The organism is Rhodococcus sp. LW-XY12 (genome assembly GCF_019317345.1).
Classification (GTDB): Bacteria; Actinomycetota; Actinomycetes; order Mycobacteriales; family Mycobacteriaceae; genus Rhodococcus; species Rhodococcus pyridinivorans.
Map to the genome: position 1 here is coordinate 1,431,414 of NZ_CP079225.1, position 230,686 is coordinate 1,662,099.

Here is a 230,686-nt window from a genome sequence, read left to right on the forward strand (position 1 = left end):
GTCGCGGCACCGTCCTGCCGGCCATGCTCGTCGCGCTCGTCGCCCTGCTGGGTGGGGGACTGGCCGTCGCGGTGAGCAGCGGCGTGCAGGCGGAACGCTCCGCGCCCGGACTGCAGACGGCCGTGGCGCCGCCGCCGTCGCCGGTGCCGTCGCCCGATCGCGCACCCGTCGCCGACCCGTGCTCCGAGGCGCGACCGGCATCGTGGCCGGCCCACGCGTCCGATCCGGTCGACCCGGTGCCGACGCCCGAGACGCCCACCGAGATTCCCTGCGGCAGCGCACCTCCCACCGATCCGTGATCGGCCGGTGATCGGGCGCATTTCTCAGGTGCGCAGTGCCGAAAGGCGCATCTCTCAGGTGCGCAGTGCCGAAAGGTACATCTCTCAGGTGCGCAGTGCCGAAAGGTACATCTCTCAGGTGCGCAGTGTCCGACCGGCGCGCGTCAGCGATTCCGCATCGGATGCGACGACGACATCGGCGAACCGCTCGCGGTAGTCGCCGAGGTCGTCGCCGACCGAACCGACCACCGCGACCACCGGAACGTCGCTGCAGCGCGCGAGGATCGCCGAGACGATCTTGCCCGCCCGCGACTGGCCGTCGAGCCGTCCCTCGCCGACCACCACGAGATCGGCGGTGCGCACGGCGTCGTCGAATTCCACTGCGTCGAGCACGAAGTCGGCTCCCGACCGCAGTTCTGCACCGAACCGCGACCACATCCCACCGGAGAAACCCCCGGCCGCTCCGGAGCCGTCGACCTCCCGCGGGTCGCGGGGGAGGGTCAGCGCCCTCTCTTCGAGGCGGCGCGTGAGCAGCGCGACGGCTGCCGTATCGGCGCCCTTCTGCGGCCCGAAGATCCGTGCCGCATCGGTGTAGCGGGTCGTCACGTCGGACAGCACGGTGACGCGGGCGTCGTCGAGCCCACCCCGCTCGTCGATCGCGGCGATCGCACCTGCGCCCCCGTCGGTCGTCGCCGACCCACCGGCCGCGACGACGATGTGCCGTGCTCCGCGCCGGACGGCTTCGGCCATGACCATCCCGGTGCCGTAGGTGTCGGCGGTGACGGCGTCGCGCGGACCGTCGTGCGGAGTGGTGATGCCGCTCGCCGTCGCGAGTTCGACGACGGCCGTGCCGTCCGGCGACATCCCCAGCAGTCCGCGGCACGGTGCGCGCCACGGGTTCACGGCCTCGACCTCGATCCGGGCGAGACCGAGCGGCCCGGCGAGCGCGTCGAGAGTGCCCTCGCCGCCGTCCGCGACGGGCATCCGGATCGCGGTGTGCCCGGCGCTCTCCACACCGGAGGCGATCGCGTCGGCGACCTCGACGGCGGTGTAGGTGCCCTTGAAGCTGTCGGGGGCGATCAGGATGCGGGTCACCGGAGGGCCCAGTCGAAGGCCTCGGCCTCGGAGCGGGCGCCCTGCCGGGCACGCGACCGGTTCGGTTCGTCCAGTTCGGCGACGATGTCCTCGCCGAGCCGGACCAGGGCGCCGAAGACCTCCGGGTCCAGCCACGACGGGCGGGTCGCGAACAGCAGGTCCTCGCTCGCGGTGTTGCCGCTCGCACCCGGTGCGAACGGGCACCCGCCCAGGCCGGCGAGTGCGCCGTCGACGACGGTCGCCCCGGCGTCGATCGCGGCGAGGCTGTTGGCGACACCGAGACCCCACGTGTCGTGACCGTGGTAGACGATCCGTCGGTCGGGGGATTCGGCGGCCAGGCGCGCGACCAGCGACGACACCTGGCCGGGCACGGCCTGGCCCAGGGTGTCGGCGACGACGATGTCGGCGGCCCCGTCGGTGCGCGGATCGCATGCGATCTCCACGACCCGGTCGGGATCGACCGGCCCGTCGAACGGGCACGTGAACGCCGTGGCCAGGCACAACTGGATACCGCCGCCGACGGCGTGGGCGCGTTCGATCGCCGCCGGCATCGCGGCGATGCTGTCCGCGGTGTCGCGGCCGATGTTGGCGCGGTTATGGGCGTCGGAGACCGAGAAGCAGTACTGGAACCGTCGGGCACCGGCCGCGATCGCCTTCTCGACGTGGCGCGGCGTGGCGACCCAGATCCAGCAGCGGTCGAGTTCCTCCTCGGTCAGCGCTGCGACGAGGTCGAGGGTGTTCGCCATCGGCGGCACGAGGTCGGCGCGGGCCAGGGACCCGATCTCGAGTTCGGGCACGCCCGCGGCGAGCAGCGCCCGGACGATCTCCACCTTGCGTTCGGTGGGGAGCAGTTTGCCGGTCAGCTGCAGTCCGTCGCGCAGCGTCACGTCGCGCAGGATCACGTCCGTGCATGCTCGGTCACTCGTCGGTTCCGCCACTGTTTCCGCCTCCCCGTCGTGTTCCTGCCGACCCCACCGTCTCGAACCGCACCAGTATGCCCCGGTCACCGTGCGGGCACGATCCGTCGACACACCGATGGACTTTCGCGAGGACTGTGACAGATGACACTATCCTCACCGTTCTGATCGTGAATTGCCGGAAGGTGCGGGGAAATGGCTTCGGTCCTGGGAAAAGTACTGCTCTGGATCGCTCTGCTGGGGGGACTGGCCGGGGCGGTGATCGCCGTGTGGGCGCTGCACGTGAACGGGCTGGTGGCCTCGCTCATCGTCGCGTCGGTGACGGGACTCGTCCTGCTGCGGCTGCGCCCGGAGGCGCGTGACGACTCCGACATCGCGCTCACCTGAGCGGTCGACCTCGCGATCACCTGAGCGGTCGACCTCGCGATCACCTGAGCGGTCGACACCGCCCTCACCTGACGGGAAACGGGGCGTTCGGACTGTAGGGTGAGAACCGGCGTCCGGGTCGAGGGCGCCTCGCGTGGACGCGCTGCACGAGCGCGCCGTCGACGCCGGAGAGGGGGCCCGCGGCCTCCGCCGGGCGTGGAAGAGGAGCATCGGTCAGTGTCGCTGTGGTCTCGTGCCTTGTCGTCGGACGAACTCAACAGTCGTCGCTGGGTGGATCTGATGCCGTGGATCGACCGCTACGGATCGGCCCGCACCGCCGCCCTCGGGGCACTCGTGTCGTCGTCCCGCTGGTGGGAGAACGAGTCGCCCGCCGAGACCTGCGAGCACACCGAGATTCCCGAACTGTGCGCCGAACTCGCCCACATCTACGTCACCGACCACCCGGAGCTGCGCTTCGCGGACGGTCTGCTGCGTGAGGACGAAGTGCCCGTGGCCGCACTCGATCTCGGTCCGGCCGCCGCGACCCTCGTCGCGCGCCTCCCGCACGCACCCACCACCGCCGAATTGTTCAGTCGCAGTCCGGCCGATCTGCTCGGGATCCGCGGCGCCGACCGCGACGCGGTGGAGGAGATCGTCTGCGCCGCGCTCGTCGCGACGGTGCTCCGCGAACCGGCCACCCTCGAAGCCGATCCGCGTGCCGCGCGGGTGCCCGCCGCGGCGCTGCTCCTCGACGACCTGGCGGCGCTGGCGCGGTGGAGTCGCGTGTGCGGCCGCGACGATGCTCCTCTCCTGCTGGCCGTGATCGACGACGGGGCGCCGGAGGAGATCCAGGACGCCGCGGCCCGGTTGCGGGCACTCACCGCCCGCGACCTGCCGGTGGCGGCGCCGGCCGATCCGATCGCCGAACTCACCGACTACCTCGAGGGCTTGCCCGACGCGGAACGCACGGCCTTGCGGCGCCGCGTCCACGACGGCGTCGACGACCCGGCCGGGCCGTCCACCTTCCCATTCGGCACGGCGGTCGGCGACCTGCTCGCGGCGTTGCGCGTCGACGTGCGGCCGGTGGCGGCCTTCGACCGGATGGTGCGCACCCACCCGGTGCTGGGCCGGACCGTCCAGGGTTTCGACGTGCCCCTGTGGCGGGTGTTGCACCGTCTCGACGACCGTTTCGAGGTCGCGGACGGGTGGATCGCGGTACCGGATCTGCCCGACGCCGAGAAGCAGACCCGCGGACTGCTCTCGGAGTTCGAATCACCGAACGGTGTGGTCGAGCCCGCCGCCGTGAAGGCCGTGTGGTCGCTTCCCGACGACGAGTTCGAGGCGTGGACCCGGTACTGCGGCACGACGACCTTCGAAGGCCGTTTACTGTCCCCGCCGGACGGGCTCGCCGGACGTGCCGCTCAGGTCCTCGAGGTTCTCGGCGACCCCCTGACCGCCGACACGCTTGTCGCGCGCATGGGGGTCAATGCCGACGTCCACACCCTCGTCTCCGAACTCGCCGACGACGAGCGCTTCACATCCGACGGTGAACGTTGGGCGCTGGCCGAGTGGGACGTCGACGTGGTCACCGCCATCCGCAACCGCATCGCACGGCTGGTCGATGCCCGCGGCGGAAGCGCCGATCGCGACATGGTGGTCGCCGCGCTCGTCGACCGATTCGGCATCTCGGAGGATTCCGCCCGGACGTTCACGGCCGGAGGGGATTTCGAGGTCGTCGACGGCCGTGTCCGGCGTCGTCACCGCTCGCACGTTCCGATCGCCCTGCCCGAGCGCACACGCCGCCTCTACCGGCTGGGGGAGGCCTGGCGCCTGCGCATCCCCGCGACCCGCGACCACCTGCGGGGAGCCGAGTTCACGGTTCCGTCCGCCGTCGCCGCGATCGCCGGGTGCGCACCGGGTGGGCATGTGGTGCTCCCGTCCCGCCTGGGCGGCCAGACCCTGCGCTGGACGGGACCGGTGCCGCGTCTGTCCTCGATCCGCCGGTTTCTCGAGGACGTCGGGGTGGAGGAGGACAACGAGCTGCTGCTCGAGGTCCGCACCGACGGCCGGTTCGACGTCCTGCCGCTGCGCACCGTCGCCGACAACGCCGAACCGCTGCGCAAGGCGCTCTCGCTCATCGGCCACACCGAACCGGAAACCGTACCCGAGGAGCGGATCGCGTCGGCGTTGGCGTCCGCTCTCGGCCTCGACGGGGAGTCGCGCCCGCGCCGGATCCTGTCGGCCTACCGGGCCCGCAGGGAGACCGAAGTGGTGGCCCTGCTCGAACAGGCGTGGGTCCGTGTCCCGAACTGAGCGGGAAGTGGGTGCGCGTCCCGAACTGAGCCGGAAGACGTGATGCATCCGGCCCTTCGACGTAGCACGATTGGGGTATGGCCGACACGTCGAAACCCACCGCCGCAGTCCCCACCGCCCCCGACGCGGTCCTCGAGGCGTTGCGGGGAGCAGTCGCGTCGGTGGAGGCCGCCGTCGTGCGTCTCGAAGGCGACGATGCGGCGCCCGGAACCGTCGACTGCGTGCTCGACCTGGCCGGGGCGGAGCCGGCCGGCGACATCGTCGCGACCCATAATGTTCTGACCAGGGCGGCATCGATCGCCGACCACACCGGCGGTCTTCCCGACCGGGACTGGCAGTCGATCGCCGACCTCGGTGAGGTCCTCGCCCGGACGGTGACGCGTCTGCGCGGGCACGTCTCTTCGTCGCTCGACGATCTCGGACTCGACGCGGCGGTGGGTGAGCACGTCGAACTGCTGCAGAAGGTCGCGGTGGAGGAGGCTCTGGGGGAGACGCTGCAGTTGCTCGTGATCGTCGAGGACTGCCTGTTCCTGTGGCATCGCGTGCGCCTGGCACGCACGCCCGACGACGAACTGCGCGACGCGCTGACCTCCGCCCGTCAGGTCCTGGCCGACCACTTCACGCAGGACGCCGAACTGCTGCGCCGCGCCCGTGCCGCGCTCGCCCGGTTCGCGGAGGGCACCCCGATCGAGGTCGTACGCCGCTTGTCGTCGGGACGGACGACGAAGGTGCTCGCGGGTCTGCGTCAGGACTTCGACGACTTCCGGTGGGCGTGCCGTGCCGACGAGGCGGGTTGGCTCGACGACGAGGACCCGGTGATCGCCGAGGCCCTGGACTCGATGAGCAGTCCGCTCAAGGCGGTCGGGGGAGTCCTCGGAGACGTGTTCGAACGCGGCCGTGCGCGGGTGACGGAGACGTGGAGTCGCTCCGAGGCTTCGGAATCTGCCGCTTCGGGATCTGCCGCTTCGGGATCTGCGGATTCCGGATCGACCGCCTCCGGCTCCGACGAATCCACAACCGCCGGATCCGACGACCGGCAGTAGACGCCACCGCACCACCTTGCGGAGAGCGCTCGGTCCTCATACCTAGATCTGCTAGGGTCACCGTTATCCATAGAACCTCTAGGTATGAGGACGACATGTTCATCGAGAAGGATTTGGTGGCCGCGTCCGCCACCCCGCTCGTGCTCGGCATCCTCGCCGAGGGCGAGTCGTACGGGTATGCGATCATCAAACGCGTCAACGAGCTGTCGCAGGGCCGGATGCAGTGGACCGACGGGATGCTCTATCCCCTCCTGCACCGTCTCGAGCGGGCGGGGCACGTGTCCGCCACCTGGCGTGTCGCCGACAACGGGCGGCGCCGCAAGCACTACGCCATCACCGACGCGGGCCGGGAAGTCCTCACCGAACGGGCGGCGCAGTGGACGGTCGTCGCCGAGGCCCTGCACCAGGTGTGGCAGTCGGCCCAGTTGCCTCCCGCCGTCGCGCCGGGGTGGTCGTGATGACACTCGACGCACATCTCGAGGACCGGATCGCCGGCTGGCGCAACTACGTCGCCGACCATCGGGTCATCTCGTCCTCGGACATCGACGAGATGGAAGATCATCTGCGGGAACAGATCTCGGACCTCGTGTCGGTCGGGCTGACGGCCGACGAGGCATTCCTCGTCGCGGTCGGCCGGATGGGTGGTCTCGACGAGGTCTCCCGCGAGTTCGCCCAGGAACACTCCGACCGGCTGTGGAAGCAGCTCGTCCTCACCGGTGGCGGTCGCGGTGAGGAGTCCGGAACCCCGCGTCGCCGTAGGGAACTCGCGGTCGTCCTCGCCTGCGCGCTCGGTGCCGGTCTGGCCGTCCGGGCCGGATTCGAGTGGCTCTCCGATAACGCACTGGTGCGCAACGCCGCCGTGCTCATGCTGCCCTTCCTCACGCTGTATTTCGCGTGGAAGCGTCAGATGAGTCCGAAGAGCAGTGCGCTCCTTGCCGTTCCGTTCGTCCTCGTGGCGATCGTGCTCAACGTCTTCCCGTTCGAACCGGGCGGCGCCACCGAGATCATCGCGGCGATCCACGCCCCGGTGGTCCTGTGGTTCGTCGTCGGTGCGGCCTATGTCGCAGGGCAGTGGCGATCCCATCGCCGTCGCATGGACTTCGTGCGCTTCACCGGGGAGTTCGCCGTGTACCTGGCGCTGCTCGCGCTCGGCGGCGGCGTGCTCATGGGGCTGACCGCGGGTGCCTTCAGCGCCCTGGAGATCGATATCGAACCGTTCTTCGAACAGTGGATCGTCCCGTTCGGGCCGGCCGGAGCGATCGTCGTCGCGGCCTGGCTCGTCGAGGCGAAGCAGCAGGTCGTGGAGAACATCGCTCCCGTTCTCACCCGGGTCTTCACGCCCGTCACGATCCTCATGCTGGTCGCGCTGTTCGTCGCGGTGATCGCGTCCCACAGCGTCGTCGACGTCGACCGGGGCCTGCTGATCCTCATGGACCTGATCCTCGTGCTCGTCCTCGGACTTCTGCTCTACTCGATCTCTGCCCGCGACCCGCACGCCGCACCGGACGTCTTCGATCTGCTGCAGGTGATGCTGATCGCCGCGGCGCTCGCCGTCGACCTGCTGATGCTCACCGCGATGGCCACCCGCATCGCCGAGTTCGGCTTCACCGCCAACAAGGTCACCGCCCTCGGTCTGAACCTCGTCCTCCTGGTGAACCTCGTGTGGGCGGCGTGGCTCGGCATCTCGTTCCTGCGGGGCCGCACCGGTTTCGCGGCGGTCGAGCGGTGGCAGATGCGCTACCTGCCCGTCTACTGCGGGTGGGCGGCACTGGCGGTCGTCGCGATCCCGCCGCTCTTCCGGTTCGTGTGAGCGCTCTCGACTCGGGACTACCATGCCCAGGACGGACGCGGTGCCCACGTACACGATGAGGCAACTCGCTCTCGTCTGCGATCACCGACCAGAAGGCCCTCGCGGTCAAGTTCCTCGTCCGGCAGCGCGCCCAGGGCGTCAAGCTCACACCGACCGGTCACGCGGTGCTCGAGCGGGCGAAGATGCTGCTGCACCACGCGAGCGAACTCGAGAGCGACGCGCGGTCGGAGGCGGGCGACATCGTCGGTCCGGTGGCGGTGGGGTGTTATCTCTCCCTCGCGCCGACATCGACTTCCGCGAGGACACCCAGAACCGTTTGCGGATGCTGCTCGACTCGCCCGATCTCGTCGAGGCACTCGGCGCGACGGCCGGTGAGGCCTTCGTAGTCCGCCCCGACGGTCTGCTGCTGTGCCGTGTGCCGGTCGCCGACCTGGACAGTGTCGCCGCATCCCTGCGCTCCGGTGCCGCTCCGGCGGGCGCGGAACTCCCGGCCCGGCCTGCCGAGCAGGTCACCGAGGACGACCAGCGTCGCGAGAACGTCTGGCTCGGCCTGTCGACTGCCCTGGATCAGGCCGCCGAGGACGACCGCGAGGGCTTCCTGACACGACTCGCGCTGGTGCTCGGCTCGCAGATCGACCGCCGGCAGTTCGAGGAGGCCATCGCGGCCGCCGCGGACACCTCACCGCTGCGCGTGGAGGAACTCGCCCCGCAGGCCTGACCGCCGATACCGCTCGACCATCCGTCCCCGGTAGCCCCCTGCTACCGGGGGCGGACCCCTGTCAGGGATCGGTCGGCGGGACCAATCCCGTGCGGAAGGCGATCGCGACGAGATTCGCCCGGTCCCGCGCCTGGAGCTTCGCGAGAATACGGGTGACATGGGTACGCACTGTCGTGGGACTGATGAACAGCTCGCGTCCGATCTCGTCGTTCGACAGCCCCCGACCGACCTCGGCGAGGATCTCGCGTTCGCGCTCGGTGAGCACACTCAGCATCTCCGTCCCTCGCACCCGGGGACTGCGCGCTGCCGCCTGCATGACACGGCGCGTCACCGTCGGCGAGAGCATCGCCTCGCCGGCCGCGACGGTGCGGACGGCGGTACGCAGTTCCTCGGGGGCCGAGTCCTTCACGAGAAAGCCGGTCGCACCTGCACCGATCGCGTCGAGAATGTTGTCGTCGCTGTCGAAGGTCGTCAGCACCACCACCCGTATCCGGGTCGACGGCGAGGCGCCGAGGATCCGGCGGGTCGCTGTGATCCCGTCCGTCCCCGGCATCCGGATGTCCATGAGCACCACATCGGGTTCCGTACGCTCGACCACTCTCACGGCGTCGTTGCCGTCGGCGGCTTCGCCCACCACCTCGATGTCGTCGGCGCGACCGAGCAGTGCCCGCAGCCCCTCCCGGACGAGGGCCTGGTCGTCGACGATCACCACCCTGATCACGATCGACCTCCTGTCACGATCGACTTCCCGTGGGGATCCGGGCCGACACGAGGAAACCCCCACCGTCCGATCGTCCCGTCTCGATCGTTCCGCCGAGCAGACCGACGCGTTCGCGCATGCCGGCGAGCCCCCAGCCGGCCGAGGCGCCCTGGCTCGGACCCCGACCGTCGTCCTCTACGGCCACGACGAGGACATCGTCCCGAAGTGTCATTCTCACAACCGCTTTCGAGGCATCGGCATGTCGTAGGACGTTGCTCAGCGCCTCCTGCACCACCCGATAGGCAGTCGCGGCCACAACCGATGGAAGGTCGTCGGTCGTTCCGTCGCGGTCGATGCGCATGTCGAGTCCCGCGGCGCGCACCGTGTCGACGAGACGGGGCAGCTGCGCGAGCGACGGTGTCGGGGCGCGGCGGGAATCGTCAGGGGAGCGGAGGGCCTCGACCGTGGCGTGGAGTTCCTCCACCGCACGCGAACAACCGGTGCGTACCGCGGCGAGCGACCGGCGAGCGAGCGGCGGATCGTCCTCGATCGCTTCCGTCGCGACGCCGGCGTGCAACGAGATGACCGAGACGGTGTGCGCGAGCAGGTCGTGGAGGTCGCGGGCGATCTGCACCCGTTCCCGCTCGACCCGCCGGGCGGTTTCGTGCTCGCGTTCGAGCTGTGCTGCCCGTTCCCGCCGGACCATCTCCGCTCGCAGAGCGCGTCGCGACCGGACACTGTCGCCCAGGGCGATGACCGCGGCCATCAGTCCGATCTGCCCTCCCACCTCGAAGCCGAAGAGGTACGCGAGATCGTCGCCCTGCGCCCAGCGCACCCCGGTCGACAACACCGCCAACGTGACGGCCACGGTCACAGCCCAGCGCAGATGTGCCCGCTCGGCAGCCGAGTACAACGCCACCGCCAGCGGAACGGCGAGACCGATCGGCGGCAGCGACAGGCTGTAGTACACGACGAGCGCGACGGCCGTGAAGAGCAATACGCCCACCGGGTGAGTCCGGCGTACGAGGACCGCGCCGGCGACGAGTGCAGCAAAGACGTAGGCGAGTGCCGTCGGTCCCGAGCTGTCGCTCCCGAGATCCGCGACGATCGCCCCGACGAGAACGGCAAGGACCACAGCCGCGAGGAGCACATCGATCGTGCGGGCCCGGCTTCCGGTGCCGCCGGGGCCGCGAGCGGACCACCACACGTCGGCGACGTTACCGCGCGGACGGCGCGGGCGGCATTCGAACATCGTGTGCGGCCTGCTCCCGTGCGGCACGAGCGAGTGCAGACGAGATCAGCACGCGACGCAGGGCGCCGAACGCGAGTGTCGCGGTGAGTGCACTCATCGCGAGCCGCACACGGTGGCCGGTCACGAACTCCGTGGCCACGCGACGCAGTGTCTCCGCCGAGTGCACCGCGATGCCCTCGTCGAACATGATGGTGTTGCGCGGCCAGAAGTACAGCGCGGAGAACGCGAACTCGCCCAGGAGCAGGACGGTCAGGCTCGCGAGAACCCACCTGCGCGCCGCCCGGTCCCGGCGTACGACGATGAGGGCGGCGAGACCGAGAGCGACCGTGAGTGCTCCCATCGGCGGGAAGAAATCGGCGGGACCGGTCTGCGAGAAGAACCGGACGGCCAGATCGAGAGAGTCCGGCGGAGCGTGGAAGATGTTGGGATACAGAATGATCGTTTCGGCGAGGATGCCCCCGAACGCGATGAGCGCGACCCAGGAATAGGCCGCGCTCACCACGGTTCGGAGGGTGTCGCTTCGGGAGTTCGTGACTCGGAGTGCGGTCATGGGATCGACGTTAGGAGCGGTGGGCTCCGCAAGCGTCCACCCGTGATCGTGATCCGCGTACGACTTCCGACGTACGGGGATTACCGCAGCGCGTCGAGTGCCTCGTCGATCGGGACGTCACCGTTGTTGAACTCGATGGTGCGTCCCACCGTCTCCGGTCGCTCGAGCACCGCTGCGGCGACGGCCGCGACGTCGGCGCGCGAGACCTGCCCCTTGTCGCTCGCCCCGTGCCCCTCGATCTCGATGCGGCCGGTGGGCGGGTCGAGGGTCAACGCGCTCGGACCGAGGATCGTCCAGTCGAGGTCGGTACCCCGCAGATGGGTGTCCGCGGCCGACTTGGCCTCGGCATAGGCATAGAAGCTGTTGTCCTCGGGGACGCCGTGGTCGGGGCGGGCCCCGAAGTACGACACCATCACGTACCGGCGGACCCCGGCCTCCTGCGCGGCGGTCATCGAGGCGATCGCCGCGTCGCGGTCCACCGCGTAGGTGCGTTCGGGATTCCCTCCGCCCGCGCCTGCAGACCAGACCACCGCGTCGTGGCCGCGCAGCAGCTCGGTGATCTCGGCGATGTCCATCTTCTCGACGTCGGCGACGACGGGCGTGCCACCGGCAGCGCGGACATCGTCGGCGTGATCGGGATTGCGGATGAATGCGCTGGTCTCGTGACCGGCATCGGCCAGCAGCCGCTCGAGATGCAACGCGACCTTGCCGTGTCCTCCGAAGAGTGCGATTCGTGCCATGGAGACCTCCTGACGATGAAGTGTTTCCCATGCAGCATGCCCGGAACCGGTCACCGCGAACCATGACGTCCGCCGCCGGGTGACCCAATCAGGCGATGCGTTCGAGTGCGTGGTCGATGAGATACTCCGCGATCGCCATCGACGAGGTGGCCCCGGGCGACGGGGCGTTGCGCAGGTGCAGGACCCGTCCGTGCCCGGTGACGACGAAGTCGTCCTCGAGACCTCCGTCGGAGTTCATCGCCTGGGCGCGGATGCCGCGCGGACCCGGCCGCACGTCGTCGACGGTCAGCCCGGGCATGTACGCGGCCGCATCGGCGACGAACCGCCGAGTGCTGCTCGCGGTGCGCAGTTCCCGGCCCGCTGCGGGCAGGTTGTGGGCGGCGAACCGCCAGAAACCGGGCCAGGCGACGGCATCGCGCAGATCCCGCCACGATCCGCGCCCGCCGCGATAGGCCTCGCGGCCGGGGGAGAGGAAGGCGTTGGGTCCCACCATCACCTCACCGTCTATCCGCCGGGTGAGATGCACACCGAGGAACGGATAGCGGGGATCGGGCACCGGATAGATCAACCCGCGCACCTTCGCCGCCGCGTCGGGTTCGAGTAGCAGATAGTCGCCGAGGAACGGAACGATCCGCGGGTCGCGGGTGTCACCCGAGGTGTGGGCGAGGCGGTCGGACTGCAGTCCCGCGCACGTGATCACCAGGTCGAAGGCCAGTTGATCGCCCGGGATGTCGACGACGACCTGCTCGCCCGCCGCACGGATCGCCGTCACGGCGGTACCGGTCTGCACCGTGCCGCCCGCGGCGACGACGTCGTCCGCGAGCGCGCGGGTGACGGCGACGAAATCGATGATCGCCGTGTGCGGGGAGTGCAGGGCCGCGATCCCGACGGCGTGCGGTTCGATCGCGGTGATCTCGTCGCCGCCGATGCGTCTGATGCCGGGGACCCCGTTCGCCGTGGCCCGCGAGAAGATCGCGTCGAGCCGGCCGAGGTCCGATTCGTCGAGGGCGACGACGACCTTGCCGCACTCGTCGTAAGGCAGGCCCTTGTCCGTGGTGAACGTCTGCAACAACTCCACCCCACGCCTGCACAACCGGGCCTTGAGGCTGCCGGGTGTGTAGTAGAGGCCGGCGTGGACGACACCGCTGTTGTGCCCCGTCTGATGCGCGGCGAGCCGGTCCTCCTTCTCGAACAGCGTGACGTCGGCGTCCGTGAGGGCGAGTCGCCGGGCGGTCGCGGCACCGATGATGCCCCCACCGACCACCGCGACGCGAAGGTTGCGAATACTCAAGGGCCGCTCCCTGTTCTCCGCGGATCGTGACGTCTGTCTGCAGTCCGGCGAGTATATGCCGCGACGCTGTGACGACGGGTTCTTCTGTCGGATCGCTCGGCGAAATCCCCCGAATGAGGGATGGCCGGGGTGACGAACACCGATCGAGACTGGACCCACGGAATGGAGAGGTTCACCGAGAACCCTCGGCGATCGGATATCACCATGAAGAAACATCGATCATCTCGTTCCATCGCAGTGCTCCTCGCCGCGTGCGTCGCCGTGGCGGTCGGCGGCGTGGCGTCGGCGGTGCCCACACATGCCCACCTGCACTTCGGTCAGGCCGTGAGCGTCGGTGACGGAACCGCGCGTGCGTACGCCACCGTCGATGCGAACGGGGCCCCGACCGCCGTCGGTATCCGCTTCTCGCCGGCGGCCCTCGACGGACTGCCCGATGCCGACGAGATGTACATGCTGCACCTGCCCGTTCAGGCATCCGACACGGTGTTCGACCACGTCATGCTGAACTGGAACCCGCGCGGACACGATCCGACCGTGCTGTTCGGGAAGCCCCATTTCGACATGCACTTCTATATGACCGACATGGCGGCGATCGAAGCAATCGACCCGACCGCACCGGATTACGCCGCTCGCGCGGAACGACTCCCGGACCCGAAGTACATGCCCGGCGACTACGTGACCCCGCCGGGGATGCTCGCATCGCAACTCGCGGTGCCGTTCATGGGTGTGCACTGGCTCGACATCACGGAAAAAATGGTTCCGGGCGTCTACGACTTCACCGAGACGTTCGTCAACGGTTCGTGGGACGGCGATTACACCTTCATGGAGCCCATGATCACGCGGGAGTGGCTGCTGACCCGTCCCACCATCCGCGAACAGATCAAGTTGCCGGCCGCCTATCAGCACTCGGCCTGGTATCCCACCGTCTACAGCGTCGGATTCGATGAGCAGGCGCAGGAATACGACATCGCCCTCGGAGGAATGGTCCCGCGCCAGGCATCCTGACGCGCACCTCCATGAGAACCATTGCGGTACAGCAGGAACAGTCCCCGTATCTCTGGTGAGGGCGGCAAGGAGGGATCCGTCTCGCGCGCCATCGTCAAGTTTGCCGGACGGCGAATCGAACTCACCGAGGAACTGGCCCGCGTCGAGCCCGGCAGAGCCCAGCACCGCCGCAGCGTGAAGAGCCCGATCCGGTACGAGACCGTCTATCGCTTCGAGCCGGTGGAGACGGGAACCCGCGTCACCTTCCACCAGGACACCGAGGACGTCGGGAACCTCTTCGGCAAGTTCACCCAGCCGGTCGTGGAGAAACTGTACGCGCGATGTGCGGAACAACCTCGAACACGCGAAACAGCTTCTGGAGGAGGGAGATGCGGTCGAAGGGTGATGCGAAGGACCGGCACCACCGGACAGGTGCCGGTCCTTCGCGTGTTCGTCAGTGGTCGACGAGCGTCAACACCCGGTCGGCCGCAGCCGACGCACCGTCGACGGTTCGGAGACGGGCGCCGAGTTCTGCTGCCGCCGTGCGATAACCGTCGTCGGTCAGCAGACTCTCCACGGCCGCGCGTATCTGCTCGGGCGAAGCGGTCTTCCGCAGACGGATGCCCGCACCCGCCTTCGCGACCTCGCGACCGATGATCGCCTGATCCGTGACCGCCGACATGGGCATGATCAGTATCGGAAGTCCGTGTGCGAGAGCCCGGAAGGTCGTCGCGTGCCCGCCGTGCCCGACGACCGCCGAACAGGTCCGCATCAGCTCGTGGTGCGGGATGTACCGACGGACGGTCGCATTGGGCGGTACGCGCAACCCGGTAGGGTCGATCGCCGGCCCGGTCGTGACGACGAACTCCGCGTCCATCTCCGCGGCGGCGTCGAAGATGTTCTGGTAAGTGCGGCGCTGACCCGGGAAGCCGGCGGTGCTCAGACTGACCAGCACGCGCGGCGGTGTTCGACCGACCGCCGCGGCCTTCGCGTCGTGGATCGCACCGGTCCAGGTCAGCGAGCCGTCCGTGCGCCGTCGCGCGGCCGGGTCGAGCACTCGGTCCGAGCACACGAGTCGCATGTCGGCCTGTTCCCACAGTCGCTTCGGACCCAGGCCGCGTAGTCGCGAACCGATCCCGAACGGTCCGTGCCGGAAGGCGCCGTCGAATGCGGCGAAGAAGGAATGGAACAGCACCACGTGCGGCACCCCGGTGCGCGCCGCAGCGTCCTGGGCGTTGAACAGCATGCAATCGACGATCACCAGGTCGGTCGGCTCCCTGGTGATCTCGTCCTCCACATCCCGCGCGACGGCGGGGTCGGTCATCATGGCGTAGGCCATGGTCAGCACTTTCGGGGTGCTCAGTTCTACGTGCGGGGTCCAGGTCGGCGAGTGCCGGTAGCCGCAGAAGACGAGGCCGGCATCCTCCGCGACCTTCCGTTGCGATTCGTGACCGAGAACCCGAACGTGATGTCCGCGGCGGTGCAACTCGCATCCGAACGCTGCTTCGGGCGGGTAGTTCCCGCCGCCTTCCAGGGTGACGACCAGGATGCGTGCCACGGCTCACCTCTTCCGATGTGCACCGACCGGGACGCTCGTCGGCGCCGGTTTCTCGACGAACCACCCGTCCGGCCCGATCTCCGTACCGACCCGGGGGAGGCAGTGCGTGAAGAACAGTCGTGCGACGAGTTCCTGCCGACTGTTCACGCCCGTCTTCGCATAGATGCTCTTCAGGTGGTCCTGCACGGTGTACGGGCTGACGAACAGTCCACGCGCGATCTCGGTGCGTGTCTCTCCCGCAAGAACGCGGGCGAGGACATCGGTCTCCCGTTCGGTGAGACCGTGAAGGGCGGCGGTCAGAGCCACGAGCTGACCGGGCTGCGCGGGTTCGATCGCGACGACGATCCGGGCCGATTCTCCTCGGCCGTCCAGCGACCCGGCCCGCAGGACGAGCCACTGACCGTCCTCCGTACGGACACGGACGACGCACGCGGCGGCCCCTTCGTAGCGGAAACGGACGGCGACCACTACGGCCGGGAGCATGAAGGCGCCTTCGGCACCGAGTCGCTCGAGATACTCCACCGCCTGCGGAGTAGCCGATTCGATCTCGTTGTCCGCGCCCACCACCACGACCGAGGGACCGGAACCGCCGGGTGATGCGTCCGCCGCGAGTCGAGGGGATTCGCGGAGCAACGACAACCGCAGTCCGTCGCCGATCTCGCCCACGCATCCTGCGAGTGCTGCCACATCGTCGGCGTCGAAGCGTCGGCCGGGGGCGCGCATGAGAGTGCCGCCGCCCCAGACGCGCCCGTCACGGCCCCGGAAGACGAGGCGCACCTCGTCGTCCATTCCCTGCGGTTCGAGGATCTCGCTGTAGGGCAAGGAATCGCGGATGTCGCAGTCGATCGCCTCGCGGATCGTCTGGACACCGGTGCGCGTCCGGGCGAGCTTGCGGTAGGTGTTCGCGAAGCGCGACGTGCCGTACTCGATGTGTGCCACCGTCTTCGCGGCACGACCGGGCGGGGCGTCGGCGCCGAGCATGGTCACGGACGTGAACAACATGCTTGCCGGATCGACGAGAGCGATGCATCCGATGTCGTAGTGGATACGCCGCCGGATCGTGTCGAGGACGGCGTGCCGGAACTCGACCGGGTCGGCGGTTCCGAGTGCGATGTCCCGAACCTCGCTGCGGAGCGCCGACGCCTGCCGTGACGCGGTCATATTTTCAGTATGTGCTGGTCACGGTCGCTCCGGTACCTTTCGGTGCGGGACGAACGACGTATATACGGCGAATGCCGCCCCCGATCGGTGATCGGGGACGGCATTGTCCGGAACGGGACGAATTGCTCTGCGGCGCTGTGTGAGTGCTCAGCGGTTGCGGTCGGAGCTGTAGCCCCGGAGCCAGTCGGTGTACTTGTAGCTCGAGGTGTCGCGCGTGCGGAACAGCTCGTTGCGGGCCTCGCGACCGGCACCGTCGAGGTGCCACAGGTCGCCCCACATGCGTCCGGTGGTGAGGATGCGGTCGGTCGCGGAGCCGTCGGCGTCACCGGCGGAGAACTCACGCCGCCGCGCTGGCTCTGAGGTTTCCGCACGTACGAACGACGAAGGCTCTTCCATCCCGGAGAGGATGGAAGAGCCTCCGCTCTTTTACGGGACGGACCGATCAGCGCGGATCGCGCTCGCAGCCGATCCCGTCGTTGTCGCGGTCGAGGCGCGGTGCGTATCCGGGGTCGTTGCGGTGGACCGGAGCAGCGCCCGCGTTCCAGGCCTCGGTGCAGTTCTTGAACCCGCCGCTCGGTGCGGACGGAGCCGGACGGGGAGCCGGGGGAGCCGGTGCCACCTGCGGAGCCGGGCCGGTCTGAGGTGCCGGCGGGGACGGGGGAGCCGGAGGTGCCGGAGGTGCCGGCGGCGGAGCGAACGGATTGAACGATCCGCTCGGAACGAGATCGGCGATGCCCTTCGGGAGCAGGTCCACGAGAGGGAAGGCGGTGGCGGTCGAGGGTGCGGCGACCGTCAGGGCCACACACCCCAGCGTCGCAGCGACGATGCGGCGGAACTTCATGCGCGAGGCCTTTCTGTACTTCGTCCGGATCCGATCTGCCGGATCCGATCGAAATGTCGGCCTGGACGGCGCGGGTGTTACGTCGGCCGGTCGCAGACGACGATCGGCCCGCTCGCGACCGGATGTCGCGAACGGGCCGATGTACTCCGGGCCTGCCGGGGGACGGCCCGGAAGTCCGTCGTACGCCGGGCTCAGCCGGCGTCGGTCCATCTGCCGGCTCAGCCGGCGTCGGTCCATCTGCCGGCTCAGCCGGCGTCGGTCCATCTGCCGGCTCAGCCGGCGTCGGCCTCCTCGAACGCCACGACCACCTTCGGGTCGATCCGCATGACGGTGTACCCCGCCACCGCTCCGGCGCCGAAGCCGGGAGCGAAGATGCGCACCGGTTCGGTGATGACCCCCTCGCGGACGGCGTCGTGGATCGCGAGTGGGATGCTCGCCGACGACGTGTTGCCGACCTTCTCGATGTTGAAGTACAACCGGTCGGCCGAGAGTCCGGCGTTCGCGGCGAGCTCGATGACCATCGTCTTGTTCGCCTGATGGGGAACGATGAGATCGATGTCGTCGAGCAGTGAACGCTCGGCATCGTCGGGAGACGGGAGGGCCTTGATCTCGTCGAGCATCTGCGCCAGATAACGACCGGCGAGCGTCTTCACCTCGGGTCCGTAGACCGTGATGAAGTTGTCGAAGTCCGGGTTCGGCCAGATGATCGAGTTGACCTCGCTCGTCGGGCCGCTCGCGTAGCTGTTGAAGAACTCGAGATCGGGTGCCTCGCCCTCGGCGGCCGGAGAGATGACCATCGCCGCGGCGCCGTCACCGAAGATCATCCGGGACGGCCGGACGGTGCCGATCTTGTCCGAGAACTTCTCGACGCACACCACGAGGACGGGGCGCTTGACCTGCTGCAGGATGCGGGTCGCCTCGGCCAGGCCGTAGGGCATTCCCGCGCACGCCGCGATCAGGTCGAACGAGGCATGGGTCTGCCCGATGCCCAGTTCGCCCGAGATCCACGTGGCCAGCGACGGGATCAGCCGACCGCTCGTGCACGTGCAGGTGATGACCGCGCCGATGTCCTGCGGGCCCACTCCGGCGTGGGTGATCGCCTGCTTCGCCGCCGTCAGGGCCAGGTCCTCGAAGGTTCCCGAGGTGTACCGGCGCTGCTCGATCCCGGTCTTGGCCGTGATCTCGTCGGCCGACATGGGCGACCAGTTGTAGGCGGTGTTACGGATCAGGTCCTCGTTGGTGCACACCTGGTCGCCGTGCGCGACCGCGATCGCATCGATGCGGGGTGCGATCGCGAACTCCGAGCGCACGTCGACGGCCGGGTAGGGCGCAGACGGTGCCACCGGTTCGTGCCGCGTGTACGAGGTGGCCTTACGGGTCCTGCCCGACATGACCCGGTTGATGAACCGCTGGACCTCGCGATTGCGCGGATGGGAGGCCACGACGTAGTCGTCGTCCTTGAGGTCCGCGACCCGGACGAGTTCGGTTTCGCTTCCGTCCCAGGGCTGCTGGTTGTGCAGAACCATCGACCAGCGGCTCAGTGCCTCGAGTTCGGCGACGTCCTCGTGACAGTCGAGGATCTCGTCGTATCCGAAGACGGGGTGGTTCGGATCGTAGTGGCGAACACGCAGGGTGATGTTCTCCGGATCGGAGATAAGCTGTGGCACGGTCGGTTTGACCGTGGGCAGGTCGCCGGCGAAGTGACGACGCGAACCGAAGACCGCGAAGAGTCGATCGAAGATGCGGTCCTCGGCGGCACTGTCCCATGCGCGGGGGAGAGCGCGGTAGGCCTCCTCGACCGCCCCCAGCCGCTCTTCGGCCTCGGGCCAGGGAGTCAGACGAGGCATGTAGACGTCGTCGCGGTTGCGGGGAACGTCGCCCCAGCGAATGACGCGCCGCTCGAACATCATCAGCGGGAATCGGTCGGCCCAGAAGACGTTCAGGGCCATGTCCCGCATGATCTCGAACTTCGAGGCGTACTTGCCCAGTTCGTGCCGGGAGAGGATCTCCGAGACCGTGGGTGCCTTGGTGTCGAAGTCGCGTCGGATGACGGCGTCGAGGTGGTCGACGCTGCTCAGCGTGGAGAAGTCGAGTTCGGGAACGAAATTGGAGGGGAAGACAATTCGGCCGTGCCGATTGAGCTCGAATGGCTGCATGTGCGAGGGGACCGTTCGATTCGAAGTAGTGGGCGGGGAGACCGGATCACATGTCCAGGCCGCCGTTGACGCCCCATACCTGACCGGTGATGTACGAGGAGGCGTCCGCGGCGAGGAAGTGCACGACCCGGGCGATCTCCTGCGGGTCGGCCAGTCGTTTCACGGGGATGGTGTCGGTGATGCGTGCGAGAACCTTCTCGGGGATGGCCTCGACCATCTCGGTGGCGACGAAGCCCGGGGTGACGGTGTTGACGGTGACGCCGATGCCGTTCGGGTCCAGCTTGTCGTTCTTGGCCAGGTAGAAGGCCGCTTCCTTGGCGAGGGTCTTGGTGAGACCGAACAGGCCGGCCTTCGATGCTGCGTAGTTGGCCTGGCCGATGTTGCCGGTCTCGCCGATGACGGAGGAGACGTTGACGATGCGTCCGGTGCCACGCTCGAGCATGTGGCGCAGTGCGGCCTGCGCCAGGTAGAACGCACCCGAGAGGTTCACGCCGATGACGGTGTCCCAGTCCTCGTCCTGCATCTTCAGCACCGTGCGGTCGATGGTGATGCCGGCGTTGTTGATCAGGATGTCGAGACGGCCGTGCGTTTCGATGACCTCGTCGATGGTGCGTCGGCAGTCGTCGGCGTTCGCGACGTCACCGCGGTGCACGGAGTAACGGACGTCCTTGCGGCCCGTCTCGTTCAGGTCTGCGAGGAACTGATCCGCCTGGGCGGTGTTGCGTCCGTAGCCTGCGGCGACGGTGGCGCCCTGGCTCGCCAGGCTGCGGCTGATCGCCGCACCGATGCCGCGTGTGCCGCCGGTGACGAAGGCGACGCGTCCGCGGAGCTTGTTTCCGCCGGCAGCGATCTGCGAGCTGGGTTCGATGGTGCTGGTCATGCTGATCTCCTCGCTGTGCGAGGGGGCGACGGGCGCGGCTGTTCGCCGACGTCGCACAAACGCCCCCTGCGCGTTGATTTCTCTGTGGAGGAGCACGTTTCGAATCCCCCTGACTCGAACGCGTGTCCCCTGAAACGAGCCTTCATCGGCTCATAACTCCCTGCGGCACCAATCATGCACCACCTCGATGATGTTGTCACCAGAAACAATTCGAGTCTCGAATTTCGTCAATTTGTCCGAATAGTTCGAGAAGTATTGGAGCACAATCATATTCGACGAAGATTCGGGGTTACCCCACGGTACGAACATGCTGAATGTTCGTATCCATCCGGACGTACAGCCTGCACGAATCGGACTGCTCCAGAATGGCACAACGTGCTACCGGGGAGTCAGGTACAACCGTGTGCACATGGCGTGGACGCGAACGTGTTTCGCGCATGGCCCCGAAAGTAATTGCATATGAAGGGATTCGGGGTCGATCTCCTACCGTGGGCGGTCGCTTGACGCCTGTCGGGGAGAGGCGCACTCCGTGCCGCCGAAGCTCGACCAAGACGAGCTCGTTGGTATTCCCCGTTCGAAAACGCGCCACACCTGGCGTCGGTGTGATTCTCGACACTACAGAGGGTCGTTGTGGCGAAACACAGGTCTTTCCGGCGATGAGAGGATGGCCCCGTGAGCAACACTCGTCTTGTCGAAACACCGGTGGCCGAACTCGAGGTACGTCTCGACGGGGAAGGGCCGGCAGTCGTCCTGCTGCCCTCCCTCGGGCGCGACTCCTACGAATTCGATCCGATCGCGAGCGACCTCGCCGCAGCGGGATTCACCGCTCTGCGACCGCAACCCCGGGGTATCGGCAGCAGCCGCGGACCCATGACCGGTCTCGACCTGCACGATCTCGCGGGCGACGTCGCCGCCGTCATCGAGCATTTCGACGCCGCACCCGCTGTTGTGGCCGGTCATGCGTTCGGGCACTACGTGGCCCGGGTACTCGCCGCCGACCGGCCCGAACTCGTCCGGGGGGTCGCCGTGCTCGCCGCCGGGGCGCGCCGGTTTCCGGCTTCGCTGACCGAGCGTGTCGCCAAGTGCTCCGACCTCTCGCTTCCCGACCACGAACGACTCGTGCACCTGCGCGACGTCTTCTTCGCCGCAGGACACGATCCGGCGGTGTGGCTCGACGGGTGGTGGCCCGACGCGATCGTGTCGCAGCGGGCAGCGATGGCCGCGACCGACAAGGAATCGTGGTGGACGGTGGCGCCGTCACCTCTGCTCGACGTACAAGCAGGAGAGGACGTTTTCCGGCCCGCGGAGACCCGAGGTGAGCTCGTCGACGAGTTCGGGAGCGAACTCGTCTCCACGGCCGTCGTGCCGGCTTGCGGGCACGCCCTCGTCCCGGAGGCTCCTCACGAGGTAGCCAGGATCCTGGTCGAGTGGATCCGTACGCGTCTCGGATGAAGGTTTCGTCATCTTCGGCTCATCGACCCCTCATCGTCGTGCGCCAAAGTTACCGGTGACCAGGACGAACACCGAGTCGAGGAGAACGATCATGGCGATGAGCCGCACCGCATGGGCCGTGACCGCTGTAGCGGTCGCGATGACGGCCGGCACCGTCGGTTTCGTGTCGGCGAACCGAGGTGAGTCCGCTCCCTCCGAACCGTCGTCGTTCACCGTCGCCCGCGTGGTGGACGAGACGACGACCGGCGGCCCGGATGGAACTGTTCGGGCGGGCGTCGACCCGGCCCGGGATGCGGGGCCGGGTGACCTGCCCACCGACATCCCCTACATCGACGTCACGAGCTGCGACGCGTGGTTCGAGGACTGGGACGACACGGTGCCGGACCACGTCGAGGACTTCTACGACGCGTGGGACGACCGCTGTGACGATGTGCACGACGACGACCGGGACGACGACCGGGACGACGATCACGACGACTGACCCGCACGACGGCCCCACGACGACGAGACCCCACCGGAAGTGTTCCGGTGGGGTCTCGCTCTAGTTGCGTGGGTTACGCGAGCGTGCGTGCCATGCCGCGCTCGACGGCCGCGATGATCTGCGGCCGCAGCTCGACCGCCGGCACGATCGCGTCGACCGAGCCGACCTGCTGTGCGCGCTGGATGTTGTGGATCGCCTCGAACTCGGCTGCCACCTCACCGAGCTTCTCCGACCGCACCGCGGTGCGCAGAGCGGTGAGCTCGACGCCCAGTCGTGCCTTGTCGCCGTCCTCGGCGGCCCGCAGCTGCGCCTCGAGTTCCACGACCCGCGGATCGCTCGCGGTGCGCTTGTTGACGTCGCGGGTGAAGACCACCGCAGCCGCCGGAGCGCCACCGAGCACCGAGGCGAACGAACCCTCCACGGCAAGGACTTCCATGTTCTCGTTCAGTGCGCCCGAGAACACCACGAAGGCACCACCGTGGTAGCGGGAGACCACGACGAACACGATCGGACCGTCGAAGTTGACGATGGCCCGGCCGATCTCGGCGCCGTACTCGAGCTGCAGGTTGCGCAGCGACTCGGGGGAGCCGTCGAAGCCCGACAGGTTGGCGAGCACCACGAGCGGACGGTTGCCGCTCGCCGCGTTGATCGCCCGTGCCGTCTTCTTCGACGACTTGGGGAACAGCGTGCCCGAGGTCCACTGGTCCGGTCCGTCGGCGGGGAACCAGCCCTTGCGCGGGATCGCGCGGGACTCGATGCCGATGACCGTCACCGGGTTTCCGCCCAGGTGCGCGTCGAACACGACCGAGGTGTCGGCGTCGGCCATGTCGGCCCACCGTTCGAGCACAGCGTGGTCCTGGTCGACCACCGAGCGCATCACCGTACGGATGTCGAACGGCTTCTTGCGATCCGGGTTGGTCTCGGACGAGAAGATGTCGCCCACGGTGGTGAAGTCGCTGGACGGATGCACGTGCGGGTACACGCACACGTTGCGGTCGACCGGGTCGGTGGACGCGGCCTTGCGCGGGAAGCGCTCGCCCGGCGCGACGTAGGCGTGGGCGTAGTGCGCGAACAGCGTCTCGATGGCGGCCCTGAGGTTGGGGGCCCAGTACTGCGCCTGACCGTTGGGGCCCATGACGCGGTCGTAGCCACCGATACCGAAGTTGTCCTCGGCGGAGACGCCACCCGAGTAATCGAGCGACTGCTTGCCGGTGAGCACCATGGCGCTGTCCGGGGTCATCACGAGGATGCCCTTGGTGTGCATGAGCATCGTCGCCTCGGCGTTCCAGTACGGCTGCGCGCCGACATTGATGCCGGTGACCACGACGTTGATCTCGCCGCCGTTCTGCGTGAATGTGATGATGCGACGCAGACCGCGCGACACCCAGTCCATGTTCTCGGTGCCCGAGTCCATGGAGATCGTCGCGCCGGACGACAGCGCGAACCACTCGACGGGAGCGTTCAGGCTCTCCGCCAGGTCGATCGCGGCGACCACACGGGAGCACTCGGCCTCCGCGACGGTGCCCAGCGCCTTGGTGGGATCACCGAACAGCGTGACGCGCTTCATGCCCTCGGGGTACCGCGGGGTCGGGGTGTCGACGACGCCGACGATCAGACCCGCGGTGTTGCGGCCGTAGGGGCGGTCGACGGGCACGAGGGTGCCCTGCTCGTCGAAGTCGTACTCGACGAAGGTGCCCTCGCCGCCGGTGAGCAGCGGGATCAGCTCGTACGGGTAGACGGTGCCGCGGGCACGGGACCGCTGGACCTTCTGGGTGTACTCGTCGAGCGGCTTCAGCGGCTCCTTCGGCGGCTCGGTGACCCGCACGATGACGCCCGCACCGGAGCGGTACGAGAAGCGCAGGGCGACCTCGCGTGCCGGCTCGTCCTGGCGATCACGCCACGACCCGATGACGGTGATCTCCTCGAGTCCGGCACCCACGGTCAGCGGCGCGGCGTTGCGGCCGATGCGGCGTAGGTCCTCCATGTCGAGATCGACGGCGGGCCACACGTAGAGCACCACGCGGTTCGCGTCGAGACGTCGCCCGCCGCGGTTGGCCTGGGCGCGTCGCATGCCGTCGAGCGAGCTCGCGAGAGCGCGTTCGAAGGCCGGCAGTCCGACGATGCGACCGGACTCGTCGCGCTGCGGCGTCAGGTCGCGCACCTCGGCGAGGGCGATGAACCGCTCATCGGACGGATTGTCCTGCGACACCAGGTGATACAGGTAGGTGTCCGGGTTGGCGGGCAGGCGCGTGCCGTCGAAGTTCTTCAGGCGCCACAGATCCAGACGCTGACCCGTGAGCGGGTGGATGTCGCGGATGTTGGTCTCCTCCGCGTATCCGGTCTCGTAGGGGCGGAAGGTGAACACGTGCTCTTCGGCCGTGTCGGTGTGGCAGACCGTCACGGTCACGCGACGGGCCACGCCGGTCACCGGGCGTGCGGCGAGTTCGGCGCGCAGCGCGTCGGCCTGGGCGTCGGCATCGGCCGGAGCGTCGTCCCACGCGAGGTACAGGTCGATCACGAGGTTCTTCGTGTCGGGAACCGAGGCCGCCGACTCCTCGACGGCGTCGAGCAGCGACGCGAACTCGGCCTGCGGGGCCTCGGCGGAGATCAGGTACAGGCGCGTGCCGCGCAGATCGAAGTTGCCGGTGACGAACTGGTGTCCGCCGACGGTGCACGAACGCACGTCCTCGAGGGTGCGGATCTTGTACGCCCGGCGAGCGATGACCTCGAGCAGCGGGCCCGGAACGGTCTCCGGACGCGTGATCTGCTGTGCGAGAAGGTCGATCAGCGGCTCGGGTGTGGCGACCAGCGAATCGATGCGCTGCGCGTAGTCCGTCGCCTGCGGATGCTCGGCGAGGTACGCGAGCGAACCGCGGACCCCGTCGTAGACCTGCTCGCGGGCCTTGCGGATCACCGGCTCCTCGAAGTAGCGGTACCGCAGGTTGCGGGCGGTGTCGCCGATGACCGGGAAGCGGACCTGGGTCGCGACGATCAGCCGGTCGAGGACTTCGTTGAGCTCGTGGGAGATCCCCACCTCGGTGTCGTCGCGCTCGACCCAGCGGTCGAGTAGCGAGGTGACCACGGGGACGTGGGCCTCGATGCGCTCGAGCGCGAGGAACAACCGGTAGACGGCCTCCTCGAGCTCCGGGGTGCGATCGAGTTCCAGGACGTCGTAGTGCCGCAGGGCACGGGCGAGACGCGCGCGGAAGCTGTCGGGCAGACCCCCGACCTCCACGTCGAGCGACTGCAGGTAGCCGTGGAAGAACTCGCGGGGGCTGTGGACCCGGTCGTCGCTGTTCTTCTCCTCCTCGGTCGGACGGTTGCGCGACAGTTCGCACACGTCCGCGAAGGTCGTCAGCAGCGAGAGCTCGGCGCGGACGAGCGCGCACGAGTCGACCGAGCCGGAGAGACGCTCGTACTCGGCGAGCAGTGCCGCGGTGCGCTCGGCGGACACGTCGTATCCGGTGACCAGAGCGGCGAGCGAGTCGAGGCGAGCGAGTGCGTCGGCGGCGACATCGTCGCTGAGCGAGGGCGCCGGTGCAGCGAACTCCACGCGCTCGACGGTCTCGGTGACGACCTCCTCGACGATCTGGTCGACCCGCAGAAGCGGGGCGCCCGCGTCGACCTGCGCGTTGACGACGGCGAGGATCTCGCGGACCTTGCCGGCGAAGGGAGCGCGGACCGCGGTCTCCATCTTCATCGACTCGAGCACGACGAGGGTCTGACCGGCCTCGACCTCGTCACCGACGGCGACGGGAACCGCGACGACCACGGCCGGGGCAGGGGTGCGCACCACGCCGGCCTCGTCCTGGCTGATCTGGTGGCTGATGCCGTCGACCTCGACGAGGAAGTGGGCCGGACCGGCGATCGACACCACGTTGTGGCGGCGTCCGCCGAGGGTCAGGCGCGACTCGTAGTCGCCCAGCCGCTCGACGTCGACGTCGAACTCGGCGGAACCGGTGTCGACCCGGTAGCGGTGCGGGCCGACCTGGCCGACGACGAGCTCGTAGGCCTGGCCCTGGTAGCTCAGCTCGATCTTGCGTCCGACGGCGTGTCCGGCACGCGGGCGACCGCCGCGGGCCGAAGCGAGGAAGGCGGAGCGCTCGTGGGCCTCGTCGGTGTCGTAGACATCGACGGCCGTCGCGATCAGAGCGACGTCGGCGACCTTGGACGGACCGGTCTCGGTGCCGGCGCCGGTGCGGTCGAGCCAGCCGGTGTCGGCGGAGGCGTCGATGACCTCGGGACGGTCGAGCAGGTCGAGCAGGAACGACTTGGTCGTCGTGCCGCCGTCGAGGACGACGGTGGTCTCGCGCAGAGCGGTGCGCAGGCGGGCGAGTGCCTCGTCGCGGTCGCGGCCCCACGCGATGATCTTGGCGACCATGGAGTCGTAGTCGGGCGGAATGACGTCGCCCTGGGCGATTCCGGTGTCGACACGCAGACCGGAGCCGAGCGGGAACTTGAGCAGCTGCACGGTGCCGGGGGCGGGTGCGAAGCCGTTGGCGGCGTCCTCGGCGTTCAGGCGGGCCTCGACGGCGTGCCCGAACTCGCCGGGGCACTCGCCGGGAAGCTTCTCGCCGGAGGCGACGAGGATCTGCAGCTTGACGAGGTCGATGCCGGTCGTGGCCTCGGTGATGGGGTGCTCGACCTGGAGACGCGTGTTGACCTCGAGGAAGGTGAAGATCTTCAGGTCGGGCTGGTAGAGGTACTCGACGGTGCCGGCACCGGCGTAGCCGGCGGCGCGGACGAGATCGGCCGAGACCGTGCGCAGGTGGTCGGACTGCTCCTTGGTGAGCAGCGGCGAGGCGGACTCCTCGATGACCTTCTGGTTCTTGCGCTGGATCGAGCAGTCGCGCACGCCCGGGGCCCAGACGTTGCCGTGCTTGTCGGCGATGACCTGGACCTCGACGTGGCGTGCGTCGGTGACGAGACGCTCGATGAACACGACGGGGTCGCCGAAGGAACGCTCGGCCTCACCCTGGGTGCGCTCGAGGGCGAGCTCGAGCTCGTCTTCGGCGTAGACCTTGCGGATGCCACGGCCACCGCCGCCGGAGCGGGCCTTGATGATCAGCGGGTAGCCGATGGCCTGCGCGTGGCGGCGCGCGTCGGCGCGGGAATCGACGGGTCCACCGGACCACGGTGCGACGGGAACGCCGACCTTCTCGGCGAGGAGTTTCGCCTCGACCTTGTCGCCGAGCAGACGCATGGCGTCGGCGGAGGGACCGATGAAGGTGATCCCGAGGCGGGCGCACAGCTCGGCGAAGGCGGGGTCCTCGGCGACGAAGCCCCAGCCGACCCAGACGGCGTCGGCCTTCGCCTCGAGGAGCGCGCGCTCGAGTTCTGCATGATCGAGGTAGGGGGTCGCCGCCGTCGTCGACGGCCGGAGGGTCACTCCTTCGTCGGCCTGACGGACGAACATCGCCCGTCGCTCGGCATCGGTGTGCAGAGCGATCGTCTTGATGTCGTAGCCGTGCTCGGAGTTGAGCTCCCGGACTGCCCGGATGAGGCGTACGGCCGCCTCACCGCGATTGACCACCGCGATCCGCTTGAACATACTCGTTGCCACCGTTCTCCATGGTTTGTGCACGCATCGGGCGCGCGTCTCGAAGCTCCACCCCAATGAGGAAGTCAAACTAACCGGTCCTACCTTCCACGTCTCGTGTTGGCGACGCGAGCGGGAACATGTAGCGGTCGGCTCCTCGTGGTTGGCATGGGCATGCGTGTTCGTCGTCGATCCACCGGGCAACATCCGCGGTGTCCGAAGGACCGTTTCGAACAGGTCTCCGCAGCTACGGCCGTCGGTTGCGACGGTCACGTCCCCCTGGGCGAAGGCTCCGTTCGGATTACAGCATGGAGGAAACATGAGGGTTTGTCACGTTTTGCTTCCATGCGGGGCGATCGGCGGCGCCCTCGTGGCCGACTTCTCTCACAGGCATTCGCGCGCAGAGGATTTCGCTCGGGAACGGGTGTCGGGGAGGGGGTCTCCGGTCCCGGAGGCTGCCGGTACTGTGCAGTAACACTGATCGGTAACTTCCTGAGGGGTCAGGGACCCGTCGCCGGCGTCCTCTCGCTTCTGCTGGTATGCAACGGTTTTCGCGCGCCCCCGTCTCGGGCGCGATCCGGGATCGGGCAAATCGTTCGGAGCTACCTCGATAATGCTGTGACATCCGTCACGAAGGGCGAAAAGGTGAAGGTCTCAACCGAACCGGAGCGCGGCCGTGGACGTGTGGGATCGTGCCCGTCGAGCGCCCGGGATCGGGGCTGTTACCGGGCATTTCTCCGAGCCCGCGCGGAATCTGGAACAGTGGACGGTGCATGCCTGCGGACGAGCCGCGAGGAGGATCCCCGTGTCCGAAGCCGATCGACCCCACCTCCCGGGGCGCGACGACGCGCCCGGCCGGGACATCCCGTCGGTGGACCGGCGGACACGTATCGCCGGGCAGGTCCGCCGGTGGTGCGAGACCGGCAGTATCGAGGGCGGGCACGCTCCTCTGTCGGACGCCGCGGCGGTCGCACTGGCCGCCGGCTACCTCGACGAATCGGCACGTGCTGTGCTGGCGAACCGCCGGCGCGTCGGGCGCCGGTTGCCCACCCTCGACGGATTCGGTGAGCTGCGCCGCCTGTCCGACGAGCACGCCCGCCTCCGCACACGGATCGACGGCCTGCGTCCCGGCGCTGCGCGACTCGCACTCGAATACCGAGCCAACGAGCTCGGCAAACGCATCCGGGCGGCGCGACAGACCGTCGTGCACTCGCCGCTGCACTACGCCCAGGGCGTCCGCGCCGTGCGCCGCGACCGACGCGACGGGCTGCATCTCGAGATCGAACAACGCGAGGCGCTGTTCGCTGCACTGCGACGCACCCCGGCGCCCCTGCCCGTCACGCCCGTCGAGCAGGCCCGGGGAGTGGTGCTCGGTGTCGCCGTCGACCGCGTGGGTCGCTGGTCCGAACGCACCCCGCTGGCCGAGACGGGGCGTCGCGTCGCCGAACGGCTCGGACGCGAGGTGCCCTCCGGCGACGACCGCTTCGTCGACCGCTACGACACCCTGCTCTTCCTCGCCGGTTCCCTGTACGACCGCGTCGAGGCATCGGCGGCGTGGCGTTCGGAGTACTTCGAGGTTCAACGAGCCCAGCTCGATCTCGCCGAGGAGCTCACCCAGATCGCGGTGGACACCGTCGCCCTGCGCGACCTGCTCGACGAGTTGCAGTCCGCGATCCGATCGGCGCCCGAGGCGCGGTCCGGTCTCGAATCCCGGGTGGCAGCGCTCGAACCGGTATGGGACCAGATCCTTGCGCGCGTCACCGCGCTCGCGCGCATCGGCGACCTGCTCACGCGCGCGGAGGGCCATCTGCATCTCACACACATCGCGCAGCGGACCGCGAGTCTCGACCAGCGGATCGACGACCTGATCGGCAGATCGGGTGCGCGCGAGTTGTCCGCCGAGAACACCGATTTCGTCGGCGACCAGCTCGGCGCCGCAGCCGAACCGATGGTCGCGCTCCGCAGTGCTCTGTGGACGGACATCGCCGAGCTCACCGCAAAGGAGTAACTCGGAGTTACTGTCATTTGTCACATCGATTCGGCTGCGTTTCGGGTCGTATCCCCGAACTCGTGGAAAGTGACCGTCTTCGCTGGTGTATTCGTCCGAACCGGTGGTAGCTTCCTCGCGTCCTATCGGGGGTCGATACACAGGGGGGTGCGGTGGCGTCGCGGTTCGTGCGTACGGGTTTTGCGCTGGCTGTCGCTGCGGTGCTGGGGGTCTCGGGTTGTTCGGGGGCGACGACGAGCGTGTCCGTCGTCGACGACCCGCAGCTCGAGGCCGAGTTCGAATCGGTGCTCGTCTCCGGACAGTCCCGCACGCTCGGGGAGGTCGCGGCCGCAGCGGGTGTCGAGTCGTGGGACCGGATGTACTACTTCCGCGTCCCGGTGCTGATGAGCGAACTCAACCGCGTGATGCACACCCCCGGAGTCACCTGGCGGAACATGCCGGGATCCGATGCCGAAGGGCTCATCGTGTTCGTCTCGGAGGGGCAGATCGTGCGCGCGGTCGCCGACCGCGAGCCGCCGCTGTACCTGAGCGGTTTCGCGACCTCCGATTCGTACGTCACGCCCGACGAACTCGCCGGCATGCCCCGTCTCGCGGTCGAGTCGAGGGGCCGCTGATCCGGTAGCTGTCACCCGGCTGCCTCGTATGTCCGCCTTCGGGTAGTTTTGCTCGCGATATCGAGTAATGAATTTCTTTCCCGAAGAGGTGTGGGGTGGCACGGGTAATCGCGACGATCAACCTGAAAGGTGGCGTCGGCAAGACCACGACGACGGCCGCTCTGGGCGAGTTCATGGCGGCGGAGTTCGGGCAGCGGGTGCTGATGATCGATCTCGACCCGCAGACCAACCTCACCACGATGATGGTGGGGGAGGAACGCTGGCAGGAACTGAACGAACTCGGTCTGACCCTCGCGACGCTCTTCCGTAAGGCGATCACGCCCCACGCCGACGCGTTCGACATCGAGAAGGCCGTCCAGAAGAACGTCTCGCCCGTGCGAGCGGTCCGTGATCTCGACCTGCTCGCGTCGTCGCTGGATCTCATGGACATCCAGGAGGGGCTCACCCACCAGCAGTACGCCGATCCCGGCTCGCACCGTCCCGTCGAGGTGCTGCTCTCCGCTGTCCGGCCCATCGCCGACCGGTACGACTACATCCTGATCGACTGCCCGCCGAATCTCGGGATCCTCACCCTCAACGGATTGCGTCTCGCCGACGGCTATCTCATCCCGACGATTCCCGACATCCTGTCCACCTACGGAATTCCGCCGCTGCAGACGAAGATCCAGGAATTCGCGACACGGACCGGGCACACCGTGCGGGAGATCGGTCTCGTCATCACGAAGTACCGCAGTGCCTCGAATCTGCACCGCACGATCATCGAACAGCTCCAGCGCGACCCCCGGATTGCGAGCGTCGTTCCCGCCTGGATGCCCGAGGCCAATCAGATCGCGGCGTCCGCCGAGTTCGTGCCCTACGGCACGCTCAAGCGAAAGTACGGCAACACCGGCCAGTACGACGCACTGCGAATCCTCACCGAGACGATCATGATGAATGCGCAGGTGTACCTGTGACGAATCCCGACCCCGATACCGACATGGCACAGGCGCGTCTGCGGGTGCGCATCGGCGAGGCGAGTTCGGCGTTGCTCCGTCTCGACGAGGCGGCACCCGGCACGGCCGGTGCGCTCGTCGCTCTCGTCCAGGTGATCGCCGATGAGGCGGCACGCACGCCGCGGTTCGCGAGGGCACTCGCGGGAGCGCTCTCGGTTACCGCGGACGCAAGCGCCCCGACCCCTGCTCCCGCTCCTGCTACGCGCCCGGCCGCGGCCCGAACGTCTGCGCGTCGCAGTCGTCGCGCACCCGGGGCCTTCGACCCGTTCGTGGTGTTCCGCGAGAGCGGCGAGGCGACTCTGCGGGAGAGGCTGTCGACCCTCGGGGTCGAACAACTCAAGGACATCATCGCCGAGCACGCCATGGACTACGACAAACTCGCGATGCGCTGGCGCACCCCGTCCAAACTTCAGGACCGCATCGTCGAACGGGTCAAGGCGCTCACCACGAAGGGTGATGCTTTCCGGTGATCGGTCACATGCAGTTCTTCTTCTGCTCGTAGCCACGTATGGTCGCACCAGACCTCCGGTCTCGATGAGACCGCGCAGGACGTGGGCACATCGCGCGTCGATCCCGATTCACTGCTCGATGTGCGCACCGAGAAGAGGAGTCGATATGGGGGACATCGTTCGACAGGGAGTCGCGGCCTTCGTGGCCGAGGTTCTGGCGCGAGGCGGCCGGGCCGAGCCGATCCCTGGACAGCGGGACGTCCGCGTACAGGGCGCGGACGGATCCGAACGTGTGGTGCGGGTGTGCTCGACGGCGAGCGATCCGTGGCTCGCGCGACGCCGCGACGGAGTTCCCGCCGCCGACGGTGCGGGCGTGTCGTACTGGGTGTTCGTCGATCTCGCACCCGAGCTACCGGAGTTCTATGTGGTGGACGCGGACGACATCGAAGGGGGAATCGAGGAGGAGGTCGCGCTCTGGCTCGCCGACCGCCCCGGCCGGACACCGACCGGCAGCCACCCGATTCAGCGCAGCAATGTCGTTCACGGTCAAGATCATTGGGATCTGCTCGGTCTCGACGCGGTCAAGGATCCCGACCACGACGCGGCGCCGGTGCCGGCAGCGGCCGTCCGCGTAGCACGTCCGGCCACACCGGTGGTCGCCGAACCCGACACCGACGACGGACGGCTCGCGGTGATCGCCGACATCGGGGGATACCGCGTGCAGGGGCGCGTCGATCCGGTGTCCGGGACGCTCGAGATCAACCGGGGACCGATGGACGGGCGTCGCTTCCCCGACGCCACGGCAGCCGCACAGGCGCTCGTCACCTTCTTCGACGACCACGAGACCGTCCCCGACGGCGACACCTTCTGGAGGAGCGAGATCTTCGAGTGAGAACGCACCCCGATAGCGGCTTCGGCTCGTTTCGATCTCCCGTAAGCGAGCTCGGCTCGTTTCGATCTCGCTGACCACAACCGTCGACTCTGCCGACGGATGGCGGTGAACTGAATCGGCGCAAGCGACAACGCCAGGTTCAGATCATCGAAGGAGAGATCGCATGACCATCACCGAACTCTATCGCGATACGACCACCGCCGAATCCGTCTACACCGCCGGGGGCATCGTCGTCACCAAGCTGGGGGAGCATATCGGTGCGCGGATCGACGGGGTGCGGTTGTCCGGCTCGTTGGCGTCCGAGACCGTCGAGGCCATCCGCTACGCACTCGCCGTGCACAAGGCGATCGTCTTCCGCGACCAGCATCACCTCGACGACGAGGAGCAGTGGGCCTTCGCCGGCCTGCTCGGCACGCAGACCCAGTCGCACCCCACGGTCCACTCGAAGGGTAAGCGGCTGTTGCCCATCGAGGGTGCTGCGAACAGCTGGCACACCGACGTCAGTTTCGTCGACCGCATTCCGAAGGCGTCGATCCTGCGGGCGGTGACCCTGCCGCCGTACGGCGGTGCGACGACGTGGGCCTCCACGACCGCGGCCTACGAGCAGTTGCCGGATGCGCTGAAGGCGCTCGTCGACAACCTGTGGGCCCTGCACACCAATCTCTACGACTACGCCGAGAAGCTCGACGCGGGCAGCTCCGATCCGGCGCTGACCGAGGAGCGACGCCGCTACCAGGACGAGTTCCGCCGCAACACCTACGAAACGATCCACCCGGTGGTGCGGGTCCATCCCGAGACGGGTGAGCGCACCCTGTTGCTCGGTCACTTCGTCAAGGAGTTCGTCGGTCTCGAGCCGTCGGAGACCGCCGCGCTGCTCCAGCTGCTGCAGAGTCGGATCACGAAGCTGGAGAACACGTTCCGCTGGTCGTGGGAGAGTGGCGACGTCGCGATCTGGGACAACCGCGCCACGCAGCACCACGGCATCGCCGACTTCGGCGACCACACCCGCCGCCTGCATCGCATCACCCTCGCCGGCGACATCCCCGTCGGCGTCGACGGCTCGCGCAGCAGGGTCGTGCAGGGCGACGCGAGCGAGTACTCGGTGGTCGAGGAGCCGGCGCGACTGCCCGGCTTCGACGGGCACTGACACAGCAGAGCGCGAAACGGTCATAGGAGCGCGAAACATCCCGCGCCGAAGACCGTTTCGCGCTCCTCAACGTCAGGCCACGACGTACTTCTCGTTCTCGCGGACCCACAGCACGCCGTCGCCCGCTGTGGGTCCTTCCTTCTCGAATTCCTCGGGTACGAGCGACGTCTCGTCGCGCAGCACGATCGCGGTCATGATAGGGGCGGCGGCGAGGTTCTCGCCGTCCACGCGCATCCAGTCGGCCGTGCGACCGGCGAGGTAGATCCAGCCGTCCGCGTCCTTGTAGGCCACCCGGTGAGGATCGCGTTGGAGTGGAACAACGGCATCGACAGGTAGATTACGTCGTCGCTCGTGATCGAGAACTGCGGGACGAGCGTGCTGCCCGAGAACAACACCATCATGTGGGCGAGCATCACCGGCTTCGGATCGTCGCTCGTCCCCGAGGTGAAGATCAACATGAACGGATGGTGGGCCCGACCTTCCGGTACGGCTCGAGCGGACAGGCCCCGTCGACGAGCGCCCGCCACTCGGGGCTCGCGACGTCGAAGACGGCGACGTCGCCGAGATCCAGGCCGTCCAGCAGAGGGGCGTGCTCGGCATCGGTCAGCAGGATCTGGCAGTCCGCACGCAGGATGTCGCGTGCCAGACCCTCACCGCGTCGGGTGTTGTTGAGGCCGACGAGCGGGAAGCCCGCGAGCCCGGCCCCGGCGATCGCGTGGACGACGGCCGCGGTGTTGTTCTCGAACAGGTCACGGAGTGCCTGCTGGACGGTCTCTGCCATGGCTACCTCGGATATATGGAGAACACGTTCTCTTCGCCGTACACGAGTCGTTCGGGTCGCTCGTCGTCGCGTCACAATTCGGTCCGCGAACCCGGTGCGCGTGTGAGGTGGAACGCCTACTCTGAGTTCACCTGCAGCATCGCGGGTGGTGATCGCCGTGCGCCGTCGATCCCGTCCGCGCCGCACCGTTGCCGCCTCACGGCGGCTCGAGGAGGCCCGATGAACGCGGTTGTCGCTCCCGTCAAGCCCACGCGGCCCTATCCACCGCGAGCGAAGTCCAAGGGGGCGGTCCTCCATGACCTGATCACCACCACGGACCCGAAGACGCTCGGGCTGATGTACATCTTCACCTCGTTCGCGTTCTTCCTGTTCGGTGGTCTGCTCGCCCTGCTGATGCGCGCGGAGCTCGCGGTGCCCGGGCTGCAGTTCCTGTCGAACGAGCAGTACAACCAGCTGTTCACCAACCACGGCGGCATCATGCTGCTGATGTACGCCACGCCGGTCGTCTTCGGTTTCGCGAACTACATCCTGCCGCTGCAGATCGGTGCCCCCGACGTCGCCTTCCCGCGCCTGAACGCCTTCAGCTACTGGCTCTTCCTCTTCGGCGCACTCACGGTCGCCTTCGGATTCATCACGCCCGGCGGCGCTGCCGATTTCGGCTGGACGTCCTACATGCCGCTCGCCGACGAGATCCATTCGCCGGGGATCGGCGGCAATCTGTGGTTCCTCGGCCTGATCGTCATGGGTCTCGGTACCATCCTCGGCGGCGTCAACATGATCACCACCGTGGTGTGCATGCGCGCGCCCGGCATGACCATGTTCCGAATGCCGATCTTCACCTGGAACATCTTCATCACGATGATCCTCGTGCTCCTCGTCTTCCCGCTGCTCGCCGCGGCCTTCATGGGTGCCTTCGTCGATCGGGTGATCGGCGGCAACATCTACGACCCCGCGACCGGCGGTGTGCTGCTCTTCCAGCACCTGTTCTGGTTCTTCGGTCACCCCGAGGTGTACGTCATCGCGCTGCCGTTCTTCGGCATCGTCTCGGAGATCTTCCCGGTCTTCTCCCGCAAGCCGATCTTCGGATACAGCGGCCTCGTGTACGCGACCATTGCCATCGCCGCGCTCTCCATCGCGGTGTGGGCGCACCACATGTACGCCACCGGCGCCGTGCTGCTGCCGTACTTCTCGTTCATGACCTTCCTGATCGCCGTCCCGACGGGCGTGAAGTTCTTCAACTGGATCGGCACGATGTGGAAGGGCCAGATCACCTTCGAGACGCCGATGCTGTTCGCGGTCGGCTTCATCGTGACCTTCCTCTTCGGTGGCCTGACCGGTGTCATCCTCGCGAGCCCGCCGCTGGACTTCCACCTGCACGACTCGTACTTCGTGGTCGCGCACTTCCACTACGTGCTCTTCGGCACCATCGTGTTCGCGACCTACGCCGGCATCTACTTCTGGTTCCCGAAGATGACCGGCAGGATGATGGACGAGCAGCTCGGCCGCTGGCACTTCTGGCTGACCTTCATCGGTTTCCACACCACGTTCCTGGTGCAGCACTGGCTCGGTAACGAGGGCATGCCGCGTCGCTACGCCGACTACCTGCCCTCCGACGGGTTCACCACCCTGAACACCATCTCCACCATCGGGGCCTTCGTCGTGGGCGCGTCGACGCTGCCGTTCCTGTGGAACGTCTTCAAGAGCTACCGCTACGGCCAGGTCGTCACCGTCGACGACCCGTGGGGTTACGGCAACTCGCTCGAATGGGCGACGACCTGCCCGCCGCCGCGGCACAACTTCTACGAGCTGCCGCGGATCCGCTCGGAGCGTCCCGCCTTCGAGCTGCACTATCCCGACATGGTCGAGCGGATGCGTGCCGAGGCGCACGTGGGTCCGGGTAGCGACAAGCACGAGGTGAACGTGCTCGAAGGTGCCGACCGCACGCCGGGCGACATCCCCCGGGAGTGATCGACCGCGATAGCTCCGCGCATCGAACGAACCCCGCCGAAGGACGGAGTCGAGCGAACATGACCGCAGTCGAACCCGGCGGGAGCGTGCCCGCCGAGGTGGATGTCCTGATCGTCGGTGCCGGTATCTCCGGCATCGGCACGGCCTACCACCTGAAGACGAAGAGACCGGGGACGAGCTTCGCGATCGTCGAGGCGCGTGACGCGCTCGGTGGCACGTGGGACCTGTTCCGATATCCCGGCGTGCGCTCCGACTCCGACCTCCACACCCTCGGGTACGAGTTCAAGCCGTGGCGGAAGAAGCATGCGTACGCCGGAGGCGGCGAGATCCTCGGCTATCTCCACGAGACGGTGGACGAACACGGACTCCCTCCCTACCTGCACCTCGGGCACCGCGTCGTCGGCGCGTCCTTCTCGTCCGATACCGGCAGGTGGACGGTCACGCTCCTGCGCACGAGCGACGACACCATGCTTACGGTGACCTGCTCGTTCTTCTTCTCCGCGACCGGCTACTACGACTACGACGAGGGGTACAGCCCGGAGTTCGAGGGCAGCGACGACTTCCGCGGCACGATCGTCCATCCCCAGCACTGGCCCGAGGCTCTCGACTGTGCGGGCAAACGCGTCGTCGTCATCGGCAGTGGCGCCACCGCGGTGACGCTCATTCCCGCCCTGGCCGGCGTCGCCGAGCACGTGACGATGCTGCAGCGCTCCCCGTCCTACGTCTTGGGGTGGCCGAAGGAGAACAAGGTCGTCAACGCGCTGCGACGTGCACTCCCGACAGCGGCGGCCGACCGCGCCGTCCGTTCCCTGAGCATCCGGATGCTGCACGAGATGTACCGGACGAGTCGCCGGGCGCCGAACCTTTTCCGCCGTCTCCTGCGCCTTCGGATGACGAGCGTGCTGCCCGACGACTATCCCGTCGACGTGCACTTCAACCCGTCCTACGACCCGTGGGATCAGCGCCTGTGCGTCGCGACCGACGGTGACCTCTTCCACGCCATCGCCACCGGCGAGGCGTCGGTGGTCACCGATCGGATCGCCCGGTTCATGCCCACGGGGATCGCCCTCGAATCGGGGCGCGAGATCGAGGCCGACGTCATCGTCACCGCGACCGGCCTGAAACTGGTGCCGTTCGGGAGGATCGAAGTCGACGTCGACGGCGTCCCGGTCGACTGGCACGAATGCGTCACCTACAAGGCGACGATGCTCACCGGCGTGCCGAACTTCGCCTTCGCGTTCGGCTACACCAACTCGTCGTGGACCCTCAAGGTCGACCTCACCGGCCATCATCTGTGCCGGTTGCTCGACCACATGGACGACCAGGGCTACGACGTCGTCACCCCGATCTGCGACGATCCGGCCGTCGGCGGAGGGCCGTTCTGGGACCTCACGTCGAACTATCTCCGGCGCTCGGCCGACGTGTTCCCCACATCCGGGGAAGGCGGCCCGTGGTCGATGGAGCAGAACTACTATCTCGACCGCAGACGGCTGCGCCGCGAACCGGTCGACGATCCCGCCCTGCGTTTCACGCGGGTGGCCGAGCCGGCGGGTTCATCGAGCCCAGCAGGTAGCCGGGAACCCCCACCACGAGTGCCCGGGCCGCGCTCGTCACTGCCGCAAGGTCGCTGACACCGAGCACCGTCAGCGATGCCGTCGCCAGCGCTTCGGGGAGCCCGGCGTCGACGTCGCCGTCGTCGGCTCGCATGCCGATGACCGATTCGACGACCCGGAACGGCAGATGGGTGCGAGGATCGCCGTCGCCCACGATCTGCGCCGCCAGGGTCCGGTAGCGCTCCATCAGGTGCCGACGTTCCTCCCGGAACCGATCGAACGGTTCGGTGCGAACCTCCGGAAGATGGTAGAGCGCACCGAGATTCCATCTGCCCGCGGACAACTGAGCCGTGTCGAACCAGGCGAGTGTGCACAGGCGCACCTCGGGCGGCAGCGCAGGGTCGAGATTGTCGTCGAAGTCGAGGGTCGGTTCGACGGTGTCCTCGAGCAACGCGACGAGGATGTCGTTCTTCGTCGCGAAGTGGTTGTACAGCGATGCCTGCCGGATCCCCACGGCCTCGGCGATCGTGCGTGTCGATGTGGGGGAGAACCCGCGGGTGGTGAACAGCTCCGCGGCGGCGTCGAGGATCTCGGCACGCGCGGTCGGCCCGGGCCGTCGCGGGGCGTGGAGGCGGGGGCGTCCTGGTCCTGCATGGGTCACGCCTCCACTGTGACACGACGAAAGGTGCTGCAGCGCCACCGTCTTCGTGCGTGAAGTTTTCGTCACACGTACGAAACACGCGTCACGGACTCGTTACGCCATGGACATTCCCCGAAGATGCGCGATGGGAAAACTGTCGATCGACAGTTTCCCCGGACCGCCGATCGGAGCACCATGACCGAGACCCTCGCGACCGCCACCACGCACGCTGCTCGTGCCCATGCCCGAGCGCAGGCAGGAACCGTCACCGACGCCATGCCGATCGTCCCGGCATCGTCGTGGCCGGCTCCGCCCAGCGGTCGCGCAGCGTCGATGACCTGGGCCGAGACCGTCCCCGGTGGCCGCTACACCAGCAAGGTCCTCGCCCGCGGCACCCGCCTGCGCCTGCGGGACGTCCACGGCACCGCCTGCGCCAACATCCTCCTGTTCCGCGCCGACGCCCCGCACGAGCGGCTCAACGTCGCCGACACGGTGAAGGTGCCGTGGCAGGCCTATCTCGGTGTCGGGCACCCACTGCTCTCCGATCAGGGCCGCGTCCTCGCCACGATCGTCGCCGACACCTCCGGACGCCACGACGCGCTGTGCGGCACCACCCACGTCGCGGGGAACACTGCGAAATACGGTGAGGGATCGCTCCATTCGAGCTCTCCTGCGGGTCGCGAACTGTTCACCGTCGCCGCCGCCAAGCACGACCTGCAACCGCGCGACCTGCCGCCCTCACTGTCCTTCTTCCACGGTGTCCGCGTCGAGGAGGACGGCAGCCTCGTCAGCACCGGCAACGCCGGTCCCGGTGCCGCCGTCGACCTGCTGATCCACCTGCCGGTGATCGCCCTGATCGCCAACACCGCACACCCGCTCGATCCGAATCCCGAGTTCACCACCGGCAGCCTCGAAGTCCTCGCCTGGCGAGCACCCGGCGAACTGAACTCGCTGCCGAACACCGACCCCGAGTGCCAGCGCGCCGTGCTCAACACCGACGACGCTTGGGCCGCCGCCACGTCCGAAACGGAGATCCACCGATGACCATCACCGCCGACACCGCAGACCTCGCCCTCGTTCCCGGCCGCGTCGTCCTCGACGAGATCGTCGGACTCCGCGGCCCGTGGTCGGCCGTCGTCGCCGCCGGCGACGTACTCACCATCGTCGACCTGCACGGCAACCAGGCGGTCGACACCCTCGTCTACGACGCCGCCGACCACACCCGCCGCTACAGTGCCGCTGCCACCGTGGCCGCCCAGCAGAACCTCTTCCTCTCCACCGGTTCGGTGTTACGCGACGCCGACGGTGAGCCGCTGATGACGCTCGTCGCCGACGAGGTGGGCAACCACGACACCGTCGGCGGTGCCTGCTCGCAGGAGTCCAACACCCTCCGCTACGGGCACCACACCAAGCACCAGCACGCCTGCGTCGAGAACTTCCTCATCGAAGGCGCCAAGTGGGGACTGGGCAAGCGCGACCTCGTCTCCAACATCAACTTCTTCATGAACGTGCCGGTCGAGGCCGACGGCACCCTCGGCATCGTCGACGGCCTGTCCGCACCCGGCAAGCGACTCGCAATCCGCGCCGAGCGCGACGTGCTCGTCCTCGTCTCCAACTGCCCTCAGATCAACAACCCGTGCAACGGCTTCGACCCCACGCCGGTCCGCATGATCGTCACCCGCGGGGAATGAGGTAGTCATGACCACGAAGATCACCGTCGAACGTCCCGGAATGCTCACGACCGTCCAGGACTATCCCGGACGCACCGGTTACTGGCAGATCGGTGTGCCACCCTCGGGCCCGATGGACGACCTGTCGTTCCGCCTCGGCAACGTCGCGCTCGGCAACGACGAGGGCACCCCCGGTCTCGAGACCGCCATGGCCGGCCCCGCCCTGCGGTTCACGGAGGAAACCGAGGTGTGCGTGACGGGTGCGCCCGTCACCGTGCGCGTCGACGGGGCCGCCGTCCCGCAGTGGCGCCCGGTCACCGTCCCGGCGGGCGGCCTGCTCGACGTCGGAGCTGTCTCCGGGCCGGGGTTGCGCGTCTACGTCCTCATTCGCGGTGGTCTCGACGTTCCCGAATTCCTGGGCAGCGCAGCGACCTTCACGCTCGGAACGTTCGGCGGTCACGAGGGGCGCACGTTGCGCGAGGGTGACGTCCTCGTCGTCGGGGAGAACGCTCCCGGCGCGAGCGCCCCGGTCCCGTCCGAGCACGTGCCCGCACTGAGCACGCGCTGGGAGATCGCGGTCACCGAAGGTCCGCACGGCGCACCGGAATTCTTCACCCGTGCCGACATCGATGCCCTCTACGCCACCGACTACGAGGTGCACTTCAACTCCGACCGCACCGGCGTGCGGCTCATCGGCCCCAAGCCCGAATGGGCGCGCACCGACGGTGGCGAGGCGGGCCTGCACCCGTCGAACATCCACGACAACGCCTACTCCGTCGGCGCACTCGACTTCACCGGCGACACCCCGATCCTGCTCGGCCCCGACGGTCCCAGCCTCGGCGGGTTCGTGTGCCCGGTGACCGTCGTGGCCGCCGACCGTTGGAAGCTCGGCCAACTCGCTCCCGGCAACACGGTCCGGTTCGTGCCCGTGAAGTCGCAGCACACCGCGTCCCGCCGCGAACTCGGCGTCGCGCGTCGCGCCGGACTGTCGCTGGTCACCTCGGCCGGTGGCGACGGTGACGACGGAGTGCTCACCCGCCGTGACGGCCACACCGCCGTCACCTACCGCCGTAGCGGCGACGACAACGTCCTCGTCGAGTACGGCGACATGACCCTCGACCTGGCGCTGCGGGCCCGCGTGCACGCGCTGCACCAGCGCCTCGAGGCCGACCGTCCTGCGGGTCTGCTCGAACTCACCCCGGGAATCCGGTCGCTGCAGGTCAAGGTCGACCCCGACGTCCTGCCCGTGCCGACCCTGCTCGGCCTGCTCGGCGAGGTCGAGGACACCATCGGCGACAGCGACGAACTCGAAGTCCCCAGCCGGCAGGTACGACTCCCGCTGTCCTGGGACGACCCGGCGACCCGCGAGGCCATCCAGCGCTACATGCACGGCGTGCGCTCCGACGCCCCGTGGTGCCCGTGGAACATCGAGTTCATCCGCCGCATGAACGGCCTCGACACCGTCGCCGACGTCTTCGACACGGTCTTCGCCGCCGACTACATGGTCCTCGGCCTCGGCGACGTCTACCTCGGCGCCCCGGTCGCGACGCCGCTCGACCCGCGGCACCGTCTCGTCACCACCAAGTACAACCCCGCGCGCACCTGGACCCCCGAGAACGCCGTGGGCATCGGCGGCGCCTACCTGTGCATCTACGGCATGGAAGGCCCCGGCGGCTACCAGTTCGTCGGCCGCACCACCCAGGTGTGGAACCACCGGCACCCGCAGCCGGCCGGCCCGTTCGAGGACGGCACCCCGTGGCTGCTGCGCTTCTTCGACCGCATCTCGTGGTACCCCGTCGATCCCGACGAACTGCTCGATCTGCGAGCGGATCTCGCTGCGGGTCGCGGTGGGGGAGTGGAGATCACCGACGGCACATTCTCCCTGACCGAGCACCGGAAGTTCCTCGCGGACAACGCTGCTTCGATCAGCGGGTTCCAGGCGACGCAGTCCGTCGCCTTCGGCCAGGAACGCGCGCGGTGGAAGGCGGACGGCGTATGACGGCCGCCGAACGGATCCGTCCGGTGGGAACCCGTTTCGAGCGAACACTGTTGGCTCGGCCGGGAGCAATCCCGGACACCACCACCCGCGTCACGTGGCTGCAGGGTGAGCGGTTGTACTGCGACCTGCGACGACCGGCGACACTGCCGACGGTGACGGCCTCTACTCTCGCCGAGATGGAGATCGACGACCTCGTCGCTCTCGCGAGCCAGGACGGATTCGCCGGCCGACTGCTCGACAGCAGCAACCATGTCGAATGGGAACGGGCCGTGTCGTTCCATCCGCTCGGACCGACACCCGACGCCGGCACCCTGGGGGCCCTCGACACCGACACCCTCGTCGAACACGGTGTGTTCGAGGAGTACACCGAGCACTGGCGCATCACGGATGTCTCGCCCGACATCGAGGAGTACCTACTCGAGGACGTCGAGACCGGAGCGACCGCAGTGCTCGTGCGGGTCGGAGAGTGCTTCGCATTCGGGCGGAGTCGCGATCACGCGCTCGGATCCGAACCCCTCGTCGAACAGATCCTCGGCGCAGCGACGGTGTCGGATGCCCGAGCGTTGCTGGACTGCGAGATCGCGGTGGGTCGCATCGAAGACAGCCGGTGGACCATCTCCGCATCGACCCTCCCGTACCGAAGCGGGCGCAATCTCCACCCCGTCTTCGGTCACGAGATCCGCACCCGAGACACAACATTCGACGGAACGTCCATCACCCGTCGGTGGCGTTCCGTCCACCCGACCCCGAGGAGTGACACATGACGTTCACGAGTATTCCCATCGTCGATGTGCATGCGCTGGTGTCCGGCGACGAAACCGGACGCGACGCCGTCGTCGCCGAACTCGGGCGCGCCGCGCGAGAAGTCGGCTTCGCGCAGATCGTCGGACACGGAGTCGACCCCATCCTCGTCGGCGGATTGAAGGACGCGGCCGAACGCTTCTTCGCTCTTCCCGACGACGCGAAAATGGATGTGTACATCGGCAATTCCACCAACCACCGCGGCTACGTGCCGCCCGGTGAGGAAGTGTTCGCCGGAGCCACACCGGACCACAAGGAAGCATTCGACCTGTCGATCGACCTTCCGTCCGATCATCCCGAATATCTCGCCGGCAACCCGCTGCTCGGCCCGAACCAGTGGCCCGACCTGCCGGACTTCGACGAGCCCGTGAATGCGTACTACGAATCCGTCTTCGCTCTGGGACGTGTGTTGTTGCGTGCCTTTGCCGAAGCACTCGGCGAGGCGGCGGATCGGTTCGACCGCTATGTGACCACGCCGCCTGCTCAGCTTCGAATGATCCACTATCCCTACGATCCCGACGCCTCGGACCGTCCCGGCATCGGTGCCCACACCGACTACGAGGTGTTCACTCTTCTGCTCCCCACGGCACCGGGACTCGAGGTCCTCAACGCCGACGGCGACTGGATCGACGTGCCCTACCGCGAGGATGCCTTCGTCCTGAATATCGGTGACCTGCTGGAGATCTGGACCAACGGAGTATTTACAGCGACGTCACATCGGGTGCGTAAGGTTGCCGAGGAACGTTACTCGTTCCCCTTGTTCTTCAACGTCGATCACGACACCCGGGTCGACCCGCTGGAGAGGTTCGTCGAGGCCGACGGACCGCGCTACGGCGGAGTCACTGCCGGCGAGCACCTGTTCGCCCAGACGGCCCAGAGCTTCACCTATCTCCGCAAGCGGCTCGCCGCGGGCGAGATCACCCTTCCCGACAATGCACGCCCCCTCTACTCGCTCGGACGCGAAGCCCAACGCAGCGCTCCTGCCGTCTGACCCTCTCCATACGGAGCAGCCATGATCATCACCGGTGTCGCCGTGTGCCTCGTCGTTCTCCTCGGGGCCGGCTTCTACTCCACCCGCAAGGTCCGCGGACAGGCCGGGAACTTTCTTCTCGCAGGTCGCTCGCTCGGTGCCCCTGTCCTTGCCGTCCTGCTCATGTCGCAGGTCATCGATTCCAACGCGACCCTCGGTTCCGCCGACCTCGCGGCCGGATTCGGATTCTGGGCGGGTGCGGCGATGCCGCTGGGTGTCGCATCGAGCGTGCTGCTCGTCGGACTGTTCTTCGCGAAGCGCCTACGCGCGACGGGCGTCGTGACCCTGCCCGAGTTCTTCGCCCGCCGCTTCGGCCGCAGCACCGAGATCACCGCGTCCGTGCTCACGGTCGGCAGCTTCGGCATCCTCCTCGCCGGCAACCTCGTCGCCCTGGGCTACCTGCTCCAGTACTTCCTCGGCCTGAACTACACGGCGGCGGTGCTGGTGATCATCCCGTTCGTGCTCGCCTACACGGTGGCCGGCGGCATGTTCGCCAGCGTCTACACCGGCATGGTCCAGTTCGCGATCATGGCCGTCGGTATCGTCTCGCTCCTCGTGTGGACGGCCTTCGGACCCGGCTTCACCCACGGGGACGGCCTCGGCATCGGCGATCTCGGACAGCTCACCGATCCGGCGCAGGGGGCCGCGGTCAACTGGGCCACCATCGTCGCTCTCGGTCTCGGCAACCTCGTCGCGATCGACCTGATGCAGCGCGTGTTCTCCGCCAAGTCCCCGATCGCTGCGCAGCGCGCCTGCTTCTCTGCGGCGACCGGCATTCTCGTCCTGTGTGTGCCGCTGTCCTTCGTGGCCCTTGCTGCCGTGTCGATCGTCGGTGACAGCGCAGCCGACGCCCCGATCCTCTACGTTCTGCTGGGCGAGTACACGCCGCAGTGGTTGTCGATCCTTGTGCTCTCCGGTCTGGTGACGGCTTCGCTGACCACGATCAGTGGTGTGCTGCTGTCCACCGCGACGGTTCTGGTGCGCAACGTCTTCCGCGTAGGCGGCGAGAACGCCGCGATGTCGTCGGACGTCATGAAGGCCACCCGCCTGCTCATGCTGCCGATGGCTGCCTTCGGTGCCCTCGTCGCGCTGCGGGTCCCGCAGACCGGCATCCTGCTCACCCTCACCTTCGACCTGCTGCTCGCCTCGCTGGTAGTGCCGTTCATCCTCGGACTGTTCTGGTCGCGCGGTGACGGTCGCGCTGTGGCTGCCGCAGCGATCGCCGGCATCACGGTGCGTGCCGGCTTCTTCGTCCTCACCCCGACGATCTACGGCGTCGACAACACCCTGCTGTACATCCCGAACTCGCTGGTCACCTCGTCCGTCGACGGCTGGACCACCTTCATCGGATTCCTGGTGTCGCTGGTCGCCTACGTGACGGTCGCGCTGGTGCGACGCCCCGTCCGCGCGGTCACCGTGCCGGAGCCGGCCGTCCTGCCTGCGAAGCAACCGGTCGCGGTGTAGCTCGCGCGCCGAACCGGGGTTCGCTACCGCAACACGCGGGGCGAACCCCGGTTCACCGCGTCAGAGATCGACGAGTGTTTCGATGTCCTGAACGAGGGAGAACAGGGGAGCGCACTGTTTCTCGGAAGGAATCGGTTCGTTGTCGTAGGGGAAGTGCAACCACGAGCTGACGAGAACGCCGAATTTCGTGTCCAGGATGATCGCGCAATCGTTGCGGTCATGCTGGAGGAGCGCTCTCCTGCTATTGATCGTGATCTCGGTGGAGATATCGCGGTCGCGCTCGAGATATTCCTCGTAGGAGACATTGCCGGCGAGGAAAGTGATCGCGTAGGAATCCTTGTGGTCGGTCGTCTGGGCGAAGCTCTTCCATGAGCAGCTGATGAATGTGTACGTGCCGAAGGGAAGATCGGTGAGATCCTTGCTACGGTCGTCGAAACCTCTTTCGAGAAGTATCTCCATCGGAACATCCAGGCACGGATCGAAAGTGATGTCAGGTCGTTCCGAATCGTCGACGACGCGAGGCGTACGTACGGTCGTGGCGACCTCCATCATGATTCGTCCTGCGTCGACTTCTCGGTCCACCGAATCCTCGATCCGCTCGACGAAGCTTCTGGTCCGGCTGCATCGTGCGTCGTCCGTCATCGGCTGCATCTCGCGTGTGAGGTTGTGGTGCTTGATGCTGATCAGGCCGAATCGGGTGCTCATCGATATCTCGCAGCTGTTTGTTACGTTCGGGTCGAACTTGACGAGGGCGGGACGACCGCTGACTGTTGTCTCGGTGGTGTTCTCGGGGTCCCGCTTGTAGGCTTCGTCGAGCGTCCTGTTCGACGCCAGCAGGTACAGGTCGAACCAACCCGTATCGTTACTGTCCGGGGGAATGCTGTCGAAGGTGCACAGGATCGACGTGTAACCACCGGAGGTGTGCTCGGACTTCTGCCCGGTGGAGAGGTCGACACGTTCCGCACGGAAGGCCTCCTCCGGAATGTCCGCACATGGATCGAATGTGATTTGTGCATGCACTTCCGGGTCGACCGCTTTCGGTGTGTCGTTGGTGGGAAACACGCCTTCGGCCGCGATCGATGCCGGCCCTGGAGAATGGCTGCATCCCGCAACAAGAATCACTGTTATTGCAACTGCCGTCACCGACTTCGTGACGACTGTCGTCCACCTACGCACGTGACCCCCCGATCCGTTTCTGCCGGCGGGACGTTAGCACGTTCCTTCCTCAGCCCCGCACGGCGCAGTGATTGCTTGCGCGCCGCACCGGGGCTTGCTACCGCAACACGCGGGGCGAGCCCCGGTTCATCGCGTCAGTTTCGCAGCGCGACGCGCGGCCTGCTGGAGTCTCTCCGCCACGACGTCGAACCGCTCCAATTCCGCCCACGTCCAGCGCACCACTTCGTAGCCCGCGTCGCGGATCGCGTCCTGCCGGAGCTTCTCGTCGAACACGTCGCGCGGGTCGGAATACTTGATCCGCCCGTCGAACTCGCCGACGACGCCGTTCTCCCAGAAGAAGTCGACGCGATAGCGCCGCCCGTTCCCGCCCACGATCTCGTACTGGAGGATCGGTCGCGGCAGTCCTGCTTCCGCAATGCGTAGACGCGACAGCGATTCGCCCGCACTCTCGCTGCGACCGTCCAGAAACGGCACCACTGTGCGGGCACGAGCCAGGCCGTGGCGGGTCCGGGCATCGGCCAGCGCCCGCGAAACCTGTTCACGCATACCGGGGTACAGGCGAAGAGCGGAATCGCCTGCGATGACGGCCTGCTCCTTCGGGAGCGTGCGCGCGAGGTCGACGACGGTGCGGGCAATCGACGTGACGGCTACTCCGTCGACGACCACCACGTCGTCGCCGAGTTCGGTCGGATGCACGTGGATCTGCGAGGTGACACGACCGCGCCGCGTGGCGGGCCGGGAGATGTGGACGAGGTCGAGCGGTACGTCCCACAGTTCGAGGCCGTGCAGTGCCGCCGCCGACACGTGGCTGAGCGCCTCGTCGGGACCGAGCGTCGCTCCGACATGCCGGGCACGGACACGGTGGACGCCGACGGGTCCGATCGCGTCGACGTCACAGCGGTGCAGATAGCACCCGCGCCCGACCCGTACGAGTGAGCCGGTGCGAACGCCGGTGCGGATCTCGGTGTCCGAGAGACCCGCGACGGCGAGCGAGGTGTTGGTGAGAATGTTCGGATCTGTCACGACGACGATCCTGCGCGGAGCGACACCCACCGAACCCGCGACGACCTCCCGATCCGGTGTACCTGTGGATCGATCGCGGGGTTGGGGACAAACTCCTGTTCGGAGGCCGTTGACGCGCCGAACCGAGGTTCGCGCGTGCTACAGCGGCGGCGAACCCCGTTTCGGCGCGTTTCTCGCTTCCTCGAAGACGATGTCCCCGAGGAGGGTGCACTGCTCCACCGCGGGAGGCGGCTGCATGTTTGGGGATCATGACGCCCCTCGCCGGGATGGGTAGTGGTGAATCCATGGCACTCCCGGTGGGGACGTCGAGAGGGAACGGCAGTCGTGTGTCGGACGCCGAACGTCCGTCGACCCTGTTCGCGCGCCGAACCGGGGTTCGCTGCCGTAACACGCGGGGCGAGCCCCGGTTCACCGCGTCAACGACCGGTCCGTGAACGACCCTCTGTTGTGAGCCAGATCACCAGGGCTGAAGCGGCTGTCCGTTTCCGCAGGTCACCAGGCAATGACACGCTGTTCGCCGCGGGGTCTGGGTCTCGATGTGATCCAGAAGCCATGGAGTCGTAGAAACACACTCGCTACCGTTGATGGCGATCGAGTGCCCGAAACGGGCGAATGGAAGTGAGAGATCATGGGCAGTTTTCCAGCCCCTGAGCGAATAGCCGAATATCCCAGACCTTCGCACACCCTCCTTCATCTCACCGATACACACCTCGTCGGTGGAGACGAACTCCTCTACGGCACCGTCGACGCCGACACCCGCCTCGGCCTGATCCTCGACGACATCCGGGCCTCCCGGGTCCGACCCGACGCCCTGGTGTTCACCGGCGACCTCGCCGATCGCGGCCAGCCCGACGCCTACCGCAAGCTCCGCGGACTCGTCGAACCACTGGCCGCAGCGCTCGACGCCGAGATCGTGTGGGCGATGGGCAACCACGACGACCGCGCGACCTTCCGTGAAGAGCTGCTCGACGAAGCGCCTCTCGGCGCACCGATCGACGCCGTCCACACCGTGGGCGGACTTCGGATCGTCAGCCTCGACACCTCGGTCCCGGGCCATCACCACGGTGAGGTGACCGACGACCAGCTCGCCTGGCTCGCCGACGAACTCTCGACACCCGTCCCGTTCGGTACCGTTCTCGCACTGCATCATCCGCCCGTGCCGAGCGTGTTCGACATGGCTGTCCTCGTCGAACTGCGCGACCAGGCCGGTCTCGCCGAAGTGCTGCGCGGCACCGATGTCCGCGCCATCCTCGGCGGTCACCTGCACTACTCGACCTCGGCCACGTTCGCGGGCATCCCGGTGTCCGTCGCCTCGTCGACCTGCTACACGCAGGACCTGAACGTCCCGGTCGGTTCGCAGCGCGGGCACGACGGCGCGCAGGGTTTCAACCTCGTGCACGTCTATCCCGACACGATCGTGCACTCCGTGGTGCCCAGCGGAAGTTACGCCACCGCCGGGCAGCCCCACACGGCCGAGGACGCGGCGCGGCGTCTGGCCGAAGCCGGCATCCGCATCCCCGAGAACCCCGACCTCACCGTTCGGATCTAACCGACGTCCGGTCGGCCCGGGTGGCCGGTCTCCCAGGGCGCCGGGATCGGGTAGTACCGCTCCAGGAACTGCGTGACCTTCGCGGTGCGCAGCTCCAGGTCGACCTCGGGCGTGCTGCCGTCGTTGAGGCAGAACAGGTCGAGATTGCGGCGCGCCAGGATCGTGTCCAGATGTCGCAGACCGGACTTCACAGTGGTGTCGACGTACTCCACCTTCGCCGTGGTCTGCTGCACCGCGCGGCCGGTCAGCAGCGTGTAGTAGTGGTAGAAGGAGTTCGTCACCGAGATGTTGTCGGCCGCCCGGAACGGGCTCGCCGCCGTCGCAGCGAACTCGTCCCCGAACTCGCGTTCCATCTCCGCCATGATCGACCTGCGCAACGGGACCGGGGTGTGTTCGAGGTGCCGAGTGATGGTGACCCCGAAGCGATCCTGCAGGAGCTTGCGGTTCATGCGGGCGGAGTTCTCGAATCCGCTGCGCGACGGGTCGTTCCGACCCAGCCCGATCCGCACGTCGCACTCGATGAACTTGCTGACACCCCCGCCGGAGAAGAACAGGCTCGGGCTCACCCGGCGTCCGAAGAACATGTCGTCGTTCGAGTACAGGAAGTGCTCGGACAGCCCCGGGATGTGGTGCAGTTGCGACTCGACCGCCATCGAGTTGTAGGTGGGCAGCGCCGACGGGTCGGCGAAGAACTCCTCGCTCCGCACGAACGTCACACGCGGATCGTCGGCGAGCCACGCCGGTCGCGGCGAGTCGGTGGCGACGAAGATCCGCCGCACCCACGGCGCGTACATGTGGACCGAACGCAGGGCGTACTTGAGTTCGTTGATCTGCCGGTAGCGCGCCGGCGAGTCGTCACCCTCACCGACGACATAGTTCTGCATGAGCTTCGCGCGCTCGGCCTGGAACGACTTCGACGACCCGTCGACCCAGGAGAACACGAGGTCGATCTCGAACGGGATGTCGCCGGGATGGCGGTCGAACATGCCCTCGATCGTGGGCCACAGTTGTCCGTACCGCTCGACCGTCGTCCGGCGCATCTCGTCGCGCAGGGCGATCGTGCGGGTGAGGGCGTTCGGGCGAGGCATGATCACCTCGTCGTCGGTGTAGGTCCACAGTTCGATGTCGACCCCGTTCGACGCGCCGTACCGCATCCCGCTGGTCAGTTCGACGCGCGGGCGGAACAGCCGGAACACGCGGTCCTTCCTGTCGCGTGAGAGCCGTCCGTCCGACACCGGAACCGGGCGTCGCTTGGAGTCGACAGCCTTCGAGTAGAACGGCTCGTCGGCGCATCCCTCGGCGAGCGCGGCACGCAATCTCTTCCGGTCGGCACGGTCGATCGCCAGGATCGGGCGGTCGCTGTCGTCGCGGACGAGCAGGTAGTCGATGTGCGCCCGGTCGAGGACGCGGCGCAGGAGCAGTACGTCCTCGATCTGCGCTTCGTCGGGCGTCGTGGTGGTGATGGGGATCGCGTAGCGATCCTCGAACCACACGACGTCCTCGTGGCGCGCGGGTCCGCGGACCGGGGCACGGTCGAGCGGCGGGGCGTCTCCGACCTGCTGGGAAAGGGAGACGTAGGGAGCGTTGTAGGGGGCCGGCGTGTGCGTCGGAATCTCCTTTCACGGGTCGGGGCAGGAAAGGCTCATTTTAACGCCGATCTGAGCTAAGTTCCCGGGTCGGTGATGTGATGATCCGGTGAATGCCGACGCCGACGGTCTCGACGGGGTCGAGGTCCCGAGGTGTAACCTGTGCGCAGGACTCGACACGGGGTGCCGGACACGGCTGAGAGAACACCCGTCGAACCTGATCTCGATTATGCGAGCGAAGGGATGCCGAGCCGGCGCCGGGCCACAGGTCTGTCGCCCTCACGCACCCTTCCCCACACAGGGAAGGCACAGAAGATGTCATTGCAGAACCAGGTCGTCCTCGTCACCGGTGCCGGGCGCGGCCTCGGCCACAGAATCGCGCAGGCGTTCGCCGACGAAGGAGCCTCCGTCGTCCTCGACTACCGGCGCAGCGGCGAGGGCGCTCACGAGCTGGCCGACAAGATCGGACCCGAGCGGGCGGTCGCGCTGAAGGCCGATGTCACCGACCGCGCCGAGGTCGAGTCGCTGTTCGCGCGGGCCCGCGAGCACTTCGGGCGACCCGTCACCACGGTCGTCAACAACGCCCTGCCCGACTTCTCGTTCAACGGCGACGCCCGCGCCAAGGCGGACGAGATCGGATACGCCGAATTCGGTGCCCAGTTCGACGGGGTCGTCGGTGGTGCCGTCAACGTCATCCAGGCCGCGCTGCCGGGCATGCGGGAAGCCGGCGGCGGCAGCGTCGTCAACATCGGCACCAACCTGTTCCAGCACCCCGTCGTCCCGTACCACGACTACACCGCCGCCAAGGCCGCGCTGCTGTCGCTGACCCGCACCTTCGCCGCCGACCTCGGCCCCGCTGGGATCCGCGTCAACATGGTCTCCGGTGGTCTGCTGCGCACGACCGACGCATCGTCGGCGACCCCCGAAGCGGTGTTCGACCTCATCGCGTCGTCGACGCCGCTCCGGAAGGTCACCACCCCCGAGGATTTCGCGGCCGCGGTGCTGTTCTTCGCCTCCGACTGGTCGCGGGCCGTCACCGGGCAGAACCTGGTGGTCGACGGGGGACTGGTGATGAACTGATGACCGGACCACGCGCCCTCCACCTCAACGCCTTCCTCTACGGCGTCGGGCACCACTCGTCGGCATGGCGGCATCCCGACTCCGCGGCCGAACGCATCGGCGACATCACGTATTTCGAGGAACTCGCACGCACCGCCGAACGCGGATGTCTCGACGCGGTGTTCTTCGCCGACGGTCACAGCGTCAACCCGAAGTACACAGCAGGCACCACCTGGTTCCTCGAACCGCTCACCGCACTGTCGGCGATGGCCCGCGCGACCGAGCGCATCGGTCTGGTCACCACCGTTTCTGCAAGCTTCTTCACGCCGTTCCACGCGGCACGGATGCTGGCCTCACTCGACCACATCAGTGGTGGCCGCGTAGGAGCCAACATCGTCACCTCGATGTTCGACGAGGAAGCGCGCAACCACGGATTCGACGCGCTCCCGCCGCACACGGAGCGATATGCCCGGGCGGAAGAGTTCATCGAAGTGCTCTGCGCACTGTGGGATTCGTGGGACGACGGCGGTGTCCTCGTCGACCGGGCCGGCGGCAGGTTCCTGGACTCCTCCGCGATCCGTCCGATCCATCACCGGGGCAAGCACTTCCGCGTCGACGGTCCCCTGACCGTGCCGCGGTGCCCGCAAGGCCGACCCGTGCTGTTCCAGGCGGGGGCGTCGGAGACCGGGCGCAACCTGGCGGCCCGCCACGCCGAGGCCGTCTACTCCGTCGCGTGGGACATCACTGCGGCGCTCGAGTACGCCACCGACCTGCGCGCGCGGATCGCCGCGGCCGGCAGGGATCCCGGTACGGTCGCCATCCTGCCCGGGCTCGTCACCTACGTCGGTCGCAGCGAGGAGGAGGCGTGGGCGAAGAAGACGGAACTCGATGCGCTCCTCGACGTCGATGCTGCCATCACCCAGCTCGGCGTGTTCACGGGTCAGGACTACACCGGCCACGACCTCGACGCTCCCGTCGACGACCTGCCACCCATCGAGGAGTTCACCGGGCCGCAGGGGCGCTACGCGACGGTGCAGCGCATCATCGAGACCCGCCGTCCCACCCTGCGCGAACTGCTCGGATACCTTGCCGCGGGTGGTGGTCACGCGACGATGATCGGTACTCCCGAGACCGTCGCCGACAGCATCGAGGAATGGTTCAACGCGGGTGCCTGCGACGGCTTCAACCTCATGTGCCCCGCCTATCCGGATTCCCTCGACGACTTCGTCGACCTCGTCGTCCCGGAACTGCAGCGTCGCGGCCTGTTCCGGACCGAATATCCCGGCTCGACCCTGCGCGACTCGCTCGGTCTGAAGACGGTATAGCGGAGCGCGAAGCGGTCATCGGAGCGGGTTGTAGCGCGCGCCGATGACCGTTTCGCGCTCCAGAGCAGCCCGACGTGCCTGCTGCCGACGACGTGCGCGCTCGAACCGATCGACGACGACGTGGAATCGCGACAGCTCCGCCCAGTTCCAGCGGATCACCTCCAGCCCGAGATCCCGTAGCGCATCCTCGCGCTCCTTCTCAGCGAGCAGATCGTGGCGCTCGGTGTACTTTCCGGCACCGTCGAACTCGCCGACGATGCCGAGTTCGCGCCACAAGAAGTCCACGCGGTACCGGCGTCCGTCACGAACGACGATCTCGTGCTGCAGGTCGGGCATCGGTAGACCCGCCTCGATCATGTGCAGCCGCGACAGCGACTCCCCGACACTCTCGCTCCGGCCGTCGACGAGGCGCGCGACCGACTCCGCCGCGACGATCCCGGTCCTACCTCGACATGCAGCAAGGATCCGGGGCAGGTCGAGATGCGCCGTCGGTTCCGCGCGCAACGCGGCGTCGCCGATGACGAGAGCACGTGGACGCGTCAGTGTGCGCGCGACGTCGACGACGGTACGAGCGAGCGACGTGACGCGGAGACCGTCCACGTCGACGACGTCGCCGTCCAGGTCGGAGGTGTGGATGTGCAGGTCGTCGCTCACCCGGCAGCTGCGCGTCGGTGGGCGCGTGACGTGGATCCGTCTCAGCGGCGCGTCCCACACGTCGAGGCCGTGGACGACCGCGGCCGTCACATGACTGAGCGCCTCGTCGACATCGAGACGAGAGCCGACGAGGCGTGCCTGGGCGAGGTGAACTCCCACGGGGCCGAGGGCGTCGACGTCCTCTCGTGTCATGTACGTGCCGCGAGCGATCCTGACGAGCCCGCCGTGCCGGAGCCGTGTGCGCACCGCACGATCCGATATGCCGGCCTCGGCGAGCATCGCCCTCGTCCACACCTGTCGGGTCATGGACCCGATCTTCGGGCACGGCCGGACCCGATCCGGGGCCGTCGCACTCCGATCGCCTCGGTCTGTGGAGAACACGAATGCCTGTGGACAACCACGTGACGCGGCCGTGCTCGCCCACCGGACGCCGGTACGATCAGCCTCCCGGCGTCGGCACGGGAGTGCTTTCCTCCGCTCCGGGAGCGCGTGCCGGATCGCTCGGCGCCTGATAATCGGAGCCGTAGAAGATCGGCAGGATGCCCTTGACGAGGGTCAGCGCCGAACCTTCACCCGAGGGCACCGTCGACAGATTCGTGGCGATGACGATCGTCAGGTCGGTGTCGGGGTCGTGTCCCATGAAGGTCATGAAGCCGGGAAGCTGACCGTCGTGCCCGAGCAGGGGACCGAACTGCGCCATGCCGAGTCCGTATCCGGCGGTTCCCCCGCCCACCGACTGCACGCTGTCGAGCCGGGTATTCTGCATCTGCTCATCGAGCAGACCGCCGCCGACCAGTGCCTTCACATAGGTGGTCATGTCGTCGACGGTGGAGATCGCGGCGCCCGCGGTCCACGCCCAGGAGGGATTGTCGTCGGTCACGTCATTCGGCTTCAGTGTTCCGGCGAGCGCTGCGGCCTGCTGGTCGTCCGGCAATTCGAAGGTATCGATGGTGGAGACGTTGGTGCCGAACATGTAGCCCCGCGGATGCGGATCCGGGATCGAGGAATCCTCGATCGCCGGGAACGAGGTGTTCCCGAGTTCGAGTGGAGCGAAAATGCGCTCGTCGAACGCATCCGCCACCGGCATGCCCGTCAGTTCCTCGATGACGAGCCCGAGCAGCACCGTATTGGTGTTGCTGTATTCGAACTGTTCCCCGGGCGGGAAGTTCACGGGCCGAGAGAACGCGATCTGCAGCAACTCCTCCTGCGTCCACACCTTCTCGGGTTCGCGGTCCAGTGTCGCATTGAACTCCGGGTCGAAGGTGTAGCTGTACAGGCCGCTCCGCATCTCGGCGAGCTGCGCGATGGTGATGGTGTCGCCGTTCGGGACACCGTCGATGTACTTCGAGATCGGGTCCTCGAGCGACACGCGACCTTCCTGCACCAATTGCAGGATGGCGGTGACGGTCATCGTCTTCGTGTTGCTCCCGATCCGGAAATGATCGTCGGCGGAGATCGGATCGTCGGTGTCGAGGGTGGACGTGCCGAACGTGCCGGTCCAGTCACCGCGGTCGGGGGAGCTGATCTGTATCACCGCGCCGGGAATGGCGTTGTCGCGCATCAACCGGTCGACGGTCGATTCCACCTCCGCCACATACTCGGGCCCGGCCTCCTCGGAGGAGGCAGGGGGCGTCGCGGATTCGGGCTCGGTGGTGTCGGAACTGCACGCCGAGACGGCCAGTACGACCACCGCCACGAGTGAGGTTGCGAGTGTCTTCATCGATCGTCTGCTTTCGGGATCGGTGGTCCCCGAAAGAGCAGGGGACTCTGTGGTGGTGTCACGAATCCGGACATGTCCCGCTGTCGAGGTGAATTTTTCACCCCCTCCGAACGATTCCGATCGCAGTGTCCCTCATGTCATCCTTGGAACAGGGCCGAATCCGTGTACGGAGGTCAGATCATGAAGGCACTGGTGTTCCACGGGCCGGGGAAGCGATCCTGGGAGGACGTTCCCGACGCAACCATCCAGGACAGTACCGACGCGGTGGTGCGGGTCGACGCGGTCACCATCTGCGGCACCGACCTGCACATCCTCGGGGGGGATGTGCCCGAGGTGACCGACGGCCGGATCCTCGGCCACGAGGCCGTCGGCACCGTGGTCGAGGTGGGGGACGGAGTGCAGACACTCGCTCCCGGCGACCGAGTGCTCGTCTCGTGTATCACCGCGTGCGGTACGTGCCGCTTCTGTCGCGAGAGCCGGTACGGGCAGTGCCTCGGAGGCGGCGGCTGGATCCTCGGGCACCTGATCGACGGCACCCAGGCCGAATTGGTCCGAGTTCCGTACGCCGACAATTCGACCCACCGCATTCCCGACGGCGTGAGCGACGAGCAGATGCTCATGCTCGCCGACATTCTGCCCACCTCCTACGAGGTCGGCGTACTCAACGGCTGTCTTCGACCGGCCGACGTCGTCGTCGTCATCGGAGCCGGACCCATCGGACTCGCCGCGATCCTCGCCGCACGACTGTTCAGCCCGAGCCGCATCGTCGCCGTCGACCTCGCCGACAGTCGCCTCGACGCGGCGAAGGCGTTCGGGGCTAACGTCGTGGTCAACAGCGGTCGCGAGGACGCGGCGGCCGTCGTCCGAGATCTCACGGGAGGTCTCGGCGCCGATGTCACCGTGGAGGCCGTCGGCTATCCCGAAACGTTCGAGCAGGCGGTCGCGCTCGCTCGGCCGTGCGGACACGTCGCGAACATCGGCGTGCACGGCAAACCTGCGACCCTGCACCTCGAGGACATCTGGATCAAGAACCTGACGATCACCACCGGCCTGGTCGACACCTACTCGACGCCCACACTGATCGGTCTCGTGAGCAGTGGTCAGCTCGACACGTCGCCGATGATCACGCACCGGTTCGCGCTCGACGAGTTCGAACAGGCCTACGACGTGTTCTCTCGCGCCGGCGAAACCGGTGCGTTGAAGGTGCTCCTCACCGCCGGTTCGTGACCGGCTCTGCCTTCACTCCTGCTGGTTGACCACATCGAGAAGCTGCTGGATCTGCTCCGACTCGACCCCTGGAGCGAATCCGGCGAGGCGACCGAGCGGCATCGACGCCGCCATCTTCAGAACACTCTCGTCGACCCCGACCTCGCCGCCGAGCGAACCGAACGCCTGCAGGACGATCTCGGCGGCCGCGGGGTTCTGGAACAGTTCTCCGAGAGACGACTCCATCGTCAGCGGAATTCGCACCGCGTCGCCCGTCACGTCGACGGTGAGCGTCTGCCGGATGTCGCGGCTCGACGCACCGATGTCGATGCTGTACGTGCCACCTTCGACCACCCAGGAATCGACGCGGGTGTCCCAGTAGGCGAGGTCGTCGCGTCGGATACTCACGGCCACACGTTGCGATTCGCCGGAATCCAGACGGACCTTGGTGAAGCCCTTCAACTCTCGCGGCGCCCGAGCAACGGACGAACCGGGTGCACCGGCGTACACCTGCACGACCTCGGCGCCCGCACGCCCACCCGTGTTGGTGACGGTGACCTGCACCGTGAGATCGCCGTCGGATTCCACAGCGGCATCGGAGTATTCGACCGTCGTGTACGACAAGCCGTGACCGAAGGGGAAGGACACGTCGAGGCGACGCGCGTCGTACGAGCGGTATCCGACGAACAATCCTTCTCCGTACCGCACGTGGCCGTGTTCGCCCGGGAAGTTCGTGTGCGCCGGGGTGTCCTCGAGCCGGATCGGGACGGTCTCCGCGAGGCGGCCGCTCGGATTCACGTGCCCGTAGAGCACGTCGGCGACGGCGCCGCCACCGGCCTGCCCGAGCAGCCACCCTTCCACGATCGCCGGAACACGGTCGGCGAAGCCGCTGAGCCGCACGACACCGCCGTTCGACAACACGACGACGACGTTCGGGTTCGCCGTCAGCACAGCATCGAGCAGCGCGGTTTGACGCTGCGGGAGTTCGAGGTCGTCGCGGTCGAAACCTTCGGATTCGAGTTCGGCGGGTACACCGAGGAACACGACCGCGATATCGGCGTCTGCGGCACGCTTCACTGCCTCATCGACGAGTTCGGCCGAGTCCGATCCGTCGAGCGCGTAACCGGCGGCGAAGGGAACGTCCCGGCCGGACAGCGACCGGATCTCGTCGAGCGCGTTGTCGAGGCGCGTCGGTTCGATCCGGGACGATCCAGCGCCCTGGTAGCGCGGCGTGCGGGCCAGTTCGCCGATCACCGCAATGTTCGCGTCGGTGGCGAGGGGGAGCAGGTCGTTCTCGTTGCGGAGCAGCACGATGCTCTGCCCGGCCACCTCGCGTGCGAGGGCGTGATGGGCATCGGCGTCGAAGGTCGCGCCGGGATCGGACGCAGCGACGGCCTTCTGCACCAGTTCGATCACCCGCGCGGCTGCCGTGTCGAGGACCGATTCGTCGACCGTGCCCGCCCGTACCGCTGCGACGATCTCGGCGTCCGTACGACCTCCTGTGGACGGCATCTCGAGATCCAGACCTGCCGCGAGGGACGCGACGCGGTCGTCGACAGCACCCCAATCGCTCACGACCAGACCCTCGAAACCCCACTCGCCGCGCAGGACGTCGGTGAGCAGCCACGGGTTACGGGACGAGTACACCCCGTTGATCCGGTTGTACGAGCACATCACCGTCCACGGCTGCGCGTCGCGCACGACCCGCTCGAAGGCACGCAGGTAGATCTCCCGCAGTGGCCGCGGGTCGACGTCGGCGGAGACCCGCATCCGGTCGGTCTCCTGGTTGTTCGCTGCGAAGTGCTTGAGTGACGCACCGACACCCTGCGACTGCATGCCGTGCACGAGCGCAGCGCCCAGAACACCCGAGAGCAGCGGATCTTCCGACAGGTACTCGAAGTTCCGGCCGCACAATGGGGAGCGCTTGATGTTGATACCGGGCCCGAGCAGGACACCGACCTGCAGTGCGCGGGCCTCCGCGCCCAACGCCGCGCCGACGCGCTCGAGCAACTCCGGGTCGAAGGAACACCCCAGCGCGACGGCAGGCGGGAAGCAGGTCGCGGGCACGGACGAGTGCAGACCGAGATGGTCGCCCTCGGCGGTCTGCTTCCGCACACCGTGCGGCCCGTCGGTGAGCATGATCGAGGGGATGTTCTCGCGCGCAACCGGTTCGGTGTGCCAGAAGTCGAGGCCGCTGGTGAGCGACGCCCTCTCCTCGACGGTCAGTCGCGCCACGATCTCGAGGGGTGAGCGGAGGGCCGGTTCGGTCATGAGACTCCTTCTCGAAGCGCGGTCGGATCCATCCTGGTCGAGTCTCGATCATGTCCGATCGCGCCGGTGAAGGCGCGGGCAAGTTCCTCCATCACGTGCGGCCACGGAATCCGCTCCTGCTCGAGGCGGAGTCGTTCCACGCGCAACCGCGTGAAGACCTCATTTTCCGCGGGCGTCAGTCGCATCGGCACGTGCGAGCTGGGGGACGGTTCCTCTACCGCGAGAGCACTCCACGCTTCCAGGGTGTGGAGGTCCATGAGGAAACTGCGCACGTCAGGCAGGTAAGCGCGGAAACGGTCGAGAATCACGAAGCCGTGCGTGTCGAGATCACCCCAGTAAACGACATCCGAGTCGGCGAGCCAGGATAGTGCGGCCAGTTCGTGCACTGCGTAACCACTGCCGTGTACGGCCACGGTGCCCGGCAGATCAGGCAGCGCATGGAGGCCCTCTTTGTTCTCGAGGACCAGTATGCGCTCCGGGTGGAGCGGCAACTCGGCGAGCTCGTCCAGCGGCGCTGCACAATGTCGCGGTGCCGTGGGTAGCAAGGTGCGGTCACAAACCGCAATTTCGCACAATCGAGGCACCGAACGCACACCGAGGTCACGATTCCCCACAGCGCCTTCGAGAAGTACCTCGACCAGTCCGCGATGCCGCGAAATCCACTTGGTATCCACACCGGGCACCGGAAGCTGCCGAATGAAAACGTCCGAAGCCGGATGGTCGGCCAGCCACCGGACCACGCCGACAAGGCGCACGAAGTCGGCTTCGCCGAGTTCGAGCCACCGTGAAAGCGTCGAGCCGATCGCGTCGGCAAGCGCGGGGGTACCGGGTGCCAGAATCTCCACCAACTGCACCCGCCGGGCGGTGAGCCTGTGCCATTCGGACATCCGGCCTGCCGCGGCGGCAATCTCACCGGGACCTGCAAACACGACCCGCACCGGCACATCCTGCGTGCCGAAGCTCGGCCAGCGCCGCGTCTCCCAGTGCACGCGACCGATTCCGCGGTGCATCTGCCAGGCGCGCACCCATGCGACCACGGCGTCGGGATCCTCCGCGACCTGCCGTTCCGAGGGTGGGTGCAACGCAATCGACAGTGAATCGGATTCGGCTGCAATTGGATCGGCCACCCACTTGCTGCGACGATTCCGGTAGGCCGTCTCTGCCCTGGTACTTACGGCTGACGGCGGCACGCACACTGTACTCACTCGCGGGGCTCCTCCGCGCTGCGGATCGGCAACAAGGCCAGCTGCGAGTACTTCTTGTCCCTGATGCTCACCGCGGCCACCCCATCAATGTAATCGTCGAGGGTTTGCAGCAACTTCAGCGGCGTCGCGAGCACCATATGGAAACCGAATCGGGTGAACACGTCGAGTGCTCGCCGCGTGTACGCAGGATCTGCACGGTCGAATGCCTCGTCGAGGATCACCGTGCCGTAGCGCGGCAACTCTTCCCCCGATGCCGCCAGCTGATAGCGCAGGGCGGCGGCGAGACAGAAGAACACCAGTTTCTGGGCCTGCCCACCCGACAGGCCGGAGCTGGAGTCGTGGAAATTGACGTCCACGCCCTCCCCGTCGACCTCGACTCCGATGAAGCCGACGTGCAGGCGGGTGTCCAGTACCAACTGCCGCCAGCGCCGGTCGGCGGGTTCGCCCGAGTCGAGGCGTTCGAGGATCCGCTCCATCTGTTCGAACCGTTGCTCGGCGGCGACCCGGTCCTCTTCCTTGAACGAGCCGCTGACAATGCGCTGCAGTTCCGCGAGGAAATCGGCCGCGGCAGGCGAACGCCGATCCTTCACATCGATCCGCAGAGTCCGGTCGGTGTCGAACGGAGAACGCCGGAGCGATTCGTTCACCGGCTCGATACGGGAACGGATCTCGCCCGGTGCCCTGCGGATCGCGCGGGCCAGCTCTCCGATGTTGCGGCTCGATTGGTCGTTGAGTAGCCGGAAGAACTCGTCCTCGTATGCGGGTAATCCGTCGTTGCGCAGGCGAGTGAGCACCGCGAGAGCATCGTCTACGTACTCTGCGTCGGAGCGCATCTCGGCGCGTCGTGACTCCCATTCGGCGAGATAGGCGGTGAGGATCGCGGTGATGCGCCGCTCGGCGTCCGTGGTTCTCGTGAGCGCCGCACGGTGCTCGTCGGTGATGGTTCGTCCGACGGTATGCAGCAACCGGTCGATGTTCTCGCTCGTCGGTCGACGTGCGGCAGCATCGAAGCGTGCGCGGATGCGCTTGTCGATCCCGTCGGGGACCGCCGAATCGGCGTGTGCTTCCACTTCTGCAAGCCGCTGCCGAGTGTGCTCCACATCGCCACGGTGGCGTTCGAGACCGGATCCGGCTGCGGTATACGCTGCGCGGGCCTCCTTCTCCTCGGTTTCCGCACGGGCAAGATCGAGCGTGAGCGAGGCGTACTCGGCATTGCCCTGCAACCATCCCTCGAGTCGATGCTCGATCGCGCCAACCGCTGCCTCGGCCGCTTCGACGTCGATGTCGGCCCAGGTCGTGTCGAGGATGATCTCCGCCGCGTGTCGACGCTGCTGTACCGTGCACTCTGCGTGCTCGAGCAACTCCTGCCGACGTTGCAGGCGGGCGATCTCGGATTCGACCTCGCCGATGCGGCGACGCAGATCGGAGAGCTTGGTTTCGTTGTCGAACCCGAGCACCCATCGGCTGCGGTCGTCGACGCGGTACCTGTCGTCCTTCTCGTGCCGCTCGCCGCCGTGCTTGACCTGACCGGCCCGGGTCACGCCGCGCGGCACACCTCGCAGGTCGTCGACGGTCGCCACGCACGCATAGTCGAAACGCTCGGCGAGATGGTGCTGCAGCCACGCTGCGAGCGGTCCCGGCCGCACGTCCAGTTTTCGAACCAGCGATTCGTCACCGCTCGCCGGGGTGGCAGGCCGGCCGGAACGAGTACGCACCCGGCGGTACACCAACCGGGTGCCGAGATGCTGCGCGTCGACCACTGCTGCAACGCGTGAATAATACTCGTCGGGTACGAGCATCGTGCGAGCAAGCCCGCCGAGTACGCGCTCGATGGGGCCGGTCCACTCGGCATGCTCGGAGCGCACTTCGAGGAGTTCGCCCGCGAAGTGCAACATGTCTTCGCTGAGACCAGCTGCGGTGCAGACCAGTTCGCGTATCCGCAGTAGAGCGGGATCGAGATTGGAGCGTCGTCGGGCGAGCAGCTCTCGGTCGGCGATGAGTTGTCGGTGTTCGGAACGCAGTGTGCCGAGTGCTCGCACCACCTCGTACACATCGTTTCTGCGTGTACCGACTGTCGCGTCGAGCTCACGCAACTCCGTTTCGAGCTGGGCTCGCAGATGCGCGAACTCCTCAGCGGTGGTCGGTGCCTCTGCTTCCCACGATCCGACGGCGGTGTCGAACCTGCTCCGTGACTGTACGGTCCGAGTCAGGTCGGCTTCCGCCGCGTCGCGTTGCAGCCTGAGAGTGGACAACCGTCCACCGTCGGTGGTTTCGAGCCGCACCCGCAGATCGAGGGTGCGCTCGGCCGCGCGCTCGGCTTCGACCGAGGTCTTGTCGACGGCAGTCTGCAACAGTCCGATCTGTGCGTAGGCCTCGTCGAGCTTCTCTCGCAGCAGATCCACCGTCATCCGGGCATGCACGGCGTCGAGGTGGTCGTTCTCTTCCTGTAGTTCGCGTTGTTGCTGGAGGCCTCGGCGGCGAACCTCCGCGAGACCGACAAGGGGATCGAGTGCCTCGACTTGCCGACGCGCGTCGACGACGACACGGTGCGCCTCGCGCAGGTCGCGGAACTGGGACGTCGCGCGATCGACCATCGCGAAGGTGTCGGGTTCGTCGAGCATGTAGTCGCGCAGCAACTGATCGAGACTGTTCAGACTCTTGGCCGACAGTGTTCGGTGCAACAACCGTTGGGCCGCCTCCGACGAAATGCCCAGCTTCGCGCGGAAGGCGCGAGCGAACGCCGTGTAACTGGGATTGACAGTAGCACCGGGCCAACGCTTTCGGATGCCCCGGGTGTCGATACCGCGGCCGGCGAACGGCTCGAGATCGATCAGGTCGAAATCAAAATCGAAGATCAGATGCAGGTGAGAGACATCGTTGTTCGCGTTGGCTCCACGCCGCAGGTGCATGAGCTTGACGAGCGTCACGGGCGCGGCACCGTCGCCGGTGCGGTAGGTGAGCGCGACGGCACTCCAAGTGGCGCCCGTACGTAGATAGGAAGCGGTCAGGGAGTCGGTATCGACGTCGGCTTCGCGCCGCCACGCACCGCGGATGTAACTGACGAAGTTGCGCCCGGAACCGGCCGCGGATTCCTGCGCGGCCGCGTTGAATCGGACACTGCCGCCCGGCATGAGCACCGTGGAGATCGCATCGATGAGAGTGGATTTTCCGGATCCCGACGCGCCGGTGATCAGGAAACCCTTGCGCGCAATCGGAATGTCGTGGTGACCGTGTAAGGTTCCCCAATTCACCACCTGCACGCGGGCAAGCCGGAACTGGGACGGGTGGGGAGGGGTGGCCGTCACGGCTGACTCTCCGCGACGATGTGCCGGAACTCCGCTTCCACAGCAGCAACCTGATCGGCATCGAACAACTGCCGCAACACCGGAGAGACTTCCATCCGACCCTCCGTCGACGTCGACGCGAGAAGGCTGTACTTCTTCAACTTCTCCCACGAAGCGTTGACCCTGCGCCGGAAACCGGCCGGGTCGGTACTCGTGGCCGCACGGTACATCTCGAGCTGCCCGGCCATTTCGTCGAAATCGACGATGACCCGATCACCGGGTTGTGCGCGGAGGAGCAGCTGCCGCAGCGACAACAGCATCACGGTGTCCATGAATGTCAATCGCTCGGTGCGCAACACTGCGGGGGCCTTGTGATCGCCGGTTTCGGCGGGACGGGTGAATGCGAGCTGTTCGTCCTCGTCGACGACGAGATCGAGAAACACATCGGCCAACCGAGAACGCAGCACGCGCTCGTCGCGGATCACCGTCCGCCACACCTCGGGATGCTTGCCGGCGGTAATGAGCGGACCCTTGAGGAGCTGGACCAATGCGCGCCGGGTGTCGAGTTCGAGTTCGCCGGTGTCGCCGGGATACAGCCCGGTCGTGGTGTCGGTCATAGGCTGTCCTGTTCCAAGGTGGTGAAGGCAGGATCGGTGGGATCGAACAGATGCCGGCGTACCGTGGCCACCCGTTCGACGCCGGATGGGGAGCTCCAGCAAATCTCCTCATCGCCCTCCACGCGGTGTCCGTGCTCGACGGCGAGAACCAGAAGCCCGATGGCGCTTGCCAACCCTTGGGTTGCGGGATGTTCGCGCAGGACCTCGCCGATCGTCGCGCTACCGCGCACGCGCAGTGTGGCCGCTATGCTACCGAGCAGCTCGTCCATGTCGATTTCCGATTCGCGGACGATGCGCCGCAGATCGTCGAGGTCGACCTCACCTGGCGTCTGCGACACCACCGGTTCGGCCACCAGATCGTCTGCGGGATTGTGCAACTGTAATGCCGCGACCGATTCGATACTCATGCCGATCCGCACCAGGTCGAGGTCGAGCGGTTCATAAGGCTTGCGGTGGGGTGCCACCTGCAGAGCGTGCTGTTGCGCCGAGCGCAACAGACGTTGCAATCGGCGATGTTCCTCGTAATGGCGGGACTGCACGAAATGCCGCAGTGAGCGTGACAGCGACGTCATCGTCGCATGCACTTCGCCACCTGCGTCCTCCATCTCGGTGAGCAAGGATCGGAACCGATGACGTTGCTCGGGAGACAGGCTCCGGGCGAACGGACGAGTCAGTACCGCCTCGATCCAGTCGTCGAGCTGTGCAGACCGTTCAGGATCGATGATCATGTCGTAGAACCCGGTGAAGCTGCGTCCTGCATCGGAACTGCCGATGAGGTCGACACCTCGGAAGACCTCGCCCAGAGTGTCGCCGCGGTCGCCTTCGTCGTCGAGGATCCGTGCGCGCAACTCGCGATTGAGCCCTTCGAGTTCGGCCCGTACTCGTGCGAAATCCCCGGGGATCTCGCCGGCAAGCGCGAGGATCTCCGACACGCGTTCCGCGGCCCGTGGGCCATCGAGGACAGGGAAGTCGCCGGATTCCACCGCTGCGATCTGCCGGTCGAGTGCGTCGCGCTCGGCCCGCAGCGTTGCCAGACGGGTTTCGCTCCGTGGGTCCGAATCGCGAGCCAGCGCCTGCAACTGGCTCGACAGGGTTGTCAGTCGTGATTCCGTGATCGAACTGGTGTCGGTCGTCAGTTGCGCAACGAAATTCAGTGCGACGAATGCGGACTCGGTCGGCTCCAGCGTCTCTTCGCGCGAGCCCGTATCGGCACGTCGGAGCAGAAATCCGGCGCGCACCCAATCTGCGCAGTAGGCCTGGGCGGTGCGTGGAAGGTCGAATCCCTGGTCGCGGAGGTCCTGCAGGTCTGCGTCGAGGCGGGCGAACAGTTCGGGGGCGGGAAGTCGCCGGGTTCCCCGATCGAAGTGTCGTCCCAGCATCCCGAGGATTGCGGGAGCGTGGTCGGCGCGCAGCAGCGTCCACGCGGCGTGCTGATCGCGCAGCCGCGTCAGGCGGTACAGGTCGGCAGTCGACACAGCTTCCCTCTCGCTTCGATCGCGCCCATGGTGGCACACGCCTACGACAACCGTCTCCTACGGGATCGGCTCGATGTCGGGGCGGTGACGACAGTGTCGGTAACAAGGGCCACAATGTCCGACGGTTGCGTCCATCAGGATGGTGTACGAGCCGGATCGGATCCGATGACCGGCGTGTCGTAACCGGACGAAAGACGGTCACCGCGTGATTCTTCGAGAGAGCTACCAACTCGACTCGACGAAAGAGCACGCGATGACCACTGCCCACGATATCGACCTCCGCCAGCTTGTCGAAGACCGACTCACCGGCGCCAGCCCCGACCTGCTGCGCGAGCTGCTGACGATGTTCATCCACGCCCTGATGGGCGCCGAGGCCGACGCCCTGTGCGGCGCCGACTACGGCCAACGCTCCGACGAACGCGTCAACGTTCGCAACGGCTACCGGCACCGCGACTTCGACACCCGCGTCGGCACCCTCGACGTGGCCATCCCCAAGCTGCGGTCCGGCTCGTACTTCCCGGACTGGCTGCTGCAACGGCGCAAGCGGGCCGAACGAGCCCTGACCTCGGTTGTTGCGACCTGCTACCTGCTCGGGGTCTCGATCCGGCGGATGGAGAAACTCGTCGATACCCTCGGGATCACCTCGCTGTCGAAGTCGCAGGTCTCGGTGATGGCGAAAGACCTCGACACCCAGGTCGAGGCCTTCCGGAACCGACCCCTCGATGCGGGCCCGTACACGTTCGTCGCCGCCGACGCCCTGGTCCTCAAGGTCCGCGAGAACGGACGGGTGGTGAACGTGCACGCCCTGGTCGCGGTCGGGGTCAACGCCGACGGCTACCGCGAGATCCTGGGGCTGGACGTCACCTCCGCCGAGGACGGCGCCGGCTGGCTGACCTTCTTCCGCGGGTTGGTCGCCCGCGGCCTGTCCGGGGTGCGGTTGGTGACCTCCGATGCCCACGCCGGCCTCGTCGCGGCGATCGGCGCAACCCTGCCCGGCGCCTCCTGGCAGCGGTGCCGCACCCACTACTCGACGAACCTCATGGCCGTCACACCGAAGTCGTCGTGGCCCTGGGTGAAGACACTGCTGCACTCCGTGTACGACCAGCCCGACGCGGATTCCGTTCACGCACAATACGATCGAATCATCGATGCACTCACCGAGAAGCTGCCGAAGGTGGCCGATCACCTCGACGCCGCCCGGTCGGATCTGTTGGCGTTCACCGCGTTCCCGAAGCAGATCTGGAAACAGATCTGGAGCAACAATCCGCTATCGGTTAACCGGCCCTCCCACGACACGATCACGGTTGCAGCGTGAGGTCCTGAGCCGACGACCGGTTGAGGCGCATGCTGGCGGTGTCGGCTCCGATCGAAAGGCGGCGGACAATGACCGTTCGGGTGCGCATCAGCAGCAACGGGCATGTGATCGACGGCCAATGGGAAGGATGCGCAGCAGCAAACGCGTTCCTGACGCATCTGGCCGGACGCGGATTCAGTTCGGCAACGGTGCGGGCATATGCGTTCGACGTGCTCAATCTGGCCCGATTCCTGCTCGATCGCGACCTCACGGTGGCTGCGGTGACGCCGGTGACGGTGTTCGAGTGGGTCGACTGGCAGAACGTGCACCGCAAACCCCGCCCAGGCATGGCGACACGAGGTGATCGGGGCACTGCGGCATCGACGATCAACCGACGAGTCGCGGCGATACGCGCATTGTTCGAATACCTGGTGATGACCGGGATACGCACCGAAAATCCGGTGCCCTCACCGCGGCGCGGACAGGGACTGCGACCACCAGCGCGAGGACTGCTCGGACACCTCGGGCCGGGCCGACCCCGAGCCGGAGGCAGGCTGGTACGCCAACCGCGGCTACTGCCCGAGTCCCTCGACGCCGACGCGATCGAGCAGTTTGCGGCGTCGCTGCGCACCCATCGGGATCGAGCGATGTTGTGGGCGATGCTGTTCGGCGGGCTGCGCAACGCCGAGGTGCGATCCCTGCGGTTGGCAGACGTCGATTTCGGCCAGCGACGACTCCGGGTGCTCGGCAAAGGCTGCAAGGAACGGGTGGTGCCGGTCGATGCGGTGTTCTTCACCGAACTGTCGGCCTATCTGCGCCTCGAACGGCCACCGGGGTTGGCGACCGAGGAGTGTTTCGTGGTGCTGCGCGGCCCCACCGCGGGGGCGCCGGTGACCGAGGCGGGACTGCGGTCGCTGTTCCGGCGGCACCGGGACCTCTCCGGTGCGACGAGGGTGCGTCCGCACCGATTGCGCCACACCTACGGCACCGAACTCGCTGCCGCCGGAATCGATCTGATGGTGCTGCGAGAATTGATGGGGCATGTGTCTCCGGACACCACTGCCGAATATGTGCATTTGTCGGTCGAGCAGCTCGCCGCCGAATACGGCGCGGCCCGCGCCAGTCTCGCCGGAACACGACAATGAGCACCGCGGTGGTTGCGACGGTCGTCCTGCCGGCCGGACCGGGTGCGGTGCTCACCGACTACCTCGAGCACGTCGCCAGCCTCGGGCTCAGCGACAGGTCGGTGCGCGCTCGCACCCTCATCGCGACCACCTTCCTCACCACGCATCCGGACTTGCGGGACTGGATGACCCGACCCGCTGCCGACCGGCTGGCCGAACTACGCCGCACCGGGGCCTGGCCACTGCTGTGTCACCTCATCGGACGCGGCAACCTGCGGCTCGACCTCGAACTCGCGGCCGTCAAGAACCTCACCGGACTCGGCCGGGCCGTCGAGGACCGCGACCCGGACGGGTTCGCCGCGGTCCGGGCCGCCGGCCTGGTTTTGGGGTGGACACCGCAATGGGTCGAGACCGTCCTCGGCGAGTGCCTGGCGGTGCTGCTCGCCTGGCACGGCGGTTCCGTCAGCGGTGTGAGCGCCGAGACCGTCGGCGAGTTCGACGCCGCATTGGCTGCCACACAGTCAATCCCGGATACATCGAAACGCGCCTACCGCAACCGTATCGCGGGACTGCGACAAATGCTGTTTCAGGCCCGCATCGTCGACACCCCACCACGGCGCCGACCGTGGGCCCGCACCTACGCCCAACGCTTCGCCGACGCCCCGATGGCCGATCCGATCCGCGAGGCCCTGTTGCGTTACGTCACCGTCCGGGCATCGGTGCTCCGCCCGAAATCGGCCGAATCGCTGATCAACGACCTGCTGCCGTTCGCGGACTACCTCACCACCAACCATCCCGAGGTCACCTCCCTCGAGGATCTCGACCGCAGTCACATCGAGGGCTTCCTCGTCTGGAATCGCACCCGCACCTGGCGTGGGCAACGCGCCGCTGCCGGGGCCGGGCGCATCATCTCCAAGGCCGTGATCCAATCGACGGTACTGAGCGTGCGCAACCTGCTCGAGGACATCACCGAATGGGGCTGGGAGCAGGCCCCACCGCGCCGTCTGGTCTTCGCCGCCGACGTCCCGAAACTCGACCAACCGCTTCCGCGGGCATTGCCGCCCGACATCGATGCTGCGGTGATGAATGCGGTTTCCCAGCTGGATGATTCGTTCGCTCGTATCGGGTTGACGGTGCTGCGCGGAGCCGGTCTGCGGGTCGGGGAGCTACTGGATCTCGAGCTCGGCAGCGTCATCGATTACGGCCCGGCCGGGACCTGGCTCAAGGTTCCGTTGGGCAAGCTCGCCACCGAACGCATGGTCCCGCTCTCGGCGACCACTATCGCCGCGTTGGACGAGTGGACCGGCGGGCGTGGTATCTGTCGGCCATTGCCGCATCCCCGCACCGGAGAGTTGACCGATTTCCTGTTCGTCGCACACGGCCGCCGTCTCAGCCAGACCCGGCTGCGCAACGGTCTGCTCGCTGCCGTCGAGGCTTGCGGACTGCGTGGGGCCGGGGGTGCGCCGTTGGTGGTGACCCCGCATCAGCTGCGGCATACTTGGGCCACCGAACTCGCCAACGCCGGGATGAGCCTGCAGGCGTTGATGGCGTTGCTCGGGCATGTCACTCCGCAGATGACTTTGCGTTACGCCACTTTGGCTTCACCGACGTTGCGGGATGCCTATGACCAGGCGATGGGCAAGATGCGGCGGCGGTTCACGCTCACTCCGGTCGGCAAACCGATCGTCCCCGACGCGGTGAGTTGGCTCGGCAGTGAGATGCTCAAAACGCGTGTTGCCCACGGTTACTGTTCCCGTCACGAGAGCGCGGGTGCGTGTCCCTATGCCAACATCTGCGAGACCTGCGACAACTTCGTCACCGGACCTGAGTTCCGCGGCGCGCTCGAGGCGCAACGCACCGACATCCAGGCTCTCGAGGTCGATGCTCGTGACCGTGGATGGCCCGATGAAGCTGCCCGGCATCATCGTGTCGCTGAGGCGTTGACCGACCACTTGCAGCGTCTCGATCGCTGATTCGATGTGAGATCAGGGTTGATCTCATCCCTGAGGGCCGGATAAAGGAGCGCCTCAATAAGGAGATCCGCCGCCGGACCGACGTGGTGGGGATCTTCCCGGACCGCACCGCTCTGATCCGACTCGTCGGGGCGGTGCTGGCCGAGCAGCACGACGAGTGGATCGAAGGCCGCCGCTACCTCGGCCTCGACGTACTCGCCCGCTCCCGCACCGGCAAGCCCGCCGACAGTGTCACCGAGGGCACCGAGGAGGTGACACCGGCCTTGACCGCCTGATCCACCGACGAGGAATCACGCGACGACGTCGTACACCACCTCACGGGACTTGACCTGTCCGACCGTGTCGGTTTTCGTCGGGGGATGAAAGCGATCGGAGGATGACGTGATCGAAGTGCACGCACCCGCGGAGGTCGCCGTGACGTTGCCCCGCGACCATCGATGGGTGGTGGTCGACGTCGAAACCTCGGGTGTGCGGTCCAACGCCCACAGGGTCCTGAGCGTGGCCGCCCTCGTGTTGCGCGAGGAGGGGTCCGTCGAGCGAGAGTTCTCGACTCTCGTCGACCCCGGCTGCGACCCGGGACCGGTGCACATCCACAACCTCACGCGGGAGCGCCTCACCGGGTCGCCGCGCTTCGAGGACATCGCCGGCGAACTCGCCGGGATTCTCGACGGCGCCACACTCGTCGCCCACAACGCGTCGTTCGACTACGGGTTCCTCGACGCCGAGTTCCGTCGGGCCGGCACCTCGCTGCCGGCGGAGCACCGTCTGTGCACGCTGGCGTTGTCGCGCCGGCTCGAACTCGACGTCCCCAACTACCGGTTGGCCACCCTCGCACAGCACTGGCAGGTCCAGCAGTTGCAGGAGCACGACGCCTACGACGACGCGCGCGTCCTGTCGGAGATATTCCTGCGCAGCGCCGCGATGGCCGACAACCTGCAACTGCCGCTGCCCGTCGTCAACTGCCGCAGCCGCAAATCGGTGTATCCCGCATCCGTTCCGCGGGTCGCGTGCCAGTGGAAGAACCCGGGTCGCCTCGGCAACGATGGGCTCGTCCAAGGCATGAAGGTCGTGATCAGCGGCTCCACCGTCACTCCGCGGGTCGCACTCGCGAACCGGCTGACCGACGCCGGACTCGACGTGATGAACAACGCGAGCAGACAGACCAGCGTCGTGGTGTGCAACGACCCGACCGTGCAGACCGCCAAGGTCCGCAAGGCGATGGCCGAAGGCATTCCCGTGATCAGCGAACAGCAGCTCGAGGAGCTGTTGACGCGGGTGAGTCCGGGCGAATCGAAGGTTGCGACCGTCGTCGACATCATCCCGCCACCGGAACCGCAGGTCGCGGTGGTGCCCCCGGTCCGGCCGCCGACCGGACAGAAGCCCAAGCTGTGGACCGGACGCAAGGTACTGCTGCTCGGCGGCACGCATCTGCAGGCCGTCATGATGCGCTCGCGCCTCACTCAGCTCGGTGCCCGGCCGGCCCTCAACTTCACGGCCGCCGTCACCGACGTGCTGGTCCTCGAAGGAGGAGAGGCCGACAAGCGGATGACGCGGGTCGCGGCACGTGAGCTGCCCGTCCTGCGACCCGACGACGTCGATGCCGCAGTGGAGAACGGAGTGATGCCCCCGCACATGCGGGTGGAGTCACGGCTCACGGCGCCGGTGCTGTCCCGCGGTGAAGTGATCGACCTGCCGTCCGACAGTCACCGCTGGGCCGTGAACGTCGCCTGGAAGGCCGAAGCTGTCGGCGACGAATTCGATCTCGACATCGTCGCCTTCCTGCTCGGCGCCGACGAGAAGGTCGACACCGACGACGACTTCGTCTTCTACAACAATCCGCTCTACGACGACGGCGTCATCGAACTGACCATCGACGGTTCGAGCGAGCACTGCATCCGGGTCGACCTCGCGGAGCTTCCCGCCGAATGCGAACGCATCGCCGTCGCCGCGGCCATCGACGGCAACCGCACCTTCGGCGAACTCGGCGCGGTATCGGTCGGAGTCGACAGCGACAGCGGTACCGCCGCGACGTTCGTGCTCGACGCCGGCACCACCGAACGCACCATGGTGCTCACCGAGATCTACCGCCGAGCCGACAAGTGGCGGCTGCGCGCCGTGGGGCAAGGATACGACGACGACCTCGCAGCCCTCGCACGCCGGTACGGGGTGGAAGTCGACGACTGATCTCTGCTTCGTCGCGCGGGTGGGGATCGACAGAGCACTGCAGAGCGCGAAATGGTCATCGGCGCGTGTTATTGCCCGCTCTGATGACTATTTCCCGCTCCGCGGTCGGGGTCGGTGGCGGCGAGTTGGCGGGCCCAGTCGGATTCGGTGTCGAGGAAGGCTTCGCCGCCGGTAGCGAAGGCGTCACGGAGTTTCCTCAATGCTTGAATGAATTGTTTGACGCGTTCGTGAGCTGACTCCGGAGTGCCCATGGCTTTACGCTTGTAGCCGGCTGCGAGCTGTTGGGCGGATTCGAAGTCACCGAATCCGCGAACGTCGGTGAGCTTCGCTGCCGTCGCCTGTGTACCGTCGAACTCTGCGAGCATCACCTCGCAGATCCGCAGGATCTCGTCAATTACATGTGGTTCCAGCCTGGTGAATTCGGGCATTGTAACCTCTCGACTTGGCAGGCGAATCAGCTAAGGATTTGCCGTTCGACTGCGGCTACCAGTTCCTCGAAGTCAGCGCACCATTCCTCTACAAGGGCGTTGCCGGGTCGCTCGGTATGGAGGATTCGCGTGAACATGACGATTCCGAACTCGGTTTCGAGAACGTACTTGCACGTGTCGCTCCGGTTCGTGTCGATTTCGAGCAACGCGCGACGATCGTTGATAGTCAACGTTGTTGCGATGTGCCTGTTGTTGTCGAGTTCTTCCGTGAGGGAGACGTTTCCAGCAAGAATGTTGAGACTATAACCGCGTCGTACACCGGGGACTTGGTTGCGGTCTCGGTACGTGCATCCAAGGAAGGTATACGTCCCCATCGGCATGTCCGCGAGCTCTTTCTTCGCCGCGTCGTACCCCGCTGCGGTCATGACGTCATCGGGGATGTCGTAACAGGGATCGAAAGTGACGGGTGGTCGGCCGGAGTCGTCGGTGATGCGCGGGGTCCGGGTGGCCGACGTGGAAGCCTCGTCGCTCGTGGCCGGCTCCGCCGAACCCGGACTGCACGCCGTCGCCACTACCGCCAGTGCTGCGAGCGCGGCTGTTCCCCACCTGCCCATGCGACCCCCTGATCGATTTGTCGGCAGACGCTAACACAACGGCTCGGCCCAGCACTCCGGAGCGCGAACTAGTCACAAGAGCGCGTTGTAGCGCGCTCCGATGACCGTTTCCCGCTCCGCGCGCCCATAGGTATCTGCAAGGTGGCCTGATTCGCAGGATCGGATTGATTGTGATCGCAATCGCAGATACTGTCTGCACCGTTCCGAATAGCCAACGGGCGAGCGGATGGAAGTCGCATCGGTTGTTCCCCTTGCCCATTCGACCCCGATCGAATGCCAGCCGGACGCCGACACAACCGCTCGAGCGCGCGAAGTGGTCAGAGGCGCGCGTTATTGCGCGCTCTGATGACCGTTTCCCGCTCCGCTGTCGGGGTCGGTGGCGGCGAGTTGGCGGGCCCAGTCGGATTCGGTGTCGAGGAAGGCTTCCCCGCCGGTGGCGAAGGCGTCGCGGAGTTGGGTGAGGGCTTCTACGAACTGCTCGACGCGTTCCTTCGCGGATTCCGGGGTTCCAGCCGCCTTGCGGCGATACCCGGCGGCTAATTGCTGTGCGGAGTCGAAATCGCCGAAACCGGCCGTGAATGCCAGTTTTTCGGTGACTCTTGCAGAGCTTCGGAACTCTTCGAGCATAACGTCGCATATACGCACGATCTCGGTGATGACTTCTGGTTCCAGCCTCACTGCCTCGGACATGCCTACTCCCCGCAGTATTCAGTCTTGGATGAATGGTTCCAATGTCGTTGCCAGATCCAGAACGCCCGCGCACCATTCATCTTGGGGGACTGCACCGGGGTGATCCTTGTGATAGATGCGACTCAGGCCCACGATTCCGAAGGTCGTCTGTAAGACGTATCGGCACGTGTCTCGCGCGTTCGGGTCGACTTCGACGAGTGCGGGCCGCCCATTTATCTGCACTGACTCGGCGACATGCCCATTCCTTTTCAGTTCCTCGTCGAGTGTGACGTTCCCAGCCAGCACAAGCAGGTCGTAACGAGCCAGTACACCTGGGACGCTGATGGTTCCTTCGTAGGCGCAGCCGAGGAAGGTGTACGTCCCCATCGGCATGTCCGCGATTTCCTTCTTGGCCGCGTCGTACCCCGCTGCGTTCATGACGTCGTCGGGGATGTCGTGGCAGGGGTCGAAGGTGACGGGCGGTCGGCCGGAGTCGTCGGTGATGCGCGGGGTTCGGGTGGTTGACGTCGTGGTCTCGTCTCCAGCGGCGTCGTCCGCGGCGCTCGGGCTGCACGCCGTCACCACTGCCGCGACTGTTGCGAACGTGACGATGCCCCACCTGCCCATGCGACCCCCCGATCGATTGTCGGGCAGACGCTAACACAACCGCCAGCAGTACTCCGGAGCGCGAAATGGGCATCGGTGCGCGTTATTGCGCGCTCTGTTGACCGTTTCTCGCTTCGCTGTCGGGGTCGGTGGCGGCGAGTTGGCGGGCCCAGTCGGATTCGGTGTCGAGGAAGGCTTCTCCGCCGGTTGCGAAGGCGTCGCGAAGTTGGGTGAGTACTTCTATGAACTGCTCGACGCGTTCTCTTGCTGACTCAGGTGTGCCTGCGGCTTTGCGACGATAGCCTGCGGCGAGTTGCTGAGCGGAGTCGAAGTCGCCGAAACCATGAGGATTACCCAACAGCGACGTAATTTCCAATGCTTCCCGGAACTCGAGCAGCATCACTTCACAGATCCTGACGATTTCTTCAACAACGTGCGGTTCGAGCCGCGTGAAGTCGGTCATCAATCCCACTCGTTCCTTCTGCTCGGTCATGCACCGACGAATGGCTCAATTCTCTCGACGAATTGATCGAGGCCAGCACACCACTCGTCCACAGGTACAGGCCCGGCGTGGTCCTTGTGGTAAAGCCGATTGAACAGGATGATTCCGAAGTCGGCTTCGAGGACGTAGGTGCATTCGTCGTTGCCGTTCGCTCCGACTTCCCGTAAGGCGCGACGTCCATTGATGGTGGTTGTGGTTGAAACAACGCCGTTTTTCTCGAGTTCTTCTTCGAGGGTCACGTTGCCCGCCAGGATGATCAGCCCGTAGCGAGCAAGTGCTCCAGGAATATGGATGGTTCCGGCGTAGCGGCAACCGAGGAAGGTGTGCGACCCCATGGGCATGTCCGCCATCTTCTTCTCACTCGCGTCGTACCCCGCTGCGTTCATGACGTCGTCGGGTATGTCGTAGCAGGGGTCGAAGGTGACGGGCGGGCGGCCGGAGTCGTCGGTGATGCGCGGAGTGTGGGTGGTCGAAGTAGCGGCCTCGTCGCTCGTGGCCGGCTTCGCCGAACCCGGACTGCACCCCGTCCCCATGACAGCCAGTGCTGCGAGCGCGACGATTCCCCACCTGCCCATGCGACCCCCCGATCGATCGTCGGCCAGACGCTAACACAACCGCCAGCAGTACTCCGGAGCGCGAAATGGGCATCGGTGCGCGTTATTGCGCGCTCTGTTGACCGTTTCCCGCTTCGCTGTCGGGGTCGGTGATGGCGAGTTGGCGGGCCCAGTCGGCTTCGGTGTCGAGGAACGCTTCTCCACCGGTGGCGAAGGCGTCGCGAAGTTGTGCGAGAACGAGGGTGAATTGTTCAATGCGCTCGATTGCAGATTCAGGGGTGCCGGACGCTTTGCGTCTATAGCCAGCGGCAAGTTGTTGGGCGGACGCGAAGTCGCCGAAGCCACGAACGTCAGGGAGCTTCGCTGCGGTCGTTTGGGCGTCCTCGAACTCCCGAAGCATCACCTCGCAGATACGGACAATTTCGTCGACGACATGCGGTTCGAGCCTGGCGAAGTCACTCATCGAGGGTCCTTCGAATAGTTGTGGTTCACGTGGGGAGGAAAGGCTCAATCGAGTTGGCAAGCTCCTCCAATCCTGTGCACCATTCCCCGATCGGAGCAGATCCTGGGTAGTCCGTGTGGTATATCCGGGTGAGCATGAGGAGGCCGAAGCCAGTTTCTACCCTGAGTTGCACCACGTTGGCCGATTTTCGGGACAGATCCGGTGTTTGTGCTGGTGACAGCAGTGTGGGTTTGCGAGTTGGCACACTAACGGGTCGGTAGACTCCGGCCCGTGGCCGCCTACATCCGCAAAGTCCGCACCGCTTCGGGAGCAACCGCGGTGCAGATCGCAGCCAAGCAAGGCCGCCGAGACAAAGTGCTCGAGCACCTCGGTACCGCCCACACCGACAGTGAACTCGCCGCCCTTCTCGCGACAGCCCGCGAGAAACTGCTCGCCGGCCAGCAAGAACTCGACCTCGACCTCGGCGCGGGTACCGGTGGAGCATCGATGATCACCGGTAAGCGATCCCGCTGGTTGATCGAGGTCATCGACACCGCATGGCGGCGCCTCGGGTTCGGCGTGGTCGACAACGAGGCGTTCTTTCAGCTGGTGGCAGCTCGTATCGTCGAGCCGACCTCGGTCGCGGATGCGGGCAGAGTTCTGCGCGAGATCGGCATCGCCTCAGCACACCGCAACACCTTCGTGCGGACCCTGCGGCGGTGCACCGCCCACAGTTACCGCGACGACATCGCGCAGCGCTGCTTCGAACATGCCGCCGCCGCAGGTGATCTGAATCTGTTGCTCTACGACGTGACCGTGCGCCGTGAGGCGCTTGCTGTTCGAGCGGAGGTGAGAGACCTTTGCCTTGAGCCTGGCCGTAGCCAGGAGTCTATGAAGCTGGGGGCAGCCTGACCGGGGAGACGCCCGGGAGGGTGGGAGCAGCCCTGACAAAGCCGTGTCGCGTCAGCACCGCTGGATGACGTGGGCGCGGCGAGCGATGCCGAAGAGGTATACGCGAGGAACCGGTGTCATCACCTGTCTTGACGTATAACCGCCTCTAACCCTGCGGATTTGGGGCGGGCGCGGTGAGCTGTCTGCCGGAGTGACGGGCAGGCAGACCGTCCGGGGGACGAGTTACTTTTCCCGGGCGGGGCCGGCGGCGAAGGACTACGGAGTAGTCGCCGGTGGGTGCCGCAGGCAGATAGCCGGGTGCCTCCTTCGGTGAGCGAACAGCGAGTGAACACGGGAAGGTTCTCGGATCTGCCACGACCGTGGTGCAGCCGGTGCTGCGGGGTGGCTGGGTGCGTCGTCCACCGACCGATCCGGGAGCTGGCGGAGCCGCCGTAGTACTGCGAGTCCGGGAGAGCCGGACACATCGGGAAGGGCGGCAGCGACAATGGATAGGAGGTACTGCGATGGCGCAAGACGCGTCGGTGAACTCCGGCGCCGGGCCTCGGGCGGATATCGCCCGGGATCGGGTAGCGCGGACGCAGATCAAGTATCACCGGTGGGCCAAGACCGACCGCAGTGCGCGGTTCGGGGACTTGTTCAACCTCGTGTCCCACCCGGACTATCTTCGGATGGCCTGGTCGGTGGTGGCACGCAACAAAGGAGCTCGCACTGCTGGGATCGACGGTGCGACAGTGCACCGGATCGAACAGCGCGGCGAGGTCCAGGCGTTCTTGTCCGGGATCGCCGCAAGCATCGAGGACGGCACGTATCGGCCCGCGCCGGTGCGGCGGGTGCTCATCCCCAAACCGGGCGGCAAGTCCCGCCCGTTGGGGATCCCCACCGTGACCGACCGGGTCGTGCAACAGTCGTTGAAGATGGTGCTGGAACCGATCTTCGAGGCCGACTTTCTGCCGGTCTCATACGGTTTCCGGCCGAAGCGGCGAGCCCACGATGCGGTCGCCGAGATCCATTACTACGCCCAACGCGGGTACCGGTGGGTGCTGGACGCGGACATCGAAGGATGTTTCGACCACATCGATCACCGGGCATTACTCGCACGGGTGCGGGCACGGATCACGGACAAGAAGACCGTCGCATTGGTGCGGGCGTTCCTCAAGGCCGGGGTGCTCGATGAGCTCGGCCGCCAGGGCGGCACCGATGCGGGAACGCCTCAGGGCGGGATCATTTCACCGCTGCTGGCCAACATCGCGTTGTCCGCTCTGGACGAGGCGATCATGGCTCCGTGGCAACCCGGTGGCGATCAGGCCACGCAGTGGGCTCGTCGCAAACGGGTGCGTAGCGGGATGGGCAACTGGCGGATCGTGCGCTACGCGGACGATTTCGTCATCATGACCAACGGCAGCAGAGATGACGTACTCGCCTTGAAAGAACAAGTCACCGAGGTGCTCGGCGGGATCGGACTCCGTTTGTCCGAGACCAAAACCCGCATCACGCACCTCGAGCATGGGATCGACTTCCTCGGCTTCCACCTCCAGTGGAGGCAACGACGAGGAGGCGGAAAGTGGTACTGCATGACCTTCATCGCCGACAAGGCGTTTCGATCGATCAAGCAGACCATCCGCCAGTTGACCCCACGCCGGTCTCCTCGGCCCCTGACGGCTGTGATCGTCGAGGTCAACGCGGCACTGCGTGGCTGGACCTACTATTTCCGCCACGCGCTGGCCGGGCGACGGTTTTCCTTCCTCCGGTATTTCACCTGGCGAAGGTTCGTGGCCTGGCAGCGCGAGCAGCGTCGTTGGAACTGGTCCAAGGTCAAACGATGGCTCCGCCGTTCCGACGGCAGTTGGAGACCCATCGCGACCTCGGATGCGGTCCTGTTCGATCCCACTCGAGTGCGGATCGAACGCTACTGGTACCGCGGGACGAAGATCCCCAGTCCCTACGACCCGATCATGGCTGCCTGACCGGCACCATCGTCGTGGAGAGCCCGTTGCGTTGAAAGGCGCACGGCGGGTTCGGCGGGAGGCCCGGGGAAACGGAGCAGCAGCAATGCCGCCACCGCGCCCCGGGTCCACCCAACACGTTGTACTTCGAAGCCGAGAAGGAAGACGACCTGCGCAAGGTCGGGTACTCGAAAGAACGTCGGGTCGATCCGCAGATCGTCGTCGGGTTGCTCGTCGACCGCACCGGATTCCCTTTGGAGATCGGGTGTTTCGAAGGAAACCACGCCGAGACCCGCACCATCGTGCCGATCGTGCGCCAGTTCCAGGCCCGCCACAACCTCGAGGGTGTGGAGATGGTCATCGCCGCCGATGCCGGCATGCTGTCGTCGACGAACCTCAAGGACCTCGACGCTGCTGGGCTGAAGTTCATCGTCGGGTCGCGCGTGATGAAAGCACCGTCGGACCTGGCCAGTCACTTCCACTGGAACGGTGACGTGTTCACCGATGGGCAGGTCATCGACACGGTCACCCCGCGACACGCGAAGAGCGTGGTCAACGACCTCACGCGTCGCGCCGAGCCCGTCTGGGACCCCTCCGAGAAGTCGGCGTGGCGGGCGATCTGGGCGTACTCGAAAAAGCGCGCCGTGCGCGACAACCAGACGTTGAACGCTCAGGAGGCTCGGGCCCAGGCCGTCATCGACGGCACCCACGCTGCCCGCTCTCCGCGGTTCGTCAAGACCACTGCACAAGGCAAGACTCTCGATACGGCAGGCATTGCCAGGGCGCGTTCTCTCGTCGGACTCAAAGGCTACGTCACCAATCTTCCTGTGTCACTAATGACTCCACATGAGGTGATGGAGAAGTACCACGATCTATGGCAGGTCGAGCAGTCGTTTCGGATGTCGAAGACCGACCTGCGAGCCCGACCCATCTTCAGCCACACTCGGGATTCGATCGAGGCGCACCTGACCATCGTGTTCGCTGCGTTGGCGATCTCGCGCTATCTGCAGGATGCGACGGGAATGTCGATCCGGAAAATCGTGCGCACGCTGCGTCCGTTGCAGGAGGTCACCGTCACGATCGCCGGTCACGAGCACGCCGCCCTCGATCCGCTCACCGACGACGCCGTGAGCATCCTCGATTCCCTCGAAATCCCGAATCCCCGGTCAGGGTTGGCACACTAAACTGGTGCAACTCAGACATCCCATGACGTATCTGTGTCAAGCCGCGGCTTGTGGGGGAACTTGGGGCCAGGCGGTGCTCTCGTCGTAAACCGTGCCGGTCTTCAGACATCCATGGAGAATCCCGACGAGCCGGTTACCGAGCTGACGCAGCGCGGCATGATGGCCGACCTCCCGGGCCCACAGCGCGTCGTAATAGGCGCGAGCGCCCGGTGAGGTATTCATCGAGCAGAACGCCCACTGATGACACGCATCGGCCAGGTGCTTGTTGCGGGCGTAGCGCGCCGACACCGTCTTCCTCTTGCCCGATGCTCGGGTGATCGGGGAGGTCCCGGCGTAGTTCTTGCGGGCTTTGGCATTGCGGTATCGGTGCGGATCGTCGCCGAATTCTGCCAGCACCCGGGCGCCCAGCACATCCCCCAGTCCGGGACAGCTACGGACGATCGCAGCGGCCGGGTGCCCACGAAAACTGCGCTTCACCTCCTGCTCGAGCTCGTCGATCTGCTCGGCCAGATGCGCGAGCATGCGCGCTTGCCCGGCCACGACGACCGCGTAGGCATGTTCGATCGCAGCCGGTTGCCGCAGCGCTGGCGCCCGCAGCGCATCGCGGATGCGGGTGGCCGTGGCGGTGCGGTCCCCGCGCCGATGCGCCCGGGCCAGTTCCACGGTGATCTGCCCGGTGGTCAGTCGGGCTGCGCGATCCGGATCGGGGGCTTTGCGCAGCAATGCCAGGGTGTCCGGGGCCGCGAGGTTGTCGAACGCGGTCAATGCGGCCGGGAAGTACTCGCGGAGCGCCGACCGCATCCGCTGCAGGTGCCGGGTCCGGTCCCAGATCAGGCCTTGGTGGGCCCGGGCAAGCAGTTTCAGGGCTTCGACCTGCGGGGAATCCCCGGCGATCTGACGGTGATGGCCGCGGTCCAGCCGGACGATCTCGGCGAGAACGTGAGCGTCGCCGGCGTCGGATTTGGCTCCCGAGGTGCCGTGCCGTTCCCGATATCGTGCCGCCGACATCGGGTTGATCGCATACACCTGATAGCCACAGGCCAGCAGCGCCGACACCCACACCCCACGATCGGTTTCGATCCCGACCACGACCGCACTCTCGGGGAGGTCACTGCTGCCGGTGCTGTCAGGATCGAGATGTTCGGCCACCACCTCGTGCAATCGGGCCAGCCCCTCGACGCCCTCGGGCAGCCGTATCCGCGCCAACCGGCGGCCGACGTCGTCTTCGACCTCGATGTCGTGATGGCCTTCCGCCCAGTCATCGCCGATGAACAACATGGAGTGACCCTCCGAACAGGCTGCTATCCACTATTTTTCGGTCCGGTAGCGGAGGAAAGCCGTCGGCGACCTAATGGCTCGACTCGAGTACTCACCGACCCGCACGGCATCGGGGTACGTCATCCCATCAGCGATCACCGCTTCCCTCACGACCGGCGGGTACACGGTCTGAGTTCAAGCATCAGCCCGACTGCTCGGGGACGGGGCCACGCCTGGTCTTGAGAGTGTTATCCCACCGGTCGCCACCGACACCGAACCTTGCCACAGTCGTGGGGGTCGGTAGCTCCCATTAGGGGCTCTTCGCACTTGGTAGGGGCGGGTGCCGATCGACCCCATTGCCGTGTCGGTGATTGAAAAAGGGCCCGCTGATCCCTCCCGGCGTTTCCGGAGAGCTCATGGTGTGAGCGCTTCCTCCGGATTGAGGGTGCGCATGCGATCGTAGTGGAGTTGCTCTGCCCGGTCGGGGGTGAGGTCGTGGCAGTAGCTGTGTGGTCGTTCTCGGTTGTAGAACGCCACCCATTCGGCGGTGCCCAGCGACAACTCAGTGGCTCCATGGAACAGGGGCTGGTTGTCGACCAGTTCGTTCTTGTAGTCCGAGTTCACCGATTCGGCCAGGGCATTGTCGAAACTGTCCCCGACGGTGCCGATAGAGGCCGCGATCCCTTCCTCGGCCAATCGCTGCCCGAACACGATGGCAGTATACTGCGATCCGGCGTCGCTATGATGGACGAGTTTGCTCAAATCGACTACCCCGCAACGTTTTCTGTTGTCGATCGCATTGTTGATCGCATCGGTCACCAAGTTCACCGTCATCTCCGTGGCCACCTTCCAGCCGACGATCTTGCGGGCGAACACGTCAGTCACGAAGGCTGTGTACGCCCAACCGGATTCGGTGCGGCAGTAGGTGAAATCGGCCACCCACAGGCGGTTGGGTGCCGCGGCATAAAACTGCCGGTCGACCAGATCCGTCGGCCGCTTGGCCGCCGCGTCAGGGATGGTCGTGCGCACCCGTTTCTTCTTGATCGCGCCGTGCCATCCCATCTCCCGCATGACCCGTTCAACCGTGCAACGGGCGACATCTAATCCGTTGCTGCGCAGCATTATCCATGTCTTTCGTGAGCCCAGAACGCGGGTCAGGGGTTTGTTCTTGCGGAGCATGAAGATCGCATCGATGACCTGCGCGTCAGCGAGCATACGGGCGCTCGGCCCGCGGTTGATGTGGTCGTAGTATGTGGACGGGGCGATGCGCCAGCCGTGCTCAGAGAGCACGGCGCACATCGAATCGACACCCCAGATAAGACCATCCGCACCCACCCGATGTCCCTGGTGGGTGCGGATGAAGTCCACAATTACCGGTGTGGCCGGTCGATTTCGGCCGCGAAGAAAACCGACGCCGCTTTCAGGATGCCGTTGGCCCGTTTGAGTTCGGCGACCTCCTGTTTGAGCCTGCGGATCTCCTCGTTGTCGGCCCTCGAGGCGCCTTCCGCATCAGCGGCCGGGGCCTTACGAACCCACTGACGGACAGTCTCCGCCGAGGTCACCCCCAACAGATCTGCGGTCTTGCGCATCGCCGGCCACTCCGCCGACCCGTGGGCCACCAACTGGGCCACCATGTCCACGGCGTCTCGCTTCAACTCAGCCGAGTACCGCTTCGATCCTGCTGCCATAGGTTTCATCCTCCCTTGAGAGGAGCCCTCCGGAAATCCCGGGAGGGATCACGCGCCCTTGTGAGCTGGGTGTTCTCAGGCATCCAGGACAGCAAGGAACGCGGGCATGCACCACGGTAGTTCATTGCTGCTCGATCTCGACGGCGTCATCGTCGAATCGGTGCAGCGCACGGTCGAGGGCAGCCGGATCGTGCAGATCGCGACGGCACCCGAATGGGTCGGGGTCTGCCCGCAGTGCGGGCAGAAGTCCACGCGTTCGAAGGGTTGGGTCACCACCAGACCGCGGGACGTGCAGGTCGGACCCGACCGTCCACTGCTGGTGTGGCGGAAACGGAAATGGTTGTGCACCAATACCTCCTGTGACCGTAAGGTGTTCACCGAGTCGACGCCGGGGGTGCCGCCCCGGGCGCGGGTCACGCCCCGAGCGAAGGCGCTGCTGGTCGAGGCGGTCCTCGACGGGGACCGGTCGGTGTCCGCGGTCGCGGGCGACTACGGGTGCGCCTGGCACACCGTCCACGGCCACCTCGTCGTGGTCGCCGACGCCGCCCTTGGCGACGAACCCGAACCGGTGGTCGTCCTCGGGATCGATGAGACCCGACGCGGGAAGGCGAAATGGGAAACTTGCCCCGAGACCGGGGAACGGAGATGGGTGGACCGGTGGGACACCGGACTGGTCGACCTGACCGGCGATCAAGGGTTGCTGGCGCAGGTCAACGGACGCACCTCCGCGGTGGTGATCGACTGGTTCGACGCCCGCGACGAGACGTGGAAGGCACAGATCACCCATGTCGCGATCGACATGTCGTCGGTGTACGCAAAGGCGGCGCGCGAGGCAGTGCCGCACGCACAACTGGTGGTGGACCGGTTCCACCTGGTCAAGAAGGCCAACGAGATGGTCGATACCGTCCGGCGCAGGGTCACCCAGGCCGAGCGGGGTCGGCGCGGCCGCAAGAGCGATGTCGAATGGATCAATCGACGACGGTTGTTGCGGGCCGCGGAGCGCCTAACCGATGAGCAACGATCGGCCCTGTTCGAGAAGCTGACCGCCGCGGATCCGCACGGGGACATCGCTGCGGCATGGATAGCGAAGGAACTGCTGCGCGATGTGTTGCGCTGCACCGATCGTGGTGGCCTTCGCCATGAGATCCGGGACAGACTGTATCGGTTCTACACGTTCTGCGCGGCATGCCGTGTCCCGGAGATCGGCAAGCTGGCGACGACCATCTCGGCGTGGCAAGAACCGATGATCCTGGCGATCACCACCGGCCTGTCGAATGCGCGCAGTGAAGGCTACAACCGGATCGTCAAGCACGTCGGCCGCATCGCGTTCGGGTTCCGTACCCCGGAGAACCAACGCCGCCGGGTACGGTGGGCCTGCACTCGACGGTCACGTCGGGTCGCATCCAGCCGGCGCCAATGCCACTGCTAACTGCGAAGAGCCCCATTAGGTCAGGGAGCTTCGCTGCGGTCGTTTGGGCGTCCTCGAACTCCCGAAGCATCACCTCGCAGATACGGACAATTTCGTCGACGACATGCGGTTCGAGCCTGGCGAAGTCACTCATCGAGGGTCCTTCGAATAGTTGTGGTTCACGTGGGGAGGAAAGGCTCAATCGAGTTGGCAAGCTCCTCCAATCCTGTGCACCATTCCTCGATCGGAGCAGATCCTGGGTAGTCCGTGTGGTATATCCGGGTGAGCATGAGGAGACCGAAGCCAGTTTCTACGACGTATTTACAGGTGTCATTCCGATTTGGATCGACTTCGAGGAGGGCGCGTCGGCCATTGATGGAAACTGCTGTAGCGATGTGCGCGTTGTTGCTGTGTTCTTCATCGAGTGTCACGTTTCCAGCAAGAATGTTGAGACCATATCCGCGTCTGGTACCAGGAATTTTGTTGTCATCGCGATATGTGCATCCTAGGAACGTATAAGTCCCCATCGGCATGTCCGCGACTTCCTTCTTCGCCGCGTCGTACCCGGCTGCGTTCATGACGTCGTCGGGGATGTCGTAGCAGGGGTCGAAGGTGACGGGCGGACGGCCGGAGTCGTCGGTGATGCGTGGGGTGCGGGTCGTCGACGTCGTCGTCTCGTCTCCAGCGGCCTCGTCCGCGGCGCTCGGACTGCACGCCGTCACCACTGCCGCGACTGCTGCGAGCGCGACTGTTCCCCACCTACCCATGCGGCCCCCCGATCGATTTGTCGGCAGACGCTAACACAACGGTTCCACCGAGCACGCGGGCGCGCGAAATGGTCGTCGGCGCGCGTTATTGCGCGCTCTGATGACCGTTTCCCGCTTCGCTGTCGGGGTCGGTGATGGCGAGTTGGCGCGCCCAGTCGGATTCGATGTCGAGGAACGCTTCTCCGCCGGTTGCGAAGGCGTCGCGGAGTTTGAGGAGGGCGAGAGTGAACTGCTCGATGCGTTCGACTGCGGATTCCGGTGTGCCGGACGCTTTGCGTCTGTAACCAGCCGCGAGCTGTTGCGCTGACGCGAAGTCCCCGAACCCCTCGACGTTGAGCAGCCTACGCGCTGTCTCCTGCGACTCGTCGAATTCATCGAGCATGACTTTGCATATCCTGAGAATCTCGTCCAAGACGTGCGGCTCGAGTCGGGCGAAGCCGGGTGGCATAGCACTCCTTGCAGGTCAGCTGAGAAAGGGTTCGATCGACGCGACGAGTTCCTCAAACCCGTCACACCACACCTCGATGGGCGGACGAGTTACGGAGTCCGAATGGTAGAGCCTGTCGAGAATAACGATTCCGAAGTTTGTTTCCAGGACATACGTGCAGGCGAGTGACGCCGACGGGTCGACTCGTAGGAGTGCAGCCCGGCCATTGATCGATGCCGGTTCGGAAATGTGCCCGTTCTTCTGAGCTTCTTCTTCGAGGGTGACGTTCCCCGCCAAGATGTTGAGCCCGAATCCCCGACTGACGCCAGGGAGGTAGTCGTCGTTCTTGTACAGGCAGCCGAGGAAGGTGTACGTCCCCATCGGCATGTCCGCGACTTCCTTCTTCGCCGCGTCGTACCCGGCCGCGTTCATGACGTCGTCGGGGATGTCGTGGCAGGGGTCGAAGGTGACGGGCGGTCGGCCGGAGTCGTCGGTGATGCGCGGGGTGCGGGTGGTCGACGTCGTCGTCTCGTCTCCAGCGGCCTCGTCCGCGGCGCTCGGACTGCACGCCGTCACCACTGCCGCGACTGCTGCGAGCGCGACTGTTCCCCACCTACCCATGCGGCCCCCCGATCGATTTGTCGGCAGACGCTAACACAACGGTTCCACCGAGCACGCGGGCGCGCGAAATGGTCGTCGGCGCGCGTTATTGCGCGCTCTGATGACCGTTTCCCGCTTCGCTGTCGGGGTCGGTGATGGCGAGTTGGCGCGCCCAGTCGGATTCGATGTCGAGGAACGCTTCTCCGCCGGTTGCGAAGGCGTCGCGGAGTTTGAGGAGGGCATCGATGAACTGCTCAACGCGCTCCTTCGCAGATTCCGGTGTTCCAGCAGCCTTCCGTCGGTAACCAGCGGCGAGCTGCTGTGCTGAATCGAAGTCGCCAAAACCTTCTGTCCTAGTGAGCCATTCGGCGGTTGTTCGCGCATCTTCGAACTCCGTGAGCATTGTGTTGCATATCCTCACGATCTCGTCGATGACGCTGGGTTCGAGCCTGGTCGAGTTCGACATGACCACCCTCTTCAGTTCGCGATATACGGTTCGATCGAGCCGACGAATTCCTCCATACCCGCGCACCATTCACCCTGGGGCGCCGGTCCTGGATGATCGGTGTTGTACAACCTCGTGACGAAAACGACGCCGAAATCTGTCTGTAGCACGTATGTGCATGCATCCCGGTTGTTGGGATCCAGCTCGAGTAGCGCGGGTCGGCCATTGATCGTCGCGGGGGCCGCTACATGTCCGTTCTTCTTCAACTCCTCGTCGAGGCTGACATTCCCCGACAAGATGTTCAGGCTGTACCCTCGCCTGACTCCGGGGACAAGATCTTCCTTCTTGTATGTGCATCCGAGGAATGTGTACGTCCCCATCGGCATGTCCGCGACTTCCTTCTTCGCCGCGTCGTACCCGGCCGCGTTCATAACGTCGTCGGGGATGTCGTGGCAGGGGTCGAAGGTGACGGGCGGTCGGCCGGAGTCGTCCGTGATGCGTGGGGTGCGGGTCGTCGACGTAGTTGTCTCGTCTCCTGTGACGTCGCCCGCGACACTCGGGCTGCATGCCGTCAGCATTGCCATTGCTGTTGCGAGCGCGACGATTCCCCACCTACCCATGCGACCCCCCGATCGATAGTCGCGCAGACGCTAGCACACCGACGCGGGTCGATGCTCGACGCGCCGAATGGTCATCGGTGCGCGCTATTGCGAGCACCGATGACCATGTCGTTTGCTGCTGTCCGGATCTCAGGGGTCAGGACGAAGACACGGGTACCGTCGGCTCCACGACCTGCCTCTTCGGCTGCGTGCGCACGTGCGTCGTGTACAGGGCCAATCCCACGAAGACGATGCCACCCACCATGTTGCCGAGGACCGTCGGAATCTCGTTCCACACCAGATAGTCGCCGATCGAGAAGTCTCCTCCGAGAAGCAAACCGGACGGGAACAGGAACATGTTGACCACCGAGTGTTCGAAACCCATGTAGAAGAACAGCAGTACCGGCATCCACATCACGATCACCTTGCCGGGGACGCTCTTGGACATCATCGCGGCCACCACGCCGGTGGACACCATCCAGTTGCACAGGACGCCACGAAGGAACAGCGTCATCATTCCGGCGGCGCCGTGCTCGGCGTAGCCGAGTGTGCGGGCCTCACCGATCTCACCGAGGCGTTCACCGACAGCGTCCGGTGGAATCGAGTACCCGTAGGTGAGGACGAAGGTGATGAACACGGCGACGGTGAATGCGCCGAGGAAGTTCCCGACGAAGACCAGGCCCCAGTTGCGCAGCATCGCGCCGATCGTCACACCGGGGCGCTTGTCCAGATAGGCGATCGGAACCATCGTGAAGACGCCTGTGAGCAGGTCGAACCCCAGAAGGTAGAGCAGGCAGAACCCGACGGGGAAGAGCAGGGCACCGAGGAGGGCGTTGCCCGTCTGTACGGTGATCGTGATCGCGAACGCGGCCCCCAGGGCGAGGATCGCGCCTGCCATGTACGCGCGGATGAGCGTATCGCGCGTCGACATGAGGACCTTGCTCTGACCGGCATCGACCATCGCGCGGGCCAATTCGGCGGGTGGAACGTAGGACACGGCTACCTCCTGGTGCGAACAGTGCGCGGACCAGTGTCGGGACGGTGCATGTCCCAGGGGTTGCCTCACCGTAAGGCCGCGTTGCGTTCTGCTCGCGTCACGCGCCTGTCGGCTGTGAGGATCCTGTCGGACTCCCGGCTCGAGGGCGTCGCGACCGTCGGACGAGGTCGACCGCGCGCTCGCCCTACGCCCACGACGGTTCCGTCGTGGTGTCGAGACGACGGTCCGGGTGGTGATTGCGACGCGGCGGAACGGGCTACCCATCCGGGTAACCACCGGAAACATCGCAGTCGGGAGGCACGTTCATGAGTGACGACAGTTTCGGCGCACGCGACACCCTGAAGGTCGACGACACCGACTATCGGATCTATCGCATCGACAAGGTCCAGGGTTCGGAGCGACTGCCCTACAGCCTCAAGGTCCTGCTGGAGAACCTGTTGCGCACCGAGGACGGGCGGCTCGTCACCCGGGAGCAGATCGAGGCCGTCGCGGGTTGGGATCCGAAGTCGACGCACAACCCGGAGATCCAGTTCTCCCCGGCACGCGTTCTCATGCAGGACTTCACCGGCGTGCCGTGCGTCGTGGACCTCGTCGCCATGCGCGACGCCATGACCCAGCAGGGTGGCGACCCGAAGCGCATCAACCCGCTGATCCCCACCGAACTGGTCATCGACCACTCGGTGATCGCCGACGTCTTCGGCACCGAGGACGCCTTTCGGATCAACACCGACCTCGAGTTCCAGCGCAACCGAGAGCGCTACGAGCTGCTGCGCTGGGCGCAGGCAGCGTTCGACGACTTCAAGGTGGTCCCGCCCGGCACCGGCATCTGCCATCAGGTGAACCTCGAGTACCTGGCCCGCGTCGTCTTCACGCGGGAGGACGAGGACGGCGGGCTCGTCGCCTATCCCGACTCGCTCGTCGGCACCGACTCGCACACCCCCATGATCAACGGCCTCGGTGTCGTCGGCTGGGGGGTCGGCGGCATCGAAGCCGAGGCGGCGATGCTGGGCCAGCCGGCGTCGATGTTGATCCCGCAGGTCGTCGGCTTCAAGCTCACCGGCGAACTGCAGGAGGGCACCACGGCGACCGACCTCGTGCTCACCGTCGCCGAGATGCTCCGCAAGACAGGCGTGGTCGGCAAGTTCGTCGAGTTCTTCGGTCCCGGTGTCGCCAACGTGCCGCTCGCCAACCGCGCGACCATCGGCAACATGAGCCCCGAGTACGGCTCGACGATCTCGATCTTCCCGATCGACGACGCGACCCTCGACTACCTGCGTCTCACCGGTCGCGACGAGGGGCAGATCCGCCTCGTCGAGGCGTATGCGAAAGAACAGGGTCTGTGGCACGACCCCGATCGCGAACCCGACTACAGCGAGGTCGTCGAACTGGATCTGTCGAAGGTGCGACCGTCCGTCGCCGGCCCGAAGCGACCGCAGGACCGCATCCCCGTCGCCCTCGCGCCGAAGGCCGTGACCTCGCTGCTCAACGGTGAGGAAGTGCCCGACGTCGTCTCCCGCGTCCAGGACTCGGGTGTCGACGAGGGCGTGCTCGAATCATTCCCTGCCAGCGACCCGGTGTCGGTGCGCAGCGAGGACTCCCGCGACGAGCCGCGCGACCCGGTGCCCGACGACGCCGACACCTCGGCGCCGCCGTCGAAGAAGGTCCCGGTGCGGGTCGGGGACGGCGACGAGTTCGAACTCGACAACGGACATGTGGTGATCGCGGCGATCACATCGTGCACGAACACGTCGAACCCGTCGGTGATGATCGGTGCGGCGCTGCTCGCCAAGAAGGCCGTGGAAAAGGGGCTGCGGAGCAAGCCGTGGGTGAAGACCACGCTGGCTCCGGGGTCGCGGATCGTCACCGACTACTACGAACGTTCGGGTCTGACGCCCTATCTCGACAAGCTCGGCTTCAACCTCGTCGGTTACGGCTGCACGACCTGCATCGGCAATTCCGGCCCGCTTCCCGACGAGATCGCGGCCGCGATCGACGAGCACGACGTCAACGTCTCGGCCGTGCTGTCGGGCAACCGCAACTTCGAGGGACGCATCCATCCGCAGACGAAGATGAATTTCCTCGCGTCGCCGCCGCTGGTGATCGCGTATGCGCTGGCCGGCTCGATGCTCGTCGACCTCTTCAAGGACCCGCTCGGCACCGACAGCGAGGGCAACGAGGTCTACCTGCGCGACATCTGGCCCACGACGCAGGAGATCCAGGAGGTCATCGACGACGCGGTGCGCGCGGAGATGTTCGAGACCGGCTACCAGGACGTCTACACCGGTGACGAGACGTGGCGGAACCTCGACGTGCCCGACAGCGAGGTGTTCGAATGGAAGGACGAGTCGACGTACGTGCGACGTCCTCCCTACTTCGAGGACATGTCGTCGGAACCCGAGCCGCTGCGCGACATCGAGGGCGCGCGGGTACTCGCGCTGCTCGGCGACTCCGTGACCACCGACCACATCTCGCCGGCCGGTGCGATCCGACGCGACAGCCCCGCGGGTCGCTACCTGCAGGAGCACGGCGTCGAGCAGGCCGACTTCAACTCCTACGGGTCGCGACGCGGCAACCACGAGGTGATGATCCGCGGCACCTTCGCCAACATCCGACTGCGTAACCAACTGGTGCCGGACGTCGAGGGTGGCGTCACCCGCTATCTGCCGACCGACGAGCAGATGAGTATCTACGACGCCGCGCAGAAGTACGCGGAGGACGGCACACCGCTGGTCGTGCTCGCGGGCGCGGAGTACGGGTCGGGCTCGTCGCGTGACTGGGCGGCCAAGGGCACGTTGCTGTTGGGGGTGCGCGCGGTGATCGCGCAGTCGTACGAGCGCATCCACCGCTCCAACCTCATCGGTATGGGCGTGCTGCCGTTGCAGTTCCCGGAGGGCGAGTCGGCGCAGAGCCTCGGCCTGACGGGGGAGGAGGAATTCACCATCACCGGTCTGGCGGACGGCGACGAGATCCCCGAGACCGTGCACGTGAAGGCGGGGGACACGGAGTTCGACGCGACGGTGCGCATCGACACCCCCGCCGAGGCCGAGTACTTCCAGCACGGCGGAATCCTGAAGTACGTGCTGCGTAAGCAGCTCGCGCAGTAGGCAGCGACAGACGGGGGCTCGTGGCTACTGCGCCGCGAGCCCCCGTTCCGCTGCGGCGGTGCGCACCGCGTCGATCACGAGGCGCAGCGGCGGCCGTTCCGACGCGACCCCGCGATGCGCGATGGAGATCGTGCGCACGAGCGGTTCGGTCAGCGCCACCACCTCGACCCCGGGTGAGCTCAACGTCAGCCCGAGATCGGAGACGAGCGTGACACCCAGCCCCGCGGCGACCATCGCCAGCGCCGTCGCCTGCTCACCGACCTCGTGGTTGATCCTCGGCTCGAACCCCGCACGTTGACACGCGAGGCTCACCGCGCGGCCGAAGTGCGAGTTCGGGCCGGCCAATACCCACGGATGCTCGGCGAGGTCGGCGAGTGCGATGGTGCCCGCCGGCACCGTCCCGGGCGGCACCGCGGCGTGCAGTCGCTCGACCGCGATCACCACCTTGGTCAGCTCCGGATCCCACAACATCGGGTAGCCGGAGTATTCGATGACGAACGAGAAGTCCAGCGATCCGTCACGGACGGCGCCGGCGGTCTCCTCGGGGGCGAGCTCTCGCGTGCGGACCTCGATGCCGGGATGCTCGGTGGCCAGCAATGCCAGCGCGCTGGGGATCAGAGTGGATGCGACGGAGGCCCATACCCCGGCGGTCAGGCGCGCGGTGACCCCGTCGCGGGTCTGTTCGAGCGCGGTCGTCGCGCGCTCCACCGACTGCAGGATCTCCTCGGCGTGTTCGGCGAGCAGCACGCCCGCCTCCGTCAACTGGACCCGACGTCCCCTTCGCTCGAAAAGCGTTGCGCCGACGTCCCGTTCGAGTTGGGTGAGCTGTTGCGAGACAGCCGAGGTGGTGTAATGCAGGGCGAGTGCGGCGGCCGTGACGGTGCCTCGGCGATGCAGTTCTCGAAGCATCCGTAACCGGCGCAGGGACAACTCCATGCCGTCAGCGTAGGGCGCGCCCGGGGACCTGCAACCGCTGTGAGCTCGCGTTGTGTAGAAATCGTGAACTCCGACCTTCGAGTTTCGTAACTGGACGCCCCGCGCCGCCCCCGGGCACGCTGGCGTCACCGGCCGAATCGACGTAGTGACGGCTCTGACGAACGGGGGACCGCATATGACCACCATGGCAACACGCGTCGACGCGGTGGACACCCGCAGGGACGAACCCTTCCTGCGTCTCACCTGGACGGACCCGATGACAGGTGCGCACGGCTATCTCGTCGTCCACACCCTGGTGGGCGATCTGGCGACCGGTGGCACCCGCATGCGGGCCGGGTGCACGATGTCGGAGGTCGAGGACCTGGCGCGCGGCATGGCCGCGAAGACCGCGGTGTTCGACCTGCCGGTGGGCGGCGCGAAGGGCGGGATCGACTTCGACCCGAAGGACCCCCGTGCCGTCGATGTGCTGCAGCGCTTCTGCCAGGCGATGCGTCCCTGGTTGAACGCGCACTGGGTCACCGCCGAGGACCTGGGCGTTCCCCAGCACCTCCTCGACGAGGTCTTCGAGCGGCTGGGACTGCACCAGTCCTTCCACGCCGCGATCAACCGTGCGGCAGACCCGGCGATCACCTTGGAGCGGGTACGCACCTCCCTGAACGCGCCGGTCTACGGCGGCTTCCTGCTGGGTGACGTGATCGGTGGTTACGGCGTCGCGCAGGCCTGCATCGCCACCGCGAACGCATACCGCTGGGCACCGGTCGAGACCACCGTCGCGATCCAGGGAATCGGCACGATGGGTGGCGGCGCCGCCTGGTATCTGCACGAAGCGGGCATGCGCGTGACCGCCGTCGCCGATGCTGCAGGAACACTGTATTGCGCTGACGGACTGGACATCCCGGCACTGCTCGACCTCCGCGACGAGTACGGGGAGATCGACCGTTCCCGCGTCCCGTCGCGCGTCGAGCAACTGCCCCGCGACGCGGTGATCGGCATTCCCGCCGACATCTTCGTCCCCGCCGCCATCTCTTACGCCATCACGGCGGAGAACGTCGGCCGGGTCGCCGGGCGGGTCGTCATCGAGGCCGCGAACTCCGCGACGACGCCCGACGCCGAAGCCGTGCTCACCGGCCGCGGCATCCCGGTGATCCCGGACTTCGTGGCCAACGCCGGCGCGGTCGCGTGGGCATGGTGGGTGCTCCTCGGGTGGGTCGGGACCGATCCGGACGATTCCTTCCAGCGTCTGCGCACCGAGATGCTCACCAAGATCACGCTGCTGGTCGAGCGGTGGGCGCTCGATCGGGTGCCGCCGCGACAGACGGCACGGGAGCTCGGCGCGACCAATCACGGCGTGACGACATCGCGCACGGTCACCATCCCCTGACGCCTCCACACAGCACCGTCGCCGTCGATGCAGCTCAGCGCATCGGCGGCGACGGCGCGTCGAAGTGTCGCGAGCGTCACGTGGGACCGGAAACGGGCATGTCGATCGGTACTTCTAAGGTGGACATGCCCGTATCCGTCGACGGGCGGAAGGACGTCCGCAGGGGTGAGTGGAGTGCGAGTGGAGTCAGGCGAGAGCGAACCCGAATTGAGGGATCGCGTGCAGCGCCTGCTTGCCTTCCTGGCCGAGCTCGTCAAGGCCCGCAGTGCGCCCGTCCGCGTCGTCGACAAACACCGCGCTGTGATGTCCCTCGAGGAGGGAAACATCAGGGCCGGCCTGCGTGCCCACGCCGCGTCGGGCGACATCGTCCTGCGCGCGCGTCGCGCTCAGCTCGAAGAGCCCCCGCGCCCGCCCGCCGAGCTCGCGAAGTACGTGCACGGGGACATCGCGGATTCCGCCGTCGAGCCCGAACTCGACCCCCAGGCCATCGGTATCGACGGTCTCGACGTCTGGCTGACGGACTGGCGGACGTGGGCGGTCGTCGACCGTGAACGGCAGGCCGCCTCCCATCTGTATTCCTTCCTGCAGCGAGCGATGCTCGATCTCGAAGATCAGCCGGAATCGCTGGAGCTCGTCGTCGCGTCGGGTCTGCTGCACCTCTCCGAGGGTGTGGCGGGCGCGCGGGTCCACACGCACCTGATCACCCAAGCCGCGGTCATCGAGCGGCAGGGCGATTCCGGCGACCTGGTGGTGCGGTTGAGTCCCAGCGCCGGGCCGTCGCTCGAGGACGTCCAGCTCCTCACCGGTCTGGAGGTCTTCGACCCGACGAGCGTCCGTGAACTGCACGACGCTCTCGTCACCCAGGTCGCGTCGCCCCTGGATCCCGCGGCCCGCGCGTTCCTGAAGAGCTGGACCGAGCGTGCTCTCACCGTGCCGGTCGACGTCGTCGATCGTGCGGACGAAGCGTCGTCGTCGGATGCGTTCGTGACGCCGTCGCCGGTGCTCGTGCTGCGCAAGCGTGGCGCGCATGCGCTCATCGAGTACTACAGCCGCATGACCGAGGCGGCTGCCGACGAGTCGAATCCGGTGCCGCTCGGGCTGGCGCAGCTCGTCGAAGCGATCGAACCGGCCGACCGGGTCGCGTGGCTCGACCGCATCGGCACGCCGTCGACCGAGTTCACCGGGGAGCAGTTGCTGCCGCTGCCCGCGAACGAGGAACAGCGCGACATCATCGACCGGCTCGCCGGCGACAGCGGTGTCGTGGTCGAGGGTCCGCCGGGTACCGGCAAGACCCACACCATCGCCAACATCGTCGCGGCGCTGCTGGCGCGTGGGCAGCGTGTGCTGGTCACCAGTGAGAAGGCGCAGGCGCTGCGTGTGCTCCGGGAGAAGCTTCCGTCCGAGCTGCAGGAACTGTGCGTGGCCGTCACCGACCCGGTGCACGGCGGCACGGTCGAACTCACTCGCAGTGTCAGCGAAATCGCCATCCGCAAGGCGCAATTCAACGTTCGGCGCGCGCAGGAACGTATCGACGAGCTCACCACGCAACGCAATGACGCACTCGAGCGTCGCGCGACGCTGATGGAACAGATCCGGCAGGCGCGCGCGGAGGAGACCGAGGCCCACGCCGATGTCGCCGCCGGCTACGAGGGGACGGCCGCGTCGATCGTCCGGCGGGTCCGCGCGCACGAATCCAAGTACGCGTGGTTGCCCGCGCCTCTGCTCACCGACACCCCACCGCTGACGGTCGACGAACTCGTCACCCTCCACTCGTTGCACCAGCGGTCGAGCGTCGAGCGCGCGCGCCGTCGCCAGCAGCGCTTCCCCGAACTGTCGCTGCCCACCCAGAGGGAACTGCAGTACGCGTGCGCCGCCGTCTCCCAGGCGTCGAGCGGCACGACCAACGGCGAGACACAGGGGCTGCTGCGGATCCTCGAGGGTGCATCGCTCGAAGCACTCGGCCGCATCCGCGACCTGTGCGAGCAACTGCAGGGTGCCCTCGAGGACGCGGACCGGCTCGACGCCCGAATCCAACGCGTCGCCGACGACGTCCTGTCGGGCCGAGCCCAGCACCTGTGGGGGAAGACCGCCGAGCTCGCCAGGCTCGTGCAGGCCGCGCAGGAGGCCGACCGGATCGTCGGTGCCAGCTCGGTGGACACCTCCGTGACGGGACGTCAGGCCTTCGAGGCGTACGACGCGCTCGCCCGCAAGCTCGAGGCCGGCGACACGTGGCGCAGCGGATTCACCCGGTTCCGGCGCAGCGACGAGCAATCCGCCGTCGAGGCGCTCGGTGAGATCGCGACCGTCGAGGGTGTCGCCGCCACCACCGCCCAGACGGCGCGCATCGTCGCCGAACACCTTCGTGCGCTCGAGGCGATCCGGGTCGCGCGGGTGGTCCTCCGCGACCTCGGTATCGACATCGAACTCGACGAGTCGCGCAGCCGCGCGGTCGGCACCCTCGCGTTCCTCGACCGCGACCGTGCCATCGTCGACAATCTCGTGGCGCGGGTACACGACGTCGAAACGGCACTGCGCGAGGTTCATCCGGGGGCGCCGCGGATCACGAGCATCGAGCAGGCGCGGTCCACCGCCGAGTCGGCACGGACCATCGCCGCCGCGGGCACCGCCGAAGCGAGTAAGAACTGGCTCGAATCCATCGGCATGTACGTGCGGAGTCAGATCTCCGGGGGAGCGTCGCCCGAAGGACGCGCGCTGGCCCGCGCCTTCCACGACGCCGACTTCGACGCCATCAACGCGGCCCTGGATGCGTGGGACCGGGCGGCGGGGGAGCAGCGTGAGGAACTGGAACTCGTCTCCCTCCACGCGCGCCTGACCACCGCAGCACCCGCACTCGCTCAGGCCCTCGCGGAGAATCCGTTGAGCCTGGCCTGGCCGGTTCGTCTCGCCGACATCGACGAGGCGTGGGCGTGGCGACGCGCCGACGAATGGGTGCGACGCTTCCACGAGCGCAGCGACGACGGACAGTTCGAACGCGACCTCGACGCACTCGAGAAGGACATCGCGCGACTCACGACCGAACTCGTCGAGGAGAAGGCATGGAGCGCGTGTCTCGACCGCACCACGGCCGAGCAGGTGCAGGCGCTCCATTCGTACCGCGATCACATCGCGAGCATCGGTAAGGGCACCGGCCGCTACGCGGAGCGCTATCGGGCCGCGGCACGCGAGGCCATGCAGGTCGCGCAGGGGGCGGTGCCGGCCTGGGTGATGCCGCTGCAGCAGGTGCTGGCTTCGATTCCGCCCGAACAGAATTCGTTCGACGTCGTCATCGTCGACGAAGCGAGCCAGACCGACATCAGCAGCCTGTTCTTGCTGTGGCTGGCGCCGCGCGTGATCGTCGTCGGCGACGACAAGCAGTGTGCACCGAGCGCGGTGTCGCTCGGTGCGCTCGACGGGGTGTTCAGCCGCCTCGATTCGTATCTGCCCGACATCCCGAACTACCTGCGCGACAGCTTCACTCCGCGGTCGAGTCTGTTCTCGTTGCTACGGTCGAGGTTCGGCAGCATCGTCCGGTTGCGCGAGCACTTCCGGTCGATGCCGGAGATCATCGCGTGGTCCAGCGACCAGTTCTACGCCGACGACCCGCTGGTCCCCATGCGGCAGTACGGCTCCGATCGTCTGCAGCCGCTACGCACCACGCTCGTCGAGGACGGGGCCGTCACCGGGCAGAACTCGACGCTGACGAACTACGCCGAGGCACATGCCCTGGTCGACACGCTCGTGAAGTGCGTCGAGGACCCGGCCTACGACGGCAAGACCTTCGGTGTCGTGGTGCTGCAGGGGCAGTTGCAGGTCGACATCATCCAGAACGAACTGCTGGACCGCCTCACGCCGGAGCAGTGGGACGAACGCAGGCTCCGCGTCGGCACGCCCCCGGACTTCCAGGGCGACGAGCGGAACGTGGTGTTCTTGTCGATGGTCGTGGCGCCCGAACAGAACATCGCGGCGTTGACCCGGACCGAATACCAGCGACGCTTCAACGTTGCGGCCTCGCGTGCCCAGGACCAGCTGTGGCTGTTCCACTCGAGGACAATCGACACGCTGCGTCGCACCGACCTGCGGTACTCGCTGCTCACCCACATGCGGACGACGTCCCCGCGGCCGGCCGAGCCGATGCCCGACGGCGTGACGCGCGACGAGCGGCACGAAGCGTTCGACAGCCTCTTCCAGCAGGACGTCTTCCTCGACGTCGCCGCTCGCGGCTATCACGTGAACCCGCGGGTCGAGGTGAACGGTCACTTCATCGATCTGGTCGTGACCGGGGCGGCAGGCAAGCTGGCAGTTGCTTGTGACGACGAACAGTGGCACACGAGCCCCGAACGGCAGAGCGCCGATCTGGAGCGGGAGCGCGAACTGCACCGCAGCGGTTGGAAGTTCTGGCGGGTCCGGGAATCGGAGTACTACCTCGACCCGGTCGCGGCCCTGTCAGGACTCTGGGAGGAGCTGGAGCGTCGCGGAATCACGCCGGGCCGGGTGGATGCAACGGTCGTCGACGACACCGTGGATGCGGGTACACGAACGATGACGGGGATCGGCGACTACTGAGACGACTCGGCCGCCCCAGCGTTCGCGGTGGCCATCGGATGGGGAAAGATCCCCGAAGGCAAGGCCTCCGGGGATCTTTCGTGTGCAGATCTATGACGGCATCGCGATGAACGTCAGCGGATCCGACTTCTCGAATCGGCCGCTGACATTGCCCGCGAGGCCACCTTCGAGTGCCGTGTCGCCCAGGAGATCGAGCTTGCCCGCCGGTGCGCCCTCCGAGAGGTCGAGATCGCTCAGGTCGACCCACACGATGTTGGGGCGCGTCGTCGACTCGAACACGTAGCGCTTCTCGGCGAGGTCGGCCACCGTCTGCCAGATCGTCTGCGAGGCATACGGTTTTCCGGATTCGGGCACGCGGAACGGCTGCGCGGCATTGCGGATCACGCTGAGAACGCCCGCGATCGCCTGCACCTGGCTCTGCGGTTCCGGCAGACTGCCGACGTAATGCGCTGCGCGAGCGAACCTGTCGGACGCATTGCCGGTACCGGGAAGTGGTGCGTCACCGCCGAATCCCTTCACCTTCTTCAGCAGTTCCAGCTGTTCACCGTAGGCGGGAGAGTTCGTCATGACGGCGTAGTCGCGGCTGTGCCAGACCGTCGGTGTGCCGTCGAGGTATTCGATGATCGCGGAGTCGCCGGTCGCGTCGTCGAGTGCGAGATGCACGGCGGGTACCTCACCGGTCGCCGGGTCGCCCAGCGGAACGACCTGCACGCCGGTCTTCTCGATCCAGTCGACGGCCTCGGCGACGGTCGCGAAGTTGTCGAGGAAGTACTGCATCCACACCGCGACACTGAGCGCGGGTCGGCTCTTGTCGTGGGTGCCGTAGTCCGATTCGGTGAGCCACAGGATGTGTCCGCCGAGGCCGGCCTCGTTGAGTCCGTCGACGGTCATCATGTCGTAGGCGCCCGCGACCACACTGCCGTACTTCGAGGTCCACGAGAGTTGTCCACCGACACCGTCGTCGCGGGTGATTCCCCGGGGGAGCGCCCACAGATTGGTGGCGGTTTCGCGGTGGTAATCCATGTTGCGTCCCACGAGCACTTGACCGGACGGGCCGTTCCACACAACTCGTGTGCACATATGCGCCACCTTCAGGCGGTAGATCCGTGTCGACGAATTATCTCCTCGTGAATCGACGTACTCCGGTTCGCATTCCTGTGTCGATTCACAAGCGATATCGAGGTTGTATCACGAGGTGGTGCGAGAAATCTGGAGAAAACTCGGTTCGCCGGATTAGGCGGGAGGGTGAATTCTTCTCGTCACCCGTCCGACGACAGTGCGTCGAAGACCGCCTTCACGCGCACCTCGTCCTCGATGCCGAGAATGTCCGCCCAGAAAAATCCCGCCTCGGTCGTGTAGGCGTGGCCGTGCCCGCCGGGGACTTCGGCGGCGAACACCATGTCCAGGGTGACCTGCCAGAACGTCACGAACGGAATCCACGTCATCCCCTTGTCGATGTCGGCGCCCCGTTCCTCGCGCAACCAATCCGGGCGGTGCCGAACAAGCTGGGAGGACCACCACACGATCGGATCGCTGGGATGCTGCCAGTACACGATGCGGGGAGATTCCCAGTCACGGAGGCCGTCGAGATCGGTGAGGTCGTCGCGAGTCGCAGCGAATCGCACGTTCTGGCCACCGTAGATGACCGGAAGAATTTCGCGGCTGCCGGGATCGCGCGAATCGGTGATGCGTCGCCACTGCTCCGTGAAATTCGGTGTGCCCACCCACAGTGCGCCGTCGGTTCGGGTGATCATGTCCTGCACGCCGGCGAAGGCCGATTGACCTCCGTACGAGCCCAGTGATTCGCCGAAAACGAGCAGCTTCGGACGGGTTTCCGGATCGAGAACACTCCACCTCGCGTACACCGCCTCGAACAGCGCGCGACCTGCATTGCGCGGTGACACCCGATCGGCGAGAAAAGCCAAGGGGCTGGCCAGGAACGAATACTGCATGGCCGCGATGGCCGAATCTCCGTCGGAGAGGTATTCCAGTGCGGCGGCGACGTCCTGGTTTACCCAGCCACGACCGGTCGTCGTGGCCACGGCGAGGTACTCGCGGTCGAAGGCACCGGTGCGGTCGAGTTCGGCAACGACATGCGAGGCGAGCACCTCCATCTCGTCGTAGTCCGTGTAACCGTCGAGACTGTCGAGGGAGCGGTACCCGGCGTAGACGCGGATCGGCATCATCGCGGGTTCCCCGGTCACCGCGGTGATCTCCTCCGGAGACGGACCGCCTGCGACGAACGTGCGGCCCTCACGGCCCAGCGAATCCCACGGTTCGAGCGACGCGTCCGACCCGGATCGTTCCGGTGCCTGCGGTTGCTCGACTCCATCGGCGGTGCCTTCGTCGACGGCCATGGCCGAGCCGTTGGCGATACGCGCGATCTGGACCGACAGCAGACCCTCGACCGCCCAGAACACGAGGAGCCCCACCAGCACGACACTCACGATGCGCGCCAGGGGAGCAGGCAACACGCGGACGACGAGCCCGGTGACCCACTGCGCCACGCGCCGCAAACCACGACCGATCACGAGCAGAAGCAGCGCCACGACCACGGCGACGAGCAGCACACCCGGATAGTCCCAGCTGCTGCCGGGTTCCATCTCGACGAGTTCGCGGCTGATGTCCTGCCACCACGAACCGAGGACGAGGAAGGTCGGCACCACGACGACGGCGGCCAGTGCGAGCAGATACCAGCCGACCTTCTTCACGGTCGCCGACCAGTTCGTCTCGAAGCCGCACTTGCGGACGATCCACGCGACGAGCACGCCGATGCCGTAGCCCGTGATGACGCTGATGCCGGTCGCGACACCCTGCAGGTACCAGGGGCGTGGAAGCAGGGACGGCGACAGCGACCAGCAGTAGAACAGCAGCGCGACGGCGAGGCCGACCGGATGGAACCGGCCCAGCCATCGCAGGATCCCGTCCTTCAGCCGAGCCGAGAACGATGGGGATGGCTCAGGAGGTGCGGGCTGTGTATTGAGGGTCGTGGTCATCGGCGGTCGCTTTCGTCGGTACCAGGGCGCAGGAAGGCATGGCGAAGAGACGGAATGCGAAGCCGTAGGGGAGAAGCTAGTGGCTCGTCACGGATTGTTGACCGGGTAATCCGCGGCTGACCGACACGTCCACGGCAGACTGTCTCCGAGTCGAGACAAGGAGGTGGTCGTGGCACGTCAACCCAGCGTGTTCGTCCGATCGTTGACCATGGAGGAAGGGCGACGGCTGCAGAAGATCAGCCGCACCGCCAAGGACCCGATCAAGCTACGACGAGCCATCGTGGTGCTGATGTCCGCCCAAGGCCAGACCGTCAAGGACATCACCTCGTTGATGCAGGTCAGCGACGATTACGTCCGCGATGTCATCCATGCGTTCAACGAGCAGGGATTCGAGGCGTTGCACCCAAAATGGAACGGGGGACGTCCGAAGACGATCGATGAGCAGACTCGCGAGAAGATCTGCTTGATCGCCCGGACGTCCCCCTCCGATTGGAAAATCACCGCGTTCTCCACCTGGAGTCTCACCAAGCTGACCGAGCACCTGATCGCGCAGAAGATCGTGCCGGCCATCAGTCGTGAGACGCTGCGCCGCATCCTGCGCAAGGGCAAGGTCACCTGGCAGTCGACCACGACGTGGAAGGCCTCGACCGACCCGGATTTTTTGTCGAAGATGCACGCGATCCTCAAGCTGTATGACACCCCGCCAGCCGACGGGCGGGTCGTCTGCGTCGACGAATTCGGGCCGCTGAACCTGCAACCCCGTAAAGGGAAATCGTGGCGGCCGGCGACGTCTCCGCTTCGGTTGCGGGCGACGTATCACCGCTACGACGGCGTGATGCACATGCTCGCCGCGCTCGACTTATCCAGCGGCAGAATGTACTACCGAATCAAGCCACGTAAACGCGCCGGCGAGTTCCTCGAGCTGCTCAAGATGTTGCGGGCCAGGTGGCCCGGGGAGAAGTTGTATGTCGTGCTCGACAACTTCTCCCCGCACCGGCACCTGACCGTCCGCCGGTGGGCTGAGGACCATGACGTCGAGTTGGTGTTTTTGCCGACCTACGGGTCGTGGCTCAACTGGATCGAATCCGAATTCGCGGCACTGCGGTACTTCGCCCTCAACGGCACCGATCACCGCAGCCACACCGAGCAGAACACTGCGATCGGGGCGTATATGCGGTGGCGCAATGCCCGTGCCGAACCGAAAACCCGATTCGCTCCCGACTCACCGATCCGGTCGTGGACCGAGTACCCGCATTACCCGGCCAAGGTTGCGTGACGAGCCACTAGCAGAGCCTCGGGCAGCGTGCCGTGTTCGACTACTCGTCTGCGGTGTTCAACTGTTCGACGGCCTCGGCGATCCGCTGCGTGTCGGTGAGCGTCCACCCCTCTGGGGACGTCACGGCGGCCCAGCCGTAGGGGATGAGGTCCTCGTAGTTGTGGCCGTGACCGACGGGTGGCGACGTGCCGACCATGATGTCGGCCGCGACCTGAGCGAAGGTGACGATGGGGTACCACCGCATCGACGGTGAGCGATCCGCGCCCGGAGGTTCGGCGAGCCAGTCGGGTCGCTCGAAGAGCAGTCCCGGTCCCCACCACACCACCGGATCGGACGCATGCTGCAGATACAGGACCCGCGGGTCGTTCCACGGTCCTTGCTGGTCCTCGAGCGTCTGCAGGTCGGAGGCGAACCGCACCGCGACGCCGTCTTCGTAGACGGGCAGGACCTCGGGGCTGCCGGGATCACGGTGGTCGACGATGCTGCGCCACAGCTGGTTCGAGTTCGGAGGTCCGACGAACAGCGCGCCGTCGATCTGGCTGCGCATGTCAGTGAGGTCGTCGAAGGCGGCTTCGGCGGATTGCGAGCCGAGGCTCTCGCCGTAGACGACGAGCTTGGGTCGCTGGTCCTCCGGCAGTTGCGACCAGCGTTCGTGGACACCGTTGATCAGTGTGTTGCCGGCGACCTTGGCGGCGGAGCCGTCGACGAGGAAGGAGATCCAGCTCGGCAGGAAGGAGTACTGGATCGCGGCGATCGCCGAGTTGCCGTTGTAGATCGCTTCGATCGAGTCGGCGGCGAACGGGTTCACCCACCCGGTCCCGGTGGTGCCGGCGACGACGAGGATCTCGCGCTCCCACGCCTTCGTGCGGTCGAGTTCGTCGAGGATCAGCTGCACCTGCTCATCGGTGGTGCCGTCGGCTTCGAGTCCCGCGTACACCCGTACGGGTTCGAGAGCGGGAGCGTCGTTCAGCTCGGTCAACTGCTCGGCGTCCATCCCACCGGCGACGAACGTGCGTCCCTGACGCCCGAGACTCTCCCACGACGACGTCGACGCCGGGCTGCCCGACCGCTCGGGAATCTGCGGTTGCTCCACGCCGGGGTCGGTGCTGTTGTTGTCGTCGGCGAACACGATGCGTGCTGCCATAGAACTGCTCGCGAGCAGAACCTGATCGACGAATACCACCACCGCGAGCACGAGGATCACCGGCGCGAGGACACCGGCCGCGACGACCGGAACACGCAGGCGGGTCGCGAGGAACTCCGCGAAGCATCGTCCGACCCACCGCAATCCGCGTGCGATGTAGAGGAGGGCAGCGAAGACCGCGACGCTCACCAGTCCGGTGCGGAGATACGCGAAACCCGTTGTGGTCTCGATGCCCATAAGGACACGGATTTCGTTCTGCCATCCCGCTGCGGCGAGCAGACTCCCCAGAAGTGTTCCCACCGCGACCAGAGCGACCAGCACCTCGGCGATGCGCCGGACAGTGTGTCGGCGGCGCCACCACGTGAGACGCGGAGCGATCCATCGCCGCGCGGGAAAGGCGACGAGCACGCCGATGCCGTAACCGACGATGCCCGTCACGCCGCTGATCAGACCCTGGAAATACCACTCGCGGGGGATGAGGGAGGGACTCAGGCTCCACGCGAAAAAGAACAGGGCGACGACGAGACCGAGAAAGTCGAGGCCGAAGACGGAGAGGTGGCGCCGACCCGTATTGCCTTCGCGCGGAGTTGTCTCGTCTGTATCGACTTGCGTGCTCACGGGAGCGACCCTAACCCGGTCGGTGACCCACCGCGGGCCGAGCGAAGCCGGCCTCTCGTCGCCTTTGAGCTCAGGTTTGTGCGCTGCTGGGCGCGACGTATCCGGGTCCTGACGCCGCTGCCAGCGCCGTAGTGAAGGCATTCCGGCTCAGTGATGAGGGTCCGTCGCCGGCTGGGACCCATGGAAAGTAGACGACACTTCCATGCAATCGCTGGGTGAGTCCACGAGGAAGGCGTTCTAGTTGCTAATGGTTCAATAGGGATCATTCGACTGATGCGCCGAAATATCGCCGGCGCGTGGTCTCTGATGGGGTAATCAGGAGGATTTGTGAGTGACGGTTCGTGGAGCGGCGACGATTTCGATGCTCGTCTCCGCCGCGAGGCAATGGCATGGTTGACCATCCGCACGAATGACGGTCTCGATCCGATCAGTCGACAGGACCTCCTCGACTTCACGATCGATGGGGAGATGTTCCGGCTCATGGACCCGACGCGCGGGATCCGGAAGCCGAAGGAGCTTTCGTCAGCTCTGTCCATCAGTACGACGTATCGCGCGCCCGGTGCGAAGCGTCCGTACGAGGATCAGGTCGGCTCGGACGGACTCTTGCGCTACAAGTGGTCGACGACCGACCCGAACAACATGGACAATCGTGGTTTACGCGCGGCCATGAACGAGGGCGTGCCACTGATCTGGTTCTACGGCGTCGGTCCGAGCTTGTTCCAGCCCATCTATCCGGTGTTCATCATCGGGGAAGAACCTGACGAACACCAGTTCGTCATCGCCACCGAAGTCGCTCGCGATCTTCATCGTCCCGATTCCCGAGCGGAAGAGCAGCTTCGGCGATATGTCGTAGCAGAGACAAAGCGTCGGCTCCATCAGCCGGTTTTTCGTGCAACTGTGATGCGTGCGTACGAAACGCGATGTGCGGTCTGCGCTCTCGGTCATAGTGAGCTGTTGGATGCTGCGCATATTGTGCCTGACTCACACGAGGCAGGTATTGCGTCGGTGACTAACGGGCTCGCTCTGTGCAAGATCCACCACGCTGCGTACGACGTGAACATCCTTGGCATTACGCCGGACTTGGTCGTGGAGATCCGGAGGGCCCTTTTGGACGAGATCGACGGCCCGATGCTCGAGCATGGCTTGAAGGAGCGGCATGGACAGAAGCTGATGGTGGTTCCGCCGTCTCGTAGTGAGCAGCCTGACCGAGAACTCCTGGAAATTAGTTACGTCCGCTTTCTCAGCGCAGGCTGAGAGCTGACAGCAGCAGTCCCGCGTAGACCAGGACGATTGGACCTGGTGCACGACTCGGTGACAGTTTCGATCACGCAGCCTGTGCGGTTGGTGTAGTCATGATGTCTCGAACTCGACAGGCGTCAATCTGCCCAGTGGGAGCTGACGTTTCCAACGGTGATAAGTCCGCGCGATCCTCTTACCGCAAGCGGGTGGTGCCCCAGTGACGATCGCGACGCGCAACTGCTCGCAAGTGACCCAACGCTGCCGGTCGAGGACGTTGCGCTGGAGCAGCGCAAAGAACGATTCCATCGCGGCGTTGTCGCCGGCCGCCCCGACCCGGGCACATCGTCCTGACCAAGCCGTGACAGCCCCAGAACGCGAACGAATGCCGGCTGCGAAATTGCGATCCGCCATCGGGATGCACCACGTACCCGGCGACCGAACCTCGCCGAGCCACTGCGGATTCGAGGGCGGCCACAGCGAGTCGAGACTTCATCCGGTCACCAATCGAGTAGCCGACGATCTGGTTCGAGCAGACGTCCTTGATCACACAGGCGGAGCTTGCCCTCGTCGGTGCGGTGCTCGGCGGGGGTACTTCCCTTCGCGCAGTTCAGCGCTCTTACCGGCGGTGGTGCCGGGTGTGATGCGGTCTTCGACGTCAGCCTTTCGCATCCAGTTGGTCGAGCAGGATGCGCTGATGCCGAAGTCCGTGGCGAACTGCCGCAAGTGCTGGCCTGGTTCGCGGTGGCGGGCCACGCGCACGACGTCGTCGCGGAACTCTCTCGTGTAGGGCTCGGGCACGGGGTCGATCCTTCCAGCAGTGCCTGACGACACCGCAGTTCAGATGTCATCGATCCGTGCAGCAGTCCCGGTGCTCTGGCAACGCTGCCGAGAAATTCAAACCCGCAGTGCGCCGGCATCCATCGCAGAGAGCAGCTTCGAACTCGTGTGCGTAGCGCGGGCAGTCCGTCACGGATATCAGCGACCGTCAGGTCGACGTGCAAGCGCAGCCATCCAGGCCCGATCCGTTGTCGCGGCGGAACCAAGCCCAGGGTCCACGCCGCGAGGTGCGGCTGGCCTTCGAGCCGGCCCACGTCCACCAGCGCCGGTCGTTCCGATCGTCGCGCATGATGACCAACGCGCCGTCGGTGACTTGGTCGGAGCGGTGCACCCGCTGACCGTCAAACGCCGCTACGGCTCGCCGCGTCAACGTCACTCCGGAGGGTATTGCACCCAGCAGGATATCGCGAATGTCGCGCGCGATCTCGAACGATGCACCGTCGGGCAGGGGATCCCACTTGGCGTGGTCTTGGATATGGGTTGGCTCGACGAACACGTGCCGTCGCTTCCAGGCGATGCGGGTGACCTTCTACGACCGTCCGCCAGGATTCCGTAGTTGTTGAATCCCAGATCTGTGACCAGCGTTTTCATGCTCTCAGGACCAGGTCGACGGCATGATGAGGGTTCGCCGCCAGACGTCGGCATGCCTGGGCGATGTTCGACTGCCCGGCCCGACGATGCAGTCCGATGACCACGTTCCTCAACGTCGCCATCACCTGCGGACCATGTCCGGCGCGAACAGTGGACCTGTCTTCATCGAACGTCACATCCCGCACGTAGTGGACCTTGTTCTCGATTGCCCAATGACCCCGGATCCACGACGCCAGCAACCTCGGCGGCGCCTGCTCACACGGCAGCGAACAGATCGCGTAGACAACTTCGATGCTCCACTCCTCGGTGCCGATCACGCGGCGCAACCGGGTGACCTCAATAGCCTGCTGCGCGTAGGGAAAACGCAGACCACGGGCCACCGTGACAATCTTGTAGCTGCGCTGCTCCTCACGGCCGTGCCCCCGCTCGAGCGGATCGGACCACACCACCGGCACCTGCTCCCAGGGCTGACTCTGAACCCGGGCGAGCAGCCCCGGCTGGTTCGCCTTGACGACCATGACGTACTCGGCCCGACACTGCTCGCGCAGACATCGTGCGGTCGTCTTCTGCGTATGCATAGCGTCGACGGTGACCACCGCCCCCGCGAGATCGAGTCCGCGCACCAGCCTTCTGACCGCGGGAATCTCGTTGGACTTGTCAGCGGTGCGGCACTGCCCGAGCACCACACCCTCGGCGTGGGTGACCGCCGACACCAGATGCGGAGCCACTGTTGTCCCGATGCGGGCGCCGCGGATCGTCTTACCGTCCACGGCCACCGCCACGCATCCAGTGGCGTCGGTGCAGGCGGCCAAATGCGCGCTGAGCACCCGGTCGAGGGTGTCACCGTCGATCCGTCCGAGTACCTGCCGGATCGTGGCCTCACTCGGAATCCGGAATCGGATACCGCACCGGGCCAACACTTCCTGAGGGACACCGGTAACCCAGTCTGCGATGGCGTAGAAGGATCGGGCGCCGGTGGCGACAGCGCACAATGCCACGGCAATCAACGATGGCAGTCGGTAGCGGCGACCGCGCCGATCCCGGGGATCGGGCAGCGCTTCGAGTGCTGTGAGCAGCGCCGGTAGGTGCGCATCGTCGGCGACGGTCGTGGTCCACCGGGCCAGTTGGTCAAGGCAGGGGTCGATCGGGGACACTGTCCCGGCGGGCATGGGTGACTCCTCGTGGACGATCTGGGTGCGTGAGATACATCCATGATCAATCCCTGTCTCCATGCCCGCTCAACCGGCCTTGGTGGCGCATCGAGTAACTCAAAATCCCAGGTCATAGGACCGCTGATCAACAACTACGGCACCCTGGACCGTCCGCCGAGTAGCAGTATATGGGGCCCTCGACGTCGTCGGTGAGCATGCTGGTCTCCACAGAATCGATCTCTTGCCGGCCCGGCCTATACCGTGAACTCTGGGGCAGTGGCAACGCGGTGCGGTGCGCCAACTCGGTCGGTCCCTTGATGAGCTCCACTACAGCAGGCACCGGCGGTGCACTCTTACTGCGACCCGCCGCTGGGCGGAACCGGTAACAGTGCTCGCTTGCATGCCGATTAGTCCAACAAATCCCAGTCGAGAATGGACAAGTGATGAGCACGCAAGCGGGATGGTACGCGGACGGCAATAGCCCGGGCGTCGAGCGCTGGTGGGACGGAAATCAATGGACAGAGCAGACTCGTCCGATGTCGGGGCCAGGATTCGGAGCGCCAGCTCCCGTCAATCCGGAGAAGAACGGGATGGGCCTGGCCTCGCTGATTCTGGGGATCGTGGGTCTCCTGTTCTGTTTGATGCCGATCACCGGGTTCATCGGCTTCATTCTCGGCATCATCGGGCTCGCTCTGGGTCTAGCGGGTATCAGCCGTTGTCGTAAGAACAAGGCGACGAACAAGAAGACCGCGATCTCGGGCACCATTCTCAGTGCCCTTGCCGTGATCTTCGGCATCGTTGGCATCGTCATGTTCTTCACCGCCGTCGACCAGCTCGGAAACGATCTCGACCAGATCGGAACCGACCTGCAGGATTACAGTGATTGCATCAGTGAGGCAGAGAATCTCGACGAAATGAACCTGTGCGAGTAGCCGCAGTTTCGGCTCTTCACGCTGCCTGAGCAGTTCGGCAGGGACACCTCACCGCCCTGCCGTGCGCGTCGTCCGGTAGCCACCCGTACTCGTCGCACGCTCCGCACTTCGCCGGTCGGATCCGTGGAACGGACAGTCCCTGCCACATCGGTAGCCACGCGTGCGCGTATCGCATCGGATCGCTGGGGCGATGCGCAGCCTTCGCGGTCGCTACCAGCGTCGGAACGCCGTGCGTCGCGATCAACGCTTCGATCGCGGCTACGGCATCCGGCCTGAGGTACGCGAATGTTGCTGTCAGTCCGGATTCTTTACATGCCGCCGCCAACCGGGCGACCTCGGGACTGTGCGATGCGTTCGAGACCTGGGACGTGCGGTTGGTTTCCGTCCTTGGTGAATCAGTACTTAAAAGACCGCCTGGCTCTCCGATGTCCGCGTTGCCGCGGGTCGGATTTTCAGGGCCCGGCTGGACGTGCGGCTCCTCGTAGATCGTCTGAATGGTGATCCACTGGCCACGCTCGTTCTGAATCTTCTCGCGGACCAGATATCCGAGTTCGGCAAGCTCTCGGAGAGCGGAGCGGATGGCGTCGCGACCTTCCTTCGGCGACTGGCCGGCGATCGAGTCGGACCGGGTACGCCAGTCGTCCGGTTTGGACAGCAACCAGATGAGCACACCGCGTGCGCGGAAGGAGAGGCGCTCGTCGTTGATGACGGCGTTGCTGAGGATGGTGAAGTTGCTGGCCAGGCGCGGTCCACGACGCACGCCGCCAGCCAGGGTATTCTGGCCCACGTTCGACTCCCTATAAGTCGGACATCCGGCCCGTCGGGAGTTGCCGCTCCTGGCGGGCCTTCTTCACTTGTGACGCCACGCGGATCGGTGACGATCTTGAGATTTTGGCACTCCTTCGGTTGTGCGCGCAAGCAGATCCTTCGAAGTCGCTTCAGCGCAACGGTTTATATGATCACGCGGGCCGCGACATCTCTGCGGCGATCGCCATAATCCTCTTCTGCCAGAGTTATGAAGCCGATCGGACCCAGTCGCACGCGTCTCGATGCCGAGCGAGCGCCGCAGCATCAGGGTGATGAGCGGAGCTTTTCGGTACTCGAATCCGCTTGCCCGCGAAGGCTGCATACTCGCTGCTCTCGAGCTGGGGAGCCACTGCGACTGTGAGGTCGCTGCGCACTGTCCACAGTTGCAGGTCGAACAAGGTGTGGAGGTCGGCGCGGAGGAGCAGACCATTGGTCACATGGTTGCTGTGCTCTCCGAAGTAGCGGTCGATATGGGCTGCTTCCAGGACCGCCTCGACGTCGCATCCGGTGACTGCGCAACGACGTTCATACGCTGCCAGCAGTGCGCGACGGAACTTCGGCTGACCGTATCGCACAGCAATGGCTCGTTGAGCGCGTTTACGGACGTCATCGCCCTTCTCGTACGTCGGGAGGCTCTTGGGTAACTCGACGTCGACGACGGGGAAGTGGGCGAAAGCGAGATCGGCTTCGGTGCCGAACAGTGAGCGTAGGCGACTTTCGGCAGACGGGTCGGACACCTGGTTGGCTCCGGCCTGTGCCGCGAGATTTTTGCCGAGTAGCTTCTGTAGCTGTGCCCAGGTGGGCGATGAAACTACGTCCTCACTGATTGTTTCGAACTCGAATCGGTGTGTGTAGCCGCCGGTTTGAACGTCGCTCCAGTGCGCGGGTTGCGAGCTCGGGGTGATTTCGTATAGACCGGAAGTCGCTCGTGCACGTGCAACAAACCCATTGCCCTGACCCGTGATCCAGAAGTAGATGTCGTCACCGGGCACAATCTTCCTGAAGTACGACGGGCTACGGACGTCCCAGAAGCCGTCGTCTCGTGCGTAATCCCAGTGCTGTGGTGTCTTCTCGTTGATCTTTACGATCCAGCTGGTCATTGCCCATGCGCCTTCTCAGGTTCGCATCGGGTGGGGGCATGTCCTGCTGCGGAAGCCCGTCGGGCCGTGCTCGGTGTTCGGTAGTCGTCGTGAGGGTCAGTCGGAGATCAGTTGACGGAGCGCATCTCGCGTTTCGGCATCGGTCGAGTAGATGACGGTGCCGATCATTCCGCGGGTAAGCAGCACCTTGTAGACATTGCGGACCAACCTGTCGAAGCGCACGTCGGAAATTCGTGTGCGGTTCTTGAAATCGGGATCGCGGTTCGCCTCGCGAATCGTCGTGAATCGTCCGTTACGCCAGACCAGATCGGGTCCGAGGATGACTCCGTTCCAGTCGTATTCGAAACCCTGGGCCGTGTAGACGCAACCGACCTGCCCGAACCCGCCGTCCTCAGTGGCCCAGAGTGCAGATGGGGGAGCGTCACCGATTCTGCGGTCGCTCTTGCTGTTCCACGGGCGTGCCCAACTACCGATCCGAACGTCGGGCACCAGATTCCCGTCCTTGTCTGCGTCGCTCCACGGCCAGCAGTAACCGGCCGTCATCCGCGCCGAATATCCGAGATCCCTCTGCTGGGAGAGAAGGTGCTCCATCTCTTCGGGGCTGTCGGCAACGCGAACGGTGAACTGGGGATCGCCTCTCCACTCGAACGGCCCTCCGTCTTCGAGGTCGAGTAGCCGCTTCACCCACAGCAAGTACTCTTCGCTGCCTCCGCAGCGGAATTGTTCTCCCAGGTGGATGTGCTGTGTCTCGAGACCCAGTGAGGCTGCGTAATGTTCGATCTGGGCATAGGATCCCATCTCCCCGGGGCGTACAACCTGGTGCTCGTCGAGAAGGAAAACAGGGACGCGCGCGGCCGCGATGAGTTCGTCGACCTGCGGCCGGTCTGTGCGGAGTTCGGCTCGTGTGTACCGGTCGACGGAGGTCTCACGGATGCGGTGCGCCTCGTCGAGGATGAGGACGTCCAGTCCGTTGCGATCCGCCGTCATGAACTGGTTGAAGTACTTGAACATCTTCTGCACGCGCGGCGCGCGGTGCCCCGCAACCTTCCGCAGGGTTTGTGTGAACGATCGGGACCCTGTCGCATGCAGCACGGTTCGGCCGCGCCGGGCGAGCTCACCGAGTAGCGATAACGCCACGACGCTCTTGCCGCTACCGGGACCACCGGTGACGATGATGACGCGCTTTCGATCGGCGGCGCGAGACTGCTCCACCTCGTGAAGCACGAGGTCGACGGCGAGTTGTTGATTGCCGAGCAGATGAAACTGTGGCCGGTCGCGTACTTCTGCAGCGGCAACTTTGAGCAGTTGCTGCGACGGTGCGATTGCCGACTTCATCAGAGCGTCGGCGGCGGCGTAGCCGGGCGTGGGTGCGAGGCGACTCCGGAGAAATTCGATCATGTCCCCGCGCTCGCCAGCGGTGAACATGCGCCCGGTGACGCTCATCGGATAGGAACGCAGATCGGCAACGGCTCCCGGATCGGTCGCATTGTGCAGATAGGCGATGCCTGCAAGAGCGTCCGGTTGATCGGACACCGTACGGGCGAAGTCCGCGAGGTAGTCGCAGTAACCCTTCACCTGCGCGGCAGGATGCAGCTTCGGTCCTCCAGGCATCCCGGATACCTCGACAAGTTCGGGGTTGTCCTCATATCGGCGCGCTGCCGACCATTGCTTCAGTTCGACGACCACGTACGAAGCCGCGCCGGTCTGTGGATGCGTCCCTGCGAGGACGACGTCGGCTCGCTGGGACGTCAACGGCAAGTGATATTCGAGCAGCATCTCGACGTCGTGGAGACCGGCGTCGACGAGATCGCGAGCGAGAACAGGCAGGCTCCGTGTCCAGGACCTCTGCTCGGCTTCCCCGGCACGTCGTCCCGTGCGGAACAGCATTTGCTCCAACAACTGCTCCGCGAGTGATTCAGGACGATCGAGGTCGACGATCCGGCGGGCGGTAGTACGAAGCAGCGTCACAGTCAGGTCCCCAAGGCAGCACGAATCCACTCGTGCGGGTGGGGGCATGTCCGTGGCTGCTCATCGCAGCGGAAGTCCGTCGGGCCGCAGGACAGAACTATATCGGTGAGAGCGGCCGCGGGTCGTTCAGGGCGCGTGCGGTTGGTACGTCCCGGACGATCTCCACAGCAACGAGCCGGCAGGCAAGGCCGCATACACGCCGTGAGCAGCCGACGCCGTCCGCTTGTGCAGGACCGGGATGCGGGTAAGGCTGGAAATCTCGGACAAGGATTGTCGTTCCAGGGCTCGTGTCACGTGGTCCTGCACCGGGATGCTCGCCGACTTGTCGAGGTTGCATCGTGCGTCGGTTGCCACCAGGTTGGCAACACCGTCGATGGGGATCATCGACCAAGGCACAACGTGATCGATGTGGACATCGGATTGCAGACGGCCGTCGCAGTAGAAGCAACGACCTGACTGCAGGTCACGGAGTGGGTCGACGAGAGCACGCAGTGCTGTGCGGTCGGTGCCGAAGAGAAACCCGTCGATGTCCTCGGCGTCGAGTTCGGCGCGATTGAGGTCGATGACGTCGTGCGCCCACACGGAGCGCACGAAGGTCCTGAGCAGTACGGATGTCCGTCGTAAGCCTTCGGGAACTCCTGGTCGCAGCACGATGACGGCGATTCGGTCGACGTCGCTCATGGTCATCTTCTTGTGGAAGCCCGCCGCGTTGTACATGAACTCGTCGCGGGTAGCGCTGTGAGGAACGCTCTGCAGGTGCGTAAGTGGCTGTTGCGCGATCGTCAGCCGTACGGAGCGAACGAGTCGTCGATAGACCGGATGGGCGGACTCGCGAGCTACCTCCGCGGTGCGAAGCCCGTCGAGTATCAGGACGTCTCTGGCTTCTGCGATTCGATCAGGGATCGAACGTCCGCGCCTGACCTGAGTAAGCCGTCCGTGGCGGTGGAACGACCGGACCTGATTCCAGTAATAGCCGATGACCCGATGAGTGATCTCGTCGATCGGAACAGTGAGACTCCCGTCGGGAGCAGCGGTGTTCTCGACGCAGATGTCGACGAGCGCCATGACGGTCGCGAGCTTGTACGTCGAATTGCGGCGGCCGGCCTCGAGCAGTTGCACGACACGGCCGGCGACGTCGAGGGGGTCAAGTGCCGCAAAGCTCATCCCGGCACAATATCCGCCGCTCGAGCCTGAGGCTTTCGCGCTACGAATTCTGAACCGAAGGTCGTGCGGTGAGAGCGTTCGGTCGATGCGGTTCTTCTGTCAATCCGAATCGTTCATCGAAGATGTCCTGCGACGTGAGAGCGATCTATTGCTCGGCTCAAGCATGGGCGAGCAGCATCGTGGCGTTGGCCACTGTATGGGGGCGGATCCGAATGGAGACAGGGACGACGAGCGACCGGCAATGATCGAACTCGAACCGATTGAGCCCCGTGAAGTGGTGTAAACCGTTGTGCGCGTTGCGCTGTGAGGCTGTGTTGATTATGCCGTAAGGGGCGTCTGCTCGTCCACCACCTCTCCGGGACGGGCGGGTCGGACTGCGTCGAGGACGGTCGGTGCCGGCGGGGACAGCAATGTCATCGACTCTTCCGACAGGTAGCGACGATCACTGACCTGCCATTCCTCGTGTGCTTCGATGAGCACACAGGTGGCCAGCCGCAACAGTGCGGTGGGGTTCGGGAAGATCCCGACTACGTCGGTTCTGCGCTTGATTTCCCGATTGAGCCGCTCGATCGGATTGGTGCTCCAGATTTTCTTCCAGTGCGCCTCGGGGAAGTCGGCGAACGCAGTGATCTGTTCCTTGCACTCGATCAGCATCGCTGCCACCGTCGGGAATTGCGACTCCAAGGTGCTGGCGACGGTGTCCACGTGGTCGCGCACCAGCATCCCGGTGGGCTGGGAGAAGATGGTGCGTATCGCCGCGGCGACCATCTCGAACTGGCCTTTGGGGATCCGGGCGGCGACGTTGCGCAGGAAATGCACCCGGCACCGCTGCCACGCCGCCCCCACCAACACCTTGTCGATCGCGTTCATCAGACCGCGGTGGTGGTCGGAGATCACCAACTGCACCCCGTGCAGACCACGTTCGCGCAGGCTCCGCAGGAATTCGGCCCAGAACACCTCGGTCTCGCTGTCGCCGACCGCGCAGCCGAGGACCTCCCGCCGGCCGTCGGCGGCGACACCGGTGGCGATGACCACCGCTTGGGACACGACCTTCGCGCCCTTGCCGCGGTTGTCCCCACCGACGCGGGCCTTGCAGTAGGTGGCATCGAGAAACACGTACGGGTAGGCGTGGACATCGAGTTCACGAGTGTTGAACGAGCGGACCTCGTCGTCCAGGTCCCCGCAGATCCGTGATACCTCGGACTTGGAGATTCCGGTGTCGGCACCCAGTGCGACGACCAGGTCGTCGACTTTGCGGGTCGAGACGCCGTGCACGTAGGCCTCCATGATCACCGCATGCAGGGCCTGGTCGATGCGACGGCGTGGGTGCAGCAGCGACGGGAAGAACGAGCCGTGCCGAAGCTTGGGAATCTTCACCGTCACGTCGCCGCTGGTGGTCGAGACAGTCTTGTCGCGGGTACCGTTTCTGCTGGTGGTGCGGGTGTCGGTCCGTTCGTAGCGTCCGGCACCGATATGGGCGGTCGCCTCGGCGTCGACCAACGCTTGCAGAATCGTGGCGAGCAGGGTGCGCATGATGTCGCCGCCGTCGGCGGTGCGTAGCGACTCGGTGAGCTCGAGTAGGGCAGACTGGTCCAGGGCCATCGCGGTGTCTTTCTCGTGTGAGTTTCTTGGTCGTTACCCACACAGCTTCACGCGGTGGCCCTTCTACGTTCAGGACCGACACGGTCCCGATTCGGGAGCCCGGTTTCACACCACCCCAGGGGACTTACCCCTCGAACCCGAATTTGATATGTGGACGATAGGGGATTGCAATGGGCTTCCTCGCGCGCCGAACCCGGGTTTGCTCACGCTACACGCGGGGCAAGCCTCGGGTCAGCGCGCGAGAGTTGTGGGGGCGCACGCGGCCTGGAGACAGGATCCCGGGCCTTCTGGGCTACGACCCCTTCCACTACGTCGTGTACACCCGACCGTCGTTGCCGCAAATGACTGCGTCGAGATTCTTAGCCTGAATCCACTGACGTGATGCCGAAGCCCATTCCGGCCGGGCGAGTGGATGTATGGGCAGTTGCGGACATGCGGTGACCGCTGGTTTGCCGAGCTTTTCCACGGTGCGGTTCCGGTCGTGCCGTCTCGGCGGGTCGGTCGGTGTTCAGGCGATAGCTGGCGGGCTGTGGCCGATGGTGTTGGTCCACAGTCGAAGCCATGCGTCCGACCAGGGCCAGTGCGTGGGTAGCCGCGAGATCGGTTCTCGTTGCGGTCGACACAATCGGGCCGGGATATCGACGATCTTGCGCCGTAGCGTCGCCCCACGGGCGCGAACATGCCCACCACCTGCAAGAAGGCCGGTGGCGCGCAGCAGGTTGTGGGCGATCGCCGCGCAGAGCACCCACGCGGAGTTCGCCCCGAAGCGCCCCGATGGCATGTGCGCCAGGGGTCCGTCGATGAGGTCGGCGAAGACGGTTTCGATGATCGCGTGCCGGCGATGGGTGACATCGGCGTCGGTGGCCGAGGTAGTGGTGTTGGTGAAGAACGGATGATGCCGCCATACCGGGAACAACGCGTCGGGGTAGCGGGCGTCTTTGACGCGGCGCACGATCAACCGGGCGGTGACCGGAGTCGTGGTGGAAGCAAAAGCGGTGTAGGTGGTTTCGGCGACCTCGGCATCTTCAGATCCACGCTCCGGTGTCCGGGTCGCGGACCGCTCCGGGGTACTTCACCGGGGTCCACGCCTCGTCGGCGATGGAGTCGATCGCGCACCGGACCGCGGTGTTCTTGTCCAGGACCAGCGAGAAGCACACTTTCGCGCGCAGGCACGCCGAGATGACCGAACGGGTGCCGTAGGCGGAATCACCGCAGGCCGTGATGGCACCGGCCGCGCCCGCTGCCCGGGCGGTGACGATGGCCTGGGTGACCATCCGACCTGCACCTTTACCGGATCCGGCTTTCCCGGCGCGTAGTCGCATGCCGGTGATGATCGGTGTGGAGTCGGCTGTGCTGATGGTGGTGGCCAGCGGGGACAGGCCTTTGCGCAGGATCTGTTTGCCGGCGATTTTCGTGTGTCCGTAGCTCGCGCCTTGTTTGGCGCGGTCGTAGACCGGGCGCAGCAGCGAGTCGATGTCGAGGAACGCCTGCTCGGCCAAACCGGGCAGGATCTCGACTCGGGCGGTGAGTGCGATCAGGTGTTCGCGGAGCACGGATTCGAGCTGACGGGCATGACCGAAGCTGAACTCGCGTAGCAGTGTTCCCACAGTCGAGGGTGCATAGACACCTGCGAACAGGTGTGTCATGCCGCCCGAGCGCAGCAGGTCGATATCGTCGATGCTGTCGGCGCCTGCGCACATCCCGGCGATCAGGGTGAGCAGTTTCGGTGCAGGGTTCGCCGCTCCGGAGGCGACCTTGGTGGTGGTGATCGAGATCTTCTCGGCGAGCAGGTCCGGCAGGTGGGTGTGTTCGGCCAAGGTCATGATCGGGACCAGGCCGGCGCACGAGACGAGGTTGTCCTCGTCGAACATGGCGGAGTCGTCGATGAACTTGTGGGGCACTTTCACCGGAAGTGTCTTTCGTGAACTGGTGGATTTGTTCTGTGAGAACTCCAATCTTCCCAGTTCAGGGGGCACTTTCTTCAGTTCGACACGCTGCTTCGCAGTCGGTCTTTCGGTGGAATCAGGGTAAGGGCAGGAATGAGATCGGTGTTGCCGAGGCGCGTCACACATGTGCGACAAAGTACCTCCCGCAGGTGGTGTCGGCTGCGTCAGAAGCTCGCGTCTTTGCTGTCATCGGCGTGCATGCAGCTCGGGAGGTTTCACAATTGTTCCACCTGGGTCTCGACGGAGAGCACCGATACGCCGAGTTCGTTCACGACGGCCGTCCCCGAGCGTTCGTCTATCTCGACCATCCGTCGAGTGGCGGCAAGAAAAAGCGATTCGCGACGGCCGTGACACCAGAGCAGCTCGATCGCCTACGCACTGAGTTCGCGGCCACCACGATCTGACGCTGCGCGAGATCCTGGCCGTCGATGCCGACGCGACAACGACTTGGGTGGTTCCAGCCCCGCCATCCGGGGGTGGAACCACCCAAATCAGGAGGAGCTGCACCAGCTCGCAATCCACGTCCGCAGGGACAGCTCTACAACGAATGCACGTGATGGTCGATCATCGCTGCCAGGGAGTTCTGTACGGCCCTGGCTCGTCCTCGACCGGAGTTGCGACAGGTGGCTGATGATCCCAACGCCAGCGGTAATGCTTCGATGCTTTCAGTTCGATCACCTCCGGTGGGAGAGTGCGAAGGATCCGTTCGATGTCGCGCCATTCGGCTGTGCCTGCGTCGACGCGGGCCGCGAAGGCTCGGAGCGCGTCGGATGCGGCGTCGGTTTCGGCGAGCCGGCTCATCAGTGCTTCATCGACGTCGATGCGCGTATCCCAGTCACCGTTGCTCACCTGGTCGGCGCGGATGCGGCGGGTGTCGACGGCGTGTCCGGCGTCCTGGATCCTGCGGACGGCTGCTTCCAGGTGGGGCGGGACGTCCCTCATACGGCATCCGCCCAGGGGTCGTCGCCGACGGCATAGCCGGATTTGGGGGCGTTGTATGTATCGCCTGCATCGGCCACGCTGGCGATATCCATGGCGAGTTCGGCTTTCGTCTTGGTGTCGGTGTAGGCGTCGGTTATCGGTGCAAGCTTCTCTTCGAACTTCTCGTTGAGATAGCCGGACGGAGATGCCATCGCCGCAAGGAATCCTTCGAGCGCCTCGACGATCTCCCGCACGCTATCCACGAGATCATCGATCTGCGAAGCCGCTTGTCTGATGATCTCGACAATGGCGTTCACCTGGATGTACGTGCCGATCCAGGGGATCTTCTTGACGGCGAACTTCAATGCCTGGGTGGTGTTCTCAAGTGAGACTTCCGCTTCCAGCATCGTGACGAGTCGCTGAACCCCGCTGATAGCCGCCTGTCTGACCTTGTCGGAGGTGAAGAAACACATCTCTTTCGCTACTCGGCCTACCGGGCCTTCCCACTCCATAGCTGCTGCCTGGCGTTCGGCGTGTTCGGTGAAGCTTTGAGCCGCGGCGCCGTCCCAATGCGGATCGAGTTGTTCATAGCCGGCGCGGACGTTGGAACCGCACGTCTCCATACCTTCGGCTGCGATGCGGTATGCGTCGCCGATACGCTTCAGTTCGTTCCAGTTTCCCGTCAATGGCTCCACGAACTGCAGGAGCGGACTCCATCCCGTTGCAGCGTGAATCGCGTCGTCTACATCTCCGAGCCAACCTGCTGCGTCCGCGATGACTTGCCGAATATCCTCGGCTCCTACTTCGGACAGCGGAAGGTCTACTTCCTCTGCCTTCCGGTAAGTCACCGGGTCGAGGAACGGAGCTGCGGGGCCGGGCGCTGGGGTGTACGGGTCGTAGTGGGCGTCGATCGGCTCTTCGAACAGTATGTTCGCGTTGAGAGCGTCATATGTTTGGGCCTCTTGGTCTGCGTACATCCACGCAACTCGGTTGAGCTCCACACCGGTCGACCGAGTAACCGCCGCCAAGCCGCCGTACCGGGAAGACATGAAGTCCGCGGTCGCTGCCAGAGGGGCGCTCAATAGTGCAAGTACACCTGCGCCCAATCCTTGCTGAACACTGCATTCCGCACGTATGTAGTCGGTGGAGGCCGAGGCGTCGTCGGCAATGTCATCGAATAACACAGCGGTTCCGGCTACTTCTTCGGGAGCTGCCTTGAATGTTTCGCCCATGACACTTTCTGTCTTCTTGATGCGCTTCGTTTGGTGGGTCGAAGCGTCGAAATGATGTCGTCTGCAACCCCGCCCTCGTACGCGCCATCGATATCCTGGTGGACTTCGACCATCAACACCATGGTTTCTGCGGTGGCGTAACCTGGCGTCGCCACGACGTCGAAGCGGGCCGAGCCTGGTTCGCACGAACTGATTCGCGGGATATCGGTAACGAGGGCTGAGACGCGGACCGCGGGCCGCCCTGCGACTTCGAACCATACGGGGCCGGTGTACTCGACCGTCGGCAATGTTCCGGCATTGTCGTCGAAAATCCACTCGACGGCGCGGACCTCTTGTTGCGCTACCGATTCGAGGTCCAGGTCCCGCGAACCTGCCGCGCCGGAGATCGCAAGCCAGCCCCCGTCTTCCTCCGGGCAATAACCGTAACCGAAGAACCCGACAGCTCCATAACTGGCCTTGTCGTTCTCGTTGGACCATCCGGCGATAGAACGGTAGTCGTTGGTCCAGTCCGCCGGAATATCGTATGTAAGACCGTATCTCGTGCTGATCGGTTGCGGCGCACCTGGAGCGGCGGTCATCTGAGGCGGTGGGCGCAGCATCGAGGGGAACCCCTCCGGCAATGGCGGGGGAGAGGTTCGTGGACCCACCGGTGCCGATGGCGCGGAGGTAGTCGGCACCAAGGTCGGAACCGAGGGGACGTCAGGGCCGACAATCGAGGACACCCGCGGTAGCAGCAGGATTGCTGCTATCCCTCCTGCAATAGGCAGTACGGTGCGCAACAGAAACGACTTCACGTGCCCCCTCCCGACTGGATCTCGACCCCCTCGAGATCAGCGCGGAGACTGTAACAGGTGCCGCGGTTCGTCTCGTCGAGTGCACTCGACGAGAGCTCCATCGACTGGGATCTGCACAGTGCTGCGGTGTCAATGAGTCCAAAAGTCGATCAAGACGGTCGGAGCGTTGCGATGATGTCGTCGGCGGCATCGACGTCGTACGCGCCTTCGTTGACCTGCACCATCAACACCATGGTCTGCGCCGTCGCATAGCCCGGGGTGGCAACGATGTCGAACCGGGCGGCGTCGGGTTCGCAACCGCTGACCTGCGGAATATCAGTGATACGGGCGGAAATTCGAACGGCGGGGCGGTCAGCGATCTCGAACCATACGGGGGCGGCGTACTCGACTGTCGGCCGCGTGCCCGCGTTGTCGTCGAAGATCCACTCGACGTCTCGGATCCTCTCGGTAGCTACGGTTTCGAGGTCGATACCTCGCGAGCCCGCCACGCCGGACATCGCCAGCCAGCCTCCGTCCTTTTCGGGACAGGACCCGTAGCCGAACGAACCGACGCTGCCGTAGACGGCATGACTTTCCTCACCGGACCATCCGGAGCTAGCGCCGTGGTCGTTCTTCCAGTCCCCCGGAATCTCATAGGTGAGGCCGTATCTGGTGTCGATCGGTTGCGGTTGCCCTGGCTCGACGTCGATCTTCGGTGGGGGAAACAACATGGAGGGAAAACCCTCCGGAAGGGGAGGTCGCGTGGTCTGCGGTGTGGAAGGGTCCGATGCCGCGACGGTGGTCGGCACCAAGGTAGATACGGACGGGACTTCGGGACCGAGAAACGAGGACACCCGAGGAAGTAGCAACAGTGCTGTTATACCGCCGATTATCGGCAGTACCTTACGCAGCAGAAACGACTTCACGCGCCCCCCTTCGGCTTGATCTCGACCCCCTCGAGACCAGCGCGGAGACTGTAACAGGTGGCCCCATTGGACTCGTCGAGCGCGGTGCGTGGCCGCACGTTGCCGCTCGTGGATTTCGCAGGTCGGTCGAGGTGGTGCTGGCCTTGGTAAGTTGCTTACGTCGGCCGGAGTGTCCCAATGATCTCGTCTGCGACACCGACATCGTATGCGCCGTCGATGCCTTCGTGTATCTCGACCATCAGCACCATGGTTTCCGCACTGGCGTATCCAGGTGTCGCAACAATGTCGAATAAGGCGGCTTCGGGGTCACACTCGCTGACCTGCGGGATGTCCGTGACGTGGGCGGAGAGTCGGACGGCCGGACGGCCGGCCACCTCGAACCACACAGGTTCGGCGTACTCGACCGTCGGTAGTGTGCCCGCGTCGTCACCGAAGATCCACTCGACAGCTCGAATCTCCTTCGACGCGACCGCGAGAAGATCGAGGTCCCGTGAACCTGCGGCACCCGACATCGCCAGTTGAGCGCCGTCGTTCTCCGAGCAGTACCCTTCGCCGAAATGCCCGATTGCCCCGAAGCTCGCCCGGTCGTCCTTGTTCGACCACCCAGCGATAGAGCGGTAGTCGTTGGTCCAGTCCGCCGGAATATCGTATGTGAGACCGTATCTGGTGCTGATCGGTTGCGGACCGCCCGGCGCGGCGGTCATTTGAGGCGGTGGACGCAACATGGAGGGGAACCCCTCCGGCAATGGCGGGGGAAGGGTTCGTGGGCTCGTTTGTGTGGATGGAGCGGATGTCGTCGGTACCAAGGTCGGTACCGATGGAATCTCGGGACCCAGGAGCGCGGACACCCGAGGAAGTAGCAGCAGCGCCGTTATCCCGCCGATTATCGGCAGCACTTTACGCAGCAGAAGCGACTTCACATGCCCCCCTTCGAGTTGATCTCGACCCCCTCGAGACCAGCGCGGCGACTGTAACAGGCGCAACTTGACGCGCTGAACCGAGGTTCGCTCGCGCTACACGCGAGGCGAGCCTCGGTTCAGCGCGCGAGAGTTAAAGGGACGCAACCGATCCCGCGCCTATGCGAGACGTCACCAGTGGATGGCGGCCACCGAATCCAGTGGCTCGGTGATCGTCTCCGCCGCGACCTGCAGATCCGCATCTCGCAACGCCTGCGGGAACCGCAGCCGGGCGCGTTGTTCGATCTCGGCCAGCGGAACCTGGAAGACCCGGAACTCGTCGAGGTCGAGCACCTCGAGCTGATCGAAGTTCTGTCTCAGTAGGAAGCCTTGCGCCTCGAGCTCGCCGTTCTCCATGAACACGAGCACCTTCCAGAACTCGCGGGGGATCTTCACCCTCCTGAAATCGCGGTCGTCGTCCGCGAACACGGGGCCGCCGAACGCCGACACCTTCAGGTCGTCGATCTCCACATCTGCGAAGACCGCGTCCTCGAGTTTGCCCCAGACGCCGTCGCGGGCGCTCTGGTTGAAGTCGTCCATCTGCGGGGTGATGTTGGTGTAGAAGAACGAATCGGTGTTCGCCTTCGTTGCTTCGCTCGTGCTGCCCCACAACAGGTCGGCGCGTCGTGCGAGGTGCCCGCGATCGAGTCGGTTCGCTCGGTACAGCTCGTTGCCGACCTGGACGTCCGCCGCCAGACGTGGATCGTTGACGAAGTCGATGTTCTTGCGGCTGACCTTCTTCATGGATCCGCCGTCGATGTTCCACGCCACCCATGCGGCGAACCGACGCGACTTGCGCATCGCCAGCGAGAAGTGCGTGTAGTGCAGCACCTCGGAGCCGTCGTTCGCCTTCGCGATGTCGGGCTTCACTTCGGGAAGCGGGACGGGCGTCGACAGGAAGTTCGGGCCGAAGCCGGCGTTCGCGACCGCCTCTTCCGGGCCGGCGGGGTGAGGGTCACACCCAGCTTCTCGAAGACGGATTGCGGCAGGCACGCCAGCGCGTGCTCGTCGGAGCTACCGTTCGCTTCGCCGGCGAAATGCAGGCCGGCAAAGACTGTGGTCGCCGCCGCGTCGGTTCCGGACCGGAACATCCATGCCGCTCCAGAGTCGCCGCCGCTGCTGATCTCACCGTCGGCTGCCGGGTGCTTCGGAGCGGGTCCGATCTCGAACGCACCGATGGACTTCGTGCCGAGCCCGCAGATCTCCGGATCGAACTGCCGATCCTTGACCGTCGCCACGGCACAGTCCCCGGCCGGCCCCAGGTGCGACCGCACGAGTCGTCCTATCCGGTTGTCGTCGCGTCTTCCGGGGCGGCGTCGCTGCTTCCGGGACGCGATGGAATGCGGGTTCGTACGACCGCTCGATCACATCGGTCGGGACCTTCACACCGTTCACGGTGATGCTCTCGGGAAGCGGGGAGGTGCCCAATGCTTCGAGAGCTTCGGGCTCCGATACCTTCTCATTCACCGTGAACTGCACGGCGATCTCGTCGGTGGGTTTGCCGTCCACATGCTTGTATCCGACGCCGACAGACGAGACGTTCGGATCATCGAGGTAGTCGGCGCCCTTGGTGCGGATGAACTTTCGCAGAGCGACGGTGAGTTCTTCCCTCTCGGGGCGGGGTGTGCGATTCGTCGGCCAGAGAGAGTGCGGCGGCCTCGGCTTCGTCCAACAGCCGCCACTGTCCGGGTTGCGTACTCATTCTCGGGACTCCGAAGCGCGAGTAGTGGTGTACTCGAATTCGAGATGACCCATCACCCGATTTGTGTGGAATGAACCCCGCTGAGCGGGGTCGAACCCACCGAGGATCGTCGAAGGAGTGAACCGCATGCGTCCGACCGGCATCACCACGAATATCAACGTCCCGGACATCGGGGAGGCGCGGAGTTTCTACGCGGACTATCTGGGGCTGAGCGTCGAGGAGATGAACCTCGGGTGGGTCGCGCGGTTCGCCACTCCCGATGGTCGTGCCGTCGTCCAGTTGGTCAGCGGTGACGAATCGGCTCCCGTGGACTCGGCGATCTCCGTCCACGTCGGCGACGAGGTGGAGGCGGCCTACGAGGAAGCGCAGCGTTGCGGGTTCGAGATCGTGTATCCGTTGACGACGGAGCCGTGGGGAGTGCGGCGGTTCTTCGTGCGCGCACCGGACGGCACGGTCGTCAATATCGTCAGCCACTCCGACGACCCGCGGTAAGGGGACGAGGACGCCGTTCCGATCCGGTGTTCTCGACGGCGTATATATCGGTCGAGAACACCAGATCGTCCGGCCCGTCGCGCCGTCGCGTGCGGAGGCGAGGAAGTACCCAGTCCTGTAGTACGTCGGCATACATCTGGCGCACCGTCTGATGCGGACACTGATTTGTGTGGGTTCGACCCCGGAAAGTGGGGGGCAGATCCACATTAATCAGCTCAGGCCGAGGTCGATGGCGGCGAGTCCTGCCTGCGTGCGGTTGTGGACGTCGAGCTTGGTGTACACGTGCTCGACGTGACTGCGGGTCGTCTTGTGTGCGATGCCCAGCTCGTCGGCGATCTGCCGGTTCGAATAACCCAGAGCGACGAGTCTGAGGATCTCCACCTCGCGACCCGTCAGTCCCGCAGGCCAGGGGGCGCGTCGCTTCGTCGGGTGCCCCGCCGCGAGCAGCACGGCCTCGACCGCTTCGGTGTCGAGTCGGCCTGCCTGCGCGTCACGGCACATCCGGGCCGCTGTGGCCTCCGCTGTCAGAGCTTTGCGGTGCGGTCTAGCTTCCCGTAGCCGCTGGTAGGTCTCCGCCGCGGCGAGAATGCGCGCCGTCACGCTCAGGTCGGCGGCCCGGAGCCCGCCGGGATATCCGGAACCGTCGAGTCGCTCGCGGTGCGTCACCGCGACGGCGACGACGGGTTCGAGCCCTGCGACGCGGCTGAGGATCCGTCCGGTCAGATACGGATACAAGCGGACCCGTTCCCATTCCGCGGTGGTGAGCGGGCCGACCTTCTCCCAGATCTGATTGGGCACACCCATCCGTCCCAGTCCGTGCACGAGACCCGCGCGGTAGAGGAGTTCGACCTCCGCGACCGGAAGGCCGCGATGCCGGCCCGCGGCCGCCGCCAGATCCGCCACGCGTCTCGAATGTCCCAACAGGTAAGGACATTTGAGGTCGACGAAATCCGCCATCGCGCGCAGCGTCTCGTCGAGTTCGGGTCTGCTCAGGATGTAGTCAAGATCGGACGCCTGGGCGAGCGCCGCCGACCATGCGTCCTGTTCGAGCACACCCGCCGTGATGGCGTCGACGTCGTCGACGAACACCTGCACCACGCGCGGGCCGAACTGGGTTCCGCTTCGCGCACGAGCGACGGCGACCGCCTGCGTAGGCCCACCGAGACGTAAATGCGCTTCGGTCACGTCGGCCAGGTGGACGATCTGCATCTCGACGGGAATCTCGTCACCGCGCGCACCCGAAGGTAGCCCCGCACCGTCCCAGCGCTCGAAGGTGAAGGTCAGCATCGCGCTCACCCGAGGGTCAAGCCCGACGCGATCGGAGAGAACACTCGCGGACCCGCAGTGGGATCGGATGAGTTCGGACACCTGCCGACGCGCGGTGAACAGGAAGGTCGTGGCGTGGAGGAAGCGCTCCGCGAACGGCAGTCCCCGCCCGCTGTGACCCATCAGCATGCGGAAGAAGGGGAGTCCCGCCATGTCCACTGCATAGGTGTCGGCGCGGAACGCGATGTCGTCGCCGAACATCCGTGCCAGTTCGTGGGAGTCCGCGTGACATCCGATCCAGGCCACCAGGTTCGCGTAGAAGACGACGTCCCGTTGGTCGGCGCTCAGCTCCATCCGGTCGGCGATGCGCGTGGCGATCACCGCCGAGCGCAACATGTGCTCCATCGGCTGACCGAGACCCAGATCGATCGCAAGGGACAGCGCGGCGACCAGCTCCGCCCGTCGCGGACCGTCACCCGTGGACGTCATGGACTCAGTGTCCTCGCACGATGCCCGGTCCGAAAGATGAGGCAGCGGCCTCATGACGTGCGGAGGCGGCGGGCACAGGATCGAAGTACCCGCAATCGAGGAGGACGACATGACCATCACCCCGCAGGCAGCCGCCCAGCAGTCCTGCGAACTGCCCCGGGTTTCCGGAGAGCGTTTCGCCGGCTACGCCGTGATCGGCGCGCCGTTCGCGAGCGGCCACTATCTCGCGCTGCGCAGATTCCCGACCAACAGCATCGGCGCCGGCTTCACGTCCGTGTGGCACCGCGACCCGGACGGCGCATGGACGGTGTACAGCGACGTCCCGGCCGAACTGAGCTGCCCGCGCTATCTCGGTCGCGCGCTGAGCCGCACCGAGCAGACCGACGTGCGCGCCGAGTGGACCGACCCCACGGACCTGCACGTGACCGTCGGTACCGAACTGGAGTGGGATCTCCGGATGACCACCTCGCCGGCGACCACCGTCATGAACGCAGCGGGCAGTCTGATGCCCGACGCCCTCTGGCACAGCCCGACGGTGCTGGCCGCGATGGGACGTGTCGCCGGGCCGGTGCTCGGCGCCGGTCGGATGCGGCTCGGTGGGCACCTGCCGAACGGGCAGTGGTTCCGCGCCAACCCGCGGCAACTGTGGGTCGCGCACACCGAGCGTGCCGTCGTCGGTGGAGTGGATCTCGGACCGGAAGGTCCACTGACTCACCAGGACCGCTTCGGCGACTTCCGGCTCCCGCAGCGCGGCCTGTTCGCGACGGTGCAGGTCTGGCTCGAACCGTTCGACGCCCGGCGCCACCACCCGGCACGTCCCGACACGGTGTATGCGGACGGCGAGTGATAGGTGGGTGTTCCCGGCGGTAACAGCCTCTGGGGCAGAAGTGCCGCAAGGTTTCGTTCGAAAGTCGAGGCAACTCTTGCGCAAATGACACACAATGGATTTCGGTAACGAGTCGTCAAGTGGGAAAGGCAATTCAAGGTCAATTCACCCGCCCGCTCCGGTCTGGCTGACACTTGCGGGAGGCCTGGCGTTTTCGGGATGCGCGATGATCGAAGCAGTCTTGGGAATCCATGCGAGAGACTACGAGCCCGTCGAGGTTCGATCCGTCCCGCCCACACGGACGGACGACGACGCAGGGGGCGGCGTAGAGCTCGGAAGACTGCTTGCCGTAGCGACTTTGACGCCTGCGCAGGCCGCGCTGCTCGTCACCGATACGGTCGATCAACTCGAACTCGCGCACACCCGGGGCCACCATCCGATCCGCCTCCGAGGCGACGCCGTGATGGTGTCCGAGAACGGTCAGCTCACCATCGACTGCATCAAGAACGCGGGCTCCTGGGGCGAGGTGCGCGACGCGACGGCCGGACTTCTTCGCCGAATCGTGACGAACTGCCGCAACGAAGCGCTCGAGGAGAGAGTGGACGCGGCGATCGCCGAGTCGACGGATTTCGTCGGCCTGGCGAGACGCGTTCATTATGCTGCCGCAACCGAATTCGACGAAACCGAGGTAGGAAGGAAACGATCGCAGATCGCCGCGCTCGTCTCGGTGGTGAAGGGGCATGCTCGTCCGGTGGACGGTACGGCGGAACGGGCAGACGTGCCGCGCGTGACGGAAGAGAGGACCTTCGTCCCGAATCGACGTCGCCCGCCGGCTGGGACGGTGTGGCATCGCAAGAAGCGACGGCTGCCGCCACGCCGGACGGTCATCGCGCTGGTCGCGATCATCGCGCTCGTCGGGCTGGCGTGGGTAGCTCCCGCAGCGTGGTCGGAGCTGAATCGGGGCTGGCACACCCTTCTCGACCCGGTGGACTCGTCGATGGACGACCGGATCGATCCGGTCTCACCACCGCCGCCGGTGCCCGAAGCGGCACCAGAGGCGGGCGTGCCGGGTCCCGTCGACACCGGTCTTCCCGCGAACGCCGGACCGATCACGCAGGTCGCCGCGAGCTTCGCGAACGGTCCGTGCGAGCCGGGACGATCGTGCACCGTCCGCGTCGACGTCGGGCTCGACCCCGCCGCGAATATCGGTGCGGTCACGTGGAATCTGACCGTCTACGACCGATGTACGGGCGTGACACTGCCGGGCCGGGCGATCACCCTGCCGGTGCCGGCGGGAAGCCCGGAGGCCTACGGCATCGGAAGCGTCGACCTGCCACCCGGGTCGGCACTCGCCGTCGCCGCGGCCACCACCGTTCCTGCAGAGGCCGCGTCCGAGCCGGTGTACGTTCCCACCGAGAATGCCGCCTGCGTGCCCGGGGGCTCTCGTGACGGCGGATAGGCACCCATCCGATCCCTGGCTTGTCGCGGCGGCCGTCGCCCTGGTCGCTCTCGGCATGCTCAACATGATCTCGACGGGCATGTCGTCGCTCGCAGTGCGTCACGCCGCGCTCGCCGCCGTGGGGCTCGGTGCGATGTGGGCGACCTCGCGCATGCGGATCGCCGCTCTGAGCCGTTTCGGGTGGGCGCTGTTCGCCGCCTCGGTGGTCCTGCTCGCGGCGGTGCCGCTGGTGGGTATCGCGACCAAGGGCGCTCAACGCTGGCTGGATCTCGGCGTGTTCACCCTGCAGCCCTCCGAGATCGCCAAGCTCGCGCTGGTCATGGTTCCCGCCGCGATACTGGCCGGCGGGTACACGCTCGGCAGGTTCGTCGGCGTCCTGATCGTGTCGGCGGTGCCGATCGCCCTGGTGGCGCTGCAACCCGACCTTTCGACCGCCGTGGTGCTCGTGGCGACCGTGCTGCTCATGCTGATCCTGGCGAGAGTCCCGCTGCGGTCGCTGTTCCCGCTGTTCGCGCTCGGGCTCGCCTCGCTGCCGATGGCCGTGCTGTTCCTGCGTCCGTATCAGCTCGAGCGGATCCACGTCTTCCTGTCGAACGACGCCGACCCACAGGGATCGGGTTGGGCCGCATGGCAGGCGGACATCGCGATCGGCAGTGCGGGGTGGTGGGGCCTCGGCCGCGAACCGGACTACGATCTGCGGGCGCAATATCTCCCCGAGTCGGAACACGACCTGGCCTTCGCGAGTCTGGTGTACGGGTGGGGCCTGGTGGCCGGCATCGCCGTCGTGGCGGCCGTCGTGATCATCGTGTGGCGTTCCGTGGTCGCCGCCCGCGTCGCACGCACTCGGGAGGCGGCACTCGTCGCAGCGGGTATCGGCGGTGTGTTCGGGCTGCATACCGTGGTGTCGGTGGCCCAGAGCCTGTCGCTGTTGCCGCACACCGGCATGCCGATCCCGATCTTCAGCTACGGAGGCACCGCCTCGATCATCGGGTTCGTCTCGATCGGCTTGGTGCTCGCGGTGCGCCGCGACGGCGTGACCCGGCCGCTGTGGGTGGCCGAACCAAAGAAGCGCCGTCTGCCGCGCGGAGTGTCGGTGGGTGCGCTGACGCTGACGGCCTCGCTCGCCGCGATGTCGGTCTTCGCGTGGCAGATGCAGACCGCGCACGGCACCGAGTTCCGCGCGACGAGCGACACGCAGATGCTCCGCTGCATCCGTTTGCCCGCCGAGCGTGGTCAGATCCTCGACCGGACCGGCGTTCCCGTCGCGACCAACGTCGCCGAGTACACCGTCGCGGTGGTCGCCCGGATGTTCGCCGAAGGTGCCCCGTCGGCGCGCTACGAACTCGCGGCGCTCCTCGGCATGCCACTGGAGAAGCTCGACGAGGAACTGCGGAGCAGTACCAGCGGGGAGATCCAGGTCGTGCTCGGACGTGTCGGGCCCGAACAGGCCCGGGCGATCGTGGACGCTCGGCTGCCGTGGGTGCTCGTCTACCCGACGGGCCGCAGACAGTACCCGCACGGGGAGATGCTGGCGCCGCTCCTCGGGTACGTCGGGATCGCGGACGAGCAGGACATGGAACTCTGGCCGACCCTCGCGCTCGGATCACGGGTCGGCAAGGCCGGGCTCGAGCGGCAGTACGACGCGTTGCTGCGCGGCGTCGACGGCAAGCAGTGCGTGTACGTCGATCCGTCAGGACGTCCGGTGGGCACGGGGGAGCGGGTGGATCCGATCCGCGGCCACGACCTGCGGTTGCATCTCGATGTCGGCATGCAGCGGGCCGCGACCGACGCGCTCGCCCAGACGGTGCGCACCAGCGGAGGCGACCTCGGCGCCGCGGTCGTGATGGACGCCCGCACCGGCGCGGTGCTGGCGCTGGCCAGCGTTCCCGGCTACGACAACAACGTCTACGGACCCCCGGCCGACCTCGCCGCGATCGCGGCGCAGACCGCGGCATCGGGTCCGGGCCGCATGCTCAACCATGCGGTGCAGACGGCAGCGCCACCGGGGTCGACGTTCAAGATCGTCACAGCGTCGACGAACGCGGCGTTCGACGTGCTGTCCCCGGATGCCTTCCTGGCGGGCGGCGCGGCCTACACCTACGGCGGTCACACCTTCGCCAATTGGCAGCCGATGGGCCCGAACAACCTGCTCGGGGCGATCCAGTGGTCCGACAACGTCTACTTCTACCAACTGGCCGACCTTCTCGGTCCCTACCGCATCGCGCAGATCGCTTCCGAGCTCGGCGCGGGTGCCCCCTCGGGGATCGATCTGCCGGCCGAGTCCGCAGGCTTCCTCGGTACCCCGGACAACGTCGAGAGCATCGGAGGTGCCTGGTATCCGGGTTCGACCCTGCTCATGGGTATCGGCCAGGGCACCGTCACGGCCACGCCGATTCAGGTCGCGCGGTGGACGGCGGGTATCGCGTCGGGTCAGATGGTGACCCCGAAGCTCGCTGCCGCCTATGGACCCGGTGACGCAGTTCCGATTCCCACCGAGCAACCTCGGCCGTTGTCGTTCGCCGACAAACTCGAACCGGTGCGCGCGGGCATGCGGGCGTCGGCCTCGGCCGGCACTGCTGGTCAGCTCGCGAGCCTGCCGGTCACGGCCGCCGCCAAGACCGGCACGGCAGAGGATCCCTCGGCACCGGGCAAGGGACTCAACGCCTGGTTCTCCGCGGTCGTGCCCGCCGAGTCGCCGGAGGTCGTGGTGACAGCGCTGGTGCGCGGTGGCGGTTTCGGATCGGCCACCTCGGGACCGGTCGTCAAGGGTCTGCTCGAGCGTTACCTCGCGCAGCTCCGGACGCCGAATCCCTGACAGGTCAGGCGGCGTAGGCGGCGATCACGTCGGCGTGCTCGATGCACGAGGTCGCGCCCTCGGCGACGCAGGTGAGCGGACGCTCGGCGGTCTTCACCGGCAGGCCGAAGGCCTCCTCGAGCAGTTGCGGCACGCCGCGCAGCATCGATCCGCCGCCGATCGCCAGGATGCCTTCGGCCATCACGTCGCTGATCGCGCGCGGCGGCAGGTCGTCCAGGCAGCTCGACAGCGTCTGCACGATGCTCGTCGTGGTGGGCCGGACCGCATCCATGATCTCTTCGGTCTCGAGTGTCACCAGACGCGCGCGGCCGGTCGCGGCGTCGCGACCTTCCACCACGAGCGACCGTTCGTCGGCGGTCTCGGGCGCACCCACCTTGGCGCGCTCGGCAGTGAGTTCGCCGACGATGATCTGGTGTTCGGCGCGGAGATACCGGAGGATCGCGCTCGTCAGGTCGTCCCCGGCGATGCGGCAACTGCGGTGCGACAGGACACCGCCGTAGCAGAGAGCGGTGACTTCCGCAGTGCCGCCGCCGATGTCGACGACGAGATGGGTTCGGGGCTCGAGCGGGTCGATCCCGCACCCGATGGCACCGGCGACCGGCTCGGGAATCAACCCGACCTTCCGCAGACCGGCCTCGTGCCCCACCTCGAGCAGCGCACGACGCTCGAGCGGCGTGGCCCCGGCGGGAGCTGCGATGACGCCCACGGGCCGGATGCCGTAGCGACGTCGGGGCGCGAGCTGGGCGAGCACGGCCGTGACGAATGTCCGTGCCGTGTCGAGATCCACGATCACCCCGTCGCGTATCGGGTGGACGGGAGTGATCCCACCGGGTGTGCGGTCGACGAGGTCACTCGCCTCCTTGCCGATCGCGAGCGCTCGGCGCGGTTCCTTCGTCCGCACCATCATCAGCGACGGTTCGTTGAGCACTATGCCCTCGTCGGGCGTTCCGACTACGGTGTTGGCTGTTCCGAGATCGATACCGAATCCACGCACGTCGGCCTCCGAGGGGATCCCAGCGAAATTTTCCGGATGGTGTCCAACGGCATCGTGATGATGTCGTGTACCGCTCAGGTTACCGCCGCCGAATTCTGTTACGCGCGTTGTTCACCGGAATGATATGCCGCGTTGTGCCGCTGAGTGCCCCGCTCGTCTCGGATGACCGGATCAGGCGGGATCGAGTTGCAGCACAACCTCGACGCGACCGCGTTCGTCGCGTGTCGCGACGGCGTGGCCGGTGCGTTCCTCGTCGTCGAGTTGGATGCTCATGGGAGCACCGGCGCCGAGAAAGTTGCGCCACCAGGACTTCTCGTCGGGCATCGCGACGCCGATCATCACGGAGTCGCCCGAACGTCGGTAACTGATCGGCAACGTGATCGTCCTGCCGGATTTTCGACCCGTGTACCTGATCGGTGCGACATAGCTGCGGATCCGGTTACCGATGACGGGTAGACCGGCGGCTGCCATGACCATGGAGTTGAAGGGGCCTGCGAGACGGAACAACGTACCGGCAACTGTCATGTCTACCTCCCGCAGACACGGTACGGGAAGGCGTAACCGTCCGACATCGGTTCGACTTCGGCCGGCCCACGACGATCTTCGCGCAGTGGGCCGACGCGCACGTCGACGAGTTCCGCTGAGGTCTGTTCCTCTGCCGAGCCCTACCCCTCTTCGGACGCGGTGCCAGGAGGAACCGGTATCACCGCGGTCGTCAGGGTGATGCGCATCCGGTCGTCACCGGTATCCGTGCGATACGGGGCGAGGATGTCGGCGAGCCTGCTCTGGATTTCCGCGAGATCGTCGGTCGTGACGTAGAGCGGGGTGGTCCCGAAACCCAGATAGTCCCGCAGGCTCCGGTCGTCGTCCCCGATGAACTTGTCGAAGCTCTCGCCGAGCGCACCCAGGAAGGTGATGAAGGCATTGCGCAGTTCGGCGTCGCTCATCGCGGCGAGGTCGTCGTGGCCGACGTGTGCCATGCGGTCGCCGAGCGCGAGGGTGCGTTCGACGGTTCCGCGCACGCGACGTTCGTCGACGACGGTGACGATCTCGGCGTCGATCAATGCTGCGACGTGCCGGTAGAGCGTGGCTTGGGTGACGTCGGGGAGTGCCGACCGGAGTTCGCTCGTGGTCAGCTGCCGTCCTCCGAGTTGCTGCACGATCCGCAGTCGAACCGGGTGCAGCACGACTTCCGCGATCGGGGACGTCTTCGCCATCGGTACCTACCCATCATTGTTATCACCGTGATAATGTTCTCAGTGCTGTAGTCAGTTTACCGTCGACGGAAGGTCCGACGTCATGGCCCGAACGACATACGACAACGCAACCCTCCACCTGTCCTTCTCTCGGTGGGAAGCCTTCATGGTCCGCCGAACCGCGATGGAGGTGCCGATCTCGGCGATCACCGGCGTGGAGGTCCTTCCGGGATGGACGTCCGAGATCCTCGGCATCAGATCGGGCATGGTGATCTCCGGCTTCTTGAAGGTGGGCACCTTCCGGCACCCGCGCGGCATCAAACGCCTGGTCGTCATGAAGCGAGGCCATCCGGTGCTGCGCGTCGCGCTGGGCGGCCCGGGCGTCGAGTTCGACGAACTTCTCCTGAGCTCTCCGGAGGCGTACACCCTCGCGGACGGCCTGCGTTCGGCCGGGGTTCGATGAGCGGCGGCGTCAGTCGGTGAGTTCCGCGAAGAGCCCCTGCGCCGCCTCCACGGTGGCGTCCTCGTCGCCGGCGATGACGGCGGCGACCAAGGTGGTGTGTTCGGGTTCGAAACCCAGGCCCGTGACGCGGACGTGCCGGTCGATGGTGCGGCGGATCGACGGAAGCAGCGAGTCGTAGAACTCGAGGTACACCGCGTTGTGGCTGGCCTCGACGATGCCGCGGTGCAGGGCGACGTCGGCGGCCACCGCGGCGTCGATGTCGGATCCGGCGAACAATCGGTTGCGCTCGGCGAGCAACTGTTCGAGCCGGGCCACGTCGTCGGGGGTGCGCCGGCGCGCGGCCAGGACGGCGGCGGTGACGTCGAGGGCTTGCCGCAGTTCGAGCACATCGCGTTCGTGGGCCGTGGCGAAATACTTGCCGAGGGTGCCGGTGACGTCGGAGGTCGCGAGGACGTAGGTGCCCGAGCCCTGGCGACGTTCGAGCATGCCGGTGTGGACGAGGGCCTGCACGGCTTCGCGGACGGTGTTGCGGCCGGTGCCGGTGAATTCGCACAGGTGCGGTTCGGTGGGGATCTTCTCACCGACCTTCCAGCGACCGCTGCAGATCTCACTGCGCAACTGCTCGGTGACCTGCTCGATCAGGTTCGTTCGCTGAACAGGTTTTCCCGAAGTCATCCCATCATCCTATGATTTCCGGTGTGAGTCTTCTGCGTGGCCGGCTGCTGGTGTTCTGTGCGATCGCGATGTCGGCCCTCGTGCTGAGAGTTGCGGTCACCTCGTTCAGCCCGCTCGCCGCGCAGATCAGTGAGGAGATCGGCTTCTCGTCCACGGTCGTCGGTGTCTTCGGCATGATCCCGACCGCGATGTTCGCGGCCTTCGGCCTCGCCACCCCGGCGCTCGGCCGACGATGGGGACTCGAACGCACCGCGCTGATCGCCATGCTCATGGCCGGCGTGGGCATGGCGACCCGCGCGCTCATGACCGACACCTGGTCGCTGCTGCTCCTGTCGGGGCTCGCGCTCGGTGGGATGGGCATCGGCAACGTCGTCATCCCTCCTCTGGTCAAGCGCTACTTCTCCGACACGCTGGCACTCGTCAGCTCGGTGTACATCGTCGGCGTGCAGCTGAGCACCATCGTGCCCGCCTTCGTCGCGGTTCCTCTCGCCGACGCCTTCGGCTGGCGCGTCTCGCTCGGAGTGTGGGCGCTCGTCGGATTCGCTGCGGCCGTTCCGTGGGTGTGGGTGCTGCTGCGTCATCGGAATGCCGATGCCGGGGAAGTGGCTCCCGTCGACCGGAACGTCGACAGCAGGGTCTGGCGGTCGCCGGTGGGTTGGGGGATGGTCGGCATGTTCGGCATGACGTCGCTCGTCACCTATTCGATGTTCACGTGGATCCCGGACATCCTCGCCGACGCCGGTGCCAGCCCCGCTTTCGGAGGCGCGATGGTGGGGCTGTTCGCCCTGCTCGGACTGGTCTCCGCATTCGGCGCTCCGTCGCTGTGCGCGCGGATGACGAATCCGTTCCCCGTGGTCGTGGCGTGCGCGTCGTGCTTCCTCGTCGCCTTCGCAGGCCTGTGGATCGCGCCGATGAGTGCACCGATCCTGTGGATCGTGCTGCTCGGACTCGGGCCGAGCACGTTCCCGATGGCCCTGACCCTCATCAATCTGCGCTCCCGCAGCCACGCCGGATCCGCAGCCCTGTCGGGATTCACCCAGGGTGTCGGCTACACCGTGGCGTGCCTGGGCCCGCTGCTGTTCGGTGTCTTCCACGACCTCACCTCGGGCTGGGCGGCCTCGTTCGCCTTCATGACGGTCGCCGTCGCGGTACTGGTGGCCGGCGCCTATCAGGCCTGCAAGCCGCGGGTGGTCGAGGACAGTTGGAACACCCGCTCGATCTCGGTGGGTTAGACACCGCTCAGCGGGGACGAACCCACCCAAGTCGTATGGCTGCTCTACTGGAAGGAGATACCGAGAGCAGAGGAGGACCTCGATGAGCGACACGAAGTCGAACACCGTCTCCGCGGAGTGGCTGTACGAGCAGTTGGGGGACGAGGACCTCGTCATCGTCGACGCCACCGTGCACCTCAGCACGCCGCCGGACGGGTCCGTGCACATCGAACCCGGGTTGGCGACCTATCTGGAGGAACACATTCCCGGCGCGGTCTACGCCGACCTGTTCACGGACTTCTCCGATCACGAAGCACCGCAACCGTTCACCGCGGCGTCGTCGGACCGGTTCGCCACCGCCGCCGGTGCGGTCGGCATCGGTGAAGGCCGCCGCGTGGTGCTGTACGACCAGAAGAACGGCATCTGGGCCGCGCGACTGTGGTGGCAGCTGCGGCTCGAAGGCTTCGACGACGCCGCAGTGCTCGACGGCGGACTGCCCGCCTGGAAGGCTGCCGGCTATCCGCTCTCCGACGAGCAGGTGGTCCCGCACGGTGCGACGTTCACCTCGCAGCACCGGCCCGAACTCGTGCGGTCGACGGAGGAGATCGCGGCGTCGCTCGACGACCCGAACACGCTGATCATCAACGCCCTGGACCCCGCGACCTACCGCGGTGAGAGCCCGTCCTACCCGCGACGCGGCCACATCCCCGGCAGCATCAACATCCCCTTCGGCGACCTCGTCGACCCGTCGACCGGACGCTTGAAGCCGGCGGCGGAACTGCGCGAGATCTTCGACAAGGCGGGTGCCCTGAATCCGGACGTCAAGCCGGTGACCTACTGTGGCGGCGGCATCGCGGCATCGCGGCCTCCGGACTCGCGCACGCGCTCGCAGCTGCAGGTCGGTCGGACGTTGCGGTGTACGACGGTTCGCTCAACGCGTGGACCGCCGACGAATCCCTGCCGCTCGTGGAGGGCCCCGACCCCCGCTGATCCTCCGAAACTTCGGTGTTCTCGACGTCGTATAGCGCCGTCGAGAACACCGAAGTCGATTTCACCGTTGCATCAGTTAGAGCAAACATGATCTAATCGCTGCCACAAGCGAAAGGCGGCGATGATGATCGCATTTCTGAACTCGACGGCATTCACCGCACTCGGTACGCCCACCACCTGGACCGAAGTGTTCGGCTTCGTCAGCGGCGCGTGGTGCGTGTATCTGGTGGGACGGCAGTCGATCCTCAACTGGCCGACCGGGATCGCCAACAACCTCGTGTGGATCCTGCTCTTCGCGACCGCCGGGCTCTACGCCGATTCCGGACTGCAGGTCGTGTACATCGTGCTCGCCGTGTGGGGTTGGAGCAACTGGGCGCGGGGCAGGGACGGGGATGCCCTGCCGGTGACGGGCACGAACACGACCGAGTGGAGCGTGCTCGCGGTCGTCGGTGTCGCTGCGGTGATCGGGCTGACAGCGTTGCTGGAGGTCGCGACGAACTCGACCGTCGCGTTCTGGGACGCGACCACCACCGTGCTGTCGTTGCTCGCGACGTGGGGGCAGGCGAAGAAGCGGTGGGAGTCGTGGCTGCTCTGGATCGTCGCCGACCTGATCTACATCCCGCTCTACCTGCACAAGGGACTGACGCTCACGGCGTTGCTCTACGCAGGTTTCCTGCTCCTGTGCATTCGGGGCCTGGTTGCCTGGCGACGCTCCATGGCGGTCGAGCGGCAACTGGTGGAGGTGCAGTGATGTATCGGCACGCACTCGTCATCGGGAAGTTCTATCCACCTCACGTCGGTCACCATCACCTCGTCCGGCGCGCTGCGGAAATCGCCGAACGCGTCACCGTCGTCGTCATGTCCTCTGCAGCAGAGACGATTCCGTTGGGTGACCGCGTGTCGTGGATGCGCGAATCACACGCCGTCGACACGACGGTCACCGTGACGGGGATTCCGTGCGACGCACCGATGGACCTGGAATCGGACACCGTATGGATCGCGCAGGTCGCCTGCATGAAAGCAGCCGCGCGCACCGTCACCGATGTTCCGGTCGATGCGGTGGTCTCCAGCGAGAAGTACGGCGACGAGCTCGCTCGACGCTTCTCGGCCACACACGTGTGCGTCGACCCGCTGCGTGTCGCGCATCCCTCCTCCGGCACGGCCTGCCGCAACGATCTCGCCGGGCACTGGGACGATCTCGACGCACCCGCCCGTGCCGGCCTCGCGACCCGCATCGTCGTCCTCGGCGCCGAATCCACGGGTACCACCACCGTGAGCCGAGAGTTGGTGCGTCGATTCCGAAATCGCGGTGGTGTGTGGGAACGAACCGACTGGGTGCCGGAATACGGACGGCAGGTCACCTGCGACAAGCTCGGCACCGGAGGCGTGAGCGACATCGTCTGGACGGGAGACGATTTCGAGAGCATCGCCGTCGAACAGACGCGACTCGAAGAAGATGCGGCACGGGACGGGTCCCCGCTACTCGTCTGCGACACCGACGCGTTCGCGACCACCGTCTGGGAGCGACGCTATCTCGGCAGCAGCGAGCGGGCGTGGCGCGGTGTCCGCGACCGGCGAGCGTTGTACCTGCTCACCGACTACGAGGGTGTTCCGTTCGTGCAGGACGGCATCCGGGACGGCGAACACATCCGCGCGCAGATGACGGAGTGGTTCGTCGACGCTCTCACTGCCACGGGACGCTCCTGGGTGCTGCTCACCGGCAGTCTCGACCAGCGGGTGAACCTGGCGGAACGGGTGGCGGACCAGGCACTGCGGCTGAGCTCGCAGTTCGGCGCGCCGCTGTAGAGACCGGATTCGTCTTTCCCCCTCTCACGTTATACAGGATCCTCGGCCCTCATGAGGATCGAAAATGGGGTTCATACTCGCCCACACAACATCGAAGTCGCAGGTGGGGAGCCGGAATGGCCTATGTACAGAATTTTCGGAAGATCGACCGCACAGCGGTGCCGATCGTCGGTGGCAAGGGAGCGAGTCTGGGGGAGTTGTGGCACATCGACGACGTCGACGTGCCCGACGGGTTCTGCGTGACGACGGACGCCTACAGAACGGTGCTTTCCGAGCTACCGCGCGTCGAGGACCTGTTCGAGCGACTCTCGAAGGCCGAACCCGACGACATCGCAGCGCTGAGCTCGCAGATCCGTACCGAGATCGAGGAGTGCACGATCCCCGGCGACATCGCGGAGGAGATCGCCGCGCGGGTCCGCGAACTCGGGGAGGGCGTGCCCGTCGCGGTGCGCTCGAGCGCGACCGCCGAGGATCTGCCGACAGCGTCGTTCGCGGGGCAACAGGACAGCTACCTGGACATCCGGGGCGTCGAAGACGTTCTCCGGCATGTGAGCAGGTGCTGGGCGTCGTTGTTCACCGACCGCGCCGTCGCGTACCGGATCAGCAACGGCTTCGACCACCGGAAGGTGTACATGGCGGTGGTCGTGCAGCGGATGGTGTTCCCGCAGGCGGCGGGTGTGCTGTTCACCGCCGATCCCGTCACCTCGGACCGCACGGTGTCCCGAGTGGATGCGGTCGCCGGGCTCGGTGACGACCTGGTGTCGGGTCTGGTGAACGCCGACGCGTACGCGGTGCGTGCCGGCGAGGTCGTGGACCGGACGCAGCGTCAGGAGACGCCCGTGCTGACCGACACGCACCTCGTCGAACTCGTGCAGCTGGGCAGGCGCATCGAAGCGCACTTCGGGCGTCCCCAGGACATCGAATGGTGCCTGGCCGACGGCGCCTTCCACATCGTGCAGAGCCGACCGATCACCACGTTGTTCCCCATCCCGGAGGCCGGCGACCAAGACAACCACGTCTACCTCTCCGTCGGTCACCAGCAGATGATGACCGATCCGCTGAAGCCGCTGGGAATCTCCGTGTGGCAGTTGACCAGCCGTGCGCCCATGCGACACGCGGGTGGACGGCTGTTCGTCGACGTCACGCCCATGCTGGCCTCACCCACCCAGGGACCGGGCATCGTGGAAATGATCGGCAGGTCCGACCCGCTCTTCGGCGACGCGCTCCGAACCGTGCTCGATCGAGGATTCGTCCCGACGCACCCGGACGATCCTGCTGCCGCGCGGGTCGGTCTGCCACCTGCCCCGGACGAGATCGACCCGGCCGTCGTACCAGAACTCGTTGCGCGCAACGAGGCCGCGATCGCCGAGTCGGCGCGTCTCATCGAGAACGAAACCGGTTCGGCACTACTGGATTTCATCCGCGCAGACATCTGCAACCTGCAGGATTCGTTGTTCGGTAAGGAGGTCGGAGAGGTGCTCGCTGCCGGAATGCAGGCGGCCGAGCGGCTCAACGAGCTGGGTCAGGAATGGTTGGGGGAGAAGAACGTTGCGGACGTCGTCTCCCGATCCGTTCCCTACAATGTCACCTCGGAGATGGGGTTGGCGCTGCTCGACGTCGCCGATGCCGCACGTCCGTACCCGGGCGTCGTGGCGTTCCTGCGGCAGGTCGACGAGGAGGGCTTCGACGACGCACGCTTCCTCGACGAACTCGGCGCACATGAGGGCGGACCGCAGATGCGAGCGGCATTCGATGACTTCCTCGGCAAGTACGGCAGACGGTGTGTCGGGGAAATCGACATCACCCGGCCCAGGTGGGGTGAGCGCCCCACGATGCTGGTGCCGATGATCGTGAGCAATCTCGACAACTTCGAACCCGGTGCCGCGACACAGCGTTTCGACGAGGGTCGCCGCCAGGCGGAGGCGAAGAAGCGCGAACTCCTCGAACGTGTGCGGGGTCTGCCCGACGGAGAGCAGAAGGAGCGGGAGATCGAGAGGCTCGTCGACCGGGTCCGCGCGTTCGCGGGATATCGGGAGTATCCGAAGTACGGCATGATCGGCCGCTACTTCGTCTACAAGCAGGCATTGTTGCGGGAGGCGGAACGTCTCGTCCGAGGCGGGGTGATCGACGACGAGGAGGACATCTTCTTCCTGCGGTTCGACGAACTCGAGGACGTCGTGCGCGCGCCACAACCGGTCGGTGACCTCGTTGCGGAGCGGAAGCGGGAGTTCGCATCGTTCGCCACGCTCACGCCGCCTCGGGTGCTGCTGTCGACAGGTGAGACGCTTACCGGCGCGTACAGCCGTGACGGCCTGCCCGACGGGGCGCTACCCGGTATCGCGGTGTCCACCGGTGTCGTGGAGGGCCGCGCCCGCGTGGTCACCGACCTGGACCGGGCCGAGCTCGAACCCGGCGACATCCTGGTCACCGCGTTCACCGACCCCAGCTGGACCCCGGCGTTCGTCACCGTCAGCGCGCTGGTGACGGAGGTCGGGGGCGTGATGACGCACGGCGCGGTGATCGCGCGCGAGTACGGGCTGCCGGCCGTGGTGGGCGTGGAGGACGCCACCCGCATCATCCGCGACGGACAGCGCATCCGCGTGCACGGCACGGAAGGGTACGTCGAGATCCTGTCCTGACCGGCGCCTCGGCAGCGCGACGTGTGAGGATTGTCGTCGTCGTGCAGCGGAGGAGGCCGAGTGAAGAGTGTCGAGGCGGCGGAGAGCAGGACGTTGCCGGTCTACGAGGCCGGCGAGATCGACGTGCGGTTCGTCATCGCAGGCATGGACGAACTCGTCTCCCGCGAGACCCGCTTCGAGCCGCATTCGCACCCGACGCACGAGTTGCTGTGGAACGACCGGGGTGCGTCCAGCGCGACCATCGGGTCGCGCACATGGACCATCACCTCGACGATGGGACTGTGGATTCCGGCGGGCCTGCTGCACTGGGGTGTCATGCCCGCCGGAACCTGTTACCGCACCGCGCATTTCGGGATCGACTCCGCTCCCTCGCTGTCCGACGGTCCGGTCGCGGTGGAGATGGCACCCCTGCTGCGACTGCTGCTCGACCGGCTGGCGGACGATCGTCTCGGCGACGAGTCGCGGTCGTTGACCGAGCGCATGGTGCTCGACGTGCTCACCCCCGCCGAGCACGAACTGATGGTGCAGGTGCCGTCGTCGACGGTCGTGCGACCGATCGTCGAGGCGATCGCCGAGGACCCGAGCGATCCGCGGACGCTCTCGGATTGGGCGGCCGAACTCGGGGTGAGCACCCGCACCATCACCCGCACCTTCCGGGCGGAGACCGGCCTGAGTCTCGGACGCTGGGTCGCGGCGGTCCGTGCGCAGCGAGCGGTGATGCTGCTCGGCCACGGCACGGATGTCGACGACGTCGCCGAACAGGTGGGCTACCGATCGGCGAGCGCGTTCGGCGCGGCCTTCCGCAGGGTCACCGGCACGACACCGGGAATGTTCCGGGTGGGCTGATGTCCCGATCGCTACAGGGGATGTCCCGATCGAGCGATTGCGTCGGATTCGGGCGAACATTACGGTTTAGGCAAACCTCGCCTAACTGCCGCCAGTGGTAAGGCCGAGCCCCCACCCCGTACGAGAGTGAGTTCTGCCTCCATGCGTTCGAAGCGCCTCCTGACGATCGCCGCCGCATCCGTCGCGGTCGCCCTCGGTCTCACCGCCTGTGGATCCTCCGACTCCTCGGACACCGCCGACTCCGGCTCCGCCGGTTCGGGCGAGTACCCGATCACCATCGAGCACGCGCTCGGCACCGTCACCCTCGACGAGAAACCCGAACGCGTCGCCACGGTCAACTGGGCCAACCACGAGGTGCCGCTCGCGCTCGGCGTCGTACCCGTGGGTATGGCAGCCGCCAACTTCGGTGACGACGACGGCAACGGCATGCTGCCGTGGGTCGAGGAACGTCTCGAGGAACTCGGCGCCGAGACCCCCGTGCTGTTCGACGAGACCGACGGCATCGACTTCGAGGCCGTGTCCGACACGAACCCCGACGTCATCCTCGCCGCCTACTCCGGTCTGACGCAGGAGGACTACGAGACCCTCAGCGAGATCGCTCCCGTCGTCGCGTACCCGGAGGCTCCCTGGGCCACCTCGTGGCGCGACATGATCGAGCTCAACAGCGCCGGCCTGGGCATGGCCGAGGAGGGCGAGGAGCTCGTCGCGAGCCTCGAACAGGAGATCGCCGACGCGGCCGCCGCCCACCCCGAACTCGAGGGCAAGGCGACGATGTTCCTCACCCACGTCGACACCGCCGACCTGAGCCAGGTCAGCTTCTACACCGCCAACGACACCCGCGCCGCCTTCTTCGAGGACCTCGGACTGGCCACCCCGAAGAGCGTCGCGGACGCCTCCACCGACGACGCCTTCTCCAAGAAGGTCAGCGCCGAGCAGGTCGACGTCTTCGACGACGTGCAGATCATCGTCACCTACGGCGACCAGGAACTCGTCGACGCGCTCGAGGCCGACCCGCTGCTGTCGCAGATGCCCGCCGTCCGCAACGGCTCGATCGTCTTCCTCGACGGCTCCGGGCCGCTCGGCACCGCAGCGAACCCGACGCCGCTGGCGATCTCCTGGGTTCTGTCCGACTACGTCCAGCTGCTCTCCGACGCAGCTGCCAAGACGAACGCGGAGTGACCGCACTACACGACGAGTCGATGCCGAGCGCCTCCGAGAAGGGGCGCTCGACCATCGGCAATTCCGTCTGGCTTCTCGTTCTGCTCGGTGTGCTCGTCCTGCTGGTGATCGCATCGATCACGATCGGTTCGCGCAACGTCGACTGGGCCGACATCGTCGCGGCTCTCGGCGGCGCCACCGACAACATCGGTCAGGGCGCGATCGCCAAACGCATCCCGCGCACGGTGCTCGCGATGCTGGTCGGCGCGGCGCTCGGTCTCGCCGGCGCCGTGATGCAGGGGGTGACCCGTAATCCCTTGGCGGACCCGGGCATTCTCGGCGTCAACATGGGTGCTTCGCTCGCCGTCGTGATCGGCATGGCATGGTTCGGATTGTGGACGCAGACGTCGATGATCTGGGTCGCGATCATCGGTGCCGCCGCCGCTGCGGTGTTCGTCTACACGATCGGGTCGCTCGGGCGTGGGGGAGCGACACCCCTCAAGCTCGCCCTCGCCGGTGCCGCCACCTCGGCGGCGCTCGCGTCGTTCGTCACCGCCGTGATCCTGCCGCGCGGCGACATCGCCGGCAGCGTGCGGTCGTGGCAGATCGGCGGCGTGGGTGGAGCGAACTTCGACGCCATCTCCCAGGCGTTGCCGTTCTTCGTCCTCGGCTTCGCCATCTGCCTGCTGTCGGCGCGCAGCCTCAATTCGCTCGCGCTCGGCGACGACATGGCCGCCGGCCTCGGCGAACGGGTCGCTCTCGCCCGCGGCATCGCCTCGCTCGGTGCGGTGCTGTTGTGCGGGGCGGCGACCGCCATCGCCGGCCCCATCGCGTTCGTCGGCCTCGTCGTGCCGCACCTGTGCCGGTTGCTCATCGGCATCGACAACCGGTGGTTGCTGCCGTTTTCCGCTCTCGTCGGCGCGGGATTGCTCACCGCCGCCGATGTCGTCGGCCGCATCGTGGCGCGACCCGCCGAAATCGACGTCGGCATCATCACCGCGCTCATCGGAGCGCCCTTCTTCGTGTACATCGTCCGACGGCAGAAACTGCGCGAACTGTGACCGCCACACTCGAGACCATCGACACCGGCATCGACGACCTCGCCGCGAGCCGGATACGGCGCGGACGCCGACGCCGTCTCGTCATCGCCGTGCTCGCAACCCTCGTGGTCGCGGCCTTCGCGGCGAGTCTGATGTTCGGCCGGACGTTCTATCCGCCCGCGGACGTGCTGCGCGTCGTCCTCGGACAGGACGTGGCCGGCGCGACCTTCACCGTCGGACGCCTGAGACTTCCCCGCGCGGTCCTCGCGGTGGTCGCCGGTGTCTGCTTCGGGCTCGGCGGCATCACCTTCCAGACGATGCTCCGCAACCCGCTCGCGAGCCCCGACATCATCGGAATCAGCTCCGGCGCGAGCGCCGCGGCGGCCTTCGCCATCATCGTGCTCGGACTCGGTGGCACCGGGGTGTCGGTCGTCGCGATCGTCGCCGGTCTCGCCGTGGCTCTCCTGATCTACGGCCTGTCCTATCGCGGCGGGGTGGCGGGCACACGCCTGATCCTCATCGGCATCGGTATCGCCGCCATGCTCGACAGCGTCACCTCCTACCTGCTGAGCACCGCGGCGACCTGGGATCTGCAGGAGACGATGCGCTGGCTCACCGGCAGCCTCAACGGTGCGACGTGGGGTGCGACGGTGCCCGTCGTCGCCGCCCTCCTGGTGCTAGGGCCCGTGCTGCTCGTGCAGACACGCAACCTGTCGATGGTCCAGCTCGGCGACGATGCCGCGCAGGCACTCGGCGTGCGGGTCGAACGCACACGCGTGTTCGCGATCGTCTCCGCGGTCGGACTCATCGCGTTCGCGACCGCCGCGGCCGGACCCATCGCATTCGTCGCCTTCCTGTCCGGCCCGATCGCCGCGCGGATCGTGGGGCGGGGCACGTCGCTGTTCGTCCCGGCGGCACTCGTCGGGGCGCTGCTCGTGCTGGTCGCGGATTTCGTCGGCCAATACGCCTTCGGCACGCGCTACCCGGTGGGGGTGGTGACGGGTGCGCTCGGCGCGCCCTATCTCGTCTACCTCATCATTCGCTCCAACCGCGCGGGAGGCTCGCTGTGACCGCAACGCACACCCTGATCGCCGAGAATCTCGAACTCGGCTACGGCAACCGCACCGTCGTCGAAAATCTCGATCTGAAGGTGCCGCCTGGTCGGATCACGTGCATCGTCGGCGCCAACGCGTGCGGGAAATCGACGCTGCTGCGGTCGATGTCGCGACTGTTGTCGCCGCGCGGCGGCCACGTCCTGCTCGACGGCAAGGACGTCCACCGCTTGCCCGCCAAGAAACTCGCCCGCACCCTCGGTCTGTTGCCGCAGTCGCCGATCGCACCCGAGGGCATCGTCGTCGCCGACCTCGTGGGCCGCGGTCGGCATCCTCATCAACGGGTGCTCTCGCGCTGGAGCCGCGAGGACGACGCGGCCGTGGCCGATGCACTCGCCGCCACCCACACCACCGAACTCGCCGAGCGTTCCGTGGACGAACTGTCGGGCGGTCAGCGGCAGCGCGTGTGGATCGCGATGGTGCTGGCGCAGCAGACCGACGTGCTGCTGCTCGACGAACCCACCACCTTCCTCGACGTCAGCCACCAGGTGGAGGTCCTCGACCTGCTCACCGACCTCAACCGCGATCGCGGTACGACGATCGTCATGGTCCTGCACGACCTCAACCTCGCCGCGCGGTACGCCGACCACCTCGTCGCGATGGCCGACGGCAGCATCTACGCGTCGGGGGATCCCTCCGACGTGCTCACCGGTGAGACGGTGAAGGCGGTCTTCGGTCTGGACAGCCGCGTCATCTCCGATCCGGTCTCCGGCAAGCCGCTGGTGCTGCCGGTGGGTCGGCACCACATCATGTGATCGTCCATCCGCTACAGGAATGGTCATCCGCTACGGCAATTCGGAAGTTGTCAACCTGTCTGAGACAGATGGGTGATGTTGATTCCGGTCGGTCGAGGTAGTGGTGGTGCCAGCGGCCGGCGCTGGAACCGCTGCGGGTGCCGGGCATGGATCCGGTCGAGTCGGTCCTGCCGGCGTCGGTGTTCCTCGACGGCGGTGCCGAGGAACACCGACGCGGGGGTGTGTCGACCCAACCCACTGTGGCGGTGTTCGAGGGCGTATCGGGTCATGAATTCCTCGGTCCACCGCCGGGCATGGTCGATGCTGTCGAACCGGTGCGGACACGACAGGTCGTACTTGATGGTTTTGAACAACGACTCGGAAAACGGATTGTCGTCACTGACCCGCGGCCGTGAGTACGAGGGCAGGACCTGCTGCTCGTCGAGCGCATCGAGCAGTGCGGTCGAGCGCATCGAGGCCCCGTTGTCGGCGTGCAGCACCGTCGGTGCCCCGAACGCGGTGAACGCTTCGGTGAACATTTCCACCGCCGCAGCGGCGGTCTCGGCGTACTCGATGCGCCAGGCCACCGGGAACCGCGAATACACATCGATCACCAGATACAGCAGATACCGGTCCTGGGTGCGTGGCCCCTTGAGCACAGTGATGTCCCACGACCACAATGTGCCCACCGCCGGAGCCGGAACGACCGGTTTGCGGCGGCTGATCCCCGATCCCGGGCCGCCGCTGCGGCTGCGGCGTCGGTCCCCGACCAGGTTCTGCGAGTGCGCCACTCGATAGAAACTCGACTGGGAACACTCCACCAGCCCTTCATCGAAGGACCGCCAATACAGTTGGCACACAGACAGATGGGTGTTCCCCTCGGCGAGGATCACCTCGACGATGGTGTCCTTCTCGGCCGGTGACAACGCGGCCGGCTGGTGCCGGTCCCGCTGCCGGATCGGATCGGACACCGGCCGATAGTGCCGATACCCGCGCACCTCCCGGTAGTAGCGGGCCCGGGGGATCCCCAGCAATGCGCAGCCACGCACGATCGGCACGCCGGCTGCGGCCAACGCGGTGACGGTGTCGGTCAGGACAGTCCTCGGCGTTCGAGCCATTGCGCGTACTCGCGGGCACTCATCAACGACGGCGGGATCTGCGGGTCCTCGTCGGTCGAGCTCTTGGTGATCCCTTGCAAGAGCTCGAATGCTTTTCCCAGGATTTCCACGGCGGCGTCGCCCTGGGCGACCTTCTCGCGGAGGCGTTCGTTCTCTTTGCGGAGTTTGGCCAGCTCCGCACGGTCTCGACTGTCCACTCGGTCCCTCGACTTGTCTGCTGCGGTCACCATCGACGCTTCCAAGTCTCCCGAATCCCGGGCGTGGATCCAACGTGCGATGGTGGCGTAGTCGAGGTTGGTCTCGCGCAGTAGGCGGGTCTTGGCACCGACTTCGATGCATTGGTCCCACTGCCGTAGGAACTCGATCTTGTAGGCGATGGAGAACGCGCGTTTGCCGGTGCGGGTCCGCCCAACAGGGATGTCGATCATTGGTGTGCTCCGATCCCCGCGCTGATTGCCAGGTGTCTCACGAACATCCTGACAACCAGCGAATTGCCATAGCGGACGGCAAGAGCGGTAGCGAATGCTCGAGGCAAGGACTGTTCGGTCGATCCGCACCGCTCACCCGGAATCCGGGCCCGCACCAGTGCCGCGCGTCCTACGGTTGTCGGCATGGGCACGCCCGGCATCGACCAGCGGGTCCTTCACGTCGACCTCGACCAGTTCATCGCCGCGGTCGAGGTTCTGCGCAATCCGGAATTGGCGGGCCGGCCGGTGGTGGTCGGCGGTCGCGGCGATCCCACCGCGCGCGGAGTGGTCTCCACCGCCTCCTACGAGGCGCGCGAGCACGGGGTGGGATCGGGGATGCCACTGCGGGTCGCCGTGCGCAAGATCCCCGACGCGGGAACGTGCGGTCGCACTAGCGACTGGCAGACTGGACCCGGTGCGATCGGTGACCAGGACACGGGGACCTCTACGACCACCGGAGGCCGCCGCAGCGGCGGTCTTCGGGACGTTGACGGCTGTGCTGTCGGTCGTCGCGGGACTGATACCCGTCGGAGTCGCCCAGGTGCTCGTCGCGCTCCCCGTCGCCTTCCTCGCCGCCACCGGCCGCCTGCGCGCGATCGTCGCTGCGACGGTCGCCGCCGGGGTCGTTGCGCTCGTGGCCGGTGGGCCGTTCGCCGTCGCCGCGGTCGTCGTCCTCTCCGGGATCGGAACGCTCGTCGGGTTCGCGCACAGGCGGTGGGGTCACGCGGCGGTGTTCGTGGTGCTGGCCGGATCCGTCCCGGCCGGGCTGCTGCTCGCGGCCGCCGCCTGCGGTCTGCTGCTGTTGTTCGACCGGACCCGGGTGCTGCTGCTCGAGGCGCTCGAAGCATCCATGCGCGGCACGCTCCGGGCGTTCGAGGTGGCCGGTGCGGGGCAGCAGTTCGTCGACACCTGGGAACGGACCCTCGAGATCATGGTGCGGCTGTGGTGGGTGTGGATCGGCGGTGCGGTGCTGGTCGGGACCGTGGGCACCGCACTGCTGTGCTTCGGGATCTTCCGCGTGGTCGCCCTGCGCAGCACGTGGGCGACCCGGTCGGTCGACTGGCCCGAGCAGGACCCGACCGCCGACCCGGCTCCGCTTCCCGTCGCACTGCGGCTCGTCGGTTACCGGTATCCGGGAACCGACCGCGACGCCCTCTCGGACATCGACCTCACGATCGGGCCGGGAGAGTTCGTCGCGATCGTCGGCGGCAACGGCTCGGGCAAGTCGACGCTCGTGCGGCTGCTCGCGGGACTCGAGCCGACCGTCGGCCTGATCGACCGGCCCGGGTCCGTCGGTCCGGGACGACCCGGTGGCACCGCGATGATCCTGCAGCATCCCGAGAGTCAGGTGCTCGGTCGCACGGTCGCCGAGGATCTGCGGTGGGGGATCGACGACGTCGACGTCGACGATCTGCTCGCCCGCGTCGGCCTGGTCGGAATGGAGGATCGCGCCACGGAGGATCTGTCCGGCGGGCAACTGCAGCGACTGGCACTGGCGGGCGCACTCGCCCGGCGACCCGCACTGCTCATCGCCGACGAGATCACCGCGATGGTCGACGCCGACAGCCGCGCGGACCTGATCCGCCTGCTCGCCGACGTCGCGCGGGAGGGCACCGCGGTCGTGCTCGTCACCCACCTCGACGACGAGGCTCGCGCCGCCGACCGGATCGTGCACATCGACGACGGCCGGATCGTCCCGCGGGTCGCGGCGCCGCCACCCCCGGCGCCGGTGCCTGCTACCGTCCCGTCCTTCCCGCAGCCGATCCTCGAACTGCGCGACGTCACGCACATCTACGCGGCCGGCACACCGTGGGCGCACACCGCGCTGCGCGACGTGTCGCTGACGATCTGCCGCGGTGAAGGGGTACTGGTGGTCGGGGAGAACGGTTCGGGCAAGTCCACGCTCGCGTGGATCGTCGCCGGACTGATGCGCCCCACGCGCGGAACGGCCGTGCTGCACGACACCCCGACGGCCGATCTGCACGGAGAAGTGGGCATGGTCTTCCAGCAGGCACGGCTGCAATTGCAACGACCGACCGTGGCCCAGGAGATCTCCGAGGTGGCCGGGCTTCCGCACACCGACCGCGGCTACGTCGCCGCCGTCCTGCACCGGGTGGGTCTGCGTCCCGAACTGATCGACCGGCCGATCGACCGGCTCAGCGGAGGCGAGATGCGGCGGGTCGCGATCGCCGCCCAACTCGCCCGCACCCCGCGGGTGCTCGTGCTCGACGAACCGCTGGCCGGACTGGACCTGCAGGGCCGCCGCGAGGTCGTGTCGATCCTCGCCCATCTACGCGCGGTCGAGCACGTCACCGTCGTCGTCATCTCCCACGACCTGCACGGAATGGAAGAGGTGTGTTCACGCACCGTGGTACTCGAGGACGGACGCATCGTGGAGCAGACGGGAGCGGTGATCGCATGAGTCGCACACGCACACGCACGCGCACACGCCAGCGGCGCCCGATCATCCTGCTGCGGCCCGTGCCTCGGGAGACACCCCTGCACCGGGTGTGGGCCGGCACGAAGGTCCTGTCGGCAGCGGCGCTGTCGGTGGCGGCGAGCTTCGCTCCGAGCTGGACCGGACTCGGCATCCTGCTCAGCGTGCTGGTCGTGGGTGTGCTCGTCGCACGGATCCCGCGCGGGGTGGTCCCGACGATTCCGTGGTGGGTGTTCGCGGTCCTCGCCGTCGGCCTGGTCCTCAACGCAGCGGGTGGCGGGCTCACCGCCTACGTCCGGACGATGCTGCTCGGCGTGGGTTTGCTGGTCCTTGCGTCGCTGGTCGGGTGGACGACGCGACTGTCCGACCTCGTCGACGCCCTGCCCGTGTTGTTCGCCCCGCTGCGACTGTTACGGCTACCCGTCGACGAATGGGTGACGGTGTGCGCGCTGGCGCTGCGGATGCTGCCGACCGTTCGCGCCGAGATGCGGGTGCTGTTCGCCGCGCGCAAGGTCCGCGGCCGGCCCGGCATCCGCACTCCGGCGGGATGGTGGCAGGAGGTGGCCGACTCCGTCGGCGCGGTGGTGTCGGTATCCATGCGCCAGGTCCGCGATCTCGGCGACGCGCTGGCGGTACGGGGACCACGATCGGCGACCCGCCGGGGTCCTCGATCGGCGACCCGCCGGCCGCTGCGACTGCGGCTCGGGGACGTCCTGACGGTGCTGGTCGTGGCAGGCGCGTGCACGGCGATCACCGTGTGGGGTTGACCCGTCAGTTGCGGTTGTGCGAAGCGGTGTCCTTCGAACGCGAGCGGATGCGCCGGACGATCCCGTAGCCGATCACCGCCACGACGACGGCGATCACGACGTACTGCAGCGCCGAGGCGTACGGTTCGACGGCGCTCCAGTTCTCGCCGAGCTGATAACCGGCCAGCACGAAGATCGAGTTCCAGATGAGGCTGCCCGCGGTGGTGAACGCGAGGAACTGCCAGATCGGCATCCGTGTGACACCGGCGGGGATGGAGATGAGGCTCCGGAAGACGGGCACCATCCGGCCGAAGAAGACGGCCTTGCGTCCGTGCCGCTGGAACCAGGCGGTCGAACGGTCGAGGTCCTCGACATCGACGAGTGGAAGCTTCCGCATGACCGCGCGAATCCTGTCCTCACCCACCCAACGGCCGATCGAATAGAGACCGAGAGCGCCGACCACGGAACCGAGGGTCGTCCAGAACAGCGCACCGAACAGGGTGAAACTGCCCAGGCTCGCGGCGAACCCGGCGAGCGGCAGGATGACCTCGCTGGGAAGCGGCGGAAAGAAGTTCTCGAGAGCGATCGCGATGCCGGCGCCGACACCGCCGAGGCGATCCATCAACTCGAGCGCCCATCCTGCGAGACCGTCCGTGGGGGCTGACTGTGAATCCGCGACACTCATCCACCCGACCCTACCGAGGGGTCGTCGAGGTTTCCGCTCGTACGGATCGAAACAGTTCCGGTCTGCTCGATCGGCGAGAAGGATGGCGGCGAATGTCGCTCTCCACCCCGAGGGCCGATCCGGAAGGTGATCTCCAGTGACGATCGTTGTCGTCGCGGGCAACCCGAAGCTCGCGTCCCGCACCCTCGACGCCGGAGCCCGCCTCGCCACGGCCCTCACCGGACGAGAGCCCGATCACGTTGTGGATGTGATCACACTCGGTGGTAGAACTGGGGCGCTATGCCCGGCCCCCGGCCTGTATCTTCACGATTCGACCTACACAACCGAGATCCGTATTGCGGACTACGCCGAACGCTGGTCGTCGGTGCTGTCCGCCGCACTTCGAAACGAGGCCGCCTCATGACCACTCTCGACGGACCGTCTCTGCGCCAGGCATTCGCGCACGTCCCCTCGGGCGTCGTCGCGATCTGCGCGGAGATGGACGGAGAGCGGATCGGGATGGCGGCGAGCACTTTCGTGCCGGTGTCGCTCGATCCGCCGCTCGTCTCGTTCTGCGTACAGAACACCTCGACCACATGGCCGCGTCTGGCGTCGCTCCCGCATCTCGGCATCAGCGTGCTGAGCGAGGAGCACGACGGTGCCGCGCGGGTGCTCGCCGCGAAGAACGGCGATCGCTTCGCCGGGATCGACATCGAGAGCCGCGAAGGCGGCGCGCTGTTCGTCTCGGGCACGAGCGTGCGCATGGACGTGACTGTGCAGCAGGAGGTTCCGGCGGGCGACCACGCGATCGTCGTACTGCGCATCAACGAACTGCTCACCGACGCCGATGTCGAACCCATCGTGTTCCACCGCAGTTCGTTCCGTCGACTGCTCGCGTCCTGACCTGCATACGATCGATTTCGGTGGTTCCACCCCCGCTCAGCGCGGGTGGAACCACCGAAGTTCTCTAGGGCGGTGGTGTTCCGACCGATCGTCGCGGCAGCCGTCCGGTTCCGAACAGCGCCGTGATCGCGAGGAGCGCTGTCACAGCGAACGCGGCGCGTAGCCCTTCGAGTCGAGCGTCGGCGTTGACCGCGACGAGTGCTTCCGTTGTGGACGGGTCGACACCCGCCTCGTCGAGCCCGGCCCGCAACTGGGTCGTGGACAGGAACGGCACACCGGAGGCCAGCTCGGTCGTCGCCTGCTGCTGCACCGACGGCGGGATGTCGGAGTTGTCCTCGATTCCGGCAACGACCGATGTGGTGAGGGTGGCGATCAGGATCGATCCGATCAGTGCGGTGCCCAGCGACGCCCCGAGATTCGTTGCGGTGTTCTGCACACCGCCGACTTCGGCGCTCTGGGAATCCGGTACCGACGAGACCGTGATCGCGCCGAGCTGGGACGCCAACGCTCCCAGGCCGAGACCCATCAACAACATCGGTATCGACACCACGGCCGCATCGGCACCCGGGTCCATACCGGCAACGAGGATCAGGATCCCCAGGATCATCGAACCCAGACCCATACGCACCACGCGTCGGGGATCGGCGTGGGGTCGCACTTTCGGGATCACCGTTGCGGCCAGCACCAGCGCGATCGACAACGGCAGGATCCGCACACCTGTCTGGACTGCGCTGAGTTCGAGTACGACCGACAGGAAGAGAGGGACGGAGAAGAAGACTCCGGCCTGCACCGCGAACTGTGCGAAGAACATCGTCAGACCACCGACGAGCTGTCGGTTGGCGAACAGCCCCGGATCGACCAGCGGGTCGCGGCCCTTGCTCATGAGAGCGTTCTGCCATCGCACGAATGCATAGAGCACCAGCGAGCCCGCGACGAGAAGCCAGATGACCGGGGACAGGCCCAGTACGGCGGGTGCGCCCGGCTCGGCCCGTACCCAGCCCCACTCGCTCGAGCGCAGGACGCCGTAGACGACGGATCCCAGACCGAGCACAGACAGTGCGGATCCCACGAGGTCGAGGTGGACGCGGTGAGGGGGAACGTCCTCGATGCGGCGCAGCACCAGCAGGATCAGCACTACCAGGACGACCTCACCGAAGAAGACGTAGCGCCACGACGCGAACGTCGTGACGGCCCCGCCCAGCAACGGCCCCACGGCCACTGCCGACGCACCGGCCGCCGCCACCAGACCGTACGCTGCGGCACGTCGCTCGGGATCGAAGTTGGCCGCGACGAGCGAGACGATCGCCGGCATTATCAGGGCCGCGCCGATGCCTTCGAGCAACGACCAGCCCACCAGTAGGACCGCGAGGTTCGGGGCGAGTCCGGTGGTGAACGAGCCGATGCCGTAGATGACCAGTCCGACACCGAACGCGCGACGTCGACCGAGGATCGTGCCGACCTTCCCGCCGGTGATCATCAAGGATGCCATCACCAGGGTGTAGAGGGTGATCGCGGTCTGGATGCCGGTGATCGTGGTGCCGACGTCCTGCGCGACGGTCGCCATCGACACGTTCATCACCGAGCTGTCGAGCGTCATCAGGAACTGGCCCGACGCCAGCACTGCGAGTACCAGTGTCGAACCCGAGCGGACCTCCGGCTGCGACGACACCTGTCCGTCCTTCGGCTCAGGTCGCCGGCAACGGCCGACAGGAGCTACTGCCGCTACCGGTGGGCACCGGCATCCGCTGCGACATGACTTCTATTCTTCGCGTTCGAACGTCACGAGCATTCCCTCGACGCCACCGGGACCGATCCGTCCCTTGATGTCGGCGGAGGTGATCGCCTTCAGGCGCCACCCATCTCGGGCATGATCGTTGAGGATCTTCTCGAGCTTGCCGCCGGACATCTTCCCGCCGAGCATGCCCTCGCGGATCTCGATCACCTTGTACGAGTACACCCGTTCAGCTTACGGTCGTCCCGCGAGAATCTCGTCGAAATCCGACGGCTGTACGTGACACTGGAAGGTGACGTTTTCGGAACCCGGAGGCAGCAGTGGAGACGATGCCGGACCGTCGGACTCTCGAGTCGGCAGTTGCGCTCGCGAGTCGCGCGCCGTCGCTTCACAACAGCCAGCCGTGGCGGTGGACTCTGGACGCGGACGAGCTTGCGCTGTTCAGCGACAGTGATCGCATCCTTCCGGCCACCGATCCGTCCGGTCGTCAGATGGTGTTGTCCTGTGGAGCAGTGCTGCACCATCTGCGGGTGGCGCTCACCGCCCGGCACTGGGCCACGGTGGTCGAACGGATGCCGGACGCGACGAATCGTCGTTGTCTCGCGACGCTGCGCTTCCGCCGACTTGACGCGGTGACCGACACCGACCTCCGGATGGCAGAGGCGATCGGCCGCCGACGTACCGAGCGGTTACCGATGGGGGCTCCGCAGGAGTGGGCTCGGACCGAGAGCGCTCTGCAGATGCTCGTCGAGCCCGCGGGTGTCCGCCTGAGTGCCATCGCCGAACACGAGCGACCTGCACTGGAAGAGTTGTCCCGTCGCATCGGCGGTGAGCGTCGCTCCGATGCGGCCTACCAGACGGAACTTTCCTGGTGGGCCGGGCACGGGATGCACCCGGACGGAATACCTCCGGACGCACTCCCACCGGGACGGCGCACGGTAGCGACGGAGCGGGAGTTCCCTCCCGGCAACGCGACCGGCGAGTCGGCAGAGACGGAGGACCGAGCCGCGATACTTCTCCTGTCGACCACGACGGACACGCGGCTCGACTGGCTGCGGAGCGGTGAAGCCCTATCGGCCGTGCTCCTCGCGTGCACCGCCCGTGGACTGGCCACCTGCTCCGTCACGCACCTGACGGAATCCGAATCCTCACGTGCGTTCCTGCGGGAAACGGCCCGCATCGAGGGCGTGCCGCAAGTGATGATCCGGGTCGGTGTACGCGCGGGACCGGGTCCGGATGCGGCGACGCCGCGCCGTCCGACTTCCGCGATTCTGTTCCGCAAGCAATCCTGATCCCGAACTTCGGTGTTCCCGACCGAGCTCAGCGACGTCGAAACCACCAGAATCGTTCGAGGACAACAAAAGCCCGGATCAGCGGGCGGCGCCGTAGAAGCGGGAGACCCGTACACGCAGCAGCAACCTGCGATCGGCGACCATCGCGGCCCGGAAGTCGTCCCAGTCCGGATGCTCGCCCTGCACCGCTCGATACAACTCGACGAGCTGCTCGACGGTGTCGTCGTGGGGGTCCGCGGCCACCGGCGTCAGCTCGGCCTCGCCCTCCGCGACGGCGTAGGACCACTTGTCGTCGGAGTCGACGAACAGGCTCACACGCGGGTCGCGGCGCACGTTCCGGGTCTTTGCCCGGTCGTCGGTGATGGAGACGGAGAACGTGCGGGTCGCGGGCTCGTACCGGTAGGTGACGTTCGACAACTGGGGTCGCCCGTCGCGCTTGATCGTCGCGAGCACAGCGACACCGGTGGGAGGGAACAGGGCTTCGAGTGCGCTCTCGTCGGCCGGCATGGCGCCCAGACTACGGCCGACCGTGCAGAATCGGGGCGGGTATCGGGCCGAGCACGAAGGGTAGGCATGCTGGACTACGCGCGTTACTGCGGAGAGATCGTCGAACAGACGGAACTGCTGGTGGACTCACTGGCCGGGCAGGACATGACCACACCGGTGCCGTCGTGCCCGGGATGGAACCTCGGTCAGCTCGCCCGACACATCGGCTACGGCCACCGCTGGGCGAGCGAGGCGGTCCGCGGTGAAGGGTCGATGCCGCGCACCGACCGCGCGATGCGGGAGTTGGCGGACTACGTCGACGAGGATCCGGACGAGCTGATTCCGTGGTTACGGGAAGGAGCGCGCGAATTCGGGGCCGCGTTGCGGGAGGTCGGTCCGAACATGCGGGTGTGGACACCGATCCCGGGTGGCAAGAAGACCCCGGAGTTCTTCGCCCGACGCTTCGCCCACGAGACCGTGGTGCATCGCGCCGACGCTGCACTCGCACTGGGAGCGGACTTCGAGCCGGCCCACGATCTTGCGGTGGACTGCGTGGACGAATGGCTCGACCTGGCGGTCGTCACCTGGCCACGACTCGATGTCGAACGGCACCGCGCGTTGCACGGACCCGACCGGACGCTGCATTTCCACGCGACGGACACGTCGGCGGAATGGGTCGTGGACCTGTCCGGCGAGGACTTCGCGTGGCGGCATGCCCACGAGAAGAGTGCCGTGGCGGTACGCGGCCCGCTGACGGAACTGCTGTTGGTGCTCTATCGTCGGCGCGCTGTGGGCGCAGCCGACGTGGAGGTCTTCGGCGACTCCGGGTTCCTGGCGTCCTGGCTCGACGTCAGTCCCTTCGGATAGAACGCACAGCGGGTGGCCGCACCGCGACGGGCCCGAGTGGTCGCACCGCGACGGGCCCGAGTAGTCGCACCGCGACGGCGAGACGCGGCCCCCACCTATGAACTAGACCGACAGGCGCGAGGCCGAGTACGCGTGGCGGATCGCGTCGAGTGCGCTGGTGCAGGGAATATGAGCTTCCTGCAGCGAATGGATCACCTCGGCGATCGGTCCGGACTGCTCGAAGGCGCTACCGGCGGCGACGGCCCAGGCGACTTCGCCGGGCTCGAACGTCCGGGTGGGCTTCCATCCTCGCTGAGGAGCGAGCTCGCGCAGAGTGCTCCAGTGTGCGACCTCGTCCGCATCCGGACGTCCGATGAAAAGTAGGCGGTCGTGTCCCACGGTGAACCCCTTCGTTCCTTCTCGTGCTTCGACAGGTAGGTCGTCTTCACTGTGCGCTTCGTTACATTCACCTGATCGAGAAGCGTCGCAGGTTCAGGACCTTCCACTATGTGGTACACCCGCCCGAATCCGACGGACCTGTCGGACAAGGGCGATCATCCACCGCCGTAGCGAGCCGCGAACGCGCCCGGCGTCATGCCCATGACCCTCGCGAAATCACGTACGAAATGCGGCTGGTCGGCGTAACCGAGGACCGCGGCGACCTCCGACAACGAACCGGGTTTCTCGCGCAGGCGACCGGCGGCCTCCTGCAGTCGCCGCCGCTGGATCAGCCACTTCGGGGTCAGCCCGATCCGTCGCTGGACGAGGCGTTGCAGCGCGCGCTCGCCGAGACCGAACTCCGCGCGCACCTGCTCGACCCGCAGGACGTCGGAGTTCTCCTCGACGAACGCCACCACCCGGTTGACCAGTCGCCCCTCCTCATCGATCGGCAGATGGGCGCGCAGCACGTCGTCGAACGCCTCCGTCGCGGCGCGGTGCGACTCGCGAGAGTCCGGGCCGTGTGCCATCGCCTCCCGAACCCGCGTGATCAGACGCGCGCCGGCATCGCCGAGGACATCGGTGAGGTCGACGGCCCGGTCGGTGAACGCCGCGAGCGAGGTGCCCGTGATCAGTGCCCCGGCCGCCGGGCTGAGCATGGACCCGACCGCCCAGCCCTCGCCGGTGAGGGTGACCGTGGACAGTCCGTGTTCGACACCGTAGAAGCGCGCGTAATCGTGCGCAACCACCAGTTGGCAGACCGGATAGCGCAGCACCCGCTGGGGTGCCTCCCGCCCGGCCGGCACCGACCACACGGGAATCCAGTACCGCTGCATCAGATCCGTGAGGTCGGAAGCGGCGGGATAACGGTGGATGGTGTGCGAGGCGTCGTGCGGATCCTTCAGGTGGGCACGTTCGATGTCGTCGCGACCGCCGACACGGTCGGTGTCGTCGTGACCGCCGAGGGGGTCGCCGCCGTCGGGTTTCATCAATACCTCACGCTCGCCGGTCGTCAGTATCGAGTCATGAATACAACAGCACTGCGACACGCAGAGGCCGACAAGCCGCTCACCGACGTGATCTCGTCGCTCCGCGGCACCGACTGGGATGCGCAGTCGCCGTGTGAGGGGTGGACGGCGCGCGACGTCCTGGCCCACGTCATCGACACGCAGCGGGACTTCTTCGCCGGACGCGGCGTCGAGATGGGGGAGCGGCCCGAGACCGACCGTCCTGTCGAGGCGTGGAGGACGCACACGGCACGGATCGCCGAGATCCTCGCGGACGACTCGTTCGTCTCGACGACATACGACGGATACTTCGGGCCGACCACGGTGGGTGCGACCTTCGAACAGTTCTACCTCTGGGACATGCTCGTGCATCGCTGGGACATCGCACGCAGCGCGGGGGTCGATGTGACCTTCTCGGACGCCGAACTCGACCGGATGGAGGCCGGCGCCGACAGTTTCGGCGACGCGCTCTACATGGACGGTGTCTGTGCTCCGGCGGTGCCGGTTCCCGAGGACGCAGACCGCACGGCCCGGATCCTCGCGAAGATGGGACGTCGCACGGCCGCGTCGATCGGTTAGGCCGCGTTATCGTCGGTCGTATGAGCGAAACGATCCGCGTCGCGGACTACGTGCGCGAAGCGATCGCGGCCGGACGGCCGGTCGTGGCGCTCGAATCGACGATCTTCACACACGGCCTCACCCGGCCACGCAACGTCGAGGTCGCCCTCGAGGCCGAGAAATGTCTGCGCGATTCCGGGGTGCTGCCCGCGACCATCGGGGTTGTCGACGGCACGCCGACGGTCGGTTTGTCGGAACAGCAGATCCGCATGCTCGGTGCCGAGGACGTCCCGGTCGTCAAGCTCGGTAGCCGCGACCTGCCGGTCGCGGCGGCGAAGGGATTGCACGGGGGGACCACGGTGTCGGCGACGGCGCTGCTCGCGCATCGCGCCGGGATCGACGTATTCGCCACCGGCGGCCTGGGCGGCGTGCATCGGGGGGCTTCGTCGACCTTCGACGAGAGCGCGGATCTCGTTGCGCTGGCGACACTTCCGATCCTCGTGGTGAGCGGCGGCGTCAAATCCGTCCTCGACATCCCTGCCACACTCGAACGGCTCGAGACGCTCGGGGTGGTCGTGGTCGGCTATCGGACCACGCGTTTTCCCGGCTTCTATGTGCGCGACAGCGGCTGCGATGTCGACGAGGTGGAGTCGGCGGAGCAGGCCGCGGCGGTGGCGCGGGCGCGGGACGGGCTGGGTCTGCGGGCGGCGGTGCTCGTCGGGAATCCGGTGGCGGCCGAGGCTCAGATCGATCCGGAACTGCACGATCGCGTGCTCGCCGAGGCCGAACACGCCGCAGCCGAGGCCGGGACACGCGGCAAGGCGATCACCCCGTTCCTGCTCGAACACATGCACCGGGCCACCGAGGGGCGCTCGCTCGAGACGAATGTCGCGGTCTATCGCGGGAACGTCGCGGTCGCCGCGGAGATCGCGCACGCGCTGGCGTCCTGATTCTTCATTGCAGGCCGACGGCCTGATTTCTCACTGCAGGAGGAAGGCGGCGGTGGACGACGGCAGGGGAGTGCCGCGCCGGCGGTAGATCTCGGCGGGCCGGCCCGTGCCCTCCCTGTGCAATTCGCCGGTGGGTTCGAGGCCGTGCAGCAGGTGCCGGCGGAAGGTGTCCTTGGGATAGCTGCGGGCATAGACGGTCTCGTACAGCAGCCGCAGGTCGAGCACGGTGAACTGCTCGCCGAGGAAGTTGCCGGGGTCGACCTCGGCGGAGTACCTGCGTCGCAGGTCGGCGACGGCCAGGTCGACGATCTCGGCATGGTCGAAGGCGAGGTCGGAGGTCTCGGTGGTCGGCACGAGATACGCCTCGGCGGGGATCTCGGCGACCGGCACCGCGGCGCCGTGGGCCATCGACAGCACCCACCCGCGGTCGTCGCGCTCGGGATCGTCGAGCATGGCCAGCTGGTGGAAGTCGACACCCGTGAGTCCGGCCTTGTCGCGCAGGGCGCGTTCGGCGGCCTCGGCGAGTCGCTCACCGGGGTGCAGGAAGGTGCCCGGCAGGGCGAAGGTGCCGTCGGGACGTTCGACGACCAGAACCTTCAGTACTTCGTCGATGGTGAGGACGGCGACGTCCACGGCCACCGAGGGGCGCGGGTAGTCGGTGAGCGACCTGCCGGTCGAGTCGGTCGGTGTGCCCATGATGGACATTCAATCATTGATGCGCTAACTTTAGCGCAAACTTGATCGAATAGAGGGGTTCATGGAAACAACCGCAGCACAGAACGACCGGGCAGCCGGAGTCCTGCTCGCCACCGCAGCAGGCGACGCACTCGGGGCCGGATACGAATTCACGTATCCGACGGACACCACGCCCATCGACATGATCGGCGGCGGACTCGGGCCGTTCGCGCCCGGTGAGTGGACCGACGACACCTCCATGGCCCTCGCGATCGCCGAGGTCTCGGCGACCGGCGTCGACATCGGTGAGAGCGCCGGACTCGACGCGGTCACGGCGCAGTTCCTCCGCTGGTACGCCACGAACCCCAAGGACATCGGCAACCAGACGCGTGCCGTCCTGCGCGAGGCGGGCCCCACCGCCGTCACCATGACGGCGCGCGCCCGCAGCCTCCCCGGACGCACCGGTGGCAACGGATCGCTCATGCGCACCGCACCCGTCGGGCTCGCCTACCTCGACGACGCCGAGCGGTGCCTGTCCACGGCGCATGCGATCAGCAGCCTCACCCACGCGGACGAGCAGGCATCCGAGGCATGCCGACTGTGGTCGTTCGCGATCCGTCACGCCGTCCTCCACGGCACCTTCGACGGGGTGCGGGTCGCCCTGTCCTGCCTGTCCCAGCCCGCCGCACAGCGGTGGACGGCGCTGCTGGACGAGGCGGAGACCGCGCCGAGTCCGCGCGTGTTCGACAACAACGGCTGGGTCGTCCACGCCCTGCAGGCGGCGTGGTGGGCGATCACGCACGCCCGCACCGACGGCCCCGGACACCTGCCGGAGGCGCTCGAACTGGCCGTGCGCGCAGGCAACGACACCGACACGGTCGCGGCCATCGCGGGCGGACTGCTCGGCGCCCGGTGGGGTGCGTCCGCGGTGCCGGAACGGTGGCGTCGCATGCTGCACGGATGGCCCGGTTACCGCGCGGACGACCTCGAGCGCCTCGGGCTGCTCACTGCGCGGAAGGGCTCCGGGGCAGGCGGGGATGTACTACGGGTCGTCCAGAGCTGAGACTCCCCGAGATCCGCCGGATGTCTCCACTCGCGGTTGTGATGCGGTAGACACGACCCGTCCGACGGATACTCGAGGAGGGATCGCACGTGGCTTCCATCGCACTTCCACGCATCATGCGCGTCGGCGGGCGCGCCGTCGAGGAGATCGGTGAGGTAGTCGCCGGACTCGGACTCGCCCGGCCCCTGGTGGTGACCGACAAATTCCTGGTCGGCACCGGTGCGGTGGATCGGATGGTCGCGCAGCTCGAGGCCGCCGGACTGCGGCCGGCAGTCTTCGCCGAGACCGTTCCCGACCCCACCACCGCCTCGCTCGACGCGGGTGCCGCAGCGGTCGCCGAGCACGACGCCGACTGTGTGATCGGGTTCGGTGGAGGAAGCCCGATGGACACGGCCAAGGCCCTCGGCCTGCTCGCCCGGAAGGGCGGTCACATGCGCGACTACAAGGTGCCGCGCGACAACATCGGCCCGGCGCTACCGGTGATCGCCGTGCCGACCACGGCGGGAAGCGGCTCGGAGGCAACCCAGTTCACGATCATCAGCGACAGCGAGTCCGACGAGAAGATGCTGTGCACGGGCCAGGCCTTCCTGCCGGTCGCTGCGATCGTCGACTATCGGCTCACCATGACGATGCCCCCGCGCCTGACGGCGGACACCGGCGTGGATGCACTCACCCATGCCATCGAGGCCTATGTCAGCAGGAAGGCGAACCCGTTCTCCGACAGCCTCGCGCTCGTCGCGATCGACACCATCGGACAGGTACTGCGGCGCGTCTACGCGGACGGGCAGGACGCCGAGGCGCGCGAGCGGATGATGCTGGCCGCCACGCAGGCGGGCATCGCCTTCTCCAACTCCAGCGTCGCGCTCGTGCACGGCATGAGCCGTCCGATCGGGGCGCACTTCCATGTTGCGCACGGACTGTCGAACGCGATGCTGTTCCCGGCGGTCACCGAGTTCTCGGTGGATGCCGCCGAGTCCCGCTATGCCGACTGCGCCCGCGCGCTCGGCGCGGCCTCGACGGACGCCTCGGATGCGACCGCCGCCGCAGACCTGGTCGTCGCGCTGAAGGAACTGTGCCGCGACGTGGAGGTGCCGACACCGAAGTCGTACGGCATCGACAAGCAGACCTGGGACGAGAGGCTCCCGGTCATGGCCGAGCAGGCGCTGGCGTCGGGATCCCCGAACAACAACCCGAGGATCCCGACGGCCGAGGAGATCTGCGATCTCTACGGGCGGATCTACGCCTGAGGCCGACTCATTCGGGAGCCTGATCGTCGGGCTCGACCTTCTCCGTCCTCACCCGGTCCGCGACGTTGCCGGGCGCACCCTCCTCCTCGCGTTCCTTCTCGACCTTCTGCTCGAGCTTGTCGACGAGATGCTTGATCTTCTGCCCGGTGAGGTCGTCGTTGTCCTCTGGGCGGCCCGAACCGTGCTTGGGGGCGTTGTCCATCGACGTCCGTCCTTCGTTCGTAGGGTGCAGGGGAGCGGTACCCGAGCGCCGGAACGGTCAAACGGGCAACGGTTCTGCTCACACCGATCACCACCGGCAAGCTCGATGAGACCGTTCCCGCCGCCTAGCTCATCCCGCCCGCTCGGCTGCGGCGGCGATGTCGGCGAGGTCCTGTTCGAGGGCCTTGCGGGTCGCGCGTTTCGCGAGCGGCGCGAACACGGTCATCGCAAGCTGAGCGAAGGCGCCGAGGGGTCCGCTCTCGCCGGAGAACTCCACGGACAGATCCGTGCCGCCCGCCGAGGGGGTCAGATCGAAGACGGTCCGGTAGCGGGCGCCGCGGGATTCGGCGACGACGACGGTGCGCCGCTCCGGATCCGCCTCGGCGACCTGCATCTCCTCGGTCGCCGACTGCCCGAACATCACGCGGGTCTCCCGCCACCGTGTGCCCACCTCGTAGCCGGTGCCGTCCAGTCGTTCCACGGCCTTCACCGCACGCAGGGTGGTGGGCGCCTCGTCCAGCGCGGTGAGCACCCGCCACACCGCGGATGGTGGTGCGGCGATGTTGCGCGAGACCTCGATGCGTTGTTCCACTTCTCTCCTCGTGATCGTTCGGGTCAGAGCGGGAGCTCGGTCTCCTGCAGCCCGGGCGGAACACCGCGGCGCCGGAACCATTCGACACCGAAGGCGGCCCGCAGGTGTTCCTCGGGCATGTTCAGCATCGGCCCGAAGTCTCCGATCTGCGACTCATAGCCGATCATGGCAGCGCGTTTGGCGGCCAGCGCCGTCGACACGTCCACCGCGGTGGTCAGTTCCGATTCCGGTAGGCCGAACGTCTCGAGGTCCGGTGGGCGCACGTCGTCGGGGGTGTCCGGCAGCGCCGAGAGCAGCCGCATCAGGTGGTCCCGGTTGCTCGATGCCTCGTAGACGGCGTCGTGTCCGGTGATCCGTTCGGCATGGATCCCGGCCCGGTGGACCTGGACGTGATCGGGATGACCGTAGCCGCCGTGCGCGTCGTAGATCGTGACGACATCGGCGCGTTCCTGCTCGATCACGGCGGCCAGCCTGGCTCCCACCTTGCTCGGATCGGCGTTGGTGAAGGCATTCGGGTCGTGGTTGCCGGCGGTGCCGGCCATCCCCGAATCGCCGTATCCGAAGGGCACCACCCGCGCCGCACCCAGCGCCCGGGCCGATTCCTCGAGTTCCTTCGTGCGGCGGGCGGCGAGGGATTCGCCGGGCGCGAGCAGCCCGTCGGGATATTCGCCGCGGGCACCGTCGGTGGCGACGACGAGGACGACGCGATGCCCGGCGTCGGCGGCTCGGCGCATCACGCCACCGGTGAGGAACACCTCGTCGTCGGGGTGTGCGTGAAAGCACAGCAGAACGCTCATGGCGTTCATGCTGACACGCTGCTCGTGCGGTGCAGCGGTCAGTCCGACTCGCCGTATCGGGCCGCGAGATTCTCGGGCATCGGTTCGTGCCGCAGATACTGGCGGGCGAAATCGGCGGTGCCCTGCGTGATGGCCCGCAGTTCCACCGGATAGCGGCCGAGTTCGAGCTCGGGAACCTCCGCGCGCAACAGGGCGACACCCGGCTCGGGGGATTCGGTGCCGAGCACCCGTCCGCGCCGGGCCGACAGATCGCCGAGGACCGCGCCGAGATGCTCCTCCGGCACGATCACCCGCACGGCGGCGACCGGTTCGAGTACGCGAACGGTGCTGTGTGAGGCCGCATCCCGCAGGGCCAGCCCGGCGGCGGCCTGGAAGGCCGCGTCGGACGAATCCACCGAGTGGGCCTTGCCGTCGACCAGGGTGACCTGCACGTCGACGAGCGGATATCCCGTCGTCACGCCCTTCTCGGCCTGCGCGTACACGCCCTTCTCCACGGACGGGATGAACTGGCGCGGAACCGCACCGCCCACCACCTTCTCGGCGAACACCACCCCGCTGCCCACCGGCAGTGGTTCGACCTCGACGTCGACGACCGCGTACTGACCGTGCCCGCCGGATTGTTTGACGAGCCTGCCGTGGCCTTTCGCGGGGCCGGCGAAGGTCTCCTCGAGCGGCACCCGATGCTCGACCGTGTCGACCTGGACACCGTGCCGGGTGCGCAACCGTTCGAGGACCAGTTCGGCGTGCGCTTCACCCGTGCACCACAGCACGAGCTGATGGGTCTCGGGATTCTGCTCGACGCGCAGCGCGGGATCCTCGGAGGCGAGGCGCGACAGGGCCTGGGACAGCTTGTCGTCGTCGGTGCGGGTGTGTGCCTCGATCGCGACGGGCAGCAGGGGAGTCGGGGTGGGCCACCGGTCGAGCGGGACCGGATGGTCGGGGTCGTACAGGACGTCACCGGGTTGTGCCGTCGCGAGCTTCCCGACCGAGGCGATGTCTCCCGCCACGGCTTCACCGACCGGGCGCTGTTGCTTGCCGAACGGGCTCGTCAGGGCGGGAATGCGTTCGCGGCTGTCGCGGTCGCCGTCGGCCAGCGCGACGATCGTGTCGGGTCGCAGCGTGCCGGAGTACACGCGCACCAGGCTGATCCGCCCGACATAGGAGTCGCCGGCCACGCGCACGACCTGCGCGGCGAGCGGACCGTCCGGATCGCACGGCGGTGCACCACGACCGCGCTGCGTCGGTGCGGGGAATCCGGTGGTGATCAATTCGAGCAGTTCGACGGCACCGATTCCCGTCTCGTCGGCGGGAACGGCCGGGTGCAGGGTGCACGCCAGGATCTCGCGGGTGAGTCCTTCCTGCAGGGAGGCCGTGTCGAGTTGCTCGCCTGCGATGAACCGCTCCATGAGCGTGTCGTCCTGGCCGGAGATGGCCTCCACGAGGCTCTCGCGCGCTTCGGTGGACACCGGGCACGGACCGGGTTCGCCGTAGCTGCGGCCCGTCAGCAGACCCATCGACCCGATCGGGCGGTCGCCGTCGTAGACGGGATAGAACATGGCCCTCAGGGTGTCCGGTCCCAATCCGAAGGCGACGTGACTGTCGGTGAGCATGTCGTCGAAGCTGTGCCGGGCGACATCGAGTTTGTTCACCACGATCGCGCGGGGGATCGCCTCGTCGTCGCATTCGCGCCAGAGCGCGCGGGTCGCTGCGCTGATGGGATCGGTGGCGGAGACGACGAAGATCGCCGCGTCGGCCGCGTGCAGGGCTGCGCGGACCTCGGCGTCGAAGTCGGGGTGTCCCGGCGTGTCGATCAGGTTGATCTTGATGTCGTTCCATTCGAGGGGGACGACGGACAGCTGCACCGACCTGCGGTGGCGCTGCTCGATCCCCTCGTAGTCGGACACCGTGGTGCCCTCTGCCACGCGCCCGGCGCGCCCGACGGCGCCCGCTGCGACGGCGAGGGATTCGGTGAGGGTGGTTTTCCCGGAGCCGCTGCACCCCACCAGGGCAACGTTGCGGATCCGGTCGGGACTGTCGGCGGTCGGTGCCTGCCGGCTGCGTGCTGCGGAGCGATCGGGCATCGAGCTACTCCCTCGTGTGACCTGCAGCACAGTCTAAGGCATTCCGATGGTGCCTCCGGGGAGGTTCGCAACACGCGCTCGGGGCTCGCAACGCCACCGGTGACCGATGGTGTTGCGAGCCTCGCGGCGGCGGTGCGTACCCCCGGCCTGCTCAGTACACGTCGCGCACGTACCGCTTCTCGCGCTTGAGGGTGGTGACGTACTCCGCGGCCTGCTCGTCGTTCATGCCGCCGTGCTCGGCGACGATCTCGTGCAGCGCACGGTCGACGTCCTTCGCCATCCGCGACGCGTCGCCGCAGATGTAGAAGTGTCCACCCTCCTCGAGCCACGCGAACAGTTCCGCGCCGTGCTCCTTCATGCGGGTCTGCACGTAGATCTTCTCGGCCTGATCGCGGGAGAACGCCAGGTCCAGGCGCGTGAGCACACCCGAGTCGGCGAACTCGGCCAACTCCTGTTCGTAGATGTAGTCGCAGCCGCGCTTCTGGTCGCCGAAGAACAGCCAGTTCTTCCCCGTCGCACCCCGTGCGCGACGTTCCTGCAGGAAGCCGCGGAAGGGTGCGATGCCGGTGCCCGGACCGACCATGATCATCGGTGCGGTGTCGTCGGCGGGCACGCGGAAGGCCTTGTTCTTCGACACGAAGATGCCGACCTTGCCTTCACCGACACGATCGGCGAGGAAGGTCGAGCACACGCCGCGACGCTCGCGGCCGTCGGTGCCGTAGCGCACCGCCGCGACCGTCAGGTGCACCGAACCGTCGCACGCGTTCGGGCTCGACGAGATCGAGTACGCCCGGTGCTGCAGCGGACGCAGCAGCGCCAGGAACTGCTCGGCCGACAGCTCGGGCGCGGGATCGAGCAGGAGCACGTCGAGAATGTCGCGGCCCCACAACCATTCGTCGAGCGCGGCCTTGTCGCCGTGCCGCAGCACATAGGTGAGTTCCTCGTTACCCGTGTGTTTCTCGATCTCCTCGAGGAGATCGACGGACGGAGCGGTGATCTCGTAGTTGTAGGTGAGGAGGTGCTCGAGCGTGTCGTCGTGACCCTCGGGGACGGTCGCGCCATCGAGACCGAGCCGACCGAGGATCGCGTGCACGAGTTCGGTGTCGTTGACGGGCACCACGTTCAGCGCGTCGCCCGCTTCGTATTCGAGACCGGAATCGGCGAGCGCGAACTCGTAGTGCCGAATCTCCTTGGCCGAGTCCTCCCCGGACAGGAGCACGTTCGACGTCAACACCGCCGGATAGGGATTCTTGCGGGTCCACTGCGACTTCGCCCGGGCCGGTGCCGCCGGTGCCGCGGGAGCGGGAGCACCATCGCCCACGATGCCCTCGACGGCCGCGACGAGCGGCAGCGTCTCCGCGATCCACGTCGCGGCGAGCTCCTCGAACTCGACGTCGCAGTCCACCCGCGGCACGATGCGCTGCGCACCGAGCTGCTCGAGACGCATATCGATGAGCTTGCCGGCCTGGCAGAACCCGTCGTACCCCGTGTCACCGAGAGCGAGCACCGCGAAGTTCATGCCGTCGAGGCGCGGCGCGCTCTCGGCCGACAGCGCATCCCAGAACAGCTCGGCGTTGTCGGGCATCTCGCCCTCGCCGTAGGTGGATGTGACGATCAGGACCTGGCCCAGACCGGCGAACCGGTCGAGGTCCATGTCGTCGAGAGCGCACACGACGGGCGCGAAGCCCTGGGTGCGCGCTGCAGCCGCGGCGTCCTCGGCGACGGCTTCGGCATTGCCGGTCTGCGAGCCGTAGAGCACGTGCAGAGCAGTCGCCGAGCCGACGGTCCCGGCATCGGCGGCGGGACCCCCGGAGAACAGGCGGGTCTGCATCCCGGCGACGAAGCCGGAGAGCCACGACCGCTGATCGGCGGTGAACGGAGCGTCGAGGGGAATGAACGGGCCGGTGGTGGTCACGCGGAGACTCCCATCGTGGAGGTGAGGACGTTCGGGACGGCGTTGCGTGCGAACAGTTCCTCGTAACCGGGCAGGCGACCTGCGGCGTCGAGATTCTTGCGGCTCTGCAAGAGGATCCAGCCGTAGGTACCCGGCGCATCGACCGAGCGGACGTTGCGCAGGGCCAGGGCCTGCTTGTAGTCGTTCAGGCGCTTGTCGGCGACCAGCGCCGCGAGCTGCTCGTCGGTGTGATCGGCGATCGCCGCGAGGGCGTAGCGCTCGAGCTTCGCGACGAGGAAGAAGTCCTCGGTGAGCAGCAGATTGCGAGCGGCCTTCTGCACCGCCGGATCCGACACGTCGGTGGCGCCGGGGACCTTCTGCAGCGCCATCTCCTGCGCGGCGGCGAGCACCGTGTAGTTGTTGAGCAGCGCGTACATGGCCTCGGTGTCGGTCGCGTCCGGGGTGACACCACCGGCGACGGGAACACCCGAGCGGTAGTTCTCCTTGAACTTGCGCACCTGGTGCGCGACCAGCGCCGTGGCGACCTCGGCGGCGAGGTCCTTGCGCGACGCTGCGGCGAGGATCTCGTCGAGGTCCTGGTACTGCAGCAGCGCGCGCGGCATGCCGTACGCGAAGCGGTGCTGCTCGACCTGCCAGTTGTCGATCAGGAAGCGGGCCTTCACCGAGCCGGTCGCCTCGACGTGCAGGTGCAGCAGCTGCAGCACGGCGGCGTTGTGGATCGCGGCCTGCGGGTCGTCGCCGGTGATCGACCCGAGGACGATCGAGTCGGCGCTGGCCTTGCGGGGGAGCAGGCCCTCGGGGTCGTACTGGTAGACGAACCCGCCCGACATGCCGTTGCCGAAGCCCTTGCCGAACTCGCCGATGTTGAGCACCGCGCCGTTGGTCATGTACTCGCAGGCGAACTCGCCGACACCCTCGACGACGGCGGTGGCGCCGGAGTTGCGCACCGCGAAGCGGTCGCCGGCCTCACCCTCGACGAACAGGCGACCACCGGTCGCACCGAAGAGCGCGAAGTTGCCGATGAGCACGTTGCCGCCGCGTCGGTCGCTGCCGCCGCCGGGGGAGTGCAGCACGATCTGCCCGCCGCACTGGCCCTTGCCGACGCCGTCGTTGGCGGTACCGGTGTGCTCGATGTGCATGCCGTCGTTGCAGAACGCCCCGAAGGACAGGCCCGCCGAACCGGAGGTGGTGATGGTGACGGTGCCGTCGCGTAGCCACCGGCGTCCGCGCTCGTCGTCGAGCACGGCCGGCAGGGCGCCGAGATCCTCGTGGTTGAGCATGCGCTCGATGTCGATCGCCAGCTGCGCGCCGACGCTCTTGTTGTTGTTCGTCAGCTGCACGCCGTCGCCGAGCGAGACGGTGAGCTCCTTCGCATCGACGAGGGCCTCGCGCAGCCGGGCCACCCACGCCTCGTCGAGCGAGTAGTCCTTCTCCATGTAGACCGGATTGTCGATGTGCACCTCGGGCAGCACCGCGAGCATCGCCCGCAGGTCCAGCCGGCCCACGCTCGACGGGTGGTCGAGCAGGTGCAGCAGGTCGGCGCGGCCACGCGCGTCGCGCAGCGACCGCAGACCCAGGCGGGCGAGCAGCTCTCGGGTCTCGTGCGCGACGTTGAGCAGGTACTGGGCCATCGCCCGCGGATCGCCGTTGAACACTTCGGGATTCGTGGTCAGACCTGCCGGGCACTTGACGTTGCAGTTCTTCGCCATGACGCAGCCGAGCATCATCAGCGCGGTGGTGCCGAACTCGAAGCTGTCGGCGCCGAGCAGCGCGGAGACGATGACGTCCGACGCCGTCTGGTGCGCACCCGAGCAGCGCAGCACGACCTTGTCGCGCAGACCGTTGGCCGTGAGGGCCTGGTGGACCTCGGCCACACCGATCTCCGCGGACCGGCCCGCGTACTTCAGCGAGGTCACCGAGGCGGCACCCGTGCCGCCGGTGTTGCCGGCGACGTTGATGACGTCGGCGCCGGCCTTCGCGACACCCACGGCGATCGTGCCGATACCCTCCGAGGAGACGAGCTTGACGATCACCCGCACCCGCGCCGCCTTGGCGTCGTGGATGAGCTGGGCGAGGTCCTCGATGGAGTAGGTGTCGTGGTGCGGCGGCGGCGAGACCAGCTCGACGCCCGGGGTCGCACCGCGCGCCGCGGCGATCTCCACCGTGACCTTCTTGGCGGGCAACTGGCCGCCCTCACCGGGCTTCGCGCCCTGCGCGATCTTGATCTCGATCTCCTCGAGCATCGGATCGGCGAGATAACCGGCCCACACACCGAAGCGGCCGGACGCGAACTGCTTGATGCGCGACCCGCGGATGGTGCCGTAGCGGGAGATGTGCTCGCCGCCCTCACCGCAGTTCGACATGCCGCCGACCATGTTGGTGCCGTGGGCGACGGCCTCGTGGGCGTTGGAGTTGAGCGCGCCATGGCTCATCGCACCCGACGCGAGCGCCGGGGTGATCTCGTGCGCCGGCTGCACCCGGTCGAGCCGCACGCTCAGCGGGGCCTGGCGGACCTGCTCGAGATAGCGCGCGGCGTCACCGATCGCGTGCACGGTCAGGGTGTCGCCGTAGCAACGGTGCGAGACGATGCCGTCACCGAAGCGCGCGACGAGCGAGGCCGCGAGCGCATCGGGACGACGGTGGTCGTCTGCGAGCGGACCGGTCAGACGCAGGACGAATTCGCTCTCACCGACCCGCGCCGCGGAGATCCCGCGCACGAGCATCGAGTTGTTGCCGAACCGCGCGAAGCGGCCCATCTCCTTGGTGAAGTCCTCGGCGGTGACGGCGTAGGTGACGTCGGCGGGCAGGGCGAGCACGTCGCGCAGCGCCGCGGGACGCTGTGTGCGCTCGTCGGCCATCGTGCGGGCGAACGCGCGGTAACCCGGGGTGATCTCGAAGGCATCGATCTCGGCGGGTGTCAGGGCGCGGAAGCCGCCGTAGCGGTACGACGCGTCGTCGAGACCGTGCGCGTCGGAGAGCCGGTGCAGCGGCAGCAGACGCAGCGCGTCGGTCAGATCCGGCTCGGCCTCCTTCTCCACGGGCAGCGCGAAGGGCTCCTCGGTCATGTCCACGAAGCCGCGCACGGCGGTCGTGCCGAACGAGTGACCGGCGCCCTCGGCGCGCTCCTTGAACAGACCCAGCAGCGGGACGTCCTTCTCCGTCTCCACGGTGAGAGCGCGACGGTGCCAGTCGGCGACGGCCTGCGCGAGGGTGGTGAAACCGACACCGCCGACCGGGGACTTCACGTTCGGGAACCAGCGCGCGAGCACCTCGTCACTCGTGTCGAGATAGCTCGGCTCGAAGAACTCACCGCCGATGTACGACTCGACGGTGCACAGGCCGACGCGTCCCATCGTCTTCATGAGCGACTTCTCGGCCGCCTTGCGGAACTTCAGGAACGCGGCGTCGGCATCGTCGCCGAACTTCTCCTCGGCGCGCATCTGCACCGTGAGCGGATACACCGCAGCGGCACCGAAACCGAGGGTCGCGGCGATGTGATGCGACGAGAACAGCTGTCCGGATTCGACGATGACGGACACGCGCAGACGCAATCCCTCGTCGATCAGGCGCTGGTTGACCGCGGCGACGGTGAGCACCATCGGCAGTCCGGCGCGGTCGGTGGAGACGTGGCGGTCGGTGAGCACGGCGATGCCACCGGATTCGCGGGCGAAATCGGCAATGGCCTCGGCCGTACCGTCGATCGCGGCGGCGAGCGCGGCCGCGTTCGCCTTGGCGTCGTCGAAGACGGGGGAGTACAGCATCTCGAAACGCCGCACCGGGGTGTCGGACTGCTCGCGGATACGCAGCATGTCGAGGTGCGTGAGGATCGGGGTGGGCACCACGATCTGGGTCGCGGACGAGACGGGAGCACCGCTACCGGGGCGAGCACCGAGCGCGACGCGCAGGGTCATGCCGTCCGCTTCGCGGATCGAGTCCAGCGACGGGTTGGTGACCTGGGCGAAGCGCTGCGAGAAGTACTTGGCCACACCGCCTTCCTGATCCGACAGCGCGTTGATGGCGTTGCCGTAACCCATCGCGGAGATGCGCTCCTGACCCGACGCGAGCATCGGGTCGAGCATGAACCGGAAGGATTCCTGGTTGATGCTGTAGGACACGTAGCGCTGGTAACGCTCGAGATCGCCGTTGTAGCGCAGCGGGGAACCGGCCTTCTCGGCGGGAACCTCGGGCAGGGCATCGAGATTGCGGCGGGCCTCGTCGACGAGCGACGCGTAATTCTGCCGGGCAGCAAGAAGTTCGAGCGCCTCATCCGCTCCGTAGGAGCGGCGCGTGCGGTGATCGAAGTACAGCATGCCACCGGCCTCGATGCGGCCGCGACGCAGCACGGTCTCGGGCGCGAAGTCGAACTGGCCGGCCTCGGAGGTGACGGCGAGGTACTCTTCGGTCTCCACGGTGCGCAGCGGACGCAGGCCGAGGCGGTCGAGGCGCGCGCCGACGACGGTGCCGTTGCCGAAGACCAGCGCCGCGGGGCCGTCGTTCTTCTCCTCGTACAGGGAGAAGAACTCGAGCATCGCGCGGACCTGTGGCGACAGCTCGGTGTCGTTCTCCCAGGCAGGCGGCATCATCTGCACGACGGCGGTGACGAGGTCGAGTTCGTTGTGGGCGATACGCGAGGCCAGGGTCTGGTCGAAGCGGCAGCTGTCGGACTGTCCCGGCGGGCGAATGATGTCACGGCCCATCGCGCGGGCGAGGGCGCCCTCGAACAGCCGGTTCTTGCGATCGGTGTTCAGCTCACCGTTGTGCGCTATGAGGCGGAACGGCTGCGCCATCGTCGGATGCGGATCGGTGTTCGTCGAGAACCGGGTGTGGAAGAACAGGGTGTGCACCGCGTGCCGCGGATCGGTGAGATCGCGGAAGTACGGGATGACCTCGTGAGAGTTCAAGCGGTTCTTGAGAACCTGCGTGCGCGCACTGAGCGAGAGCGGGTACAGCCCGCCCAGTTCCGGCTCGGTGTAGGCGCGGGCCTCGACCTCGAGGAGCACGCCGTGCAGCAGTCGGTCGAACTCGTCGACGGAGTCGCACGCATCGGGCCGCGTGAAGATCCACTGACGGATCGGCAGCTGGTATTTCGTTGCGGCAGAACGCAACACGCTGTCGTCGACGGGGACGTCGCGCATCGTGAGCACGGTGACCCCGGCTCCGGCGAGTGCTGACGAGACGAGTTCCTCGGCATCGGCATGCGCCGCGGGATCGGTGGGGAGGAAGAAGTTTCCGACACCGAAGTGCCCTTCCTGCAATGGTTTTCCGGTGATCTCGGAGAAGAAGGCGACCGACAGGTCCACGTTGATGCCGGCTCCGTCGCCGACACCCTCGGCGGACATGCCACCGCGGTGCGGCACGACGCACAGGGCCTCGTGACCGCGGGTGAGCACGTCGTGGGTCTGCACGCCGTCCTTGCGGGTGATGAAACCGACACCACAACTGCTCTTGTCCAGCGTGCTGTCGTACAGGCCGGTGTCACTGGCGTGCGTCACGGACGTCCTCCTCGGTGCATCGAATTCGACGTCGACCGGCAGTGACGATGCGAAGAAGGGGAACGCGTGGGAAGGCGCAGCTCCTGAGGTGCATAGACGTGTGCCGGAGACGATGTGTGTGAATGCAGACGTCTTTGTCCGAATGCGCCGTGCGTTGCGACGGTGGAGCGCGCGAGCAGCAATGGCAAGTGTAGCGCACGTGTTAACTCCGGTGACGGCGGGATACATCACAACCCGCCGGGAGTAAACGCTTTATTGCGGGAGGGTCTTCGCTACGCTCGCGCCCAACGGCGTCGACAGGCCGGACTACGAGCAGGGAGAGCGATATGACCGACATTCTCGACCGCACGAAGATCTACATCGACGGGCAGTGGGTGGACTCCGACGGCGCCGGCCGCATCGAGGTCGTGAACCCGACGACCGAAGAGGTCGTCGCCGCGGTCGCCGAGGGTGCCGCCTCCGATGTCGATCGGGCGGTCGCCGCAGCGAAGGCGGCCTTCCCGGCCTGGTCCGCGCTCAGTGGTGCGTCGCGCGCCGCCTACCTGGAGAAGGTCTCCTCGCTGGCGAACGAGCGTGCCGACGAACTCACGAGCGTCGTCTCCCAGGACATGGGGATGCCCGCTCACTTCGCGCGTGCCATCCAGGTCGGGATGCCGCTGAAGAATATTGCCGCCTATGCGTCGCTGGCCGGAACGTACGACTTCGACGACCAGGAGATCGGCAACGCCCTGGTCGTACGCGAACCCATCGGGGTCGTCGGGGCGATCACCCCGTGGAACTACCCGCTGCACCAGGTGGTGCTCAAGGTGTTCGCCGCGCTCGCCGCCGGGTGCACCGTGGTGCTCAAGCCCACCGAGGTCGCGCCGCTGGTGACCTACGCGCTCGTCGACATCGTCGACGAGGCCGGCCTGCCGCCGGGCGTGTTCAACCTCGTCAGCGGTTACGGACCGGTCGTCGGCGAGGCCATCGCCGCACACCCCGACGTCGACATGGTGTCGTTCACGGGCTCGACGCGTGCCGGCAAGCGCGTCTCGGTCGTCGCTGCGGAGACGGTGAAGAAGGTCGCGCTCGAACTCGGCGGCAAGTCGGCCAACATCATCCTCGACGATGCCGACCTCACCGCCGCCGTCACCGAGGGTGTCGGCAAGTGCTTCCTCAACTCCGGCCAGACCTGCACCGCCCTGACCCGCATGCTCGTCCCCGCCGACCGTCTGCAGGAGGCCACCGCCGTCGCCGAGCAGGTCGCGCGGGCCTACACCGTCGGGCTGCCCGACGATCCGTCGTCGAAGCTGGGCCCGCTCGTCAGCGGCACGCAGCAGGCCCGCGTGAAGGCGTACATCGACAAGGGCGTCGAGGAGGGGGCCGAACTGGTGCTCGACGGACGCGAAACCGAGTTAACCACCGGCTACTTCGTCGGCCCGACCGTGTTCACGAACGTCGCGCCGGAGATGACGATCGCCCGCGAGGAGATCTTCGGGCCGGTGCTGTCGATCATCGGATACCAGGACGAGGACGATGCGGTGCGCATTGCCAACGACAGCGAGTACGGCCTGTCCGGTGGGGTCTGGTCGGCCGACCCAGCGCGAGCGGAGGCCGTGGCCCGCCGTATGCGCACCGGTCAGGTCTACATCAACGGCGGCGCCTTCAACACCGACGCACCTTTCGGTGGTTACAAGCAGTCGGGTATCGGACGCGAGGCCGGTGTCTTCGGGCTCGAGGAGTTCCTGGAGATCAAAACGATCCTGCGCTGACGGCGGTGCCGTCGAATCTTGCGCTGACGGCGGTGCCGTCGAATCTCACGCTGACGGCGGTGCCGTATCGTTTCGTCGGACCGGTCAGTAGTAGACCGCGCCGGGTACGCCGCCGCCCACGGCGATCGCATCGCCGGTGATGCCGATGCTGCGCGGGCTCGCGAGGAACGCGACGACGTCGGCGACCTCGCTCGCGTCGATGAGGCGGTTCACGGAGTTCTTCGCGATCTGCTGTTCCAGTTCGGCTATCGGCGTGCCCGTCTCGGCGGACTCCTCGGCCAGTCGCGCCGCCAGCCGTTCGGTGCGGGTGCGGCCGGGGTGGACCACGGTGACGTTGATGCCGTGCGGGCCGAGTTCGTCGGCGAGGTTCTTCGTCACGGCTGCAACGCTGACGTTCCGGACCGTCTGGGCGATGGAGTTCGCGCTGCGCGCGCCGAGCCCGCTGATGTTGATGATCCGGCCCCAGCCCTGCTCGATCAGGTAGGGGGCGACGGCGCGTGCGGTGCGCAGACAGCCGAGGATCTTGATCTCGACTTCGTTGCGCACGATGTCGTCGGTGGTCGCGGCGAAACTCGTCGGCTTGTCGGCGCTCCAGGGTGTGGCGGCGGAGTTGACGAGGATGTCGACGCCACCGAGTTCGGCGACGGCCCGCGCGACGAGTGCGTCGACCGAGGCCTGGTCGCTGGTGTCGGTGGGCACGGGAACGATTCGTCGCCCGGTCTCCTCCGAGAGGGTCTTCGCCGCGATGTCGAGATCGGCCGCGGTACGGGCCGCGATCACCACGTCGGCACCTTCGGTGGCCAGTGCCCGCGCGATGGCGTAGCCGATGCCGCGGCTACCGCCGGTGACGATGGCCCGCTTGGCAGTGAGTCCGAGATCCATGCTGCCCTTGTCCGTTCTTCGGGGATGTCCCGACGGTATGCCGACAGGGGAGCGGGCGGCCACATTTGCGACCGGCGTGATGCGAAGCGGTGGACGGCTACGGCTACGGCGACGGCCCCCGCACCATGTGGTGCGGGGGCCGTCGGTGGTAGGTCTCAGGCCTTGCGGGTGCGGCCGAGGCGCAGCAGCGTCATCGCGAGCGTGCTGCCGTCGGTGCCGAGTTCGGCGAAGCGTCCCATGACGGCCATTTCCTCGGCCTGTGCTTCGCGGCTCGCGTCGGTGCCCTTCGCGGATGCTCCGGCGCGCTGAACGAGCTCCGAACGCCGCTTGATCACCGCGAGCAGCTGAGCGTCGAGCTCCTTGATCTGCTCGAACAGCTCCCCGAGCTCTGCCTCGGCCGACGAAGCTTCGCCGACGGACGCAAGGCCAGGCGAATCAAGCTGGACAGTCATGCAGACTCCTCCGGTCTCGTCTGAATCGTCACAGATTGTGTCGTGCTTACACCTATAGGTGTTACCGACACGTAGGGAAAAATTCTCGCGAGATTCTCCCATGCGCGTCCTGTTCCTTCATAAACGGCCGTGACCTGGTTCAACACCCTGATGGCCGGGGGTATGTTAATTGTCACACCGACCGGTGCCAACTCGTGTGTCCGTCGGTGACGCCGCGCCCGAAGGGTCCGCATCGGGTCCGCCGCTCGAGGTAGCGTTCCGGCCGACCGGCAGGGCCGAGGACGTCGGGGCTCCTCGGTACACCTGGAGGGGAGACCGATGCGACGACCTGTTGTCCCGTGGGGTGGGCGCGGCACGGAGGCTGCGACTTCCGGTACCGAACCGACTTCCGGTACCGAACCGACTTTCGGTGCCGAACCGACATCCCACATCGAACCGCCGAGCGAATGGCAGCACGGCACGCGCAATCTGCACGTGTACGCAGCGGCCGGTGCGGCGGTGCTCGTGGCGATTTTCGCCGCGGCCCGCGGAGCGAGCGCGTGGGGCACCGATTCGGTGGGCGCCGACCGCTTCTATTCGATCCTGGCGGTGCTGATGCTGCTGACGGCGGCCTTCGGCGCCACCTTCTGGTGGCCTGCCGGATCTGGGGTCCGGCGACCGTCGTCGTGGCCTCCGAGCCGCACACCGCGGTTCCGGTACGTCGAGACGGCCGATCGCGGCAGTACCGAGATCGCGGGCCGTCGCCCCGTCTTCGGTCTGCTGCTCGCGATGGTGCTGTGCGGGACGTTCCTCTCGCTCGGCGCAGCCGTGGAGATCGTGGTCGGGAACGAGGGTCTACCTCTCGTGGCGCTGGTGCTGGCGCTCGTCGCCGGGGTGTGTCTGGCCTTCCTCGTGGAGGTGGCACTCGGGCGCATCCGGGCCGGTTCGCTGGTTCTCGGGCCGGACGGGATCAGGCTGCGCGGCTGGTTCGTGGAGTCCTATCTGCCGTGGGTGTCGGTGCGGGGTCTTCGTGCGGTCGACCGGGGGTTCCCGGAAATCTGGATCGAGGGGCACGGGTCGGCGGCGTGGGCGCGTCGGCGCACGAGTCGGGTGTTCCCCTTCGAGCGCCTGCCGTCCGAGCCCCGGATCGAGGTGGACTCACGGCATCTGGCCGTCGATCCGGTGCAGTTGTACCGTTTCCTCGAGTTCTACGTGGAGCACCCTTGCCACCGCCGTGAACTGGGCACACCGGCGGCTGCGGAACGTCTCGCGGAGGGTCCTCCGTTCACCGTCGACGACGAGTGAAAATAACGTAGTCCGTATTGCAGAATGGCGTTTCCGTTCCCGTTCCTGCAACTCGTGTTCGGACCTTCACAAGTGCGGCACTCGGTGCCGTAGCATCGAGTCAGACGCTTCGGGAGGACGCCTTCCCGAAGATCTGTGCGCTCGGCGGTGCCGGCGCGTGGACCCCAGGTGTTCGACCAGATTGGACGAGAAATGACCGCTCCGGAACGCATCGTCATCGTCGACGGCGCACGCACCCCCGTCGGCAGCTTCGGCGGCGCACTCAAGGACGTACCCGCGCACGAACTCGGCGCCACCGCGGTCCGCGAGGCGCTGCAGCGCGCGGGTGTCGCAGGTGAGGACATCGACGAGGTTGTCATGGGTTGCATCGGCCAGGTCGGTGCCGACGCCTACAACGCCCGTCGCGTCACCCTCGCCGCCGGACTTCCCGTCTCCACCCCGGCCCTCACCGTCAACCGCCTGTGCGGCTCGGGTCTGCAGGCCGTGTGGTCCGCAGCCCAGGAGATCCGTTGGGGTGCCGCGGAGATCACCGTCGCCGGTGGCGACGAGAGCATGTCGCGCATGCCGTTCTACGACTTCGGTGCCCGCAACGGTTACAAGCTCGGCAACCGCGAGCTCGTCGACGGCACCGTCGGCATGCTCACCGATCCGTTCAGCGGACTGCACATGGGCGTCACGGCCGAGAACGTCGCCCGCGAGTACGGCGTCAGCCGCGAGCAGCAGGACGAGTTCGCCCTCGAATCGCAGCGCCGCGCCGCCACCGACGCCGCGAAGGCCGCCTTCGCCGAGGAGATCACCCCGGTCGAGATCGGTGGCCGCAAGCCCGTCACCGTCACCGAGGACGAGCACCCCAAGCCCGACACCACCCTCGAGGTGCTCGGCAAGCTGCGCTCGGCGTTCATCAAGGACGGCACCGTCACCGCCGGTAATGCCTCCGGGATCAACGACGGCGCTGCCGCGCTCGTCCTGGCCCGCGAGTCGGTCGCCCGTGAACGCGGTCTCGGTGCCTCTGTCGTGCTCGAGTCGGTCGTCACCTCGGCGATGGAGCCCGAGCTGATGGGCTACGCCCCGACCCTCGCCCTGGTGAAGCTGTTCGAGCAGAACGGCCTGACCCCGGCCGACATCGACACCGTCGAGCTCAACGAGGCCTTCGCCTCGCAGGCCGTGGCGGTGGCGCGCGACGCCAAGCTCGACCCGGAGAAGACCAACCCCTACGGCGGTGCCATCGCCCTGGGCCACCCGGTCGGCGCGACCGGCGCGATCCTGACGCTGCGCGTCGCCAAGGACCTGATCCGTCGCGATCTCGAACTCGGCGTCGTCACCATGTGCATCGGTGGCGGACAGGCACTCGCCGCGCTGCTGCGCCGCGTATCCTGATCCGGGCAGGTTTCGAAGGACCGACAGTGGTGGGAGCGATACGTATCGCTCCCACCACTGTCATGTCTGCAGCTCGGTGAGCGGTCGGAGTTGCCGGACGCGCCCGTCCCAGTGCACGCGGGTCGTCACGGCCGCGCCGTCGGCGAGTCGCCGGACCTCGTAGACGTCGAGCTCGGGCACCTCCGGCACACAACCCCACAGTGCGTGCCCGGTCATGACGAAGTCGATATCCTGCCGTACGAGCAGACCCATGAGTTCACCGATCGTCGGGTCGTCGATCTTGGCGAACGCGTCGTCGAGCAGCACGAGCCGCAGTGCGGTGCCGGTGTCGGGTAGGCCCGAGAGATAGCCGTCCGCCGCCGCGAACAGCGCCACGTACGACACGAATCGGGTCTCACCCTGGGATATCTTGGCGCGCGCGGAGATCCGCCTCTCCCGGTCCGGTTCGGGGCCGAGGATGGTCACCTCGACCTCGTGCCAGCGCCGGTAGTCCAGTGCCTGCGACAGGTGCTGCGCGTAGCCGGCGGACGGATCGGCGGTGTGGGCGGATTCCACCCGGCGCCGCAGCATCCCGACCAGTTCGGACGCATCCTCGGGTGATCGCTCGGTGGCGGTGAGCAGCTGCGTCAGCCGCGCCGCGTCGGCGTCCTCGCCACCGGGGCGCCACTCGATCCTCACTCCGATCCCGTGCGTCGTGCGGCTGTCGGCGAGACTGTCGTTCATCGCGGCGATCACCTGTCGTGCCCGCTCGATCCGCCGGCGCAGTTCGTCGGCCACACCGCCGAGCACGAATCCCGTGAACACGTCGTGTTCGCGTTGCGACAGTGCCCGTCGGCCGTCCTCGACCTGCCGGGTCAGGGTGGCTGAGAGACCCGCGGGCGTGGTGTCGTCACCCGCCCCGGCGATCCGGACGCGATGGGCGCCGTGCGTCACCGTGTGCTCGATGTCGAACCGGGCCGTGAGGTCGCGGTCGAACTGTTGCAGCGCGACGAGCATCGCGTTCTCGTCGACTCCCGTGCGTGGCGGCAACGTGGCCAGCAGGGTGCGGGCCACGGAGAGCACGTGATCCGGATCCTCGAGGTGGACGGGAGGCAGAACCGTCCGGGCAGAGGCGGAGTCCGACTCCGGATCCTCCTCGAGTGCGCCGCGTAGTTCGGGCAGCTGCAGGTGAGCGGCGAGCAGTTCGGCGGCCGCGGCGAGTTCGCGACGGTCGCGGTCGAGTCGTTCGCGTGCGGCAGCACATCGCTGCAGCACCTCGGCGACGGCACGGCCGAGATGGTCGCGATGGGCGACCGTGCGCCGGAACTGTTCGTCGGCGCGTGCCCGTTCGGCCTCCGAGTCACGCAGTTCCTGCGCCAGGTCGGCGGCGTCGACGTCGACAGCGGCGGTCTGGGCAGCGACCACCGCGGCCTTCGCGTGCCATTCGTAGCGGCACGATTCGGCGATCTCCTCCGAGTCGATCCGCTCGGCGGTGGCCTGCACGCACCGTTCGGCGGCATCCGTGAACCGGACGTGGGCAGCAAGGACGTCACCGAGATCGCGTGCCAGCTCGGTGCACAGTGTCTCTGCGGAGGCGCATCCGGCGACCAGCGCCTCGAGTTCCGGAACATCGCCGGGCACGCCGAAGTACTCGCACGCCGTGCGGTGGGCGTCGAGCTCGGCGGTCCAGCGAGCACGCAGTGTCGTCGCCCGCTCACGCAGTTCCACCGCGGTGTTCGCTGCGGACCGCACATGCGCGTACGCGTGCCGACGTCGTTCGAGCGCGGAGCGCAGGGCGTGCGAGGTCGGCGCGGTCGACAGGTGCGCGTCGATCTTCGCCCGCCGGTGCGCCGCGTCGGGATAGTCGACGCGCAGCTGTTCCACCGCCAGGTCGATCCGGGTGAGTTCGGCGCGGATCTCGTCGAGACGCACCCGCCGTGCCGCGGTCGCGGCCTCCCGGGCCGGCCTGCCGATGCAGCCCGGGGTCTCGGCGGTGTGGCGCCCACGCAGAACGCCGTTGTGCCAGCGGCCGTCCCGCGAGACGGAGGCCACCGCGGTGGCGTCCTCGAATCCGATCGTGTTGAGGACCGCCTCGACCGCCGGGCGCGGCACGTCGGCCTCGGGGTCGGGACGCAGGACCGTCGACAGGGGCTGCGCCGGTGGTTCACCGCGCGGCGAGACGAGGACCTGGCCGCCCAGTGCACGCAAGCGGCCCTCGCCGTCGACCGTGGCGGTGAGGAAACCCGCGGAGAGCAACGCCGCCTCGATTCCGGCGCGATCGTCGTCCCCGAGGGTGTCGACGAACTCGACCGCCCGCCACAGCGGGACACCGTCGGTGCGCACGTGCCAGGGTGCCTGTTCCGGTCCCTCGCCGATCGCGTCGAGTGCCGCCTGTTCCCGGACGAGGTCCTCGCGCGCGGTCCGCGCCTCACGTTCGCGGCGCTCGCGATCGGCCGGGGCGCCGACGAGGTCGCTCAGAGCGGACCGAGCGGCAGCCGCGGGCAGCGAATCCAGCTCGGCGAGTGCCGAATCGACGTCGGCGTCCTCGGAGTCCGTGTCGCCGGCGTCGGCGGGGGACGAGTCGATCAGTGCGTCGAGTCGCGTGGACAGTCGGCGCATCAGGATGACCCGATCCCGATCGAGTTCCGGCAGCAGAGCCGTCGTGCGGTCGGCGGTGATCCACTCGCGCCACCGGTGCTGCAGACCGGCGGCGGCCGCACCGACACCGGCATCCGTCTCGGCGGCCTCGACGGCACGCTGCTCGGCGTCGCGGGCCGCGCGGTCGGCCGCCGCCTCGGCTTCCCGGACCGCATGCGCGGCGGCGTCGAGTCGACGCGCCTCGAGCAGTCGCCGACCCGCCTGGTCCCGCCGGCGACGGGTCGCCTCGGCGGCACGCAGGATCGCGCCCCGGACCTCGTCGACGTGCCCGGCGTCGAGGGAGACCGTCGCGACCACCGGCCGCACCACCGGCTCGGTGGTGTCGTCGATGCCGGTGCGCACGGGCTCGAGCACAGCGGGTGGACGGTCGGCGGAGAAGTGCAGCGTGGTCGGCGCGGTGTCGTGCGGAAGACCCACCGACAGCAGGTCGCGACCTACCGTCGCAAGCCGTCTCGCGGCACGCGTGACCGAGAAGGTCAGTTCGTCGAGGAGGCGGGCCGCGTGGTCGGTGTGGCGCCGTTCCTGCATGCGGCTGCGATCGGCGGCGGCGGTTGCGTGCTCGGCGGCGCGGCGGAGCGCATCGACGGCGAGCTGGCGCTGCGCGAGATCGTCCGCGGACCGGAACATCTCGTGGGTCTCCAGTCCGCGGATCGCGCGGTCGAGTTCGGCGACCTGGTCGCGGCGCTCCTTCAGGCGGGTGTCCACGGCGGCGGCCTGCGCGTCGAGGTCGGCCGCCTCGGCTTCCGCGACGGTGAGTGCGCGTCGCGTCTCGACGACCCGCTGCGCGAGGTCGCGCGCGGTCTCGGCGCCGGCGCGCAGCAGATCCGCAGCGTACTGCCGGTACACCTCGTGGAACCGCAGCACGTGTGCGTGCGCCGCTTCGAGACGGACCTGTTCCTGGCGGGTGTCACCGAGCAGGTCGAGGCGACCTCCCGCTTCGGCGAGCATGTTCTCCGTCAGCGGTGGCAGCGCATCCGACAGGATCTGAGGGAGGCGTCCCTCGTCGATGCGGTGGCCGACATCGGGTGAGCGCAGGGTGTGCAGCAGTTGCAACAAGCCGTCGTAGCGTTCGCGTCCCGTCTGCGCGTGCAGGCCGAACACCGACTTCCGCACGGTCTCGCGATGCCGCTCCGGATCACGGGTGAGGTTGTCGGCACCGACGAGTTCGGCGAGTCGCTCCCGCGAGAGCGGGATGCGGGCGTCATCGACGAGGTGCAACTCGGTGCCGACACGCAAAGGTGTCGTGAAGAAGTGCACGTCGCTGCGACGGGCGTCGGCGCGGTGCCGGACCTGCGCCCCGACGGTGAGATGTCCGCTGGGGCGCGCCAGTTCGAGCCAGAGATAGCCGACACGGTCGGTGGTGTCCGAGGCCCCGGTACGCATGAGTTCGTCGAGATCGACCTTCGCGGCGCCCGTCGCGTCCATGCGCCTGCGGTCGGCGTCGAGCAGGAAGGGCAGCAACATCTCGAGGGCGCGGGACTTCCCCGATCCGTTGGTGCCGCGCAGGATCATCCGCCCACCGGACAGGACGAACTCGACGTCCAGGTAGTGCCACACGTTCACGATGCCGGCGCGGTGGAGACGCCAGCGATCCGGGAAACGGGGTGGAGGGTTCTCGTCGAGGGCGGACGGGTCGGACGAGTGGGTCATCGACACTTGCTTTCGGCGGGGACGGGGCGGTAGCGGGCGGCGGGTGCGGTCAGTTCGAGTCCGTTCTCGTGCGGGCGCGCCAGCCCGAGCCGGAAGAGCAGGGCGACGACGTCCCGGCGCAGGAGCGCGAAATCGCGGACATAGATGCTCTTCCAGGTGCGGGAACGCGCGGCGGCGAGATCGGCGAGAACCGAGTCGAGGGTGTGCGCGTCGACGTGCAATGTGGTCGCCGCGGAGTCGCCGAACCGTTCGGTGAGTTCGGCCAGGAGCAGCAGGCTGGCGTGCTTCAGGGTGCCCGACCCCGGGAACGCCTCGTCGGTGAGCACGCCGGCCGGGTCGTACGCGAGCGCGCCCTCGGCACGCACCTCGAGCACGAGGCCGAAGTCGTTCTCCAGCATCCGGGCGAGCTCGTGCCGGTCGCGGGCGAGGATCGTCGCCGACTCGTCGTCCAGTTCGTCGCGCGCGACGAACGGGTCCTCGACGAGCCTGCGGTACAGGCGGAGAGCGGCGGGTTCGTGCTCGTGACGTGTGAGTGCCGCTGCGGGACCGGGCATCCCATGGAGGGGAGTGTCGAGCAGCTGGGAGAGCAGGTCGCGGTGGACGTCGAGATGCGGCCCGTCGCCCCTCACCTCGTCGCCGCTCACCTCGTCCCCGTGACCGGACTCGGCGATCACGCCCCATTCCTCGAGGACGCGCAGGGCCGCAGCGAGGTTCCGCTCCTCGGACACCGGGTCGCCGAACACGATCCCGTTCTCGCGCGCATCGGCGCGCACCTGCTCGAGCAGGTCGTCGACGGACACCCTCTCGCCGGTCCCGGGTTCGAGCAGTGCCGCGCACACCAGCGCGAGACACGCGTAGGTGATCGCGCCGAACTCGGTGCCGTCGGCGTGGCGGAGCGCCCGGTGCGGTGAGGTGGGCCCGAGCGGTGCCTTGATCAGACGGGCGAAGGTCGGTTCGACGACGAGCCGGTATCCGAGGCGGTCGGCGAACATCGACTTCAGGGCCGGGGCGTGGCGCCGAACGAGGTCGAAGGTCTCCCGTTCGCTCGCGGCGGTGACGATCGGCTGTTGCAGCAGCGCCCGCGCCGCGTCCCGCCGACCGGAGACGTCCCCGGACACCGTGCTCGCGTGCGAGGTGCTCATGGCGCCGCCGCACTGTGATCGACCGATGCCGTGACCGACGTGCGCAACGAGAAACCGTGCACGGTGAGATCGCCGTCGGGGGAGTGCACCACGGTGTCGGCGCCGGGCTCCGCCGTCAGCGACAACCCGAGATCGGGATCGTCCACCTGCACCGGACCGTCGGTGGTGAGGTGGCCCGCGAGCGCGGCGGCGAGGACGTCGAGCAGGACGTCGCGCGCCTCCGCCGACAGGTCCGCTCCGTGCAGATCGCCCGCCGCACTCAGTTCGGCGACGGCGTCGGAGCGGCGGCGCGACTCTCGCCGGGCGAGTTCGTCGGCCCGGACCCGGCCGGGCATCGAATCGGGGAGTCGGCCGACGGCCCCGAGGGACGTGTGGTCGCCGCGTTCGCGCAACGACACGGGCACGACGACGGGATCGGCCCGCCACCACGACGTGCCTGCACCCACTCGCGGGTCGGTCTCGTCGGGGCCGAGCAGCAGGTGCCGGCTCGGGAAGGCACCGAAGGTCGCGGCGAACAACCGGTGGCCCTGCTCGTCGGAGGACTCGGTGAACCACCGGGCCAGGCGCAGGAGATCTGCGCGGTGCGAGAAGCCCGGTGTGCTCGCCATGATCCGCCGAGTGCGCACGAGCAGCCGGTTCAGCGCCTCCGCCGCTGCCTCGCGCATGCGGCGCGGGCCGGCGTCCTCGGCGTACCACTGCGCCAGTTCGTCCCAGTCGGTGCGACGGCGACCGGGGGACCCGGGCACGGTGTTCGGCAGGCCGGACTCGCGCAACGCGCCGAGCAGGGAGTCCAGACGCGGCCTGATCCGGTCGAGCCTGCCGGCGACGAGAGGGGCGAGGCGCTCGACGTCCGAACCGATGACGTCGACGTAGTCGAGGAGCAGGTTCTTGGTCTCCGCGTAATCGTCGACCGCCCCGGCGCGTTCGCGATCGGATGAGTGTTCGGGACGGCCGGAGTGCTCGAGACGGCTCAGGATCTCGGCGAGGTGCGAATAGAAATCGGCGACGCTGTCGGTGAACATCCGGTGGTGCGCGAACAGGGCGGTGACGTGGGCGGCCAGCTCGTCCCGGTCGGGCACGTTCCCGTCGTCCACCAGCAGCTCCTCGATGCGGGCGAGCCCGTCCGCGACACAACGGAGCGACACGCGTGCCACGCCGCGCACGTCGTCGGAGGTGGAGAGAAGCCTGCCGGTCTCGCGGTGCACCCGCAGCCCGGCCGGTGTCGGCCGGTATCGGGCACGGACCTCGGTCGAGGCGGTCTCGGGAGCGCTCCGCCGGTGGGAGCCGCCACCGTCGGTTCCGCCGCTGGTGAGTGCGAGATTGCCCCACCGGACCAGGCTGCGACACCGGGCATCGACGACCGCGATGTCGAGCGCCACCCCGCGCCGCGCACACGAGACCGCGATATCGTCGGCGGACAGATCGGCGAGCAGGAGGTCGGTGAAGCAGTCCATCACCGCGAGGTACTCGTCCGCTTCGTCGGCGACGAGATGACGGAACAGGTCGCGACCGATGTGTTCGCCCATCCGACCCCTTCTCCCGAGTGCTGACGCCGTACGGACAGACAGGCTAGCCCGGTGAACGCCGAGCGGGGCGGACGAGTTCACCGGGTGCGCGCACGGGCTGTGGAGAGGCAGGCCGGAAATCGGCAGGACACCGCGCGGATTCGTGCCGTGCCTCACTCGCGTTTATAGTTGCCCTGTGCAACACAATCGGCAGGCCCGGCGGCCGTCTACGGACGGCGTTGCCCGCGTATACGAGGAGTTCGTGCTTCTCGTGCGCTTCCTGACGTCCGGAGCACGAACGCAGGACAGCGGACTCTCGCTGGTCCAGCATTCGCTTCTCGGCTTCATCTCCCGAAATCCGGGCTGCCGCGCCACCGACATATCCGAGGTCTTCGGTGTCCACCGCTCGACCGTGTCGCGCCAACTGCGTCACGCCGTCGATGCGGGCTGGGTCGAGGCGGGGACGGGTCCGGCACGTGCCGGACATCCGCTCCGGCTCACCGACCACGGAGCGACAGTTCTCGAAGGTGCGGTCGTGCGTCGTCTCGACGACGTCCGCGCCGGCCTCGAGGGCTGGGACGAGAACGAACTCGAACGCTTCGTGGATCTCCTGCGCCGCTTCCGCGCAGGAATCGATTCCGACGACCGGACTCCCGACCAGAACGATGGAGATTGCAGTGCGTGAGTACTCGACCCCGGCCCCGTTCACCATCGGTGACGACGAATCGGTCGTCCACACGGTGTTCACCCATGCGGAGAAGACTCCGCACCGCGTGATGTACTCCCGGCCGCAGGGTGACGACTGGGTCGCGGTCACTGCGCAGCAGTTCGCCGACCAAGTGAAGGCCGTCGCAAAGGGCCTGATCGCCAACGGTGTGCAGCCCGGCGATCGTGTCGCGCTGCTCTCGGCCACCCGCTACGAGTGGTCGCTGTTCGACTACGCGATCTGGACGGCCGGCGCGGTGTCGGTACCGATCTACGACTCCTCGTCCACCGAGCAGATTCGCTGGATCCTCCAGGACTCCGGGGCCGTCCTCGCCGTCGTCGAAACCGCGCGGCACGAGAAGCTCTTCGTCGACATGCCCGACACCCTCCGTCGCATCCTGCAGATCGAGGACGGCGCGGTGAACACGCTTGCGGCCGACGGTGCCGAGGTCGACGACGCCGAGATCACCACGCGTCTGGCCGGAATCCGTTCCGGCGGCCTGGCTTCCCTCGTCTACACCTCGGGAACCACCGGGCGACCCAAGGGCTGCATGCTCACCCACCGCAACTTCCTCGCCGAGGTCCGGTCCATCCTCAACTCGGACATCGGTATCGTCGCCAAGCCCGGCAACCGCGGCCTGACCTTCCTGCCCCTCGCGCACGTGCTGGCGCGCGCGGTGTCGCTCGCGCTCTTCGAAGCAGGCACGTCGCAGGCTCACTGGGCGGACTTCTCGACCGTCTCCGCGCAGTTTGCCCGGTACTCGCCGAACATCATCCTCGGTGTGCCGCGCGTCTTCGAGAAGGTGCGTGACGCGGCAGCGGGCAAGGCGGTGGCCGGCGGACCGGTCAAAGCGGCGATCTTCGATTTCGCCGAGCGCACCGCCATCGCCTACAGCGAATCGCTCGACCACGGCGGCCCCACCTTCACGTTGAAGGCCAAGCGCGCCCTCGCCGACAAGCTGGTCTACTCCAAGCTGCGCGAGGCCATGGGCAACGAGTGCTGGTACGCGATCTCCGGCGGCGGTGCCCTGAGTGCCCGTCTCGGTCACTTCTTCCGCGGCGTCGGCGTGCCGATCTACGAGGGCTACGGCCTCACCGAGACCACGGCCGCACACAGCGTGAACACGCCCGGCGCGCAGAAGATCGGCACCGTCGGGCGTCCCATGGGCGGGAACTCGGCGCGCATCGCGGATGACGGCGAGATCGAGCTGCGCGGCATGGTCGTCTTCGACGGCTACTGGCGCAACGACGAGGCCACTGCCGGTGCCTTCCACGACGGCTGGTTCCGCACCGGCGACCTCGGCTCGCTCGACGAGGACGGCTACCTGTCCATCACCGGGCGCAAGAAGGACCTCATCATCACCGCCGGCGGCAAGAACGTCTCACCCGGGCCGCTCGAGGACCGCATGCGGTCGCACACCCTCGTCTCCCAGGCCGTCGTCGTCGGCGACGGACGCAGCTTCGTCACCGCTCTGGTGACCGTCGATCCGGACGTCTTCGAGAACTGGAAGACCGAGAACGGCAAGCCCACCGGTGCGACGATCGCCGACCTGCGCCACGACGCCACGCTGCGGGACGCGATGCAGACCATCGTGGACGACGCCAACACCCTCGTCTCGCACAGCGAGGCGATCAAGAAGTTCGCCATTCTCGACCGCGATCTCACCGAGGAGTCCGGCGAGCTCACGCCGACGCTGAAGATCAAGCGCAACGTCGTCACCGAGCATTTCGCCCACGAGATCGACGCCCTGTACGCGAAGTGATGCCCTAGGGGCGCGTACCCGAGCAGCGGCCGCCGATCCGGCATCCGGATCGGCGGCCGCAGTGTTCGTGTGGTGTCACTCCACCGGTGAGGTGTCTCCGGAGACCGCCCGGGCCAGTCGCGCGAATCCGTCGTGGTCGACGAGATCCTCGACGAGCACGACCTTGCCGCGGGCATCGGCGAGCGGAACCCGCCAGTTCGGATACTCGTCGACGGTGCCCGGCTGGTTCTGGCTGCGACGCTCGCCGGTCACATCTGCCAGCGAAACGCCCAGCAGCGCAGACGGACTCGCCGCGATCAGCCGGTGCAGCGCCTCGACCTGGCGATCGACGTCGGTCTCGCCTTCGTCGAGCAGACCCCGTTCGACCGCGAGCGCCAGAACCGAGTCGCGTTCGGCCGTCGCATCGGTGAGTTCGGCGTCGAGGTCGCCCTCGAGCAGGCCGAGCTCCGACCGCAGCCGGATGTGTTCGCCCGCAAGGTATCCCGCGGTGGGCGCGAGGTCGTGTGTGGTCACCGAGGTCAGGCACAGGGTGCGGTAGGTTTCCGGCCCGCGTGGGGAGTCCTCGTCGCGTTCGAACCACAGGATCGACGTCCCGGCGATCCCGCGCTCCGCAAGATACTCCTGCACCCACTCCTCGAAGACCCCGAGGTCCTCACCAACGACCACGGCGCCGGCGCGATACGCCTCGAGCGCCAGGATGCCGACGAGTGCCTCGTGGTCGCTGCGGACGTACGCGCCGTCGGCGGGCGACATCCCCTCCGGTACCCACCAGGTGCGGAACAGTCCCAGGATGTGATCGGCCCGGACACCACCCGCGTGCCGCAACGCCGAGCGCACCACATCGCGGAAGGGGATGTATCCCAGCTCCGCGAGACGATCCGGCCGCCACGGCGGCTGATTCCAGTTCTGGCCGTTGCGGTTGAAGTCGTCGGCGGGGGCGCCCACCGTGACGCCCGACGCCAGCGCGTCGCCCAGCGTCCAGGCGTCGGCGCCGTGCGGACCGACACCCACTGCGAGGTCGTGCAGGATTCCGATATCGGAACCTGCTGCAAGCGAAGCAGTCTGAGCGTTCGCGAGCTGCTCGTCGCACAACCACTGCAGCCGGCGGTGGAAGTCGATCCGCGAGGCCAGTCGCTCGCGCAACCGGGTGACCTTCGGGTCGTCGGGGCTCGGAGCGCGTGACGCCCACCGGTCGGCGCGGTCGCCGAACTTCTCGTACAGCGCGCACCACAGCGCGAAGTCGTCGAGCGCCTGCCCGCCCTCGGCGCAGAACGCCTCGTACCGTGCGCGGCGGGCCGGGCCGAGCGGCACCCGGTACACGCGCTCGAGGACGTCGAGTTTCGCGCGGAAGGTCGCGTCCCGGTCGAGACGCCGCGCCTTCCGGTTCGCCTTCGCCACGCGCTGCGCGTGCTCGTCGAGTTCCTTGCGGTGTTTCGCGGGGAGGTAGGCCACCTCCGGGATATCCTCGATCCGCAGGTACAGCGGGTCGACGAAACGCCGCGACGACGGCAGATAGGGCGACGGTTCGTGCGGTGGCACGGGCTCGGCCGCGTGCACGGGGTTGATCAGGACGAAGTCGCCGCCGTGACCGGCCGTGATCGCCGCCAGATCGGCCAGGTCGGCGAAATCACCGATGCCCCACGACCTGCGGCTGCGCACCGAATAGATTTGGGCCGCAAGGCCCCAGCGCTTCTTCTCGAGCAGCCGGTCGGCGGTGGACAACCGGCGCGGGGTCACGACCAGGCCCGCGGTGGTCTCGATGTCGTTGCTGCGGGCGTGCACGACATGCCAGCCGAGGGGCAGCCGCGGAACGGCGAAGGTCGCGCGGCCCACGAGCCGGCCGTCGACCGTACGCGGGTCCACCCACACGTCGAGTTGCTCGACATCGACCTCCGCCCCGTCCTCGGCGACGACCCACACCGACACCGGGTCGCCGTGCGGCACATGCACCGGGAACGTCCGGTCGTCGCCCTCGACGACCACGAGCGCGGGCGGGAGCATGCAGCGCCACGGGCGGTCGTCGAAGTCGGCGAGCGATGCCACGACCTCGTCGTCCGTCCCGGCCGGGACGTCGAGCGCGGCGAGTACGCGCCGCAATGTCTCGTCGGAGACATCGTGGTCGTGTCCCCCCCATCCCGTGTAGGTGGTGGTGATGCCGTGCTTTCCGGCCAGTTCGCGCAGCTTCGCCGAGGACGTCACGGTCCTGAATCATGCCAGCAAAACGACTCGGGGGCAGCGTGCGGAACATAGGGTCGACAGGGTGACCGCTCTCGACATCGCGCACGGCGACATCACCACCATCGCGGTGGATGCGATCGTCAACGCCGCGAACTCCTCCCTGCTCGGTGGCGGGGGAGTGGACGGTGCGATCCACCGGGCCGGAGGCCCGGAGATCCTCGCGGCCTGCCGCGCACTCCGCGCGACCTCGCTACCCGACGGACTCGAACCGGGCCGTGCAGTGGCGACAACCGCTGGGCGTCTCCCGGCGCGATGGGTGATCCACACCGTGGGCCCGGTGTGGTCGGCGCACGAGGACCGATCCGGGATCCTGCGTTCGGCGTACCACAACAGTCTGCTCGTCGCGCACGATCTCGGTGCCCGTACGGTGTCGTTCCCGCTCGTCTCGGCCGGCGTCTACGGCTGGCCGCTCGACGACGCCGCCCTGCAGGCCGTCACCACCATCCGGGAGACACAGACGGGCGTGGAGACCGTCGTACTCGTCGGCCTCGACAACGCCGCTGTCGACGCGCTCCGTCGCGCCGTGTCCCGGGCGGGATCGGCTCAGGAGTAATCGCCGAAGCCGTCGAAGAGGGTCGGTTCGTCGGGGTTGTCGAACAGTGCGGGCTGCTCGGGCGCCGACTCACGGCCGGCGCTCGGCTTCGACGCGCGTGAGCCGGCCGAATCGGTGCCCTCGCCCTGTTCGAGGAACTGCAGGGCCTCCGCGAGCGAGCGGCTCGTCGCCTCCCATTCGAGTGCCCGCGCCCGTGCCTCGCGAGCACCGTCGGTGTTGAGCGCCGCCTCGCGGGTCTGCGACTCGCCGTCCCACCACACCTGCAGTTCGGTGCTGATGGTGAGGAACCGCCGCAACTGCTCGGGATTGCGATCGCCGATCGCCGCGACGGTGCTCGCGGCGACATCGGTCGCGCCGTCGAGATGGAAGTCGCGCACCGCGAGCAGGGCCACCGGCAGATCGTCCTCGGCGTCGGGTAACTGCGAGACGTCGCCCCAGGGCGGATCGGCCGCACCACCCGTCGCCCCGTCGAATCCCTGATCGCGCAGCAGCGAGCCACCGATATGGGTGGCGAACGAACTGTCGACGGTGTCGAGGAACCGAGTGATGGTCTCGAGCGATCCGAGCAGGTGCGCCGGAGCGAACGGCGCGGCCGGAACGTGGTCGACGATCGCGAGGCGGTCGTCGACCAGCACGAACTTCAGGTGCGGCCACCGGCGGTTGAGGTCGACGCAGATCTCGGCGGCCCGCGTGCGTCCGGTGATGGAATGGACGATCGGTGCGAACAGGTCGACGGTGCCGCCTCCGGGGCCGACACCGACGAACACCAGGACCCCGGCGATCCGCAGGACGAGATCGCCGTCCTCGTCCCAGGCGGGCAGATCGTCGATCCGCTCGTGCAGGGTGGATTCGATCAGTTCGCGCACGTGGTCGTCGCCGCTGGGGACGACCGCGAGCGGCACCTCCGGGGCCTGCGTGCGACCGGCCTGCGGCGTCTCGGGCACGAGGAACGAGGTGAGCTCGGCGACCGAGCGCTCCGTCCCGAATGTCTCGGCCCGCAGGAAGAGGGGATGGGGAACGCCCCACACCGAGCGCAGGGCACGCACGGCGATGACGGCGAGCTGATCGGCCCAGCTGCCCGGACGATCGATCCAGAACGCCGGGGATCCGTCGTCCTCCGGATCGTCCGGTCCGCGGGAGGGCGCCTTCAGCCCGAGTTCGAGGAGCATCTGCTCGTCGACCGGCGTGAGGTGCCGGTCGGGGGCGAGGTGGGCGTTGGACGGGACCTCGCAGCGGACGAGCCGGTCTCCCCACGCGTAGAACTGCACGCACGGCCCCGCCGGGCCGCCGGCCTCGTCGGTGAAGGGTTCGAGGACCAGGCCGTCGCCGTCGCTCATGGCCGCGACATGGTCGGCCAGGCGCGTGCGGAACTCGCGCCAGGCCGCATCGACGTCCTGGTCGAACCGGGTCTGCGCGTCGGCCATGATCGGACCCCCTTCTCTGTGCGGTCGAGCCGAGAGAAAGACTAGTCGCCGGTACCGACAGGCATTCCTCCGCTCGGTCGCACGAGCGACAGCTCGCCGGAGCGCACGGTGCGCGGCCGCCGGCGGCCCGCGCGAGCGCACGGTTCTCGGCCGCCGACGGCCCGCCGGAGTGTTCCGATCCCGGCGAGCGAAACCGTGTCGATCCGTCCGGAGATGGTCGACCATCGACGCATGATCGACGCCATCATCCGTCTCGTCCGGACGCTGCCGGCCCGCATCCCCGCAGTACAGTCGGCAGATCCGTTCGTGGAGATCGTCGCCATATCGGCCGGGGTGGCCGAATGCACCGCAGATGCGGTGGCGGACTACGCGATCCGCGTGTCGATATGACCGTCAGCGACGGGACGGAGATCGACACCGACGTCCTCGTGCTCGGCGGGGGACCGGCCGGTACCTGGGCGGCGCTCGCGGCCGCCCGGGCCGGGAGTCGCGTGGTCCTCGCCGACAAGGGCTACTGCGGGACGAGCGGCCCGACCGCGTCCGGCGGCAACAACCTCTGGTACCTGCCGCCCGGACCCGAGCGCGCCGCGGCCGTCGACCGCCGCCACATCGAAGGGGGACTGCTCTCCGATCCCGCCTGGATGCACCGGGTGCTCGACGAGACCTATCGACGCGTCGACGACCTCGCCGTCCACGGCCGTTATCCCTTCGGCGTGGACCCGGAGACCGGACGTCGCCGGGGCAGCAGCGTGCAGGGACCCGAGTACATGCGGCGGATGCGCCGCCTCGTCCACCGCGCCGGCGTGCGCATCCTGGATCAGTCGCCCGCCCTGCAGCTGCTCGTCGACACCGACGGTGCGGTGGCCGGCGCGACCGGTGTCCACCGCCGGCAGGGGTACGAGCCGTGGACGGCGCGTGCCGGTGCGGTCGTCCTCGCCACGGGAGGCTGTGCCTTCCTCTCCGGCAGCTTCGGTACCGACGTCGACACCGGCGACGGTCACCTCATGGCCGCCGAGGCCGGTGCCGAGTTCTCCGGGATGGAGTTCTCCTCGGCCTACGCGCTCGCGCCTTCCTGGAGTGGGCACACGAAGGGACTGTTCATGCAGTTCGCGACGTTCTACGACGACGCCCGTGTGCGGCTCGGCGACGACCGCGCGACCGCCATGCGGTACCTGCTCGACGGTATCCCGGTCCACGCCCGTCTCGACCGGGCACATCCCGACCACCGCGAAGCGATGCGTCGTTCCCAGCCCAACTACTTCCTGCCTCTGGACAAGGCCGGGATCGACCCGTTCACCGAGATGTACCCGGTGCGGGCGGTCCTCGAGGGAACGGTGCGCGGTACCGGTGGCCTACGGATCACCGGGACGGACTGCAGCACGACGGTCCCTGGTCTGTTCGCCGCCGGCGACGTCGCCACGCGCGAGCTGATCACCGGGGGCCGCAGCGGTGGAGGCAGTCACAACGGGGCCTGGGCGATGTCGTCGGGTTCGTGGTCCGGGGCGGCCGCCGCAGAGTTCGCCCGGAACCGCGGTGTCCCGGACGTGGCGAGACCGATCGGCGGGGTCGGCCTCGAGGGTGACCCGGACCGCGCCGCGACCCGCGCGATCATCGGCCTGGTGCAGGAGCACACGCTCCCGCTCCGACGTAGTTTCCGGCGGACGGCCCGCAGTCTCGAGGACAGCATCGCCGCACTCGACGACGCGTGGACCGCGGCGCCCGTCGTGCTCGGCGGACGAGGGCGGGAGCTGGTACGAGCCCGGTCCGGTGCCGCGCTCCTCGCCGTCGCCCGGTGGGTGAGCCGCACCGCCCTCGCGCGTACGGAGACGAGGGGCATGCACGTGCGCACCGACCACCCGGACACCGACCCCGACCTGCAGTACCGCCTCGTGACGAGCGGTCTGGACCGCGTGGACGTCCGTGCCGAAGGACACCTCGTGCGACGAGGAGCGAACCGATGATCGAGGTGATCGTCGCGGAGCGGTGCATCTCGTGCGACATCTGCATCGCGGTGTGCCCGACCGACGTCTTCGAGCGTGCACCCGACGGGCTTCCCGTTGTCGCGCACCAGGAGGACTGCCAGACCTGCTTCATGTGCGAGGTCAACTGCCCCGCCGACGCTCTCTACGTCGCACCCTATTCGGCTGCGGTGAGCGAGGATTCGCCACACCGGGACGTCGATGCGCTCACGGAGTCCGGTGCGCTCGGGCGCTACCGCGCCGTCGTCGGATGGGGTCGGGGACGACGAGCCGGTGCCCGTGAGGACCGCAACGACCTGTTCACGGGCCGGGCCTGAGGGCAGCGGCACCCGGGGAGCGGGTTCACCGCAGTTCACGCACGAAGCGGCCGATCTCGGCGATCGCGCGGCCGCTCTCCGGGACGACCCCCGCCGCGGCCTGGAAGGCGTGCACCTGTTTCTCCCACACCTGGAGTTCGGCGGAGACCCCGGCGAGTTGCAGTCGCCGGGCCATCAGCTCGGCGTCGACGTAGGTCATCTCCTCGGATCCGGTCTGGATGAGTGCGGGAGGCATCTCCGACAGATCGAGATCGACGGGGGAGGGGACCGGTTCGGCGCCTTCGCCGCCGAGGCGTTCGGCGCGTTCGACGAGGGTGGACAGCACAGCGACGGCGCGTCGCGGGAAGACGGCACACCGGTGCGAGTTGGGATGGTCGAGTTTGCCCCGCGGGTCGAGATCGGTGAGGGGCGACAGTGCGACGGTGCCGGCCGGGCGGCCGATGCCGAGTCGTACGGCTTCGTGGGCGACGGCGAAGGTGAGGAAGCCGCCGGCGGAATCCCCGGCGATCACGACACGCTCGGCCGGGTGGCCGTGCGCCACGAGCCAGCGCAGTCCGTCGAGGCCGTCCTCGACCGCGCGCCGGATCGGATGGCGGGGCAGCATGCGGTAACCGACGGCCAGGACCGGCGCGCCGGTGGTGGCGGAGATGCGGGAGACCAGATGACGGTGCGTGGTGAGGCCGCAGCACAGGAACGCGCCGCCGTGCAGGTACAGGACGGCGGTGCCGTCCATACCGCCCCCGACGGCGGTGCCGTCCATACCGACCTGCGCGGCCGGGGGTGCGGCACCCTGCGCCCAGAGCAGTTCCGCCGGGCACATCGGTAGGTCGACTCGCCGGCGGTGTGTGCCGGGCACGGGCACGAGAGGGAACGCGAGGTGGTCTATCGCCGACGCCGGCCAGGGGAGGGTCGGGGCGTACGACCATGCCTCGATGAACGGCCGCACGGTACGGCGCACCGAGAAGGACAAGGCACGGGACCGAGTGCTCACCCCCGCGAACTCGCGCGCGGTCGCGTGGTGCGCGGGCAGAGGGAGCAACTCGGTGCGGGCGACGCTCATGACCGGCACCTCCTCGGTCTGCCCGGAGTCGTGGTCGGACCCGGTCGGGGTGGCTGCACGAACTTCGGATTTACGAGGATACGCCCGTTCATCCAGGTCGCGAGGGTTTGCTGAGCAATCGTTGTGGTCCTGGTCTCAGAGTGACGATTCCGGGCGGAGGCGGGTTCTCGGCGATGTACCTTCTGTCAGGTACCGGCAGTGCAAAAAGTTTTCCGGACCTTCTACACATCCCGTACTTTTCGGGCCACACTGACTGTATGTTTCGACTGCGGCGCGCGGCCCGGCGTCGCTCCTGGGGGACGAACGAAGGCGAGATGTTGCGTAAATTCGACGTTGCAAGCATGAGTGCCGACGAGATCACCGCGGCGGACCTGCCCCGGATGGTGGCGGACGCCGCGGCATGCGAGCCCGACCGGATCGCCGTGGCGCACGGCATGGACACCACCACCTACGCCCGCTTGCACGATGAGGTCGTCAAGCTCGATGCGGCCATGGGGATCCTGCTGGGACAGGCCTCGCTCGTGCCCATCGCGCTCGCCACCGTCTTCCCGGCGCTGGCCGACTCGGCGCGCGGCGACCTGCGCAACGTGCTCGACGCACTCGTGATCGACCTCGTCGACTGCGTGGCCCCCGCGCCTCTTTCCGCGGCCGGCTGACGAACCGCCCGGTATCCACCATCATTGAATCGGTAGGTCGACGAACGAAGTGATCGGTGCTGCACGGCGGTACCGGTTCGGGTGGGAGGTCACATGGACGACGACACGCTCACCGTCGCCTGCAAGTACGGCGAGGTCCGGGGGTATCGCGACGGCGAGGTCTACGTCTGGAAGGGCATCCCGTACGCGGCCCCGACCGGTTCCCGGCGGTTTCGAGCGCCGCTACCGCCGGAACCGTGGGACGGCGTCCTCGACGGCGCACGGTTCGGACCGATAGCTCCGCAGAGCCGACAGAGCCCGATCGGGATCGACCCCGAGATGACGTTGAGCGAGGACTGTCTCTCGCTCAACATCTGGGCGCCGTCGCCCGACGGACGCCGACGCCCCGTCATGGTCTGGATCCACGGTGGCGCCTACGTGCTCGGTTACTCCGGTCAGAAGATCTACGACGGCCGAAACCTGTGCGAGAGCGGCGATGTCGTGATCGTCACGATCAACTACCGGCTCGGCGCGCTCGGCTTCCTCGACCTGTCGTCCTTCTCCACGCCCGGGACCACCTTCGAATCCAACGTCGGCCTCCGGGACCAGATCGCCGCCCTCGAATGGGTGCGCGACTGCATCGCCGACTTCGGTGGCGATCCGGACTGCGTGACGCTCTTCGGCGAATCGTCGGGTGCGGGGTCGATCACCACGCTCATGACGGTCCCGAGGGCCAAGGGCCTCTTCCATCGTGCGATCGCCCAGTCGCCGCCCGCCACCTCGGTGTACGGCAGCGACCGTGCCGCGACCGTTGCACAGCGCTTCCTCGAGATCCTCGACCTGTCGCCGTCCCGGGCCGCCGAACTACTCACGATGTCGACCGACACGCTGGTCGAGGCGTCGGAGGTGCTCGTCGCCGAGACTCCGACGAAGGTGCCGGGGACGCTCGCCATGACACCGGTCGTCGACCGCGGCCTGGTGCCGAAATATCCGGTCGCGGCCTTCCAGAAGGGGCTGTCGCACCGGATCCCGCTGATCATCGGCTCGAACAAGGACGAGCCGTCCATCTTCCGCTTCATGAAGTCCCCGCTGATGCCCGTCGACGACACGGCGGTGCAGGCCATGTTGGCGGCGTTGGCCGACGACCGGACGGATCTGCCTGCCGAGCGACTCGCCGAGATCGTCGCGGCGTATCCCGACCTGCCCAAACCCATCGGGGCGATGGCGCTCTCGCGGGACGCCGGTTTCCGCATGCCGGTGCTGTGGGTCGCCGAAGCGCACAGCGCGCATTCGCCGACCTGGGTGTACCGCTTCGACCACGCCACCCCGATGCTCAAGGCCGCCCGGATCGGAGCCGGGCACGCGACCGAATTGCCATATGTCTTCGGAAATTTCGGCACTCTCGGCCGGGATCCGTCCTTCTGGCTCGGCGGCCGCAAGGCCGCCGGTGAGGTCTCCGGTCGTGTGCAGCGGCGCTGGTTCGCGTTCGCGCACCACGGTGTGCCGGCGGCACTGGACGGTTCGAAGCACTGGCCGCAGTACGAGGCGGAGGAACGCTCGACCCTGCTCATCGACTCCACGGACAGGGTCGAGTCGGATCCGGACGGCGAGATGCGCCGGGTCTGGGGTACCGAGGTCATGGCCTTCACCTGAGCGCGCCCGCGCACCGGTGCGGCACGTGCTCCGATGGCACATGCCGTGAGATGACACATACGGTGCGTTGACCGGGTTGAACACGTGTGCAATCCTTGAAACGTGCATTCAATTGCCGCCGGTGACGACCTCACCACCCGTGCACGGATCCGCGACGCTGCCATCCGGTGCATCGCCGCGTACGGGGTCGGCGTGCCGCTGCGGACCATCGCCGCCGAGTGCGGCGTCAGCGCCTCGCTGATCGTGCACCATTTCGGATCCCGCGCCGGATTGAAGGAACACTGCGACCGGTACGTGCTCGACGGGATCCGGCAGGCGAAGAGTGCCGTCCTCGACCCGAAGGTCGGACCGGCCGCGCTGAACGACCAGATGGAACACATCGAGAACTACGCGACCACGGTCGCCTACCTCTTCCGCACCCTCCGGACCGGCGGCGCCCCCGCCGCCGACTTCCTCGACCGGCTCGTCGCCGACACCGAGGCCTATCTCGAGGAGGCTGTGGCCGCCGGAACCGTGCGGCCCAGCCGGTTCCCCTCCGAACGAGCACGTGCCCTCATCTCGTTCAGCGTCGGCGCCGTGCTCATGGACCTTCCCGGTCCCGACGAATACCTCGACCTCGAAACCTTTCCTGCCAGGCTGCGCGCCTACACCGAACGCCTCGCGCTGCCGATGCTCGAGCTCTACACCGAGCCGTTGCTGACGGACTCGACCCTTCTCGACGCCTGTCTGGCAGCGCGTGAGGCACCCCCCGACTCCTGACGGAGGAAAGATGGACACCCCTCTTATCGAAATCCGCGACATCGTCAAGACATTCGGAACCACCAGAGCTCTCGACGGGTTCTCGATGACCGTCGAACGCGGCACCGTCGCGGGATTCCTCGGACCGAACGGCGCCGGCAAGTCCACGGCGATCCGCGTGCTGCTCGGAATGCTGCGTGCCGATTCCGGCACCGCCCGTGTCCTCGGATTCGACCCGTGGACCGACGCCGTCGCGATCCACCGCCGACTCGCGTACGTGCCCGGCGACACGAATCTGTGGCCCACCCTCACCGGGGGCGAGATCATCGACGTCCTCACCCGCATCCGCGGGGGAGAGGCGCGCACGCGTCGTCGCGCCGAACTCCTCGAACGGTTCGAACTCGACCCGACGAAGAAGGCCCGCACCTACTCGAAAGGCAACCGGCAGAAGGTCGCACTCGTCGCCGCCCTCGCATCGGACGCCGAGCTCTACCTGCTCGACGAACCCACCTCGGGTCTCGACCCGCTCATGGAGGCGGTCTTCACCGACGAGGTGCGAGGGCTCCGCGACCGCGGCGCGACCGTGCTGCTGTCCAGCCACATCCTCGCCGAGGTCGAGAAGCTCTGCGACACGGTGACGATCATCCGGGCCGGACGCGACGTCGAGACCGGCACCCTCGCACAACTGCGGCACCTGACCCGCTCGTCCGTGCGGGCCACGACCGCCGCCCCTGCCGAGCGACTGGCCGGGCTCTCCGGAGTCCACGACCTCTCCACCGACGACGGCAGGCTCGCGTTCGACGTCGACAACACCGCCCTCGCACCGGTCCTGCAGGAACTCGGCGGACTCGGCGTCGAGAACCTCACCATCACACCCCCGTCACTCGAAGAGCTGTTCATGCGGCACTACGGCGACACCTTCGACACCGGTGACGGGAACGGTGCCGGTGCCGGTGCCGGTGCCGTGGAGGAGGTGTCCTCATGATGACCACGACGACACCGACAGCAGTGCCGACCCCGAGCGGTACCTCCGCGACGTCCGCGGCACCGTTCACCGGGCTCGGCACACTGCTGCGGTTCTACCTGCGATTGGACCGCGTGCGGATCACCGTCTGGACCCTCGCGCTCGCCCTCACGGTGTGGTCGACCGTCCTCAGCCTGGCCGCGGTCTATCCCGACGAGGCCTCCCGGCAGGCCCGCGCGGCCCTGCTGGAGAATCCGGCAGCCGTGCTCATGACGGGACCGGCCTACGGGATCGACAACTACACGCTCGGGGCGATGACTGCGAACGAGCTGAGTCTGACCGTCTTCGTCGCGACGGCGATCATGAGCATCCTGCTCGTCGTCAGGCATACCCGAGCGCAGGAGGAATCCGGCCGGCTCGAACTCCTGCGGGCTCTGCCCGTCGGGGCCTACGCCCCGCCGGCGGCCGCCCTGCTGTTGGTCTCGGTCGCGAATCTCGTGGTGGGTACCGGCATCACCGTCGCGCTCATCGCCGGCGGGCTCGATGTCGTCGGCTCGATCGCCTTCGGTGTGGCCTCCGCCGTCACCGGGGTGCTCTTCGGCGCAGTCGCCGCGGTGACCGCCCAGTTCGGCGAGCACTCCCGCTCGGCCACGGGCACCGCGCTCGCAGTGCTCGCCGCGGCCTTCTTCGTCCGCGGAGCCGGCGACATCATCGAGGCCACCGGGTCGTGGCTGTCGTGGCTCTCGCCGATCGCCTGGGCCCAGCAGACCCGGCTCTACGTCGACGAGCGGTGGTGGCCGCTGCTGTTGTCCGTCGCCACGACGGTCGTGCTGCTCACCGTCGCCGTTGCGCTGTCGCGGCGCCGCGACCTCGGAGCCGGTCTACGGGCGCCGAAACCAGGCCCCGCCGAGGCCGATTCCGCGTTGCTCGGTCCGGTGGGGTTGATCCGGCGCCTGCTGCGCGGAGCGTTCGTGGGATGGCTGACGGGACTGGTGCTGTTCGGTGTCGCGATGGGCGCCCTCGCCAGTTCCGTGGAGGATCTCATCGACGAGATGCCTCAGGTGCTGGACATGGTCGGCGTGGATCCCGACGCCCTCACCGCCTCCTTCGCCGGGATGATGCTGATGTTCCTCGCCCTCGGCGCCACCGCCTTCGGTGTGTCCGCGGTGGTGCGAATGCGCAGCGAGGAGGACGGCGGACGGTCCGGTCTCGTGATCATCACCGGAACCGGGCGCAGCGCATGGCTGTCCGCGGCACTCGGTGTGATCGTCGTCCAGACGGTCGTGGCGCTGCTCGTCTCCGGCGCCGCGACCGGACTGGGGGTCGCACTCGCGGTGGGCGACTGGGCGTGGGTGCTGCGGATGATCGCGGCGTCCCTGGCCTACGCGCCGGCGGCGATCCTCGTCGTCGGCGTGGCGTTCGCGCTGCTGGGCTGCGTGCCGCGCGCGACCGGGCTGGTGTGGGTGCTGGTGGTGTGGACGGTGTTCGTCGCGTGGCTCGGCGAGATGCTCGACCTACCCGACGAACTCGTCGCACTGTCGCCGTTCTCGCACATCCCGCTGGTGCCCGCAGAGAACGCGACGGCGATGCCGCTGATCATCCAGGCGGTCGCGGCGGTGCTGCTCGTCGCAGCGGCGATCGTGGGTTTCCGCCGCCGCGACGTGCAGGTGTGACGGATCAGTTGCGGTATTCGGGATGTTCGGAGACGAACTTCTCGACGTACGAGCAGGACGTACCGATCTTCAGTCCCTGCTTCTTGGTCTCGTCGAGGGCGTGCTTCACCACGATCCCGGCGAGACCCTTACCGCGGAACTGCGGGTCGGTGACGGTGTGGTCGAAGTCCCGCAGGTCGCCGTGCTGCGTGTAGTCGGCGTAGGCCGCGAGGTCGTCGCCGAGATAGAGCGCGAAGCGGGCCTTGTCGGCATCGTGCTCGATCCGGGGTTCGGTGCCGTCGATGTTCTGCGTCATGATGTCACCGTACTCGGGGCGTGCTCTGGAGGAGTGTCGACGACGATCGCGTCGTCGTCGGTCAACGCCACGTGCTCGACGCCGTGCTCGCGCAGGTACAGCAGGGTCCGCTGTATCCCGTCGTCGGCCAGCATCGAGTCACCGGCGTGCGGCACGATCGCGTGCTCGACCCAGCCGAGTCCGTCCCACACCACCGGGACACCGCAGGTCGCGGCGACCTCGTCGGGGTCGTCGGAGAACTCGATGCCGCGCAGCGACGGTGTGGCGACACAGGCCCCGGCGCTGTAGCCCCCGTACACGAGACGGTTGTCGCTCACCAGATCCGTGAGCACGGTATCGCCTCCGCTGCGGGCCAATTGCGCTCGCAGGACGAAAGTGTTGCCGCCGCGCACCCACACGGACGTGAAGCCCGACAGTCGCTGCCGCAGCGAGTCGGGATCGTCGAGGTGATCGCGCAGATCCACCTCCTCCGGAGCGAAGCCGAGCGACCGCAGCGGGCCCATCTCGCTCGTGACCGCCGCCGCGCGGGCGGAGGCCGGCCACGCGTCGGCGGCGTTCGCGATCACCGCGATCCGGCCCGGCGCCACCAGACGGACGAAGGCGTCCGGGTCGGCGCCGAACCGGTAGGAGGACAGGAACAGCCGCACGACGTCAGATCGTGAACGCGAGGTTGTCGACGATGCGGCGCCCGACCTCGGTGTCGCCGCCGAGGGTGATCTCGTCGATCCGGTCCTCGGCGCGCACGCGTCCTCCGGCGAGCCGAACGAACAGTCCCGAGTCCATCGCGATCGTCGTGGTGGCCGGTTCGGAGAGGGCCGGGACCTCGGTTGCCCGTCCGTGCACCTCGACGTGGACGGTGCGTGCGAGGGGACCGGAGAGCTCGATCGTGATGCGTGCTCCCTCGGGGGCCTTGCCGCGCTTGCCCACGATGAACGGAACCGCACCGAAGACCTCCGCGGATCCGAGTTCGGCACGCGGGCCGCCCTCGCTGCCCGTCCTGCCGAGAGCGTCGCAGATGTCGAGTTCGTGGAGCCAGCAGTCGAACACGCGGATCCGCATGAAGCGTCCGTAGGGCGCCGGCCCGACGGGAGTGTTCGACTGCTTCCCGAAGTCCGCCTGTGTCATCGCGCCGAGTTGCTCCGTGCGCAGGGCGACGATCTCCCGGTAGCGCTCGAGCACGTCCGGGCCGGGGACGGGACGCAGCGACTCCACCCACAGCTCGTTGAAGGCCGCGATGTCGTTGCGGACGTGGTCGAACGAGCGCACGTCGCGTTCGATGCGCGGCGCTTCGATGCCCGCGAGCATCGACTCGGTGCCGATGAGATGCGCAGTGATGTCCTTGACCGTCCATCCCGGTAGGCAGGTGGCGGTGGTCCACTCGTCCTCGGTCGGTCCCGAGAGCAGATCGTCGAGCACGGCGAACTGCTCGAGCAGCAGCGGCCGGATCGTGTCGATCGGGAACTCGGCAGCGGAGGTATCGGGGGTGGTGTCGGGCTGCGATGTCACTGGTGCTCCTCGGCGGTGAGACGTTCGAGACCGGCGCGGATGAGTGCCGCGGTGGTCTCGGGGTCGTGGGGTCGACGGCGGACCAGACCGATACCCATCCGGACACGATCGCCGTTCCAGCGGGGCAGGACGTGCAGGTGGGTGTGGAAGACGGTCTGGAAGGCTGCCCGTCCGTCGTTCAGGACGAGATTGGTTCCGTCGGTGGCGAGTTCGGAACGGGTCATCGCCCGGGCGATCCGCTGTCCGGCGCGGAAGACGGCCGCGCCCGACGCCGGATCGAGGTCCTCGAGGCGTGCGGCGTGCACGCGCGGGATCACGAGGGTGTGCCCGCGCGCGATCGGCCGGATGTCGAGGAAGGCCACTACCTCGTCGTCCTCGTACACCCGTGTCGCCGGACCGCTGCCGTCGGCTATGGCGCAGAACACACACGAACTCACCGGGCCACCTTAACGCGGTGTGTCGGTCCCGATCCCCAGCGCGTCCACGAGTGCGGGAAGACCCACGGCGGCCGTGGTGCGCCAAGCATGGTCGACCTGATCGCTCAGATCGGTCTCGCGCGGATCGATCTGTACCACCGGCACGCCGTGACTGCGCGCGAGCGACGGCAGGCCGGCCGCCGGGTAGACGACGCCCGAGGTGCCGACGACCAGCAGCAGGTCGGCCTCGCGCAGGGACTCGGTCGCGGTCTCCCACGGTTCCTGCGGCAGCATCTCGCCGAACCACACGACGCCCGGCCGGCCGTCGCCTCCGCATGCGGGGCACGACGGCGGATCGAGACGGGCGACGGGATCCTCCGGCGGATCGGGGAGGTCGACGGCACGCTCGCACCGGCTGCACCGCGGGGCGAACAGGCTTCCGTGCAGATGGGTGACCTCGTGGCTTCCGGCCCGCTCGTGAAGGTCGTCGACGTTCTGCGTCACGATCTGCACGTGCGCCGCCCGTGCCCAGTCGGCGAGGGCCCGGTGTCCGGCATTGGGTTGTACGCGCCGGACGAGCGCGACCCGCCACTGGTACCAGGCCCAGACCGTCGCGGGATCGTCCGCCCACGCCGCTGGTGTGGCGAGGGCGGTGGCGTCGAAGTTCTCCCACAGTCCGGTCTGCGCATCGCGGAAGGTGGGGACACCGCTCTCGGCGGACATCCCGGCGCCGGTGAGGACGGCGACGCGGCGGGCCGAGCGGGCGAGGTCGAGGACGGGTTCCGGCACGTTCATGGGGCCAGGTTAGGTGCTCGGGTCAGGAGGGATCCGGGATCGGGTGCTCCCTGCCGCATCGCGGGCACGGTTCCTCCTCGGAGGTGAGCATCGCCCCGCAGTCGGGGCAGAGGAGATGGAGCCAGCAGACCGGGTCGCCGCCGAGGTCGGCCGTGCCGGGGTCGTCGTCGACCGTGAAGTCGGCGGGCGTGTCGTTCGCGGGGTCCTTCCGAGGTTCGTGTGTCACGGACACCCCCTACGCGGGCTGCCGGACGAGCGCAAAGGCCGGGTCCGGTGACCGAGTATCTGAATCGATTCCGAAGTGTTCTGAATCGGTACACACCGCCGTTCGGTACACACGGAACGAATCTGTTTGCACTCCGCCTTCTTTCGCATCGGGGGCCGCTCCCGGGCCGTTTTCGGGACCGATTCCGATCGTCCTGCACGGTCTTGCTCACCGGAGGAAAATGGCATTTGTGAGGTGAGCTGCCTCACAAACTTGCGCCGTCTTGCTGTTCGGACTCGATTCAGATGATCTGACCAGGTTGCGAGGTCACGGGAGGGCACGGTAGGTCTGCTTAAGCCTTTCAGTGCATGACAGGCCGTCACATGGCCTTCGATAACGCATCTTTCGCCGCCGATCGCGGCACGACGCGCACTTTCATCGACGCAGGAGTCAAGAATTGAGTACCGAAGGATCGAACACGGGGAGCGGAGCGCACCGCCGTCCGACCGTCGGCGTGGTTCGTGAGACGAACGACGGGGAACGGCGGGTCGCGCTCGTGCCGAAGATCGTGCCCTCCTTGATCGGCAAGGGTCTCGACGTCGTCGTCGAGTCCGGTGCCGGCCAGGGCGCGCTGATTCCGGATGCGGCCTACAAGGAAGCCGGCGCGACCGTCGGCGACGCCTGGTCCGCCGACATCGTCGTCAAGGTCGCTCCGCCGAGCGACGCCGAGATCGCCCACCTGAAGTCCGGCCAGCGCCTGATCGGCTTCCTCGCCCCGCGCAACGCAGACAACCAGATCGGCGCCCTCACGCAGGCCGGAGTCGAGGCGTACGCCGTCGAGGCCATTCCGCGTATCTCCCGCGCGCAGGTCATGGATGCCCTGTCGTCGCAGGCGAACGTCGCCGGCTACAAGGCCGTGCTGGTCGCGGCGAGCGAATCCACCCGCTTCTTCCCGATGCTCACCACCGCCGCCGGCACCGTGAAGCCGGCGACCGTGCTGGTGCTCGGGGTGGGCGTCGCGGGTCTGCAGGCGCTGGCCACGGCGAAGCGTCTCGGTGGCCGCACCACCGGTTACGACGTGCGTCCCGAGGTCGCCGACCAGGTCCGGTCGGTCGGTGCCCAGTGGCTCGACCTCGGCATCGACGCCGCGGGTGAGGGCGGCTACGCACGCGAGCTCACCGAGGCCGAGCGGGCCCAGCAGCAGCAGGCGCTCGAAGACGCCATCAAGGGCTTCGACGTCGTCATCACCACAGCGCTCGTGCCGGGCCGCCCGGCGCCGCGCCTGGTGACCGCCGCCGCGGTCGAGGGGATGAAGCCGGGTTCGGTCATCGTCGACCTCGCCGGCGAGACCGGCGGCAACTGCGAACTCACCGAGCCGGGGCAGACCGTCGTCAAGCACGACGTGACCATCTGCTCGCCGCTCAACCTGCCCGCGACGATGCCGGAGCATGCCTCCGAGCTCTACTCGAAGAACGTGTACGCGCTGATCGAGCTGCTCCTCGACGAGTCGGGTGCCCTGGCCCCGGACTTCTCCGACGAGATCCTCGAGGCCGCCTGCGTGACGCGTTCGAAGGAGAACTCCTAGATGTACAACGAATTACTCGCGAACATCGCGATTCTGGTCCTGGCCGGATTCGTCGGTTTCGCCGTCATCTCCAAGGTGCCGAACACGCTGCACACGCCGCTGATGTCGGGCACCAACGCGATCCACGGCATCGTCGTGCTCGGCGCTCTCGTCGTGCTCGGTCATCTCCCCGGTGATGCCCACTGGGGCATCAAGATCATCCTGTTCGTCGCTCTGGTCTTCGGCACCCTGAACGTCGTCGGTGGCTTCGTCGTCACCGACCGCATGCTCGGGATGTTCAAGCAGCGCAAGGACTCCCCGGCTGCACAGAAGAAGGGGGCTGACGCCTGATGGGCTACCTCGTCTCGGTCCTGTACATCATCGCCTTCGCGATGTTCATCTACGGTCTGTCGGGTCTGACGGGCCCGAAGACCGCAGTCCGCGGCAACTACATCGCCGCCGTCGGTATGTTCATCGCGGTCGTCGCGGTGCTCATCGACATCCGTGACACGGAGAACTGGGGTCTGATCATCGGCGGTCTGGCCGTCGGCATCATCCTCGGCGTCCCGCCGGCACTGAAGACCAAGATGACGGCCATGCCGCAGCTGGTCGCGCTGTTCAACGGCGTCGGTGGTGGCACCGTCGCACTCATCGCGTGGGCCGAATATCTCGAGTCCACCAGCTTCACGACGTTGGACGACGACCCGACCGTGGTCATGATCGTCGGTTCACTGTTCGCCGCGATCATCGGCTCGATCTCGTTCTGGGGTTCGCTCGTCGCCTTCGCGAAGCTGCAGGAACTGCTGAACAAGACTCTCGAGCGCAAGCTCGTCGCGTCGGCGAAGCTGTTCCAGCTGGCGAACATCGTCCTCGTCCTCGCGTCGATCGCCATCGCCGTCTACATCGGCATCAGCGCCGACGGTGACCCGCTGGCCTCGTGGTGGATCCTGGCGCTGCTCGTCGCCGCCGGCCTGATGGGTCTGTTCGTGGTGCTGCCGATCGGTGGCGCCGACATGCCCGTCGTCATCTCGCTGCTCAACGCCCTGACCGGTCTGTCGGCAGCAGCCGCCGGTCTCGCGCTGAACAACCAGGCCATGATCGTCGCGGGCATGATCGTCGGCGCCTCGGGCACCATCCTGACCAACCTCATGGCCAAGGCCATGAACCGGTCGATCCCCGCGATCGTCTTCGGCGCCTTCGGTGGCGGCGAGGCGGCCGCCGGTGTGGCCTCGGCGTCGGGTGGCACGGTCAAGGCCACCTCGGCTTCGGACGCCGCCATCCAGATGGCGTACGCCAACCAGGTCATCGTCGTTCCCGGCTACGGTCTGGCCGTCGCCCAGGCGCAGCACGCCGTCAAGGAGATGGCAGCGCTGCTCGAGGACCGCGGTGTCGAGGTCAAGTACGCGATCCACCCGGTCGCCGGTCGTATGCCCGGCCACATGAACGTCCTGCTCGCCGAGGCCGACGTCGAATACGACGCGATGAAGGAGATGGACGACATCAACGGCGAGTTCGGCCGCACCGATGTCACCATCGTCATCGGCGCGAACGACGTCACCAACCCGGCTGCCCGCCTGGACTCGACGAGCCCGATCTACGGCATGCCGATCCTCAACGTCGACCAGTCGAAGTCGGTCATCGTGCTCAAGCGCTCGATGAGCTCCGGTTACGCCGGTATCGACAACCCGCTGTTCACCGCCGACAACACGTCGATGCTGTTCGGTGACGCGAAGAAGATGGTCTCGGAGGTCACCGAGGAACTGAAGGCCCTGTAGGCCTTCCGGACCTGTCGCTGCTCCGTCACGGCGCCCACGCGGATCACCGCGTGGGCGCCGTCGGCGTCAGTACGGGAGCCAGCAGTGCGGCGAGGAGCACGCATGCGAGCGGTACGACCATCGCCGTCGTGAGGGAGGTCGCCTCGGCGATCCATCCGATGCACGCAGGGCCGGCCAGGAAACCCAGATAACCCAGACCGACGACGCGGGACATGTTCGCGCCGGGGGATCCCGAATCGAGATTGCCCGCGGCGCTGAACAGCTGCGGGAGGGCACCGGACAACCCCAGGCCGAACAATGCCCATCCGGCGAGTGTGAGGACCAGCCACGGCGACAGTGCCACGGCGCCGATCCCGACCGCGGCGACCAGCGTTCCGTATCGGATGACGGCGGCGCTGCCGAACCGGGCGGTGACCCGGTCGGCGACGAAGCGCCCGATCGTCATGGTCGCCGAGAACGCACCGAACGCGAGCGCGGCCACCGACTCCGGACTGCCGAGCCGTTCCTGCACCTGCAGCGCGCTCCAGTCGTTCGCGACCCCCTCGCACAGCATCAGCGCGAACGCCACACCTCCGAGCAGCACCACGCGGCGCGAGTAACCGGCCCGGGGCCCCGGTGACGACGATCGGATCGGCGGCTCCGTCCGGACGAGGCGCGGCCCCGCCCGGCCCACCACCGCGGCCGCGACGACCCCGGCGACCGCGAGCGTGAGCGCGGGGCGAACCCCGGCGGCCAGGGCGGCCGCGCCCACCAGCGACCCGGCGATCCCGCCCGCGGAGAACAACCCGTGGAAGGCCGACATGATCGGTCGCCGGTACCGCTGTTCGACCACGACCGCCTGGGAGTTCATCGACACGTCCAGCGCGCCGTTCGCGAAACCGAACACTGCGAGAGCGAGTCCGAGCTGCCACGGCGCCGCGGCCAGGCCCGGCCCGACCACCGTCAGGGACAACATCAGAGCGAAGACGATCGTCGTGCGGTGGCTACCGATCAGGTCGGCGAGCCGACCCGTCACGTGCATCCCGCCGAGCGCCCCGAGGGCGAGCAGCAACAGCAACGATCCGAGTGCCGCGTGATCGATGCCCACCCGTTCCCGGATCGCCGGGATGTGGACGACCCACAGGGCGAGCAGGAAGCCGTTGAGCCCGAAGATCGCGAACACCGCCGCCCGGGCGTGCGTGAGCCGGTCCGTCGTCCGTTGCGAATCCACCACGTGGAGGCACGCTACCGAGCGTTCGCGGCCCCTACGTATCGGCGAGCAGCATGGGCACGGGATCGCCGAGGAACGCACCGATCGTCGCGAGTGCCCGTCCCGCCTGCTCCCCGTCGACGAGCCGATGGTCGAACGACAGCGACAACGTGACCACCTTCCGGATCGCGAGAGCACCGTCCACGACCCACGGGCGGTCGGAGATCGCTCCGACGGCGAGGATCGCCGACTCGCCGGGATTGAGGATCGGTGTTCCCCCGTCCACCCCGAACACCCCGACGTTCGTCACCGAGACCGTCGAACCCGTCAGCTCGGACGGCGTGGAGCGGCCCGTCCGCGCGCGGTCGGCGACCTCGGCGATCGACCGGGCCAGACGCGGCAACGACAGGCGCTGGGCCTCCCGGACCACGGGGACCTTCAGGCCGTCGGAGGTCGCAGTGGCGATCCCGAGATGCACGTCGTGGTGGAGCACGATCTCGCCCGTGTCGTCGTCCCAGTGCGCATTGAGCGACGGCTCGTCAGTGATCGCGTGCAACAGCGCGCGGGTGACGATGCTCAGCGCCGTCGGACGGACGCCTTCGAAGGCCGGCGACGCGCGCAGGGTCGACACCAGGTCGACGGTGGCGGTCGCGTCGCACGTGAGGAAGACGCTCGCGTGCGGGGCGGTGAAGGCGCTGCGGGAGACGGCCTCGGCGGTCCGCTTGCGCACCCCTCCGACGGGTATCCGCGTGGTCCGTTCGGGGGACGGCTCAGGGGCGGGTGAGTGTGGTCGTTCGGCGGTGGGTTCTTCGCCGTGGCCTGCGGTAGGTTCGTCGCCGTGTCCGGCGGTGCGCCGCACGTCGTCGCGCGTGATCACACCGCCGCGGCCGGTGCCCGTCACCGTGTCCAGATCGACCTCGAGGAGAGCCGCGAGTTTGCGTGCGCCGGGCTTCGCGTCGGGTCGTGCGGGAGGGGGATCGCCGTCGCGGGCACGACCGGCGTCCGCCGAGATGCGGCGGGTCGCGCGTCTGCTCTGCGGGGCGTCGCCGGGTCCGTATCCGACGAGCACCGACGGTCGGGACGGGCCGTCGCTGTCACCGGCCGGTTCGGCGGGCCCGTCCTCGGTCGCGATCCGCAGCAGGGGTGCCCCGACCGGCACCGTCTGTCCCGGCTCGACCAGCAGTTCCTCGACCGTGCCGCCATAGGGCGACGGCAGTTCCACCGTGGCCTTGGCGGTTTCGACCTCCCCGATGACCTGGTTGAGTTCGACACGATCGCCGACCGCGACGACCCAGTGCACCCAGTCCGCTTCGGTGAGTCCCTCACCGAGATCGGGAAGACGGAATTCCTCTACTGCGCGTGTGGGATTCGTCATCGGTGCGCCTCACGCTGCGAGTGCGCGGTCGACCGCGTCGAGGATGCGATCCGGGTCGGGACGGTGGTGGGATTCGAGTTTGGCCGGGGGATAGGGGATGTCGAATCCGCCGACCCGCAGGACCGGTGCCTCGAGCTGGTAGAAGCACCGCTCGGTCGTGCGGGCGGCGATCTCCGCGCCGATGCCGCAGAAGACCGGCGCCTCCTGCACGACGACGAGCCGGCCGGTCCGCCGCACCGACGCCTCGATCGTGTCGAAGTCGATGGGGGACAGCGACCTCAGATCGACGACCTCGAGCGAATGTCCTTCCGCTTCGGCGATGTCGGCTGCGCGTAGCGCGGTAGCGACCAGCGCACCGAAGGTCACGATCGTCGCGTCCGAACCGGACCGGACGACCCGCGCGGACGTGAGCGGCAGGTCGGGTGCGGTCTCCGTGTCGATCTCACCGCGTTCCCAGTAGCGGTGCTTCGGTTCGAGGAAGATCACCGGGTCGTCGAGCGCGACGGCCTGCTGGATCATCGAGTACGCATCAGACGGGGTACTCGGGCTCACGACCCGCAGACCCGAGGTGTGGGTGAAGTACACCTCCGGTGATTCCGAATGATGTTCGACCGCACCGATGCCGCCGCCGTAGGGGATCCGGACGGTGAGCGGGGCCACCACGGCACCGGCCGTGCGGTAGTGGATCTTCGCGACCTGCGAGACGATCTGGTCGAAGGCCGGATAGACGAAGCCGTCGAACTGGATCTCGCACACGGGTCGGTAGCCGCGCAGCGCCATCCCGAACGCCGTTCCCACGATCCCGGATTCGGCGAGGGGAGTGTCGATCACGCGACCCTCACCGAAATCCTTCTGCAGGGTGTCGGTGATGCGGAAGACGCCGCCGAGGGTGCCGACGTCCTCCCCCATGATGACGACCTTGGGGTCGCGTTCGAGTGCGCGGCGGAGTCCGGCGTTGAGGGCACCGCCGAGGGTCATCGTCGTGGTGGTCATCGTCGCGCCTCCTCCGTGGGGCCGAAACTCGCCAGATACTCGGCGTAGTCCGCGCGTTCCTGTTCGACGAGCGGATGCTCGGTGGCGTAGACGTGGTCGAACAGGGCAGCGGGTTCGGGGTCGGGCATCCCGAGCGTGCCGCGCCGGAGCCGCATCGCGGTGTCGTCGGCGGCCGTCCGGACCTCGTCGAAGAAGTCGTCGTCGGCGTGCCCTTCGCGTTCGAGCAGTCGTCGCAACCGATCGATGGGGTCGCGTGCCTGCCACTCCTCGAGATCGGCGGGTGTGCGGTAGCGGGTGGGGTCGTCGGAGGTCGTGTGCGGGCCCATGCGGTAGGTGAGTGCCTCGATGAAGAACGGACCGGCACCCTCGCGGGCATGCCGGACGGCACGCCGGGTCACCGCCAGGACTGCGAGGACGTCGTTGCCGTCGACCTGCACGGCCGGCATCCCGAATCCGGCGGCGCGCCGGGCGAGGGGGACCGGACTCTGCACGTGGGTGGGCACGCTGATCGCCCAGTGGTTGTTCTGGCAGATGAACACCACGCCGACACCCCAGCTGACCGAGAAGACCATGGCCTCCGAGAGGTCGCCCTGGCTCGTGGCGCCGTCGCCGAAGTACACGACGGTGGCGATCTCGGCTCCGTCGAGCTTCGCGCCCATCGCGTAACCGGTGGCGTGCAGGCCCTGGGCTCCGACGACGATGGCCGGGTTGGTGGTGGCGACCGTCTGCGGATCCCATCCGGACAGGCCGCACCCACGCCACAGGCGGGTCATGTCGGCGGGGTCGACCCCGCGGCACAACGCGACGGCGTGCTCGCGGTAGCTGGTGAAGACGTAGTCGTCGGGCGCGAGTGCCCGGGCGGAGCCGACCTGCGCGGCCTCCTGGCCCTGGAGCGGCGCCCAGAGGCCGAGCTCACCCTGCCGTTGGAGAGCCGTCGCCTCAGCGTCGACGCGTCGCGCGACGACCATGTCGCGGTAGAGCCCGCGCAGTTCGTCGGGGCCGACGTCGGCGACGAGTGGGCCGTACTCGGTGTCGAGGACGCGTCGCCCGTCGGGTTGGATCAACTGGACCGGATAGACGGTCGGTACAACCATCGGATCACCTCGTCGGTGCGGATCCAGCGTGCCCTCGTGAGGCCCGACCGGATGATGTGTGCCGTACATCACATCATCCGGGCAATTCGCGCGTGCGCAATCGATCCGCTCCCAACCGTGCAGAAAGCACGGTTTCGGGGTGCTCCTAGCTGGCAGACTGCGGAAAATGACCAGTCTGGATGCCACCGATGCGCGTCTGCTGCTCGAACTCACGCGCACACCACGGGCCACGGGAGTCGAGCTGGCGCAGCGTCTCGGGTTGTCCCGCAACACCGTCCAGGCGCGCCTTGCCCGATGGGAGGCCGAGGGCGTGCTCGCCTCGTTCGACCGGCGGGTGGATCCCGTCAGCCTGGGTTATCCGCTTGCCGCCTACGTGGCGACCCGGGTCGATCAGCACCGTCTCGACGAGGTCGTCGACGAACTCGCACAGATCCCCGAGGTCACCGAGGTCTACGGGCTGACCGGGCAGATCGACCTGTCGGTGAAGGTGGTCGCCCGTGACGCCGACGACCTCTATCGGCTCGCGGGCCGGATTCTGAAGATCCGCGGCGTCGAGCGCACGGACATGTCGCTGGTAATGCAGGACCTCGTCCCGCAGCGCACAGCTCCGCTGCTGAACCGGGCGGCCGGGCGCAGCGGAGACGAGGCGACGTAGGGCGTCAGCGGCCCGCGTTCGGGGTGGCCAACTGGGCGGCGGCCTTGCGGATCTGATCGGGGATCGGGACGGGGCGGCGCGTCTGCGGATCGACGTAGACGTGGACGAACCGGCCGGTCGCCGCCGGGATCAGGGTGTCGTCGGCCTCCCGGAAGATTGCGAGCGAATAGGTGATCGACTGTGTGCCCAGACGTTCGACCGCCAGTCCGACCTGCAGGCGGTCGGGGAAGGACAGCTCGGCGAGATAGCGGCAGGAGGTCTCGGCCACGACCCCGATCGCGTCGAGTTCGCGGATGTCGACACCGGTGGTGGAGATGAGCCACCCGTTGACCGCCGAGTCGAAGTACGAGTAGTACGTGACGTTGTTGACGTGGCCGTAATGGTCGTTGTCGGCCCAACGCGTCTGCATGGGCCAGAACACCGGGAACTGCTCCGGCTCAGGCGGGGCGGCTGGGCTCGTCGGTTGGCGGTTGCTCACGTCTCGACGATAGTGCTCTCCGCACGTCAAATCAGACCAACCCCCACGCCAATCCCGAACCGAGACGCAAAACCCCCGAATCGGACGTGCACAGGGCGTGTCCGCCCGCCGGGGTCGTCCCGGCACGCACGGCGTGTCGCCCCAAAGCCGGAACGGCGTGTGCCGTTCGTGTCAGGATCGGGTCATGTCCGATACCCCCGTTCTTCTCTCCACCGTCGAACTCGCCGAGATGATCGAGCAGGGCCGGTCGCCGGTGATACTCGACGTCCGCTGGGCACTCGGCGACAGACACGGACGGGACCGATTCCATGAGGGGCACATCAGCGGAGCGGTCTACGTCGACCTGGACGAGGATCTCGCCGATCCGCCCGCACCCGAGCTCGGTCGTCATCCGCTGCCCGACATCGACCGTTTCCAGGCCATCGCACGCCGGTGGGGGATCGACGACGGTGCTCTCGTCGTCGCATACGACGACAGCGGCGATCTCGCCGCGGCCCGCGCGTGGTGGCTGTTGCGCTGGGCGGGGCACTCCGAGGTGCGATTGCTCGACGGCGGACTGCAGGCGTGGATGGCCGGCGGGCACCCTCTCGCCGCGGGACCGGGCGGCGAGAAGAAGCCCGGCAACGTGACGTTGAGCCCCGGCCACATGCCCACCATCGGTCCCGATGAGGCCGCGACCTACGCGACCCACGGAGTTCTGCTCGATGCGCGCGCCCACGCACGGTACCGCGGCGACGAGGAGCCGGTGGATCGCCGGGCGGGCCACATCCCCGGGGCGGTCAGCGCGCCGACCACCGAGAACCTCCGTCAGGACGGGTCGTTCCTGCCCGCGGATCAGATCGCGCACCGCTTCTCGACGCTGGGCGTGAAGCGTACCGACGTCGCCGTGTACTGCGGATCGGGAATCAACGCCGCACACGAGATCGCCGCGCTCGAGATCGCGGGCATCGACGCCGCGCTGTATCCGGGTTCGTGGTCGCAGTGGTCGGCGGATCCGAAGCGGGAGGTCGCCACCGGCAGTTGAGCGGCGACCCGCCGGCCGATGGGCAGTTCTCGTCGACGATTCGCAACATCGCCGACGAGAACTGCACTCCGGAGGCGGGACTACCGGTCGTGAATGGGACAGCTGCCACGGTAGGTGCTGCAGTCCTGGCGACCCTGCTCGGAGCGATCGTCGCCCACCTCGTCGAGGCCGCACCGGTGATCGCCGGCGAGTGCGAGGCGACCTACGGCGTCGACCTCGGCCCGTTCTTCACCGGCTGGTTCGTCGGCGACCTGGGGGGCGACACCGTGACCACCACGTTCGTGTTCCAGTCGGCGCGAACGGCCGCGTGGGTCAACAACTTCGATCTGCAGAACCCCCGCCACGCACGACATCACCCGCGTCGAGATGACCGTCGCGGTCGATGCCGCCGCCGTGGTGCTCGACGGTCTCGAACAGGGCCATATCGTCTGACGGCCGAGTCCTCCTCCGTCCCGACCGTTCAGGAACGGGAGTACTCCGACGCGCGGCGCACCTGCTCGCGCGTCGGGGTCACTCCCGTGTAGAGCTCGAACTGCAGTGCCGCCTGCAGCGCGATGACCTCGTCGCCCGTGATCACCGGGATGTCGTGCTCGCGGGCGAATCGGACGAGCGGGGTGTCCGGCGGCACGGCCACGACATCGAAGACCGTCGACGCTGCGGCGACGAAGTCGTGGGGCAGCGGCAGGTCGCCCGATTCGGCACCGCCCGCCATCCCGATCGGAGTGGCGTTGACGATCAGCCCGGGTGCGACGTCGCTCGTGTCGGCGCGCCATTCGTAGCCGTACTTGCGTGCGAGCGGTCGTCCGGTGTCCCCGTTGCGCGCGACGATCGTTCCGTCGGTGAATCCGTTGTGGCGCAGCGCCGCTGTCACCGCCTTCGCCATGCCGCCGCTGCCCACCACCGTGACGGGCAGGGCGGAATCGACGCCGTGCTCGACGAGCAGATCGCTCACCGCCTGGTAGTCGGTGTTGTAAGCGTGCAGGACGCCGTCGTCGTTGACGATCGTGTTCACGGACTCGATGGCCCGCGCCGAATCGTGCAGCACGTCGACGAGGGGCAGCACGGCTTCCTTGAACGGCATCGACACCCCGGCGCCGCGGATGCCCAGGCCGCGTATCCCCGCCACGGCGTCCTCGATGTTCGCGGGCGCGAACGCCTTGTAGACGAAGTCGAGGCCGAGTTCCTCGTAGAGATGGTTGTGGAACCGGGTGCCGATGTTGCTGGGACGGCCGGACATCGAGATGCACAGCCGGGTGTCCTTGGAGATGCGCTCGAGCATTTGCTCACCGTAGACCCTACATGTTCGGAAACAGCGATTTTCTCAGGAGAGCATGTTGTTCTCACAACAAAGAACAAGATACTGTCCGATGCAAGGGAGACGATCTGGGTGCAGGAGGACTGAGATTCGAACGGGAAGGCGCGATCGTCTGGTGCATCATCGACCGGCCCGCAGCGCGCAACGCGTTCACCCCGGCGATGTACTGCGGACCCGAACGTGCGGTGCGACTGGTCGATTCCGATCCCGACCTCGCCGCCCTCGTCATCTCCGCCGTCAACGGCATCTGCCAGGCGGGGAGACTGCTGGTCGCGATGATGTCACGGGCACGACTCCGCCGCGCCCACCAAGGCACGGTGGTCGTCGACCGTGATCGGCAACGCGTAGCGCACCGCCACGGTCAGGTACCGGCCGGCGAACCAGCAGCGGTAACCGGGAGCCGGTGGCAGCCACTGGGCCGGCGTGCCGTCGCGCTTGTCGAGGTTGGCCTGCCCGTCGACAGCGACGAGGTTGTAGGTGATGTCGTTCGCGAACCGGAGTCGACGTTCGGCGGGCCATGCGGCGGCACCGAGATCCCAGGCCGCGGCGAGCGGATAGATGTGATCGATGTGCACGGCGTTCGCCTCGGCACGCCGGAACTCCACGCGCGCACCGGTGTACGGATCGTTCAGGACCCCACTCGTCACGACACAGTCGTCGGTGCCGGCCCGGAAGGTGGGGGAGGTGAGGTCGCGCGCGAGGACGTTGTTGCGGGTGTCGCAACCGTCGTGCCCACCGGCCCCGGGATGGTCGTCGGACCAGGCCGGACCGAACACGCATCGCTCGCCCGCGCCGCAGCCCCGCTGATAGCCGGGAACCTTCCGGCGCTGATCGACCACCGTCACCTGCTCGAGCAGGAGATGCACCTCGGCTCGGGTGGGGCTGCCCGGCACCGTCCCGGACCCCGGCGCGGTGCGGTCCCACAACCAGGACACCGCCACCGCGATCACCACTGCCGCCACCCACCACGTCGCGTTCCCCCCACGCACGCGGCGATCCTGACATGCCCTGCCGACAGAATCTTCAGGGCACGGTGACGACGATCTTCCCGCCGGCGTGCCCGGACTCGACGAGTTCCAGCGCAGCCCCGGCCTCGGTGAGCGGAAAGGTCCGCTCGACGCGCGGCGTCAGAACACCACGCTCGACGAGCGCCACGACCTGCTCGAACACCTCCCGGGTCCGTCGCCGCGTGATTCCCGAACCGCCCAGCTCCTCCGCGCGTGCCGGATCGGCGACACTCACGACCCGTTCCGGTGCCCGCGTCAGCGCGACCGCCCGCTCGAGCACGTCGCCACCGACGAGGTCGACGACCGCGGTCACCGCCCCGCACCGTTCCGCGGTGGCCGCGACCCGCGCGTCGAACCCGTCACCGGACTCGATCCACAGACCGCCGCACGATTCGACGAGATCCCGTTTCCCCGCACTCGCCACACCGAGGACGGCGGCCCCGGCGTTGTGCGCGAGCTGCGTCGTCGCCGACCCGACACCACCACCGGCACCCAGGGCGAGGACGGTGTCCGCATCGACGATCTCGAGATACTCGACGATGTCGAAGGCCGTTCCGGCCGCGACCGGAAGGGTGGCCGCCACCTCGAACGGCACCGACTCGGGCACGAGCGCAGCAGCCCGCGCGTCGACGAGGGTGTACTCGGCGTAGCCGCCGTAGCCCTCCGCGGTGGCCCCGAAGACGGCGTCGCCCGGCCGGAAGCCGGTGTCCGGACCGGCGGCCTCCACCACACCGGCGACCTCCCGGCCGAGGACCGCCGGGAAGTGCACCGTGACGCTGCCTGTGCGCCGTCCGGACCGCACCTTCCAGTCGGCGGGGTTCACGCCCGCGGCCCGGACTGCCACGAGGAGCTGCCCCGGACCGGGCGGTGGGACGGGGGTGTCGAACAGCTGCTGTGTCTCCGGACCGCCGTACTCCACGAAGCCGTATGCGCGTGCCATGGGACCCAGCCTGCCATCGGGGTCGGGTGCGGCTGGCACGATAGTGGGCATGTTGCACGGGCTGTGGTCACCGGGATCCGGCCTGATGCTGTGGTGGGACCCCGCCGCAGAGCCCGATCCCGACGCGCTGCCGTCTGCGCTGCGCCGGTGGATCGACCGCCCGTTCCGCCATCGCGTCACCCTCACCTTCCCTACGGAGACGGAGCCGAGCACGCTGCCCGCCGTCGCGGTCGCACCGGCGGACGCAGCCGAGCTTCTGCTGGACATGCCGCGGCGTCCCGGGGGTGTCGGCGGCGATCTGCGATATCTCGCGCACGTCGCCCGTGGCATCGAGAGGTGGGCGCAGGCCGGCCGCGTCGCACCGGAGCTCGTGCGTGTCGAGAAGCAGTGGTGGGCGCGGTGGCGCCTGCTCGGCGGCGAGAAGACGCGGGCCTGGTCCGCCGAACTCGCGGCCGCGATGTCTCCCGCGCAACGACAGCTCGGACGGCCCGTCGATCTCCTCGACGATCTGTGCCGCGAATTGACCGACCCCATCGTGCGCACCCTCCACGGCTCGTCGACCTCGCTGCACCCCCTCGTCGCTGCACTGGCCGAGGGCAGTCCCCATCCCCGTGGCACCCAGCGCATGGCCGATGCGCTCGAGGAATGGCGCGCCAGCCTCGCCGGATACGAACCCGACCTCGTGCTGCGCCTCGTCGAACCGGACGACGTCGACGACGGGGTCGGAGCCGACTCCATCTGGCGGCTCGAGGTGTGCCTGCGTCCGGAGGGACAGTCCCCGACGCCGCTGCCCGTCGAGGACACCGACCCGCACCTGCTCCAGATCGGCGTGCGCAAGCTCGGGATCGCGCTCCAGGCCTATCCCCGCCTGCAGGACGTGCCCCGCGATCCCGACAGTCTCGACCTTCTGCTGCCCACCCCGGTCGTCGTCGATCTCGTCGAGCACGGCGCCCGGGAGCTCGACGCCGCAGGCATCGCGGTGCTGCTACCGCGCGCTTGGACCCGGGTCGATCCGTCCCTGCGTCTGCAGGTCGAGTCACCCGTCGCCCCCGTGAGCGCCGACGACAGCGTCGTCGGGATGAACGCGATCGTCTCGTACGAATGGCAGCTCGCCGTCGGCGACATGCTGCTCACCCCGTCGGAGATGGAAGAGCTCGTCGCGGCCAACAGCGACCTGGTCAAACTGCGCGGCAAATGGGTGCGGGCAGATGCCGAGGCGCTGGCCCGAGCGGCCCGGTACGTCACCGCGCATTCCGCCGAGGATGCGACCCTCGGGTCGTTGTTCGCCCAGTTCACCGGCGACGATACTCCGCCCGCGGAGGTCACCGAGATCTCCGCCTCCGGCTGGGTCGAGATGCTGCTCGACGGGCAGGCGCACCCCGAGCCTGTCCCCGTGCCGGCGGGATTGAACGCCGAACTGCGTCCCTACCAGCAGCGCGGCCTCGACTGGCTCGCGTTCATGAGCCGGCTCGGTCTCGGCGCCGTGCTCGCCGACGACATGGGCCTGGGCAAGACCATTCAGGTGCTCGCGCTGCTCGCCCATGAACGAGAGTCGGGCCTGCGGAACGCCCCGACCCTGCTGGTCTGCCCGATGTCGGTGGTGGGCAACTGGCAGCGTGAGGCCGAACGGTTCGTGCCCGACCTGCGGGTGCACGTCCACCACGGCGCCCAGCGGCTGAGCGGACCGGCGCTCGCCGCCGCTGCCGCCGACCACGATCTCGTGGTGACGACGTACGCCATCGCCGCCCGCGACGTCGCGCAGCTCGCGACGCTGACCTGGCAACGCGTGGTCCTCGACGAGGCCCAGCACGTGAAGAACACCGCGACCGCGCAGTCCCGCGCCACGCGCGCCGTGCCCGCGGCGCACCGGATCGCGCTCACCGGCACACCGGTGGAGAACCGGCTCGAGGAACTGCGCGCGATCCTGGACTTCGCGAATCCGTCCCTGCTCGGCACCGCGGCGTCCTTCCGGGCCCGCTTCGCGGTGCCGATCGAGCGCGACCACGACGCCGTCGCTGCGGCGCGGTTGCGGGCGTTGTCCGCACCGTTCGTGATGCGCCGCGTCAAGACCGACCCCGACGTGATCTCCGATCTGCCCGAGAAGTTCGAGCAGACCGTGCGCGCCAACCTCACGGCCGAGCAGGCCGCCCTGTATCGGGCCGTCGTGGACGACATGATGCGCCGGATCCGGGACAAGGAGGGCATGGCCCGCAAGGGCGCGGTGCTCGCGGCGCTGACCCGGCTCAAGCAGGTGTGCAACCACCCCGCGCACTATCTGGGCGACGGCTCGCCCGTCCTGCGTCGCGGACGGCACCGCTCGGGCAAACTCGGCCTGGTCGAGGACATTGTCGAGTCGGTGCTGGCCGACGGCGAGAAGGTGTTGCTGTTCACGCAGTTCCGCGAGTTCGGTGAGCTCGTCGTGCCCTATCTCGAGGAGCGGTTCGCCACGACGGTTCCCTTCCTGCACGGGGGAGTGTCCAAGGGCCGGCGCGACGCGATGGTCGACGGCTTCCAGAGCGAGGGCGGACCGCCGATCATGGTGCTCTCGCTCAAGGCGGGCGGCACCGGACTGAACCTCACCGCCGCCAACCACGTCGTGCATCTCGACCGGTGGTGGAATCCGGCGGTGGAGAACCAGGCCACCGACCGTGCGTTCCGGATCGGGCAGCGTCGCGACGTCCAGGTCCGCAAGCTCGTCTGTGTGGGAACGGTGGAGGAGCGTATCGACGAGATGCTCACCGGCAAGCAGGAACTGGCCGAGATTGTGGTCGGGGCAGGGGAGAACTGGATCACCGAGCTGTCCACCGATCAGCTGCACTCCCTGCTCACCCTCGGCGACGACGCGGTGGGGGACTAGATGGCACGGGGCAACGTACGCCGCTACGGCACGGCCCGCCGGATCGACGGCGGCATCGAGGCGCGCACCAAGCGGGGCTCGATCGGCCGCAGCTGGTGGTCGAAGGAACTGATCTCGGCGATGGAGGAGGTCGCCGAGAAGGGGCGACTGACGCGGGGCCGTGCGTATGCACGCGCCGGCCAGGTGATCTCCATGCGGCTCGAACCCGGAGCGGCCGTCGGCGACGTGCAGGGCAGTCAACTCACCCCGTTCACCTCGGCGGTGCGGGTGCGCACGCTCGACGAGGAGGCGGTGGGAGACCTCGTCTCGCTCGTCCGCTCGTCGCCGGGCATGCTGGCGCGACTTGCGGCGGGCATCCTTCCCGAGGAACTCGGATCGGCCCTCCTCCCGCGACGCGCGGGTGAACTCGACTTCGACTGCACCTGCCCCGACGACGGGTGGCCCTGCAAGCACGCCGCGGCCGTCGCCTACCTGCTCGCAGAACACGTCGACGACCAACCGTTCGCGGTCCTGACCCTGCGCGGGGTGGACCTCGCGACGCTGATCGGCGGCGTCGACGATGCGGGCGCCGACGAAGAGGCGGCCGCGGCGCGGGACTTCTACGGCGACGACACCGAGTTGTCCGAGCTGCCCACGGAGCGGTTCCGTCCCGCGCTCGAGGACCTCGATCCGATGCTGCTGCGCCGCGCGTTGCGGGCCGGCGGAACCGACGAAGCCGTGGTGATCCGGGGGATCATCGACCTCGAGGATCTCTACCGCCGCATGCGTTGACCTCGATCGGTCGCCGGTGGTTGTGTCGTCCGTCCCCGGGGTATGCCGCCCGTGAAGGTGACGGCTCCGGTCGCGCCACCGACAGCACATGCCACGAGTGGAGGATTCATGCGGACTCCGGAAGCATCGTCGACAGCGCGGGAGAACGCCGAACGTGCGGTCGATGCGGTCCAGCAGGAGGCCGACACCTATCGGAACGGGGAGGATCGACCCCTCGGTGGATATGCGGTGCTCATGTCCGTGTACCTCACCACTGTCGGCACGCTCGGCGCCGTCGCGGCAAAGCGCGGGCGGCCGATGCCGAAGCCCGATGCCGGCGATCTCGTGGTGACCGCGCTCGCGAGCCACAAGGTCTCCCGGATCGTGAGCAAGGCGGCGGTGACCAGTCCCGTCCGCGCACCGTTCACGAAGTTCGACGGCCCCGGTGGTCCGGCCGAGGTGATGGAGCAGCCCCGCAAGTCGTCGCGGGTCCGTCACGCCGTCGGGGAACTGCTGGCCTGCCCCTTCTGCCTCGACCTGTGGACGGTGACGGCGATGGTCTTCGGCCGCGTCTACGCTCCGAATCTCACGCGTCTGGTGGCGGGTTCGTTCGCGGCGCTGACCGGAGCCGACTTCCTGCACCTGGCGTACGCGAAGGCGCAGCAGATCGCCGAGGGCTGATATCGGCCCCTCGCGCATCGACCGTGCGTGAGGGTGCCGGCGGATCCGGTCCGGTGTGACGGTAGACATACGTGGACTTCCAACTATAGGATGAGCGAAGACTTCGGGCCTGGGCCCGTTCGTGCCGAAATCGCACACCCCACGTCATCGCACACCAGTAAAGGACGGGATCGGACATGAGCGTTCGAGAATTGACCCACTTCGTCGGCGGGCAGCACGTCGCCGGCACCTCCGGCCGCTTCGCCGACGTCTTCGCCCCCAACACCGGAGAGGTCCAGGCCCGCGTGCCGCTCGCGGCCGACTCCGAGGTCGACGCCGTCATCGCCAACGCCGCCGAGGCGCAGAAGGTGTGGGCGTCCTGGAATCCGCAGAAGCGAGTGCGCGTCCTCATGAAGTTCGTGTACCTCGTGCAGGAGAACATGGACGAGCTCGCCCACCTGCTGTCGAGCGAGCACGGCAAGACCGTCCCCGACGCGAAGGGCGACATCCAGCGCGGCCTCGAGGTGATCGAGGTCGCGATCGGCGCCCCGCACCTCCTCAAGGGTGAGTACACCGAGTCCGCAGGCGGCGGAATCGACGTGTACTCGATGCGTCAGCCCCTCGGCGTCGTCGCCGGGATCACCCCGTTCAACTTCCCGGCCATGATCCCGCTGTGGAAGGCCGGCCCGGCGCTCGCCGCCGGAAACGCGTTCGTGCTCAAGCCTTCCGAGCGCGACCCCTCGGTGCCGCTCCGTCTGGCCGAGCTGTTCCTCGAGGCCGGCCTGCCCGCCGGTGTGTTCAACGTCGTCAACGGCGACAAGAGCGCCGTCGACTACCTGCTCGACGACCCGCGCATCAAGGCGATCGGCTTCGTCGGCTCGACCCCCATCGCGCAGTACATCTACGAGACGGCCGCGAAGAACGGCAAGCGCGCACAGTGCTTCGGTGGTGCGAAGAACCACGCGATCGTCATGCCCGACGCCGACCTCGACCAGGTCGCGGACGCACTCGTCGGCGCCGCCTACGGCTCGGCCGGTGAGCGCTGCATGGCGCTGTCCGTCGCCGTCCCCGTGGGCGAGGAGACCGCGGATCGTCTCGTCGCCAAGCTCACCGAGCGCATCGCCGAACTGCGTATCGGCACCAGCTTCGACGAGAAGGCCGACTTCGGTCCGCTCGTGACCGCCGCCGCCCGCGACCGCGTGCACGGCTACATCGCCCAGGGCGTCGAAGAAGGCGCCGAGCTGGTCGTCGACGGCCGCGACTTCGTCCTCGAGGGCCACGAGAACGGCTTCTTCTCGGGCGCCACCCTGTTCGACAAGGTCACCCCCGAGATGTCCATCTACAAGGAGGAGATCTTCGGCCCCGTGCTCACCGTGGTGCGTGCGCGCGACTACGAGGACGCCCTGCGCCTGCCCACCGAGCACGAGTACGGCAACGGCGTCGCGATCTTCACCCGCGACGGCGACACCGCCCGCGACTTCGCCGCCCGCGTCGAGGTCGGCATGGTCGGCATCAACGTCCCCATCCCCGTCCCGATCGCGTACTACACCTTCGGCGGCTGGAAGGCCTCCGGCTTCGGCGACCTCAACCAGCACGGCCCCGACGCCTTCCGCTTCTACACCAAGACCAAGACGGTCACGCAGCGCTGGCCGTCCGGTGTCAAGGAAGGCGACATCGAGGGTGCGCACGTGGCCGACACCGACCACTTCGTCATCCCGACGATGAACTAGGCGGTCCATCGATGTTCGTTCTCACCGACGACGACCGGGCGATCCGCGACACCGCCCGGGACTTCGCCACCGAATATCTGGCCCCGAACGCGGTCGAATGGGACCAGAGCAAGCACTTCCCCGTGGACGTGCTGCGCAAGGCCGCCGAACTGGGCATGGGCGGGATCTACGTCCGCGAGGACGTGGGCGGATCGGGGCTGCGACGCCTCGACTCCGTCCGCATCTTCGAGGAGCTCGCGAAGGGTTGCCCGTCCATCGCCGCCTACATCTCCATCCACAACATGGTCACGTGGATGATCGACAAGTTCGGCAACGACGACCAGCGCAAGCAGTGGATCCCGAAGCTCTGCACGATGGAGAACCTCGCGAGCTACTGCCTCACCGAGCCGGGCGCCGGATCCGATGCGGCGGCCCTGAGCACCAAGGCCGTTCGTGACGGCGACGAGTACGTGCTCACCGGAGTCAAGCAGTTCATCTCCGGGGCCGGCACGTCCGACGTCTACGTGGTCATGGCCCGCACCGGCGATACCGGCGCCCGCGGTATTTCGGCGTTCATCGTCCCGAAGGACACCACCGGGCTGTCCTTCGGCGCCAACGAGAAGAAGATGGGCTGGAACGCGCAGCCCACCCGCCAGGTCATCCTCGACGGCGCCCGCGTGCCCGCCGAGAACCTCCTCGGCACCGAGGGCGGCGGCTTCCGGATCGCCATGCACGGCCTCAACGGCGGCCGCATCAACATCGCCGCGTGCTCGGTGGGCGGCGGCCAGACCGCCCTCGACCGGGCGGTCGCCTACCTCGCCGAGCGCAAGGCATTCGGCGAGCGGCTGCTCGACTCGCAGGCGCTGCAGTTCCGCCTCGCCGACATGCGGATCGAACTCGAGGCCGCACGCACGATGCTGTGGCGTGCCGCCGACGCTCTCGACCGTGGCGCCGACGACGTCGTGGAGCTGTGCGCGATGGCCAAGCGCTTCGCCACCGACACCGGTTTCGAGGTCGCGAACGAGGCGCTGCAGTTGCACGGCGGATACGGTTACCTTGCCGAGTACGGGATCGAGAAGATCGTCCGCGACCTGCGCGTGCATCAGATCCTGGAAGGAACCAACGAGATCATGCGGGTGGTCGTCGCGCGGAGCGTGGTGGCCGCAGCGCAGAACGGAGTGGCATGACCGGGCAGGAACCCGAGATCCTCATCGACGTGAAGGACGGCATCGGCCGTATCACGCTCAACCGGCCCAAGGCCATCAACGCCCTCAACCACGCCATGGTCCTCGAGATGTCGAAGGCCCTGAGCGCGTGGGAGAACGACGATTCGGTGCGTGCTGTGCTGGTGCGCGGTGCCGGTGAGCGCGGCCTGTGCGCCGGCGGCGACATCGTCTCGATCTACCACGACGCCAAGGACGGCGGCACGGGATCGCAGGACTTCTGGCGCGACGAGTACATCCTCAACGCCGCCATCGGTCGTTACCCGAAGCCGTACATCGCGATCATGGACGGCATCGTCATGGGCGGCGGCGTCGGGATCTCGGCGCACGGCAACGTCCGGATCGTCACCGAACGCTCGAGCATCGCGATGCCCGAGACCGGAATCGGATTCGTTCCCGACGTCGGCGGCACCTACCTGCTCTCGCGCACCCCCGGCGAGATCGGCACGCACATCGCGCTGACCACCGGACGGATGAAGGCCGGCGACGCCGTCACCCTGGGCTTCGCCGACCACTACCTGCCGTCCGATTCGCTCGACAAGTTCGTCGCCGCACTCGAATCCGGCCCGCTCGAGGACGCGCTCGCCGAATACTCGCAGCCCGCACCGGAATCGGCGCTGCTCGGGCAGCGCGAATGGATCGACGCGGCGTACTCCGCCGACACCGTCGAGGAGATCGTCGAACGCCTTCGGGCTTCCGATGTTCCGGAGGCACGGGAGACCGCCGGCCAGGTGCTCGCGAAATCGCCTGTCGCGCTGAAGGTGACCCTCCGCTCGCTGCGTCACGCCCGGCAGCTCGGCAGCCTCGAAGAGGTGCTGAACGAGGAGTTCCGGGTCTCGACCGCCTCGCTGAAGTCGCACGACCTCGTCGAGGGCATCCGCGCACAGGTCGTCGACAAGGACCGCAACCCGCAGTGGTCGCCGGCGACCCTCGCCGATGTCACCGAGGCCGACGTCGACGCCTACTTCCAGCCGCTCGGCGATCTCGAACTCGGGCTCGCCGCTTCCAAGGAGAACGACCGATGAGTGAACTTCCCACCGTCGCCTTCCTCGGCCTCGGACACATGGGTGGGCCGATGGCCGCGAACCTCGTCCGCGCCGGGTACACAGTCAACGGTTACGACCCGGTTCCCGCTGCGCAGGAAGAGGCCACGAAGAACGGCATCACCGTCGCCGAGACCGCGACCGACGCGGTGCGCGGCGCCCAGGTCGTGATCACCATGCTGCCCAACGGCAAGCTCGTCCTCGACCTGTACGACGAGATCCTGCCTGCGGCCGAGGCGAACACGTTGTTCGTCGACAGCTCGACCATCGACGTCGCCGATGCCCGCGCGGCGGCGGAGAAGGCACGCAAGGCCGGTCACCGTGCCGTCGACGCCCCGGTCTCCGGCGGTGTCGCCGGTGCCGCCGCAGGCACCCTCGCGTTCATGGTCGGCGGCGGCGAGGACGACTTCGCCACCGCGAAGCCGCTGCTCGAGGCCATGGGACGTAAGATCGTCCACTGCGGCGGGTCGGGCAACGGCCAGGCCGCGAAGATCTGCAACAACATGATCCTGGGCATCTCGATGATCGCCATCAGCGAGGCGTTCGTCCTCGGTGAGAAGCTGGGCCTCGACAACCAGGCACTGTTCGACGTCGCGTCCAACGCGTCCGGTCAGTGCTGGGCGCTGACGAGCAACTGCCCGGTGCCGGGCCCCGTCCCGACCACCCCCGCGAACAACGACTACACGCCGGGCTTCGCGGCCGCGCTCATGGACAAGGATCTCGGACTGGCCGCGAACGCGGTGCGCGCCAACGGTGTCGAGGCCGAACTCGGACTGCGTGCAGCCGAGCTCTACCATCGTTTCAACACCGAGGGTGGTGGAGGACTCGACTTCTCCGCCATCATCACCGACATCCGAGACCGCTCGACCGTGAAGGACAGCCAGTGACCGATTTCGAGACCATCCTGCTCGACCGCAAAGGCCGCGTCGGCATCGTCACCCTCAACCGGCCGAAGGCGCTCAACGCCCTCAACAGCCAGTTGATGCGTGAAGTCGTCGCCGCCGTCGAGGAACTCGACGCGGACGACGAGATCGGTGCGATCCTGCTCACCGGCTCGGAGAAGGCGTTCGCCGCCGGCGCCGACATCAAGGAGATGGCTCCGAAGACCTTCGCCGAGGTCTACGCGGAAGACCTGTTCTCGCAGTGGGATCGGCTCTCGTCCGTCCGCAAGCCGATCGTCGCTGCGGTGTCGGGCTACGCGCTCGGTGGCGGTTGCGAGCTGGCGATGCTGTGCGACTTCATCATCGCGTCCGACACCGCCAAGTTCGGTCAGCCCGAGATCAAGCTCGGCGTCATCCCGGGCATCGGCGGATCGCAGCGTCTCACCCGCGCCGTGGGTAAGGCCAAGGCCATGGACATGTGCCTGACCGGCCGCAACATGGACGCCGAGGAGGCCGAGCGCGCCGGACTCGTCTCGCGCATCGTTCCCGCCGCCGAACTGTTCGACGTGGCGCTCGAGACGGCGACGACCATCGCGTCGATGTCGCTGCCGGTTGCGATCATGGCGAAGGAGGCCGTCAACCGGTCCTTCGAGACGACGCTGGCCGAGGGCGTGAGGTTCGAGCGCCGCGTGTTCCATTCGACGTTCGCCACCGCCGACCAGAAGGAAGGCATGGCGGCCTTCGTCGAGAAGCGCGCGCCGGAGTTCAAGCACGCCTGATCCGCACCACCCGTACACGACGAAGGGCTGCCCCGAACGGGGCGGCCCTCCTCGTTTCTCGGCAATCTCTCGCGCCTCACCACTTGGAAGGCGCACCGCCGGTGTCGAAGTCGCCGGCGTCGTGCCGCATCGTCGCGATGATGCGCAGCAGTGTGTCGATGTGCTCCTCCGGAATGCCGGGCCGGGCGAAGACCTCCGTGTTGAGCTTCTCCGTCGCCTGGATCGCCAATGCCCGTCCCTCGTCGGTGAGTTCGATGAGTGTGGCCCGTCGATCGCTCGGATGCGGGGTACGCCGGACCAGTCCGGCCTTCTCGAGCCGGTCGACGGCATTGGTGACGCTGGTGGGGTGCACCTGCAGGCGCGCGCTGGCCTTCGCCATCGGCAATGCTCCCGACCTGGTGAAATGCAGCAGCGTGAGCAGTTCGTAGCGGGCGAAGGTCAGGCCGAAGGGCTTGAGCACCTCCTCGACCCGCGCCATCATGATCTGCTGTGCCCGCATCACCGAGGTGACCGCGGCCATGCCGTCCGCGACTTCGCCCCAGCCGTGGGCGGTCCACTGGCGGTGGGCTTCGGCGATGGGGTCGAGGGGGAGTGGTGCGGGCATGCCTCCATCATCCCACGGACGAACGCGCAGGTAGCCAGGGCACACCGGTTTCCGGTGCCTTTCCTGCCGGGTTCAGCGGTACGCGTAGTCGCGGAAACGTTCGTCGACCTCGCCCACACTCAGCCCGAACTCCTCGAGCGTGTACCGGTGCGCGGGTTTCCTTGCCCCGCTGCGGCTTTCTTCGTGCAGGTCGGCCATCGCGCGTTCGGCCTCCGCGGTGAACGGCAGACCGAACCGGTCGTACAGGCCGCCGACGGTGCCGAGTGGATCGGCGACGAAATCCCGGTAGTCCACGTCGACGAAACGGGCGGGATCGTGCCGGCGGCGCACCTCGGTGAAATGATCGAAACCCCGTGCCCAGAGGTCGAGCTGGCTGCGCCCGATCGTCTCACCGACGAACGCGTCGGACCATCCCTCTGTGGCCTGCGCCGCGAGGCTGCACACCGACGGGATCACGGTGCGCGGATCTCGATGGGTGACGACGACGAG

Annotated in this window: 195 protein-coding genes, 11 pseudogenes and 1 riboswitch (2 of these 207 only partly in view); of the genes and pseudogenes, 99 read left to right on the forward strand and 107 right to left on the reverse strand. The window is 67.3% G+C overall.

The window, feature by feature from the left end; all coding sequences use genetic code 11:
- A protein-coding gene (locus tag KXC42_RS06755; RefSeq protein ID WP_219130063.1) for a hypothetical protein crosses the window boundary here: on the forward strand, positions 1 to 299 show its 3' end. 703 nt of this gene lie to the left of the window's left edge; only the last 299 of its 1,002 coding nucleotides appear in the window; the start codon falls outside the window, past its left edge; it ends in the stop codon at positions 297 to 299.
- A gap of 114 nt (positions 300 to 413) precedes the next feature.
- Here KXC42_RS06755 and KXC42_RS06765 read toward each other — a convergent pair whose 3' ends face one another.
- Together KXC42_RS06765 and KXC42_RS06770 are read right to left on the reverse strand one after the other, a co-directional pair.
- On the reverse strand, positions 414 to 1,373 hold the full coding sequence (locus tag KXC42_RS06765) for a glycerate kinase (protein WP_033097330.1): 960 nt from the start codon (positions 1,371 to 1,373) through the stop codon (positions 414 to 416).
- Complete coding sequence (locus KXC42_RS06770; protein ID WP_006553936.1) at positions 1,370 to 2,275, reverse strand: hydroxymethylglutaryl-CoA lyase; 906 nt, start codon at positions 2,273 to 2,275, stop codon at positions 1,370 to 1,372. Before KXC42_RS06770 ends, KXC42_RS06765 begins: the two co-directional genes overlap by 4 nt.
- A 210-nt stretch (positions 2,276 to 2,485) precedes the next feature.
- Between KXC42_RS06770 and KXC42_RS06775 the strand changes: the two genes are divergently transcribed.
- The 6 genes and pseudogenes from KXC42_RS06775 to KXC42_RS06805 form a co-directional block, all read left to right on the forward strand.
- The gene (locus KXC42_RS06775) at positions 2,486 to 2,677 is read left to right on the forward strand and encodes a hypothetical protein (protein ID WP_006553937.1); all 192 of its coding nucleotides are present in this window, start codon (positions 2,486 to 2,488) and stop codon (positions 2,675 to 2,677) included.
- A 216-nt stretch (positions 2,678 to 2,893) separates the two neighbouring features.
- On the forward strand, positions 2,894 to 4,969 hold the full coding sequence (locus KXC42_RS06780; RefSeq protein WP_219130064.1) for a hypothetical protein: 2,076 nt from the start codon (positions 2,894 to 2,896) through the stop codon (positions 4,967 to 4,969).
- A gap of 77 nt (positions 4,970 to 5,046) precedes the next feature.
- Positions 5,047 to 6,012 (forward strand): hypothetical protein, encoded by a 966-nt coding sequence (locus tag KXC42_RS06785; RefSeq protein WP_219130065.1) that lies wholly within the window; start codon positions 5,047 to 5,049, stop codon positions 6,010 to 6,012.
- 95 nt (positions 6,013 to 6,107) lie between these two features.
- On the forward strand, positions 6,108 to 6,470 hold the full coding sequence (locus tag KXC42_RS06790; RefSeq protein ID WP_024103494.1) for a PadR family transcriptional regulator: 363 nt from the start codon (positions 6,108 to 6,110) through the stop codon (positions 6,468 to 6,470).
- Positions 6,470 to 7,822 (forward strand): permease prefix domain 1-containing protein, encoded by a 1,353-nt coding sequence (locus tag KXC42_RS06795; protein ID WP_112320151.1) that lies wholly within the window; start codon positions 6,470 to 6,472, stop codon positions 7,820 to 7,822. The genes KXC42_RS06790 and KXC42_RS06795 overlap by 1 nt, the downstream gene beginning before the upstream one ends.
- 325 nt (positions 7,823 to 8,147) lie before the next feature.
- A pseudogene (locus KXC42_RS06805) lies at positions 8,148 to 8,540 on the forward strand (aromatic ring hydroxylase); the annotation flags it as partial.
- A 61-nt stretch (positions 8,541 to 8,601) separates the two neighbouring features.
- Here KXC42_RS06805 and KXC42_RS06810 read toward each other — a convergent pair.
- The 5 genes from KXC42_RS06810 to lhgO form a co-directional block, all read right to left on the reverse strand.
- Positions 8,602 to 9,261, reverse strand: a complete 660-nt coding sequence (locus KXC42_RS06810) for a response regulator transcription factor (protein WP_033097335.1) — start codon at positions 9,259 to 9,261, stop codon at positions 8,602 to 8,604.
- Between the two features lie 13 nt (positions 9,262 to 9,274).
- Complete coding sequence (locus tag KXC42_RS06815; protein ID WP_161793634.1) at positions 9,275 to 10,447, reverse strand: sensor histidine kinase; 1,173 nt, start codon at positions 10,445 to 10,447, stop codon at positions 9,275 to 9,277.
- 10 nt (positions 10,448 to 10,457) lie between these two features.
- A complete protein-coding gene (locus tag KXC42_RS06820; RefSeq protein WP_006553945.1) occupies positions 10,458 to 11,042 on the reverse strand; it encodes a DUF1772 domain-containing protein in 585 nt (194 codons plus the stop codon).
- A gap of 80 nt (positions 11,043 to 11,122) precedes the next feature.
- Positions 11,123 to 11,782, reverse strand: coding sequence for an SDR family oxidoreductase (locus KXC42_RS06825; RefSeq protein WP_006553946.1), 660 nt, complete (start codon positions 11,780 to 11,782; stop codon positions 11,123 to 11,125).
- Positions 11,783 to 11,870: 88 nt separating this feature from the next.
- Positions 11,871 to 13,067, reverse strand: coding sequence for an L-2-hydroxyglutarate oxidase (gene lhgO / locus KXC42_RS06830; RefSeq protein WP_219130443.1), 1,197 nt, complete (start codon positions 13,065 to 13,067; stop codon positions 11,871 to 11,873).
- Positions 13,068 to 13,277: 210 nt separating this feature from the next.
- On the opposite strand from lhgO, the gene KXC42_RS06835 reads away from it, so the two are divergent.
- Entirely contained in the window at positions 13,278 to 14,078 is an 801-nt protein-coding gene (locus KXC42_RS06835) for a DUF5602 domain-containing protein (protein WP_033097398.1), read from the forward strand.
- Between the two features lie 21 nt (positions 14,079 to 14,099).
- Positions 14,100 to 14,339 (forward strand): annotated as a pseudogene (locus KXC42_RS06840) (SRPBCC family protein); the annotation flags it as partial.
- A gap of 172 nt (positions 14,340 to 14,511) precedes the next feature.
- Here the strand turns inward: KXC42_RS06840 and KXC42_RS06845 are convergent.
- From KXC42_RS06845 to KXC42_RS06870, 6 genes and pseudogenes are all read right to left on the reverse strand, one after another.
- Complete coding sequence (locus KXC42_RS06845) at positions 14,512 to 15,615, reverse strand: glycosyltransferase (RefSeq protein ID WP_219130066.1); 1,104 nt, start codon at positions 15,613 to 15,615, stop codon at positions 14,512 to 14,514.
- Positions 15,616 to 15,618: 3 nt separating this feature from the next.
- Positions 15,619 to 16,776: a helix-turn-helix transcriptional regulator gene (locus tag KXC42_RS06850; protein WP_219130067.1), complete on the reverse strand. Its 1,158-nt coding sequence runs from the start codon at positions 16,774 to 16,776 to the stop codon at positions 15,619 to 15,621.
- A gap of 147 nt (positions 16,777 to 16,923) precedes the next feature.
- A pseudogene (locus KXC42_RS27090) lies at positions 16,924 to 17,079 on the reverse strand (salicylate monooxygenase); the annotation flags it as partial.
- A 139-nt stretch (positions 17,080 to 17,218) separates the two neighbouring features.
- Positions 17,219 to 17,617, reverse strand: coding sequence for an excalibur calcium-binding domain-containing protein (locus tag KXC42_RS06860; RefSeq protein ID WP_019288122.1), 399 nt, complete (start codon positions 17,615 to 17,617; stop codon positions 17,219 to 17,221).
- A 272-nt stretch (positions 17,618 to 17,889) separates the two neighbouring features.
- Positions 17,890 to 19,773, reverse strand: coding sequence for a ketoacyl-ACP synthase III (locus KXC42_RS06865; RefSeq protein ID WP_200359741.1), 1,884 nt, complete (start codon positions 19,771 to 19,773; stop codon positions 17,890 to 17,892).
- A gap of 46 nt (positions 19,774 to 19,819) precedes the next feature.
- Positions 19,820 to 20,653: a 3-oxoacyl-ACP reductase family protein gene (locus KXC42_RS06870; protein WP_006553955.1), complete on the reverse strand. Its 834-nt coding sequence runs from the start codon at positions 20,651 to 20,653 to the stop codon at positions 19,820 to 19,822.
- 672 nt (positions 20,654 to 21,325) lie between these two features.
- Between KXC42_RS06870 and KXC42_RS06875 the strand changes: the two genes are divergently transcribed.
- Both KXC42_RS06875 and KXC42_RS06880 read left to right on the forward strand, forming a co-directional pair.
- Positions 21,326 to 22,105 carry an alpha/beta fold hydrolase gene (locus KXC42_RS06875; RefSeq protein WP_033097343.1) on the forward strand — a complete coding sequence of 260 codons (780 nt, stop codon included), beginning with the start codon at positions 21,326 to 21,328 and terminating at the stop codon, positions 22,103 to 22,105.
- Positions 22,106 to 22,202: 97 nt separating this feature from the next.
- Entirely contained in the window at positions 22,203 to 22,586 is a 384-nt protein-coding gene (locus KXC42_RS06880) for a hypothetical protein (RefSeq protein WP_006553957.1), read from the forward strand.
- Positions 22,587 to 22,659: 73 nt separating this feature from the next.
- Here the strand turns inward: KXC42_RS06880 and KXC42_RS06885 are convergent, their stop codons facing one another.
- Positions 22,660 to 28,137 carry a carboxyl transferase domain-containing protein gene (locus tag KXC42_RS06885; RefSeq protein ID WP_094980760.1) on the reverse strand — a complete coding sequence of 1,826 codons (5,478 nt, stop codon included), beginning with the start codon at positions 28,135 to 28,137 and terminating at the stop codon, positions 22,660 to 22,662.
- Positions 28,138 to 28,930: 793 nt separating this feature from the next.
- Between KXC42_RS06885 and KXC42_RS06890 the strand changes: the two genes are divergently transcribed.
- The 6 genes from KXC42_RS06890 to KXC42_RS06915 all read left to right on the forward strand — a co-directional run bounded on the left by KXC42_RS06890 (position 28,931) and on the right by KXC42_RS06915 (position 34,227).
- Entirely contained in the window at positions 28,931 to 30,133 is a 1,203-nt protein-coding gene (locus KXC42_RS06890; protein ID WP_006553959.1) for a hypothetical protein, read from the forward strand.
- A gap of 167 nt (positions 30,134 to 30,300) precedes the next feature.
- Complete coding sequence (locus KXC42_RS06895) at positions 30,301 to 30,747, forward strand: hypothetical protein (RefSeq protein ID WP_230826357.1); 447 nt, start codon at positions 30,301 to 30,303, stop codon at positions 30,745 to 30,747.
- A gap of 95 nt (positions 30,748 to 30,842) precedes the next feature.
- Positions 30,843 to 31,700, forward strand: coding sequence for a ParA family protein (locus KXC42_RS06900; RefSeq protein WP_219130068.1), 858 nt, complete (start codon positions 30,843 to 30,845; stop codon positions 31,698 to 31,700).
- Positions 31,697 to 32,209 (forward strand): hypothetical protein, encoded by a 513-nt coding sequence (locus KXC42_RS06905; protein WP_006553962.1) that lies wholly within the window; start codon positions 31,697 to 31,699, stop codon positions 32,207 to 32,209. Before KXC42_RS06900 ends, KXC42_RS06905 begins: the two co-directional genes overlap by 4 nt.
- Positions 32,210 to 32,354: 145 nt before the next feature.
- The gene (locus KXC42_RS06910; RefSeq protein WP_219130069.1) at positions 32,355 to 33,080 is read left to right on the forward strand and encodes a hypothetical protein; all 726 of its coding nucleotides are present in this window, start codon (positions 32,355 to 32,357) and stop codon (positions 33,078 to 33,080) included.
- Positions 33,081 to 33,243: 163 nt separating this feature from the next.
- Positions 33,244 to 34,227, forward strand: coding sequence for a TauD/TfdA family dioxygenase (locus KXC42_RS06915; RefSeq protein WP_219130070.1), 984 nt, complete (start codon positions 33,244 to 33,246; stop codon positions 34,225 to 34,227).
- Between the two features lie 72 nt (positions 34,228 to 34,299).
- Here KXC42_RS06915 and KXC42_RS27095 read toward each other — a convergent pair whose 3' ends face one another.
- From KXC42_RS27095 to KXC42_RS27105, 3 genes are read right to left on the reverse strand one after another with little or no spacing between them, the layout of a single operon-like run.
- Positions 34,300 to 34,518 (reverse strand): hypothetical protein, encoded by a 219-nt coding sequence (locus KXC42_RS27095; RefSeq protein WP_006553967.1) that lies wholly within the window; start codon positions 34,516 to 34,518, stop codon positions 34,300 to 34,302.
- Positions 34,419 to 34,685, reverse strand: a complete 267-nt coding sequence (locus KXC42_RS27100; RefSeq protein ID WP_230810126.1) for an AMP-binding protein — start codon at positions 34,683 to 34,685, stop codon at positions 34,419 to 34,421. Before KXC42_RS27100 ends, KXC42_RS27095 begins: the two co-directional genes overlap by 100 nt.
- Complete coding sequence (locus KXC42_RS27105; protein ID WP_064060106.1) at positions 34,679 to 35,008, reverse strand: hypothetical protein; 330 nt, start codon at positions 35,006 to 35,008, stop codon at positions 34,679 to 34,681. The genes KXC42_RS27100 and KXC42_RS27105 overlap by 7 nt, the downstream gene beginning before the upstream one ends.
- A 219-nt stretch (positions 35,009 to 35,227) precedes the next feature.
- On the opposite strand from KXC42_RS27105, the gene ctaD reads away from it, so the two are divergent.
- Both ctaD and KXC42_RS06930 read left to right on the forward strand, forming a co-directional pair.
- Entirely contained in the window at positions 35,228 to 36,976 is a 1,749-nt protein-coding gene (gene ctaD, locus KXC42_RS06925; RefSeq protein WP_065996090.1) for a cytochrome c oxidase subunit I, read from the forward strand.
- Between the two features lie 59 nt (positions 36,977 to 37,035).
- Positions 37,036 to 38,607, forward strand: coding sequence for an NAD(P)/FAD-dependent oxidoreductase (locus KXC42_RS06930; protein WP_219130071.1), 1,572 nt, complete (start codon positions 37,036 to 37,038; stop codon positions 38,605 to 38,607).
- On the opposite strand, the gene KXC42_RS06935 is transcribed toward KXC42_RS06930, so the two are convergent.
- Complete coding sequence (locus KXC42_RS06935; protein WP_071934601.1) at positions 38,504 to 39,190, reverse strand: TetR/AcrR family transcriptional regulator; 687 nt, start codon at positions 39,188 to 39,190, stop codon at positions 38,504 to 38,506. The genes KXC42_RS06930 and KXC42_RS06935 overlap by 104 nt on opposite strands.
- 174 nt (positions 39,191 to 39,364) lie before the next feature.
- Between KXC42_RS06935 and KXC42_RS06940 the strand changes: the two genes are divergently transcribed.
- From KXC42_RS06940 to KXC42_RS06965, 6 genes are read left to right on the forward strand one after another with little or no spacing between them, the layout of a single operon-like run.
- Positions 39,365 to 40,213 carry an urea amidolyase associated protein UAAP1 gene (locus KXC42_RS06940; protein WP_024103516.1) on the forward strand — a complete coding sequence of 283 codons (849 nt, stop codon included), beginning with the start codon at positions 39,365 to 39,367 and terminating at the stop codon, positions 40,211 to 40,213.
- Positions 40,210 to 40,860, forward strand: coding sequence for an urea amidolyase associated protein UAAP2 (locus KXC42_RS06945; protein ID WP_019288136.1), 651 nt, complete (start codon positions 40,210 to 40,212; stop codon positions 40,858 to 40,860). Before KXC42_RS06940 ends, KXC42_RS06945 begins: the two co-directional genes overlap by 4 nt.
- A 7-nt stretch (positions 40,861 to 40,867) precedes the next feature.
- Positions 40,868 to 42,838 carry a 5-oxoprolinase/urea amidolyase family protein gene (locus tag KXC42_RS06950; RefSeq protein WP_024103518.1) on the forward strand — a complete coding sequence of 657 codons (1,971 nt, stop codon included), beginning with the start codon at positions 40,868 to 40,870 and terminating at the stop codon, positions 42,836 to 42,838.
- Positions 42,835 to 43,602 (forward strand): hypothetical protein, encoded by a 768-nt coding sequence (locus KXC42_RS06955; protein WP_219130072.1) that lies wholly within the window; start codon positions 42,835 to 42,837, stop codon positions 43,600 to 43,602. Before KXC42_RS06950 ends, KXC42_RS06955 begins: the two co-directional genes overlap by 4 nt.
- Positions 43,599 to 44,630, forward strand: coding sequence for an isopenicillin N synthase family oxygenase (locus KXC42_RS06960; protein ID WP_219130073.1), 1,032 nt, complete (start codon positions 43,599 to 43,601; stop codon positions 44,628 to 44,630). Before KXC42_RS06955 ends, KXC42_RS06960 begins: the two co-directional genes overlap by 4 nt.
- Before the next feature lie 21 nt (positions 44,631 to 44,651).
- Positions 44,652 to 46,133 (forward strand): sodium:solute symporter family protein, encoded by a 1,482-nt coding sequence (locus tag KXC42_RS06965; protein WP_219130074.1) that lies wholly within the window; start codon positions 44,652 to 44,654, stop codon positions 46,131 to 46,133.
- Positions 46,134 to 46,193: 60 nt separating this feature from the next.
- Here KXC42_RS06965 and KXC42_RS06970 read toward each other — a convergent pair whose 3' ends face one another.
- The gene (locus KXC42_RS06970; protein ID WP_229567629.1) at positions 46,194 to 47,276 is read right to left on the reverse strand and encodes a DUF3558 domain-containing protein; all 1,083 of its coding nucleotides are present in this window, start codon (positions 47,274 to 47,276) and stop codon (positions 46,194 to 46,196) included.
- A gap of 159 nt (positions 47,277 to 47,435) precedes the next feature.
- Entirely contained in the window at positions 47,436 to 48,332 is an 897-nt protein-coding gene (locus KXC42_RS06975; protein WP_033097400.1) for a hypothetical protein, read from the reverse strand.
- A 628-nt stretch (positions 48,333 to 48,960) separates the two neighbouring features.
- Here KXC42_RS06975 and KXC42_RS06980 point away from each other — a divergent pair.
- Positions 48,961 to 49,881 carry a phosphodiesterase gene (locus tag KXC42_RS06980; protein ID WP_219130075.1) on the forward strand — a complete coding sequence of 307 codons (921 nt, stop codon included), beginning with the start codon at positions 48,961 to 48,963 and terminating at the stop codon, positions 49,879 to 49,881.
- Here KXC42_RS06980 and KXC42_RS06985 read toward each other — a convergent pair.
- Positions 49,878 to 51,374: a stealth family protein gene (locus KXC42_RS06985; RefSeq protein ID WP_219130076.1), complete on the reverse strand. Its 1,497-nt coding sequence runs from the start codon at positions 51,372 to 51,374 to the stop codon at positions 49,878 to 49,880. The genes KXC42_RS06980 and KXC42_RS06985 overlap by 4 nt on opposite strands.
- A gap of 262 nt (positions 51,375 to 51,636) precedes the next feature.
- A riboswitch (TPP riboswitch) is annotated at positions 51,637 to 51,728 on the forward strand.
- A 54-nt stretch (positions 51,729 to 51,782) separates the two neighbouring features.
- On the opposite strand from KXC42_RS06985, the gene KXC42_RS06990 reads away from it, so the two are divergent.
- Both KXC42_RS06990 and KXC42_RS06995 read left to right on the forward strand, forming a co-directional pair.
- Complete coding sequence (locus KXC42_RS06990) at positions 51,783 to 52,547, forward strand: 3-oxoacyl-ACP reductase (RefSeq protein WP_219130077.1); 765 nt, start codon at positions 51,783 to 51,785, stop codon at positions 52,545 to 52,547.
- Positions 52,547 to 53,851, forward strand: coding sequence for an LLM class flavin-dependent oxidoreductase (locus KXC42_RS06995; protein ID WP_219130078.1), 1,305 nt, complete (start codon positions 52,547 to 52,549; stop codon positions 53,849 to 53,851). Before KXC42_RS06990 ends, KXC42_RS06995 begins: the two co-directional genes overlap by 1 nt.
- A 15-nt stretch (positions 53,852 to 53,866) precedes the next feature.
- Here the strand turns inward: KXC42_RS06995 and KXC42_RS07000 are convergent, their stop codons facing one another.
- The gene (locus KXC42_RS07000; RefSeq protein ID WP_257606049.1) at positions 53,867 to 54,811 is read right to left on the reverse strand and encodes a type IV toxin-antitoxin system AbiEi family antitoxin domain-containing protein; all 945 of its coding nucleotides are present in this window, start codon (positions 54,809 to 54,811) and stop codon (positions 53,867 to 53,869) included.
- A 133-nt stretch (positions 54,812 to 54,944) separates the two neighbouring features.
- Positions 54,945 to 56,225 (reverse strand): serine hydrolase, encoded by a 1,281-nt coding sequence (locus KXC42_RS07005; protein ID WP_019288146.1) that lies wholly within the window; start codon positions 56,223 to 56,225, stop codon positions 54,945 to 54,947.
- 180 nt (positions 56,226 to 56,405) lie between these two features.
- Here KXC42_RS07005 and KXC42_RS07010 point away from each other — a divergent pair, with 180 nt between their 5' ends.
- Entirely contained in the window at positions 56,406 to 57,452 is a 1,047-nt protein-coding gene (locus KXC42_RS07010) for a zinc-dependent alcohol dehydrogenase family protein (RefSeq protein ID WP_219130079.1), read from the forward strand.
- Between the two features lie 12 nt (positions 57,453 to 57,464).
- Here the strand turns inward: KXC42_RS07010 and KXC42_RS07015 are convergent, their stop codons facing one another.
- The 5 genes from KXC42_RS07015 to KXC42_RS07035 are packed head-to-tail and all read right to left on the reverse strand — an operon-like array spanning position 57,465 to position 66,283.
- Positions 57,465 to 59,702 carry a glycoside hydrolase family 3 C-terminal domain-containing protein gene (locus tag KXC42_RS07015; RefSeq protein WP_219130080.1) on the reverse strand — a complete coding sequence of 746 codons (2,238 nt, stop codon included), beginning with the start codon at positions 59,700 to 59,702 and terminating at the stop codon, positions 57,465 to 57,467.
- Positions 59,699 to 60,907: a DUF3322 domain-containing protein gene (locus KXC42_RS07020; RefSeq protein WP_219130081.1), complete on the reverse strand. Its 1,209-nt coding sequence runs from the start codon at positions 60,905 to 60,907 to the stop codon at positions 59,699 to 59,701. Before KXC42_RS07020 ends, KXC42_RS07015 begins: the two co-directional genes overlap by 4 nt.
- Positions 60,904 to 64,212, reverse strand: a complete 3,309-nt coding sequence (locus KXC42_RS07025; RefSeq protein ID WP_219130082.1) for an ATP-binding protein — start codon at positions 64,210 to 64,212, stop codon at positions 60,904 to 60,906. The genes KXC42_RS07020 and KXC42_RS07025 overlap by 4 nt, the downstream gene beginning before the upstream one ends.
- A complete protein-coding gene (locus tag KXC42_RS07030; protein ID WP_033097366.1) occupies positions 64,209 to 64,808 on the reverse strand; it encodes a DUF4194 domain-containing protein in 600 nt (199 codons plus the stop codon). The genes KXC42_RS07025 and KXC42_RS07030 overlap by 4 nt, the downstream gene beginning before the upstream one ends.
- Entirely contained in the window at positions 64,805 to 66,283 is a 1,479-nt protein-coding gene (locus tag KXC42_RS07035) for a DUF3375 domain-containing protein (protein WP_138842345.1), read from the reverse strand. The genes KXC42_RS07030 and KXC42_RS07035 overlap by 4 nt, the downstream gene beginning before the upstream one ends.
- 253 nt (positions 66,284 to 66,536) lie before the next feature.
- Between KXC42_RS07035 and KXC42_RS07040 the strand changes: the two are divergent.
- The 5 genes and pseudogenes from KXC42_RS07040 to KXC42_RS07060 form a co-directional block, all read left to right on the forward strand.
- Positions 66,537 to 67,550, forward strand: a pseudogene (locus KXC42_RS07040) (IS256-like element IS1164 family transposase); the annotation flags it as partial.
- 116 nt (positions 67,551 to 67,666) lie between these two features.
- The gene (locus KXC42_RS07045; RefSeq protein ID WP_064257805.1) at positions 67,667 to 68,722 is read left to right on the forward strand and encodes a tyrosine-type recombinase/integrase; all 1,056 of its coding nucleotides are present in this window, start codon (positions 67,667 to 67,669) and stop codon (positions 68,720 to 68,722) included.
- The gene (locus KXC42_RS07050; protein ID WP_064257806.1) at positions 68,719 to 70,674 is read left to right on the forward strand and encodes a tyrosine-type recombinase/integrase; all 1,956 of its coding nucleotides are present in this window, start codon (positions 68,719 to 68,721) and stop codon (positions 70,672 to 70,674) included. The genes KXC42_RS07045 and KXC42_RS07050 overlap by 4 nt, the downstream gene beginning before the upstream one ends.
- 44 nt (positions 70,675 to 70,718) lie before the next feature.
- Positions 70,719 to 70,949: pseudogene (locus KXC42_RS07055) on the forward strand (transposase); the annotation flags it as partial.
- A gap of 106 nt (positions 70,950 to 71,055) precedes the next feature.
- Positions 71,056 to 72,858 carry a TerD family protein gene (locus KXC42_RS07060; protein ID WP_219130083.1) on the forward strand — a complete coding sequence of 601 codons (1,803 nt, stop codon included), beginning with the start codon at positions 71,056 to 71,058 and terminating at the stop codon, positions 72,856 to 72,858.
- Positions 72,859 to 72,926: 68 nt separating this feature from the next.
- Here the strand turns inward: KXC42_RS07060 and KXC42_RS07065 are convergent, their stop codons facing one another.
- From KXC42_RS07065 to KXC42_RS07095, 7 genes are all read right to left on the reverse strand, one after another.
- On the reverse strand, positions 72,927 to 73,286 hold the full coding sequence (locus KXC42_RS07065; protein ID WP_219130084.1) for a hypothetical protein: 360 nt from the start codon (positions 73,284 to 73,286) through the stop codon (positions 72,927 to 72,929).
- Between the two features lie 26 nt (positions 73,287 to 73,312).
- On the reverse strand, positions 73,313 to 73,900 hold the full coding sequence (locus KXC42_RS07070) for a DUF3558 domain-containing protein (protein WP_071934616.1): 588 nt from the start codon (positions 73,898 to 73,900) through the stop codon (positions 73,313 to 73,315).
- A 330-nt stretch (positions 73,901 to 74,230) separates the two neighbouring features.
- Positions 74,231 to 74,590 (reverse strand): hypothetical protein, encoded by a 360-nt coding sequence (locus tag KXC42_RS07075; protein WP_219130085.1) that lies wholly within the window; start codon positions 74,588 to 74,590, stop codon positions 74,231 to 74,233.
- An 18-nt stretch (positions 74,591 to 74,608) separates the two neighbouring features.
- On the reverse strand, positions 74,609 to 75,196 hold the full coding sequence (locus tag KXC42_RS07080) for a DUF3558 domain-containing protein (protein ID WP_219130086.1): 588 nt from the start codon (positions 75,194 to 75,196) through the stop codon (positions 74,609 to 74,611).
- An 82-nt stretch (positions 75,197 to 75,278) separates the two neighbouring features.
- Positions 75,279 to 75,638, reverse strand: coding sequence for a hypothetical protein (locus KXC42_RS07085; RefSeq protein WP_033098795.1), 360 nt, complete (start codon positions 75,636 to 75,638; stop codon positions 75,279 to 75,281).
- 26 nt (positions 75,639 to 75,664) lie between these two features.
- A complete protein-coding gene (locus KXC42_RS07090) occupies positions 75,665 to 76,252 on the reverse strand; it encodes a DUF3558 domain-containing protein (RefSeq protein WP_033098786.1) in 588 nt (195 codons plus the stop codon).
- Positions 76,253 to 76,334: 82 nt separating this feature from the next.
- Positions 76,335 to 76,694, reverse strand: coding sequence for a hypothetical protein (locus KXC42_RS07095; RefSeq protein WP_033098787.1), 360 nt, complete (start codon positions 76,692 to 76,694; stop codon positions 76,335 to 76,337).
- Between the two features lie 270 nt (positions 76,695 to 76,964).
- On the opposite strand from KXC42_RS07095, the gene KXC42_RS07100 reads away from it, so the two are divergent.
- The 3 genes and pseudogenes from KXC42_RS07100 to KXC42_RS07110 all read left to right on the forward strand — a co-directional run.
- Entirely contained in the window at positions 76,965 to 77,585 is a 621-nt protein-coding gene (locus KXC42_RS07100; RefSeq protein WP_219130087.1) for a hypothetical protein, read from the forward strand.
- 503 nt (positions 77,586 to 78,088) lie between these two features.
- Positions 78,089 to 79,549, forward strand: a complete 1,461-nt coding sequence (gene ltrA, locus KXC42_RS07105; RefSeq protein WP_219129438.1) for a group II intron reverse transcriptase/maturase — start codon at positions 78,089 to 78,091, stop codon at positions 79,547 to 79,549.
- Between the two features lie 116 nt (positions 79,550 to 79,665).
- A pseudogene (locus KXC42_RS07110) lies at positions 79,666 to 80,712 on the forward strand (IS1634 family transposase); the annotation flags it as partial.
- 36 nt (positions 80,713 to 80,748) lie between these two features.
- Here KXC42_RS07110 and KXC42_RS07115 read toward each other — a convergent pair.
- Positions 80,749 to 81,990, reverse strand: coding sequence for an IS110 family transposase (locus KXC42_RS07115; RefSeq protein ID WP_219130088.1), 1,242 nt, complete (start codon positions 81,988 to 81,990; stop codon positions 80,749 to 80,751).
- A 393-nt stretch (positions 81,991 to 82,383) separates the two neighbouring features.
- Positions 82,384 to 83,657, reverse strand: a protein-coding gene (locus tag KXC42_RS07120; RefSeq protein WP_156354424.1) for an IS3 family transposase whose coding sequence is annotated in 2 segments (ribosomal slippage) — positions 82,384 to 83,378 and positions 83,378 to 83,657 — 1,275 coding nt in all. Because the reading frame shifts where the segments join, the coding sequence is not laid out codon by codon here.
- Between the two features lie 60 nt (positions 83,658 to 83,717).
- On the opposite strand from KXC42_RS07120, the pseudogene KXC42_RS07125 reads away from it, so the two are divergent.
- Positions 83,718 to 85,086: pseudogene (locus KXC42_RS07125) on the forward strand (ISL3 family transposase).
- A 158-nt stretch (positions 85,087 to 85,244) separates the two neighbouring features.
- Here KXC42_RS07125 and KXC42_RS07130 read toward each other — a convergent pair.
- The 6 genes from KXC42_RS07130 to KXC42_RS07155 all read right to left on the reverse strand — a co-directional run bounded on the left by KXC42_RS07130 (position 85,245) and on the right by KXC42_RS07155 (position 88,900).
- Positions 85,245 to 85,832 (reverse strand): DUF3558 domain-containing protein, encoded by a 588-nt coding sequence (locus KXC42_RS07130; RefSeq protein ID WP_071934632.1) that lies wholly within the window; start codon positions 85,830 to 85,832, stop codon positions 85,245 to 85,247.
- 85 nt (positions 85,833 to 85,917) lie between these two features.
- Complete coding sequence (locus KXC42_RS07135; protein ID WP_257606050.1) at positions 85,918 to 86,214, reverse strand: hypothetical protein; 297 nt, start codon at positions 86,212 to 86,214, stop codon at positions 85,918 to 85,920.
- Between the two features lie 81 nt (positions 86,215 to 86,295).
- Positions 86,296 to 86,880 carry a DUF3558 domain-containing protein gene (locus KXC42_RS07140; RefSeq protein WP_219130091.1) on the reverse strand — a complete coding sequence of 195 codons (585 nt, stop codon included), beginning with the start codon at positions 86,878 to 86,880 and terminating at the stop codon, positions 86,296 to 86,298.
- Between the two features lie 85 nt (positions 86,881 to 86,965).
- A complete protein-coding gene (locus tag KXC42_RS07145) occupies positions 86,966 to 87,325 on the reverse strand; it encodes a hypothetical protein (protein WP_219130092.1) in 360 nt (119 codons plus the stop codon).
- A gap of 11 nt (positions 87,326 to 87,336) precedes the next feature.
- Complete coding sequence (locus KXC42_RS07150) at positions 87,337 to 87,924, reverse strand: DUF3558 domain-containing protein (protein ID WP_071934633.1); 588 nt, start codon at positions 87,922 to 87,924, stop codon at positions 87,337 to 87,339.
- A gap of 136 nt (positions 87,925 to 88,060) precedes the next feature.
- Positions 88,061 to 88,900, reverse strand: a complete 840-nt coding sequence (locus tag KXC42_RS07155; RefSeq protein WP_033098790.1) for a formate/nitrite transporter family protein — start codon at positions 88,898 to 88,900, stop codon at positions 88,061 to 88,063.
- 305 nt (positions 88,901 to 89,205) lie between these two features.
- Here KXC42_RS07155 and KXC42_RS07160 point away from each other — a divergent pair, with 305 nt between their 5' ends.
- Positions 89,206 to 92,004 (forward strand): aconitate hydratase, encoded by a 2,799-nt coding sequence (locus tag KXC42_RS07160; protein WP_219130093.1) that lies wholly within the window; start codon positions 89,206 to 89,208, stop codon positions 92,002 to 92,004.
- A gap of 24 nt (positions 92,005 to 92,028) precedes the next feature.
- On the opposite strand, the gene KXC42_RS07165 is transcribed toward KXC42_RS07160, so the two are convergent.
- Positions 92,029 to 92,940: a LysR family transcriptional regulator gene (locus KXC42_RS07165; RefSeq protein ID WP_024103548.1), complete on the reverse strand. Its 912-nt coding sequence runs from the start codon at positions 92,938 to 92,940 to the stop codon at positions 92,029 to 92,031.
- A 175-nt stretch (positions 92,941 to 93,115) separates the two neighbouring features.
- On the opposite strand from KXC42_RS07165, the gene KXC42_RS07170 reads away from it, so the two are divergent.
- Both KXC42_RS07170 and KXC42_RS07175 read left to right on the forward strand, forming a co-directional pair.
- Positions 93,116 to 94,321 (forward strand): glutamate dehydrogenase, encoded by a 1,206-nt coding sequence (locus KXC42_RS07170; RefSeq protein ID WP_219130094.1) that lies wholly within the window; start codon positions 93,116 to 93,118, stop codon positions 94,319 to 94,321.
- 219 nt (positions 94,322 to 94,540) lie between these two features.
- Complete coding sequence (locus KXC42_RS07175) at positions 94,541 to 98,884, forward strand: AAA domain-containing protein (protein ID WP_257606051.1); 4,344 nt, start codon at positions 94,541 to 94,543, stop codon at positions 98,882 to 98,884.
- A gap of 90 nt (positions 98,885 to 98,974) precedes the next feature.
- Here KXC42_RS07175 and KXC42_RS07180 read toward each other — a convergent pair whose 3' ends face one another.
- Positions 98,975 to 99,964 (reverse strand): linear amide C-N hydrolase, encoded by a 990-nt coding sequence (locus KXC42_RS07180; protein ID WP_219130095.1) that lies wholly within the window; start codon positions 99,962 to 99,964, stop codon positions 98,975 to 98,977.
- A gap of 179 nt (positions 99,965 to 100,143) precedes the next feature.
- Positions 100,144 to 101,880, reverse strand: coding sequence for an alpha/beta-hydrolase family protein (locus KXC42_RS07185; RefSeq protein WP_219130096.1), 1,737 nt, complete (start codon positions 101,878 to 101,880; stop codon positions 100,144 to 100,146).
- A 169-nt stretch (positions 101,881 to 102,049) separates the two neighbouring features.
- On the opposite strand from KXC42_RS07185, the gene KXC42_RS07190 reads away from it, so the two are divergent.
- Entirely contained in the window at positions 102,050 to 103,156 is a 1,107-nt protein-coding gene (locus KXC42_RS07190) for an IS630 family transposase (protein ID WP_232238024.1), read from the forward strand.
- Between the two features lie 40 nt (positions 103,157 to 103,196).
- Here the strand turns inward: KXC42_RS07190 and KXC42_RS07195 are convergent, their stop codons facing one another.
- The gene (locus tag KXC42_RS07195; protein ID WP_219130097.1) at positions 103,197 to 104,918 is read right to left on the reverse strand and encodes an alpha/beta-hydrolase family protein; all 1,722 of its coding nucleotides are present in this window, start codon (positions 104,916 to 104,918) and stop codon (positions 103,197 to 103,199) included.
- A 327-nt stretch (positions 104,919 to 105,245) separates the two neighbouring features.
- On the opposite strand from KXC42_RS07195, the gene KXC42_RS07200 reads away from it, so the two are divergent.
- Positions 105,246 to 106,172, forward strand: a complete 927-nt coding sequence (locus KXC42_RS07200; RefSeq protein ID WP_039584755.1) for an HNH endonuclease — start codon at positions 105,246 to 105,248, stop codon at positions 106,170 to 106,172.
- Positions 106,173 to 106,268: 96 nt separating this feature from the next.
- Here KXC42_RS07200 and KXC42_RS07205 read toward each other — a convergent pair.
- The 3 genes and pseudogenes from KXC42_RS07205 to KXC42_RS07215 all read right to left on the reverse strand — a co-directional run.
- Positions 106,269 to 106,738, reverse strand: a pseudogene (locus KXC42_RS07205) (transposase); the annotation flags it as partial.
- Between the two features lie 404 nt (positions 106,739 to 107,142).
- Positions 107,143 to 107,490 carry a hypothetical protein gene (locus KXC42_RS07210; protein WP_039584756.1) on the reverse strand — a complete coding sequence of 116 codons (348 nt, stop codon included), beginning with the start codon at positions 107,488 to 107,490 and terminating at the stop codon, positions 107,143 to 107,145.
- A gap of 91 nt (positions 107,491 to 107,581) precedes the next feature.
- Entirely contained in the window at positions 107,582 to 108,754 is a 1,173-nt protein-coding gene (locus KXC42_RS07215) for an ISAs1 family transposase (RefSeq protein WP_219129458.1), read from the reverse strand.
- Positions 108,755 to 109,179: 425 nt separating this feature from the next.
- On the opposite strand from KXC42_RS07215, the gene KXC42_RS07220 reads away from it, so the two are divergent.
- A complete protein-coding gene (locus KXC42_RS07220) occupies positions 109,180 to 109,668 on the forward strand; it encodes a DUF2510 domain-containing protein (RefSeq protein WP_033098702.1) in 489 nt (162 codons plus the stop codon).
- Between the two features lie 16 nt (positions 109,669 to 109,684).
- On the opposite strand, the gene KXC42_RS07225 is transcribed toward KXC42_RS07220, so the two are convergent.
- From KXC42_RS07225 to KXC42_RS07250, 6 genes and pseudogenes are all read right to left on the reverse strand, one after another.
- On the reverse strand, positions 109,685 to 110,455 hold the full coding sequence (locus tag KXC42_RS07225) for a helix-turn-helix domain-containing protein (RefSeq protein ID WP_219130098.1): 771 nt from the start codon (positions 110,453 to 110,455) through the stop codon (positions 109,685 to 109,687).
- 226 nt (positions 110,456 to 110,681) lie between these two features.
- Entirely contained in the window at positions 110,682 to 111,575 is an 894-nt protein-coding gene (locus KXC42_RS07230; protein WP_219130099.1) for an HNH endonuclease signature motif containing protein, read from the reverse strand.
- 96 nt (positions 111,576 to 111,671) lie between these two features.
- On the reverse strand, positions 111,672 to 113,543 hold the full coding sequence (locus KXC42_RS07235; RefSeq protein WP_112319979.1) for a DUF2075 domain-containing protein: 1,872 nt from the start codon (positions 113,541 to 113,543) through the stop codon (positions 111,672 to 111,674).
- 126 nt (positions 113,544 to 113,669) lie between these two features.
- Positions 113,670 to 114,707 carry an HNH endonuclease domain-containing protein gene (locus KXC42_RS07240; protein ID WP_219130100.1) on the reverse strand — a complete coding sequence of 346 codons (1,038 nt, stop codon included), beginning with the start codon at positions 114,705 to 114,707 and terminating at the stop codon, positions 113,670 to 113,672.
- Between the two features lie 318 nt (positions 114,708 to 115,025).
- Positions 115,026 to 116,309 (reverse strand): IS256 family transposase, encoded by a 1,284-nt coding sequence (locus tag KXC42_RS07245; protein WP_071936707.1) that lies wholly within the window; start codon positions 116,307 to 116,309, stop codon positions 115,026 to 115,028.
- 508 nt (positions 116,310 to 116,817) lie between these two features.
- Positions 116,818 to 118,216: pseudogene (locus KXC42_RS07250) on the reverse strand (IS1380 family transposase).
- A gap of 260 nt (positions 118,217 to 118,476) precedes the next feature.
- On the opposite strand from KXC42_RS07250, the gene KXC42_RS07255 reads away from it, so the two are divergent.
- Positions 118,477 to 118,659 (forward strand): hypothetical protein, encoded by a 183-nt coding sequence (locus tag KXC42_RS07255; RefSeq protein ID WP_006552812.1) that lies wholly within the window; start codon positions 118,477 to 118,479, stop codon positions 118,657 to 118,659.
- A gap of 160 nt (positions 118,660 to 118,819) precedes the next feature.
- Here KXC42_RS07255 and KXC42_RS07260 read toward each other — a convergent pair whose 3' ends face one another.
- The 7 genes from KXC42_RS07260 to KXC42_RS27115 all read right to left on the reverse strand — a co-directional run bounded on the left by KXC42_RS07260 (position 118,820) and on the right by KXC42_RS27115 (position 124,337).
- On the reverse strand, positions 118,820 to 119,197 hold the full coding sequence (locus tag KXC42_RS07260) for a hypothetical protein (protein WP_219130101.1): 378 nt from the start codon (positions 119,195 to 119,197) through the stop codon (positions 118,820 to 118,822).
- A complete protein-coding gene (locus tag KXC42_RS07265; protein ID WP_257606052.1) occupies positions 119,194 to 120,408 on the reverse strand; it encodes a hypothetical protein in 1,215 nt (404 codons plus the stop codon). The genes KXC42_RS07260 and KXC42_RS07265 overlap by 4 nt, the downstream gene beginning before the upstream one ends.
- On the reverse strand, positions 120,372 to 121,007 hold the full coding sequence (locus KXC42_RS07270) for a hypothetical protein (RefSeq protein WP_156895104.1): 636 nt from the start codon (positions 121,005 to 121,007) through the stop codon (positions 120,372 to 120,374). The genes KXC42_RS07265 and KXC42_RS07270 overlap by 37 nt, the downstream gene beginning before the upstream one ends.
- Positions 121,008 to 121,351: 344 nt before the next feature.
- Positions 121,352 to 121,912, reverse strand: a complete 561-nt coding sequence (locus KXC42_RS07275) for a hypothetical protein (RefSeq protein ID WP_219130102.1) — start codon at positions 121,910 to 121,912, stop codon at positions 121,352 to 121,354.
- A gap of 350 nt (positions 121,913 to 122,262) precedes the next feature.
- A complete protein-coding gene (locus tag KXC42_RS07280; protein ID WP_157741812.1) occupies positions 122,263 to 122,811 on the reverse strand; it encodes a hypothetical protein in 549 nt (182 codons plus the stop codon).
- A 384-nt stretch (positions 122,812 to 123,195) separates the two neighbouring features.
- Positions 123,196 to 123,933: a DNA/RNA non-specific endonuclease gene (locus KXC42_RS27110; RefSeq protein ID WP_257606053.1), complete on the reverse strand. Its 738-nt coding sequence runs from the start codon at positions 123,931 to 123,933 to the stop codon at positions 123,196 to 123,198.
- On the reverse strand, positions 123,930 to 124,337 hold the full coding sequence (locus KXC42_RS27115) for a hypothetical protein (RefSeq protein WP_257606054.1): 408 nt from the start codon (positions 124,335 to 124,337) through the stop codon (positions 123,930 to 123,932). The genes KXC42_RS27110 and KXC42_RS27115 overlap by 4 nt, the downstream gene beginning before the upstream one ends.
- Positions 124,338 to 124,891: 554 nt before the next feature.
- Between KXC42_RS27115 and KXC42_RS07290 the strand changes: the two genes are divergently transcribed.
- On the forward strand, positions 124,892 to 125,257 hold the full coding sequence (locus KXC42_RS07290) for a VOC family protein (protein ID WP_219130103.1): 366 nt from the start codon (positions 124,892 to 124,894) through the stop codon (positions 125,255 to 125,257).
- 210 nt (positions 125,258 to 125,467) lie between these two features.
- On the opposite strand, the gene KXC42_RS07295 is transcribed toward KXC42_RS07290, so the two are convergent.
- On the reverse strand, positions 125,468 to 127,012 hold the full coding sequence (locus KXC42_RS07295) for an HD domain-containing phosphohydrolase (protein ID WP_219130104.1): 1,545 nt from the start codon (positions 127,010 to 127,012) through the stop codon (positions 125,468 to 125,470).
- Positions 127,013 to 127,121: 109 nt separating this feature from the next.
- On the opposite strand from KXC42_RS07295, the gene KXC42_RS07300 reads away from it, so the two are divergent.
- The 3 genes from KXC42_RS07300 (at position 127,122) to KXC42_RS07310 (ending at position 132,112) form a co-directional block, all read left to right on the forward strand.
- Complete coding sequence (locus KXC42_RS07300; protein ID WP_257606055.1) at positions 127,122 to 127,859, forward strand: hypothetical protein; 738 nt, start codon at positions 127,122 to 127,124, stop codon at positions 127,857 to 127,859.
- Between the two features lie 337 nt (positions 127,860 to 128,196).
- Positions 128,197 to 129,297, forward strand: coding sequence for a hypothetical protein (locus tag KXC42_RS07305; RefSeq protein ID WP_219130106.1), 1,101 nt, complete (start codon positions 128,197 to 128,199; stop codon positions 129,295 to 129,297).
- Positions 129,284 to 132,112 (forward strand): FtsW/RodA/SpoVE family cell cycle protein, encoded by a 2,829-nt coding sequence (locus KXC42_RS07310; protein WP_373922183.1) that lies wholly within the window; start codon positions 129,284 to 129,286, stop codon positions 132,110 to 132,112. Before KXC42_RS07305 ends, KXC42_RS07310 begins: the two co-directional genes overlap by 14 nt.
- A 4-nt stretch (positions 132,113 to 132,116) precedes the next feature.
- On the opposite strand, the gene KXC42_RS07315 is transcribed toward KXC42_RS07310, so the two are convergent.
- The 3 genes from KXC42_RS07315 to KXC42_RS07325 all read right to left on the reverse strand — a co-directional run bounded on the left by KXC42_RS07315 (position 132,117) and on the right by KXC42_RS07325 (position 134,323).
- Complete coding sequence (locus KXC42_RS07315; RefSeq protein WP_064061373.1) at positions 132,117 to 133,106, reverse strand: rod shape-determining protein; 990 nt, start codon at positions 133,104 to 133,106, stop codon at positions 132,117 to 132,119.
- A 171-nt stretch (positions 133,107 to 133,277) separates the two neighbouring features.
- Complete coding sequence (locus KXC42_RS07320) at positions 133,278 to 133,631, reverse strand: hypothetical protein (RefSeq protein WP_006552824.1); 354 nt, start codon at positions 133,629 to 133,631, stop codon at positions 133,278 to 133,280.
- Between the two features lie 140 nt (positions 133,632 to 133,771).
- The gene (locus tag KXC42_RS07325; RefSeq protein ID WP_094980715.1) at positions 133,772 to 134,323 is read right to left on the reverse strand and encodes a helix-turn-helix domain-containing protein; all 552 of its coding nucleotides are present in this window, start codon (positions 134,321 to 134,323) and stop codon (positions 133,772 to 133,774) included.
- Positions 134,324 to 134,405: 82 nt separating this feature from the next.
- Here KXC42_RS07325 and KXC42_RS07330 point away from each other — a divergent pair, with 82 nt between their 5' ends.
- On the forward strand, positions 134,406 to 134,765 hold the full coding sequence (locus KXC42_RS07330) for a hypothetical protein (protein ID WP_006552826.1): 360 nt from the start codon (positions 134,406 to 134,408) through the stop codon (positions 134,763 to 134,765).
- A 9-nt stretch (positions 134,766 to 134,774) separates the two neighbouring features.
- Here the strand turns inward: KXC42_RS07330 and KXC42_RS07335 are convergent, their stop codons facing one another.
- The gene (locus KXC42_RS07335) at positions 134,775 to 135,440 is read right to left on the reverse strand and encodes a FadR/GntR family transcriptional regulator (protein WP_006552827.1); all 666 of its coding nucleotides are present in this window, start codon (positions 135,438 to 135,440) and stop codon (positions 134,775 to 134,777) included.
- An 11-nt stretch (positions 135,441 to 135,451) separates the two neighbouring features.
- Here KXC42_RS07335 and KXC42_RS07340 point away from each other — a divergent pair, with 11 nt between their 5' ends.
- The 10 genes and pseudogenes from KXC42_RS07340 to KXC42_RS07385 all read left to right on the forward strand — a co-directional run bounded on the left by KXC42_RS07340 (position 135,452) and on the right by KXC42_RS07385 (position 146,997).
- Complete coding sequence (locus KXC42_RS07340; protein ID WP_219130108.1) at positions 135,452 to 136,672, forward strand: MFS transporter; 1,221 nt, start codon at positions 135,452 to 135,454, stop codon at positions 136,670 to 136,672.
- A gap of 82 nt (positions 136,673 to 136,754) precedes the next feature.
- Positions 136,755 to 137,641 (forward strand): annotated as a pseudogene (locus tag KXC42_RS07345) (sulfurtransferase).
- A gap of 121 nt (positions 137,642 to 137,762) precedes the next feature.
- On the forward strand, positions 137,763 to 138,392 hold the full coding sequence (gene pnuC / locus KXC42_RS07350) for a nicotinamide riboside transporter PnuC (RefSeq protein WP_219130109.1): 630 nt from the start codon (positions 137,763 to 137,765) through the stop codon (positions 138,390 to 138,392).
- On the forward strand, positions 138,392 to 139,447 hold the full coding sequence (locus KXC42_RS07355; protein WP_219130110.1) for an AAA family ATPase: 1,056 nt from the start codon (positions 138,392 to 138,394) through the stop codon (positions 139,445 to 139,447). The genes pnuC and KXC42_RS07355 overlap by 1 nt, the downstream gene beginning before the upstream one ends.
- Positions 139,448 to 139,563: 116 nt before the next feature.
- Positions 139,564 to 142,086 carry a rifamycin-inactivating phosphotransferase gene (gene rph, locus KXC42_RS07360; RefSeq protein ID WP_219130111.1) on the forward strand — a complete coding sequence of 841 codons (2,523 nt, stop codon included), beginning with the start codon at positions 139,564 to 139,566 and terminating at the stop codon, positions 142,084 to 142,086.
- 60 nt (positions 142,087 to 142,146) lie between these two features.
- Positions 142,147 to 142,932, forward strand: coding sequence for an AraC family transcriptional regulator (locus KXC42_RS07365; protein WP_219130112.1), 786 nt, complete (start codon positions 142,147 to 142,149; stop codon positions 142,930 to 142,932).
- Positions 142,933 to 143,073: 141 nt separating this feature from the next.
- Entirely contained in the window at positions 143,074 to 144,111 is a 1,038-nt protein-coding gene (locus tag KXC42_RS07370; RefSeq protein WP_039583813.1) for an iron-siderophore ABC transporter substrate-binding protein, read from the forward strand.
- Between the two features lie 20 nt (positions 144,112 to 144,131).
- Positions 144,132 to 145,151 carry an iron ABC transporter permease gene (locus tag KXC42_RS07375; protein WP_071936347.1) on the forward strand — a complete coding sequence of 340 codons (1,020 nt, stop codon included), beginning with the start codon at positions 144,132 to 144,134 and terminating at the stop codon, positions 145,149 to 145,151.
- Positions 145,148 to 146,200: a FecCD family ABC transporter permease gene (locus tag KXC42_RS07380; RefSeq protein ID WP_371746918.1), complete on the forward strand. Its 1,053-nt coding sequence runs from the start codon at positions 145,148 to 145,150 to the stop codon at positions 146,198 to 146,200. Before KXC42_RS07375 ends, KXC42_RS07380 begins: the two co-directional genes overlap by 4 nt.
- Positions 146,197 to 146,997, forward strand: coding sequence for an ABC transporter ATP-binding protein (locus KXC42_RS07385; protein ID WP_088898748.1), 801 nt, complete (start codon positions 146,197 to 146,199; stop codon positions 146,995 to 146,997). Before KXC42_RS07380 ends, KXC42_RS07385 begins: the two co-directional genes overlap by 4 nt.
- Positions 146,998 to 147,047: 50 nt before the next feature.
- On the opposite strand, the gene KXC42_RS07390 is transcribed toward KXC42_RS07385, so the two are convergent.
- Both KXC42_RS07390 and KXC42_RS07395 read right to left on the reverse strand, forming a co-directional pair.
- A complete protein-coding gene (locus KXC42_RS07390; RefSeq protein ID WP_219129769.1) occupies positions 147,048 to 148,094 on the reverse strand; it encodes a DDE-type integrase/transposase/recombinase in 1,047 nt (348 codons plus the stop codon).
- Positions 148,067 to 148,522 (reverse strand): hypothetical protein, encoded by a 456-nt coding sequence (locus KXC42_RS07395; RefSeq protein WP_039583527.1) that lies wholly within the window; start codon positions 148,520 to 148,522, stop codon positions 148,067 to 148,069. Before KXC42_RS07395 ends, KXC42_RS07390 begins: the two co-directional genes overlap by 28 nt.
- 183 nt (positions 148,523 to 148,705) lie before the next feature.
- Between KXC42_RS07395 and KXC42_RS07400 the strand changes: the two are divergent.
- The 3 genes and pseudogenes from KXC42_RS07400 to KXC42_RS07410 form a co-directional block, all read left to right on the forward strand.
- Positions 148,706 to 148,936, forward strand: a pseudogene (locus KXC42_RS07400) (DNA polymerase IV); the annotation flags it as partial.
- Positions 148,937 to 148,985: 49 nt separating this feature from the next.
- A complete protein-coding gene (locus tag KXC42_RS07405) occupies positions 148,986 to 150,983 on the forward strand; it encodes an ABC transporter ATP-binding protein (protein WP_219130113.1) in 1,998 nt (665 codons plus the stop codon).
- On the forward strand, positions 150,980 to 151,765 hold the full coding sequence (locus KXC42_RS07410; protein ID WP_019288902.1) for an energy-coupling factor transporter transmembrane protein EcfT: 786 nt from the start codon (positions 150,980 to 150,982) through the stop codon (positions 151,763 to 151,765). Before KXC42_RS07405 ends, KXC42_RS07410 begins: the two co-directional genes overlap by 4 nt.
- Positions 151,766 to 151,769: 4 nt before the next feature.
- Here the strand turns inward: KXC42_RS07410 and KXC42_RS07415 are convergent, their stop codons facing one another.
- The gene (locus KXC42_RS07415) at positions 151,770 to 152,429 is read right to left on the reverse strand and encodes a DedA family protein (protein WP_033098021.1); all 660 of its coding nucleotides are present in this window, start codon (positions 152,427 to 152,429) and stop codon (positions 151,770 to 151,772) included.
- A 136-nt stretch (positions 152,430 to 152,565) separates the two neighbouring features.
- Between KXC42_RS07415 and KXC42_RS07420 the strand changes: the two genes are divergently transcribed.
- Positions 152,566 to 152,832 carry a hypothetical protein gene (locus tag KXC42_RS07420; protein ID WP_019288904.1) on the forward strand — a complete coding sequence of 89 codons (267 nt, stop codon included), beginning with the start codon at positions 152,566 to 152,568 and terminating at the stop codon, positions 152,830 to 152,832.
- Positions 152,829 to 153,311 carry a flavin reductase family protein gene (locus KXC42_RS07425; protein WP_006552866.1) on the forward strand — a complete coding sequence of 161 codons (483 nt, stop codon included), beginning with the start codon at positions 152,829 to 152,831 and terminating at the stop codon, positions 153,309 to 153,311. Before KXC42_RS07420 ends, KXC42_RS07425 begins: the two co-directional genes overlap by 4 nt.
- Before the next feature lie 64 nt (positions 153,312 to 153,375).
- Here the strand turns inward: KXC42_RS07425 and KXC42_RS07430 are convergent, their stop codons facing one another.
- On the reverse strand, positions 153,376 to 154,980 hold the full coding sequence (locus tag KXC42_RS07430; protein ID WP_219130114.1) for an MFS transporter: 1,605 nt from the start codon (positions 154,978 to 154,980) through the stop codon (positions 153,376 to 153,378).
- Between the two features lie 90 nt (positions 154,981 to 155,070).
- Positions 155,071 to 155,268 (reverse strand): DUF4177 domain-containing protein, encoded by a 198-nt coding sequence (locus KXC42_RS07435; protein WP_006552868.1) that lies wholly within the window; start codon positions 155,266 to 155,268, stop codon positions 155,071 to 155,073.
- 104 nt (positions 155,269 to 155,372) lie between these two features.
- On the opposite strand from KXC42_RS07435, the gene KXC42_RS07440 reads away from it, so the two are divergent.
- Positions 155,373 to 156,335, forward strand: coding sequence for a nitroreductase family protein (locus KXC42_RS07440; protein WP_257606056.1), 963 nt, complete (start codon positions 155,373 to 155,375; stop codon positions 156,333 to 156,335).
- Between the two features lie 78 nt (positions 156,336 to 156,413).
- Here KXC42_RS07440 and KXC42_RS07445 read toward each other — a convergent pair whose 3' ends face one another.
- The gene (locus tag KXC42_RS07445) at positions 156,414 to 156,851 is read right to left on the reverse strand and encodes a PPOX class F420-dependent oxidoreductase (RefSeq protein ID WP_371746955.1); all 438 of its coding nucleotides are present in this window, start codon (positions 156,849 to 156,851) and stop codon (positions 156,414 to 156,416) included.
- 57 nt (positions 156,852 to 156,908) lie between these two features.
- On the opposite strand from KXC42_RS07445, the gene KXC42_RS07450 reads away from it, so the two are divergent.
- A complete protein-coding gene (locus tag KXC42_RS07450) occupies positions 156,909 to 157,688 on the forward strand; it encodes a maleylpyruvate isomerase family mycothiol-dependent enzyme (RefSeq protein ID WP_094980693.1) in 780 nt (259 codons plus the stop codon).
- Between the two features lie 102 nt (positions 157,689 to 157,790).
- Here the strand turns inward: KXC42_RS07450 and KXC42_RS07455 are convergent, their stop codons facing one another.
- Both KXC42_RS07455 and KXC42_RS07460 read right to left on the reverse strand, forming a co-directional pair.
- Positions 157,791 to 158,066: a hypothetical protein gene (locus KXC42_RS07455; RefSeq protein ID WP_006552872.1), complete on the reverse strand. Its 276-nt coding sequence runs from the start codon at positions 158,064 to 158,066 to the stop codon at positions 157,791 to 157,793.
- Between the two features lie 155 nt (positions 158,067 to 158,221).
- Positions 158,222 to 159,094, reverse strand: a complete 873-nt coding sequence (locus tag KXC42_RS07460) for an AraC family transcriptional regulator (protein WP_006552873.1) — start codon at positions 159,092 to 159,094, stop codon at positions 158,222 to 158,224.
- A gap of 36 nt (positions 159,095 to 159,130) precedes the next feature.
- Between KXC42_RS07460 and KXC42_RS07465 the strand changes: the two genes are divergently transcribed.
- On the forward strand, positions 159,131 to 159,691 hold the full coding sequence (locus KXC42_RS07465) for a TIGR03086 family metal-binding protein (RefSeq protein WP_033098055.1): 561 nt from the start codon (positions 159,131 to 159,133) through the stop codon (positions 159,689 to 159,691).
- Positions 159,692 to 159,711: 20 nt separating this feature from the next.
- Positions 159,712 to 160,620, forward strand: coding sequence for a pseudouridine-5'-phosphate glycosidase (locus KXC42_RS07470; protein ID WP_094980692.1), 909 nt, complete (start codon positions 159,712 to 159,714; stop codon positions 160,618 to 160,620).
- Between the two features lie 30 nt (positions 160,621 to 160,650).
- On the opposite strand, the gene KXC42_RS07475 is transcribed toward KXC42_RS07470, so the two are convergent.
- Positions 160,651 to 161,316, reverse strand: coding sequence for an NUDIX domain-containing protein (locus tag KXC42_RS07475; protein ID WP_024103645.1), 666 nt, complete (start codon positions 161,314 to 161,316; stop codon positions 160,651 to 160,653).
- 61 nt (positions 161,317 to 161,377) lie between these two features.
- Between KXC42_RS07475 and KXC42_RS07480 the strand changes: the two genes are divergently transcribed.
- Both KXC42_RS07480 and KXC42_RS07485 read left to right on the forward strand, forming a co-directional pair.
- Entirely contained in the window at positions 161,378 to 162,358 is a 981-nt protein-coding gene (locus KXC42_RS07480; protein ID WP_219130116.1) for an ADP-ribosylglycohydrolase family protein, read from the forward strand.
- A 116-nt stretch (positions 162,359 to 162,474) separates the two neighbouring features.
- Positions 162,475 to 163,605, forward strand: coding sequence for an iron-containing alcohol dehydrogenase (locus KXC42_RS07485; RefSeq protein ID WP_219130447.1), 1,131 nt, complete (start codon positions 162,475 to 162,477; stop codon positions 163,603 to 163,605).
- A 7-nt stretch (positions 163,606 to 163,612) separates the two neighbouring features.
- Here KXC42_RS07485 and KXC42_RS07490 read toward each other — a convergent pair whose 3' ends face one another.
- The 6 genes from KXC42_RS07490 to KXC42_RS07515 all read right to left on the reverse strand — a co-directional run bounded on the left by KXC42_RS07490 (position 163,613) and on the right by KXC42_RS07515 (position 174,683).
- Complete coding sequence (locus KXC42_RS07490) at positions 163,613 to 163,807, reverse strand: hypothetical protein (RefSeq protein WP_006552878.1); 195 nt, start codon at positions 163,805 to 163,807, stop codon at positions 163,613 to 163,615.
- A 129-nt stretch (positions 163,808 to 163,936) separates the two neighbouring features.
- Positions 163,937 to 164,398, reverse strand: a complete 462-nt coding sequence (locus KXC42_RS07495) for an SRPBCC family protein (protein ID WP_039587779.1) — start codon at positions 164,396 to 164,398, stop codon at positions 163,937 to 163,939.
- Between the two features lie 23 nt (positions 164,399 to 164,421).
- A complete protein-coding gene (locus KXC42_RS07500; protein ID WP_039587793.1) occupies positions 164,422 to 165,195 on the reverse strand; it encodes a PIG-L deacetylase family protein in 774 nt (257 codons plus the stop codon).
- Positions 165,196 to 165,233: 38 nt separating this feature from the next.
- Complete coding sequence (locus tag KXC42_RS07505; RefSeq protein ID WP_033098013.1) at positions 165,234 to 167,276, reverse strand: elongation factor G-like protein EF-G2; 2,043 nt, start codon at positions 167,274 to 167,276, stop codon at positions 165,234 to 165,236.
- Positions 167,277 to 167,427: 151 nt separating this feature from the next.
- Positions 167,428 to 169,191, reverse strand: a complete 1,764-nt coding sequence (locus tag KXC42_RS07510) for a sulfite reductase subunit alpha (RefSeq protein WP_033098012.1) — start codon at positions 169,189 to 169,191, stop codon at positions 167,428 to 167,430.
- Positions 169,188 to 174,683, reverse strand: a complete 5,496-nt coding sequence (locus KXC42_RS07515; protein WP_200359828.1) for a glutamate synthase-related protein — start codon at positions 174,681 to 174,683, stop codon at positions 169,188 to 169,190. Before KXC42_RS07515 ends, KXC42_RS07510 begins: the two co-directional genes overlap by 4 nt.
- A gap of 326 nt (positions 174,684 to 175,009) precedes the next feature.
- Here KXC42_RS07515 and KXC42_RS07520 point away from each other — a divergent pair, with 326 nt between their 5' ends.
- Positions 175,010 to 176,434: an aldehyde dehydrogenase family protein gene (locus tag KXC42_RS07520; RefSeq protein WP_200359830.1), complete on the forward strand. Its 1,425-nt coding sequence runs from the start codon at positions 175,010 to 175,012 to the stop codon at positions 176,432 to 176,434.
- An 84-nt stretch (positions 176,435 to 176,518) separates the two neighbouring features.
- Here the strand turns inward: KXC42_RS07520 and KXC42_RS07525 are convergent, their stop codons facing one another.
- Both KXC42_RS07525 and KXC42_RS07530 read right to left on the reverse strand, forming a co-directional pair.
- Positions 176,519 to 177,316, reverse strand: a complete 798-nt coding sequence (locus tag KXC42_RS07525; RefSeq protein ID WP_071934666.1) for an SDR family NAD(P)-dependent oxidoreductase — start codon at positions 177,314 to 177,316, stop codon at positions 176,519 to 176,521.
- A gap of 155 nt (positions 177,317 to 177,471) precedes the next feature.
- Positions 177,472 to 177,768 carry a chorismate mutase gene (locus KXC42_RS07530; protein ID WP_019288919.1) on the reverse strand — a complete coding sequence of 99 codons (297 nt, stop codon included), beginning with the start codon at positions 177,766 to 177,768 and terminating at the stop codon, positions 177,472 to 177,474.
- A 318-nt stretch (positions 177,769 to 178,086) separates the two neighbouring features.
- On the opposite strand from KXC42_RS07530, the gene KXC42_RS07535 reads away from it, so the two are divergent.
- Positions 178,087 to 179,052, forward strand: a complete 966-nt coding sequence (locus KXC42_RS07535) for a hypothetical protein (RefSeq protein ID WP_219130117.1) — start codon at positions 178,087 to 178,089, stop codon at positions 179,050 to 179,052.
- Between the two features lie 192 nt (positions 179,053 to 179,244).
- Positions 179,245 to 180,429 (forward strand): thiolase family protein, encoded by a 1,185-nt coding sequence (locus KXC42_RS07540; RefSeq protein ID WP_006552890.1) that lies wholly within the window; start codon positions 179,245 to 179,247, stop codon positions 180,427 to 180,429.
- 60 nt (positions 180,430 to 180,489) lie between these two features.
- Here KXC42_RS07540 and KXC42_RS07545 read toward each other — a convergent pair whose 3' ends face one another.
- Genes KXC42_RS07545 through KXC42_RS07555 form a run of 3 tightly spaced genes read right to left on the reverse strand, consistent with a single transcriptional unit; the run spans position 180,490 to position 187,384 of the window.
- The gene (locus KXC42_RS07545; RefSeq protein ID WP_219130118.1) at positions 180,490 to 184,716 is read right to left on the reverse strand and encodes a TIGR02680 family protein; all 4,227 of its coding nucleotides are present in this window, start codon (positions 184,714 to 184,716) and stop codon (positions 180,490 to 180,492) included.
- Entirely contained in the window at positions 184,713 to 185,858 is a 1,146-nt protein-coding gene (locus KXC42_RS07550; protein ID WP_219130119.1) for a TIGR02678 family protein, read from the reverse strand. The genes KXC42_RS07545 and KXC42_RS07550 overlap by 4 nt, the downstream gene beginning before the upstream one ends.
- Complete coding sequence (locus KXC42_RS07555; protein ID WP_219130120.1) at positions 185,855 to 187,384, reverse strand: DUF2397 domain-containing protein; 1,530 nt, start codon at positions 187,382 to 187,384, stop codon at positions 185,855 to 185,857. The genes KXC42_RS07550 and KXC42_RS07555 overlap by 4 nt, the downstream gene beginning before the upstream one ends.
- 175 nt (positions 187,385 to 187,559) lie before the next feature.
- Here KXC42_RS07555 and KXC42_RS07560 point away from each other — a divergent pair, with 175 nt between their 5' ends.
- Together KXC42_RS07560 and KXC42_RS07565 are read left to right on the forward strand one after the other, a co-directional pair.
- Positions 187,560 to 188,048 carry a MarR family winged helix-turn-helix transcriptional regulator gene (locus KXC42_RS07560; RefSeq protein ID WP_024103658.1) on the forward strand — a complete coding sequence of 163 codons (489 nt, stop codon included), beginning with the start codon at positions 187,560 to 187,562 and terminating at the stop codon, positions 188,046 to 188,048.
- Complete coding sequence (locus KXC42_RS07565; protein ID WP_219130121.1) at positions 188,041 to 189,831, forward strand: long-chain fatty acid--CoA ligase; 1,791 nt, start codon at positions 188,041 to 188,043, stop codon at positions 189,829 to 189,831. Before KXC42_RS07560 ends, KXC42_RS07565 begins: the two co-directional genes overlap by 8 nt.
- Positions 189,832 to 189,906: 75 nt before the next feature.
- Here KXC42_RS07565 and malQ read toward each other — a convergent pair whose 3' ends face one another.
- Positions 189,907 to 192,030 carry a 4-alpha-glucanotransferase gene (malQ, locus tag KXC42_RS07570; RefSeq protein WP_219130122.1) on the reverse strand — a complete coding sequence of 708 codons (2,124 nt, stop codon included), beginning with the start codon at positions 192,028 to 192,030 and terminating at the stop codon, positions 189,907 to 189,909.
- 61 nt (positions 192,031 to 192,091) lie between these two features.
- Between malQ and KXC42_RS07575 the strand changes: the two genes are divergently transcribed.
- Positions 192,092 to 192,622: an O-acetyl-ADP-ribose deacetylase gene (locus KXC42_RS07575; RefSeq protein ID WP_033098005.1), complete on the forward strand. Its 531-nt coding sequence runs from the start codon at positions 192,092 to 192,094 to the stop codon at positions 192,620 to 192,622.
- Here KXC42_RS07575 and KXC42_RS07580 read toward each other — a convergent pair.
- Positions 192,613 to 194,046 (reverse strand): hypothetical protein, encoded by a 1,434-nt coding sequence (locus tag KXC42_RS07580; RefSeq protein ID WP_006552899.1) that lies wholly within the window; start codon positions 194,044 to 194,046, stop codon positions 192,613 to 192,615. The two genes, KXC42_RS07575 and KXC42_RS07580, sit on opposite strands and share 10 nt — an antisense overlap.
- A 231-nt stretch (positions 194,047 to 194,277) precedes the next feature.
- On the opposite strand from KXC42_RS07580, the gene KXC42_RS07585 reads away from it, so the two are divergent.
- From KXC42_RS07585 to KXC42_RS07595, 3 genes are read left to right on the forward strand one after another with little or no spacing between them, the layout of a single operon-like run.
- On the forward strand, positions 194,278 to 194,436 hold the full coding sequence (locus KXC42_RS07585) for a hypothetical protein (protein WP_019288929.1): 159 nt from the start codon (positions 194,278 to 194,280) through the stop codon (positions 194,434 to 194,436).
- Complete coding sequence (locus tag KXC42_RS07590) at positions 194,433 to 196,007, forward strand: FAD-binding protein (RefSeq protein WP_219130123.1); 1,575 nt, start codon at positions 194,433 to 194,435, stop codon at positions 196,005 to 196,007. The genes KXC42_RS07585 and KXC42_RS07590 overlap by 4 nt, the downstream gene beginning before the upstream one ends.
- Entirely contained in the window at positions 196,004 to 196,342 is a 339-nt protein-coding gene (locus KXC42_RS07595; protein WP_006552903.1) for a ferredoxin family protein, read from the forward strand. The genes KXC42_RS07590 and KXC42_RS07595 overlap by 4 nt, the downstream gene beginning before the upstream one ends.
- Positions 196,343 to 196,367: 25 nt before the next feature.
- Here the strand turns inward: KXC42_RS07595 and KXC42_RS07600 are convergent, their stop codons facing one another.
- Entirely contained in the window at positions 196,368 to 197,402 is a 1,035-nt protein-coding gene (locus KXC42_RS07600; protein WP_200359842.1) for an alpha/beta hydrolase, read from the reverse strand.
- Positions 197,403 to 197,743: 341 nt separating this feature from the next.
- On the opposite strand from KXC42_RS07600, the gene KXC42_RS07605 reads away from it, so the two are divergent.
- From KXC42_RS07605 to KXC42_RS07625, 5 genes are all read left to right on the forward strand, one after another.
- Positions 197,744 to 198,058, forward strand: a complete 315-nt coding sequence (locus KXC42_RS07605) for a non-ribosomal peptide synthetase (RefSeq protein WP_228044996.1) — start codon at positions 197,744 to 197,746, stop codon at positions 198,056 to 198,058.
- A 93-nt stretch (positions 198,059 to 198,151) separates the two neighbouring features.
- Positions 198,152 to 199,690 carry a carboxylesterase/lipase family protein gene (locus KXC42_RS07610; protein WP_033098002.1) on the forward strand — a complete coding sequence of 513 codons (1,539 nt, stop codon included), beginning with the start codon at positions 198,152 to 198,154 and terminating at the stop codon, positions 199,688 to 199,690.
- A 102-nt stretch (positions 199,691 to 199,792) separates the two neighbouring features.
- Positions 199,793 to 200,449 carry a TetR/AcrR family transcriptional regulator gene (locus KXC42_RS07615; protein ID WP_064851613.1) on the forward strand — a complete coding sequence of 219 codons (657 nt, stop codon included), beginning with the start codon at positions 199,793 to 199,795 and terminating at the stop codon, positions 200,447 to 200,449.
- A 10-nt stretch (positions 200,450 to 200,459) separates the two neighbouring features.
- A complete protein-coding gene (locus tag KXC42_RS07620; protein ID WP_219130124.1) occupies positions 200,460 to 201,413 on the forward strand; it encodes an ABC transporter ATP-binding protein in 954 nt (317 codons plus the stop codon).
- Complete coding sequence (locus KXC42_RS07625) at positions 201,410 to 203,065, forward strand: ABC transporter permease (protein WP_257606057.1); 1,656 nt, start codon at positions 201,410 to 201,412, stop codon at positions 203,063 to 203,065. Before KXC42_RS07620 ends, KXC42_RS07625 begins: the two co-directional genes overlap by 4 nt.
- A 4-nt stretch (positions 203,066 to 203,069) precedes the next feature.
- On the opposite strand, the gene KXC42_RS07630 is transcribed toward KXC42_RS07625, so the two are convergent.
- From KXC42_RS07630 to KXC42_RS07655, 6 genes are read right to left on the reverse strand one after another with little or no spacing between them, the layout of a single operon-like run.
- On the reverse strand, positions 203,070 to 203,360 hold the full coding sequence (locus tag KXC42_RS07630; protein ID WP_006552909.1) for a GNAT family N-acetyltransferase: 291 nt from the start codon (positions 203,358 to 203,360) through the stop codon (positions 203,070 to 203,072).
- Positions 203,357 to 204,007, reverse strand: a complete 651-nt coding sequence (locus tag KXC42_RS07635) for a Type 1 glutamine amidotransferase-like domain-containing protein (RefSeq protein ID WP_219130125.1) — start codon at positions 204,005 to 204,007, stop codon at positions 203,357 to 203,359. The genes KXC42_RS07630 and KXC42_RS07635 overlap by 4 nt, the downstream gene beginning before the upstream one ends.
- Positions 204,008 to 204,011: 4 nt before the next feature.
- Entirely contained in the window at positions 204,012 to 204,866 is an 855-nt protein-coding gene (locus KXC42_RS07640; RefSeq protein ID WP_006552911.1) for a maleylpyruvate isomerase family mycothiol-dependent enzyme, read from the reverse strand.
- The gene (locus tag KXC42_RS07645) at positions 204,863 to 205,303 is read right to left on the reverse strand and encodes an HIT family protein (RefSeq protein ID WP_050993456.1); all 441 of its coding nucleotides are present in this window, start codon (positions 205,301 to 205,303) and stop codon (positions 204,863 to 204,865) included. Before KXC42_RS07645 ends, KXC42_RS07640 begins: the two co-directional genes overlap by 4 nt.
- Positions 205,304 to 205,312: 9 nt before the next feature.
- Positions 205,313 to 206,077 carry an NAD-dependent deacylase gene (locus tag KXC42_RS07650; RefSeq protein WP_219130126.1) on the reverse strand — a complete coding sequence of 255 codons (765 nt, stop codon included), beginning with the start codon at positions 206,075 to 206,077 and terminating at the stop codon, positions 205,313 to 205,315.
- A 22-nt stretch (positions 206,078 to 206,099) separates the two neighbouring features.
- Positions 206,100 to 206,303: a hypothetical protein gene (locus KXC42_RS07655; RefSeq protein WP_006552914.1), complete on the reverse strand. Its 204-nt coding sequence runs from the start codon at positions 206,301 to 206,303 to the stop codon at positions 206,100 to 206,102.
- A gap of 436 nt (positions 206,304 to 206,739) precedes the next feature.
- Here KXC42_RS07655 and KXC42_RS07660 point away from each other — a divergent pair, with 436 nt between their 5' ends.
- Genes KXC42_RS07660 through KXC42_RS07670 form a run of 3 tightly spaced genes read left to right on the forward strand, consistent with a single transcriptional unit; the run spans position 206,740 to position 209,621 of the window.
- Entirely contained in the window at positions 206,740 to 207,867 is a 1,128-nt protein-coding gene (locus tag KXC42_RS07660; protein ID WP_006552915.1) for a Re/Si-specific NAD(P)(+) transhydrogenase subunit alpha, read from the forward strand.
- Entirely contained in the window at positions 207,868 to 208,197 is a 330-nt protein-coding gene (locus KXC42_RS07665) for an NAD(P) transhydrogenase subunit alpha (RefSeq protein WP_006552916.1), read from the forward strand.
- On the forward strand, positions 208,197 to 209,621 hold the full coding sequence (locus tag KXC42_RS07670; protein WP_064061213.1) for an NAD(P)(+) transhydrogenase (Re/Si-specific) subunit beta: 1,425 nt from the start codon (positions 208,197 to 208,199) through the stop codon (positions 209,619 to 209,621). The genes KXC42_RS07665 and KXC42_RS07670 overlap by 1 nt, the downstream gene beginning before the upstream one ends.
- 43 nt (positions 209,622 to 209,664) lie before the next feature.
- Here the strand turns inward: KXC42_RS07670 and KXC42_RS07675 are convergent, their stop codons facing one another.
- From KXC42_RS07675 to pdhA, 4 genes are read right to left on the reverse strand one after another with little or no spacing between them, the layout of a single operon-like run.
- On the reverse strand, positions 209,665 to 210,834 hold the full coding sequence (locus tag KXC42_RS07675) for an MFS transporter (RefSeq protein ID WP_081263462.1): 1,170 nt from the start codon (positions 210,832 to 210,834) through the stop codon (positions 209,665 to 209,667).
- A gap of 31 nt (positions 210,835 to 210,865) precedes the next feature.
- Positions 210,866 to 212,185: a dihydrolipoamide acetyltransferase family protein gene (locus KXC42_RS07680; RefSeq protein ID WP_033097994.1), complete on the reverse strand. Its 1,320-nt coding sequence runs from the start codon at positions 212,183 to 212,185 to the stop codon at positions 210,866 to 210,868.
- A 9-nt stretch (positions 212,186 to 212,194) separates the two neighbouring features.
- A complete protein-coding gene (locus KXC42_RS07685) occupies positions 212,195 to 213,178 on the reverse strand; it encodes an alpha-ketoacid dehydrogenase subunit beta (RefSeq protein ID WP_217579946.1) in 984 nt (327 codons plus the stop codon).
- A complete protein-coding gene (gene pdhA, locus KXC42_RS07690; protein WP_219130127.1) occupies positions 213,175 to 214,272 on the reverse strand; it encodes a pyruvate dehydrogenase (acetyl-transferring) E1 component subunit alpha in 1,098 nt (365 codons plus the stop codon). Before pdhA ends, KXC42_RS07685 begins: the two co-directional genes overlap by 4 nt.
- Before the next feature lie 166 nt (positions 214,273 to 214,438).
- Between pdhA and KXC42_RS07695 the strand changes: the two genes are divergently transcribed.
- Positions 214,439 to 214,927 (forward strand): Lrp/AsnC family transcriptional regulator, encoded by a 489-nt coding sequence (locus KXC42_RS07695; protein ID WP_019288945.1) that lies wholly within the window; start codon positions 214,439 to 214,441, stop codon positions 214,925 to 214,927.
- A gap of 4 nt (positions 214,928 to 214,931) precedes the next feature.
- Here the strand turns inward: KXC42_RS07695 and KXC42_RS07700 are convergent, their stop codons facing one another.
- Entirely contained in the window at positions 214,932 to 215,405 is a 474-nt protein-coding gene (locus KXC42_RS07700; protein ID WP_219130128.1) for a thioesterase family protein, read from the reverse strand.
- A 184-nt stretch (positions 215,406 to 215,589) separates the two neighbouring features.
- Between KXC42_RS07700 and KXC42_RS07705 the strand changes: the two genes are divergently transcribed.
- On the forward strand, positions 215,590 to 216,429 hold the full coding sequence (locus KXC42_RS07705; RefSeq protein ID WP_219130129.1) for a sulfurtransferase: 840 nt from the start codon (positions 215,590 to 215,592) through the stop codon (positions 216,427 to 216,429).
- A complete protein-coding gene (locus KXC42_RS07710) occupies positions 216,426 to 216,953 on the forward strand; it encodes a hypothetical protein (RefSeq protein ID WP_152641014.1) in 528 nt (175 codons plus the stop codon). The genes KXC42_RS07705 and KXC42_RS07710 overlap by 4 nt, the downstream gene beginning before the upstream one ends.
- Here the strand turns inward: KXC42_RS07710 and KXC42_RS07715 are convergent.
- From KXC42_RS07715 to KXC42_RS07725, 3 genes are all read right to left on the reverse strand, one after another.
- Positions 216,890 to 217,708 (reverse strand): shikimate 5-dehydrogenase, encoded by an 819-nt coding sequence (locus KXC42_RS07715; RefSeq protein ID WP_006552553.1) that lies wholly within the window; start codon positions 217,706 to 217,708, stop codon positions 216,890 to 216,892. The two genes, KXC42_RS07710 and KXC42_RS07715, sit on opposite strands and share 64 nt — an antisense overlap.
- Before the next feature lie 317 nt (positions 217,709 to 218,025).
- Positions 218,026 to 218,697, reverse strand: coding sequence for an HNH endonuclease family protein (locus KXC42_RS07720; protein ID WP_219130449.1), 672 nt, complete (start codon positions 218,695 to 218,697; stop codon positions 218,026 to 218,028).
- Positions 218,698 to 218,767: 70 nt separating this feature from the next.
- Entirely contained in the window at positions 218,768 to 219,691 is a 924-nt protein-coding gene (locus KXC42_RS07725; RefSeq protein ID WP_219130130.1) for an NADP-dependent oxidoreductase, read from the reverse strand.
- 49 nt (positions 219,692 to 219,740) lie between these two features.
- On the opposite strand from KXC42_RS07725, the gene KXC42_RS07730 reads away from it, so the two are divergent.
- The 8 genes from KXC42_RS07730 (at position 219,741) to KXC42_RS07765 (ending at position 229,593) form a co-directional block, all read left to right on the forward strand.
- Entirely contained in the window at positions 219,741 to 222,548 is a 2,808-nt protein-coding gene (locus KXC42_RS07730) for a DEAD/DEAH box helicase (protein WP_071934683.1), read from the forward strand.
- On the forward strand, positions 222,549 to 223,319 hold the full coding sequence (locus KXC42_RS07735) for an SWIM zinc finger family protein (RefSeq protein ID WP_219130131.1): 771 nt from the start codon (positions 222,549 to 222,551) through the stop codon (positions 223,317 to 223,319).
- 108 nt (positions 223,320 to 223,427) lie between these two features.
- Positions 223,428 to 223,979: a DUF1360 domain-containing protein gene (locus KXC42_RS07740; protein ID WP_006552558.1), complete on the forward strand. Its 552-nt coding sequence runs from the start codon at positions 223,428 to 223,430 to the stop codon at positions 223,977 to 223,979.
- A gap of 176 nt (positions 223,980 to 224,155) precedes the next feature.
- Entirely contained in the window at positions 224,156 to 225,688 is a 1,533-nt protein-coding gene (locus KXC42_RS07745; RefSeq protein WP_006552559.1) for a CoA-acylating methylmalonate-semialdehyde dehydrogenase, read from the forward strand.
- An 11-nt stretch (positions 225,689 to 225,699) separates the two neighbouring features.
- On the forward strand, positions 225,700 to 226,854 hold the full coding sequence (locus KXC42_RS07750) for an acyl-CoA dehydrogenase family protein (RefSeq protein WP_033097990.1): 1,155 nt from the start codon (positions 225,700 to 225,702) through the stop codon (positions 226,852 to 226,854).
- Positions 226,851 to 227,915, forward strand: a complete 1,065-nt coding sequence (locus tag KXC42_RS07755) for an enoyl-CoA hydratase/isomerase family protein (RefSeq protein WP_019288955.1) — start codon at positions 226,851 to 226,853, stop codon at positions 227,913 to 227,915. Before KXC42_RS07750 ends, KXC42_RS07755 begins: the two co-directional genes overlap by 4 nt.
- Positions 227,912 to 228,820 (forward strand): 3-hydroxyisobutyrate dehydrogenase, encoded by a 909-nt coding sequence (mmsB, locus tag KXC42_RS07760; protein WP_006552562.1) that lies wholly within the window; start codon positions 227,912 to 227,914, stop codon positions 228,818 to 228,820. The genes KXC42_RS07755 and mmsB overlap by 4 nt, the downstream gene beginning before the upstream one ends.
- Complete coding sequence (locus tag KXC42_RS07765) at positions 228,817 to 229,593, forward strand: enoyl-CoA hydratase (protein WP_219130132.1); 777 nt, start codon at positions 228,817 to 228,819, stop codon at positions 229,591 to 229,593. Before mmsB ends, KXC42_RS07765 begins: the two co-directional genes overlap by 4 nt.
- A gap of 76 nt (positions 229,594 to 229,669) precedes the next feature.
- Here the strand turns inward: KXC42_RS07765 and KXC42_RS07770 are convergent, their stop codons facing one another.
- Both KXC42_RS07770 and KXC42_RS07775 read right to left on the reverse strand, forming a co-directional pair.
- Positions 229,670 to 230,197, reverse strand: a complete 528-nt coding sequence (locus KXC42_RS07770) for a MarR family winged helix-turn-helix transcriptional regulator (protein ID WP_006552564.1) — start codon at positions 230,195 to 230,197, stop codon at positions 229,670 to 229,672.
- 72 nt (positions 230,198 to 230,269) lie between these two features.
- On the reverse strand, positions 230,270 to 230,686 hold the end of the coding sequence (locus tag KXC42_RS07775; RefSeq protein WP_019288956.1) for a sulfotransferase. The gene runs 732 nt beyond the window's last position; only the last 417 of its 1,149 coding nucleotides appear in the window; the start codon falls outside the window, past its right edge; its stop codon occupies positions 230,270 to 230,272.

Bases quoted from the DNA above. Each gene is read 5' to 3' on its own strand.
- KXC42_RS06775 (WP_006553937.1), top strand. From the start codon at position 2,486: ATGGCTTCGGTCCTGGGAAAAGTACTGCTCTGGATCGCTCTGCTGGGG.
- KXC42_RS06785 (WP_219130065.1), top strand. From the start codon at position 5,047: ATGGCCGACACGTCGAAACCCACCGCCGCAGTCCCCACCGCCCCCGAC.
- KXC42_RS06790 (WP_024103494.1), top strand. From the start codon at position 6,108: ATGTTCATCGAGAAGGATTTGGTGGCCGCGTCCGCCACCCCGCTCGTG.
- KXC42_RS06795 (WP_112320151.1), top strand. From the start codon at position 6,470: ATGACACTCGACGCACATCTCGAGGACCGGATCGCCGGCTGGCGCAAC.
- KXC42_RS06820 (WP_006553945.1), bottom strand. From the start codon at position 11,042: ATGACCGCACTCCGAGTCACGAACTCCCGAAGCGACACCCTCCGAACC.
- KXC42_RS06825 (WP_006553946.1), bottom strand. From the start codon at position 11,782: ATGGCACGAATCGCACTCTTCGGAGGACACGGCAAGGTCGCGTTGCAT.
- KXC42_RS06835 (WP_033097398.1), top strand. From the start codon at position 13,278: ATGAAGAAACATCGATCATCTCGTTCCATCGCAGTGCTCCTCGCCGCG.
- KXC42_RS06850 (WP_219130067.1), bottom strand. From the start codon at position 16,776: ATGACCGCGTCACGGCAGGCGTCGGCGCTCCGCAGCGAGGTTCGGGAC.
- KXC42_RS06860 (WP_019288122.1), bottom strand. From the start codon at position 17,617: ATGAAGTTCCGCCGCATCGTCGCTGCGACGCTGGGGTGTGTGGCCCTG.
- KXC42_RS06865 (WP_200359741.1), bottom strand. From the start codon at position 19,773: ATGCAGCCATTCGAGCTCAATCGGCACGGCCGAATTGTCTTCCCCTCC.
- KXC42_RS06870 (WP_006553955.1), bottom strand. From the start codon at position 20,653: ATGACCAGCACCATCGAACCCAGCTCGCAGATCGCTGCCGGCGGAAAC.
- KXC42_RS06880 (WP_006553957.1), top strand. From the start codon at position 22,203: ATGAGCCGCACCGCATGGGCCGTGACCGCTGTAGCGGTCGCGATGACG.
- KXC42_RS06885 (WP_094980760.1), bottom strand. From the start codon at position 28,137: ATGTTCAAGCGGATCGCGGTGGTCAATCGCGGTGAGGCGGCCGTACGC.
- KXC42_RS06910 (WP_219130069.1), top strand. From the start codon at position 32,355: ATGGGGGACATCGTTCGACAGGGAGTCGCGGCCTTCGTGGCCGAGGTT.
- KXC42_RS06915 (WP_219130070.1), top strand. From the start codon at position 33,244: ATGACCATCACCGAACTCTATCGCGATACGACCACCGCCGAATCCGTC.
- KXC42_RS27100 (WP_230810126.1), bottom strand. From the start codon at position 34,685: ATGTTGATCTTCACCTCGGGGACGAGCGACGATCCGAAGCCGGTGATG.
- KXC42_RS27105 (WP_064060106.1), bottom strand. From the start codon at position 35,008: ATGGCAGAGACCGTCCAGCAGGCACTCCGTGACCTGTTCGAGAACAAC.
- ctaD (WP_065996090.1), top strand. From the start codon at position 35,228: ATGAACGCGGTTGTCGCTCCCGTCAAGCCCACGCGGCCCTATCCACCG.
- KXC42_RS06930 (WP_219130071.1), top strand. From the start codon at position 37,036: ATGACCGCAGTCGAACCCGGCGGGAGCGTGCCCGCCGAGGTGGATGTC.
- KXC42_RS06940 (WP_024103516.1), top strand. From the start codon at position 39,365: ATGACCGAGACCCTCGCGACCGCCACCACGCACGCTGCTCGTGCCCAT.
- KXC42_RS06945 (WP_019288136.1), top strand. From the start codon at position 40,210: ATGACCATCACCGCCGACACCGCAGACCTCGCCCTCGTTCCCGGCCGC.
- KXC42_RS06950 (WP_024103518.1), top strand. From the start codon at position 40,868: ATGACCACGAAGATCACCGTCGAACGTCCCGGAATGCTCACGACCGTC.
- KXC42_RS06955 (WP_219130072.1), top strand. From the start codon at position 42,835: ATGACGGCCGCCGAACGGATCCGTCCGGTGGGAACCCGTTTCGAGCGA.
- KXC42_RS06960 (WP_219130073.1), top strand. From the start codon at position 43,599: ATGACGTTCACGAGTATTCCCATCGTCGATGTGCATGCGCTGGTGTCC.
- KXC42_RS06965 (WP_219130074.1), top strand. From the start codon at position 44,652: ATGATCATCACCGGTGTCGCCGTGTGCCTCGTCGTTCTCCTCGGGGCC.
- KXC42_RS06980 (WP_219130075.1), top strand. From the start codon at position 48,961: ATGGGCAGTTTTCCAGCCCCTGAGCGAATAGCCGAATATCCCAGACCT.
- KXC42_RS06990 (WP_219130077.1), top strand. From the start codon at position 51,783: ATGTCATTGCAGAACCAGGTCGTCCTCGTCACCGGTGCCGGGCGCGGC.
- KXC42_RS06995 (WP_219130078.1), top strand. From the start codon at position 52,547: ATGACCGGACCACGCGCCCTCCACCTCAACGCCTTCCTCTACGGCGTC.
- KXC42_RS07000 (WP_257606049.1), bottom strand. From the start codon at position 54,811: ATGACCCGACAGGTGTGGACGAGGGCGATGCTCGCCGAGGCCGGCATA.
- KXC42_RS07005 (WP_019288146.1), bottom strand. From the start codon at position 56,225: ATGAAGACACTCGCAACCTCACTCGTGGCGGTGGTCGTACTGGCCGTC.
- KXC42_RS07010 (WP_219130079.1), top strand. From the start codon at position 56,406: ATGAAGGCACTGGTGTTCCACGGGCCGGGGAAGCGATCCTGGGAGGAC.
- KXC42_RS07015 (WP_219130080.1), bottom strand. From the start codon at position 59,702: ATGACCGAACCGGCCCTCCGCTCACCCCTCGAGATCGTGGCGCGACTG.
- KXC42_RS07030 (WP_033097366.1), bottom strand. From the start codon at position 64,808: ATGACCGACACCACGACCGGGCTGTATCCCGGCGACACCGGCGAACTC.
- KXC42_RS07045 (WP_064257805.1), top strand. From the start codon at position 67,667: ATGACCGTTCGGGTGCGCATCAGCAGCAACGGGCATGTGATCGACGGC.
- KXC42_RS07050 (WP_064257806.1), top strand. From the start codon at position 68,719: ATGAGCACCGCGGTGGTTGCGACGGTCGTCCTGCCGGCCGGACCGGGT.
- KXC42_RS07065 (WP_219130084.1), bottom strand. From the start codon at position 73,286: ATGCCCGAATTCACCAGGCTGGAACCACATGTAATTGACGAGATCCTG.
- KXC42_RS07070 (WP_071934616.1), bottom strand. From the start codon at position 73,900: ATGGGCAGGTGGGGAACAGCCGCGCTCGCAGCACTGGCGGTAGTGGCG.
- KXC42_RS07075 (WP_219130085.1), bottom strand. From the start codon at position 74,590: ATGTCCGAGGCAGTGAGGCTGGAACCAGAAGTCATCACCGAGATCGTG.
- KXC42_RS07080 (WP_219130086.1), bottom strand. From the start codon at position 75,196: ATGGGCAGGTGGGGCATCGTCACGTTCGCAACAGTCGCGGCAGTGGTG.
- KXC42_RS07085 (WP_033098795.1), bottom strand. From the start codon at position 75,638: ATGACCGACTTCACGCGGCTCGAACCGCACGTTGTTGAAGAAATCGTC.
- KXC42_RS07090 (WP_033098786.1), bottom strand. From the start codon at position 76,252: ATGGGCAGGTGGGGAATCGTCGCGCTCGCAGCACTGGCTGTCATGGGG.
- KXC42_RS07095 (WP_033098787.1), bottom strand. From the start codon at position 76,694: ATGAGTGACTTCGCCAGGCTCGAACCGCATGTCGTCGACGAAATTGTC.
- ltrA (WP_219129438.1), top strand. From the start codon at position 78,089: ATGGCGCAAGACGCGTCGGTGAACTCCGGCGCCGGGCCTCGGGCGGAT.
- KXC42_RS07115 (WP_219130088.1), bottom strand. From the start codon at position 81,990: ATGTTGTTCATCGGCGATGACTGGGCGGAAGGCCATCACGACATCGAG.
- KXC42_RS07130 (WP_071934632.1), bottom strand. From the start codon at position 85,832: ATGGGTAGGTGGGGAACAGTCGCGCTCGCAGCAGTCGCGGCAGTGGTG.
- KXC42_RS07135 (WP_257606050.1), bottom strand. From the start codon at position 86,214: ATGCTCGATGAATTCGACGAGTCGCAGGAGACAGCGCGTAGGCTGCTC.
- KXC42_RS07140 (WP_219130091.1), bottom strand. From the start codon at position 86,880: ATGGGTAGGTGGGGAACAGTCGCGCTCGCAGCAGTCGCGGCAGTGGTG.
- KXC42_RS07145 (WP_219130092.1), bottom strand. From the start codon at position 87,325: ATGTCGAACTCGACCAGGCTCGAACCCAGCGTCATCGACGAGATCGTG.
- KXC42_RS07150 (WP_071934633.1), bottom strand. From the start codon at position 87,924: ATGGGTAGGTGGGGAATCGTCGCGCTCGCAACAGCAATGGCAATGCTG.
- KXC42_RS07160 (WP_219130093.1), top strand. From the start codon at position 89,206: ATGAGTGACGACAGTTTCGGCGCACGCGACACCCTGAAGGTCGACGAC.
- KXC42_RS07165 (WP_024103548.1), bottom strand. From the start codon at position 92,940: ATGGAGTTGTCCCTGCGCCGGTTACGGATGCTTCGAGAACTGCATCGC.
- KXC42_RS07170 (WP_219130094.1), top strand. From the start codon at position 93,116: ATGACCACCATGGCAACACGCGTCGACGCGGTGGACACCCGCAGGGAC.
- KXC42_RS07180 (WP_219130095.1), bottom strand. From the start codon at position 99,964: ATGTGCACACGAGTTGTGTGGAACGGCCCGTCCGGTCAAGTGCTCGTG.
- KXC42_RS07185 (WP_219130096.1), bottom strand. From the start codon at position 101,880: ATGACCACGACCCTCAATACACAGCCCGCACCTCCTGAGCCATCCCCA.
- KXC42_RS07215 (WP_219129458.1), bottom strand. From the start codon at position 108,754: ATGCCCGCCGGGACAGTGTCCCCGATCGACCCCTGCCTTGACCAACTG.
- KXC42_RS07220 (WP_033098702.1), top strand. From the start codon at position 109,180: ATGAGCACGCAAGCGGGATGGTACGCGGACGGCAATAGCCCGGGCGTC.
- KXC42_RS07230 (WP_219130099.1), bottom strand. From the start codon at position 111,575: ATGACCAGCTGGATCGTAAAGATCAACGAGAAGACACCACAGCACTGG.
- KXC42_RS07240 (WP_219130100.1), bottom strand. From the start codon at position 114,707: ATGAGCTTTGCGGCACTTGACCCCCTCGACGTCGCCGGCCGTGTCGTG.
- KXC42_RS07245 (WP_071936707.1), bottom strand. From the start codon at position 116,309: ATGGCCCTGGACCAGTCTGCCCTACTCGAGCTCACCGAGTCGCTACGC.
- KXC42_RS07260 (WP_219130101.1), bottom strand. From the start codon at position 119,197: ATGAGGGACGTCCCGCCCCACCTGGAAGCAGCCGTCCGCAGGATCCAG.
- KXC42_RS07265 (WP_257606052.1), bottom strand. From the start codon at position 120,408: ATGGGCGAAACATTCAAGGCAGCTCCCGAAGAAGTAGCCGGAACCGCT.
- KXC42_RS07270 (WP_156895104.1), bottom strand. From the start codon at position 121,007: ATGCTGCGCCCACCGCCTCAGATGACCGCCGCTCCAGGTGCGCCGCAA.
- KXC42_RS07275 (WP_219130102.1), bottom strand. From the start codon at position 121,912: ATGTTGTTTCCCCCACCGAAGATCGACGTCGAGCCAGGGCAACCGCAA.
- KXC42_RS07280 (WP_157741812.1), bottom strand. From the start codon at position 122,811: ATGACCGCCGCGCCGGGCGGTCCGCAACCGATCAGCACCAGATACGGT.
- KXC42_RS07290 (WP_219130103.1), top strand. From the start codon at position 124,892: ATGCGTCCGACCGGCATCACCACGAATATCAACGTCCCGGACATCGGG.
- KXC42_RS07295 (WP_219130104.1), bottom strand. From the start codon at position 127,012: ATGACGTCCACGGGTGACGGTCCGCGACGGGCGGAGCTGGTCGCCGCG.
- KXC42_RS07300 (WP_257606055.1), top strand. From the start codon at position 127,122: ATGACCATCACCCCGCAGGCAGCCGCCCAGCAGTCCTGCGAACTGCCC.
- KXC42_RS07320 (WP_006552824.1), bottom strand. From the start codon at position 133,631: ATGACAGTTGCCGGTACGTTGTTCCGTCTCGCAGGCCCCTTCAACTCC.
- KXC42_RS07325 (WP_094980715.1), bottom strand. From the start codon at position 134,323: ATGGCGAAGACGTCCCCGATCGCGGAAGTCGTGCTGCACCCGGTTCGA.
- KXC42_RS07330 (WP_006552826.1), top strand. From the start codon at position 134,406: ATGGCCCGAACGACATACGACAACGCAACCCTCCACCTGTCCTTCTCT.
- KXC42_RS07335 (WP_006552827.1), bottom strand. From the start codon at position 135,440: ATGACTTCGGGAAAACCTGTTCAGCGAACGAACCTGATCGAGCAGGTC.
- KXC42_RS07340 (WP_219130108.1), top strand. From the start codon at position 135,452: ATGATTTCCGGTGTGAGTCTTCTGCGTGGCCGGCTGCTGGTGTTCTGT.
- pnuC (WP_219130109.1), top strand. From the start codon at position 137,763: ATGATGATCGCATTTCTGAACTCGACGGCATTCACCGCACTCGGTACG.
- KXC42_RS07355 (WP_219130110.1), top strand. From the start codon at position 138,392: ATGTATCGGCACGCACTCGTCATCGGGAAGTTCTATCCACCTCACGTC.
- rph (WP_219130111.1), top strand. From the start codon at position 139,564: ATGGCCTATGTACAGAATTTTCGGAAGATCGACCGCACAGCGGTGCCG.
- KXC42_RS07370 (WP_039583813.1), top strand. From the start codon at position 143,074: ATGCGTTCGAAGCGCCTCCTGACGATCGCCGCCGCATCCGTCGCGGTC.
- KXC42_RS07375 (WP_071936347.1), top strand. From the start codon at position 144,132: ATGCCGAGCGCCTCCGAGAAGGGGCGCTCGACCATCGGCAATTCCGTC.
- KXC42_RS07390 (WP_219129769.1), bottom strand. From the start codon at position 148,094: ATGGCTCGAACGCCGAGGACTGTCCTGACCGACACCGTCACCGCGTTG.
- KXC42_RS07395 (WP_039583527.1), bottom strand. From the start codon at position 148,522: ATGATCGACATCCCTGTTGGGCGGACCCGCACCGGCAAACGCGCGTTC.
- KXC42_RS07410 (WP_019288902.1), top strand. From the start codon at position 150,980: ATGAGTCGCACACGCACACGCACGCGCACACGCCAGCGGCGCCCGATC.
- KXC42_RS07415 (WP_033098021.1), bottom strand. From the start codon at position 152,429: ATGAGTGTCGCGGATTCACAGTCAGCCCCCACGGACGGTCTCGCAGGA.
- KXC42_RS07425 (WP_006552866.1), top strand. From the start codon at position 152,829: ATGACCACTCTCGACGGACCGTCTCTGCGCCAGGCATTCGCGCACGTC.
- KXC42_RS07440 (WP_257606056.1), top strand. From the start codon at position 155,373: ATGCCGGACCGTCGGACTCTCGAGTCGGCAGTTGCGCTCGCGAGTCGC.
- KXC42_RS07450 (WP_094980693.1), top strand. From the start codon at position 156,909: ATGCTGGACTACGCGCGTTACTGCGGAGAGATCGTCGAACAGACGGAA.
- KXC42_RS07460 (WP_006552873.1), bottom strand. From the start codon at position 159,094: ATGAAACCCGACGGCGGCGACCCCCTCGGCGGTCACGACGACACCGAC.
- KXC42_RS07465 (WP_033098055.1), top strand. From the start codon at position 159,131: ATGAATACAACAGCACTGCGACACGCAGAGGCCGACAAGCCGCTCACC.
- KXC42_RS07470 (WP_094980692.1), top strand. From the start codon at position 159,712: ATGAGCGAAACGATCCGCGTCGCGGACTACGTGCGCGAAGCGATCGCG.
- KXC42_RS07475 (WP_024103645.1), bottom strand. From the start codon at position 161,316: ATGGGCACACCGACCGACTCGACCGGCAGGTCGCTCACCGACTACCCG.
- KXC42_RS07480 (WP_219130116.1), top strand. From the start codon at position 161,378: ATGGAAACAACCGCAGCACAGAACGACCGGGCAGCCGGAGTCCTGCTC.
- KXC42_RS07485 (WP_219130447.1), top strand. From the start codon at position 162,475: ATGCGCGTCGGCGGGCGCGCCGTCGAGGAGATCGGTGAGGTAGTCGCC.
- KXC42_RS07490 (WP_006552878.1), bottom strand. From the start codon at position 163,807: ATGGACAACGCCCCCAAGCACGGTTCGGGCCGCCCAGAGGACAACGAC.
- KXC42_RS07500 (WP_039587793.1), bottom strand. From the start codon at position 165,195: ATGAGCGTTCTGCTGTGCTTTCACGCACACCCCGACGACGAGGTGTTC.
- KXC42_RS07505 (WP_033098013.1), bottom strand. From the start codon at position 167,276: ATGCCCGATCGCTCCGCAGCACGCAGCCGGCAGGCACCGACCGCCGAC.
- KXC42_RS07520 (WP_200359830.1), top strand. From the start codon at position 175,010: ATGACCGACATTCTCGACCGCACGAAGATCTACATCGACGGGCAGTGG.
- KXC42_RS07525 (WP_071934666.1), bottom strand. From the start codon at position 177,316: ATGGATCTCGGACTCACTGCCAAGCGGGCCATCGTCACCGGCGGTAGC.
- KXC42_RS07530 (WP_019288919.1), bottom strand. From the start codon at position 177,768: ATGACTGTCCAGCTTGATTCGCCTGGCCTTGCGTCCGTCGGCGAAGCT.
- KXC42_RS07535 (WP_219130117.1), top strand. From the start codon at position 178,087: ATGCGACGACCTGTTGTCCCGTGGGGTGGGCGCGGCACGGAGGCTGCG.
- KXC42_RS07540 (WP_006552890.1), top strand. From the start codon at position 179,245: ATGACCGCTCCGGAACGCATCGTCATCGTCGACGGCGCACGCACCCCC.
- KXC42_RS07545 (WP_219130118.1), bottom strand. From the start codon at position 184,716: ATGACCCACTCGTCCGACCCGTCCGCCCTCGACGAGAACCCTCCACCC.
- KXC42_RS07550 (WP_219130119.1), bottom strand. From the start codon at position 185,858: ATGAGCACCTCGCACGCGAGCACGGTGTCCGGGGACGTCTCCGGTCGG.
- KXC42_RS07555 (WP_219130120.1), bottom strand. From the start codon at position 187,384: ATGGGCGAACACATCGGTCGCGACCTGTTCCGTCATCTCGTCGCCGAC.
- KXC42_RS07580 (WP_006552899.1), bottom strand. From the start codon at position 194,046: ATGGCCGACGCGCAGACCCGGTTCGACCAGGACGTCGATGCGGCCTGG.
- KXC42_RS07585 (WP_019288929.1), top strand. From the start codon at position 194,278: ATGATCGACGCCATCATCCGTCTCGTCCGGACGCTGCCGGCCCGCATC.
- KXC42_RS07590 (WP_219130123.1), top strand. From the start codon at position 194,433: ATGACCGTCAGCGACGGGACGGAGATCGACACCGACGTCCTCGTGCTC.
- KXC42_RS07595 (WP_006552903.1), top strand. From the start codon at position 196,004: ATGATCGAGGTGATCGTCGCGGAGCGGTGCATCTCGTGCGACATCTGC.
- KXC42_RS07600 (WP_200359842.1), bottom strand. From the start codon at position 197,402: ATGAGCGTCGCCCGCACCGAGTTGCTCCCTCTGCCCGCGCACCACGCG.
- KXC42_RS07605 (WP_228044996.1), top strand. From the start codon at position 197,744: ATGAGTGCCGACGAGATCACCGCGGCGGACCTGCCCCGGATGGTGGCG.
- KXC42_RS07610 (WP_033098002.1), top strand. From the start codon at position 198,152: ATGGACGACGACACGCTCACCGTCGCCTGCAAGTACGGCGAGGTCCGG.
- KXC42_RS07620 (WP_219130124.1), top strand. From the start codon at position 200,460: ATGGACACCCCTCTTATCGAAATCCGCGACATCGTCAAGACATTCGGA.
- KXC42_RS07625 (WP_257606057.1), top strand. From the start codon at position 201,410: ATGATGACCACGACGACACCGACAGCAGTGCCGACCCCGAGCGGTACC.
- KXC42_RS07630 (WP_006552909.1), bottom strand. From the start codon at position 203,360: ATGACGCAGAACATCGACGGCACCGAACCCCGGATCGAGCACGATGCC.
- KXC42_RS07650 (WP_219130126.1), bottom strand. From the start codon at position 206,077: ATGAACGTGCCGGAACCCGTCCTCGACCTCGCCCGCTCGGCCCGCCGC.
- KXC42_RS07665 (WP_006552916.1), top strand. From the start codon at position 207,868: ATGTACAACGAATTACTCGCGAACATCGCGATTCTGGTCCTGGCCGGA.
- KXC42_RS07670 (WP_064061213.1), top strand. From the start codon at position 208,197: ATGGGCTACCTCGTCTCGGTCCTGTACATCATCGCCTTCGCGATGTTC.
- KXC42_RS07680 (WP_033097994.1), bottom strand. From the start codon at position 212,185: ATGACGAATCCCACACGCGCAGTAGAGGAATTCCGTCTTCCCGATCTC.
- KXC42_RS07685 (WP_217579946.1), bottom strand. From the start codon at position 213,178: ATGACCACCACGACGATGACCCTCGGCGGTGCCCTCAACGCCGGACTC.
- pdhA (WP_219130127.1), bottom strand. From the start codon at position 214,272: ATGGTTGTACCGACCGTCTATCCGGTCCAGTTGATCCAACCCGACGGG.
- KXC42_RS07695 (WP_019288945.1), top strand. From the start codon at position 214,439: ATGACCAGTCTGGATGCCACCGATGCGCGTCTGCTGCTCGAACTCACG.
- KXC42_RS07705 (WP_219130129.1), top strand. From the start codon at position 215,590: ATGTCCGATACCCCCGTTCTTCTCTCCACCGTCGAACTCGCCGAGATG.
- KXC42_RS07715 (WP_006552553.1), bottom strand. From the start codon at position 217,708: ATGCTCGAGCGCATCTCCAAGGACACCCGGCTGTGCATCTCGATGTCC.
- KXC42_RS07725 (WP_219130130.1), bottom strand. From the start codon at position 219,691: ATGGCACGCGCATACGGCTTCGTGGAGTACGGCGGTCCGGAGACACAG.
- KXC42_RS07730 (WP_071934683.1), top strand. From the start codon at position 219,741: ATGTTGCACGGGCTGTGGTCACCGGGATCCGGCCTGATGCTGTGGTGG.
- KXC42_RS07735 (WP_219130131.1), top strand. From the start codon at position 222,549: ATGGCACGGGGCAACGTACGCCGCTACGGCACGGCCCGCCGGATCGAC.
- KXC42_RS07740 (WP_006552558.1), top strand. From the start codon at position 223,428: ATGCGGACTCCGGAAGCATCGTCGACAGCGCGGGAGAACGCCGAACGT.
- KXC42_RS07745 (WP_006552559.1), top strand. From the start codon at position 224,156: ATGAGCGTTCGAGAATTGACCCACTTCGTCGGCGGGCAGCACGTCGCC.
- KXC42_RS07750 (WP_033097990.1), top strand. From the start codon at position 225,700: ATGTTCGTTCTCACCGACGACGACCGGGCGATCCGCGACACCGCCCGG.
- KXC42_RS07755 (WP_019288955.1), top strand. From the start codon at position 226,851: ATGACCGGGCAGGAACCCGAGATCCTCATCGACGTGAAGGACGGCATC.
- mmsB (WP_006552562.1), top strand. From the start codon at position 227,912: ATGAGTGAACTTCCCACCGTCGCCTTCCTCGGCCTCGGACACATGGGT.
- KXC42_RS07770 (WP_006552564.1), bottom strand. From the start codon at position 230,197: ATGCCCGCACCACTCCCCCTCGACCCCATCGCCGAAGCCCACCGCCAG.